Source organism: Pseudomonas sp. S11P7 (assembly GCF_023195435.1).
Lineage (GTDB): Bacteria > Pseudomonadota > Gammaproteobacteria > Pseudomonadales > Pseudomonadaceae > Aquipseudomonas > Aquipseudomonas fluorescens_G.
This window is the reverse complement of record NZ_JALPKS020000002.1, coordinates 5,253,873-5,484,558: the sequence shown is the minus strand read 5'-3', so window position 1 is coordinate 5,484,558 and position 230,686 is coordinate 5,253,873. Positions and strand designations below refer to the sequence as shown.

The 230,686-nt window shown below is 59.7% G+C and carries 182 protein-coding genes, 4 tRNA genes, 4 rRNA genes and 6 pseudogenes (1 of these 196 running past the window's edge); 103 read left to right on the top strand and 93 right to left on the bottom strand.

Going from position 1 to position 230,686, the window contains the following annotated elements:
* Nucleotides 1-101: 101 nt before the first annotated feature.
* The 7 genes from M0746_RS25030 to M0746_RS25000 form a co-directional block, all read right to left on the bottom strand.
* Complete coding sequence (locus tag M0746_RS25030) at nucleotides 102-419, bottom strand: DUF2388 domain-containing protein (protein WP_258450996.1); 318 nt, start codon at nucleotides 417-419, stop codon at nucleotides 102-104.
* A 332-nt stretch (nucleotides 420-751) separates the two neighbouring features.
* Complete coding sequence (locus M0746_RS25025; RefSeq protein WP_011058498.1) at nucleotides 752-967, bottom strand: DUF1127 domain-containing protein; 216 nt, start codon at nucleotides 965-967, stop codon at nucleotides 752-754.
* 321 nt (nucleotides 968-1,288) lie between these two features.
* Nucleotides 1,289-2,782, bottom strand: coding sequence for an acetyl-CoA hydrolase/transferase family protein (locus M0746_RS25020; RefSeq protein WP_206414348.1), 1,494 nt, complete (start codon nucleotides 2,780-2,782; stop codon nucleotides 1,289-1,291).
* A 214-nt stretch (nucleotides 2,783-2,996) separates the two neighbouring features.
* A complete protein-coding gene (locus tag M0746_RS25015) occupies nucleotides 2,997-4,430 on the bottom strand; it encodes an NAD(P)(+) transhydrogenase (Re/Si-specific) subunit beta (protein ID WP_258450995.1) in 1,434 nt (477 codons plus the stop codon).
* A complete protein-coding gene (locus M0746_RS25010; RefSeq protein WP_003187417.1) occupies nucleotides 4,430-4,750 on the bottom strand; it encodes an NAD(P) transhydrogenase subunit alpha in 321 nt (106 codons plus the stop codon). Before M0746_RS25010 ends, M0746_RS25015 begins: the two co-directional genes overlap by 1 nt.
* Before the next feature lie 15 nt (nucleotides 4,751-4,765).
* Nucleotides 4,766-5,887 carry a Re/Si-specific NAD(P)(+) transhydrogenase subunit alpha gene (locus M0746_RS25005; RefSeq protein WP_258450994.1) on the bottom strand — a complete coding sequence of 374 codons (1,122 nt, stop codon included), beginning with the start codon at nucleotides 5,885-5,887 and terminating at the stop codon, nucleotides 4,766-4,768.
* Between the two features lie 434 nt (nucleotides 5,888-6,321).
* Nucleotides 6,322-7,221 carry a LysR family transcriptional regulator gene (locus M0746_RS25000; RefSeq protein ID WP_258450993.1) on the bottom strand — a complete coding sequence of 300 codons (900 nt, stop codon included), beginning with the start codon at nucleotides 7,219-7,221 and terminating at the stop codon, nucleotides 6,322-6,324.
* 158 nt (nucleotides 7,222-7,379) lie between these two features.
* Between M0746_RS25000 and M0746_RS24995 the strand changes: the two genes are divergently transcribed.
* The 8 genes from M0746_RS24995 to rrf (M0746_RS24960) all read left to right on the top strand — a co-directional run bounded on the left by M0746_RS24995 (nucleotide 7,380) and on the right by rrf (M0746_RS24960) (nucleotide 15,805).
* A complete protein-coding gene (locus M0746_RS24995; protein ID WP_090288050.1) occupies nucleotides 7,380-8,561 on the top strand; it encodes an acyl-CoA dehydrogenase in 1,182 nt (393 codons plus the stop codon).
* A gap of 13 nt (nucleotides 8,562-8,574) precedes the next feature.
* Nucleotides 8,575-9,795, top strand: coding sequence for a CaiB/BaiF CoA transferase family protein (locus M0746_RS24990; RefSeq protein ID WP_258450992.1), 1,221 nt, complete (start codon nucleotides 8,575-8,577; stop codon nucleotides 9,793-9,795).
* Nucleotides 9,796-10,360: 565 nt separating this feature from the next.
* Nucleotides 10,361-11,897 (top strand): 16S ribosomal RNA (locus tag M0746_RS24985).
* A gap of 123 nt (nucleotides 11,898-12,020) precedes the next feature.
* A tRNA-Ile gene (locus M0746_RS24980) sits at nucleotides 12,021-12,097 on the top strand.
* Between the two features lie 10 nt (nucleotides 12,098-12,107).
* Nucleotides 12,108-12,183 (top strand) — tRNA-Ala (locus M0746_RS24975).
* 235 nt (nucleotides 12,184-12,418) lie between these two features.
* A 23S ribosomal RNA gene (locus M0746_RS24970) occupies nucleotides 12,419-15,312 on the top strand.
* A 156-nt stretch (nucleotides 15,313-15,468) separates the two neighbouring features.
* Nucleotides 15,469-15,584: ribosomal RNA gene (rrf, locus tag M0746_RS24965) — 5S ribosomal RNA — on the top strand.
* A gap of 105 nt (nucleotides 15,585-15,689) precedes the next feature.
* Nucleotides 15,690-15,805: ribosomal RNA gene (gene rrf, locus M0746_RS24960) — 5S ribosomal RNA — on the top strand.
* The 16S, 23S and 5S rRNA genes sit together here with 2 tRNA genes alongside, the layout of an rRNA operon.
* A 70-nt stretch (nucleotides 15,806-15,875) precedes the next feature.
* Here the strand turns inward: rrf (M0746_RS24960) and M0746_RS24955 are convergent.
* The 4 genes from M0746_RS24955 to M0746_RS24940 form a co-directional block, all read right to left on the bottom strand.
* Entirely contained in the window at nucleotides 15,876-17,054 is a 1,179-nt protein-coding gene (locus M0746_RS24955) for a PepSY-associated TM helix domain-containing protein (protein WP_258450991.1), read from the bottom strand.
* A gap of 77 nt (nucleotides 17,055-17,131) precedes the next feature.
* Nucleotides 17,132-19,636 (bottom strand): TonB-dependent siderophore receptor, encoded by a 2,505-nt coding sequence (locus M0746_RS24950; RefSeq protein WP_258450990.1) that lies wholly within the window; start codon nucleotides 19,634-19,636, stop codon nucleotides 17,132-17,134.
* Nucleotides 19,637-19,723: 87 nt separating this feature from the next.
* Nucleotides 19,724-20,725 (bottom strand): FecR domain-containing protein, encoded by a 1,002-nt coding sequence (locus M0746_RS24945; RefSeq protein WP_258450989.1) that lies wholly within the window; start codon nucleotides 20,723-20,725, stop codon nucleotides 19,724-19,726.
* Nucleotides 20,725-21,225 (bottom strand): sigma-70 family RNA polymerase sigma factor, encoded by a 501-nt coding sequence (locus M0746_RS24940; protein ID WP_258450988.1) that lies wholly within the window; start codon nucleotides 21,223-21,225, stop codon nucleotides 20,725-20,727. Before M0746_RS24940 ends, M0746_RS24945 begins: the two co-directional genes overlap by 1 nt.
* A 311-nt stretch (nucleotides 21,226-21,536) precedes the next feature.
* Between M0746_RS24940 and M0746_RS24935 the strand changes: the two genes are divergently transcribed.
* On the top strand, nucleotides 21,537-23,417 hold the full coding sequence (locus tag M0746_RS24935; RefSeq protein ID WP_258450987.1) for a methyl-accepting chemotaxis protein: 1,881 nt from the start codon (nucleotides 21,537-21,539) through the stop codon (nucleotides 23,415-23,417).
* A gap of 151 nt (nucleotides 23,418-23,568) precedes the next feature.
* Here the strand turns inward: M0746_RS24935 and M0746_RS24930 are convergent, their stop codons facing one another.
* From M0746_RS24930 to M0746_RS24915, 4 genes are read right to left on the bottom strand one after another with little or no spacing between them, the layout of a single operon-like run.
* Nucleotides 23,569-24,036, bottom strand: coding sequence for an SRPBCC family protein (locus tag M0746_RS24930; protein ID WP_258450986.1), 468 nt, complete (start codon nucleotides 24,034-24,036; stop codon nucleotides 23,569-23,571).
* 23 nt (nucleotides 24,037-24,059) lie between these two features.
* A complete protein-coding gene (locus M0746_RS24925) occupies nucleotides 24,060-27,449 on the bottom strand; it encodes an amino acid adenylation domain-containing protein (RefSeq protein ID WP_258450985.1) in 3,390 nt (1,129 codons plus the stop codon).
* Nucleotides 27,450-27,462: 13 nt separating this feature from the next.
* Nucleotides 27,463-28,392: a diiron oxygenase gene (locus M0746_RS24920; RefSeq protein ID WP_258450984.1), complete on the bottom strand. Its 930-nt coding sequence runs from the start codon at nucleotides 28,390-28,392 to the stop codon at nucleotides 27,463-27,465.
* On the bottom strand, nucleotides 28,389-29,162 hold the full coding sequence (locus M0746_RS24915; RefSeq protein WP_274705850.1) for a DUF3050 domain-containing protein: 774 nt from the start codon (nucleotides 29,160-29,162) through the stop codon (nucleotides 28,389-28,391). The genes M0746_RS24920 and M0746_RS24915 overlap by 4 nt, the downstream gene beginning before the upstream one ends.
* A gap of 100 nt (nucleotides 29,163-29,262) precedes the next feature.
* On the opposite strand from M0746_RS24915, the gene M0746_RS24910 reads away from it, so the two are divergent.
* Nucleotides 29,263-29,478 carry a hypothetical protein gene (locus M0746_RS24910; protein WP_258450983.1) on the top strand — a complete coding sequence of 72 codons (216 nt, stop codon included), beginning with the start codon at nucleotides 29,263-29,265 and terminating at the stop codon, nucleotides 29,476-29,478.
* Between the two features lie 424 nt (nucleotides 29,479-29,902).
* On the opposite strand, the gene M0746_RS24905 is transcribed toward M0746_RS24910, so the two are convergent.
* Nucleotides 29,903-30,613, bottom strand: coding sequence for a GntR family transcriptional regulator (locus M0746_RS24905; protein WP_258450982.1), 711 nt, complete (start codon nucleotides 30,611-30,613; stop codon nucleotides 29,903-29,905).
* 194 nt (nucleotides 30,614-30,807) lie between these two features.
* Between M0746_RS24905 and lapG the strand changes: the two genes are divergently transcribed.
* Nucleotides 30,808-31,500, top strand: a complete 693-nt coding sequence (lapG, locus tag M0746_RS24900) for a cysteine protease LapG (protein ID WP_258450981.1) — start codon at nucleotides 30,808-30,810, stop codon at nucleotides 31,498-31,500.
* Between the two features lie 14 nt (nucleotides 31,501-31,514).
* Entirely contained in the window at nucleotides 31,515-33,461 is a 1,947-nt protein-coding gene (gene lapD, locus M0746_RS24895; protein WP_258450980.1) for a cyclic di-GMP receptor LapD, read from the top strand.
* Between the two features lie 89 nt (nucleotides 33,462-33,550).
* Here the strand turns inward: lapD and M0746_RS24890 are convergent, their stop codons facing one another.
* From M0746_RS24890 to M0746_RS24880, 3 genes are all read right to left on the bottom strand, one after another.
* On the bottom strand, nucleotides 33,551-34,693 hold the full coding sequence (locus tag M0746_RS24890) for an IS481 family transposase (RefSeq protein WP_446731279.1): 1,143 nt from the start codon (nucleotides 34,691-34,693) through the stop codon (nucleotides 33,551-33,553).
* A gap of 272 nt (nucleotides 34,694-34,965) precedes the next feature.
* Entirely contained in the window at nucleotides 34,966-35,304 is a 339-nt protein-coding gene (locus tag M0746_RS24885; RefSeq protein WP_090288078.1) for a tryptophan synthase subunit beta, read from the bottom strand.
* A 146-nt stretch (nucleotides 35,305-35,450) separates the two neighbouring features.
* A complete protein-coding gene (locus tag M0746_RS24880; RefSeq protein ID WP_258450979.1) occupies nucleotides 35,451-50,786 on the bottom strand; it encodes a LapA family giant adhesin in 15,336 nt (5,111 codons plus the stop codon).
* Nucleotides 50,787-51,146: 360 nt separating this feature from the next.
* On the opposite strand from M0746_RS24880, the gene M0746_RS24875 reads away from it, so the two are divergent.
* The 22 genes from M0746_RS24875 (at nucleotide 51,147) to pgaD (ending at nucleotide 79,623) form a co-directional block, all read left to right on the top strand.
* Nucleotides 51,147-52,499 (top strand): TolC family outer membrane protein, encoded by a 1,353-nt coding sequence (locus M0746_RS24875; RefSeq protein ID WP_258450978.1) that lies wholly within the window; start codon nucleotides 51,147-51,149, stop codon nucleotides 52,497-52,499.
* A gap of 33 nt (nucleotides 52,500-52,532) precedes the next feature.
* Complete coding sequence (locus M0746_RS24870) at nucleotides 52,533-54,689, top strand: type I secretion system permease/ATPase (protein WP_258450977.1); 2,157 nt, start codon at nucleotides 52,533-52,535, stop codon at nucleotides 54,687-54,689.
* Complete coding sequence (locus tag M0746_RS24865; protein ID WP_090288088.1) at nucleotides 54,679-56,046, top strand: HlyD family type I secretion periplasmic adaptor subunit; 1,368 nt, start codon at nucleotides 54,679-54,681, stop codon at nucleotides 56,044-56,046. The genes M0746_RS24870 and M0746_RS24865 overlap by 11 nt, the downstream gene beginning before the upstream one ends.
* Before the next feature lie 357 nt (nucleotides 56,047-56,403).
* On the top strand, nucleotides 56,404-57,300 hold the full coding sequence (locus M0746_RS24860; RefSeq protein WP_258450976.1) for a TauD/TfdA dioxygenase family protein: 897 nt from the start codon (nucleotides 56,404-56,406) through the stop codon (nucleotides 57,298-57,300).
* A 21-nt stretch (nucleotides 57,301-57,321) separates the two neighbouring features.
* On the top strand, nucleotides 57,322-58,182 hold the full coding sequence (locus tag M0746_RS24855) for an ABC transporter ATP-binding protein (RefSeq protein ID WP_258450975.1): 861 nt from the start codon (nucleotides 57,322-57,324) through the stop codon (nucleotides 58,180-58,182).
* A 20-nt stretch (nucleotides 58,183-58,202) separates the two neighbouring features.
* Complete coding sequence (locus M0746_RS24850) at nucleotides 58,203-59,069, top strand: ABC transporter permease (protein WP_258450974.1); 867 nt, start codon at nucleotides 58,203-58,205, stop codon at nucleotides 59,067-59,069.
* A 195-nt stretch (nucleotides 59,070-59,264) separates the two neighbouring features.
* Entirely contained in the window at nucleotides 59,265-60,212 is a 948-nt protein-coding gene (locus M0746_RS24845; protein WP_258450973.1) for a LysR family transcriptional regulator, read from the top strand.
* A 193-nt stretch (nucleotides 60,213-60,405) separates the two neighbouring features.
* Entirely contained in the window at nucleotides 60,406-61,944 is a 1,539-nt protein-coding gene (locus M0746_RS24840) for an MFS transporter (protein ID WP_258450972.1), read from the top strand.
* A gap of 26 nt (nucleotides 61,945-61,970) precedes the next feature.
* Nucleotides 61,971-63,038 carry an HlyD family secretion protein gene (locus M0746_RS24835; RefSeq protein ID WP_258450971.1) on the top strand — a complete coding sequence of 356 codons (1,068 nt, stop codon included), beginning with the start codon at nucleotides 61,971-61,973 and terminating at the stop codon, nucleotides 63,036-63,038.
* 53 nt (nucleotides 63,039-63,091) lie between these two features.
* Nucleotides 63,092-64,630 carry an efflux transporter outer membrane subunit gene (locus M0746_RS24830; protein ID WP_258450970.1) on the top strand — a complete coding sequence of 513 codons (1,539 nt, stop codon included), beginning with the start codon at nucleotides 63,092-63,094 and terminating at the stop codon, nucleotides 64,628-64,630.
* 78 nt (nucleotides 64,631-64,708) lie between these two features.
* A complete protein-coding gene (locus tag M0746_RS24825) occupies nucleotides 64,709-64,960 on the top strand; it encodes a DUF2789 domain-containing protein (protein ID WP_258450969.1) in 252 nt (83 codons plus the stop codon).
* 450 nt (nucleotides 64,961-65,410) lie between these two features.
* Nucleotides 65,411-65,839, top strand: coding sequence for a MarR family winged helix-turn-helix transcriptional regulator (locus tag M0746_RS24820; RefSeq protein ID WP_090288108.1), 429 nt, complete (start codon nucleotides 65,411-65,413; stop codon nucleotides 65,837-65,839).
* A complete protein-coding gene (locus M0746_RS24815) occupies nucleotides 65,836-67,899 on the top strand; it encodes an FUSC family protein (RefSeq protein WP_258450968.1) in 2,064 nt (687 codons plus the stop codon). The genes M0746_RS24820 and M0746_RS24815 overlap by 4 nt, the downstream gene beginning before the upstream one ends.
* Nucleotides 67,896-68,105: a DUF1656 domain-containing protein gene (locus M0746_RS24810; protein ID WP_016772264.1), complete on the top strand. Its 210-nt coding sequence runs from the start codon at nucleotides 67,896-67,898 to the stop codon at nucleotides 68,103-68,105. Before M0746_RS24815 ends, M0746_RS24810 begins: the two co-directional genes overlap by 4 nt.
* Nucleotides 68,102-68,992, top strand: coding sequence for an efflux RND transporter periplasmic adaptor subunit (locus M0746_RS24805; RefSeq protein WP_258450967.1), 891 nt, complete (start codon nucleotides 68,102-68,104; stop codon nucleotides 68,990-68,992). The genes M0746_RS24810 and M0746_RS24805 overlap by 4 nt, the downstream gene beginning before the upstream one ends.
* Nucleotides 68,989-70,431 (top strand): efflux transporter outer membrane subunit, encoded by a 1,443-nt coding sequence (locus M0746_RS24800; RefSeq protein ID WP_258450966.1) that lies wholly within the window; start codon nucleotides 68,989-68,991, stop codon nucleotides 70,429-70,431. Before M0746_RS24805 ends, M0746_RS24800 begins: the two co-directional genes overlap by 4 nt.
* A 93-nt stretch (nucleotides 70,432-70,524) precedes the next feature.
* Nucleotides 70,525-71,160: an NADH:ubiquinone oxidoreductase subunit N gene (locus M0746_RS24795; protein ID WP_093095998.1), complete on the top strand. Its 636-nt coding sequence runs from the start codon at nucleotides 70,525-70,527 to the stop codon at nucleotides 71,158-71,160.
* Between the two features lie 319 nt (nucleotides 71,161-71,479).
* Complete coding sequence (locus tag M0746_RS24790) at nucleotides 71,480-72,985, top strand: YdgA family protein (RefSeq protein ID WP_258450965.1); 1,506 nt, start codon at nucleotides 71,480-71,482, stop codon at nucleotides 72,983-72,985.
* A gap of 260 nt (nucleotides 72,986-73,245) precedes the next feature.
* Nucleotides 73,246-75,732, top strand: a complete 2,487-nt coding sequence (gene pgaA / locus M0746_RS24785) for a poly-beta-1,6 N-acetyl-D-glucosamine export porin PgaA (protein ID WP_258450964.1) — start codon at nucleotides 73,246-73,248, stop codon at nucleotides 75,730-75,732.
* A 12-nt stretch (nucleotides 75,733-75,744) separates the two neighbouring features.
* Complete coding sequence (pgaB, locus tag M0746_RS24780; RefSeq protein WP_258450963.1) at nucleotides 75,745-77,742, top strand: poly-beta-1,6-N-acetyl-D-glucosamine N-deacetylase PgaB; 1,998 nt, start codon at nucleotides 75,745-75,747, stop codon at nucleotides 77,740-77,742.
* A 1-nt stretch (nucleotide 77,743) separates the two neighbouring features.
* The gene (gene pgaC / locus M0746_RS24775) at nucleotides 77,744-79,099 is read left to right on the top strand and encodes a poly-beta-1,6-N-acetyl-D-glucosamine synthase (RefSeq protein ID WP_258450962.1); all 1,356 of its coding nucleotides are present in this window, start codon (nucleotides 77,744-77,746) and stop codon (nucleotides 79,097-79,099) included.
* Nucleotides 79,096-79,623, top strand: a complete 528-nt coding sequence (gene pgaD, locus M0746_RS24770) for a poly-beta-1,6-N-acetyl-D-glucosamine biosynthesis protein PgaD (protein ID WP_258450961.1) — start codon at nucleotides 79,096-79,098, stop codon at nucleotides 79,621-79,623. The genes pgaC and pgaD overlap by 4 nt, the downstream gene beginning before the upstream one ends.
* Nucleotides 79,624-79,760: 137 nt before the next feature.
* On the opposite strand, the gene M0746_RS24765 is transcribed toward pgaD, so the two are convergent.
* Nucleotides 79,761-81,284 carry an FAD-dependent oxidoreductase gene (locus tag M0746_RS24765; protein ID WP_258450960.1) on the bottom strand — a complete coding sequence of 508 codons (1,524 nt, stop codon included), beginning with the start codon at nucleotides 81,282-81,284 and terminating at the stop codon, nucleotides 79,761-79,763.
* 137 nt (nucleotides 81,285-81,421) lie between these two features.
* Here M0746_RS24765 and M0746_RS24760 point away from each other — a divergent pair, with 137 nt between their 5' ends.
* Nucleotides 81,422-81,982, top strand: a complete 561-nt coding sequence (locus M0746_RS24760) for a YbhB/YbcL family Raf kinase inhibitor-like protein (protein WP_203420252.1) — start codon at nucleotides 81,422-81,424, stop codon at nucleotides 81,980-81,982.
* 70 nt (nucleotides 81,983-82,052) lie between these two features.
* On the top strand, nucleotides 82,053-82,286 hold the full coding sequence (locus M0746_RS24755; RefSeq protein ID WP_258450959.1) for a hypothetical protein: 234 nt from the start codon (nucleotides 82,053-82,055) through the stop codon (nucleotides 82,284-82,286).
* Between the two features lie 79 nt (nucleotides 82,287-82,365).
* Here the strand turns inward: M0746_RS24755 and M0746_RS24750 are convergent.
* A tRNA-Arg gene (locus M0746_RS24750) sits at nucleotides 82,366-82,442 on the bottom strand.
* A gap of 430 nt (nucleotides 82,443-82,872) precedes the next feature.
* Between M0746_RS24750 and gabD the strand changes: the two genes are divergently transcribed.
* The 3 genes from gabD to M0746_RS24735 all read left to right on the top strand — a co-directional run bounded on the left by gabD (nucleotide 82,873) and on the right by M0746_RS24735 (nucleotide 87,125).
* The gene (gabD, locus tag M0746_RS24745) at nucleotides 82,873-84,315 is read left to right on the top strand and encodes an NADP-dependent succinate-semialdehyde dehydrogenase (protein ID WP_258450958.1); all 1,443 of its coding nucleotides are present in this window, start codon (nucleotides 82,873-82,875) and stop codon (nucleotides 84,313-84,315) included.
* A gap of 181 nt (nucleotides 84,316-84,496) precedes the next feature.
* On the top strand, nucleotides 84,497-85,774 hold the full coding sequence (gabT, locus tag M0746_RS24740) for a 4-aminobutyrate--2-oxoglutarate transaminase (protein ID WP_203420254.1): 1,278 nt from the start codon (nucleotides 84,497-84,499) through the stop codon (nucleotides 85,772-85,774).
* 139 nt (nucleotides 85,775-85,913) lie between these two features.
* Nucleotides 85,914-87,125 carry a response regulator gene (locus M0746_RS24735; protein WP_258450957.1) on the top strand — a complete coding sequence of 404 codons (1,212 nt, stop codon included), beginning with the start codon at nucleotides 85,914-85,916 and terminating at the stop codon, nucleotides 87,123-87,125.
* A 138-nt stretch (nucleotides 87,126-87,263) separates the two neighbouring features.
* Here the strand turns inward: M0746_RS24735 and M0746_RS24730 are convergent, their stop codons facing one another.
* Together M0746_RS24730 and desA are read right to left on the bottom strand one after the other, a co-directional pair.
* Nucleotides 87,264-88,253 carry a GGDEF domain-containing protein gene (locus M0746_RS24730; RefSeq protein ID WP_258450956.1) on the bottom strand — a complete coding sequence of 330 codons (990 nt, stop codon included), beginning with the start codon at nucleotides 88,251-88,253 and terminating at the stop codon, nucleotides 87,264-87,266.
* A 145-nt stretch (nucleotides 88,254-88,398) separates the two neighbouring features.
* Nucleotides 88,399-89,583 (bottom strand): delta-9 fatty acid desaturase DesA, encoded by a 1,185-nt coding sequence (gene desA, locus M0746_RS24725; protein WP_258450955.1) that lies wholly within the window; start codon nucleotides 89,581-89,583, stop codon nucleotides 88,399-88,401.
* 146 nt (nucleotides 89,584-89,729) lie between these two features.
* Here desA and dibA point away from each other — a divergent pair, with 146 nt between their 5' ends.
* From dibA to M0746_RS24695, 6 genes are all read left to right on the top strand, one after another.
* Entirely contained in the window at nucleotides 89,730-91,682 is a 1,953-nt protein-coding gene (gene dibA, locus M0746_RS24720; RefSeq protein WP_258450954.1) for a phosphodiesterase DibA, read from the top strand.
* Nucleotides 91,683-91,777: 95 nt separating this feature from the next.
* On the top strand, nucleotides 91,778-91,960 hold the full coding sequence (gene oscA / locus M0746_RS24715; protein ID WP_007917682.1) for a sulfur starvation response protein OscA: 183 nt from the start codon (nucleotides 91,778-91,780) through the stop codon (nucleotides 91,958-91,960).
* 132 nt (nucleotides 91,961-92,092) lie between these two features.
* On the top strand, nucleotides 92,093-93,106 hold the full coding sequence (locus tag M0746_RS24710; RefSeq protein ID WP_258450953.1) for a sulfate ABC transporter substrate-binding protein: 1,014 nt from the start codon (nucleotides 92,093-92,095) through the stop codon (nucleotides 93,104-93,106).
* A 172-nt stretch (nucleotides 93,107-93,278) separates the two neighbouring features.
* A complete protein-coding gene (cysT, locus tag M0746_RS24705; RefSeq protein ID WP_090288164.1) occupies nucleotides 93,279-94,097 on the top strand; it encodes a sulfate ABC transporter permease subunit CysT in 819 nt (272 codons plus the stop codon).
* A gap of 12 nt (nucleotides 94,098-94,109) precedes the next feature.
* Nucleotides 94,110-94,982 (top strand): sulfate ABC transporter permease subunit CysW, encoded by an 873-nt coding sequence (cysW, locus tag M0746_RS24700; RefSeq protein ID WP_258450952.1) that lies wholly within the window; start codon nucleotides 94,110-94,112, stop codon nucleotides 94,980-94,982.
* Nucleotides 94,983-94,985: 3 nt separating this feature from the next.
* On the top strand, nucleotides 94,986-95,975 hold the full coding sequence (locus M0746_RS24695; RefSeq protein WP_258450951.1) for a sulfate/molybdate ABC transporter ATP-binding protein: 990 nt from the start codon (nucleotides 94,986-94,988) through the stop codon (nucleotides 95,973-95,975).
* A gap of 172 nt (nucleotides 95,976-96,147) precedes the next feature.
* Here M0746_RS24695 and M0746_RS24690 read toward each other — a convergent pair whose 3' ends face one another.
* Complete coding sequence (locus M0746_RS24690; protein ID WP_258450950.1) at nucleotides 96,148-96,675, bottom strand: Mpo1 family 2-hydroxy fatty acid dioxygenase; 528 nt, start codon at nucleotides 96,673-96,675, stop codon at nucleotides 96,148-96,150.
* Between the two features lie 83 nt (nucleotides 96,676-96,758).
* On the opposite strand from M0746_RS24690, the gene M0746_RS24685 reads away from it, so the two are divergent.
* Nucleotides 96,759-97,436 carry a Crp/Fnr family transcriptional regulator gene (locus M0746_RS24685; protein WP_258450949.1) on the top strand — a complete coding sequence of 226 codons (678 nt, stop codon included), beginning with the start codon at nucleotides 96,759-96,761 and terminating at the stop codon, nucleotides 97,434-97,436.
* 123 nt (nucleotides 97,437-97,559) lie between these two features.
* Here the strand turns inward: M0746_RS24685 and uraH are convergent, their stop codons facing one another.
* Together uraH and M0746_RS24675 are read right to left on the bottom strand one after the other, a co-directional pair.
* Entirely contained in the window at nucleotides 97,560-97,970 is a 411-nt protein-coding gene (gene uraH, locus M0746_RS24680) for a hydroxyisourate hydrolase (RefSeq protein WP_258450948.1), read from the bottom strand.
* An 11-nt stretch (nucleotides 97,971-97,981) separates the two neighbouring features.
* Nucleotides 97,982-98,467, bottom strand: a complete 486-nt coding sequence (locus tag M0746_RS24675) for a GlcG/HbpS family heme-binding protein (protein ID WP_258450947.1) — start codon at nucleotides 98,465-98,467, stop codon at nucleotides 97,982-97,984.
* 136 nt (nucleotides 98,468-98,603) lie between these two features.
* Here M0746_RS24675 and M0746_RS24670 point away from each other — a divergent pair, with 136 nt between their 5' ends.
* The 4 genes and pseudogenes from M0746_RS24670 (at nucleotide 98,604) to M0746_RS24655 (ending at nucleotide 102,233) form a co-directional block, all read left to right on the top strand.
* Nucleotides 98,604-99,284, top strand: coding sequence for a heavy metal response regulator transcription factor (locus M0746_RS24670; RefSeq protein WP_090288178.1), 681 nt, complete (start codon nucleotides 98,604-98,606; stop codon nucleotides 99,282-99,284).
* Nucleotides 99,274-100,657, top strand: a pseudogene (locus M0746_RS24665) (heavy metal sensor histidine kinase). Before M0746_RS24670 ends, M0746_RS24665 begins: the two are co-directional and overlap by 11 nt.
* Nucleotides 100,658-100,768: 111 nt before the next feature.
* Entirely contained in the window at nucleotides 100,769-101,017 is a 249-nt protein-coding gene (locus M0746_RS24660) for a helix-turn-helix domain-containing protein (protein ID WP_258450946.1), read from the top strand.
* Complete coding sequence (locus M0746_RS24655) at nucleotides 101,010-102,233, top strand: type II toxin-antitoxin system HipA family toxin (RefSeq protein ID WP_258450945.1); 1,224 nt, start codon at nucleotides 101,010-101,012, stop codon at nucleotides 102,231-102,233. Before M0746_RS24660 ends, M0746_RS24655 begins: the two co-directional genes overlap by 8 nt.
* A gap of 3 nt (nucleotides 102,234-102,236) precedes the next feature.
* On the opposite strand, the gene M0746_RS24650 is transcribed toward M0746_RS24655, so the two are convergent.
* The gene (locus M0746_RS24650) at nucleotides 102,237-103,241 is read right to left on the bottom strand and encodes an AraC family transcriptional regulator (RefSeq protein WP_258450944.1); all 1,005 of its coding nucleotides are present in this window, start codon (nucleotides 103,239-103,241) and stop codon (nucleotides 102,237-102,239) included.
* A 100-nt stretch (nucleotides 103,242-103,341) separates the two neighbouring features.
* Here M0746_RS24650 and M0746_RS24645 point away from each other — a divergent pair, with 100 nt between their 5' ends.
* Nucleotides 103,342-104,415 (top strand): fatty acid desaturase, encoded by a 1,074-nt coding sequence (locus M0746_RS24645; RefSeq protein WP_258450943.1) that lies wholly within the window; start codon nucleotides 103,342-103,344, stop codon nucleotides 104,413-104,415.
* A gap of 104 nt (nucleotides 104,416-104,519) precedes the next feature.
* Here M0746_RS24645 and M0746_RS24640 read toward each other — a convergent pair whose 3' ends face one another.
* The 3 genes from M0746_RS24640 to M0746_RS24630 are packed head-to-tail and all read right to left on the bottom strand — an operon-like array spanning nucleotide 104,520 to nucleotide 108,555.
* A complete protein-coding gene (locus M0746_RS24640) occupies nucleotides 104,520-106,130 on the bottom strand; it encodes an arylsulfatase (protein ID WP_258450942.1) in 1,611 nt (536 codons plus the stop codon).
* Nucleotides 106,131-106,144: 14 nt separating this feature from the next.
* Nucleotides 106,145-106,960: an ABC transporter ATP-binding protein gene (locus M0746_RS24635; protein ID WP_258450941.1), complete on the bottom strand. Its 816-nt coding sequence runs from the start codon at nucleotides 106,958-106,960 to the stop codon at nucleotides 106,145-106,147.
* The gene (locus M0746_RS24630) at nucleotides 106,957-108,555 is read right to left on the bottom strand and encodes an ABC transporter permease (RefSeq protein WP_258450940.1); all 1,599 of its coding nucleotides are present in this window, start codon (nucleotides 108,553-108,555) and stop codon (nucleotides 106,957-106,959) included. Before M0746_RS24630 ends, M0746_RS24635 begins: the two co-directional genes overlap by 4 nt.
* A 293-nt stretch (nucleotides 108,556-108,848) precedes the next feature.
* Between M0746_RS24630 and M0746_RS24625 the strand changes: the two genes are divergently transcribed.
* Nucleotides 108,849-109,862, top strand: coding sequence for an ABC transporter substrate-binding protein (locus M0746_RS24625; protein ID WP_258450939.1), 1,014 nt, complete (start codon nucleotides 108,849-108,851; stop codon nucleotides 109,860-109,862).
* Nucleotides 109,863-109,997: 135 nt separating this feature from the next.
* Here M0746_RS24625 and M0746_RS24620 read toward each other — a convergent pair whose 3' ends face one another.
* A complete protein-coding gene (locus M0746_RS24620; protein WP_258450938.1) occupies nucleotides 109,998-110,918 on the bottom strand; it encodes a LysR family transcriptional regulator in 921 nt (306 codons plus the stop codon).
* Nucleotides 110,919-111,098: 180 nt separating this feature from the next.
* Here M0746_RS24620 and M0746_RS24615 point away from each other — a divergent pair, with 180 nt between their 5' ends.
* Entirely contained in the window at nucleotides 111,099-112,007 is a 909-nt protein-coding gene (locus M0746_RS24615) for a TauD/TfdA dioxygenase family protein (RefSeq protein ID WP_258450937.1), read from the top strand.
* A 204-nt stretch (nucleotides 112,008-112,211) separates the two neighbouring features.
* On the opposite strand, the pseudogene M0746_RS24610 reads toward M0746_RS24615, so the two are convergent.
* Together M0746_RS24610 and M0746_RS24605 are read right to left on the bottom strand one after the other, a co-directional pair.
* Nucleotides 112,212-113,827 (bottom strand): annotated as a pseudogene (locus tag M0746_RS24610) (alkaline phosphatase family protein).
* Nucleotides 113,828-114,017: 190 nt separating this feature from the next.
* Nucleotides 114,018-114,962, bottom strand: a complete 945-nt coding sequence (locus M0746_RS24605) for a LysR family transcriptional regulator (protein WP_258450936.1) — start codon at nucleotides 114,960-114,962, stop codon at nucleotides 114,018-114,020.
* 165 nt (nucleotides 114,963-115,127) lie between these two features.
* Between M0746_RS24605 and M0746_RS24600 the strand changes: the two genes are divergently transcribed.
* The 12 genes from M0746_RS24600 to M0746_RS24545 all read left to right on the top strand — a co-directional run bounded on the left by M0746_RS24600 (nucleotide 115,128) and on the right by M0746_RS24545 (nucleotide 126,770).
* Nucleotides 115,128-117,488: a TonB-dependent receptor gene (locus M0746_RS24600; protein ID WP_258450935.1), complete on the top strand. Its 2,361-nt coding sequence runs from the start codon at nucleotides 115,128-115,130 to the stop codon at nucleotides 117,486-117,488.
* 196 nt (nucleotides 117,489-117,684) lie between these two features.
* Complete coding sequence (locus tag M0746_RS24595; protein WP_258450934.1) at nucleotides 117,685-118,011, top strand: hypothetical protein; 327 nt, start codon at nucleotides 117,685-117,687, stop codon at nucleotides 118,009-118,011.
* A 379-nt stretch (nucleotides 118,012-118,390) separates the two neighbouring features.
* Nucleotides 118,391-119,200, top strand: a complete 810-nt coding sequence (locus M0746_RS24590) for an energy transducer TonB (protein ID WP_258450933.1) — start codon at nucleotides 118,391-118,393, stop codon at nucleotides 119,198-119,200.
* A gap of 45 nt (nucleotides 119,201-119,245) precedes the next feature.
* The gene (locus tag M0746_RS24585; protein ID WP_258450932.1) at nucleotides 119,246-119,971 is read left to right on the top strand and encodes a MotA/TolQ/ExbB proton channel family protein; all 726 of its coding nucleotides are present in this window, start codon (nucleotides 119,246-119,248) and stop codon (nucleotides 119,969-119,971) included.
* Nucleotide 119,972: 1 nt separating this feature from the next.
* Nucleotides 119,973-120,374: an ExbD/TolR family protein gene (locus M0746_RS24580; protein WP_258450931.1), complete on the top strand. Its 402-nt coding sequence runs from the start codon at nucleotides 119,973-119,975 to the stop codon at nucleotides 120,372-120,374.
* Nucleotides 120,375-120,728: 354 nt separating this feature from the next.
* Nucleotides 120,729-121,310, top strand: coding sequence for an alpha/beta hydrolase (locus M0746_RS24575; RefSeq protein WP_258450930.1), 582 nt, complete (start codon nucleotides 120,729-120,731; stop codon nucleotides 121,308-121,310).
* A gap of 52 nt (nucleotides 121,311-121,362) precedes the next feature.
* On the top strand, nucleotides 121,363-122,295 hold the full coding sequence (locus M0746_RS24570; protein ID WP_258450929.1) for a sigma 54-interacting transcriptional regulator: 933 nt from the start codon (nucleotides 121,363-121,365) through the stop codon (nucleotides 122,293-122,295).
* Nucleotides 122,296-122,462: 167 nt separating this feature from the next.
* The gene (locus M0746_RS24565) at nucleotides 122,463-123,260 is read left to right on the top strand and encodes a MetQ/NlpA family ABC transporter substrate-binding protein (RefSeq protein ID WP_258450928.1); all 798 of its coding nucleotides are present in this window, start codon (nucleotides 122,463-122,465) and stop codon (nucleotides 123,258-123,260) included.
* Nucleotides 123,261-123,816: 556 nt separating this feature from the next.
* A complete protein-coding gene (locus M0746_RS24560) occupies nucleotides 123,817-124,482 on the top strand; it encodes an amino acid ABC transporter permease (RefSeq protein ID WP_258450927.1) in 666 nt (221 codons plus the stop codon).
* Nucleotides 124,463-125,122 carry an amino acid ABC transporter permease gene (locus M0746_RS24555; RefSeq protein WP_258450926.1) on the top strand — a complete coding sequence of 220 codons (660 nt, stop codon included), beginning with the start codon at nucleotides 124,463-124,465 and terminating at the stop codon, nucleotides 125,120-125,122. Before M0746_RS24560 ends, M0746_RS24555 begins: the two co-directional genes overlap by 20 nt.
* On the top strand, nucleotides 125,119-125,901 hold the full coding sequence (locus M0746_RS24550) for an amino acid ABC transporter ATP-binding protein (protein ID WP_258450925.1): 783 nt from the start codon (nucleotides 125,119-125,121) through the stop codon (nucleotides 125,899-125,901). Before M0746_RS24555 ends, M0746_RS24550 begins: the two co-directional genes overlap by 4 nt.
* The gene (locus tag M0746_RS24545) at nucleotides 125,898-126,770 is read left to right on the top strand and encodes a transporter substrate-binding domain-containing protein (protein WP_258450924.1); all 873 of its coding nucleotides are present in this window, start codon (nucleotides 125,898-125,900) and stop codon (nucleotides 126,768-126,770) included. Before M0746_RS24550 ends, M0746_RS24545 begins: the two co-directional genes overlap by 4 nt.
* 191 nt (nucleotides 126,771-126,961) lie before the next feature.
* On the opposite strand, the gene M0746_RS24540 is transcribed toward M0746_RS24545, so the two are convergent.
* Nucleotides 126,962-128,122, bottom strand: a complete 1,161-nt coding sequence (locus tag M0746_RS24540) for an AAA family ATPase (RefSeq protein ID WP_258450923.1) — start codon at nucleotides 128,120-128,122, stop codon at nucleotides 126,962-126,964.
* A 146-nt stretch (nucleotides 128,123-128,268) separates the two neighbouring features.
* On the opposite strand from M0746_RS24540, the gene M0746_RS24535 reads away from it, so the two are divergent.
* From M0746_RS24535 to M0746_RS24525, 3 genes are read left to right on the top strand one after another with little or no spacing between them, the layout of a single operon-like run.
* Nucleotides 128,269-129,372, top strand: a complete 1,104-nt coding sequence (locus M0746_RS24535; protein ID WP_258450922.1) for an efflux RND transporter periplasmic adaptor subunit — start codon at nucleotides 128,269-128,271, stop codon at nucleotides 129,370-129,372.
* On the top strand, nucleotides 129,369-130,433 hold the full coding sequence (locus tag M0746_RS24530; RefSeq protein WP_258450921.1) for an efflux RND transporter periplasmic adaptor subunit: 1,065 nt from the start codon (nucleotides 129,369-129,371) through the stop codon (nucleotides 130,431-130,433). Before M0746_RS24535 ends, M0746_RS24530 begins: the two co-directional genes overlap by 4 nt.
* The gene (locus tag M0746_RS24525) at nucleotides 130,430-133,483 is read left to right on the top strand and encodes an efflux RND transporter permease subunit (protein ID WP_258450920.1); all 3,054 of its coding nucleotides are present in this window, start codon (nucleotides 130,430-130,432) and stop codon (nucleotides 133,481-133,483) included. Before M0746_RS24530 ends, M0746_RS24525 begins: the two co-directional genes overlap by 4 nt.
* 236 nt (nucleotides 133,484-133,719) lie before the next feature.
* Here M0746_RS24525 and M0746_RS24520 read toward each other — a convergent pair whose 3' ends face one another.
* Together M0746_RS24520 and M0746_RS24515 are read right to left on the bottom strand one after the other, a co-directional pair.
* A complete protein-coding gene (locus M0746_RS24520; RefSeq protein ID WP_258450919.1) occupies nucleotides 133,720-134,346 on the bottom strand; it encodes a class I SAM-dependent methyltransferase in 627 nt (208 codons plus the stop codon).
* Between the two features lie 109 nt (nucleotides 134,347-134,455).
* Nucleotides 134,456-134,812: a DUF6124 family protein gene (locus M0746_RS24515; RefSeq protein ID WP_258450918.1), complete on the bottom strand. Its 357-nt coding sequence runs from the start codon at nucleotides 134,810-134,812 to the stop codon at nucleotides 134,456-134,458.
* Between the two features lie 570 nt (nucleotides 134,813-135,382).
* Between M0746_RS24515 and M0746_RS24510 the strand changes: the two genes are divergently transcribed.
* Complete coding sequence (locus tag M0746_RS24510) at nucleotides 135,383-138,286, top strand: RHS repeat domain-containing protein (protein ID WP_258450917.1); 2,904 nt, start codon at nucleotides 135,383-135,385, stop codon at nucleotides 138,284-138,286.
* 95 nt (nucleotides 138,287-138,381) lie between these two features.
* Here the strand turns inward: M0746_RS24510 and M0746_RS24505 are convergent.
* From M0746_RS24505 to M0746_RS24455, 11 genes and pseudogenes are all read right to left on the bottom strand, one after another.
* A pseudogene (locus M0746_RS24505) lies at nucleotides 138,382-139,025 on the bottom strand (methionine ABC transporter permease).
* On the bottom strand, nucleotides 139,015-140,136 hold the full coding sequence (locus M0746_RS24500; RefSeq protein WP_258450916.1) for a methionine ABC transporter ATP-binding protein: 1,122 nt from the start codon (nucleotides 140,134-140,136) through the stop codon (nucleotides 139,015-139,017). The pseudogene M0746_RS24505 and the gene M0746_RS24500 overlap by 11 nt, the downstream one beginning before the upstream one ends.
* 2 nt (nucleotides 140,137-140,138) lie before the next feature.
* Nucleotides 140,139-140,948, bottom strand: coding sequence for a MetQ/NlpA family ABC transporter substrate-binding protein (locus tag M0746_RS24495; protein WP_258450915.1), 810 nt, complete (start codon nucleotides 140,946-140,948; stop codon nucleotides 140,139-140,141).
* A gap of 149 nt (nucleotides 140,949-141,097) precedes the next feature.
* Nucleotides 141,098-142,456, bottom strand: a complete 1,359-nt coding sequence (locus tag M0746_RS24490; RefSeq protein WP_258450914.1) for an LLM class flavin-dependent oxidoreductase — start codon at nucleotides 142,454-142,456, stop codon at nucleotides 141,098-141,100.
* Complete coding sequence (locus tag M0746_RS24485) at nucleotides 142,456-143,649, bottom strand: SfnB family sulfur acquisition oxidoreductase (RefSeq protein ID WP_258450913.1); 1,194 nt, start codon at nucleotides 143,647-143,649, stop codon at nucleotides 142,456-142,458. The genes M0746_RS24490 and M0746_RS24485 overlap by 1 nt, the downstream gene beginning before the upstream one ends.
* 33 nt (nucleotides 143,650-143,682) lie before the next feature.
* Nucleotides 143,683-144,924: an SfnB family sulfur acquisition oxidoreductase gene (locus tag M0746_RS24480; RefSeq protein WP_258451523.1), complete on the bottom strand. Its 1,242-nt coding sequence runs from the start codon at nucleotides 144,922-144,924 to the stop codon at nucleotides 143,683-143,685.
* 232 nt (nucleotides 144,925-145,156) lie between these two features.
* Nucleotides 145,157-145,921, bottom strand: coding sequence for a hypothetical protein (locus tag M0746_RS24475; protein ID WP_258450912.1), 765 nt, complete (start codon nucleotides 145,919-145,921; stop codon nucleotides 145,157-145,159).
* A gap of 461 nt (nucleotides 145,922-146,382) precedes the next feature.
* Nucleotides 146,383-147,132 (bottom strand): L-cystine ABC transporter ATP-binding protein TcyN, encoded by a 750-nt coding sequence (gene tcyN, locus M0746_RS24470; RefSeq protein WP_258450911.1) that lies wholly within the window; start codon nucleotides 147,130-147,132, stop codon nucleotides 146,383-146,385.
* A 4-nt stretch (nucleotides 147,133-147,136) separates the two neighbouring features.
* The gene (tcyL, locus tag M0746_RS24465) at nucleotides 147,137-147,802 is read right to left on the bottom strand and encodes a cystine ABC transporter permease (RefSeq protein WP_258450910.1); all 666 of its coding nucleotides are present in this window, start codon (nucleotides 147,800-147,802) and stop codon (nucleotides 147,137-147,139) included.
* Nucleotides 147,802-148,602, bottom strand: a complete 801-nt coding sequence (gene tcyJ / locus M0746_RS24460; RefSeq protein ID WP_258450909.1) for a cystine ABC transporter substrate-binding protein — start codon at nucleotides 148,600-148,602, stop codon at nucleotides 147,802-147,804. The genes tcyL and tcyJ overlap by 1 nt, the downstream gene beginning before the upstream one ends.
* Nucleotides 148,603-148,909: 307 nt before the next feature.
* Nucleotides 148,910-149,902 (bottom strand): D-cysteine desulfhydrase, encoded by a 993-nt coding sequence (locus M0746_RS24455; protein ID WP_258450908.1) that lies wholly within the window; start codon nucleotides 149,900-149,902, stop codon nucleotides 148,910-148,912.
* A 190-nt stretch (nucleotides 149,903-150,092) separates the two neighbouring features.
* Here M0746_RS24455 and epsC point away from each other — a divergent pair, with 190 nt between their 5' ends.
* On the top strand, nucleotides 150,093-151,019 hold the full coding sequence (gene epsC, locus M0746_RS24450; protein ID WP_258450907.1) for a serine O-acetyltransferase EpsC: 927 nt from the start codon (nucleotides 150,093-150,095) through the stop codon (nucleotides 151,017-151,019).
* Nucleotides 151,020-151,509: 490 nt separating this feature from the next.
* Nucleotides 151,510-153,471 carry a choline transporter BetT gene (gene betT, locus M0746_RS24445; protein ID WP_258451522.1) on the top strand — a complete coding sequence of 654 codons (1,962 nt, stop codon included), beginning with the start codon at nucleotides 151,510-151,512 and terminating at the stop codon, nucleotides 153,469-153,471.
* A gap of 24 nt (nucleotides 153,472-153,495) precedes the next feature.
* On the opposite strand, the gene M0746_RS24440 is transcribed toward betT, so the two are convergent.
* Complete coding sequence (locus tag M0746_RS24440; RefSeq protein WP_258450906.1) at nucleotides 153,496-153,756, bottom strand: hypothetical protein; 261 nt, start codon at nucleotides 153,754-153,756, stop codon at nucleotides 153,496-153,498.
* Between the two features lie 400 nt (nucleotides 153,757-154,156).
* Between M0746_RS24440 and M0746_RS24435 the strand changes: the two genes are divergently transcribed.
* Both M0746_RS24435 and M0746_RS24430 read left to right on the top strand, forming a co-directional pair.
* Nucleotides 154,157-154,339, top strand: a complete 183-nt coding sequence (locus M0746_RS24435; RefSeq protein WP_258450905.1) for a type II toxin-antitoxin system HicA family toxin — start codon at nucleotides 154,157-154,159, stop codon at nucleotides 154,337-154,339.
* Nucleotides 154,336-154,800 (top strand): type II toxin-antitoxin system HicB family antitoxin, encoded by a 465-nt coding sequence (locus M0746_RS24430; RefSeq protein WP_446731282.1) that lies wholly within the window; start codon nucleotides 154,336-154,338, stop codon nucleotides 154,798-154,800. The genes M0746_RS24435 and M0746_RS24430 overlap by 4 nt, the downstream gene beginning before the upstream one ends.
* A gap of 15 nt (nucleotides 154,801-154,815) precedes the next feature.
* On the opposite strand, the gene M0746_RS24425 is transcribed toward M0746_RS24430, so the two are convergent.
* Nucleotides 154,816-155,853, bottom strand: coding sequence for a LacI family DNA-binding transcriptional regulator (locus M0746_RS24425; protein ID WP_258450904.1), 1,038 nt, complete (start codon nucleotides 155,851-155,853; stop codon nucleotides 154,816-154,818).
* 206 nt (nucleotides 155,854-156,059) lie between these two features.
* On the opposite strand from M0746_RS24425, the gene M0746_RS24420 reads away from it, so the two are divergent.
* The 3 genes and pseudogenes from M0746_RS24420 to mgrA all read left to right on the top strand — a co-directional run bounded on the left by M0746_RS24420 (nucleotide 156,060) and on the right by mgrA (nucleotide 160,716).
* Nucleotides 156,060-158,285 carry a TonB-dependent receptor gene (locus M0746_RS24420; protein ID WP_258451520.1) on the top strand — a complete coding sequence of 742 codons (2,226 nt, stop codon included), beginning with the start codon at nucleotides 156,060-156,062 and terminating at the stop codon, nucleotides 158,283-158,285.
* A gap of 2 nt (nucleotides 158,286-158,287) precedes the next feature.
* Nucleotides 158,288-159,607: an LLM class flavin-dependent oxidoreductase gene (locus tag M0746_RS24415; protein WP_258450902.1), complete on the top strand. Its 1,320-nt coding sequence runs from the start codon at nucleotides 158,288-158,290 to the stop codon at nucleotides 159,605-159,607.
* A 72-nt stretch (nucleotides 159,608-159,679) separates the two neighbouring features.
* Nucleotides 159,680-160,716, top strand: a pseudogene (gene mgrA / locus M0746_RS24410) (L-glyceraldehyde 3-phosphate reductase).
* Between the two features lie 199 nt (nucleotides 160,717-160,915).
* On the opposite strand, the gene tauD reads toward mgrA, so the two are convergent.
* From tauD to M0746_RS24375, 7 genes are all read right to left on the bottom strand, one after another.
* A complete protein-coding gene (tauD, locus tag M0746_RS24405) occupies nucleotides 160,916-161,758 on the bottom strand; it encodes a taurine dioxygenase (RefSeq protein WP_258450901.1) in 843 nt (280 codons plus the stop codon).
* Nucleotides 161,759-161,899: 141 nt separating this feature from the next.
* On the bottom strand, nucleotides 161,900-162,733 hold the full coding sequence (gene tauC, locus M0746_RS24400; RefSeq protein WP_258450900.1) for a taurine ABC transporter permease TauC: 834 nt from the start codon (nucleotides 162,731-162,733) through the stop codon (nucleotides 161,900-161,902).
* Nucleotides 162,730-163,524, bottom strand: a complete 795-nt coding sequence (gene tauB / locus M0746_RS24395) for a taurine ABC transporter ATP-binding subunit (RefSeq protein ID WP_258450899.1) — start codon at nucleotides 163,522-163,524, stop codon at nucleotides 162,730-162,732. The genes tauC and tauB overlap by 4 nt, the downstream gene beginning before the upstream one ends.
* A 16-nt stretch (nucleotides 163,525-163,540) precedes the next feature.
* A complete protein-coding gene (tauA, locus tag M0746_RS24390) occupies nucleotides 163,541-164,518 on the bottom strand; it encodes a taurine ABC transporter substrate-binding protein (protein WP_258450898.1) in 978 nt (325 codons plus the stop codon).
* Nucleotides 164,519-164,849: 331 nt separating this feature from the next.
* On the bottom strand, nucleotides 164,850-166,433 hold the full coding sequence (gene gshA, locus M0746_RS24385; protein ID WP_258450897.1) for a glutamate--cysteine ligase: 1,584 nt from the start codon (nucleotides 166,431-166,433) through the stop codon (nucleotides 164,850-164,852).
* A 268-nt stretch (nucleotides 166,434-166,701) separates the two neighbouring features.
* On the bottom strand, nucleotides 166,702-167,085 hold the full coding sequence (locus tag M0746_RS24380; RefSeq protein ID WP_258450896.1) for a PaaI family thioesterase: 384 nt from the start codon (nucleotides 167,083-167,085) through the stop codon (nucleotides 166,702-166,704).
* Nucleotides 167,085-169,409, bottom strand: coding sequence for a Tex family protein (locus M0746_RS24375; protein WP_258450895.1), 2,325 nt, complete (start codon nucleotides 169,407-169,409; stop codon nucleotides 167,085-167,087). Before M0746_RS24375 ends, M0746_RS24380 begins: the two co-directional genes overlap by 1 nt.
* Before the next feature lie 358 nt (nucleotides 169,410-169,767).
* Between M0746_RS24375 and ompR the strand changes: the two genes are divergently transcribed.
* Both ompR and M0746_RS24365 read left to right on the top strand, forming a co-directional pair.
* Nucleotides 169,768-170,508, top strand: a complete 741-nt coding sequence (gene ompR, locus M0746_RS24370; protein WP_090288291.1) for an osmolarity response regulator transcription factor OmpR — start codon at nucleotides 169,768-169,770, stop codon at nucleotides 170,506-170,508.
* Between the two features lie 113 nt (nucleotides 170,509-170,621).
* Complete coding sequence (locus tag M0746_RS24365; protein WP_090288293.1) at nucleotides 170,622-171,935, top strand: ATP-binding protein; 1,314 nt, start codon at nucleotides 170,622-170,624, stop codon at nucleotides 171,933-171,935.
* Between the two features lie 61 nt (nucleotides 171,936-171,996).
* On the opposite strand, the gene rimK is transcribed toward M0746_RS24365, so the two are convergent.
* Genes rimK through rimA form a run of 3 tightly spaced genes read right to left on the bottom strand, consistent with a single transcriptional unit; the run spans nucleotide 171,997 to nucleotide 174,177 of the window.
* Nucleotides 171,997-172,902 (bottom strand): 30S ribosomal protein S6--L-glutamate ligase, encoded by a 906-nt coding sequence (gene rimK / locus M0746_RS24360; RefSeq protein ID WP_007949201.1) that lies wholly within the window; start codon nucleotides 172,900-172,902, stop codon nucleotides 171,997-171,999.
* On the bottom strand, nucleotides 172,899-173,378 hold the full coding sequence (rimB, locus tag M0746_RS24355; protein WP_090288295.1) for a retropepsin-like aspartic endopeptidase RimB: 480 nt from the start codon (nucleotides 173,376-173,378) through the stop codon (nucleotides 172,899-172,901). The genes rimK and rimB overlap by 4 nt, the downstream gene beginning before the upstream one ends.
* A 16-nt stretch (nucleotides 173,379-173,394) precedes the next feature.
* Nucleotides 173,395-174,177 carry a S6 modification regulatory phosphodiesterase RimA gene (gene rimA / locus M0746_RS24350; protein ID WP_258450894.1) on the bottom strand — a complete coding sequence of 261 codons (783 nt, stop codon included), beginning with the start codon at nucleotides 174,175-174,177 and terminating at the stop codon, nucleotides 173,395-173,397.
* A 116-nt stretch (nucleotides 174,178-174,293) separates the two neighbouring features.
* Between rimA and M0746_RS24345 the strand changes: the two genes are divergently transcribed.
* Nucleotides 174,294-174,701 (top strand): RNA-binding S4 domain-containing protein, encoded by a 408-nt coding sequence (locus tag M0746_RS24345; protein WP_258450893.1) that lies wholly within the window; start codon nucleotides 174,294-174,296, stop codon nucleotides 174,699-174,701.
* A 145-nt stretch (nucleotides 174,702-174,846) separates the two neighbouring features.
* On the opposite strand, the pseudogene M0746_RS24340 reads toward M0746_RS24345, so the two are convergent.
* A pseudogene (locus M0746_RS24340) lies at nucleotides 174,847-175,648 on the bottom strand (phosphatase PAP2 family protein).
* A gap of 105 nt (nucleotides 175,649-175,753) precedes the next feature.
* On the opposite strand from M0746_RS24340, the gene hslO reads away from it, so the two are divergent.
* Both hslO and M0746_RS24330 read left to right on the top strand, forming a co-directional pair.
* On the top strand, nucleotides 175,754-176,656 hold the full coding sequence (hslO, locus tag M0746_RS24335) for an Hsp33 family molecular chaperone HslO (protein WP_258450891.1): 903 nt from the start codon (nucleotides 175,754-175,756) through the stop codon (nucleotides 176,654-176,656).
* A gap of 181 nt (nucleotides 176,657-176,837) precedes the next feature.
* Nucleotides 176,838-178,379 carry a phosphoenolpyruvate carboxykinase gene (locus tag M0746_RS24330; protein WP_258450890.1) on the top strand — a complete coding sequence of 514 codons (1,542 nt, stop codon included), beginning with the start codon at nucleotides 176,838-176,840 and terminating at the stop codon, nucleotides 178,377-178,379.
* Between the two features lie 254 nt (nucleotides 178,380-178,633).
* Here the strand turns inward: M0746_RS24330 and M0746_RS24325 are convergent, their stop codons facing one another.
* The 6 genes from M0746_RS24325 to M0746_RS24300 all read right to left on the bottom strand — a co-directional run bounded on the left by M0746_RS24325 (nucleotide 178,634) and on the right by M0746_RS24300 (nucleotide 182,010).
* A complete protein-coding gene (locus tag M0746_RS24325) occupies nucleotides 178,634-178,924 on the bottom strand; it encodes a helix-turn-helix domain-containing protein (RefSeq protein ID WP_446731281.1) in 291 nt (96 codons plus the stop codon).
* Between the two features lie 81 nt (nucleotides 178,925-179,005).
* Nucleotides 179,006-179,278 (bottom strand): type II toxin-antitoxin system RelE/ParE family toxin, encoded by a 273-nt coding sequence (locus tag M0746_RS24320; RefSeq protein WP_206414664.1) that lies wholly within the window; start codon nucleotides 179,276-179,278, stop codon nucleotides 179,006-179,008.
* Entirely contained in the window at nucleotides 179,278-179,721 is a 444-nt protein-coding gene (locus M0746_RS24315) for a hypothetical protein (protein WP_258450889.1), read from the bottom strand. The genes M0746_RS24320 and M0746_RS24315 overlap by 1 nt, the downstream gene beginning before the upstream one ends.
* 130 nt (nucleotides 179,722-179,851) lie before the next feature.
* The gene (locus M0746_RS24310; RefSeq protein ID WP_258450888.1) at nucleotides 179,852-180,151 is read right to left on the bottom strand and encodes a hypothetical protein; all 300 of its coding nucleotides are present in this window, start codon (nucleotides 180,149-180,151) and stop codon (nucleotides 179,852-179,854) included.
* A 346-nt stretch (nucleotides 180,152-180,497) separates the two neighbouring features.
* Nucleotides 180,498-181,640: a hypothetical protein gene (locus M0746_RS24305; protein WP_258450887.1), complete on the bottom strand. Its 1,143-nt coding sequence runs from the start codon at nucleotides 181,638-181,640 to the stop codon at nucleotides 180,498-180,500.
* Nucleotides 181,641-181,734: 94 nt separating this feature from the next.
* On the bottom strand, nucleotides 181,735-182,010 hold the full coding sequence (locus tag M0746_RS24300; RefSeq protein ID WP_258450885.1) for a hypothetical protein: 276 nt from the start codon (nucleotides 182,008-182,010) through the stop codon (nucleotides 181,735-181,737).
* Nucleotides 182,011-182,457: 447 nt separating this feature from the next.
* Between M0746_RS24300 and M0746_RS24295 the strand changes: the two genes are divergently transcribed.
* The 3 genes from M0746_RS24295 (at nucleotide 182,458) to M0746_RS24285 (ending at nucleotide 186,321) form a co-directional block, all read left to right on the top strand.
* Nucleotides 182,458-184,392, top strand: coding sequence for a RecQ family ATP-dependent DNA helicase (locus M0746_RS24295; RefSeq protein ID WP_258450884.1), 1,935 nt, complete (start codon nucleotides 182,458-182,460; stop codon nucleotides 184,390-184,392).
* Between the two features lie 127 nt (nucleotides 184,393-184,519).
* Nucleotides 184,520-185,746 (top strand): 3-hydroxyacyl-CoA dehydrogenase, encoded by a 1,227-nt coding sequence (locus M0746_RS24290; RefSeq protein ID WP_258450883.1) that lies wholly within the window; start codon nucleotides 184,520-184,522, stop codon nucleotides 185,744-185,746.
* 140 nt (nucleotides 185,747-185,886) lie between these two features.
* Nucleotides 185,887-186,321, top strand: coding sequence for an acyl-CoA thioesterase (locus M0746_RS24285; RefSeq protein ID WP_258451519.1), 435 nt, complete (start codon nucleotides 185,887-185,889; stop codon nucleotides 186,319-186,321).
* 54 nt (nucleotides 186,322-186,375) lie between these two features.
* On the opposite strand, the gene M0746_RS24280 is transcribed toward M0746_RS24285, so the two are convergent.
* From M0746_RS24280 to M0746_RS24265, 4 genes are all read right to left on the bottom strand, one after another.
* Entirely contained in the window at nucleotides 186,376-186,858 is a 483-nt protein-coding gene (locus tag M0746_RS24280; protein ID WP_258450881.1) for a glycine zipper domain-containing protein, read from the bottom strand.
* A gap of 328 nt (nucleotides 186,859-187,186) precedes the next feature.
* Nucleotides 187,187-189,535, bottom strand: a complete 2,349-nt coding sequence (locus tag M0746_RS24275) for an FdhF/YdeP family oxidoreductase (protein ID WP_258450880.1) — start codon at nucleotides 189,533-189,535, stop codon at nucleotides 187,187-187,189.
* Complete coding sequence (fdhD, locus tag M0746_RS24270) at nucleotides 189,532-190,371, bottom strand: formate dehydrogenase accessory sulfurtransferase FdhD (RefSeq protein WP_258450879.1); 840 nt, start codon at nucleotides 190,369-190,371, stop codon at nucleotides 189,532-189,534. Before fdhD ends, M0746_RS24275 begins: the two co-directional genes overlap by 4 nt.
* A gap of 92 nt (nucleotides 190,372-190,463) precedes the next feature.
* Nucleotides 190,464-191,351, bottom strand: coding sequence for a LysR family transcriptional regulator (locus M0746_RS24265; RefSeq protein ID WP_258450878.1), 888 nt, complete (start codon nucleotides 191,349-191,351; stop codon nucleotides 190,464-190,466).
* Nucleotides 191,352-191,489: 138 nt separating this feature from the next.
* Here M0746_RS24265 and lysM point away from each other — a divergent pair, with 138 nt between their 5' ends.
* Entirely contained in the window at nucleotides 191,490-191,930 is a 441-nt protein-coding gene (gene lysM, locus M0746_RS24260) for a peptidoglycan-binding protein LysM (protein WP_258450877.1), read from the top strand.
* A gap of 88 nt (nucleotides 191,931-192,018) precedes the next feature.
* Here the strand turns inward: lysM and yrfG are convergent, their stop codons facing one another.
* Entirely contained in the window at nucleotides 192,019-192,681 is a 663-nt protein-coding gene (gene yrfG / locus M0746_RS24255; protein ID WP_258450876.1) for a GMP/IMP nucleotidase, read from the bottom strand.
* 88 nt (nucleotides 192,682-192,769) lie between these two features.
* On the opposite strand from yrfG, the gene nudE reads away from it, so the two are divergent.
* Complete coding sequence (gene nudE, locus M0746_RS24250) at nucleotides 192,770-193,339, top strand: ADP compounds hydrolase NudE (protein WP_090288331.1); 570 nt, start codon at nucleotides 192,770-192,772, stop codon at nucleotides 193,337-193,339.
* Between the two features lies 1 nt (nucleotide 193,340).
* Nucleotides 193,341-194,174 (top strand): 3'(2'),5'-bisphosphate nucleotidase CysQ, encoded by an 834-nt coding sequence (cysQ, locus tag M0746_RS24245; RefSeq protein ID WP_258450874.1) that lies wholly within the window; start codon nucleotides 193,341-193,343, stop codon nucleotides 194,172-194,174.
* 204 nt (nucleotides 194,175-194,378) lie between these two features.
* Here cysQ and M0746_RS24240 read toward each other — a convergent pair whose 3' ends face one another.
* From M0746_RS24240 to rfbC, 4 genes are read right to left on the bottom strand one after another with little or no spacing between them, the layout of a single operon-like run.
* Nucleotides 194,379-194,834, bottom strand: coding sequence for a thioesterase domain-containing protein (locus M0746_RS24240; protein WP_258450872.1), 456 nt, complete (start codon nucleotides 194,832-194,834; stop codon nucleotides 194,379-194,381).
* Entirely contained in the window at nucleotides 194,831-196,213 is a 1,383-nt protein-coding gene (locus M0746_RS24235; RefSeq protein WP_203420335.1) for a sigma-54-dependent transcriptional regulator, read from the bottom strand. Before M0746_RS24235 ends, M0746_RS24240 begins: the two co-directional genes overlap by 4 nt.
* Nucleotides 196,210-198,018: a sensor histidine kinase gene (locus M0746_RS24230; RefSeq protein ID WP_258450871.1), complete on the bottom strand. Its 1,809-nt coding sequence runs from the start codon at nucleotides 198,016-198,018 to the stop codon at nucleotides 196,210-196,212. The genes M0746_RS24235 and M0746_RS24230 overlap by 4 nt, the downstream gene beginning before the upstream one ends.
* Nucleotides 198,019-198,060: 42 nt before the next feature.
* Entirely contained in the window at nucleotides 198,061-198,606 is a 546-nt protein-coding gene (rfbC, locus tag M0746_RS24225) for a dTDP-4-dehydrorhamnose 3,5-epimerase (protein WP_034151902.1), read from the bottom strand.
* 166 nt (nucleotides 198,607-198,772) lie between these two features.
* Between rfbC and M0746_RS24220 the strand changes: the two genes are divergently transcribed.
* From M0746_RS24220 to M0746_RS24175, 10 genes are all read left to right on the top strand, one after another.
* Nucleotides 198,773-201,685 carry an aminotransferase gene (locus M0746_RS24220; RefSeq protein WP_258450870.1) on the top strand — a complete coding sequence of 971 codons (2,913 nt, stop codon included), beginning with the start codon at nucleotides 198,773-198,775 and terminating at the stop codon, nucleotides 201,683-201,685.
* Nucleotides 201,686-201,990: 305 nt separating this feature from the next.
* Nucleotides 201,991-202,869: an N-carbamoylputrescine amidase gene (aguB, locus tag M0746_RS24215; RefSeq protein ID WP_090288346.1), complete on the top strand. Its 879-nt coding sequence runs from the start codon at nucleotides 201,991-201,993 to the stop codon at nucleotides 202,867-202,869.
* Nucleotides 202,870-202,874: 5 nt separating this feature from the next.
* The gene (gene aguA / locus M0746_RS24210) at nucleotides 202,875-203,981 is read left to right on the top strand and encodes an agmatine deiminase (RefSeq protein WP_258450868.1); all 1,107 of its coding nucleotides are present in this window, start codon (nucleotides 202,875-202,877) and stop codon (nucleotides 203,979-203,981) included.
* A gap of 246 nt (nucleotides 203,982-204,227) precedes the next feature.
* Nucleotides 204,228-204,440, top strand: coding sequence for a hypothetical protein (locus tag M0746_RS24205; protein ID WP_090288350.1), 213 nt, complete (start codon nucleotides 204,228-204,230; stop codon nucleotides 204,438-204,440).
* Nucleotides 204,441-204,743: 303 nt separating this feature from the next.
* Nucleotides 204,744-205,412 carry a DsbA family protein gene (locus tag M0746_RS24200; protein WP_258450866.1) on the top strand — a complete coding sequence of 223 codons (669 nt, stop codon included), beginning with the start codon at nucleotides 204,744-204,746 and terminating at the stop codon, nucleotides 205,410-205,412.
* A gap of 296 nt (nucleotides 205,413-205,708) precedes the next feature.
* Nucleotides 205,709-206,995 carry an OprD family porin gene (locus tag M0746_RS24195; RefSeq protein WP_258450865.1) on the top strand — a complete coding sequence of 429 codons (1,287 nt, stop codon included), beginning with the start codon at nucleotides 205,709-205,711 and terminating at the stop codon, nucleotides 206,993-206,995.
* Nucleotides 206,996-207,223: 228 nt separating this feature from the next.
* Nucleotides 207,224-207,970, top strand: coding sequence for a 2OG-Fe dioxygenase family protein (locus M0746_RS24190; protein ID WP_258450864.1), 747 nt, complete (start codon nucleotides 207,224-207,226; stop codon nucleotides 207,968-207,970).
* A gap of 79 nt (nucleotides 207,971-208,049) precedes the next feature.
* The gene (locus M0746_RS24185; protein ID WP_186568644.1) at nucleotides 208,050-208,427 is read left to right on the top strand and encodes a GNAT family N-acetyltransferase; all 378 of its coding nucleotides are present in this window, start codon (nucleotides 208,050-208,052) and stop codon (nucleotides 208,425-208,427) included.
* Nucleotides 208,424-209,140, top strand: a complete 717-nt coding sequence (locus M0746_RS24180; RefSeq protein WP_258450863.1) for an AzlC family ABC transporter permease — start codon at nucleotides 208,424-208,426, stop codon at nucleotides 209,138-209,140. Before M0746_RS24185 ends, M0746_RS24180 begins: the two co-directional genes overlap by 4 nt.
* The gene (locus M0746_RS24175) at nucleotides 209,119-209,436 is read left to right on the top strand and encodes an AzlD domain-containing protein (protein ID WP_039756468.1); all 318 of its coding nucleotides are present in this window, start codon (nucleotides 209,119-209,121) and stop codon (nucleotides 209,434-209,436) included. Before M0746_RS24180 ends, M0746_RS24175 begins: the two co-directional genes overlap by 22 nt.
* Here M0746_RS24175 and M0746_RS24170 read toward each other — a convergent pair.
* Nucleotides 209,353-210,279, bottom strand: coding sequence for a LysR family transcriptional regulator (locus tag M0746_RS24170; RefSeq protein ID WP_203420343.1), 927 nt, complete (start codon nucleotides 210,277-210,279; stop codon nucleotides 209,353-209,355). The genes M0746_RS24175 and M0746_RS24170 overlap by 84 nt on opposite strands.
* A 319-nt stretch (nucleotides 210,280-210,598) precedes the next feature.
* On the opposite strand from M0746_RS24170, the gene M0746_RS24165 reads away from it, so the two are divergent.
* From M0746_RS24165 to M0746_RS24145, 5 genes and pseudogenes are all read left to right on the top strand, one after another.
* Nucleotides 210,599-211,009 carry an MbcA/ParS/Xre antitoxin family protein gene (locus M0746_RS24165; RefSeq protein WP_258450862.1) on the top strand — a complete coding sequence of 137 codons (411 nt, stop codon included), beginning with the start codon at nucleotides 210,599-210,601 and terminating at the stop codon, nucleotides 211,007-211,009.
* A gap of 11 nt (nucleotides 211,010-211,020) precedes the next feature.
* The gene (locus M0746_RS24160; protein ID WP_446731311.1) at nucleotides 211,021-211,686 is read left to right on the top strand and encodes an RES family NAD+ phosphorylase; all 666 of its coding nucleotides are present in this window, start codon (nucleotides 211,021-211,023) and stop codon (nucleotides 211,684-211,686) included.
* A gap of 84 nt (nucleotides 211,687-211,770) precedes the next feature.
* The gene (locus M0746_RS24155; protein WP_258450858.1) at nucleotides 211,771-212,196 is read left to right on the top strand and encodes a type II toxin-antitoxin system HicB family antitoxin; all 426 of its coding nucleotides are present in this window, start codon (nucleotides 211,771-211,773) and stop codon (nucleotides 212,194-212,196) included.
* 165 nt (nucleotides 212,197-212,361) lie between these two features.
* Nucleotides 212,362-212,460, top strand: a pseudogene (locus M0746_RS24150) (helix-turn-helix domain-containing protein); the annotation flags it as partial.
* 234 nt (nucleotides 212,461-212,694) lie between these two features.
* Nucleotides 212,695-213,336 carry a BRCT domain-containing protein gene (locus M0746_RS24145; RefSeq protein ID WP_258450857.1) on the top strand — a complete coding sequence of 214 codons (642 nt, stop codon included), beginning with the start codon at nucleotides 212,695-212,697 and terminating at the stop codon, nucleotides 213,334-213,336.
* 144 nt (nucleotides 213,337-213,480) lie between these two features.
* Here the strand turns inward: M0746_RS24145 and M0746_RS24140 are convergent, their stop codons facing one another.
* The 14 genes from M0746_RS24140 to M0746_RS24075 all read right to left on the bottom strand — a co-directional run bounded on the left by M0746_RS24140 (nucleotide 213,481) and on the right by M0746_RS24075 (nucleotide 227,731).
* Nucleotides 213,481-214,638: an ATP-binding protein gene (locus tag M0746_RS24140; RefSeq protein ID WP_258450856.1), complete on the bottom strand. Its 1,158-nt coding sequence runs from the start codon at nucleotides 214,636-214,638 to the stop codon at nucleotides 213,481-213,483.
* A gap of 560 nt (nucleotides 214,639-215,198) precedes the next feature.
* Complete coding sequence (locus tag M0746_RS24135) at nucleotides 215,199-215,831, bottom strand: hypothetical protein (protein WP_150756823.1); 633 nt, start codon at nucleotides 215,829-215,831, stop codon at nucleotides 215,199-215,201.
* A 612-nt stretch (nucleotides 215,832-216,443) separates the two neighbouring features.
* On the bottom strand, nucleotides 216,444-217,361 hold the full coding sequence (locus M0746_RS24130) for a putative phage abortive infection protein (protein ID WP_150756822.1): 918 nt from the start codon (nucleotides 217,359-217,361) through the stop codon (nucleotides 216,444-216,446).
* Between the two features lie 129 nt (nucleotides 217,362-217,490).
* Nucleotides 217,491-218,315: a DUF5677 domain-containing protein gene (locus M0746_RS24125; protein WP_150756821.1), complete on the bottom strand. Its 825-nt coding sequence runs from the start codon at nucleotides 218,313-218,315 to the stop codon at nucleotides 217,491-217,493.
* Between the two features lie 216 nt (nucleotides 218,316-218,531).
* A complete protein-coding gene (locus tag M0746_RS24120; protein WP_150756820.1) occupies nucleotides 218,532-218,807 on the bottom strand; it encodes a hypothetical protein in 276 nt (91 codons plus the stop codon).
* Nucleotides 218,804-219,784, bottom strand: a complete 981-nt coding sequence (locus M0746_RS24115) for an integrase domain-containing protein (protein ID WP_150756872.1) — start codon at nucleotides 219,782-219,784, stop codon at nucleotides 218,804-218,806. Before M0746_RS24115 ends, M0746_RS24120 begins: the two co-directional genes overlap by 4 nt.
* Nucleotides 219,785-220,692: 908 nt before the next feature.
* Nucleotides 220,693-222,015, bottom strand: a complete 1,323-nt coding sequence (locus M0746_RS24110; protein ID WP_258450854.1) for a tyrosine-type recombinase/integrase — start codon at nucleotides 222,013-222,015, stop codon at nucleotides 220,693-220,695.
* Between the two features lie 172 nt (nucleotides 222,016-222,187).
* Nucleotides 222,188-222,263: transfer RNA gene (locus tag M0746_RS24105), tRNA-Thr, on the bottom strand.
* Between the two features lie 75 nt (nucleotides 222,264-222,338).
* A complete protein-coding gene (locus tag M0746_RS24100) occupies nucleotides 222,339-223,175 on the bottom strand; it encodes an FkbM family methyltransferase (protein ID WP_258450852.1) in 837 nt (278 codons plus the stop codon).
* A 344-nt stretch (nucleotides 223,176-223,519) separates the two neighbouring features.
* Nucleotides 223,520-224,755, bottom strand: coding sequence for an SAM-dependent methyltransferase (locus M0746_RS24095; protein ID WP_258450851.1), 1,236 nt, complete (start codon nucleotides 224,753-224,755; stop codon nucleotides 223,520-223,522).
* Complete coding sequence (locus tag M0746_RS24090; protein ID WP_258450850.1) at nucleotides 224,736-225,425, bottom strand: ABC transporter permease; 690 nt, start codon at nucleotides 225,423-225,425, stop codon at nucleotides 224,736-224,738. The genes M0746_RS24095 and M0746_RS24090 overlap by 20 nt, the downstream gene beginning before the upstream one ends.
* Nucleotides 225,422-226,117 carry an ABC transporter permease gene (locus M0746_RS24085; RefSeq protein WP_258450849.1) on the bottom strand — a complete coding sequence of 232 codons (696 nt, stop codon included), beginning with the start codon at nucleotides 226,115-226,117 and terminating at the stop codon, nucleotides 225,422-225,424. The genes M0746_RS24090 and M0746_RS24085 overlap by 4 nt, the downstream gene beginning before the upstream one ends.
* 77 nt (nucleotides 226,118-226,194) lie before the next feature.
* Nucleotides 226,195-226,944, bottom strand: a complete 750-nt coding sequence (locus M0746_RS24080) for an ABC transporter substrate-binding protein (protein ID WP_258450847.1) — start codon at nucleotides 226,942-226,944, stop codon at nucleotides 226,195-226,197.
* 13 nt (nucleotides 226,945-226,957) lie between these two features.
* Complete coding sequence (locus tag M0746_RS24075) at nucleotides 226,958-227,731, bottom strand: ABC transporter ATP-binding protein (RefSeq protein WP_039756564.1); 774 nt, start codon at nucleotides 227,729-227,731, stop codon at nucleotides 226,958-226,960.
* A gap of 543 nt (nucleotides 227,732-228,274) precedes the next feature.
* On the opposite strand from M0746_RS24075, the gene gabP reads away from it, so the two are divergent.
* Nucleotides 228,275-229,666 carry a GABA permease gene (gabP, locus tag M0746_RS24070; RefSeq protein WP_258450846.1) on the top strand — a complete coding sequence of 464 codons (1,392 nt, stop codon included), beginning with the start codon at nucleotides 228,275-228,277 and terminating at the stop codon, nucleotides 229,664-229,666.
* Between the two features lie 71 nt (nucleotides 229,667-229,737).
* On the opposite strand, the gene M0746_RS24065 is transcribed toward gabP, so the two are convergent.
* The 3 genes in view from M0746_RS24065 to M0746_RS24055 are tightly spaced (at most 29 nt apart) and all read right to left on the bottom strand, a layout consistent with a single transcriptional unit that may run on beyond the window.
* The gene (locus tag M0746_RS24065; protein ID WP_208939123.1) at nucleotides 229,738-230,190 is read right to left on the bottom strand and encodes a hypothetical protein; all 453 of its coding nucleotides are present in this window, start codon (nucleotides 230,188-230,190) and stop codon (nucleotides 229,738-229,740) included.
* Between the two features lie 6 nt (nucleotides 230,191-230,196).
* Complete coding sequence (locus tag M0746_RS24060) at nucleotides 230,197-230,610, bottom strand: hypothetical protein (RefSeq protein WP_258450845.1); 414 nt, start codon at nucleotides 230,608-230,610, stop codon at nucleotides 230,197-230,199.
* A gap of 29 nt (nucleotides 230,611-230,639) precedes the next feature.
* Nucleotides 230,640-230,686, bottom strand: the 3' portion of a protein-coding gene (locus M0746_RS24055; protein ID WP_258450843.1) for an alpha/beta hydrolase family protein. It continues 928 nt past the right edge of the window; the window shows 47 of its 975 coding nt (coding positions 929-975); its start codon lies off the right edge, out of view; its stop codon occupies nucleotides 230,640-230,642.

Genomic DNA, 230,686 nt, shown 5'->3' with positions numbered 1-230,686 from the left:
GACAACTGTTAACGAGCCTGAAGGCTAGCGCAAAATCCCGGGCCAGAGCCAGCGTTGAAACATCGGGACACGGCTGGCGTGTCCCGCAATGCTTGATGCGCTTACAGCGTCAGGATGGCCTGGGCCAGTTGGGCATCGGTCGCTTCCAGCTGTGGCGCCTGGTGACGGATGTGATCGAGCGCGCTTTCCAGTTTCACCCCGCGGATATCGCCTTGGCTGGCAACGAAGCTCGCCGCGTCGTCACGGGCGGCGAGAACGATCTTGTCGTCGCGGAAGGAGGAGGTGACGTCGGAAGTCGCGTCCGAGGATGCTTTCAGAGCGCCAACGATGGAGTCGGTGGTCACGATGAAGCTGGTGGCGCTGGCATTGGCAGCCACGGCCAGCAGGGCGGCGGCACTGAGCAGACGAAGACGGGTCATGTGGAACTCCTTTGGATAAACCGTAGTGAGAGGTGGCTCGGTATCTGAGGAGTCAGACGCCAGTCGCTTAACGTTCGCCACGTTCTGGGTGGATATTAGGCTGCCGTTCGCGATTCGCCCAGTGATGGCCAGCGTTGCGGCCGTTTAAATGCACAACTGTACCGCATGATTTCAGGGATGCGAGAATTGTTCTGGTGCGGTTGAAATCACATGTTCTGAGAATTTCTGAGCACTGAAACGACAAAACCCGTCGTGGTTTCCCACGACGGGTTCTGCTTGTTCAATTCGGGTTGCTGGCGGTAGGTCTTGGCGACCAGAGCCAGCGACGCTGCTTAGCGCCAGAACGGCTTGCTCAGCTCTTCGTAGCGTTGTGCTTCGCTGATACCGGCGTCAGCCAGCAGACGCGAATCCAGACGGGCCAGTTGATGGCGGCTGGAGATGCGGCGCTGCCACAACATCAGGTTGGCGATAACGCGCAGAGGCAGGGAAGCCTGGGTTTTTTCAGCTTTGTCTTCGAAGAACAGTTCGGAACTGAGTGTACGTTCCATGGTTGACATCCTTCCGCTTGTGGCGGGATCAGGTAGTGGTTTGACTGGTGCCCATGATCCTCTCGTTTGACTAGTCTCTCTAGATACAGTTGCACTGTATTGTGAGTGACCAGTTAACTGTTTATAGGTGGTGTACGGGTCAAAATCGAGCAAACTGTACCTGTCCGCACTCAAGTGGTGCATTTTTGCCCGGTTGCGCGAATGAGCAGGAGATTACTGTAGGAAAAGACCGGTACAGCAGTACAGTTTTTGACGGTTGAAGAGAGTTCGCCAATCTCGGCTGGCGCAAACTGTGTTTGCACCAGCGAGCATCTGTGTGAATCACACCGCGAGCATGCGCCCGGTTTCTTCCAGATTCATGTGCCAGCTCAAGGCTTCACGCAGGATGTGCGGGGTGTGGCCACCGATTGCACAAGCGGCAGTGAAGTAATCGTTCAGCGCGGGGCGGAAATCCGGATGCACACAGTTATCGATGATCACCCGTGCACGCTCCCTTGGCGCGAGACCACGCAGATCGGCCAGGCCAATCTCGGTCACCAGAATGTCGACATCATGCTCGGTGTGATCGACGTGGCTGACCATCGGCACCACGCTGGAAATCGCGCCGCCCTTGGCGATCGATTTGGTCACGAACACCGCCAGATGCGCGTTACGCGCGAAGTCGCCGGAGCCGCCGATGCCGTTCATCATCCGCGTGCCGCAGACGTGGGTGGAGTTGACGTTGCCGTAGATATCGAATTCCAGCGCCGTGTTGATGCCGATGATGCCCAGGCGGCGAACCACTTCCGGGTGGTTGGAGATCTCCTGCGGGCGCAGGATCAGCTTGTCCTTGTATTTTTCCAGATTGCCGAACACATCGCTGTTGCGGCGTTCCGACAGCGTGATCGAGCTACCCGAGGCGAAGCTCAGCTTGCCCGCGTCGATCAGATCGAAGGTCGAGTCCTGCAGCACTTCGGAGTACATGGTCAGGTCTTCGAAAGGCGAGTCGATCAGGCCGCACATCACCGCGTTGGCAATATTGCCGATCCCGGCCTGCAGCGGGCCGAGCTTGTTGGTCATGCGACCGGCGTCGACTTCCTGTTTGAAGAAGGTGATCAGGTGTTCAGCGATGGCGTTGGTATCGACGTCGGGTGTCGATACCGTTGACGGCGAATCCGACTGCTGGGTGATGACGATGGCAACGATCTTCTCCGGTGGAATCGGAATCGCCGTGCTGCCGATGCGATCGTCGACCTTGACCAGTGGAATCGGCGTGCGAGTCGGGCGGTAAGTCGGGATATAGATGTCGTGCAGACCTTCGAGGTTGGCGTTGTGCGCCAGGTTGATCTCGACGATCACCTGTTTGGCGAAGATCGCGAAGCTCGCCGAGTTGCCGACCGAGGTGGTCGGCACGATGTGCCCCTGTTCGGTGATGGCCACGGCTTCGATCACCGCGATGTCCGGCAGCTTCAGTTGCTGATTGCGCAACTGTTCTACGGTTTCTGACAGGTGCTGATCGATGAACATCACCTGGCCGGCGTTGATCGCCTTGCGCAAGGTGCTGTCGACCTGAAACGGCATGCGCCGCGACAGCACGCCGGCTTCGGTCAGTTGCTTGTCGAGGTCGTTGCCCAGGCTGGCGCCGGTCATCAGGCTGATCTGCAGCGGCGTGACCTTGGCCCGCTCGGCCAGTGCGTGAGGAACGGCCTTGGCTTCGCCGGCGCGGGTGAAGCCGCTCATGCCGACGGTCATGCCGTCCTCAATCAGAGCAGCGGCGTCGGCAGCGCTCATCACTTTGTCCAACAACGAAGGCAGGCGAATACGGTCACGGTACATGGATTATTATCTCGGGCAACGAGTAGCAGGATGCGCAGTCTAGTGAATTTGACGGGCGCCTGTCCCGCTACCAAGGTCGCAAACAAGGCGTCTATTTCGCGGGTTTCAAGTAAAACACCGTTACCGGATCTGCAACAACGCGGCAAATTGTCCGGTGTTTTGCGCAAACAAAAACGCCCCGACAAGTCGGGGCGTTGAGTATCGCCGCGGGGTGTTACTCGACCGCTTTGACCATGTCTTCGATGACTTTCTTCGCGTCTCCGAAGACCATCATGGTCTTGTCCAGGTAGAACAGTTCGTTGTCCAGACCGGCATAACCGCTGGCCATCGAGCGCTTGTTGACGATGATCGTCTTGGCCTTGAACGCTTCGAGAATCGGCATGCCGGCAATCGGCGATTTCGGATCGTTCTTCGCGGCCGGGTTGACCACGTCGTTCGCACCGAGCACCAGCACCACGTCGGCCTGACCGAACTCGGAGTTGATGTCTTCCATCTCGAATACCTGATCGTAAGGCACCTCGGCCTCGGCGAGCAGCACGTTCATGTGTCCAGGCATGCGACCGGCCACCGGGTGGATTGCGTACTTCACGGTCACGCCACGGTGAGTCAGCTTCTCGGTCAGCTCCTTCAGCGCATGCTGGGCCCGCGCTACTGCCAGACCATAGCCCGGAACGATGATCACGGTATCAGCGTTGGTCAGCAGGAAAGTGGCGTCATCAGCGGAGCCGGATTTCACCGGACGCGCTTCTTTGGCACCGGCCGGGCCCGCATCCGCCGTGTTACCGAAACCGCCGAGCAGTACATTAAAGAAGGAACGGTTCATCGCCTTGCACATGATGTACGAGAGAATCGCGCCGCTCGAACCCACCAAGGAACCGGCAATGATCAGCATCGAGTTGTTCAGCGAAAAACCAATACCCGCCGCTGCCCAGCCCGAATAACTGTTGAGCATCGATACCACCACCGGCATGTCGGCGCCGCCGATCGGGATGATGATCAGCACGCCCATCACGAACGCCAGCGCCAGCATCAGTGCAAACGCCGTGAGGTTGCCGGTGAACATGAAGGCCAGGCCGAGAGCCAGCGTCGCCAGACCCAATATGGCGTTGAGCTTGTGCTGCCCGGCGAACTGTACCGGTGCGCCCTGAAACAGGCGGAACTTGTATTTGCCCGAGAGCTTGCCGAAGGCGATCACCGAACCGGAGAAGGTGATTGCACCGATGGCAGCACCGAGGAACAGCTCCAGACGGTTGCCCGCCGGAATCGCATCGCCCAACTGTTTGACGATGCCCAGCGATTGCGGCTCAACCACGGCGGCAATCGCGATGAATACCGCTGCGAGGCCGATCATGCTGTGCATGAACGCCACCAGCTCCGGCATCTTGGTCATTTCAACGCGTTTGGCCATGATCGAACCAGCGGTACCGCCGACCAGCAGGCCGACGATCACGTAACCGATACCGGCAGTGGCAAGTTCAGCTCCGAGCTTATAAATCAGGCCAACCGTGGTGATGATGGCCAGCGCCATGCCAAGCATGCCGAACAGGTTGCCGCGCCGGGAAGTGGTCGGGTGCGACAGGCCCTTGAGGGCCTGGATAAAGCAGATCGACGCGATCAGGTAAAGCGTCGTGACGAGATTCATACTCATTACTTCGGCGCCTCTTCTTTTACTTTCGGGGCTTTCTTCTTGAACATCTCAAGCATGCGGCGGGTGACCAGAAAGCCACCAAAAACGTTGACCGCCGCGAGTGCCACGGCCAGCGTGCCCATGGTTTTGCCCAGCGGCGTGACGGTCAGCGCGGCGGCGAGCATCGCGCCGACGATGACGATCGCCGAGATCGCGTTGGTGACTGCCATCAACGGTGTGTGCAGCGCAGGCGTAACGTTCCAGACCACGTGGTAACCGACATAAATCGCCAGCACGAAGATGATCAGGTTGTAGATACCGGGGGAGATAAGCTCTTCCATCGTCTGAATCCCTGCTTAGGCGTTTTTGCGGATGACTTGGCCGTCGCGGCACATCAGGCACGCGGCGACGATGTCGTCTTCGAGGTTGACGTCGAACTGGCCTTCCTTGGTGAACACCAGCTTGAGGAAATCCAGCAGGTTGCGTGCGTACAGCGCCGAGGCGTCTGCGGCGACTTCACCGGCGAGATTGGTCGGGCCGACAATGGTCACGCCGTTCTCGACCACGACCTGATCGGCCACGGTCAGCGGGCAGTTGCCACCCTGAGCGGCGGCGAGATCAATGACCACCGAACCCGGTTTCATCTGCGCCACGGTTTCCGCGCTCAGCAGCGTCGGTGCCTTGCGGCCCGGAATCAACGCGGTGGTGATGACGATGTCCGCCTGTTTGGCACGTTCATGCACGGCCTGGGCCTGACGCTGCATCCAGCTCGCCGGCATCGGCCGCGCGTAACCGCCGACCCCGACTGCGCACTCGCGCTCTTCATCGGTCTCGTAAGGCACGTCAACGAACTTGGCGCCGAGGGATTCAATCTGCTCTTTTACCGCCGGACGCACGTCAGACGCTTCGATCACCGCACCCAGACGTTTCGCCGTGGCAATCGCCTGCAAACCGGCCACGCCGGCGCCGAGAATCAGCACGCGCGCCGCTTTCACGGTGCCCGCAGCGGTCATCAGCATCGGCATGAAGCGCGGATAGTAGTGAGCAGCCAGCAACACCGCCTTATAGCCGGCAATGTTCGCCTGCGACGACAACACATCGAGACTCTGCGCGCGCGAGGTGCGCGGCGCCGCTTCGAGGGCGAACGCGGTAATGCCGCACTCGGCCATTTTGGCGATGGTTTCGTTGTTGAACGGGTTGAGCATGCCAACCAGCACGGTGCCGCGCTTGATCAGCGTCAGTTCGGCATCGCTTGGGGCGACCACTTTCAGAATCAGCTCGGCAGCAAACGCGTCATTGGCACTGCCAATGGTTGCGCCGGCCGCTTCATAGGCACTGTCGACGACACTGGCTTTAACGCCGGCGCCGCTTTGCACAGTGACCTTATGACCTTGGCTGATCAGCTTCTTGATGGTTTCCGGGGTTGCAGCAACCCGTGTTTCACCGGTCTGGGTTTCGAGAGGAACACCAATGTGCACGTCAAATCTCCTGCGTGATCTTATTGAGTAAACCCAGGCACTGCGGATGGTGCGACTGGGGCGGCCGATCAGCACGATCCCGCCAAAGCAGGGCGGGGCGCGGCATTTTGCAGGCGAACTTTATGCCCTTCAAGGGATTATGACGGGTGACGGAAAATTAACTACAAGTCATGCCGTGACCGAATGTCGCAGATGGCCAGTTGAATCCCTTGCAGACCGTGCTCTGCAAGGATTCTGGCTGAATATTGAAAAATTTCTGATAGGTGACGTGAATAGGCAGCAATGTGTCGCCTATGACGGCTCAAAGCCACGTCTTACGGCGCTTATGGGACGTCTGTACGACTTTCGGATACAGTCGGCGAAATAGCGACAAATAGTTATATCTGTAGGGCTTTGGTATTTCTGACTACGAGGTTAACAATTGCTGGAGGCCTCTATTCATCTAGGCTGTAGCTCTGCGCCTGCTGTAACAACCAGTCACGAAATGCTTTCAGTGACGCGGATTCGACCTTTCGCTCAGGAATCATCAGGTAATAAGCCTTGATGCTGGAAAGCGCTTGGTAATTGGCGATGACCAAACGTTTCTCGGCTAGCTCTCGCTGAATCAGGAACGGTGGAATCAGCGCAATCCCCATGTCGTGCATGGCTGCCTGGGCGAGCATGGAGAATAGCTCGTAGCGTGGACCTGTCATGTCGCGGGGAATATTCAGCTGTTGCGAGTTGAACCACTGACGCCACGCGTAGGGGCGGGTGGTCTGTTGCAGCAACGGCAATTCGGCGATGGTCTCGGCGCTCAGATGTTTATGGTTGCCGAGCAGGGCCGGGCTGCACACCGGCATCGGATTCTCGCCCATCAATCTGTGGGATTCAGTACCGGACCAATCTGCATCGCCAAAGTAGATCGCCGCATCGAATTGCGTATCGGCAAACAGGAACGGACGGGTACGGTTGGTCAGGTTGACCGTGACTTCCGGATGCTTGTGCTGAAAATCCTTCAAGCGCGGCAGCAGCCATTGCGTGCCGAACGTCGGCACTACCGCCAGTTCGATGACATTGGCGCCTTGCTGCCCCATGACCGACAGGGTGTCGCGCTCGACGGCATCGAGTTGCGTCGCGACCCGACGACTGTAGGAAAGCCCCGCCTCGGTCAGTTTTACTCCGCGCCGCGAGCGTCGGAACAGTTCGACACTAAGGAAGTCCTCAAGGCTGGCGATCTGGCGGCATATGGCGCCTTGAGTGAGGGAAAGTTCTTCTGCGGCCCGGGTAAAACTCTCATGGCGAGCAGCTGCTTCGAAACTGATCAGGGCCGCGGTGCTCGGTATCTTCCTGCGCATGTACGTCATCCTCACTAATGCGCCGCATGAAAGGCATTCCGCGACGTTTCGGAGTGAGAAATTAGCACAACAGGATGCTAAATCCTCGTTTGCTGCGACGACGAAGCGCGCCTAGGATCAATGCCACGTTAATTCAGTCGATTTACGAGGACACACTCATGGGCGGTAAAGCTAGCTTCAACTGGATCGATCCCCTGCTGCTGGATCAACAGCTCACCGAAGAAGAGCGCATGATCCGCGACACCGCCGAGCAGTTCGCTCAGCAGAGTCTCGCGCCGCGTGTCCTCGAAGCCTTCCGCCATGAGAAGACCGACCCGGCTATCTTCCGCGAAATGGGCGAAGTGGGTTTGCTGGGTGCGACCATCCCTGAGCAGTACGGTGGCAGCGGCCTGAACTACGTCAGCTATGGCCTGATCGCTCGTGAAGTGGAACGTGTCGACTCCGGCTACCGCTCGATGATGAGTGTGCAGTCCTCACTGGTGATGGTGCCGATCAACGAGTTCGGTACCGAAGCGCAGAAACAAAAGTACCTGCCGAAACTGGCGTCCGGTGAATGGATCGGCTGCTTTGGGCTGACCGAGCCGAACCACGGCTCCGACCCGGGCGCGATGATCACCCGTGCACGTAAAGTCGACGGCGGCTATAGCCTGACCGGCGCAAAAATGTGGATCACCAATAGCCCGATCGCCGACGTGTTCGTGGTCTGGGCGAAAGACGATGCCGGCGACATCCGTGGCTTCGTCCTGGAAAAAGGCTGGAAAGGCCTGAGTGCTCCAGCGATTCACGGCAAGGTCGGCCTCCGTGCATCGATCACCGGTGAGATCGTCATGGACAACGTGTTTGTGCCGGAAGAAAACATCTTCCCGGACGTGCGCGGTCTGAAAGGCCCGTTCACTTGCCTCAACTCCGCGCGTTACGGCATCTCCTGGGGCGCGCTGGGCGCTGCCGAGTTCTGCTGGCACACCGCTCGCCAGTACACCATGGATCGCCAGCAATTCGGTCGTCCATTGGCCGCAACCCAATTGGTACAGAAGAAACTTGCCGACATGCAGACCGAGATCACCCTGGCCCTGCAAGGTTGCCTGCGTCTTGGGCGGATGAAGGATGAAGGCACGGCGGCGGTCGAGATCACTTCGATCATGAAGCGCAATTCGTGCGGCAAGTCGCTGGACATCGCTCGCATGGCTCGCGACATGCTCGGCGGTAACGGTATCTCCGATGAGTTTGGCGTCGCCCGTCACTTGGTCAACCTGGAAGTGGTGAATACCTATGAAGGTACTCACGACGTTCACGCGCTGATCCTCGGACGCGCGCAAACCGGTCTGCAGGCGTTCTATTAACAGGAGAACGACCATGGGCGCGCTGTCGCATCTGCGGGTACTGGATTTGTCGCGAGTGCTGGCCGGGCCGTGGGCCGGGCAGATTCTCGCCGACCTTGGCGCCGAAGTGATCAAGGTCGAGCGCCCGGGCAATGGCGACGACACGCGCGCCTGGGGGCCGCCGTTCCTTAAGGACGCCTACGGGGAGAATACGTCGGAGGCGGCTTATTACCTGTCCGCCAACCGCAACAAACAATCGGTAACCATCGATTTCACCCGTGCCGAAGGGCAGAAGCTGGTGCGCGAACTGGCTGCCAAGTCCGACATTCTGATCGAGAACTTCAAGGTCGGCGGTCTGGCGGCCTATGGGCTCGACTATGAGTCGTTGAAGGAGATCAATCCGAATCTGATCTACTGCTCGATCACCGGGTTTGGCCAGACCGGGCCTTACGCCAAGCGCGCCGGCTACGATTTCATGATGCAGGGCTTGGGCGGGCTCATGAGCCTGACCGGTCGTCCTGAAGGGGATGAAGGCGCCGGGCCGGTGAAAGTCGGCGTGGCACTGACGGACATTCTCACCGGACTGTATTCGACGGTGGCGATTCTGGCGGCTCTTGCTCATCGGGATCACGACGGGGGTGGTCAGCATATCGACATGGCATTGCTGGATGTTCAGGTGGCTTGCCTGGCGAACCAGGCGATGAACTACCTGACAACGGGCAATGCGCCCAAGCGCCTGGGCAACGCACATCCGAATATCGTGCCTTATCAGGATTTTCCTACAGCTGATGGCGACTTCATTCTTACCGTCGGTAATGATGGGCAGTTCCGCAAGTTTGCCGAAGCGGCTGGGCAGCCACAGTGGGCAGATGACCCACGTTTCGCAACCAATAAGCTGCGCGTGGCCAACCGGGCGGTGCTGATCCCTTTGATTCGCCAGGCGACCGTATTCAAGACCACTGCCGAGTGGGTTGCTCAACTTGAGCAGGCGGGAGTGCCGTGTGGGCCGATCAATGATCTGTCGCAGGTATTTGAGGATCCGCAGGTGAGGGCGCGCGGGCTGGCGATCGAGTTGCCTCATGTGCTGGCCGGGATGGTGCCTCAGGTGGCCAGCCCTATCCGTATGTCGCAAACGCCTGTCGAGTATCGTCACGCGCCACCGTTGTTGGGCGAGCACACGCTTGAAGTATTGCAGCGAGTGCTGGGCCTGGGGGCGGGTGCGGTCGCGGATTTGAAGGCGGCCGGAGTGCTGTGACGATTCCTTCTATATAGAAGGAGTCGGTTTTGATCGTTTTTAACTCGATCTGCAAGTGATTGAAAGAAAAGCGAAATTAATGGTTGACGGCAGATCTCAGGTGTCTATAATTCGCCCCACTTCCGGCGCAGTCGAAACGGAAAACTCCTTGAGATTCAACGAGTTATGTAGGTTTCGGCAGCAAGCGGCTTCAGTTCATCGAAGCTCGAAAGGAAGTTGAAAAAGAGGTGTTGACAGCAGCGTGTAACGCTGTAGAATTCGCCTCCCGCTGACGAGAGATCGGAAGCGCAAGTGGTTGAAGTTTTTGAAGAAATCTTCGAAAGCTTCTGAAAATAATCACTTGACAGCAAGTGAGGCTGCTGTAGAATGCGCGCCTCGGTTGAGACGAAAGATCTTAACCAACCGCTCTTTAACAACTGAATCAAGCAATTCGTGTGGGTGCTTGTGGAGTCAGACTGATAGTCAACAAGATTATCAGCATCACAAGTTACTCCGCGAGAAATCAAAGATGTAACCAACGATTGCTGAGCCAAGTTTAGGGTTTCTTAAAAACCCAAAGATGTTTGAACTGAAGAGTTTGATCATGGCTCAGATTGAACGCTGGCGGCAGGCCTAACACATGCAAGTCGAGCGGATGAAGGGAGCTTGCTCCTGGATTCAGCGGCGGACGGGTGAGTAATGCCTAGGAATCTGCCTGGTAGTGGGGGACAACGTTTCGAAAGGAACGCTAATACCGCATACGTCCTACGGGAGAAAGCAGGGGACCTTAGGGCCTTGCGCTATCAGATGAGCCTAGGTCGGATTAGCTAGTTGGTGAGGTAATGGCTCACCAAGGCGACGATCCGTAACTGGTCTGAGAGGATGATCAGTCACACTGGAACTGAGACACGGTCCAGACTCCTACGGGAGGCAGCAGTGGGGAATATTGGACAATGGGCGAAAGCCTGATCCAGCCATGCCGCGTGTGTGAAGAAGGTCTTCGGATTGTAAAGCACTTTAAGTTGGGAGGAAGGGTTGTAGATTAATACTCTGCAATTTTGACGTTACCGACAGAATAAGCACCGGCTAACTCTGTGCCAGCAGCCGCGGTAATACAGAGGGTGCAAGCGTTAATCGGAATTACTGGGCGTAAAGCGCGCGTAGGTGGTTCGTTAAGTTGGATGTGAAATCCCCGGGCTCAACCTGGGAACTGCATTCAAAACTGTCGAGCTAGAGTATGGTAGAGGGTGGTGGAATTTCCTGTGTAGCGGTGAAATGCGTAGATATAGGAAGGAACACCAGTGGCGAAGGCGACCACCTGGACTGATACTGACACTGAGGTGCGAAAGCGTGGGGAGCAAACAGGATTAGATACCCTGGTAGTCCACGCCGTAAACGATGTCAACTAGCCGTTGGGAGCCTTGAGCTCTTAGTGGCGCAGCTAACGCATTAAGTTGACCGCCTGGGGAGTACGGCCGCAAGGTTAAAACTCAAATGAATTGACGGGGGCCCGCACAAGCGGTGGAGCATGTGGTTTAATTCGAAGCAACGCGAAGAACCTTACCAGGCCTTGACATCCAATGAACTTTCCAGAGATGGATTGGTGCCTTCGGGAGCATTGAGACAGGTGCTGCATGGCTGTCGTCAGCTCGTGTCGTGAGATGTTGGGTTAAGTCCCGTAACGAGCGCAACCCTTGTCCTTAGTTACCAGCACGTTATGGTGGGCACTCTAAGGAGACTGCCGGTGACAAACCGGAGGAAGGTGGGGATGACGTCAAGTCATCATGGCCCTTACGGCCTGGGCTACACACGTGCTACAATGGTCGGTACAAAGGGTTGCCAAGCCGCGAGGTGGAGCTAATCCCATAAAACCGATCGTAGTCCGGATCGCAGTCTGCAACTCGACTGCGTGAAGTCGGAATCGCTAGTAATCGTGAATCAGAATGTCACGGTGAATACGTTCCCGGGCCTTGTACACACCGCCCGTCACACCATGGGAGTGGGTTGCACCAGAAGTAGCTAGTCTAACCTTCGGGAGGACGGTTACCACGGTGTGATTCATGACTGGGGTGAAGTCGTAACAAGGTAGCCGTAGGGGAACCTGCGGCTGGATCACCTCCTTAATCGACGACATCAGCTGCTCCATGAGCTCCCACACGAATTGCTTGATTCATTGAAGAAGACGAAAGAAGCAGCTTTAAGCTCCAAGCTGATAGCTCCAGGCTAACAGTTACGCGCTCGAAATTGGGTCTGTAGCTCAGTTGGTTAGAGCGCACCCCTGATAAGGGTGAGGTCGGCAGTTCGAATCTGCCCAGACCCACCAATTTTGTTATGGGGCCATAGCTCAGCTGGGAGAGCGCCTGCCTTGCACGCAGGAGGTCAGCGGTTCGATCCCGCTTGGCTCCACCATATAAACTGCTTCGTGAAAGCTTAGAAATGAATATTCCGAGAGAATATTGATTTCTAGTCTTTTGATTAGATCGTTCTTTAAAAATTTGGGTATGTGATAGAAAGATAGACTGAACGTTACTTTCACTGGTAACGGATCAGGCTAAGGTAAAATTTGTGAGTTCTCTTAGTTGAGAAATTCGAATTTTCGGCGAATGTCGTCTTCACAGTATAACCAGATTGCTTGGGGTTATATGGTCAAGTGAAGAAGCGCATACGGTGGATGCCTTGGCAGTCAGAGGCGATGAAAGACGTGGTAGCCTGCGAAAAGCTTCGGGGAGTCGGCAAACAGACTTTGATCCGGAGATGTCTGAATGGGGGAACCCAGCCATCATAAGATGGTTATCTTGTACTGAATACATAGGTGCAAGAGGCGAACCAGGGGAACTGAAACATCTAAGTACCCTGAGGAAAAGAAATCAACCGAGATTCCCTTAGTAGTGGCGAGCGAACGGGGACTAGCCCTTAAGTTGATTTGAGATTAGCGGAACGCTCTGGAAAGTGCGGCCATAGTGGGTGATAGCCCTGTACGCGAAAATCTCTTATCAATGAAATCGAGTAGGACGGAGCACGAGAAACTTTGTCTGAATATGGGGGGACCATCCTCCAAGGCTAAATACTACTGACTGACCGATAGTGAACTAGTACCGTGAGGGAAAGGCGAAAAGAACCCCGGAGAGGGGAGTGAAATAGATCCTGAAACCGTATGCGTACAAGCAGTGGGAGCAGACTTTGTTCTGTGACTGCGTACCTTTTGTATAATGGGTCAGCGACTTATTTTCAGTGGCGAGCTTAACCGAATAGGGGAGGCGTAGCGAAAGCGAGTCTTAATAGGGCGTCTAGTCGCTGGGAATAGACCCGAAACCGGGCGATCTATCCATGGGCAGGTTGAAGGTTAGGTAACACTGACTGGAGGACCGAACCGACTACCGTTGAAAAGTTAGCGGATGACCTGTGGATCGGAGTGAAAGGCTAATCAAGCTCGGAGATAGCTGGTTCTCCTCGAAAGCTATTTAGGTAGCGCCTCATGTATCACTGTAGGGGGTAGAGCACTGTTTCGGCTAGGGGGTCATCCCGACTTACCAAACCGATGCAAACTCCGAATACCTACAAGTGCCGAGCATGGGAGACACACGGCGGGTGCTAACGTCCGTCGTGAAAAGGGAAACAACCCAGACCGTCAGCTAAGGTCCCAAAGTTATGGTTAAGTGGGAAACGATGTGGGAAGGCTTAGACAGCTAGGAGGTTGGCTTAGAAGCAGCCACCCTTTAAAGAAAGCGTAATAGCTCACTAGTCGAGTCGGCCTGCGCGGAAGATGTAACGGGGCTCAAACCATACACCGAAGCTACGGGTATCACCTTCGGGTGATGCGGTAGAGGAGCGTTCTGTAAGCCTGTGAAGGTGAGTTGAGAAGCTTGCTGGAGGTATCAGAAGTGCGAATGCTGACATGAGTAACGACAATGGGTGTGAAAAACACCCACGCCGAAAGACCAAGGTTTCCTGCGCAACGTTAATCGACGCAGGGTTAGTCGGTCCCTAAGGCGAGGCTGAAAAGCGTAGTCGATGGAAAACAGGTTAATATTCCTGTACTTCTGGTTATTGCGATGGAGGGACGGAGAAGGCTAGGCCAGCTTGGCGTTGGTTGTCCAAGTTTAAGGTGGTAGGCTGAGATCTTAGGTAAATCCGGGATCTTAAGGCCGAGAGCTGATGACGAGTTACCCTTTGGGTGACGAAGTGGTTGATGCCATGCTTCCAAGAAAAGCTTCTAAGCTTCAGGTAACCAGGAACCGTACCCCAAACCGACACAGGTGGTTGGGTAGAGAATACCAAGGCGCTTGAGAGAACTCGGGTGAAGGAACTAGGCAAAATGGCACCGTAACTTCGGGAGAAGGTGCGCCGGTGAGGGTGAAGGACTTGCTCCGTAAGCTCATGCCGGTCGAAGATACCAGGCCGCTGCGACTGTTTATTAAAAACACAGCACTCTGCAAACACGAAAGTGGACGTATAGGGTGTGACGCCTGCCCGGTGCCGGAAGGTTAATTGATGGGGTTAGCTAACGCGAAGCTCTTGATCGAAGCCCCGGTAAACGGCGGCCGTAACTATAACGGTCCTAAGGTAGCGAAATTCCTTGTCGGGTAAGTTCCGACCTGCACGAATGGCGTAACGATGGCGGCGCTGTCTCCACCCGAGACTCAGTGAAATTGAAATCGCTGTGAAGATGCAGTGTATCCGCGGCTAGACGGAAAGACCCCGTGAACCTTTACTATAGCTTTGCACTGGACTTTGAATTTGCTTGTGTAGGATAGGTGGGAGGCTTTGAAGCGTGGACGCCAGTTCGCGTGGAGCCATCCTTGAAATACCACCCTGGCAACTTTGAGGTTCTAACTCAGGTCCGTTATCCGGATCGAGGACAGTGTATGGTGGGTAGTTTGACTGGGGCGGTCTCCTCCTAAAGAGTAACGGAGGAGTACGAAGGTGCGCTCAGACCGGTCGGAAATCGGTCGTAGAGTATAAAGGCAAAAGCGCGCTTGACTGCGAGACAGACACGTCGAGCAGGTACGAAAGTAGGTCTTAGTGATCCGGTGGTTCTGTATGGAAGGGCCATCGCTCAACGGATAAAAGGTACTCCGGGGATAACAGGCTGATACCGCCCAAGAGTTCATATCGACGGCGGTGTTTGGCACCTCGATGTCGGCTCATCACATCCTGGGGCTGAAGCCGGTCCCAAGGGTATGGCTGTTCGCCATTTAAAGTGGTACGCGAGCTGGGTTTAGAACGTCGTGAGACAGTTCGGTCCCTATCTGCCGTGGACGTTTGAGATTTGAGAGGGGCTGCTCCTAGTACGAGAGGACCGGAGTGGACGAACCTCTGGTGTTCCGGTTGTCACGCCAGTGGCATTGCCGGGTAGCTATGTTCGGGAAAGATAACCGCTGAAAGCATCTAAGCGGGAAACTTGCCTCAAGATGAGATCTCACTGGAACCTTGAGTTCCCTGAAGGGCCGTCGAAGACTACGACGTTGATAGGTTGGGTGTGTAAGCGCTGTGAGGCGTTGAGCTAACCAATACTAATTGCCCGTGAGGCTTGACCATATAACACCCAAGCAATTTGCTGACCTGAGAAGGCACCAGATTGCGGTGTGTGAAGACGAAACGAACCGAAAGTTCGAAGCGCACAAACACCGACAGCTGTCACATACCCAATTTGCTGAAGCGAGGCCATCTGGTCACGAGTCAGTACCCGAATTTCTTGACGACCATAGAGCGTTGGAACCACCTGATCCCATCCCGAACTCAGCAGTGAAACGATGCATCGCCGATGGTAGTGTGGGGTTTCCCCATGTGAGAGTAGGTCATCGTCAAGATTAAATTCCGAAACCCCAATTGCGAAAGCAATTGGGGTTTTGTTTTAATAGAAGTTCCTGTTTTTGCTGGCTTGTTACCGTGTTGACGGGCCAGATAAAGAATTTCTTGACGACCATAGAACATTGGAACCACCTGATCCCATCCCGAACTCAGAAGTGAAACGATGTATCGCCGATGGTAGTGTGGGGTTTCCCCATGTGAGAGTAGGTCATCGTCAAGATTCAATTCCGAAACCCCAATTGCGAAAGCAATTGGGGTTTTGTCTTTTCCGGACCCCGTAAACTCAATGATCAAGCGGGCCTGCGTGCCTTGCTGATGCGTCGAGCCTGCCATTTGCGCCACCAGATGTAGATGCCAGTTCCCGACAGACCGGCAATCACGACCCCCAGCATTGCGATCATGACCTGTCCGGTAACCCCTAAGATCCGTCCTCCATGTATCGGTAACTGCAAGCGGTAGAAGCGCTCCCCTAACGTTCCCTGTCCCGCTATCTCCTGACCTAATAATCGACCGTCCGTACCATGAAAGAACAGCCAGGATTTGCCATGCGCTTCGGTGTCATGCTGCCCGAACCCGGCGCCGTAAAAGTTGTATTCAAAGCTGTAATACAACTCCCCGATCGGAACTGTCAGCCCTAGCCTTTTTCCTTCCTGCAACGCCCTTTCGTATGCCTGTTGATAACTCAATTGCGTCGCGCCCAGCTCATCTGCAGGCATTCGTCCTCGCGCCTCGTAGACGCTCGGTTCGATTGGCGAAAACAACGACACGGCTGGCTTGAACACCTGACTCGGCAAGTTCATGGCGACGCTGCTGACAGCGATCGGCAGCAGCAACAACCACAGCCACAATCCCCCGGCGCGGTGCAGATCGAAGTTGAGCCGATAAGCGTGTCCGCCCTTTACTTTCCAGGCAGTCGACCACTTCATCCAGAATGGCTTTCCACGCGGCAACGTCAGCCAGAGGGCAACGAAACAATCGATCACCCAGGCAATCGCCACCAAGCCCATCAACCACAATCCCCAATTGCCCGGCAACGTCAGGTTGTAGTGAAACTCGAGAATGAACGGGATGAGATTCTCCCGTTGAAAACAGCATTCGCCCCAATAGCGCTGACCCTTCTGCTCGGCATTCACCGGATCCAGATAGAACACTTGATTGCGCTCATCGTATGGCTTGCCCGTGGCCGGGTTATTTCGCGCAACCGCGGCCAGCAATGCGCTGTGCCCTACCTCGGCTGGATACTCCATGTACCAGACTTGCAGCGTCGGATGTGCCTTCTGCACAGCGTCAACCAAATCACCGGGAGGCAATCGCTCGCCCACCGCAGACGCCGCATAAAATTGCGGATTCAACCACTCGTCCAGCTCATGATTGAACGCCAGAATGCTGCCCGTCAGTCCGGCCAGCAACAGAAAGACTGCGGTCGCCAAACCGATATAGCGGTGCAACAACACGAGATAAGCACGCATGAGAAATCCCCTACAAAAACGACGAAGCCAGCGCCTGATAGCTCAGGCGCTGGCTTTTTCATGCACGAAACAAATGGTTAGAACTGGTAGCTGACCGTCGCCGCGACATTGCGCTCTTCGCCCATGTAGCAGAAGTTCAGGCTGGCACAGGAAGCCACATAGGATTCGTTGGTCAGGTTGTTTGCATTCAGGCGTACGTCGACGCCTTTCAAACCAACCTTGCCCAAGTCGTAACCGATCGAGGCATCGAACAACGTATAGGAAGGCACCTTCAGGGTGTTTTCCGCATCGGCCCAGCTGTAGCCGACATAACGAACGCCACCACCCAGGCGCAGGCCATCGAGTGCGGCACTGTCGAACTTATAGTCAGCCCACAGCGAGGCCATGTGCCGCGGTGCCTGCGTCGGTGAGTTGCCTTTGTTTTCGATAACGTTTGTTGGCGTGCTCAAGGTGCTGACCATCGACTTCGAGTACTCGATGTCGGTAAAGGTGTAGCTGCCGAGGAGTTTGAGGTTATCGGTCAGTTGCGTATGCGCTTCCAGCTCCAGACCTTGAGAGCGGACAGCACCTACCGCGCGATAGAAATTTTCCTGCGGCAGCTTGGTCGCCAGGTTTTCCTGATCGATGCGGAACAGCGATGCTGTGAAAAGGTTGTCGGTGCCCGGCGGCTGATATTTCAAGCCGACTTCCCATTGCGTGCCGTCGGTCGGTGCCAGCGGATTGCCGGCGCTGTCGGCGTAGGAGTTCGGGTTAAACGATTCCGAGTAGCTGATATACGGCGCCAGGCCGTTTTCGAACAGATACAGCGCACCGGCGCGACCGGTCAGTTTGGTACGTCTATCGTTGATCTCGGTGCCGGCAGGTCGCCCTGCTTCGGCGATGCGGTTTTCGTCGGATGTCTCGACCCAGTCCTGACGCAGGCCCAGCGATAAACGCCACTGGTCCATCTCGATCAGGTCTTGCAGGTAAACCCCGGTCTGCTCCAGGCGCCGCAGATAACTGGTCTCACCGTACATATCAATGGCCGAGTTGCCGTACACCGGGTTGAAAGCGTTGATCGGAGCAAGACCGCCGCTGGTCCAGTCGACCACGGTTTTGCGCCGCTGATAGTCAGCGCCCAGAAGCACCGTATGTTTAGTCGCACCGGTGAAAAACTCGGCCTGAAGCATGTTGTCGACGATGAACGCATGCAGGCGCTCATCGCCACCGGTGTAATAGCGGTTCAGCTCGTTACTGGTCGGCGAGGTCCAGCCATAGGCGTAGACCTGATCCATGTTTACTTTGGAATCGAGGTAGCGGAAGTTCTGCCGTGCGGTGAAAACATCGTTGAAGCGATGCTCGAACTGATATCCGAAGGATTGCTGGTCACGCGAGTAACCATCGATGCCCGGCTCACCTTCAAAGAACTCCGTCGAGATACGCTGGCCGTTGCGCTGATGAATCGTACCGTCCGCCGGCACGCCACCGTGGTAGCCGCCATCCGGGTCGTGTTGCAGATAGGCCTGCAGTGTCAGCGAGGTATCTTCGCTGAAGTCGATGCTGAGGGTCGGCGCCAATGCGTAGCGCTTTTCCTTGTTGTGGTCGAATTGCGTGTCGGAGCGATCCGTTAAACCGGTCAGACGATAGGCAATGCGCTTGTCGTCATCGACCGGGCCGCTGAAGTCAAAACCGAACCCGCGCTGCCCCTGATTACCCACCGTCGCCTGTACCTGATGGTAGGCCTCGTACAGCGGTTTCTTGCTGGTCAGCGCCACCAGCCCGCCGGGCGAACTGCGGCCATACAGCACCGAAGACGGGCCCTTGAGAATGTCCACCCGCTCGAGGAAATACGGATCGACTTGCAGGGTGCTGTAAGTACCGCTATCACCCATCGACTTGAGGCCGTCGAGATAAATGTTGTCCACCGAGCCATCGTTGAAACCGCGCATCGCCACATAGTCGTAACGGTGGGTCGCGCCATACGGATTGGTCAGTACGCCCGGAGCGTAGCGCATAGCCTGAGAGACGGTTTGCGAGCCTTGGTCATCCATTTGCTCGCGCGTGACCACAGACACGCTTTGCGAAGTTTCAAGCAACGCGGTACTGGTTTTGGTGGCGATCTGACTATGAGTAGCGTTGTAGCCCGCCATGCTGCCCAATGCGTTGCCGAGGGCGAAGCCTTTGATGTCGGTGGTTGGTAAGGCCAGCGCTTCGCTCTCGGCGAGCGGGCGCAGAATGTAGCGACTACCATCCTGGCTGACCGCTTCCAGACCCGAGCCGCCCAACAAATGGCTCAGCGCCTGATCGGTGGAATATTCGCCCTGTACGCCGGGTGACTGACGGCCCTGAGTCTGTTGCGGGGTCATCGACAGGGTGATGCCCGCCTGACGGGCGAACTGATTCAACGCCTCGTCCAGCGGCCCCGCAGCAATGTCATAGCGTGGGCTGACCGCGCCGGCAGTGACGTCAGCGGCGAGGCTCAGGCCGGGCAATACACCGACACTCAGCGCAGTAGAAAACAGCGCGGCGCGAACGGCGTGCTGCAGCAGGCTCGATTCAACAGTGAAATTCAGAGAGTTCTTACAGTGGGCGCGGACAGTCATTGTGGGTTTCCGTAGGAAGTCGCAAACGCTTGGATTGAAGTGCTTACTGACTAAGCCGAAGCCCTTGCGAAAACCCGCCAAAAAATTTCACACCGCACGTTCCACGCTCACCCACCAGCGTGTCCGGTAACGCAATTGCACCGGCAGAGTCTGCGGCAGCAGCGCCAACAGTTTGTCCGTGTCCTCCAGCCGAAACACTCCGGACAGGCGCAGATCGGCAATCTCCATTGCACAATTGAGCACGCCATGACGGTAGCGCCCGACCTCCCTGAGAAAATCGCCGAGGCGCATATTGCGCGTGACGATCAAACCATCGACCCACGCGCCGGTGTCCATATCCGGTGCCGGCACCGGACGGATCTGCAGGTGGTCGATGCGGTAGCTCTGTCCTGCGACGGCTTCAACCGAATGGTCACCGGAAACAATGGCAACGCGGCCGCTGGTGACAGTGAGCCGGCTGCAATCGTCGTCCTGACGCAGGATGAAGCGGGCGCCAATGGGCGCGTACATACCGTGACGACTTTGCACGCGCAGCGGGCGATCGAACGGTGCGCCTTCGTCGGAGCCGCCACAGCTGACGATGATTTCGCCACGATTGAGTTTGATCAGACGCTGCTGCGCCGTGTAATGAAGATCCACCGCGCTGGCCGTGTTGAGCTCGATGCGCGTGCCATCGGGTAATTGAAAACCGCGCTGCTCACCCGTTGCGGTGGCGTAATCGGCGCTCCACTGCTGCCAGGCGCCGCTGTCCTTGGCCAGCCACGCGGCGGAACCCATCAGCAATGCGCCTGAGAGCAACTTCAAGGCCTGCCGCCGGCCCAGATTCTGCGCGCTGTTTTCCAGCGTGTTGAACGCCACCTGCGCGCCGGGCACCGCACGCAGGTTGCTGCTCAGTTCGGCTTGCAACGACTGCACGCGCTGCCAGGCCAGTTCGTGTTGATGATGTTCGGCCCGCCATTGTTCGCACTGGCGGTTCAGCCGTGGATTGCCGTGGTTGTTACGCAGGCGCAGCAGCCAGTGAATGGCTTGTTTGACCACTTGCGGTGGCGGCTCGGCGCGGCGGCCAAGTGCAGCATTGTCCAGCGGCATCAGTGCGCGTACCGCAAGACGTAACAGTGATACAGCGCCTCGGCGACGTAGCGTTCCACCGAGCGTAACGACAGCCCCATTTGCTCGGCGATCTGCTTGTGGGTCAGACCTTCGCACTGCGCCAGCAGAAAGGCCTGACGCACCTTCGGTTTCAGCCCTTCAAGCATGCGCGCGATGCTTTCCAGCAGTTCAATGATCAACGCGCGGGCTTCGCTGCCTGGCGTTTCGGCTTCGGGTAAGTGGGCGATGGTTTCCAGGTAGGCGCGCTCGATTTCTTCGCGGCGCCAATGATCGATCACCAAGCCGCGGGCGATGGTGCGTAGGAATGCACGAGGGGCCTTGAGTTCGAGGCGTTCGCTGCGTTGCAGCAGACGAACGAAAGTGTCCTGTGCCAGATCCGCCGCATCCGCTGCGTTGCCCAGCCGTGCGCGCAACCAGGTATTGAGCCAGCCGTGATGACAACGATAAAGCGTCTGTACCGCAAACTCGGGGGAGGACATGAACGCGACAGCCCGGACGTCACAAATGATAATTAGTCGCATTGTCTTCAAGGGTCGCAGAATTTGCAACCGCTGCTCACGCAACGCGCGGAAAAATCTTCCGTCAGCCGCTCTGGCCCGCCGTTCGGCGGGAATCCGCCAGAAACGCCATCCATTTCCTACGCAACCCTAAGATTTCTCCCACGCGTGCCGACAGACTGGTGAGACATGCGTGCACCAAAGTAGAGCGGCCGGAAGAACGCTGCCTGCGCTGTACATGGAATGTTGCATCCGGAACGCATCCCCACTTTTGGCATAAGAAGTCCCATGAAATGAATCTAAAGTTCAGCCATAAAATTCTGCTGGCCGCCTCGGGCGTCGTGGTCCTGGCGTTCGCGCTGTTCACGCTCTACAACGACTATCTGCAGCGGAGCACCATTCGCCAGAACCTTCAGTCTTCCGTTCAGCAGGCCGGTGATCTGACCGCCAGCAGCGTGCAGAACTGGATGAGCGGGCGGATTCTGGTGCTGGAAAACCTCGCGCAGAACGTCGCTCATCAGGGCAAGGACGCCGACCTGCCGGGGCTGGTCGATCAACCGGCTTTCACCTCGAATTTCCAGTTCACCTATGTTGGCCAGGCCAACGGTGTGTTCACCCAACGCCCGGACGCGAAGATGCCGGACGGCTACGATCCGCGTCAGCGTCCCTGGTACAAGCAAGCGGTGGCCGCGGATAAAACCATGCTGACTCCGCCGTACATGGCCGCGGTTGGCGGGCTGGTAGTAACCATCGCCATGCCGGTGAAGAAGAATGGTGAACTGCTTGGCGTGGTCGGTGGCGACCTGAGCCTGGAAACCCTGGTCAAAATCATCAACTCGGTGGACTTCGGTGGCCTTGGCCATGCGTTTCTGGTCAGCGCTGACGGTCAGGTGATCGTCAGCCCGGACAAGGATCAGGTCATGAAAAACCTGAAAGACATCTACCCGAACGCCAGCGTGCGCATCGAGAAGGGCAACCAGAACGTCGTGCTCAACGGCGAGGAGCGGATTCTGTCGTTCACCCCGGTCAACGACCTGCCGAATGCGCAGTGGTACATCGGTCTGTCGATCGATCACGACAAAGCCTACGCAGCGCTCAGCCAATTCCGCACCTCGGCGCTGATCGCTATGTTCGTCGCCGTGGCCGCCATTGCGTTGCTGTTGAGCCTGTTGATCAACGTCTTGATGCGTCCGCTGACCACCATGGGCCGTGCAATGCAGGACATCGCTCAGGGCGAAGGCGATCTGACTCGTCGTCTGTCGGTAGAAAGCAAAGACGAGTTCGGCGAACTGGGCAGTGCTTTCAACCAGTTCGTTGAACGCATTCACGCGTCGATATCCGAAGTGTCCTCGGCCACCCGCCATGTGCACGACTTGTCGCAACGAGTCATGGCATCGTCGAACGCGTCGATCGTCGGCTCTGACGAACAAAGCGCGCGCACCAACAGCGTCGCGGCGGCGATCAACCAACTGGGCGCCGCCACCCAGGAGATCGCCCGCAACGCTGCCGATGCTTCGCAACACGCCAGCGGCGCCAGCGAGCAGGCCGACGACGGACGTCAGGTCGTCGAGCAGACGATTCAGGCGATGACCGAGCTGTCGCAGAAAATCAGCCTGTCGTGCACGCAGATCGAAACCCTCAATGCGAGCACCGACAACATCGGCCACATTCTCGATGTGATCAAAGGCATCTCGCAGCAGACCAACCTGCTGGCGCTCAACGCCGCGATCGAAGCGGCGCGGGCCGGTGAGGCCGGGCGTGGTTTTGCGGTAGTGGCGGATGAGGTGCGTAACCTGGCTCACCGCACTCAGGAATCGGCGGAAGAGATTCACAAGATGATCACTTCGCTGCAGGTTGGCTCGCGTGAAGCGGTGACCACGATGAATGCCAGTCAGGCGTCCAGCGAGCAGAGCGTGGAAGTGGCCAATCAGGCCGGTCTGCGCCTGGTCAGCGTGACCCAGCGCATCGGCGAAATCGACGGCATGAACCAGTCGGTGGCCGCGGCCACGGAGGAGCAGACCGCCGTGGTGGAAACCCTCAACGTCGACGTCAACCAGATCAACCTGCTGAACCAGCAGAGCGTGGCCAACCTCAACGAGACGTTGAAGGATTGTGATGCGTTGTCGCAGCAGGCCAACCGGCTGAAGCAGTTGGTGGACAGCTTCAAGATCTGATAGCGGTTCGTCAGACCGCGTTATCGTTCAATCGCGGGCAAGCCCGCTCCCACAGGAATTTTGGCGAACACTTTATTTGTGACCGACTCGAATCCTGTGGGAGCTGGCTTGCCAGCGATAGCGGTGATCCATTCACCGCGAAGCCAAAGTCTTAAACAAACAGCTTCAAGACATTCCCCATCGCATCATCGGCAAACCCCTGCACAAAATCCCTGAACCCCGGCAGCGCTTCCTCCCCGCCCGAGGCCGGTTCGGCAATGATCGTCCACGTCGCCCGCGATTGCCCTTCGCCCAGCGCCTCGACATTCATCGCCGCCCACAGGTTGGCCACGCCCAAGGTGTTGTAAATCGTCGTCCAGGTCATGCTGCGCGCCTGCTCATCGCGGGAGTTGAGTTGTTCGACCACCACATTGCCGTCCTTGAAGATTTTCTTGCGCAGCGAGGACACGCCCTCGCCGGTCATTTCGATGTGCGACAGCGCCGGAATGAAACGCTCGAAAGCGCCAAAGTTGCCGACTATCGCCCAGACCTGCGCGGCGTCTGCCGGCACTTGTACCGAAGATACGACATGGCAGCCGTGCGGGTTTTTGATCAGGGTGTCCGGTTGCAGATTGCTCATGGTGTTGCTCCTTTTTTGTTGCGTCAGATGAAGTTGATCTGTTTCAGGTAGTCGCAGCCGCGGCGCAGCAGCGCCGGGGATTTTTGCGGGTAATGCGCGCCCATCTGCTGCACGCCGGCTTCAGCGTTGGCGTGACCGATCAGGGAGATATCGCCGATGTCTTCTTCGAAACCGTTGAGGTAGAAACCCAGCACGCCGAACAGCGCGTTGTCGGCGTCGACCCGGCTTAACTGCTGTTGCCAGTCGGCGACGCTGACCAGCGAAAACTCACTGCCGGTTTCGCGGAATGAAGCGACGTAGGCGTCCCAGCTCAGCGGCTCGGGGTTGTGCAGGTTGAACACCGCACGGTCGGGCGAATAACGGCTGGCATGGAAGGCGATGAAGCGGGCAAGGAAATCCACCGGCATCAGATCGAAATTCAGCGCGAAGGCCGGCACCTGGCCGAGCTGGATCGAGCCTTTGAGCATCAGCATCAAACGGTTCTTGTGCGGCTGGCAGACGCCGCTCAGGCTGTTGAAACTGATGTTGCCGGGGCGATACACATTGACCCGCACGCCACGCTCGCGAGCCCGTTCGAGAATGCGCTCGCCAACCCACTTCGACAGGTTGTAGCCATTGCGGATGTAGATCGGTGGCGTGGTCGCGGCCGGCAGTTCCAGCACCCGGCCTGCGTCGTCAACGGAACTGGAGGCCGACAATGTCGAGACGAAGTTGAAGACCTTTTTGCTCTGCCCTTCGCACAGGCGCAGCAGGGCAAAAACCGGCTCGACGTTGTCTGCGGCCAGCGACTCGTAATCGAGCACATGGTTGACGTTGGCGGCGTTGTGCACCAGCGCGCCGAACTCGTGATCGAGGCGCTGATAATCTTCGTCGCTCAGGCCCAGTTGCGGGCGCGCGATGTCCGCCGCATAGACCCGCACGCGACTCAGATCCAGATGCTCCAGGCGGTTTTCCCGCAACGCTTGGGCAAAGCGCTGCGCCGCTGTTTGCCCACCACCCTCGCGCACCAGACAGGCGACTTCGCTGGCACCCCAACCGAGCAGCGCCTCGACAATATGCACGCCGACGAAGCTGTTGGCGCCGGTGACGATGACCTTGTGCACATCGCCCATGCGGCTGATCGGCAACGCCTGGATATCCAGCGCGCGTTCGGCGTCGGCCATGGCCTGAGCGCTGAGCACGGCGCTGTCATCGCTACCGCGCACCAGGGTTGCGAGCTTGGCGATGGTCGGCTGTTCGATGAAGCGATTGATCGAAATGCTGCGGCCGAATTCTTCACGCAAGCGCAGCAACATCCGCGACAACAGGATCGAATGGCCGCCCAGGTTGAAGAAGCTTTCGTCGGTGGAAATATCGCTGTCCGGCAGCTCCAGCAACTCGGCCCAGATCTGCAGCAACAACGCTTCGTCAGCATTGCTCGGCAGGCATTTCCGCCCGCTGTCCTGCACGCTCACGGGCAACTCCAGCAACGCTTTGCGGTCGACCTTGCCGTTGCTGGCGGAGGGCATGCCGGGCAGTTCAGTCCACGCCACCGGTTGCATGTAGTCCGGTAGAAACTGCCGGGCGTGAGCCTTCAGTTCTTCGCGGGCAGTCGCTGATTGCGGCTGAGCGAGAAAAGCCAGAATCCTGCGTTGACTGTCGATCACTACCGCCACTTGCCGGTACAGCTGGCTCTCGCGCAAGCAGCGTTCAATCTCCTCTGGCTCGACGCGGAAACCGCGAATCTTCACCTGATTGTCGCGGCGCCCGCACAGCTCGATGCCCTGCTCGCCCCAACGCGCCATGTCGCCAGTGCGGTAGGCGCGCAGCGTCTGGCCGTCCGGCAGATTCAGTCGCAGATAACGCTCGGCCGTCTGCTGCGGATTGTTCAGGTAACCGAGACAGACACCGGGGCCGACGATGAACAATTCGCCAACGGTGTTCTCCGCCACCGGTTGCAGATCGTCGTCGAGAATCAGCACCTGGCTGTTGGCGATCGGCGCGCCGAGGCTGCGGTTGCTGTCGCCCGGTTGCAGGTGCCGCGCGGTAATCAGCACCGTGGCTTCGGTCGGGCCGTAGAGGTTGTGCAGCGTGCCCTGACGGGTCAGTTGTTCGATCACGAACGGCTCGCAGACATCGCCGCCGGTCATCACCTGCACGCCTTCAAGTTGCTCCAGCGGCAGGATGCTCAACAGCGCTGGTGGCAGGAACGCGTGGGTCAGTTGCCGGCGCCGGATCAGCGCCACCAGTTGTAGCGGATCGCGCCGTTGCGTGTCGTCGGGCACCACCAGTTCGGCGCCGGTGAGCAGGGTCGCAAAGATATCGATCAGCGATGAATCGAAGCTCAGCGAGGAGAACTGCAGCACTCGGCTCTCGGCATGCAACTGCGCGTAATCGGCGTACCACGCCGTGAAATGCGCGAGGTTGGCCTGGCTGAGCAGCACACCTTTCGGATGCCCGGTGGTGCCTGAGGTGTACAGCGCCATGCACGGCGCGTCGAGTTCGGGGCGCTGGCGCATCAACGGCAGGTTGAGATCCGCTGCGGCGCTGTCGATGAGGCTGACGTCCAGCCCTGGCATGGTGGCGCCGAGCGGATGCTCGCCGTCATGCAGCAACAGCAGCGCGCCGGCGTTTTGCACAATGTACTGCTGGCGCGGCAACGGATGGCTCGGCTCCAGCGGCAAATACACGGCGCCGCTGCCCAGAATCGCCAGGATCGATGCGAACAGCTCGGGGCTTTTCGGCAGGCAGACCGCGACGATCCACGGCTGCGGATGCGGCTCCAGCAACGCTTGCAGGCGCTGCTGAATCGCTCGGCTGTGGGCGTGCAATTGGCGATAGCTGATGCAACGTTCGCCGAGGTGCAGCGCCGGCCGTTCGGCATGCTGAATCAAGCTCTGTTGCAGGCGCTCGATAACGCTCACCTGTGCCTGTTCCAGCAGTGCTGCATTCACCGTGTCGTTGCGCCGATGGACGTAAGCCAGGCTGTCGAGAAAACGCAGGTTTTCCAGGCGCTCGAAATCCGGCGCGCTCAGCGGGGCGAGGTGTTGCAGGTAGTCGCCGTCGCGGGACAGACGACTGACCAACAGCGCCACTTCATCGACCACATGCGCCAGGACTCGCTGACGCAGCGCCTGACCGTTGCCTGACGGCTCATCGCCGATCGGCACGCGGCTGATCATTGACGAGCCGCGAAAGCACAGCAGGTCGAGGACCGGCAAACCGGCGCGACTCGCACCGACGCCCAGACGCAAATGCAGGTGCGGGATGGCGCAGCGATCGCCAGCACCAATAAAGCCATCGTCGATGATCAGATCCACCGCCGCTTGCGCGGCAGCATTGCGCTGCACCGCGTGACCGTGTTGTTCAAGTTCCAGCGCCAGATCAGTCATGGCCTGGCTGGCGCCGATCAGCAAAATGTCGAGACGTTTCATGAAGACCTCCTTGTCACACCAGATAGTCACGCAGGGCATGCTGCACGCAGGGCGCGTCGAGCAGCGAGCTGTTGTGGAAGAACCTGACGATGTTGCCCACCAGCGGGTGATGGCGATTGATCGGGAAGGCCAGGCCGGCCATTTCCTCTTGGAGCGAACAGCGCGTGGCTTCGCTGACCGGCAGCGCATCGATCAGGCGCAGGTCGAAGGACTTCTGAATGTCGTTGGTCAGGTAGTGGCCGATGAACACCGGCAGAATCTGCGCGATGGTTTCGCGGTCGGCGTCGCTCGCGGTGTGCCAGTAGATGCGCACCATGCGTGCCCAGAAACTCGAGTGGCGACCCTCGTCGAGCAGGTGATCGGCCATCAGCCCCTTGATCGACGGTTTGACCGAGTCGTCACGGGCGAACGCGGCGACGTCGCCGGTCACGGTGTTTTCCGCGATGGCTACGCAAATCAGTTCTACGGCGCTGCGCAAATGCTCCGGCGCCAGCGCCACGGCGGCGGGAATTGCCCGGCTCAGCTCGATCTGATCGGGTAGCTGAATCGGTTCGATACCGGTCATGGCCACCGTCTGCTGCATGAAATCCATCGCCACCAGCGCGTGGTAATCCTCATCGACCACCACGGTCATCGCGTCGTAACGACAGGCGAAGGGGAATGCCACGGCGAAGCGATTCTTGGCGATGCTGCGCGCAGTCTTGTCGACGATTTCCGTCTCGAAAATCACTACGTCGTTGATGAACTTGTACAGCGTCTGCACGAGGGCGAAATCCCGTTGTTCCGGGCATTCGCGCAGGAAGGTTTCGCTGAGCACCAAGGGTTGGCGGCTCAGCGGATAGATCAGCCGCTCGTCGTCTTCCAGTACCCGGCGCGGCCGGGTGCGAATGGTTGCGCGCTGTTCCCAGGCGTCGGCGAAGGATCGATAGTCGGCGGCGTTCATTGGGCCACCTCCGCCAACGGTTCGCGCATGCTCAGGCGCAGGCCGTCCCACAGCGCAATACGGCTTTCCACGGCGGCGACGGCGCTGGCGTAGACCTCGGCCTGGCGTTGCGGGTCGCCGTCGACCAGGCGCTGAAGCAGGTGCTCGGCCGCCGGGCCGTGATCTTCGGAGTCGACCTCGATATGCCGTTGCAGGTAATAGCGAAAGGTCGGCGCCTGCTCGATGCCGATGCCCCAGTCATCGAGAATGCGCTGGAACATGCTCGGGATCACGCTCTCGCGGCCGTGCAGAAACGCCGCAGCGACGCTGTGCCCCGGCGCATGCAGCGCTGTGTGCAAAGTGTCGCGGACGAACTGCGCGGCGGCCGGATCAACCTCGACGCTTTGCAGCGCGACGTCGTAGCTCACACCTTCCTGTTGCAGCGCGACAAAACGTTCGACCGCTGTGGTGCTGGCGCCGATTTCGCGCATGGCGTCCAGGTACAGCTCGAAATGGCTGTAGTGCCCATCGGCCAGACGATCGTCCGACTCTTCGCCGAGCACGATTTCATTGATCAGTCGCGCGGCCTGCGGATCGCGCGGTGGCAACCAGGGCAATCGGGTGCAGGTCAGTTCCTGTTGCAGACGCTTGGTCAGCGACATGAAGTCCCATACGGCGAATACATGGGTTTCCATGAAACGACGCAATATTGATAACGAACTGATCTCGGCAAATATCGGATGATTGCTGAGTTCGACTTTCTTCAAGGCGAGTTGGTGCTTGGAAGGCATGATGACGTCCTTAATCATTGGGGTGAAATGGAACTGCTTGTGCAATGGCGCAATTAATACTGCACCGGGTTAGTTGTGTGTCTGTATCGTGTGAAGTTGGATGCCGGCAAACAAGCTGCCCGGCGTATGTCTACGCAAAGTCCTGCTGTGCAAGCGTGCAGCCTATGCGGTGCGCTACGTCAGGGCGCCGCGTGCCGAAGTGAACGCAAGCTTTAACTTCGGCGAGGAAAAAACTAATACAGATGGCAAACATTTAACAAGTGCAATTTTAATTATTTCAAGTTTGCTGTTTTTCAAAGGCGCAAAGTTCCAATAAGACTTTCGTAAAAAGTTTTATTTGGGCGTAGTTACTCCTTTCAGCCAATAATGGCCAAAATTGGATGACAAGAGTGAATGCCTCACTCGAAGCAACTTTTACTGAAGAAATCGGTTTGATTAAGAGGGGACGAAAGTTGGCCGGGACCGGCGCCTGAACTTCCTTTTGTCCCGTGACAAGGCTCCTTCCGTAGGTTCCTGTTGCGGGGACTGCACCGTCAGGGCGGCGCGTCCCCGTTCTGTATGGGTGGCCGTTCAAGAGTGCGGGTAATTTTTCGCCACGGCTATGACCGATTCGCCGTTGACGAGCCGTGACGATCGGGCCGCGCGTAGCGGGGAAGGGCGATGGCGTGCGCGGACCCGCCCACCGCAGGGCGGGCGATCGCTAGGGGATTTGTAAGCGGGTAATTCGCGGGGGTACGGGCTCAGCGGCCGACAGTGCGGCTTTGCGCGGCAGGCGTGGCGAGGTAGCGGGTGATGACATCGACACCGCGGTTGAGGTGTTGCTCCAGCAGTTCGATCGACAGCTTGATGTCGCGGTCGCGAACGGCTTGCAGCATTGCCCGGTGATCGTCCTGAGACAGTTTGCCCAGGCCCATCGACTCAAGGTTGAAACGCAGGAAGCGCTCTTCTTCGTTGAGCCCGTCCTCGACCAGACGCAGCAGGCGTTTGTTCGGCGCTTTGCTGTACAGGGCCATGTGGAACAAACGGTTGAGCCGGCCGATTTCGGTGTAATCGTGCTGCGCTTCCAGCGCCTCGATATACGCGGCGGCTTGGGCGTGATCGGCTTCGGTCAGCAGTGGGATCGACTGACGCATGGCTTCGGATTCGAGCAGAATGCGCAACTCGTAGGTTTCGGTGGCATCGCCCTGAATCAACGGCGCGACCACTGCGCCTTTATGCGTAGTCACACTCAGCAGATCCTGGGCCTCGAGCTGGCGCAAGGCTTCGCGCACCGGCATGCGGCTGACGCCGAACAGATCGGCGAGATCCTGCTGGCGCAGCGCCGTACCGCAGGGCAGACGTCCATCGAGAATCGCTGAGCGCAGGGTTTCTTCGATGACCGAACGGGCCAGATGCGCAGGAATCGGTCCGTCGACTTTAATGCTGTGCAGCGGTTTGGGCTTCTGTGTCACGACTACGCACCCTGTAGGTCGGTGATTTGGATCCAAATGACACTAGTGATTGCTCTACAGCTTGTCAAACCGTGTAGAGGAATGAGGCAACTTCTATAGTTTAGCGTGCAGCGATGATCTCATGGTGCCATTGTTTTTTGCCGGACTAAGCTGCAACATCGAACGCCTTCCTCCCTGCTCTCTGGAAATCTGCTGTGGCGGTACGTTTCGCGATCTCCCGGACGTTGCGCTGGTCAGGCTGCGCACTGCTGCTGGCCGGCGTCATGCTGGGCGGTCTGCATGCCGATTGGGATTTTTCCGCGATCAGCCGCAAGGCCACGGCGCTTTACGGACCGCTGGGCGCCGGTCAGCAACGCATCGATGCCTGGCAGAATCTGCTGGCGACGCAGCAGCAGGCCAGCGAAATGGACAAACTGAAAGTGGTGAATCTGTTTTTCAACAAGCAGGTGCGCTATGTCGAAGACATCGACCTGTGGCGTCAGGTCGACTATTGGGAAACCCCCATCGAAGCCTTGTGGAAGGGCGCTGGCGACTGCGAAGACTATGCGATCGCCAAGTATTTCAGCCTGCGCCATCTCGGGGTGTCCAGTGACAAGCTGCGCATCACCTACGTCAAGGCACTGCGCCAGAACCGCGCGCACATGGTCCTGACATACTATGCGACCCCCGATGCGATGCCGCTGGTGCTCGACAGCCTGATCGATCCGATCCAGCCGGCATCGCAGCGAACCGATTTGCTGCCGGTCTACTCTTTCAATGCCGAGGGTCTGTACCTGCCGGGGGCCAAGGGCAATAAGAAGGTCGGCGACACCAAACGCCTGTCGCGCTGGCAGGATGTCTTGAAGAAAATGCAGGCCGAAGGTTTCCCGGTCGAGACGACTAACTAGGAGCACGCGCTCAGATGTCTTTGTTCAAACAGCTGTTGATCGCTATCTGTCTGTTCCTGGTGGTCGCCTTCACCGGCAGCTTCATGGTCAGTCTGGAAAGCTCGCGCACCCAGTACGTCAACCAGTTGCGTTCCCATGCGCAGGACGCCGCGACGGCGCTGGCCTTGTCGCTGACACCGAATATCGATGACCCGGCGATGGTCGAGCTGCTGGTCAGCTCGATTTTCGACAGTGGTTATTACGCGAGCATTCGCGTGGTCGATGTGAAGACCGATCAGACCATCGTCGAGCGCAGCGGCATTCCGGCCGTGAGCAATGTGCCGGACTGGTTCGTCAAACTCATCGGCCTGGAGCCGGCCGGTGGCGACGCCTTGGTCAGTCGCGGCTGGGAACAGGCAGCGCGGGTCGAAGTGGTCAGCCATCCGATGTTTGCCGTGGCCAAGTTGTGGCAGAGCGCGTTGGGTAGTCTCGGTTGGCTGTTGCTCTGCGGTGCGCTGAGCGCGGTACTCGGTGCGTTGCTGTTGCGTCGGCAACTGAAGCCGCTGGACTACATGGTCCAGCAATCCCACGCCATCGCCCGGCGCGAATTCCTCAGCTTGCCGCAGTTGCCGCGCACGCCGGAATTGCGCCGTGTGGTGCAGGCGATGAATCAGATGGTCGAGAAGCTCAAGGCGCTGTTCCAGGAGCAGGCCGAGCGCAGTGAAAAACTGCGCGCCGAGTCCTATCAGGACAACCTCACCGGGCTGGCCAACCGGCGTTATTTCGAGATGCAGTTGAATGATCGAGTGAGCAATCCGGAGCAGGCCAGTTCCGGTTATCTGCTGCTATTGCGGGTCAAGGATCTGGCCGGCCTCAACCAGCGCCTCGGCGGCCAGCGCACCGATGAATTGCTGAAAGCGGTGGGCGAGCAACTGTCGCGCGAATGCGCCAAGTACCCGGAAACGCAGAACCTCGTCACGCGGATTCGTGGCGGTGAATTTGCCGTGCTGGCGCCGGGGCTGGTCCGCGAAGAGGCGCTGCAACTGGCGCAGAACCTCGACAGCGCGCTGAGCAGCCTGCACGCGACGGGCGCTACCGACGTCGCCGCAGTGGCTTCGATCGGTCTGGCGCCGTTCGCTGACGGGGATTCGCCGCAGCAGGTCCTGACCTTGGGCGATCAGGCGCTGGCGCAGGCCGAAGGGCAGGGCGAGCAGAACTGGGCGTGCATCGAACAAGGCCTGACCGCCGAGGTTGGCGATGATCACCACGCCTGGCATCGCTTGCTCGATCAGGCGTTGAATCAGCAGCGTTTCGAGCTGTATTTTCAACCGGTGGTGGCGGCGCAGGACACGCAACTGGTGTTGCATTACAAGGTGCTTTCGCGCCTGCTCGATGAGCAGGGCCAGACCATCCCCGCCGGACGCTTTCTGCCGTGGCTGGAGCGCTTCGGCTGGACGGCGCGGCTCGATCGCCTGATGCTCGAGCGCGTGCTGGAACAAATGCAAGAGCACGAAGATTCGCTGGCGCTGAACCTGTCTTCGGCCACCCTCGCCGATCCGCAGGCGTTGAACAAGATCTTCGAGATTTTGCGCACACACTCCAACCTCGGTTCGCGCCTGACCCTGGAAATCGGCGAAGAGCAGTTGCCCGAACAAGCGCTGCTGGAACAACTGACCCGGCGTCTGCGCGAATTGGGCTTCTCCTTGAGCCTGCAGCGCTTTGGCGGCCGCTTCAGCATGATCGGCAACCTGGCGCGGCTGGGCCTGGCGTACTTGAAGATCGATGGCAGCTACATTCGGGCGATTGATCAGGAAAGCGACAAGCGCCTGTTCATCGAAGCGATCCAGCGCGCGGCGCACAGCATCGATCTGCCGCTGATTGCCGAGCGGGTCGAGACCGAAGGGGAGCTGTCAGTGATTCGCGAGATGGGCTTGTATGGGGTGCAGGGGCAGTTGCTGGGTGAGCCGAAGCCTTGGCGGTGAGTCACCGAAAAAGCAACCCTCACCCTAGCCCTCTCCCTGTATGTACCGGAGACATGGTGGACACATGTTCGGAGACATGGTGGACGGTTTTAGATCTTCTTACCTGCCGTCACGATCTGCAAGTTCAAGTCGATTCGGGCGATACGATGTCTACTCCAGTAGACATCGTGGATGCCGTCCTCCGTCGTCTCCCTGATCGCTATGCACCTGCCATAAAAAGCCTTTCCGATCTTGTATTCCCGATTCCTCCAGAAGATTTCGCCTCCCACCTGTACCTTCCTGACCACATCTGCGTCGTTGTACTCCGGTTCCGCCGGTCGCTCCTGATATTCCCGTGGGCTGCCACTGTAACGAGCCGCCGGCACCGCCATGCCCAGCGCCTGATGAGGGCGTTTCTGGTTGTAGATGTCGCGCCAGGTATCAAACGCCCGTTGTGCGTCGTCGAGATCGGTGAAAAACCGGCCTTGCAGGACTTCATTTTTCAGGCTGCGGTGGAAGCGCTCCAGTTTTCCCTGAGTCTGCGGATGATAAGGCCGGGAGTGACCGACCTTAATGCCTTGGCTCATCAGCCAGACTTCCAGCGCAGTATAAACGCCAGTCTGATCGCCCCATGGCGAGCCGTTGTCCATCGTCATGCGCAACGGCAGACCGTAGCGTCGAAACGTCCGGATTAGATGGTCTTGTACAGTTTGGCGCTGCTCATTGGCACATGCGGCAATGCACAGCGAAAAGCGTGAGTGGTCGTCCAGTATTGTGAATGGATGGCAGCGTCCGTGACTCAGACTGAAATGTCCCTTGAAGTCGATCTGCCATAGATCGTTAGGCGCTTCGTGCTCAAAGCGGATAAATGGTTTGATCTCGGTAGCCTTTGGATCAACACGCGAATGACGCTGCAAAACCGCATGCACAGTGCTGACAGAGGGCATCACAGCGCCTTCATCTTCCAGCACGCGCTTGAGCTTGCGGGCACCCCAGGCGTCGTATTGCTGACTCATGGTCAGAATCTGCTGCTCAACCTCATCAGCACAACGTTTCGGTGATGTTTTCGGTCGACGGGACTGATCGTGCAACCCCTCTACACCTGATATTTCAAACCTGTTGAGCCATTTGTAGGCAGTACTTGGGCTGATATTGAATCGACGGCAAAGCTGCCGAACATTCGCTCCTTCTTGCCGAGCCAAATGCACAAACTCTGTACGAAGTTGCATGGTGGATGCCTCTTGCCAGGACACAGGTCATCTCCTTGATGATGAGCAATGTGCCTATTAAAAAGTGTCCACCATGTCTCCGAACACCTGTCCACCATGTGTCCGGTACATACACTCCCAGAGGGAGAGGGGACTGACCGTGGGATATTGATCTAATACGCCGACCTGCAAGAACTCCGTTGAATCCATAATCGACCCGATCTCTCAGGTCGACGGATAGCGCCAGACACCTCGGTCGGCGCCCTCTCCCTCCGGGAGAGGGCTGGGGTGAGGGTCCGCTCTTGATTCCGGGTGGATCAGATCAGCCCACCCTCATCCTCATCGATCAACTGGCTCAACCCGCCCAGCGCCTCACGTGCCTGGTTGCGGTCCATCAGTTTGGCCTGGGCTGCGGGTGGCAGGTCGGTGACGCGGATCACGCCTTTCTGGGTCAGCACCTGAATCAGGTCGTCGAGCACCCGAATCATCTCGAAGTCGCTCTGCTTGAGCTGCTTGAGGCTGTTCTCCACGGCTTCGTTGGCGTACCACGCCTGGATTTCATGGTTGTCGGCCGGCAGTGTTTCCGTGGCTTCGGCGTATGCCGCGGCTTCCACGCGAATCAACTGGCCTTGCGCATCGCGTTGCACGTAAAACATTGAGCATCCCTCGGAAAAGAACCAGCGTCGTGCTGTCAGCAGCATAGCCAACTGTGCGCAAGTATGCGGTGCAACGATGAAATCGTCACCGGGGTGACTGACACAACGCAACGGCCGCCCAGGATGGCGGCCGTTTTGTTTATGGATCAGCTGTTGTTGTGGTCGACCTTGATGGTCGGGTCGCTGCCGGCAATCAGGTTGTGCAGGTTGGCGCTCGACCAGTTGTTGCCTTCCAGTTTGATCGTCACGTCCGGCGTTGCCGCAGCGGCATCACCGGAGTTGAACTTGCCCGCCGAGCTGACTTGCAGCGAGGACGTGCCGTCGACCGTGGTGATCTTCAGGAAGTTGTCGATGGTGCTGCCGGTTTCGCCCTGCAGCAGGTCGCGCAGGTCGATGCGGTCACCGTCGGCGGCCTTGAAGTCCTTGATCACGTCACTGCCGGTGTCGCCTGCTTTCCAGACAAAGGTATCGGCACCGGAACCACCGATGAGGATGTCGTTGCCCTTGCCACCGATCAGCGTGTCGTTGCCGCTGCCGCCGAGCAGGATGTCATTGCCTTTGCCGCCGTCGAGCAGGTCGTTGCCGCCCGAGCCGAACAGGATGTCATTGCCCGCGCCGCCCAGCAGGGTGTCGTTGCCGTCATGCGCGCCGGACACATCGAACGCCTGATAGTGCTCGGTGATGTACTGATGCACGTTGCTGGTCGTGACCTTGCTGACGTCTACGCCGGTTTCCTTGGCGACGAACGCCTGCATCGCCTGATAACCCTCACCGGCAATGCCGTTGAAGCTCACCAGATCGCCGAACAGGATGTCGTTGTCGTCGCCGCCGTTAACCGTGTCATTGCCCGGCATTGTCGCTTCGGTGTGGCCGATGATCGAGTTGGCCAGGTCCTTCGGATCGATGTTGGTCTGTGGCGTGTTATCCGAGTCGTAGGGCTTCAGATCGTTAAGGCTGACGCCGCTGTTGAGACCGATGGCTTCGACGTTCGACAGGCCATTGAGCAGCGCGAAGCTGCTGGTGGAATTGTCGGTGGTGTACCAGTCGGTGCTGTTGCCACTGCCGTTCAGACTCGACAGCTCGTAGGTGCCGTCACCCTGAGCGTGAATAGTGCCCAGATTGCTCCAGTTCCAGTTGCCGTTTTTGTACGTCTGCAAAACCACAGTGCCAGCGCTGTTGATGCTCAGGTAATGGGTGTTGTCGATGTACGTGCTGAAGCTGTCGCCCGGCTTGTAGTTGCTGGTATTGACCACGCTGTCGAGCCTGACGCTGCCGTACAGCGTCGGGTTGGTCTGTTCGCCGCTCTGGTAGTAGGTCGGCTGGCCATCGGTGATGAAGTACGTCAGGTTCTTCGCCCCGGTGTTGGCCACCGCGTCAGCACTCTGGAACCAGTTGGCCGTGGTCTTGAACACGTCCTCGTAGTTGGTGCCGCCGCCGGAGCCCATCGAGTCCAGCACTGCTTTGAGCTTGGTCAATGCATTCGGGTCGTTGAGGTTGACCGACACCGACTTGTTGACCTGGGTATCGAAGTCCACCAGGAAGATGTTCACCGTGCCTGAGTTGCTGCCGCCCAGGCTTTGCTTGAGGGTGTTGAACACCGAGGTCAGCGAGTCCTTGGCCGCGTTGAGCGACGATGCGCTCATGCTGCCGGAGCTGTCGACCATGAAGGCGATGTTGTAGTTGGTGCCCGGCACCACGGTCAGACCACCGATGTCGGCGACGATAATGTCGTTGCCGTCAGTGCCGGTAACGGTGTCGTCGCCCGAGGTCGCCACGACCGCGTTGTACACCGCCGGCACCACGGTGACCGGAATGGTCGCGGTGCTGCTCGCCGAACCGCCAACCATTTCCGTGGAGGTCGAGGTCACGGTCAGGTTGAACTGGCCGTTGTAGTAGGTCGGCGGGGTCACGGTCAGGCTGCCGAGGTTCCAGCCCGTGACGTTGGCCTCGCCGTTGCTCGCGGTAACGGTGAAGGTATGCCCGGCGCCATCGCTGAGCACCGAACCGACCGGTGCGCCGCTGATTTTCACGCTCAGGGTTTCCGAGCCGTCGGTATCGGTCAGCGCGGTGCTGATCGCCGACAGTTTCACCGTAGTGCCTTCGGCGCCAGTGTTGAGCTTGTAGCCGTCGTAATAGCCTTCGCCGTTGGTGCCGTGCAGATCGGAGACGGTGACACCCGAGTTCACCAGGTCCTGTACGCCGGTGTAGATCGGCACGCCAGCGTTGCTCAGGTCGATCGGCGTGCTGCCGTTTACCGATAGATTGACGTCGTAGCTGCCCGGGCCGCTCTGGTTGTGGTGGTAAATATCCAGGGTGTAGTAGCCGCTGGTGGTCGGTGTGAACGAACCGTTGATCGCCCCGCCCGCGCCCCAGGTGCCTGACGCCACACTCTTGCCGCCAATGGTGATCAGCAAGCTGTCATCGGCGACGCCGCTGAAGGTGTAAGTCTTGCCAGCTTCCAGGTAGATCAGGCCCGAGGTCTTCGAGGCAGTGCCGGCGGCCACGCTGCCGTCGGACTGTACGTTGGTTACGCTGCCGCTGGAGTTAGGCGTGCCGGCACCATCGATGACGTTTTTCAACGTGGTCGAGTCCGCGCCATTGCCGCTGGTGCCCAGACCCGACAGACCGGTCCAGACTTCCTTGATCAGCCCGGTGGACTTCACGCTGTTGTCGGCCACGCTCACAGTCGGCGCGTCAGCCACCGGGGTGATGTCGATTTTCACCGTGCCGGTGTTGCCCAGCAGTTGACCGTCGGTTGGCTGGAACTTGATCTGCGCGTAATCCGCCTGATTGTTGCCCAGGCCAGTGCCGCCGTAGCCATTGACGCCCGACTCGTTGGCATCCGGCAGGAAGCGCAGCTTGCCCGCGTCGATATCAGCCTTGGTGAAGGTCTGGTTATTGGCCACGTCCTTCCAGGTCGAACCATCCAGATACTGCAGTTTGCCTTCGCCCGGCAGCTGGGTGATTTTGATCCCGAGGCTGCTGGCCGGGCTGTCGACGTCGGATACGCCGAAGGTCGACCAGCCGAGTACCAGCGGCGTGTCTTCGCTGCCGGTGACATTGCTCGGCGCCGCCACCGGTGCGTCGTTGACCGCCACCACGTTGACCGTGGTGGTCGCGGTGTTGGAGTAGTTGCTGCCATCGGTCACGGTCACGGTAATGATCCGCGGCACGGTGCTCGGATCTTCACTGCTGTTAGTGAAGCTGATGTTTTTGATCGCCTGCATGTAGTCGGCCAGCGTCGCGTTGCCGGACAGGGTCAGGGTGACGGTGCCGTTGGTGCTGTTGGCATTGATGGTGATGCCGTTGACGCTGTTGCCCAGGTTCAGCGCATCGCCGTCCTGACGGTTGGTCAGTACCACGGTAGCGCCGGTGAGCAGGGTGCTGTCCGGGTCGGTGATTCTGATATCGGTGTCGGCAATCGACACGCCCGCGCCCGGAGTGTTCTCGGTAAACGTCACTTTGTAATCGGCACCCGTGGCGCCGCTGGAGTTGTTGGCATCCAGGTCCAGTACCGGCGGCGCATCGTTGTCGATAATCGAGGTGCTGACGCTGCCATTGGTGGCGCTGACCGCAAGGTTCTCGAAGTTGCCGCCAGTGGCCGAATCGATCTTGACCACGAAGTTCTCGGTCCCTTCGGTGATCTTGTCATCGAGGGTGGCGACGTTGAACTGCGCGCTGCTCGCGCCTGCCGGAATCTTCACGGTGTACACGCCAGTGAAGTCCGAACCGTCGGCGGCGGTACCGCTGTAGACGATTTTCAGGGTCACTTCGGTTTGCGCCGGGTGGTTCAGGCTGACCGTGTAGGTGGCGGTCTGGCCTTCGGTTACCGAGGTGCTGCCGCTGATGCTGACGGTGGTGGTATCGACCGTGTCGGTGACGCTGGTGACCGCTGGAGCGGTGCTCGGCACCAGGTTTTCGAAGTTGCCACCGGTGGCGCTGGTGATCGTTGCCTGCACGGAGCCGGCGTCTTTGTAGACGTCATCGGACGGTGCTGGAACGGTTGCGGTGCCGGTGGTTTCGCCAGCCTTGATGGTGATTACGGCGCCGTTCGACAAAGTAACGGTCACTGGCGAGCCGGCAGCGTTGGTCAGGGTTGCGGTGTAGGTGATCTGGCCACCTTCGGCCACGGTGCCTGTTGCGGACAGCGACAGGTTCGTGGTGTCGACAGTGTCGGTGACGTTGGTTGAGACCGGAGTCTTGTCGGCCACCAGATTCTCGAAGTTGCCGCCGGTCACATTGGTGATTGAGTTGCTGATCGGCGCATGGCCGGTCAACGCATCGTTCGGCGCAATGGTGGTCGCGGTGCCGGTAGTCTGGCCGACGCCGATGGTGATGGTTTGACCGTTGGCCAGCGTCACCACAACTGGCGAGCCGGTTACTGGCGCACCGACGGTGGCGGTGTAAACGACGTTGCCGCCTTCAGCCGCTGTGCCAGTCGCGGTCAGTTTTACCGTCGTCGTGTCGATGGTGTCGGTGACGCTGGTCACTGCCGGAGTTGTGCTTGGTACCAGGTTTTCGAAGTTGCCACCGGTAGCGCTGCTGATCGTCGCCTGCACGGAACCGGCGTCTTTGTAGACGTCGTCGGACGGTGCTGGAACGGTTGCGGTGCCGGTGGTTTCGCCAGCCTTGATGGTGATCACGGCGCCGTTGGACAGGGTCACGGTGACTGGCGAGCCAGCGGCATTGGTCAGGGTTGCGGTGTAGGTGATCTGACCACCTTCAGCTACTGAACCGGTCGCGCTCAGCGACAGGTTGGTGGTGTCGGCAACGTCGGTGACGGCAGTCGATACCGGTGTTTTGTCCGCAACAAGATTCTCGAAGTTGCCGCCGGTCACATTGGTGATCGAGTTGGTGATCGGTGCTTGACCGGTCAACGCATCGTTCGGTGCGGTGGTGGTCGCGGTACCGGTGGTCTGGCCCACACCGATGGTGATGGTCTGACCGTTGGCCAGGGTTACCACTACTGGCGAGCCGGTTACTGGTGCGCCGACAGTTGCGGTGTAGACAACGTTGCCGCCTTCAGCCGCTGTGCCAGTCGCGGTCAGTTTTACCGTCGTCGTGTCGATGGTGTCGGTGACGCTGGTGACCGCTGGAGCGGTACTCGGCACCAGGTTTTCGAAGTTGCCACCGGTAGCGCTGGTGATCGTCGCCTGCACGGAGCCGGCGTCTTTGTAGACATCGTCGGACGGTGCCGGAACAGTTGCTGTGCCGGTGGTTTCGCCGGCCTTGATGGTGATTACGGCACCGTTCGACAGGGTCACGGTGACTGGCGAACCGGCAACGTTGGTCAATGTCGCGGTGTAAACAATCGAACCACCTTCAGCCACAGAACCGGTCGCACTAAGCGACAGATTTGTAGTGTCGGCCACATCGGTGACGGTGGTGCTGACCGGGGTTTTGTCCGCAACAAGATTCTCGAAGTTGCCGCCGGTCACATTTGTGATCGAGTTGGTCAGCGGAGCGTTGCCGGTCAGCGCATCGTTCGGTGCGGTGAAGGTTGCGGTACCGGAAGTCTGCCCGACAGCGATAGTGATGTTCTGGCCGTTGGCCAAGGTCACGACGACAGGCGAGCCAGTCACTGGCGCACCGACGGTTGCGGTGTAAGTGACGGTGCCGCCTTCAGCCACCGAAGTATCAGCGGTCAGTTTGACGGTCGAAGTGTCGATGGTATCGGTGACTGTCGTCACGGCTGGAGCGGTGTTCGGCACCAGATTTTCGAAGTTGCCGCCGGTAGCGCTGGTGATCGTCGCCTGCACGGAACCGGCGTCTTTGTAGACGTCATCGGACGGTGCTGGAACGGTCGCGGTGCCAGTGGTTTCGCCAGCCTTGATGGTGATCACGGCGCCGTTGGACAGGGTCACGGTGACTGGCGAACCAGCAGCGTTGCTCAGGGTTGCGGTGTAAACAATCGAACCACCTTCAGCGACCGAATTGGTAGCACTGAGCGAAAGATTGGTGGTGTCGACGGTGTCGGTCACGGTGGTGCTGACTGGGGTTTTATCGGCAACGAGGTTTTCGAAGTTGCCGCCGGTCACATTGGTGATCGAGTTGGTCAGCGGAGCGTTGCCGGTCAGCGCATCGTTCGGTGCGGTGAAGGTTGCGGTACCGGAAGTCTGCCCGACAGCGATAGTGATGTTCTGGCCGTTGGCCAAGGTCACGACGACAGGCGAGCCGGTCACCGGCGCACCGACGGTTGCGGTGTAAGTGACGGTGCCGCCTTCAGCCACCGAAGTATCAGCGGTCAGTTTGACGGTCGAAGTGTCGATGGTATCGGTAACTGTCGTCACGGCTGGAGCGGTGTTCGGCACCAGATTTTCGAAGTTGCCGCCGGTAGCGCTGGTGATCGTTGCCTGCACGGAGCCGGCGTCTTTGTAGACGTCATCGGATGGTGCCGGAACGGTTGCGGTGCCAGTGGTTTCGCCAGCCTTGATGGTGATCACGGCGCCGTTGGACAGGGTCACGGTGACTGGCGAGCCAGCGGCATTGGTCAGGGTTGCGGTGTAGGTGATCTGACCACCTTCAGCTACTGAACCGGTCGCGCTCAGCGACAGGTTGGTGGTGTCGGCAACGTCGGTGACGGCAGTCGATACCGGTGTTTTGTCCGCAACAAGATTCTCGAAGTTGCCGCCGGTCACATTGGTGATCGAGTTGGTGATCGGTGCGTTGCCGACCAGCGCATCGTTCGGTGCGGTGGTGGTCGCGGTACCGGTGGTCTGGCCCACACCGATGGTGATGGTCTGACCGTTGGCCAGGGTTACCACTACTGGCGAGCCGGTTACTGGTGCGCCGACAGTTGCGGTGTAGACAACGTTGCCGCCTTCAGCCGCTGTGCCAGTCGCGGTCAGTTTTACCGTCGTCGTGTCGATGGTGTCGGTGACGCTGGTGACCGCTGGAGCGGTACTCGGCACCAGGTTTTCGAAGTTGCCACCGGTAGCGCTGGTGATCGTCGCCTGCACGGAGCCGGCGTCTTTGTAGACATCGTCGGACGGTGCCGGAACAGTTGCTGTGCCGGTGGTTTCGCCGGCCTTGATGGTGATTACGGCACCGTTCGACAGGGTCACGGTGACTGGCGAACCGGCAACGTTGGTCAATGTCGCGGTGTAAACAATCGAACCACCTTCAGCCACAGAACCGGTCGCACTAAGCGACAGATTTGTAGTGTCGGCCACATCGGTGACGGTGGTGCTGACCGGGGTTTTGTCCGCAACAAGATTCTCGAAGTTGCCGCCGGTCACATTTGTGATCGAGTTGGTCAGCGGAGCGTTGCCGGTCAGCGCATCGTTCGGTGCGGTGAAGGTTGCGGTACCGGAAGTCTGCCCGACAGCGATAGTGATGTTCTGGCCGTTGGCCAAGGTCACGACGACAGGCGAGCCAGTCACTGGCGCACCGACGGTTGCGGTGTAAGTGACGGTGCCGCCTTCAGCCACCGAAGTATCAGCGGTCAGTTTGACGGTCGAAGTGTCGATGGTATCGGTGACTGTCGTCACGGCTGGAGCGGTGTTCGGCACCAGATTTTCGAAGTTGCCGCCGGTAGCGCTGGTGATCGTCGCCTGCACGGAACCGGCGTCTTTGTAGACGTCATCGGACGGTGCTGGAACGGTCGCGGTGCCAGTGGTTTCGCCAGCCTTGATGGTGATCACGGCGCCGTTGGACAGGGTCACGGTGACTGGCGAACCAGCAGCGTTGCTCAGGGTTGCGGTGTAAACAATCGAACCACCTTCAGCGACCGAATTGGTAGCGCTGAGCGACAGGTTGGTGGTGTCGGCAACGTCGGTGACAGTTGTCGAGACTGGGGTTTTGTCCGCCACCAGATTTTCGAAGTTGCCGCCAGTCACGTTGGTGATCGAGTTAGTCAGCGGAGCGTTGCCAGCCAAGGCATCGTTCGGTGCGGTGACGGTCGCAGTCCCGGAAGTCTGGCCAACACCGATGGTGATGTTCTGACCATTGGCCAGCGTCACGACCACAGGCGAACCGGTGACTGGCGCGCCCACGGTGGCGGTGTAAGTCACAGTACCGCCTTCAGCAACCGAAGTATCAGCGGTCAATTTGACCGTCGAAGTGTCGATGGTATCGGTGACTGTCGTCACGGCTGGAGCGGTGTTCGGCACCAGATTTTCGAAGTTGCCACCGGTGGCGCTGGTGATCGTCGCCTGCACGGAACCGGCGTCTTTGTAGACGTCATCGGACGGTGCCGGAACGGCTGCGGTGCCGCTGGTTTCGCCAGCCTTGATGGTGATCACGGCGCCGTTGGACAGGGTCACGGTGACTGGCGAGCCAGCGGCGTTGGTCAGTGTTGCGGTGTAAGTGATCTGACCACCTTCAGCTACTGAACCGGTCGCGCTCAGCGACAGGTTGGTGGTGTCGGCAACGTCGGTGACGGTGGTCGAGACTGGAGTTTTGTCGGCAACCAGATTTTCGTAGTTGCCACCGGTCACGTCGGTGATCGAGTTGGTCAGCGGAGCGTTGCCAGCCAGGGCATCGTTCGGTGCGACGGTGGTCGCCGTACCGGTGGTCTGGCCGACGCCGATGGTGATGGTTTGACCGTTGGCCAGGGTTACCACAACTGGCGAGCCGGTAACTGGTGCACCAACGGTGGCGGTGTAAGTGACGGTGCCGCCTTCAGCCACCGAAGTATCAGCGGTCAATTTGACCGTCGAAGTGTCGATCGTATCGGTGACTTGGGTGACCGCTGGGGTAGTGTTCGGCACCAGATTTTCGAAGTTGCCACCGGTGGCGCTGGTGATCGTCGCCTGCACGGAACCGGCATCTTTGTAGACGTCATCGGACGGTGCCGGAACGGTTGCGGTGCCGCTGGTTTCGCCAGCCTTGATGGTGATTACGGCACCGTTCGACAGGGTCACTGTGACTGGCGAACCGGCGGCGTTGGTCAGGGTGGCGGTGTACGTGATTTGTCCACCCTCGGCCACGGTGCCGGTCGCGGACAGCGACAGGTTGGTGGCGTCGACTGTGTCCGTAACGTTGGTCGAAACCGGCGTCTTGTCAGCAACCAGATTCTCGTAGTTGCCGCCGCTCACATCGGTGATCGAATTGACGATCGGCGCATGCCCGGTCAGCACATCGTTCGGCGCAATGGTGATCGCGGTGCCGGTGGTCTGGCCGACGCCGATGGTGATGGTCTGACCGTTGGCCAATGTCACCACAACCGGAGAACCGGTTACCGGAGCGCCAACAGTAGCGGTGTAAGTGACATTGCCACCTTCAGTGGCCGACTCGGTGGCAGTCAGTTTGACCGTGGTGGTGTCGATGGTATCCGTGACGTTGGTCACCGCTGGAACAGTGCTTGGCACCAGGTTCTCGAAGTTGCCGCCCGTTGCATCCTTGATGCTGACTTCGACTTTTCCGGCATCCTTGTAGACGTCATCGGATGGCGCAGCAACAGTCGCGGTGCCAGTGGTTTCGCCAGCCTTGATGGTGATCACGGCGCCGTTCGACAGGGTCACGGTCACCGGGGTGCCGGCCGGGTTGGTCAGCGTCGCGGTGTAGGTGATCTGGCCACCTTCGGCTACCGAGTCGCTGGCGGTCAGGTTCAGATTGGTAGTGTCGGTGGTGTCCGATACCGCAGTGTCGGCGGACTTGCCGTCGACCACCAGTTTTTCGTAGTTGCCGCCCGTGGCGCCATCGATGGTCACGCTCAGCGAACTGCCGCCCGCCAGCGGACTGTTCGGCGCGACGTAGTTGACGCTGCCGGTGGTTTCGCCAACGGCGATGGTGATGGTCTGACCGTTGGACAGGCTCACGACAACCGGCGAGCCGGTCACTGGCGCGCCCACGGTCGCGGTGTAGACCACGGTTTCGCCTTCGGCAACGTTCGCCGTAGCGCTCAGCGACACGGTGGAGGTGTCGATGGTGTCGTTGACGGTGGTCACCGCCGGAACGGTGCTGGTGACCAGGTTTTCGAAGTCGCCACCGGTGGCGCCTTTGATGGTTGCTTCAACGCTGCCGGCGTCTTTGTAGACGTCGTCCTTCGGAGCATCGACGGTCACGGTGCCGGTGGTTTTACCGGCTTCGATGGTGATCACCGCGCCGTTGGACAAGGTCACGGTGACTGGCGACCCGGCGGCGTTGGTCAAAGTGGCGGTGTAAGTAATCTGCCCGCCTTCGTTCACCGAATCGGTGGCGCTGAGCGTCAGGTTGGTGGTGTCAGTGGTGTCGGTCACGGTGGTGCTGACCGGGGTTTTGTCGGCAACGAGGTTTTCGTAGTTGCCGCCGCTGACGTTGGTGATCGAGTTAGTGATCGGCGCGTGGCCGGTCAACGCATCGTTCGGCGCGGTGGTGCTCACGCTGCCGCTGGTCTTGCCGACTTCGATGGTGATGTTCTGACCGTTGGCCAGGGTGACGACAACCGGCGAACCGGTGACCGGCGCGCCGACCGTGGCGGTGTAGGTGACAGTGCCACCTTCGGCAGCGGTCTCGGTGGCGGTCAGTTTGACCGTCGAGGTGTCGACGGTGTCGGTGACATCGGTGATCGCCGGCGTGCTGCTCGGCAGCAGATTTTCAAAGTTGCCGCCTGTAGCGTCCTTGATCGTGACTTCGACTTTGCCGGCATCTTTATAGACGTCATCGGCTGGAGCCGGAACGGTCACGGTGCCGGTGGTTTTGCCGGCTTCGATGGTGATCACCGCGCCGTTGGACAAGGTCACTGTGACTGGCGTGCCGGCCGGATTGCTCAGCGTGGCGGTGTAGACGATTGAACCGCCTTCGGCCACGGAGCCAGTCGCGGACAACGACAGGTTGGTGGTGTCGGCGACATCAGTCACCGAGGTCACTGCCGGAGTCTTGTCGGCGACGAGGTTTTCATAATTGCCGCCGCTGGCGCCGTCGATTTTCACGCTCAGCGTGTTGCCGCCGGCCAGTGCATCGTTCGGTGCGGTGAAGTTGACGCTGGCGTTGCTGGCGCCGACCGGGATGGTGATGGTCTGGCCATTGGACAAGGTCACGACTACGGGCGAGCCGGTGACCGGTGCGGTCACGGACGCGGTGTACACCACCACGCCGCCTTCGACGGTGCTGGCGCTGGCCGTCAGCGAAACAGTGCTGTTGTCGATGGTGTCGGTGACGTTGGTCACGGCCGGGGTCTTGTCGACCACCAGATTTTCAAAGTTGCCACCGCTGGTCTTGGTGATGCTTGCATCGACCTTGCCGGCGTCCTTGTACACGTCATCGCCCGGTGCTGCGACGGTCGCGGTGCCGCTGGTCGCGCCTTTGGCGATGTTGATCACCGCACCGTTGCTCAGGGTCACGGTCATTGCCGTGCCGGCCGGATTGGTCAGGGTCGCGGTGTAGACGATCGAGCCACCTTCGGCAACGCTGCCGGTGGCGTTCAGGCTGATATTGGTGGTGTCGACGCTGTCGGTGACTTTGGTCACGACCGCAGAGCGATCGGCATCGACCTTCTCGAAATTGCCCCCGGTGTGGCTGGAGATCGCCGTCTGCACCTTGCCGCCATCCACGTACGGCGTGTTGGCTGGGGCGGGGAAGTTCACCGAACCGCTGGTAGCGCCGGCGGCGATGTTGATCACCGCGCCGTTGGCCAGGGTCACCGTCATTGCGCTGCCGGCCGGGTTGCTCAGGGTCGCGGTGTAGGTGATCTGGCCACCTTCGCTGACGGTGTCGCTGGCGGTCAGGGTCAGGCTGGTCTTGTCGACGGTGTCGTTGACGGTGGTGCTGACCGGGGTCTTGCTGACGTCGAGTTTCTCGAAATTGCCGCCGCTGGCGTCGGTCATGGTTACGGTGAGCTTGCTGACATCTTTGTAGACGTCATCGCTCGGCGCGGCGATGGTCACCGAACCGCTGGTCTTGCCAGCTTCAATGGTGATGGTCTGGCCGTTGCTCAGGTTGACGGTCACCGGCGTTTGCGCGGCGTTGGTCAGGGTCGCGGTGTAAGTGATCGAAGTACCTTCGAGCACATAGCTTTCGGCGCTGAGGGTCAGGTGCGTGGTATTGACCGTGTCGGCGACATTGGTCACCGCCGGCGTCGGGTTGGCCACCAGATTTTCGAAATTGCCACCGGTGGCGTCTTTGATGGTCACTTCGACTTTGCCGGCGTCCTTGTAGACGTCATCGGCAGGCGCCGGAACGGTCACGGTGCCGGTGGTCTTGCCGGCGTCGATGGTGATCGTCGAACCGTTGCTCAGGGTCACGGTCACTGGCGTGCCGGCCGGGTTGCTCAGCGTCGCGGTGTAGACGATCTGCCCGCCTTCGTTGACGTTACCGGTGGCGATCAACGCAACGGTGGTGGTGTCGACGGTATCGGTCACGGTGGTGCTGACCGGGGTCTTGTCGGCAACCAGATTTTCGTAGTTGCCGCCGCTGACGCTGGTGATCGAGTTGGTCAGCGGTGCGTGACCGATCTGGACGTCATTCGATACGGGGGTGGTAACGCTGCCGGTGGTCTGGCCGACGGCGATGGTGATGTTCTGGCCGTTGGCCAACGTCACGACAACAGGCGAGCCGGTGACTGGCGCGCCGACGGTGGCGGTGTAGGTGACTGTGCCGCCTTCGGCGACCGAAGTATCGGCGGTCAATTTGACCGTCGAGGTATCGATGGTGTCAGTGACTTGAGTGACCGCGGGTGTGGTGCTCGAGACAAGGTTCTCGAAGTTGCCGCCGGTGGCGCTGCTGATCGTCGCCTGCACGGAGCCGGCGTCTTTGTAGACGTCATCGGCCGGTGCTGGAACGGTTGCGGTGCCGGTGGTCTCGCCAGCCTTGATGATGATCACGGCGCCGTTAGACAAGGTCACGGTGACTGGCGAACCAGCGGCATTGGTCAAGGTCGCGGTGTAAGTGATCTGGCCACCTTCGGCCACGGACCCCGTCGCAGTCAGCGACAGATTTGTAGTGTCGGCGACGTCGGTGACGGTGGTGCTGACCGGGGTTTTATCGGCCACGAGGTTTTCGTAGTTGCCGCCGGTCACGTTGGTGATCGAGTTCGTCAGCGGAGCGTTGCCAGTCAAGGCATCGTTCGGTGCGGTGTAGGTGATGGAACCCGTGGTCTGGCCGACGGCGATGGTAATGTTCTGGCCGTTGGCCAACGTCACGACAACAGGCGAGCCTGTGACGGGCGCACCGACAGTGGCGGTGTAAGTGACGGTGCCGCCTTCGGCAACCGAGGTGTCTGCGCTCAGCTTCACCGTCGAAGTGTCGACGGTGTCGGTGATTTCCGTCACTACTGGCGTCGTGTCCGGAACCAGGTTTTCGAAGTTGCCGCCTGTGGCGTTCTTGATGCTGACTTCGACCTGGCCTGCGTCTTTGTAGACGTCATCAGCAGGGGCTGGAACGGTGACGGTGCCAGTGGTTTTGCCGGCCTCGATGGTGATCACCGAGCCGTTGCTCAGGGTCACGGTGACGGGTGTACCCGCTGGATTGGTCAGCGAGGCGGTGTAAGTGATCTGGCCGCCTTCGGCCACTGAACCGCTGGCGCTGAGGCTCAGTCCGGTGTCATCGACCGAGTCGGTGATCGTGGTAACGGCTGGCGTCGTGTTCGGCACCAGGTTTTCGAAATTGCCACCGGTAGCGCCAGTGATGGTGGTGCTGACGGTGCTGCCATTGTTGTAGACGTCATTCGCCGCTGTCGGCACGTTGACGGTGCCGACGGTTTCGCCGGCGGCAATCGTGATGGTCGAACCGTTCGACAGGGTGATGGTGACCGGCGTCTGCGCCGGGTTGGTCAGTGTCGCGGTATAGGTGATCTGGCCGCCCTCAACGATGTTGTTGGTCGCGGTCAGGGTCAGGCCGGTGTTGTCGACCGAATCGGTAATAGTGGTGACTGCTGGCGTGGTGTTTGGCACCAGATTTTCGAAGTTGCCGCCGGTAGCACCAGTGATGGTGGTGCTGACGGTGCTGCCATTGTTATAGACGTCGTTGGCTGCAGTCGGCACGTTGACGGTGCCGACGGTTTCGCCGGCGGCAATGGTGATGGTCGAACCGTTCGACAGGGTGACGGTGACCGGGGTTTGCGCCGGATTGGTCAGTGTCGCGGTGTAAGTGATCTGGCCGCCTTCAACGATGTTGTTGGTCGCAGTCAGGGTCAGGCCGGTGTTGTCGACCGAGTCGGTGATGGTGGTGACTGCTGGCGTCGTGCTTGGCACCAGGTTTTCGAAGTTGCCGCCGGTAGCACCAGTGATCGTTGTGCTGACGGTGCCGCCGTTGTTGTAAACGTCATTCGGCGCAGTCGGCACGTTGACGCTGCCGGTGGTCTGGCCGGCGCCGATGGTGATGGTCGAACCGTTCGACAGGGTGACGGTGACCGGGGTTTGCGCCGGGTTGGTCAGTGTCGCGGTGTAAGTGATCTGGCCGCCTTCAACGATATTGTTGGTCGCAGTCAGGGTCAGACCGGTGTTATCGACCGAGTCAGTGATCGTGGTCACGGCTGGCGTCGTGTTCGGCACCAGATTTTCGAAGTTGCCACCCGTTGCACCAGTGATGGTGGTGCTGACGGTGCTGCCATTGTTATAGACGTCGTTGGCTGCAGTCGGCACGTTGACGGTGCCGACGGTTTCGCCGGCGGCAATGGTGATGGTCGAACCGTTCGACAGGGTGACGGTGACCGGGGTTTGCGCCGGATTGGTCAGTGTTGCTGTGTAGGTAATCTGCCCGCCTTCGGCAACGTTCGGCGCCGTCGTCAGGGTAACGGTGGTGGTGTCGACGGTGTCGGTGACCTGGGTAGTCGCCGGAGTGGTCGGCGGGGTCACCGTGATGCCGTTGCCACCGGTGGTGCCGGTGACGGTCACGTCGATTTGCGTCGGGTCGTTGTACACCGTGTCATTCGGCGCCAGCGGCACGTTGACAGTGCCGGTGGTGGAACCGGCCGGAATCACGATCACCGAGCCGTTGGACAAGGTAATGGTCAGGTCAGTCAGCGGCGCCTGGGTCAGGGTCGCGGTGTACACCAGCACGCCGCCGGCTTCGGTAATGGTCGGTGTGGCGCTCAGGCTCAGGGTCGAGGCGCGCAGGGCGTTGGTGGTGGTATCAGTGGTCAGGCCACCGGTGGTGTCCTGAGCGACTTGCCCGGCAGCGTTGATCCCGGCAGTCGGGAAGCCAATGGTCGGATCGACACGGCCAGCGGTGGCGTCGAGCATGACGAAGCTGTGACCACCACCGGCAGCACCGCCAGTGCCTGCGGCGCTTGGGCCGGCAGCGGTGGACTCAAGGGCGGTGGTCGGGTCGACGCCGGCAGCGATGGCTTGCTGCAGTTCTTCAACCGACGGCGCAGCCTGCGCGGTGGCTTCAGCCAGGTCGGTGCTGGAGTCGGGCGCGCTGGCGCTCCACTGCGTATCGCGACCCAGATCAAGGGTACGGCCATCGGCCAGTTCCAGCGACACGGCGCCGGACAGCCCGGTATCGACCTGATCGCCGACGTACAGGCGATCGCCTTCAACGAGTACGCGTCGCACGCCCTCTGGGGACACCACGAAAACCTGACCGACAATGCTTTTGACGATGGCAACAACACTGCTCATTGAAGACTCTCCGGGGTGTCGCGTTCAGTTGACTTCCATGGACCTGACGGGCGTCGGCGCCACTTCAGTCTGGACGTGTTTCTAGAAAATGGATAACTTGTTGACGCTGGATTTAGTCAATAAATTGGCTATAAATTTTCGCGATTAACTTTATGCCAAACTATTGACCTTCTGGGTGCCATCCTAAACAATCGTCCCACTAATGTCACATTGATATTTCCGCGGCGACCTGTCCTTCAGCCTGTCATCCAGTTCCTCTTTTGAACTTTCCGACATACGGTCTTTCGGGTTGCCATCATCCGACGCAGCGCCACGTTTTTGCTGTGATTCAAGACAAGAAGTTCTGGGAAAATTCCAACCATGCGTTCGCTTTTGCTCCTCGCCGCACCCTTCGCTCTCGCCGCTTCATTCGTACAAGCACAATCCTTACCAGAAGCCATGCAACAGGCACTGGATGTCCATCCGGAGATCCAGGCGGGGGTCAACAGTCGATTGGCGGCGGATTATCAGTTGAAGGCAGCGAAGGGCGGCTACCTGCCCAAGGTCGATTTGCTGGGCGGTTACGGCCGCGAAGGCACCGACAGCGTGACCACGCGCGCCAACGGCGGCGGCAACCACTGGGAGACCTTGAATCGCAGCGAGTCAAGTTTACGTCTCTCGCAAATGGTTTTTGACGGTTTTGCCACCTCCAACGAGGTTGCGCGTCAACAAGCCAACGTCAGCTCCCGTGCCTACTCGTTGCTCGGTACGTCCGAGCGCACCGCGCTGACCGTCGCTCAGGTCTATCTGGATGTGCTGACCCGCCGTGAATTCGTGCGTCTGGCCGAGGAAAACCTCAAGAGCCACCAGCGCATCTACGACCAGATCCAGTTGCGCACCCAGCGCGGCGTGGGCAGCGGCGCTGACCTCGATCAGGCCGAAGCGCGGATGGCCCAGGCCCGCAACAACCTGATCACCGAACAGACCAACCTCGCCGACTCGGAAACCAACTTCCTCAGCGCCGTCGGCCAGATGCCCGATCAACTGGAGCGCCCGGCGCCGTTCATGGCGATGATGCCGGCCAACCTCAACGAGGCCCGCGCGCAGATGCTGGAAAACAGCCCGATCCTGCGTTCTGCCGAGTCGGATATCGCCGCTGCCGAGAAGCAGTACGCCACCGCCAAGTCGACCTTCTATCCACGTTTCGATGCCGAGCTGGGCCGCACCGCCGACAACGACCTCGACGGCCAGAACGGCCACAACAATGAATGGCAGGCGATGCTGCGCATGCGCTTCAACCTGTATTCCGGTGGCAGCAACAAGGCTGATCTGGAATCCAAGTCGTACCTGGCCAATCAGGCGCTGGACATCCGCAACAACGCCCTGCGCCAGTTGAACGAAGAGCTCGGCCTGGCCTGGAACGCCCTCAACAACGCCAACGCGCAGGTGCCGATCGCCCAGCAATACGTCGATCACAGCACTTCGGTGCGCACCGCCTACCAGCGTCAATTCAGCCTTGGCGAGCGGACCCTGCTGGACTTGCTCGACAGCGAAAACGAACTGTTCACCGCTTCGCGGCGTCTGGCGGAAATCAAGAACATTCAGTTATTTACTCAGTACCGAATCAAGGCGACCATGGGCCAATTGCTCAAAAGCCAGGGAGTGGTCGCGCCGTTGGCATCCGTTGTGCAGAACGATGTGAAGCCCAAGGTCCAGCTGCCTGGGATGAATTGAGTTATCCCTTTCAACTGTCAAAGAGTGTCGAGCGTGGAATCAGAAGTCAGTCGAGTTCAACTCAGCCATGATCCACGCGCGTTGCATGACGATCCGTTACTGGACGGTCTGCTCGCCCTTTGCATGCTGCACCAGAAGCCGGCCAGCGCAGCGATGCTGACCACCGGCCTGCCGCTGCCCAAACAACGCCTGAGTGTCGAGTTGCTGCCGCGCGCGGCGGCTCGTGCCGGCCTGCAAGGACGAGTGCTGCAGCGCAAACTGGAAGAAATCCCGGCGATCGCCATGCCGGCCTTGCTGCTGCTCAAGGACGGCCGCAGTGCCGTGCTGCTCGGCTGGCAGGGGGATAATGACGCGCGGGTGCTGCTCAGCGAAAGCGATGGCGGCGAGTCGACCGTCAGCCGCGAACTGCTCGCTGACGACTACATCGGCAAAGTCTTCTTCGCTCAGCCGCAACATAAATTCGACGTCAACCACGGCACGCTGATTCCGCGTGCGCGCTCGTGGTTTCGCGACACCCTCAAACGCTCGCGCTGGCTCTACGCCGATGCGATCGCCGCCAGTTTCCTGATCAACATCATCGCCATGGCCGCGCCGCTGTTCGTGATGAACGTGTATGACCGCGTGGTGCCGAACCAGGCCGAAGCAACCCTGTGGGTGCTGGCGCTGGGCATTACCGGCGCGTACATCTTCGACCTGATCCTGAAAAGCCTGCGCAGTCTGTGCCTGGACCTGGCCGGGAAGAAAACCGACCTGATCATCTCGGCGACGCTGTTCGAACGCATTGTCGGCATGGCGATGAAATACCGCCCGGCGCGGGTCGGCAGCTTTGCGCAGAACATCCATGAGTTTCAGAGCCTGCGCGATTTCCTCGCCTCGCTGACCCTGACCAGTCTGATCGACTTGCCCTTTACCATTCTGATCTTCATCGTGATCGCCATTCTCGGCGGGCATCTGGTGTGGATTCCGGTGCTGGCCTTCCCGATTGCCTTGCTGATTGGCTACGCGTTGCAGAAGCCACTGGTCGCAACCATGGAGCGCACCATGGCCCTCGGTGCCGAGCGCCAGTCGAGCCTGATCGAAACCCTCGCCGGCCTCGACGCGGTCAAGGTCAACAACGCCGAAAGCGAGCGCCAGTATCAGTGGGAGCAGACCATCGGCACCCTCAGCCGCCTCGAGCTGCGGGTGAAAATGCTCTCCGGTCTGGCGATGAACATCACCCTGCTGATCCAGCAACTGGCCGGGGTGATCATGATCGTCTTCGGCGTCTACCAGATCATCGCCGGCAACCTGAGCATGGGCGGGTTGATCGCCTGCTACATGCTCAGCGGTCGCGCGCTCAGCCCGCTGGCCTCGCTGTCCGGTCTGCTAACGCGTTACCAGCAGGCACGGGTGACCATGACCTCGGTCGACCAGATGATGGAGCTGCCGCAGGAACGTAATTTCGAAGAACGCCCGCTGAGCCGCAAGGTGCTGCAAGGTGCCATCGAGTGCCGCCAGCTGAGCTTTACCTACCCGGAACAACAGAACCCGGCGCTGAAAAACATCAATCTGGTGATTCGTCCGGGCGAGAAGATCGGCATTATCGGCCGCAGCGGCTCGGGCAAGAGCTCGCTGGCGAAACTGCTGGTCGGCCTCTATCAACCGGACGACGGCGCGCTGCTGGTCGATGGCGTGGACATCCGCCAGATCGACGTCAGCGAACTGCGCTACAACATCGGCTACGTCCCACAAGACATCCAATTGCTGGCTGGCACCTTGCGCGACAATCTGGTGTCCGGCGCGCGTTATGTCGAAGACGAACTGGTTTTGCAGGCAGCGGAACTGGCCGGCGTTCACGAATTCGCTCGCCTGCATCCGCAGGGTTATGAGCTGCAAGTCGGCGAGCGCGGGCAGAACCTCTCTGGTGGCCAGCGGCAGAACGTTGCCCTGGCCCGGGCGCTGTTGCTCAATCCGCCGATTCTGCTGATGGATGAGCCGACCAGCGCCATGGACAACACCGGTGAAGAACGCCTCAAGCAACGCCTCGCGGCGGTGATCGAAAACAAGACCGTGGTGCTGGTGACGCACCGGGCTTCGCTGTTGTCGCTGGTCGATCGCTTGCTGGTGGTCGATCGCGGGCAGATTCTCGCCGACGGCCCGAAAGCCGCGGTGATGGAAGCGTTGAAGAAGGGGCAGATCAGTGTTGCTTAAGTCCGGTGTCAAGGAGTCGATCCGCCGCTACTTCAAGGGCTCTGCTTCGCTGCAGGGCCAGCCGCTGCCGGAGGTCAACAAGGCGCTGATCGAAGACGCCCCGCGCGTCGTGCGCCTGACCATCTGGGCGATCATCGGCTTCTTCGTGTTCCTCATGCTCTGGGCCAACTTCGCCGTGATCGACGAAGTGACCAAAGGCGACGGCAAGGCGATTCCGTCGTCGAAAATCCAGAAAATCCAGAACCTTGAGGGCGGTATCGTTTCGGAGCTGTTCGTCAAGGAAGGTCAGATCGTCGAAGCCGGCGCGCCGCTGATTCGTCTCGACGACACGCGTTTTGCTTCCAACGTTGGCGAAACCGAGGCCGATCGCCTGTCGATGCTGCTGCGCGTCGAGCGCCTGAGCGCGGAAGTCGACGACCGTCCGCTGAATTTTCCCGAGGACGTGCTCAAAGCTGTACCGGGCCAGGCTAAAAGCGAAGAGTCGCTGTACATCAGCCGTCGTCAGCAATTGCACGACGAGATCGGCGGCTTGCAGGAGCAGTTGATTCAGCGCCAGCAAGAGCTGCGCGAGTTCAGCTCCAAGCAGGCGCAATACCGTCAGCAGCTAGGCCTGCAGCGGCAGGAAATCAACATGTCCGAGCCGCTGGTGGCGCAGGGCGCGGTGTCGCCGGTGGAAGTGCTGCGGCTCAAGCGCGCCGAGGTTGAAACCCGCGGTCAGCTTGATGCGACCACCCTGGCCATTCCGCGTGCGGAGTCGGCGATCAAGGAAGTACAACGCAAGATCGACGAGACCCGCGGCAAATTCCGCAGCGAAGCGCTGACCCAGCTCAACGAAGCACGCACCGATCTGAACAAGGCCCAGGCCACCGGCAAGGCCCTTGAAGACCGCGTCAGCCGCACGCTGGTTACCTCACCCGTGCGCGGCATCGTCAACAAGTTGCTGGTCAACACCATCGGCGGCGTCATCCAGCCGGGCAGCGACATGGTCGAAATCGTACCGCTGGACGACACCCTTCTGGTCGAAGCGAAAATTCGTCCGCAGGACATCGCTTTTCTGCATCCGGGACAGGAAGCTATCGTCAAATTCACTGCGTACGACTACACCATTTATGGCGGGCTCAAGGCGCAGCTCGAGCAGATCGGCGCCGACACCATCACCGATGAAGACAAGAAAACCACCTATTACATGATCAAGGTGCGCACCGAACGCAGCCATCTGGGCACCGATGAAAAACCGCTGCTGATCATTCCGGGGATGGTCGCTTCGGTGGATATCATCACGGGCAAGAAGTCGGTGTTGAGCTACCTGCTCAAACCGATCATTCGCGCACGGGCCGAGGCGTTGCACGAACGCTGATCTTTATTGGCCTTTCTGGCCTCATCGCTGGCAAGCCAGCTCCCACAGGTTTTTGTGTCGGGTACATAATCAAGTTCCAACCAAGAACCTTGTGGGAGCTGGCTTGCCAGCGATGGCGTCAGCAAAATCGCCACTTCGTGCTTGTAAGTGACACAAATGGTCACCCGGCCCCCACCAACCGCCATATCGTTATTCTCTAATGGTATTTAATTTTCAATTCTTATACCTATAAAGTCATCCCCCTGCGTACCTGCCGACCAATCGGCGCGCCGCACGACCTGAACCGACACGCAATCAAGCGTGAGTGTCTGATCGACGAGCGCGCCTGTGAGCGCGCCGTGCGTGGGAGATGGAAAGATGTCCGCAGCTACTGCCACCCCGAGCGCCGCGACCGCCGCGCCGCAAGCTTTCAAAATTCGCCCTTTCAGCGGTGCCGTCGGCGCCGAAATCGTTGGCCTCGACCTGAGTCGGCCGGTCAATGACCAGGATTTCGCGCGCATTCATCGCGCGCACCTTGATCACCACGTCGTGGTCTTCCGCGACCAACGAATCACCCCGCAACAACAGATCGATTTCAGCCGCCGCTTCGGTGTGCTGCAGATCCACGTGCTCAAGCAGTTCCTGCTGGCCAATCATCCGGAAATCCTCATCGTTTCCAACATCATCGAAAACGGCCAGAACATCGGCCTCGGTGACGCCGGCAAGTTCTGGCATTCCGATCTTTCCTATAAAGAGCTGCCGAGCCTCGGTTCGATGCTTCATGCCCAGGAGTTGCCAGAGGAGGGCGGCGATACGCTGTTCGCCGACATGCACAAAGCCTGGGACAACCTGCCTGCCGCGTTGCGCAACGCTGTCGAAGGCCGCTTCGCTGCGCACTCGTATACCGCGCGCTACAGCGAAACCAGGTTCGAGGGCAACTGGCGCCCGACCCTGACCCCGGAGCAACTGGCGCAAGTCGCCGAAGTCGTGCATCCGGTGGTGCGCACGCACCCGGAAAACGGCCGCAAGGCCCTGTTCGTCAGCGAAGGCTTCACCACGCGCATCGTTGGCCTGCCGGAAGACGAAAGTCAGCAACTGCTGAGTGAGCTCTACGCCCACAGCGTGCTGCCGCAAAACATCTACCGCCATCAGTGGCAACCCCATGACCTGGTGTTCTGGGACAACCGCTCGCTGATCCACCTTGCTGCCGGCTGCCCTGCGCACCTGCGCCGCAAGCTGTATCGCACGACCATTCAGGGCGATGCGCCTTTCTGATTCGCGGAGATTGATCAAACCATGAACGCTCCCTTGCCAGGCCACGCGGCCAGCAACCCGGTCGTCCGCAGCGAAGCGCTGCTGGCGGTCGATCACGTCAGCCTCGAATACCGCACGCCGCAACGCGTGGTACGCGCCACTCATCAGGTCAGTTTTGAAATCGACCCGGCCGACCGTTACGTGCTGCTCGGCCCGTCCGGTTGCGGCAAGTCGACCTTGCTCAAGGCTGTCGCCGGTTTCATTCAGCCGTCCGAAGGCGAGATCCGTTTGCAGGGCCAGCGCGTCGATGCGCCGGGCCCGGACCGGATTGTGGTGTTTCAGGAATTCGATCAACTGCCGCCGTGGAAAACCGTCAAACAGAACGTGATGTTTCCGCTGCTGGCCTCGCGAACGTTGAAGAAAAGTGAAGCCGAAGAACGCGCGCTGCACTATCTGGAGAAGGTCGGACTGGCGGCGTTCGCCGATGCCTACCCGCACACCTTGTCCGGCGGCATGAAAGCGCGGGTCGCGATTGCCCGGGCGCTGGCGATGCAGCCGAAAATCCTTCTGATGGACGAGCCGTTCGCTGCACTGGACGCGCTGACCCGACGCAAGATGCAGGAGGAATTGCTGCTGCTCTGGGAGGAAGTGCGCTTCACTTTGCTGTTCGTCACGCACTCGATCGAGGAGGCGCTGGTGGTCGGTAATCGCATTCTGTTGCTGTCACCCCATCCGGGACGCGTGCGCGCCGAAGTGCACAGTCATCAATACGATCTGCACAGCCTTGGCGGTGTGGCGTTTCAGGAGTCGGCGCGGCGCATTCACCGGCTGCTGTTCGATGAAGGCCAGTCGCCCGACACCGAACGTGATCACGACTTCAACGACATTCGCATCGCCTATTGAGCGGCCAGGAGGATTACCCGATGAGCCATTCATCATTCGTGCGGGAAGAATTCGAAACCGAGCTGGAGCCGCTGACGGCGGTGCCGGTCGAGCGGGAACTGTCGCTGGGTACGCGGCTGTGGCAGCAGGGCTGGCTGCGCAAGGGTTTGATCCTGATCGTTCTGGCGATCATCTGGGAAGTGGTCGCGCGAGTGCAGAACAATGACCTGATGCTGCCGAGTTTCCTGCAGACCAGCCATGCGCTGTTCGACGGCCTGCTCAGCGGTGAGCTGTTGGCCAAGGTGTGGATTTCGCTGGTGGTGCTGATCAAGGGTTATCTGATCGGTATCGTCCTCGCCTTCGCCCTGACCACGCTGGCGGTGTCGACGCAGTTGGGCCGTGATCTGCTGAGCACGATGACTTCGATGCTTAATCCACTGCCGGCGATTGCCCTTTTGCCGCTGGCGCTGCTGTGGTTTGGCCTGGGCCAGAACAGCCTGATTTTCGTGCTGGTGCATTCGGTGCTGTGGGCGTTGGCGCTGAATACCTATGCCGGCTTCATGGGTGTCTCCGAAACCCTGCGCATGACCGGGCGCAATTACGGTTTGAAGGGCTTGCGCCTGGTGCTGTTCATTCTGATTCCAGCGGCGCTGCCGTCGATTCTGGCCGGGCTGAAAATCGGCTGGGCATTTGCCTGGCGCACCCTGATCGCGGCAGAACTGGTGTTCGGCGCCACCAGCGGCAAAGGCGGGCTCGGCTGGTACATCTTCCAGAACCGCAACGAGCTGTACACCGACAAGGTGTTCGCCGGGTTGGCCGTGGTGATCCTGATTGGCTTGCTGGTGGAGAATCTGGTGTTTGATTCGCTGGAGCGAGTGACGGTGAAGCGGTGGGGTATGCAGCGCTGATTGTGGTGTGGCGGCCGGCCTCATCGCTGGCAAGCCAGCTCCCACAGGTTTTGCGGTGGCCGCAAATATTGTGAACTCCCAAGGCACTGTGGAGCTGGCTTGCCAGCGATGGCGTCCTGTCCGCCACCGCCATCTCTGAAAGATGTTTGCTAGCATTGCGCCCAGATCAATCCCGATCTGCCTAGAGTGCTCAGCATGCAACTCCCGGACATGAACCTGCTGGTCGCCCTCGACGCTCTGCTCGACGAGGGCAGTGTGGTCGGTGCGGCGCGGCGCATGAATCTCAGCCCGGCGGCGATGAGCCGCACGTTGACGCGGATCCGCGAGGCCATCGGCGATCCGATTCTGGTGCGCGCCGGCCGCGGTCTGGTGCCAACGCCCAAGGCGCTGGAGTTGCGCGAGCAGGTGCGCGACGTGGTCGAGCAGGCCGCGCTGCTGTTCCGTTCTGCCGACAGTGTGGAGCTGGGCACGCTGCGCCGACGCTTCAGCATTCGCGCCAATGACTTTTTCGTCGGTGTCTACGGCGGCAAGCTCTTCGACACCCTCGACAAACTCGCCCCGCACTGCGAACTGCGCTTCGTCCCGGAAGGCGACGGCGACGACGAGGCGCTGCGCGAAGGGCGCATCGACCTGAGCGTCAGCAACACCCGGCCGGTCACGCCTGAAGTGAAAGTGCAGAACCTGTTCTCGACGCATTTTGTCGGTCTGGTGCGCGAGGACCATCCACTGCTCGATGGCGAAATCACCGCCGAGCGCTACGCCGGGTTTTCCCATATCAGCATGTCGCGCCGGGGCATCGCCCGCGGCCCGATCGATACGGCGCTGAATGCGCTGGGCCTGGAGCGGCGGGTGGCGGTGATCGCACCGAGCTTCCATGCGGCGATGTTCGCCCTGCCGGACTCCGACCTGATCCTGCCGGTGCCCAAGGAAGCTCTGCTGAGTGTCCGGCGTCTGGGTTTGAAACTGCGCTCGTTCAACCTGCCGATCCCCTTGCCGATGCTGATGCTGACCCAGGCCTGGCACCCGCGCTTCGACAAAGACCCGGCACACCGCTGGCTGCGCGAAACCCTGAAAACCTGCTGCGATGAAACGTGGCTGGCGGCACAGCCCTATCGCCTTCGAACCCACACAAAACCCCTGTAAGAGTGAGCCTGCTCGCGATAGCGGTGTGTCATTCGACACCTGAATTGACTGACAAACCGCTATCGCGAGCAGGCTCACTCCTACAAGTTTCATTGTTGTGTCTGATGCACTTATAACCTGCCAATAAGTCAATTTTCGGCATTGCCAAGCCCCACTAAAATGCTCCGGTATTTTCTCTCCGGAGTATTCATTCATGACATCCCTGACGGCCGCGGCGCCTGTCGCTGCGGCCAATCCGGCGACGGCGGCCGCGCCACCGGTGTTCGGGGCGCGGATCATCATCGGCCTGGTCGGCGTACTGCTGGCGGTGCTGGTGTCGGGCCTCAACGAGATGGTGACCAAGGTCGCCCTCGCCGATATTCGCGGCGCGCTGCATATCGGTTATGACGAAGGCACCTGGCTGGTCGCCAGTTACACCGCCACCTCGGTTGCGGCCATGGCGTTTGCACCGTGGTGTTCGGTGACCTTCTCGCTACGGCGATTCACCTTGTGCGCGATCAGCCTGTTCACCTTGCTCGGTGTGCTGTGCCCGTTCGCGCCGAACTACGAAAGCCTGTTGCTGATGCGCACTGTGCAGGGGCTGGCGGGCGGCGCTTTGCCGCCGATGTTGATGACCGTCGCGCTGCGCTTTCTGCCAGCGAACATCAAGCTCTACGGGCTGGCCGGTTATGCGCTCACCGCGACCTTCGGTCCGGGATTGGGCACGCCATTGGCCGGTTTGTGGACCGAGTACGTCGGCTGGCAATGGACGTTCTGGCAAATAGTGGTGCCGTGCCTGATCGCCATGGCGGCGGTGGCCTACGGCATTCCGCAGGATCCGCTGCGTCTGGAACGCCTGAAAACCTTCAACTGGAAAGGCTTGCTGCTGGGGTTTCCGGCGATCTGCATGCTGGTCATCGGGCTGCTGCAAGGCAATCGCCTGGACTGGTTCGAATCGAACCTGATCTGCGCCTTGCTCGGCGCCGGATCGCTGTTGCTGGTGGCGTTTCTGATCAACGAGTGGTCGCAGCCGATTCCGTTTTTCAAATTGCAGATGCTCGGCATTCGCAATCTGTCGTTCGCCCTGATGACGCTGGCCGGTGTGCTGGTGGTGCTGCTCGCCGTGGTGCTGATCCCGTCGAGTTATCTGGCTCAGGTGCAAGGTTATCGCCCGGTGCAGACCGCGCCGATCATGCTGATCGCCGCCTTGCCGCAGTTGCTCGCGCTGCCGCTGGTGGCGGCGCTGTGCAACCTGCGCTGGGTCGATTGCCGCTGGGTGCTGGGGATCGGTTTGAGCCTGCTGGCGCTGTCGTGCCTGGGCGGGTCGCACCTGACTTCGGCGTGGATCCGCGATGATTTTTACGTGCTGCAGTGGTTGCAGATTTTCGGCCAGCCGATGGCCGTGCTGCCGTTGCTGATGCTGTCCACCGGCAGCATCACTCCGCTCGACGGGCCGTTCGCCTCGGCGTGGTTCAACACCGTCAAAGGGCTTTCGTCAGTGATTGCCACCGGGGTGATCGAGGCGCTGACCACTTCGCGCCTGCATTTTCATTCGAGCATGTTGGTCGACAGCCTCGGCAATTCGCCGCTGGCCGATCGCAGCGACCCGGGGCTCGCCCATCGCCTGCACGAGCAGGCCGTGGTGCTGACTTCTTCGGATCTCTATGTGTGTATGGCCGGCGTCGCGCTGGCGCTGATTCTGCTGATTTTCTGGCTGCCGACGCGGATCTATCCGCCGCGCGCGCCGACTTGATTGCTGCACTGAAACAGAAGGTTTTTATGACGACTCAAGCAAAGCAAAAACTCGCGGTGGCCGTTGCCGCTGCGCTGGCCGTCGGCGTGCTGGTGTACCTGGCGCTGCCTGGCCTGTTTGGTAAACGCACCGAGCAAACCACCAACGATGCCTTTGTCTCGGCGGACTACACGCTGGTGGTGCCGCGCGTCGCCGGGTTCATCAAGCAAGTGCTGGTCGAGGACAACCAGCAAGTGAAGGCCGGGCAACTGCTGGCGCTGATCGATGACCGTGATCTGCGTGCCGCGGCTGAAGCGGCGGACGCGCAAACCCTGGTCGCCCGGGCGCAACTGCAAAATGCCCAGGCGACGCTGGAGCGCCAGACCTCACTGATTGCCCAGGCTCAGGCCTCGGTGGTCTCGGCCAAGGCTGAGATGGCCTTCGCCCAGCAGGAACTGAACCGCTACAACCACCTCGCCGGTGTCGGTGCCGGCACGGTACAGAACGCGCAACAGGCGCGCACGCGGATCGATCAGGCCTCGGCGCGGCTCGACACGGCGACGGCGAAACTGGCTGCCGAGCGTAAGCAAGTGGAAATCCTCACGGCGCAACGGGACGCCGCCGAAGGCAGCCTTAAACACGCGCAAGCAGCGCTGGAAATCGCCAGTTTCAACCTCTCCTACACGCGCATCACCGCGCCACAGGACGGCATGATCGGCGAGCGCGCGGTGCGGGTCGGTGCCTACGTGACGCCGGGCAGCAAGCTGTTGGCGGTGGTGCCGTTGCAGCAGGCCTACGTGGTGGCGAATTTTCAGGAAACCCAATTGACCGACGTGCAGCCGGGACAGGACGTGCAGGTGCGCGTCGACAGTCTGGGCGGTGAGGCGTTGACCGGCCGCGTCGAAAGTATTGCGCCCGCGACCGGCGTGACGTTTGCCGCGGTGAAGCCGGACAACGCCACCGGTAACTTCACCAAAGTCGTGCAGCGGATTCCGGTGAAGATCGTGCTGGAGCCGGGCCAGCCATTGGCCGAACGGTTAAGGGTGGGGATGTCGGTGGAGGCGAGTATCCATACCGCGGATGTGAAGGCCGATCGCGAGGTGGTACAGCGATGACCGGTGTTGAATTGACTGGCCTCATCGGTGGCAAGCCAGCTCCCACAGGGTCCATGGGCAGCCCTGAAAAATCTGGACAGCCTGCAGAATCCCTGTGGGAGCTGGCTTGCCAGCGATGGGGCCAGTGGCAGCACATCACTTCAAGTGCCTTGCTCACCCTGTGCCTCAGCGCCTGCACCGTCGGCCCCGACTTCCAAAAGCCCGAAGCCACGCCAATCACCGACTGGGCCAAACCCGCCAAATCCGCCCCCAGCCAGGCCGTCAGCGAACCGCTCAACGAGCGCTGGTGGGAGGTCTTCAACGATCCGCAACTCTCGGCACTCACCCAGCGTGCCGTGCGTAGCAACCTTGATCTGCAACTGGCCAGCAATCGCCTGCAGCAAAGCCGCGCGGCCCGTCAGGTGATCACCGCTGAGCGTTACCCGAACACCGCTGCCAGCGGCAGCTATGGACGCAAGCGCAACAGTGGCGAAGGCTTGAATGATCCATCGGGGCATAACGGCGATTCAGCGTTCAACCTGTGGGACGCCGGTTTTTCCGCGTCCTGGGAGCTGGATTTCTGGGGCCGCGTGCGCCGCGAAACCGAAGCCGCCGATGCCAATCTGCAAGTCGCCGAAAACGACCGCCGTGGCGTCTTGCTGACCGTGCTCGCCGACACCGCGCAAAACTACATCCAGTTGCGCGGCGTGCAAAACACCCGCGCCGTCACCGAACAGAACCTCGACGTCGCCCGCCACAGCCTCAAGCTTTCGCAACTGCGGCTGGCCGACGGCGTGGCGACCGATCTGGACGTCGCCGAAGCCGCCGCGCAAGTCGCCGCCATCGAAGCACGGCTGCCGGCACTTGAGCAGCGTCAGGCGCAACTGATCAACGCAATCAGTCTGCTGATGGGCGAACCGCCGCAGGCCTTGGCCAAAGAGCTATCCACCGACGCAGCGGTGCCGCAGTCGCCGCAGCAAGTGGCGATCGGCCTGCCATCGCAACTGGCCGAACGGCGCCCCGACATCCGCCAGGCCGAAGCACGCCTGCACGCGGCCACCGCCACTATCGGCGTGGCCAAGGGTGATTTCTACCCACGCATCACCTTGTCCGGCAACCTCGGCTCGCAAGCCATGCAACTCAGCGATTTCGGTTCATGGGGCGCGCGCGCGTTCGGCATCGGCCCGCAGTTCAGCCTGCCGCTGTTCGACGGCGGGCGCCTGCGCGGCATGCTGCAACTGCGCGAAGCGCAACAGCAGGAAGCGGCCATCGCCTATCAGCAAACCGTGCTGAGGGCCTGGCATGAAATCGACGATCAGCTCAGCGCTTACAACGCGAGCCAGCGCCGCCGCGACAGCCTCGCCGAAGCCGTGCGCCAGAACCAGATCGCCCTGCGCACCGCGCAGCAACAATACGTCGAAGGCGTGTCCGATTTCGTCAACGTCCTCACCGTGCAGAGCGCCTTGCTGGCGACTCAGGAACAATGGGTCGAAAGCTCCACCGGCGTTTCGCTGGCGGTGGTCGGCTTGTACAAGGCACTGGGTGGCGGATGGCAATCGGTGTATCCGGCGCAGCCGATGGCTGCGGCCACGCCGGACGTCGCGAAGCCCTGAACCAACAGCGCCCGCTATGCTCAACTCCATTGGATCAAGCGGTTCAACGCCGCGCCTGAATGCCAGAGGAGTTGCAGCATGGAAAATCCACAACACAGCCTCCCGGCCCTGTTCAAACAACTCGGCCTGGCTGATGACCCGGTCAGCATCGACCAATTCATTGCCAGCCATTCTCCACTCAAGCCCAAATTGCATTTAGCCGATGCGTTTTTCTGGTCGGAAAGTCAGGCGCAGTTCTTGCGCGACGAGATTCAGGAGGACGCGGATTGGGCGGAGGTGGTGGATCAGTTGGATGTGATGTTGCGTAAGGGGCGCGGCGCGTCGAGCTAAGGCAAACCTTCTTACAGAATGCAGGAGGGATTCAGACCCACATCGGAGTAGCGTCGCTTCTCTGAGAGTCGGAGAACCGAGCATGCAGTCTTTTTGCCAATCCAAACGATGAATCTTGCGCAGCTGACAGTTTGTCCGGAGGCGACTATCGAAACCGTTCAACACGGGCCAATCACCGTTCACGATCAGGGTCGAGCAGTTGCGATCCTGATATCAGCCGAGCATTTCAGAGACTTGTTGAACCGCATCGATGATCTCGAACTGGCTTCTGTTATTCATTCACGCCGAGGCGAGATCGGTTTCCCTGTTGAGATTGATGAGCTATAGGGCGGTCCTCATCGAAGCAATTTGTTTCAAAACTTGACTGAATTTCCTCTCCAATGCGATATTGATAGTTAGCAAACTAACAGTGTCCGTTTTCCCGTGTCCGATTCCCTCGACAATCTCCAGATGAACATCAGCAGCGCCATGGTGGTGGCCGCGCGGCATTGGCGGAAAATCTGCCAGACCACGCTGGTGAACTATGGAATTTCCGAAGCCTGCGCCGTTCCATTGTTGATGATCGGGCGTCTTGGCGAAGGTGTGCGCCAGGTTCAGGTGGCTCAGGCCGCCGGCATGGAGAGCCCGTCGCTGGTGCGCCTGCTCGATCAGCTGTGTCATTCCGGTTACGTCTGCCGTACCGAAGATGCTCAGGATCGCCGTGCCAAATGCCTGAGCCTGACCGACCGCGGTCGTGAGCTGGTGCAAGCGGTGGAAGTTGAGTTGGTGCGCTTGCGCCATGAAGTGCTCGAAGGCATCGATCGAGACGATCTGGAAGCTACGCTTCGGGTACTCAGGGCTTTTGAGGCGGCCAGTCCGCCTGTGGTGGTCAATTCTTGAACGGTTTTTTCACTGGCATTCCGCCGGCCCGGGACTGGTTCTACGGGGTCCGTACCTTTGCAGCGTCGATGATTGCGCTGTACATCGCCCTGCTCATGCAGATGCCGCGTCCTTATTGGGCGATGGCCACGGTGTATATCGTCTCCAGCCCGTTTCTCGGGCCGACCAGTTCCAAGGCCTTGTACCGCGCGATCGGCACTTTTCTCGGCGCTACCGCGGCGGTGCTGTTTGTGCCGATGTTCGTGCAGAGCCCGTATGTGCTGGTGGTGGTGATCGCCTTGTGGACAGGGATTCTGCTGTTCATGTCTTTGCACCTGCGCACCGCCAACAGCTACGCGTTGATGCTCGCCGGTTACACCCTGCCGCTGATCGCCCTGCCGGTGGTCGATAACCCGCTGGCGGTATGGGATGTGGCCGAGGCGCGGACCGAAGAGATTTTTCTCGGCATCGCCGTCGCTGCGGTAGTCGGTGCGATGTTCTGGCCGCGTCGCCTGGCACCGGTGTTCAACGATGCGGTGGGCAAATGGTTTGCCGACGCCACCACCTACAGCCAGAAGTTTCTCAGCCGCGATGTGCAGCCCGAGGAAGTTGCGGCTTTGCGCATGGCGATGGTCGCCAGTTTCAACAGTCTTGAATTGATGATCGGCCAGTTGCCCCACGAAGGCGCGCGTCCGCAGACCGTGCGCAACACCAAGGAACTGCGCGGGCGGATGATCCACCTGCTGCCGGTGATCGATGCGCTGGAAGATTCGCTGTATGCCCTCGAGCGGCGCACCCCGGAACTGGTCGCACAATTCCAGCCGCTGCTGACGGCCACCCGCGAATGGCTGAGCCATGCAGATGCTGATCTCGGTCGCTGGCAAGCGCTGAAAGATCAGCTCGACGCTTTACAGCCGAGCGCTGAGGCGCTGGAGGATCGCAAACAGTTGCTGTTCTCCAACGCGCTGTATCGCCTTGGCGAATTCATCGACCTGTGGCAGGACTGTCGCAGTCTGCAGGATGCGATTTTGTGCGAACGTCAGGACAGCTGGCGTGCGGTTTATCGCCACTGGCGCCTCGGCCGTCTGACGCCGTTTATCGACCGTGGGCTGATGCTGTATTCGGTGGCTTCGACCATTCTGGCGATCATTGTCGCTTCGGTGTTGTGGATTCTGCTCGGCTGGCCGGACGGCGGCAGCGCGGTGATTCTGGCGGCGGTCGCGTGCAGTTTCTTCGCTTCGATGGATGACCCGGCACCGCAGATTTACCGGTTCTTTTTCTGGACCGGCATGTCAGTGCTGTTCGCCAGCCTGTATCTGTTTCTGATCCTGCCCAACCTGCATGACTTCCCGATGCTGGTGCTGGCGTTTTCGGTGCCGTTCATCTGCGTCGGCACGCTGACCGTACAACCGCGTTTCTACCTCGGGATGCTGCTGACACTGGTCAACACCTCGTCGTTCATCAGCATTCAGGGCGCTTACGATGCCGACTTTTTCGCTTTCGTGAATTCCAACCTGGCAGGGCCGATCGGCCTGCTGTTCGCTTTTATCTGGACCCTGGTGGCGCGGCCGTTCGGCGCGGAACTGGCGGCCAAGCGTCTGACCCGTTTCAGCTGGAAGGACATCGTGCGCATGACCGAGCCGGCCAGTCTCGCCGAGCACCGGCAATTGGGCGTGCAACTGCTTGATCGGCTGATGCAGCATTTGCCGCGTCTGGCCCTGACCGGGCAGGACACCGGGATTGCGATGCGCGAAGTACGCGTGGGGCTGAACATGCTCGATTTGCTGGCCTACACCCCGCGCGTCAGCGGGGCGCCCAAGGCCTTGCTGCAGCAAGTGGTCAGCGAGGTCGGCGAGTATTTCCGCGCCTGCCTCAAGGCTGGCGAACGCCTGCCAGCGCCGAGCGGTCTGCTGATGACCCTCGACCGTACCCGCCGTGCGCTCAACGGCCAGGGTGACGATGAAACCCGTCTGCACCTGCTGCACGCCCTGAGCGGTTTGCGTCTGGCCTTGCTGCCCGGCGTCGAATTCGTCTCCAGCGCCGAGCCCGAAGAACCGCTGCCCGATGGAGCGCCCCTATGATTGGTGATCTGGACATCAGCGGCATCTTTCTGCCGACGCTGCTGGTTTTGATGGGCATCACTTACGTGTTGTTTTTGCTGGTGCATGGCGTGCTGCAACGCCTGCACTTTTACCGTCTGGTCTGGCACCGGGCATTGTTCAACGTGGCGCTCTACGCCGTGCTGCTGTACGGCGTGGACTCACTCAGTCGATACCTGATGACATGAAAAAACCGTTTCTGACTATTGGTCGCGTGGTCCTGACCCTGCTGATCGTGACATTTGCCGTGGTCCTCGTCTGGCGCATGGTGATGTATTACATGTTTGCGCCGTGGACCCGTGACGGCCATATCCGCGCCGACATCATCCAGATCGCCCCGGACGTGTCCGGGCTGATCCAGCAGGTGGAAGTGAAGGACAACCAGTTGATCAAGCGCGGCCAGGTGTTGTTCAGCATCGACCAGGACCGTTTCAAACTGGCCCTGCGCCAGGCCAAGGCTGCGGTCGCCGATCGTGAAGAAACCCTCGCCCAGGCGCAGCGTGAAGCCAAGCGCAACCGTGGCCTCGGCAACCTGGTGCCGGCCGAGCAACTGGAAGAAAGCCAGTCGCGCGTGGCCCGTGCGCAATCGGCGCTGGCCGAGGCGTTGGTAGCGGTGGACAGTGCGCAGCTCAACCTCGACCGTTCGGTGATCCGCAGCCCGGTCGACGGCTACGTCAACGACCGCGCGCCGCGTCCACAGGAATTTGTCACCGCCGGGCGACCGGTGTTGTCGGTGGTCGACAGCAATTCCTTCCACATCGACGGCTATTTCGAAGAAACCAAACTCGACGGTATTCATGTCGGTCAGTCGGTGGATATCCGCGTGATCGGCGACCGCGCCAGACTGCGCGGCCACGTCGAAAGCATCGTTGCCGGCATCGAAGACCGCGACCGCACCAGCGGCAGCAACCTGTTGCCCAACGTCAACCCGGCGTTCAGCTGGGTGCGTCTGGCGCAGCGGATCCCGGTGCGTATCGCCTTTGATGAAGTGCCGGCAGATTTCCGCATGATTGCCGGCCGCACCGCCACGGTGTCGATCATTGAGGATGAGCAACCGCGGGAGCCTGCGCAATGAACAGGGCGCTGATCATCGCCGGGCTGGGCCTGATGCTCTCGGCGTGTCAGATGGTCGGACCGGGTTATCAGGTGCCTGACGACGCGGCGATTCAGCGCAAGGATATTCAGGGCGAGCTGGCGGTGGCCGGCAAGCCGGTGGTATCCGCGCCGGTACCGGCGGACTGGTGGCGGCTGTATCAGGATCCGCGGCTGGATCAACTGGTGCAGCAGGCCATGGCCTCCAACACCGATTTGCGCGTGGCCGCAGCCAACCTGCAGCGCGCGCGGGCGCAGGTCGATGAGGCCGAAGCGGCGGGCGGCTGGAGCGGCGGGGTAAAAATGGGCGCCCAGCGGTTGCAGGAATCCGGGCAAGCGTTTCTGCTGCCGGAAAAAGTGCCGGTGGCCAACATTGCCGATATCGGCATCAGTGCCTCGTACCAGTTCGACCTGTGGGGCACGCTGCAACGCGGCATCGAAGCGGCGAAAGCCAACGCCGATGCGACTCAGGCCGCCGCCGATACCGCGCGCATCACGTTGGTAGCGGATGTTGTGCGCGCGTACACCCAGGTCTGCGCCGCCAACGAAGAGCGCGAGATCGCTCAGCATTCCCTCGACCTGCAATCGCAAAGCACGTCGTTGATCCAGCGTTTGCGTGATGCCGGGCGCGGCGATGAAACCCAAGTCACCCGTTCGCAAACCCAATTCAAATCCCTGCGCGCCGACATGCCGCGCTACGAAGCGGCGCGTCAGGCCGGGTTGTTCCGGCTGTCGATGCTGCTGGCCAAACCGGTTGATCAATTGCCGGCGGGCACCGCCAGTTGCGCCGAGCTGCCGAAAATCGCCCAGTTGCTGCCCGTCGGTGATGGCGCCGCATTGCTCAAGCGGCGCCCGGATATCCGTCAGGCCGAACGGCGTCTGGCCGCTGCCACCGCCGGGATCGGCATCGCCACTGGCGAGTTGTACCCGGATATCAGCATCGGCGCGACGATCGGCACGGTCGGCATCATCGATGACCTCGGTGATCCGTCGACCAACCGCTGGGGCTTTGGCCCGTCGCTGAACTGGAAAGTGCCGACCAACGGCGCTCGCGCGCGCATTCGCGAAGCCGAGGCCAACACCCAGGGCGCGCTGGCGCATTTCGACGGCGTGGTGCTCAACGCCATCCGCGAAACCCAGACTGGCCTGGCCCAGTACAGCGCGTTACTGCAACGCCGCGACGCATTGGCCGAGGCCGAGCAGTCGGCAAAACTGGCCGCCGAGCAGACGCACCGCTTTTTCCAGGCCGGCCGCGAGTCGTTTCTCGCCGACCTGCAAGCGACCCGCACTTATACGGATGTCACGGCGCAACTGGCCGCAGCCAACACGCAAGTCGCCATGAGCCAGATCGATTTGTTCCTCGCCCTGGGCGGCGGCTGGGAAAGCGGACGAACGCACGCTTCAAGTCCCGGCAAACCCTGAGGCCATTGCTATGCTTTGAAGTGTTGGAGGCGCGCCCCGTGCAAAGCGCGCCTTCTGCACGCATCGCTGGCGCTGGTCCGGGGGAAACCAATAATGAAAAACCCTTATGCTCTGGGCTTCTGGTGCGCCTTGATAGCGCTGGTGCTGCTATCGGCCACCTATTTCTACGGCATCATGCTGGCCCACCAGATCGACACGGCCATGATCTTCCTCGACAGCGCCGTGGCGCTGATCGCGGTGATGGCGATCGTCGTGGTCGCGTGGGCCTCGGTTCAGGTGCAGCGGGTCAAGAAACGCCAGCTGGAACAAGGCAAGGTCCTGGTGCTGATCTGGGACACCAAAGTCGCCCTGCGCCGGGTCGAAACCGTGTTCGACCGGTATTTCTGGGGCAGCTACTGGCAGCCCGGGCGCACCTTCGCCGAAGTCATGGGCGAACTCACCGGCACCCCGCTGGAAAAAAGCCTCGAAGCCCTGAAAAAGCAATGCCTGGAACTCGACAAGCAGATCGCCGACGAGGGCTGGCATTGGCTGAACAACGCCCGCGAACTGTCCGACGTTGCCACCGCCATGGCTCGCGAACGCTATCAGCTGGATTTCTGCGACCCGCGCGCAGAGGGGCCGGAGGGGGCGGTGATCGATCGCGACTTTGAAGTGCTGGTTTACACCTGGACGGCGCGGCTGAAGAGCTTTGATCATCAACTCGATGAGATCGAGGCCGAGTATTCCTGATGCTCGACTGAATCATCTGGCCTCATCGCTGGCAAGCCAGCTCCCACAAGGTTTTGTGGTGTTCACAGAATTTGTGTTCGCTGGAGATCCTTGTGGGAGCTGGCTTGCCAGCGATGGCGGCTGTGTTCACTGCGAAACTCTCACGGCCCGCCGACTGTCAATTCCTCCCATAGACACTCTTTAACCTTTAAACATTGGGCCCAACCCCGCGCCCGGTGCTAATCTCCAGCGCTGAATTCAGCGCAGTCGAGCCGCGACCCGGTTACGGGTTCAGGGAAGACGACCACACTTACAGCCACGGAAATCGATCAGGTCATTCATGAATAAATCAGCAGGCGTGCTTCTCGGAATTGTTGTTGCCATCGGCGCGGTCAGCGCGGGCGGAGCCTGGTACACCGGGACCAAGATCGAGGGCGTATTGAACAACGCCGTCAGCAACGCCAACAAAGAACTGCAGACCGCCATGGCCGGCTCCAACGGCACGGCGTCGCTGGAACTGGTGTCGCTGGAGCGTCACACCTTCACCAGCACCGCGCACTACCGCCTCAAAGGCGAGGGCGAGATGTTCGGTGATGCACCGGTCGAGTTGCTGTTCGTCGACCACATCGAACACGGCCCGCTGCCATTCTCGCGGCTGGTGTCGTTGAAGTGGCTGCCGGTCATGGCCACCAGCAACTATGAGCTGGAAAAAAGCCCGACCACGGAAAAATGGTTCGCCGCGACCAAGGGCGCCGCGCCGCTCAAAGGTGTGACCAACATCGGCTATGACGAATCGACCACCAGCACGCTGGACCTGGTGCCGTTCGAAGCCGCGCTGGATGCCCAGTCGAACCTGAAGTTTTCCGGCCTGACCATGGACATTTCCGCCAGCGCCCAGGCGCAGAAGGTCAAGGCAGACGGTTATATGGACAACCTGAAACTGGTCACCGTGGCCGAAGACCAGACACCGGTGCAGGTCGAAATCAACGGCCTGACCCTGGCCAGTAATCTGGCCAAGAGCAGCTACGGCTACTACACCGGGGAAAACACCCTGGAAGTGACCAGCAGCAAAACCACGTTCGGTGCGCAACCGATGGTGCTGGGTGTGAAGAACTTCGAAATGAAGAACCGCACCGAAGAAAACGCCAGCAATGCTTCCGGCCGCGCTGACTACAAGATCGGCGAAGTGACCCTCAACGACAAGAAAGTCGGCTCGGCGGCCATGGCCATGAGCCTGAAGAACCTCGACATTCCGTCGACGATGTCGCTGATGCAGATCTACCAGACCAAGCTGCAGCCTTATGAAAAAGCCGCCGCCGAAGCGGCCGCTCAAGGTTTGCCGGCACCGGAGCTGAACCTGACCGAAGCGGAAAATGCGCAAGTCAAAGCCGACCTGCAGAAACTGCTGGCCGCCGGCCCGCAACTGGCGCTGGAAAACCTCTCGTTCAACACCGCCAACGGCGAAAGCCGCGCCAATCTGGTCATCGACCTGACCAAGCCGCAGTCGATGGATCTGCCGCCGGACCAACTCGGCAAGCAACTGATCGCACTGCTCGACCTGAATATCCAGGTGTCGAAACCGATGCTGGTCGATCTGCTCAGCGTGCAGGCACAACTCGATGGTCAGACCGACGCCAAAGCCATTGTCGATCAGTCCAAGGAAGCGGCGGACATGTTTGCCGGCATGGCGGTCGGTTCGCAACTGGCGGTGGTCGACGGCACCAACGTCGTGACCAAGCTGCACTACGCGGCCAATCAGGTGGAATTCAACGGCCAGAAAATGACCGTCGAGCAGTTCGTCGGCTTCCTGATGAGCAAGTTCGCCGGCGTCACGCAAGTGCAGTAATTCTGCGTCCTTGAATAGCCACGCCCGGCCTCTGTCCCCAACAGGCGCCGGGCGTTTTGCTGTCTGGCGTTCGGGTTTTTCGCGCTTCCGGTCGGGCTGGCGCGAGGATTCTGAACAATTATTGCGTTGCGAAAACTGGTCTACGCTTGCGTGCAACACTGCCTGACTAAGCGTGGCCTCTGGACGTTGCAATCGGCCACCGTTACGAATGGGCAAAGAGGGGCATCGCGACCCGGCTGGCCATGTAAGGATGCTGACGAATGCCGCGTATTGATGGTTTTGTATTACATCGTGGTTTACGCCCTTTGTTTCGAGTCGCGCTGTGCAGCCAGTTGCTCTGGCCAGCCTTCGCCTTCGCCTTCGCCGACACAGCCTACGATCAGATGGTGCGCGATGCTCGCGTGGGCCACTACACGCCTGCGCTGACCGTGTTGCGCCAGGTGCCGCCGGGTCAGGCGACTACCGGGCAAATCAGCGATCACCTGCAAATCGCCAGTTGGGCCGGATTCGACGCCGAAGTGGTGCAGGTCTACGAGGTCCAGGGCCGCGACCGCGTGCTGCCGGTGCAGGCGCTGACGGCCACCGCGCGCGCCTACCGCAACCTCAAGCGCTGGGATAAGGCTACAGAGGTCTACAACAAGGCCTTGGCCGTGGAGCCGGACAACGCCGACCTGCAACTGGGCCTGGCCCTGACTCAGGCGGATGCCGGCAAACCCGATGAAGCAGTGACCCGCGCCAAAGCGCTGGTCGCCGCCAAGCCCGATGATCCTTCGCGGCGTCTGGCGCTGGGCTATGCACTGACCCGCGCTGGCAAGCAGTACGACGCCTTGTTCGAATACGATCAGGCGTTTATCCGCGCCGGCAGCAAACCGGAAGTCGCCCGTGAATACGTGGTTGCGCTGCAAAAGGCGCGCTTGCCGGAGCCGGCGCTGCGCCTGGCCAGGCAGCGTCCGGGGCTGATCGATCCGGTGACCCTGCGCCGCCTCGAAGGCGATCTGGCTGCCGAACGCGTGCGCCTCGCCGAGTTCGCCACGCGCAGCGAAAAGGAACGCTACGTCATCGCCGATCGCGCACTGGCCGATTACGACCAGTTGCTCGCCACCTGGACCCCGGACGCCACGGCTCACGACGATGTGATCCGCTGGCGCATCGACCGCATGGGCGCGCTGAAGGCGCGGGCGCGCACGGCTGAGGTCATCAACGAATACCAAAAGCTGCAAGACGAAGGCGTGAAAATCCCGACCTACGCGTTGCGCTGGGTCGCGGCGTCCTATCTGGACCAGCGTCAGCCGGAAATCGCCACCGACCTGTATCGGCAGGTGCTCTCGGCACCGGACGCCGATAGTGGTAATCGCCTCGAAGACACCACGGCACTGTATTACTCGTTGCTGGAAAGCGACCGTGCCGACGAAGCGCGCAAGGTCGCCGAAGACCTCGCCAAATCACAGCGCCCGCGTGTCGAGCTCAAGGGTCTGCCGATCGGCAACCCCAACGATGAGTGGATGGACGCCCAGCAACTGGCGGCGCAGGCCGGTACCTACAGCGCCGACTTGCCACACGGTGAGCAGCGCCTGCAAACGCTGGTCGATCAGGCACCGGGCAATGTCGGTTTGCGTCTGGCCCAGGCCGATCTGTACCTGGCGCGGCAATGGCCGCGTCGCGCGGAAAACCAGCTCAAGGAAACCGAGAGTATCGCGCCGCGCGACCTGGGGCTCGAAGTGGCGCAAGCGCGCACCGCCATGGAATTGCAGGAATGGCGGCAGAACGATGCGCTGGTCGACGACGTCGTGGCGCGTAACCCAGACAACCGCCAGGTGCAGCGTCTGGCCCGTGAACGCGAAGTCCACGACATGGCCGAGCTGCGCGTCGAAGCCTACGGCGGCAAGGCCAACGGCGGCGGCAGTGGCGATGCCGGCGCGGTCAGTGGCAGCCGCGATTTTGGCATCCAGAGCACTCTGTACAGCCCGCCGATCAACGAAGACTGGCGCGTGTTCGCCGGCCTCGGTTATGCCACTGGCGATTTCGCCGAAGGCACCGGCCATCATCGCTTTCAGCGTGTTGGTCTGGAGCGGCGCAGCCGTGACATGACCCTTGAAGCCGAAGTCTCCAATCACGACTACGGTTTCGGCGACAAGCAGGGCGCACGGCTGGCGCTGGCCCGCGACATCAACGATCACTGGCAGTACGGCGGCAGCCTCGAATACCTGTCGGCCGAGACGCCGCTGCGCGCACTCAACAGTGATATCAAGGCCAATGGCGGCAGCGCGTTCCTGCGCTGGCGCGCCAATGAAAGCCGCGAGTGGCGCCTGTCGGTGAGTCCGTCGCACTTCAGCGATGGCAACAACCGCGTTGAAGCCTTGCTCACCGGTCGCGAGGGCGTCTATACCGCGCCGAACCTGCAGGTCGATGCCGGTCTGGAAGTCGGCACCAGCCACAACTCGAAATCTGATGACGTGCCGTATTTCAACCCGAAATCCGACTTCAGCGTGATGCCGCTGGTCAACGTCAATCACGTCCTTTATCACCGCTACGAAACGGCCTGGAGCCAGCAGTTCCAGGCCGGCGCGGGGACCTACAGTCAGCGTGATCACGGCACCGGCGCCATGGCGTTGCTCGGTTACGGCCAACGTTATGCGTGGAACGATGTGTTCGAGGTTGGCGGCCTGTTCAGTGTGATCAACCGGCCCTACGACGGAGATCGAGAAACCGATCTGCGTCTGCTCGTCGACCTGACTTTGCGCTTCTAGAAGAGTTTGAAGATGCCTTTTATCTCGCGTTTGATCCTTCTGCTGGGAGCGCTGCTGATCAGCGCCTGCGCCCAGCAAGCCCCGGCCTTCGCGCCACCCTCCGAGCGCCCGGTGGTTGCCAGTGAACAGTCATGGCCGAAAAACCATTTCCTCGGCATCGCCTATCACGATGTTGAAGATCGTGATCCCGATCAGGCCGTGGTGGCGGTGCGCACCGAGCGCATGATCGAGCAGCTGGCGTGGCTGCGCGAAAACGGCTACCAGCCGGTGACGGTCGACCAGATCATGGCTGCACGCAAGGGCGGGCCGCAGCTGCCGGCGAAAGCCGTACTGCTGAGCTTCGACGACGGTTATGCGAGCTTCTACACCCGCGTAATGCCGGTGTTGCGCGCCTACAACTGGCACGCGCTGCTGGCGCCGGTCGGCACTTGGGTCGACACGCCGCTCAATCAACCGGTGGATTTCGCCGGCACGCCGCGGGCGCGTTCCGACTTCCTGACCTGGGATCAGGTGCGCGAGATCTCGCAATCCGGTCTGGTGGAAATCGCCGCCCACACCGACGCCAACCACAAAGGCATCCTCGCCAACCCGCAGGGCAACCTGCAACCGGCCGCCGCGACCCGACGCTACGACCCGGTCACCAAACGCTATGAATCCGAAGCTGATTTCCGCGCACGGATTCGCACCGACGTGAGCGATATTTCCGAGAAGATCCGCAAGGCCACCGGCAAGAAACCACGGGTCTGGGTCTGGCCGTATGGCGCGGCGGACGGCACGTCACTGACGGTGGTCGGTGAGGAAGGCTATGAGATGGCCCTGACCCTGGACGACGGCCTCGACGCGCTCGATAACCTGATGAGCAGCCCGCGTTTCCTCGTCGCCTCCGACCCGGACGGCGAGCATTTCGCCAACAGCGTGGTCGGTGCGCAGGCGCAGCAGGCAATGCGCGTGGTGCATGTCGATCTGGACAACGTCTACGACCCGGACCCGGCGCAGCAGGACATCAATCTCGGCAAACTGGTGCAGCGCATGGCTGACCTGGGCGCCAACACGGTGTTCCTGCAAGCCTTCGCCGATCCTAAGGGCGACGGTCTGGTGCACTCGCTGTACTTCCCCAATCGCCATTTGCCGGTGCGCGCCGATCTGTTCGACCGTGTCGCTTGGCAGTTGCGTACCCGGGCTCACGTAAAAGTTTACGCGTGGATGCCGGTGCTCAGCTTCGCGCTGGATCCGAAACTGCCGCGCGTGACCCGTTGGGACCCGAAAACCGCCACCACGTCGGTGGATCCGGATCAATACAAGCGCCTGTCACCGTTCGATCCCGAAGTGCGGCGCATCATCGGTGAAATCTACGAGGACGTGGCGCGACTGACCTCGGTCGACGGCATTCTCTACCACGATGACGCGGTGCTTTCGGACTTCGAAGACGCCGGTCCGCAAGCGCTGAAAGCCTACGCCGCTCAGGGTCTGCCGGGGTCGATTGCCGCGCTGCGCGAGGATCCTGCAGCGATGCAACGCTGGACGCGCTTCAAGAGCCGCTACCTCATCGATTTCACCAACGAGCTGACCGCCAAGGTCCGCGCCATTCGCGGTCCGCAAGTGCTGACCGCGCGCAACATTTTTGCCGAGCCGATGCTCAACCCCGACAGCGAGGCCTGGTTCGCGCAGAACCTCGATGACTTCCTCGCGACCTATGACTGGACCGCGCCGATGGCCATGCCGCTGATGGAAAAGCAGACTCAGGCAGAGTCGGGCCCGTGGCTGGAAAGACTGGTCGCCACCGTCAGCAAACGTCCCGGCGCGCTGAACCGCACCGTTTTCGAATTGCAGGCGCGGGACTGGACGAAGAAGGACCAGGCCGATATCGAAGCGGCACAACTGGCCGACTGGATGGGCCGTCTCAAGCGTCAGGGCGCGACCAGCTTCGGTTATTACCCGGACAACTTTCTCGACAATCTGCCGGACCTGAAAACCGTACGGCCTGCGCTCTCCAACAAGTGGAATCCCTGAGATGCTGGATAGACTGTTAGCCCTGCTGGTTCTGGCGCTCGTCCTCGGCGTGCCGCTGGGCCTGATCTTCCTGGTCACCGGGCAGTTCCTGATGGACTTCGTGTTCTTCTACCCGCTGTTCATGTCCGGCCTGTGGATTGCCGGCGGCCTGTATTTCTGGCTGCACTGGGAGCGCCACTGGCCATGGAAAGACGACACCTTGCCGCCGCCGCTGGCAGGCGAGCCGCTGATCTCGATCCTGATCCCTTGCTACAACGAAGGTGACAACGCCGCCGACACTATTCATGCGGCGCTGGCCCAGCATTATCCCAACATCGAAGTCATCGCAATCAACGACGGTTCCAAGGACAACACCGCCGAAGTGCTCGATGCGCTGGCCAAGGAAGATCCACGCCTGCGCGTGCTGCATCTGGCGGAGAACCAGGGCAAAGCCGTGGCCCTGCGCATGGGCGCCATTGCCGCGCGCAGCGAATATCTGGTGTGCATTGACGGCGACGCGCTGCTAGCGCCGAACACCGCGGCCTATCTGGTCGCGCCGATGCTGGATAACGCCCGCCTTGGCGCGGTGACCGGCAACCCGCGGATCCGCACGCGTTCGACGCTGGTCGGGCGGGTGCAGGTTGGTGAGTTCTCATCGATCATCGGCCTGATCAAACGCACGCAACGGGTGTTCGGGCGGATCTTTACCGTGTCCGGGGTGATTGTCGCGTTCCGCCGCACGGCGCTGAACCGGGTCGGCTACTGGAGCCCGAACATGATCACCGAAGACATCGACATCAGCTGGAAGCTGCAACTCGATCACTGGAGCATCTTCTACGAGCCACGCGCGCTGTGCTGGATCCTGATGCCGGAAACCCTCGGTGGCCTGTGGAAGCAGCGCCTGCGCTGGGCCCAGGGCGGCGCCGAAGTGCTGTTCAAGAACATTCGCGGCATATGGCAGTACCGCCATCGTTACCTGTGGCCGCTGCTGTTCGAATATTGCCTGTCGACGGGTTGGGCCTTCACCTTCCTGCTCTCGGTGATTTTCTGGGGCGTGGGCAAGTTCGTGGTCCTGCCCGAAGCGATCGCTGTGCATCACTTGATGCCGCCGGCGTTTACCGGGCTGCTGCTGGCGTTTGTCTGCCTGGTGCAATTCGCCGTCAGCATCGTCATCGACCGCCGCTACGAGCCGGGTTTGGGCAAGACCATGTTCTGGGTGGTCTGGTACCCGATCGCGTTCTGGTTCGTCAGCCTGCTGACCACGCTGGTCAGTTTCCCCAAAGTATTGTTCGGCCAACATCAGCAACGTGCGCGCTGGGTCAGCCCTGACCGGGGCATCAAACCGCTCGGCGACGACGAAGAGGAGGTCATCAAATGAAAATCATCCGGACCCGCCAGCGCCCCGTTCTGCTGGTGATCGATGTGCTGATCACCCTGGTGGCGTGGATCGGCCTGCTGTTCCTGCTGATTCGCGGCCTGTGGCCGTTGGTCGAGACCCATGCCGGCGGGCCGCGCATCGACAACTCGGCGTTCGATGCGCTGGGCACTTTGCAGATCTATTTGTGGGTGGCGCTGGTCAACGCGGTGGTGCTGATTGGCTGGGCGCGTTATCAGCAGCGTAAAAGCCGCAGCTTCGCCCAGCGTCGTCTGCCCTCGCCGGTGATCGACGACCAAGGGCTGAGCAAGAGCTTCAAGCTGTGCGATGAGCGCTTGCAGAAACTGCGCATGCCGGGGGTGATGACCATCCACAACGATCAGGACGGCGACATCAGCCACGTGGAAACGCATTTCAGGCCAGTACAACCAGCAGAACTGCCGCCACCGCTGGCGCCGCTGGAGCATCCGCGGGTGATCTTTCTGCATGCCGAAGATGACGACCAGCGCGAGACCCTGGTCCGTTAACCGAATCTGATCGTTCCCAAGCTCCGCGTGGAAATGCCTCCTGGGACGCTCCGCGTCCAGTGACGCAGAGCGTCACGGGCTGCATTCCTACGCAGGAGCGTGGGAACGATCAGTTCGCGAGAAATAATCGGTCGCAGCTAATCGCGAATCAGCTTCCACGCTTCGGCCATCGACAGCGGCTGTTTCATCCGCTCGGCAAGCAGCGCAATCGCCCGTTGCCTGTCGCACGCCACCGCGGCGACCACAACGCCGTTTTTGGCGAACAGGCCAATGAACGGCGGCTTCTCCGGTTCGCCATCGAACTCGACCTCATCCCACGCGTCGGCGTGCCCGAGATAGTCATAATTCTTGCCAAAGTGGTAAGTCCAGAAATACGGCACATCCAGGTAATGCTCATCGCCCCCGAGCATGTTGGCGGCAGCGATGCGCGCGTGTTGTTGCGCCAGGCGCCAGTGTTCGATGCGTTGCGGCTGGCCGTTCAGCGGGAACGTGGCGATATCACCGACGGCCCATAACCCCTCGCTCACGCGCATGCCGCCGTCGACGCGCAACGATTGGTCGTCTTCCCTGGGCAATGACGCGAACGCCTCGGTGGCCGGGTGCACACCGATCCCTGCCAGCACCAGATCCGCCGCGAGGCGCAGGCCGTTGTCCAGCAGCACCGCCTCGACCTTGTCTTCGCCAAGAACTTCCGTGGCCTCATGGTCAGTGATGAACTTCACCCCATGCGCCTCGTGCAACGCGCGAATCGCCTGGCCCACGGCTTCGCCAAATTGTTTGGCAAAGGGCGTCGCATGGCGGGCCAGTACCGTGACGTCGAGGCCATGCTGACGCAGCGCCGACGCGCATTCGAGGGCGATGAAACTGTCGCCGATGATCACCGCGCGCTGATCTGCTTGAGCGGCACTGATGATCTGTTCGGCGTGGGCTTTTGAGCGCAGCACGAAGACATTGCCCATATCGGCGCCGGGCAGCTTAAGCGGATTGGGCGCGCCGCCGGTGGCGAGTACTGCAGCGTCGTAGCGCAGAACGCCGCCGTTGCTCAGATGAAGGGTTTTGCCCGGTGCGTCGAGTGAGCTGACTTCGCCTTGCACCCGTTCGATGCGCTGGGCTTGATAGAACGCCTCGTCACGCAGAGGCGGTACTTCTTTGGGCGACATCTCGCCGGCGAGGACAAATTTGCTCAGCACCGTGCGGTCATAGCCGGCATCCGCTTCGCCGTCGACCAGTACAATGCGTCCGCCAAAACCTTTCTCCCGCAGCGCGGCTGCACACGCGGTACCTGCCGCACCGGCTCCGACCACGACAAACGTTCTCGGATCGTCGGCAGGCGGCGTGTGTGGATCGGGCAGCGGCTGGTCATCGACCCAGACTTCATCGCCGCGCAACTCCAGAGGATAACGCTTGAGACTGTCGAGTGACGGCGGCTCGCAAAGAGCACCATCCTCGGCGCGGTACGCGGCTTTATGCCAAGGGCAGATCAACCGCCCATGGCACAGCGCGCCTTCGGCCAACGGCGCGCCGGCATGCGGACACAGCCCCTGAAACGCGCGCAATTGGCCGTTGGCCCGCAACAGCACGATCGTGCAGTCGCCGATCTCCACTTGCAGGCCTCGATCTTGCGGAACATCGGCGAAACGGGCGACACGGTGCAGGGGCATGGTGGTTTCCTCACAGGCGTTTTTCTTGTGAACGCGTGCGGCAATTCGAGGTTCAGCCATTTGCTACTGCCACGGCACGAACGGTACGGCTATAGTTTGCAGGCCGACGACGGCCCCACTGCACAAGGTGCTCCCGGATGACCCGATTGACCTCTCTCAACCCTTGGCTGGCGGCCGTTGCCGTCGCCCTTTGCGTGCAGTTTCCGGCGCAGGCCCAGGAACGCTTCACCCTGAGCATCCCGGGTGTGTCCGATAACCGCCTGTTCACCTCGGCCGCCGCCAGCGACGCCCAGGGTTGCGGCGGCAAGAACCAGTCGCCCGCGCTGAGCTGGAACGCCGGCCCTGCCGGAACCCAGAGCTACGCCATCGTCATGCACGACCCGGACGGCCAGAAAGGCCTGGGTGTCGACCACTGGATTCACTACGGCATCAAACCCGCCACCCGCCAGATCGCCGCCGGCGTCGGCGCCAAATCCGCCCTTGAAGGCGTCGGCGGTACCAACAGCAAAGGCAACACCCATTACATGGGCCCGTGCCCGCCCGTTGGCGACAGCGCGCACCACTACATCATCCAGATCTACGCTCTGGATCTAGCCCCCGACGCCTTGCCCGCTGGCCTGACCCGCGCCGAGCTGATGGAAAAAATCAAAGGCCATGTGCTGCGCAACAGCAGTGCGGTACGGCGTTATCACCGCTAAGGTCTCTGGCTGACGGCCCCAACCCGCCAGCCATTTGGCATTGGCCCGCAAAAACGCGCACTATCGGGCCATGGCCAATGCGCTGGAGGACACCGTGGCAGCAAAAATCGACCGCATCGCCCAACTGCTCAACTGCCCGGAAAAGGGCGAACAGATGCGGCGTGCCGTTACCGAAACGCGCAAGGAGTTTTTGCTCAATCAGCCGGAGGAAGACCTCGTTGATGATGAAGACGAGGTGTTTGACGAGGTTGAGGAGGAGGGCGATGACGATGAATATGATGAGTTTGACTGGACGACGGAGTGACGTAGATCCAACGGTTACCCATCAGCCACAAAAAAGCCCCGGACCATCACAGTCCGGGGCTTTCTCGTTTTTTGATTCATGGTGCACCAGGCGGGATTCGAACCCACGACCCCTGCCTTCGGAGGGCAGTACTCTATCCAGCTGAGCTACTGGTGCAGCGGGCGACATCATACCTAGGTCGACTCGGGGCGTCCATGCCGGGTTTCGGCGGGTTTTGTCAGGGCGCGTGTCGGTGAAATGGCTGCATTCCAGAAAGCGGTAACGTCCTGCAAAACCCTCGCTTGGCGCTTTGCCGGGGTTGATCTAAGGTTTTTCCTGCGGTACGGGTTTTTGGTGCGTTGATCTGAAAAGCGGCGTTTTTGTTCTTTTTTTCGAACGACCTATTGTCCTTTAACCCCTTTGATCCTACGATCCGTTTGAGATTTCAAACGCTCTTTGCTGGGTGTCGAAGCGCTGGTGTTGCGAATCGTGCACTGCTCCTGCGCCACACCCGGTCACTGATTTCCCTGACGGCAGCCTTGCGAGGCGCCTTTCTACAATCATAATTTGCTCCGCGCAGGCCGCGGTGCTGTTAAGGAAAGCCGACATGCAGCTTAAAGACACCCAGTTGTTCCGCCAGCAAGCCTTCATCGATGGCGCTTGGGTCGATGCGGACAACGGTCAGACGATCAAGGTCAACAACCCGGCCACTGGCGAAATCCTCGGTACCGTGCCAAAAATGGGCGCCGCTGAAACCCGCCGCGCCATCGAGGCCGCTGACAAGGCGCTGCCGGCCTGGCGTGCACTGACCGCCAAAGAGCGTGCCGGCAAGCTGCGTCGCTGGTTCGAACTGATGATCGAACACCAGGACGACCTCGCGCGCCTGATGACCCTCGAGCAGGGCAAGCCGCTGGCCGAAGCCAAGGGCGAAATCGTTTACGCCGCGTCGTTCATCGAGTGGTTCGCTGAAGAAGCCAAGCGCATCTACGGTGACGTGATTCCGGGCCACCAGCCGGACAAGCGCCTGATCGTGATCAAGCAGCCGATCGGCGTCACCGCCGCGATCACTCCGTGGAACTTCCCGGCGGCGATGATCACCCGCAAGGCCGGTCCAGCCCTGGCCGCCGGTTGCACCATGGTGCTCAAGCCGGCTTCGCAAACGCCATTTTCCGCTTTCGCCCTGGCCGAACTGGCCCAGCGCGCGGGCATTCCGGCGGGCGTGTTCAGCGTCGTTTCCGGCAGCGCCGGCGACATCGGCAGCGAGCTGACCAGCAACCCGATCGTGCGCAAGCTGTCCTTCACCGGCTCGACCGAAATCGGTCGCCAGTTGATGGCCGAATGCGCCAAAGACATCAAGAAAGTCTCGCTGGAACTGGGCGGCAACGCGCCGTTCATCGTGTTCGACGACGCCGACCTGGATAAGGCCGTCGAAGGCGCGATCATCTCCAAGTACCGCAACAACGGCCAGACCTGCGTCTGCGCCAACCGCCTGTACATTCAGGACGCGGTCTACGATGCGTTCGCCGAGAAGCTGAAAGTGGCAGTCGCCAAGCTGAAGATCGGCAACGGTCTGGAGGACGGCACCACCACTGGCCCGCTGATCGACGAAAAAGCCGTGGCCAAGGTGCAAGAGCACATCGCTGACGCTGTTTCCAAAGGCGCCACCGTACTGGCCGGCGGCAAGGCGATGGAAGGCAACTTCTTCGAACCGACCATCCTCACCAACGTGCCGAAAAACGCTGCCGTGGCCAAGGAAGAAACCTTCGGTCCGCTGGCGCCACTGTTCCGCTTCAAAGACGAAGCCGAAGTGATCGCGATGTCCAACGACACCGAATTCGGTCTGGCTTCGTACTTCTATGCGCGTGACCTCGGCCGTGTGTTCCGTGTCGCCGAGGCGCTGGAATACGGCATGGTCGGCGTCAACACCGGGCTGATCTCCAACGAAGTCGCGCCGTTCGGCGGTATCAAAGCCTCGGGCCTGGGCCGTGAAGGCTCCAAGTACGGCATCGAAGATTACCTGGAAATCAAATACCTCTGCCTGGGCATCTAAACCGCGAGATCGCTGTAAACGCAAAGGGCACGAGAGCGCTGTCCCTTTGCGTGGTTTCAAACCTGCATTTTCTCTGCGGCCGGGAACGCCGTGGCAGTCGATCATCGCATGCTGCCACCGCCGATTCCTCCCGCTTCATCCTTGAACCACGCCGCCCGATGAGCGGCGAATGAGGACTGTAATGAGCAAGACTAACGCTGAACTGATGGCCCGTCGTACCGCCGCTGTACCCCGCGGTGTTGGCCAGATTCACCCGATCTTCGCCGAATCGGCGAAGAACGCCACCGTAACCGACGTTGAAGGTCGTGAGTTCATCGACTTCGCCGGCGGTATCGCGGTACTCAACACCGGCCACGTGCACCCGAAAATCATCGCCGCCGTGACCGAACAGTTGAACAAGCTGACCCACACCTGCTTCCAGGTACTGGCCTACGAGCCGTACGTTGAGCTGTGCGAAAAAATCAACGCCAAGGTCCCAGGCGATTTCGCCAAGAAAACCCTGTTGGTCACCACCGGTTCCGAAGCCGTCGAAAACGCCGTGAAAATCGCCCGTGCCGCTACTGGCCGTGCAGGCGTGATCGCCTTCACCGGCGCCTACCACGGCCGCACCATGATGACCCTGGGTCTGACCGGTAAAGTCGTGCCGTACTCGGCGGGCATGGGCCTGATGCCAGGCGGCATCTTCCGCGCGCTGTACCCGAACGAACTGCACGGTGTGAGCATCGACGATTCGATCGCTTCGATCGAACGCATCTTCAAGAACGACGCCGAGCCGAAAGACATCGCCGCGATCATCATCGAGCCGGTACAGGGCGAAGGTGGTTTCTACGTCGCGCCGAAAGAATTCATGAAGCGCCTGCGCGCGTTGTGCGATCAGCACGGCATCCTGCTGATCGCGGACGAAGTACAGACCGGCGCTGGCCGTACCGGTACGTTCTTCGCCATGGAGCAGATGGGCGTTGCTGCCGACCTGACCACCTTCGCCAAATCCATCGCTGGCGGCTTCCCGCTGGCCGGTGTTTGCGGCAAGGCCGAATACATGGACGCCATCGCACCGGGCGGTTTGGGCGGCACCTACGCCGGTAGCCCGATCGCTTGCGCCGCTGCGCTGGCCGTGATGGAAGTGTTCGAAGAAGAGCACCTGCTGGACCGCTGCAAGGCCGTCGGCGAGCGTCTGGTCACTGGCCTGAAAAACATTCAGGCCAAATACCCGGTCATCGGCGAAGTGCGTGCGCTGGGCGCGATGATTGCGGTCGAGCTGTTCGAGAACGGCGACAGCCACAAGCCAAACCCGACTGCCGTAGCAGCCGTGGTGGCCAAGGCACGCGACAAAGGCCTGATCCTGCTGTCCTGCGGCACCTACGGCAACGTGTTGCGCGTACTGGTACCGCTGACCTCGCCGGACGAGCAACTGGACAAAGGTCTGGCGATCATCGAAGAGTGCTTCTCGGAGCTGTAAGCCCCGGCATTCTGTGATCGGCTCGACAAAAAACCCGCTTCGGCGGGTTTTTTCATGCCGGTGCAAACATATCGGCGTTTAGCGCTGTAACGATTGGCCAGCATTGGCTAAGGTCAAGGCATTGCCAGGGAGTGCGTGCATGATTGCCGTTGAATTACCCGCCGTACCGCGCGTGTTGATTGCCGAGGCCGATCCGTGGTCCCGCGATCTGCTCAAACAAGTGTTGCTGAACGTGCGTTGTGACGCGCGGCTGGATCTGTGTGCCGATGGCCAGCAAGCGCTGTCGATGCTCACTGAAATCCCTTATGACCTGGCCATCGTCGATTGGGAATTGCCCGGCGTCGACGGTTTGAACGTGCTGCGCAGCGTGCGTCAGCGCAAGCGCAACCCGCCGCTGCCGTTCATTCTGATGAGCAGCCGCAACGACAGTGCCAGCGTGCGCGAAGCCATCCCGCTGGCGCCGACGGCGTATCTGACCAAACCGTTGAACATGGAGGGCCTGACCGAGCGTTTGCAGGGTTTGTTGCTCAGCGCAGGTCAGGAAGTGTTTTGTGAAGTGCCGGCCCTTGCGCCGGGCATGACCCTGGCAGTGTTTCTGGAGCGGCGCCGTGAGCAAGCCGACGGCGCGCCCTTGATGACCGATGTGCAAGTGGCGGTGAAGCGCAGCCTCAACCCCGATGGCCTCGACCTGAAGCTGCTCGAAGAAGAGATTCGCACCGACCCGCAAATCACGGCGGTATTGATCGCCGCAGCCAACAGCGCGGCGCAGCATCATGGCGCGCCGGTGCAGACGCTGGCGCAAGCCCTGCATCGGCTGGGCACCGGGCAAAGCATGAATCTGATTCTGGGCCTGGCGCTCAAGCGCAGTGCCCGGCTCAGCGATCCGTGTCTGGCGGATTACGCCGAACGTTATTGGGGCTTGTCACTGCACACCGCCGAATATGCGCGCACGTTGGCGCGATTGCTCGATCTGGATCAGGAACGCTGCTATTGCGCCGGCATGCTTCACCGCCTCGGTGATCTGGCGCTGCTGCGTTGTCTGCAAGAGTGGCAACAGGCGGGCGGGGCGCTGGACGAGCAGGAGGAAGTCGGCGAGGCACTGGCGCAGTTTGGTGCGGCATATGGTTCTGCGTTGCGTACACGCTGGCGTCTGCCTTTGGAATTGCGTGAACTGATCGCCTCGGTTTATCAGCTTGGCGGTGGGGTGTATTCCCGTGAGGCGCTGGTGATGAACATGGCGGCGCAAATGGCGCGGTTGACCGAGCATGAGGGTGTCGAGGAACTGGCGAAGAGCCGTACGGCACGATTGCTGAAGATTGGTTTGCCGGAATTGATGCGGATGCGTAAATAACCCGATTCAACTCTTACCCCTGTGGGAGCGAGCCTGCTCGCGAAAGCGTAACCTCAGACGACGATGCGCTGTATGACACACCGCTTTCGCGAGCAGGCTCGCTCCCACAGGGGTGTTGTGCCGGACCGAGATTTGGCGTCAGGCAGATATGATACGGTTCTTGCCCTGACGCTTGGCTTCGTACATCGCCGCATCTGCGCGGGCGAACAGGTTGTCGAGGCTTTTGTCCTCGTCGGTCAGGCTGGTCAGCCCTTGGCTTACGGTGATGCCGAACGTCTGGCCGTCATGGCTGAATCGCAAACGCTGAATCTCCTGCTGCAAGCGTTCCGCCACTTGCATGGCCATCTCCGGCGCGCAACCGGGAAACACCGCGGCAAATTCCTCACCGCCAATTCGCCCGAACAGATCGCCACGGCGCAATGAACTGCGTCCGCACTCGGCAATCCGTTGCAGCACGTTGTCGCCTTCCGGGTGGCCGTAGCTGTCGTTGATCGCTTTGAAGTCATCGATATCCAGCAGCAGAAACGCCATCGGCGTACCGCGCAGGCGTGCTTCTTCGAATTCGCGGTTGGCGCATTCGAAGAAGTGTCGGCGGTTACTGCTTTGCGTCAGCACGTCGGTGGTCGCCAGGCGTTGCAGCTCGGTCTCCATGTGCTTCTTGTCGGTGATGTCTTCGGCGATGCCGACGATGATCACCGGTTGGTCTGGATCGTCCTGGCGATTGATGAAGCATTTGTCGCTGAGCCAGCGAACCTGGCCGTCGGCGGCGATGATCCGGTACTCGCGGTCTTCCACCGCGCCCTTGTGCAGCACTTCGGCGAGGCTGCGCTCAGCGTAGTCGAGGTCGTCGGGGTAGATGCTGTCGCGCCACTGGTTGTAGTCACCGAGCAGCCGCCCGGCGGAGCGACCGAAAATCCGTTCGTAGGCGGGGCTGACGTACAGCACCTGACGGGTTTCCCAGTTGAACGCCCAAAGCACGGCATTAACGCTGACAAGTAGTGAGCTGAACAGCTGTTCACGCTCGCTCAGGCGTGCGACCTCGCCTTGCGCATGCATCAGCGCCATCAGGGTTTGCGCGGCCTCGGGCCACTGCGGGACGGATGAGTCTTTTGGATTGTTGTTGACCATCGGCACAAATCTCAAAGGGCGTGCCGCGATTTCGACAGCGGCCACAATACAGCCCGCCGGGGTGGCGAAGTGTCTTTGAGATAGGTGATTTTCGGCGAAGTTCAAAACGGTGCACTCGCCTGGGCGAGTGCACCGATCAACGGTCTCAGACTGCTGCAGGACGCAGCGAGTAGGTTTTCAACTGGTCGGCAAATTCACGCAGGGACTGAATGCCGCTGGCTTCGGCCTCGTGAATCCAGTCCTTGATGGCGGCGAGCATGTCGTGGCCATTGGAACTGGTCTTGACCCAGATCTGTTGCAGGGCCAGACGCTTTTCGTAAATCACTTTCAACGCCTGGCTGTGCTCGAGCATGGTCTGGATGCGCAAGTGATGGCGGTCTTCCAGCAGGCTGGTCTCGCGCGACAGCAGGCGCTTGGCACGGTGGAACTGGTGGCGAACCGAATGATCGACCTTGGCCAGCTCCTGCTTGACCAGCGGACCGATCACCAGCTTGCGGTACTGGGCCATGATCTGGAAGCGGTTGTTGAGGATCGCCATGGCGGTGTCCATGTCCAGGCTGCCCTTGCCTTCGACCCGGTGCGCGATCGGCGCAACGCGCTGAACCCTGGCCAGACCGAGGAAGCTGAAGACCTTGATCCACGCCCAGCCGAGGTCGAACTCCCACTTCTTCACCGACAGCTTGGCCGAATTGGGGTAGGTGTGATGATTGTTGTGCAGTTCTTCGCCGCCGATCAGGATGCCCCAAGGCACCAGATTGGTCGCCGCGTCGCGGCATTCGAAGTTGCGATAGCCGACCGCGTGGCCCAGACCGTTGATCACGCCGGCGGCCCACACCGGAATCCACATCATCTGGATCGCCCAGATGGTAATGCCGATGGTGCCGAACAGCAGCAGGTCGATAATGCCCATGATCGCCACGCCCAGCAGCGGGAAACGGCTGTAGAGGTTGCGCTCGATCCAGTCTTCCGGGCAGTTCTTGCCGTAGATGCGCAGGGTTTCCGGATTCTGCGCTTCGGCACGGTACAGCTCGGCGCCGGTGCGCAGCACCGTGGACAAGCCCTTGATTACCGGACTGTGCGGGTCATCTTCGGTTTCGCATTTGGCGTGGTGTTTGCGGTGGATGGCTGTCCATTCGCGGGTGTTCTGCGCCGTGGTCAGCCACAGCCAGAAGCGGAAAAAGTGTTTCAGACCGGCATTCAGCTCCAGCGAGCGATGCGCGGAATAACGGTGCAGATAGACCGTGACGGCAACAATCGTCACATGGGTCATCAGCAGGGTGACCGCGACCAGCGACCAGGCCGACAAGCCAAGAAAACCTTCGTACCACATAGGCTATAGGGCCCTCGATAAAGATAAAAACAGCCGTTGCATTATCACCAAGCACACGGATAAAACCAGCCGCCCTTAAAGGAAAGCGTCGCTGGATGTTTCTTGACCTATAATTCCAACCTTTTTGTAGGGACATGGACAGCCGAATGCCTGCCACTCACCGCGATGCCTTGCGTGCAGCGCTGCTCTATCTCGTACTTGCCGTCGTCTGGCTGCAAGGTGCTGATCATTTATTAAACAATTTCTTCAATGACGCCGTCGATATCGCCCGATGGCAACTGATCAACGGTTACCTGTTCGCCGCGGTGAGTGCCGGGCTGATCTTTCTGGCGCGGGCGCGCCTGTACGGGTTTCTCGGCATCGGCGCCCGGTTGCGCGAGCGCCATGCCGATCGTGAGCGTTTGCGTCAGGCGGCAGCGGTGTTCGACTGCACCCGCGAAGGCGTGCTGGTCACCAATCATCAGGGCCTGATCGTCCACGTCAATCGCGCGTTCATGGCGATCACCGGTTATCAGCGCGAAGAAGTTATCGGCCAGCAGCCGAGCCTGTTCAAGTCCGGCCATCATCCGCCGGGTTTCTATCAAGCCATGTTCGCCACGTTGCAGGCGCAGCGCGAGTGGAGCGGGGAGATCTGGAACCGACGTAAAAGCGGCGAAATTTATCCACAGTGGCAAACCATCCGCGTGATTCACGATGATCACGGCCGGCTCAGCCATTACGTCGCGGTGTTTTCCGACATCAGTGCGATCAAGCATTCCGAGGAGGAACTCAAACACCTCGCGCACCATGATCCGCTGACCGATCTGCCCAATCGCCTGTTGTTCAGCGACCGCACCGAGCAGGCGCTGGCCTCGGCGCAAATTCACAAACGCGGTTGCGCGCTGCTGATGCTTGATCTCGATCACTTCAAAATGATCAATGACAGCCTCGGCCATAACGTGGGCGATCGCTTGCTCAAGGCCGTGGCGGCGCGTTTGCAGGGGTTGTGCGGGCCCGGCATTACCCTGGCGCGGCTCGGCGGCGACGAGTTCGCCGTGCTCGCAGAGAGTTGTCCACAACCGGTGCAGGCAGCGGCGCTGGCGCAACGCATGCTCGATGCGTTCAAGGACGCGTTTCGCGTTGATGGCCACGAGTTGTTGATCAACGCCAGCATCGGCATCAGCCTGTATCCCAGCGATGCCCTGAGCGCCGAGCAACTGCTGCGCAATGCCGACGCCGCGTTGTTCAAGGCCAAAAGCAGCGGGCGCAACGGGTACGCCTTGTACACCGAAGAACTCACCGCGCATGCCCAACAACGCGTGGAGCTCGCCTTTGAATTGCGCCGTGCGCTGGAGCAACAGGAGCTGCGGGTCTATTACCAACCGGTGCATGACCTGCCAAGCGGCCGCCTGATTGGCGTAGAAGCCCTGGTGCGCTGGCAGCATCCGCAACGCGGTCTGGTCTCGCCCGCAGAATTCATCCCGATTGCCGAGCGCACCGGGCTGATCGCCGAAATCGATGCCTGGGTCATGCAGCAGGCTTGCCGGCAGATGTGCCAGTGGCAGCAGGCCGGCCTGGTGCTGTCGTTCGTCGCGGTGAATGTGTCGTCGCGACTGTTTGCCCGGCGCGAGCTGTACCAGCAGGTGGCGCAGGTGCTGCACGACAGCGGGCTGGAACCGGCTTATCTGGAACTTGAAGTGACCGAAAGTGCGGTCATGGAAGACCCGGAAGTCGCATTGGAGCAGATGCATCGTTTGCGTGAGCTGGGTATCCGCCTGGCGATCGATGACTTTGGCACCGGCTATTCATCGCTGTTGCGGCTCAAGCGTTTACCGGTACAAAAACTCAAGATCGATCAGGGCTTCGTCGCCGGTTTGCCGTGGGATGAGGATGACGTGGCGATTGTCCGGGTGATCATCGCACTGGCCCGCAGCATGGGCATGCAGGTGCACGCCGAGGGCATCGAGCAGATTGAGCAGGCGAAATTTCTGCTCGAACAGGAATGCGATCTGGGGCAAGGCTATTGGTTTGGGCGGCCGGTGCCGGCGCAGGAAATTGAGCATTGCCCCGGGATGGGTGGCAAGGGTGGTTTTTCTGGTTATATAAACATTCTTAAATAGTCTTTTTAAGAATATCTGCACCTCTCTTATATTGCTCCCACGCCGAACGCAGTGCCGCCCACTGCCAGGCATATCCCTTTCAAAGGAGCAGCACCATGAGCGCATCCCTTCGCAGCGTTGACGGTCAGGACGAAAGCACGATTTTGCGGGAAATCCAGAGCGCGCTACGCGATCTGCGGTTTGGCGCGGTGGAAATCACTGTGCACAACGCCCAGGTCGTGCAGATCGAACGCAAAGAGAAATTCCGCTTGCAACAACCCGGCAAGCAACCGGGCTGAAGATTGCAGCCTGCGCCAGCTCTTGCGGGGAGCTTCAGACAAGAGCTGGCGCAGGCGGTGATCTTTGACCGGCTGCCGATTACCCAATCCATAAGAAAAAAGCCACCACCAGCAATTCCAGGAGCTTTCACCATGTCGTCGATTCGCCGTTACGCTTTGGCCGCGCTGGCCAGTGCCGTGTTTGCCGGTTCCGCGGTTGCCAAGGATTACGAACTGCTCAACGTCTCGTATGACCCGACCCGCGAGCTGTATCAGGACTACAACGCCGAATTCATCAAGTTCTGGCAGCAAGACCACGCCGGCGACACCGTGAAGATCCAGCAATCCCACGGTGGTTCGGGCAAGCAGGCCCGTGCGGTAATTGATGGTCTGCGCGCCGACGTCGTGACCCTGGCCCTGGCCGGCGACATCGACGAAGTGGCCAAGCTCGGCAAGAGCCTGCCCGCCGACTGGCAGAAGCGTCTGCCGGAAGCGAGCACGCCGTACACCTCGACCATCGTCTTCCTGGTGCGCAAGGGCAACCCGAAAGGCATCAAGGACTGGGGCGATCTGGTCAAGAACGACGTCTCGGTGATCACGCCGAACCCGAAAACCTCCGGCGGTGCGCGCTGGAACTTCCTCGCGGCCTGGGCCTACGGCCTGAAAGCCAACGGCGGTGACGAAGCCAAGGCCAAGGAGTACGTACAAACCCTGTTCAAGCACGTGCCGATTCTCGACACCGGCGCACGCGGCTCGACCATCACCTTCGTCAACAACGGCCAGGGCGACGTGCTGCTCGCGTGGGAAAACGAAGCGTTCCTGGCACTGAAGGAAGATGGCGGTGCCGACAAGTTCGACATCGTCGTGCCGTCGCTGTCGATCCTCGCCGAGCCGCCAGCAGCCGTGGTCGACAAGAACGCCGAGAAGAAGGGCAACGCGCAGATTGCCGAAGCCTATCTCAAGCACCTGTACAGCCCGGCCGGTCAGGAAATCGCGGCGAAGAATTTCTACCGTCCGCGTGACAAGGACGTCGCCGCCAAGTACGCCCAGCAGTTCCCGAAACTGGAGCTGGTGACCATCGACAAGGACTTCGGCGGCTGGAAATCCGCGCAGCCAAAATTCTTCAACGATGGCGGCGTGTTCGACCAGATTTATCAGGCGCAGTAATCTGACTTCAGCCACACATCAAGCCTGAAGCCAGGCGCGGAAAATGTGGGAGCGAGCCTGCTCGCGAAAGCGCAGTGTCAGACGACCTGGAGTTGACTGATACTCCCTCTTCGCGAGCAGGCTCGCTCGCACATTGGTGCGTTCAGCGGATCGCTTTTAACCAGGGACTTTTATGTCGCGTCGTATCTCCCCCGTCATACCCGGCTTCGGGCTGACGCTGGGCTACACCTTGGTGTACCTCAGTCTGATTGTGCTTATCCCGCTGGCGGCGATGTTCGTCCACGCCGCGCAACTGACCTGGGAGCAGTTCTGGGCGATCATTTCCGCACCGCGGGTGCTGGCGGCGTTGAAGCTGAGCTTCGGCACTGCGCTGTGCGCGGCGATCATCAACGGCATCATCGGCACCTTGCTGGCCTGGGTGCTGGTGCGCTACACCTTCCCCGGGCGCAAGGTGATCGATGCGATGATCGATTTGCCCTTCGCCTTGCCTACGGCAGTGGCCGGTATCGCGTTGACCGCGCTGTATGCCCCGACCGGTCTGGTCGGTCAGTTCGCCACTGACCTGGGTTTCAAGATCGCCTACACGCCGTTGGGTATCACCCTGGCGCTGACCTTTGTGACTCTGCCGTTCGTGGTGCGCACGGTGCAGCCGGTGCTGGCCGACATACCTCGCGAAGTCGAAGAAGCTGCCGCTTGCCTCGGTGCCAAACCGATCCAGGTGTTCCGCCATATTCTCGTACCGGCGCTGCTGCCCGCATGGCTGACCGGTTTTGCCCTGGCGTTTGCCCGTGGCGTTGGCGAGTACGGTTCGGTGATTTTTATCGCCGGCAACATGCCGATGAAAACCGAGATCCTGCCGCTGCTGATCATGGTCAAACTCGACCAGTACGATTACACCGGCGCCACGGCCATCGGCGTATTGATGCTGGTGGTTTCCTTTGTCCTGTTGCTGCTGATCAACCTGCTTCAGCGGCGCATCGAAACCCCATAAGGAGGCGCGCACATGTCCCAATCGTCTATTGCGGCCGCCTCGGCGGCCAACGCTGCGCGGCGTGGCAGTGCCACCTCGCGCAGAATCTTGATCGGTCTTGGCTGGCTGATCTTTTTCCTGTTTCTACTGCTGCCGTTGTTCATCGTCGTATCGCAGGGTTTGAAGAACGGCCTCGGTGCGTTTTTCACGGCGATCTTTGAGCCGGACGCTTTGTCGGCGCTGAAACTCACGGTGTTCGCGGTGCTGATTTCGGTGCCGCTGAACCTGGTGTTCGGCGTCAGCGCCGCTTGGTGCGTGAGCAAATACTCGTTCCGTGGCAAGAGCATGCTGGTAACGCTGATTGACTTGCCGTTTTCGGTGTCGCCGGTGATCGCCGGTCTGGTCTACGTGTTGATGTTCGGCGCGCAGGGCCTGTTCGGGCCGTGGCTGCAGGATCATGACATCCAGATCGTCTTCGCCCTGCCGGGCATCGTGCTGGCGACGATCTTCGTCACCGTGCCGTTCGTGGCCCGTGAGCTGATCCCGCTGATGCAGGAACAAGGCACCCAGGAAGAAGAAGCCGCGCGCCTGCTTGGCGCCAATGGCTGGCAGATGTTCTGGCACGTCACCGTGCCCAACATCAAATGGGGCCTGATCTATGGCGTGGTGCTGTGTACCGCGCGGGCCATGGGCGAGTTCGGGGCGGTGTCGGTGGTGTCCGGGCACATTCGCGGGGTGACCAACACCTTGCCGCTGCACGTCGAGATCCTCTACAACGAATACAACCACGTGGCCGCGTTCGCCGTGGCGAGCCTGTTGCTGATCCTGGCGCTCTTCATCCTGCTGCTCAAGCAGTGGAGCGAAAACCGTATCAACCGCCTGCGCGCCAGCGCCGCGGAGGAATAATTCATGTCGATCGAAGTGCGTAACGTCAGCAAGAACTTCAACGCGTTCAAGGCGCTGGACAACATCAGCCTGGACATCCAGAGCGGTGAGCTGGTGGCGCTGCTGGGGCCTTCGGGCTGTGGCAAAACCACGCTGCTGCGGATCATTGCCGGTCTGGAAACCCCGGATCAGGGCAACATTGTCTTCCACGGCGAAGACGTCTCCGGCCACGACGTGCGTGATCGCAACGTTGGTTTCGTGTTCCAGCACTACGCGTTGTTCCGGCACATGACGGTGTTCGACAACGTCGCGTTCGGCCTGCGCATGAAACCGAAAAACCAGCGCCCGAACGAAAGCCAGATTGCGACCAAGGTTCATGAATTGCTGAACATGGTGCAACTGGACTGGCTGTCGGATCGTTACCCGGAGCAGTTGTCGGGTGGTCAGCGCCAGCGCATTGCCCTGGCCCGTGCCTTGGCGGTGGAGCCGAAAGTACTGCTGCTCGACGAGCCGTTCGGCGCCCTCGATGCCAAGGTGCGCAAAGAGCTGCGCCGCTGGCTGGCGCGCTTGCACGAGGACATCAACCTGACCTCGGTATTCGTGACTCACGACCAGGAAGAAGCGATGGAAGTCGCCGACCGCATCGTGGTGATGAACAAGGGCGTGATCGAGCAGATCGGCTCACCGGGCGACGTCTACGAAAACCCGGCCAGCGATTTCGTTTATCACTTCCTCGGCGATTCGAATCGTTTGCTGCTCAGCGACGACAACCACGTGCTGTTCCGCCCGCACGAAGTGTCGTTGTCCAAGCATGAGCTGGAAGATCACCATGCGGCTGAGGTGCGCGACATTCGGCCGTTGGGCGCGACCACGCGGGTGACGTTGAAGGTTGAGGGGCAGAGCGATCTGATCGAGGCCGAAGTGGTCAAGGATCACGACAGCCTGATTGGCCTGGCCAAGGGTGAAACGCTGTTCTTCAAACCGAAGGTCTGGCAGAAGGTCGCCAACCTCTAAAGCCAAAAGCGTCGCGAGCAGGCTAACTGATCGTTCCCACGCTCTGCGTGGGAATGCATCCCGTGACGCTCCGCGTCACAGTGGACGCGGAGCGTCCATGGCGGCGTTCCCACGCAGAGCGTGGGAACGAGCGGATGCAGGAGCTGCCGAAGGCTGCGATCTTTTAAGCGGCCTAAGCCGCCGCTTTTCGATTCGGATTGACCCGCACCCCTCCCGCCCGCGCCTCGATCTGCGCTTTCAGTTCATGCCGCAGCCCGAGCAAAAACGCCAGCTCGGCAACGACAAACAGCGGCCCGACAATCAGCCCGCTGATGTCGTCGACAAACGCCGGTTTGCGCCCTTCGTAGTGATGCCCGACAAACTGGATCACCCAGCCAATCACGAACATCCCCAGCCCGCTGCTCAGCCAGACCATGGTGCTCTGCTGCGCCAGCGCATGCCCGGCCCAGACCGATAGCCCCATCAATACCGTCATCAACACACCGAGCTTTAATTCCAGTCGCAAGTAAAACCACGCCGAAGCCAACGCCAGCACAACGGCCGGAGAAATCCACAGACCGCCCAGCGACCATTGCGGGCGTGACAACAACACCGCCACCGCCACAACGATCAGCGGAATGCCGACAAAGTGGCTGGCGATGTTGCGCGGGTCGCGGTGGTAGGCGGCGTACTGACTGAGATGGTCGACGAGGCTTTTCATTGTTGTTCCTCCAATGGAATTGGTTGCATCATCCCCGGCAGCCGGGTTCGCTCTGTCGGGCAGGCGACAATCCAGGAGGGTTTATGCACATACGTTCACGGCTGCTGACCGGGCACTGGTTCAGTCATCTGCCGTCATCCTTTCAGGATAGTCTGCTGGCGGCGGGCCGCGAGCGGCGGCTGACGGCGGGACAGCGCCTGTTTCAGCGCGGTGACGCACCGTGCGGCTTGTACGCGGTGCTCGATGGTGCCGTGCGCATCGGCGCGGTGAGCGAGCAGGGCAAAGAGGCGTTGTTGAGCCTGGTCGAGGCGCCGCACTGGTTTGGCGAAATTTGCCTGTTCGATGGTCAGCCGCGTACCCATGATGCTTATGCAGTCGGGGCCTGCACTTTGCTGAATATTCCGCAGGCGGCATTGTTGAAATTGCTCGACGAGCAGCCCGTGTATTGGCGCCATCTGGCCTTGTTGATGAGCCACAAACTGCGCCTGGCCTTCATCAGTCTCGAACAGCTCAGCCTGCTGCCGGCCCCGGCGCGGCTGGCGCATCGTTTGTTGATGATTGCCGAGGGCTACGGCGAACTCGACGCGCCGCGCCGAGTGCTGCAACTGCCGCAGGAGCAACTGGCCGCGATGCTGTCGCTGTCGCGGCAGACCACTAACCAGATTCTCAAGGATTTGCAGGGGCAGGGGATTATTGGTCTTGCGTACGGCGAGATCGAAATCCTCGATGCCGCGCGATTGCGGGCGCTGACCACACTTTAACCGGCGCCTGAAATTCCCTGTGGGAGCGAGCCTGCTCGCGAAAGCGCTGGGTCATTTAACGATGATGTTGACTGATCCAATGCCATCGCGAGCAGGCTCGCTCCCACAGGGGCAGTGCCGTTTTCAAGAACCGCGATAAGTCGAGAAACCATACGGGCTGAGCAGCAGCGGGATGTGGTAATGCTGGTCGGTCTGCTTCACTTCGAAGATCACCGGGATTTCCGGGAAGAATGTGTCGTGCTTGATCTTCTTGTAGTACTCGCCGGTCTTGAACACCACGCGGTATTCACCTGCTTCAAAGGGTTGTCTGGCCGGAAACAGTTCGGCGATTCGCCCTTGTTCGTTGGTGGTGCCTTGCGCCAGCGGCTGCCAGTCCGTGCCGACATGCTTTTCCAGCGAGACGTTGATGCCCGGCGAAGGCAGGCCGTTTTCCAGGTTGAGTACGTGCACGCTCAACGGGTTGCCGGCGGCCAGCGCCAGGCTCGAAACAGCGCTCAGGCCAAGGGCGGCGAGGGTCATGCGCAGGGTGGTCATGGTGGTTCTCCTTAGTGGGAAGAGGTGATGGTCAAGCCGGCCTTGTCGGCAGCCGCGACGGCACAGTTTTCGTCCTGCTCGCCGCCGCCGGAACCGGCCACGCCGATGGCACCGACCAGTTCGCTGCCGGCGAACAACGGGATGCCGCCGCCCAGCAACAGCAATTCATCGAGGGTGTTGAGGTTGGCGGTTTCCGGGTTGTTGCGAGCGCGCTCGGCGAACAGTCGTGTCGGCGTCTTGGTCGACAGTGCGGTGTAGGCCTTGCGCTGGCTGGCGGCGGTGTTGTGCGGGCCGATGCCATCGCCGCGCAGGGTCACCAGCAGGTTGCCGCCACGGTCGAGCACCGAGACTGTGCCGGTGCAGGTGCTCATCGCCTTGTCGGCGAGCCAGCGCGCGGTTTTCAGATCGAGGTCGGCGTGGCGCGGTAATTCCGGGCTGGCGACAGCGGCGCCACTCAGGCCGATCATCAGGCTTGCAACGAGGTATTTGACGGTCATGGACGAGCTCCAGAAGCGAAGGTCGTCACCTTAACGGCCGGTCCTCGTCAGAACCTCGTCAGTTGGATTACAAGTTTGTAATGGGCAACGCCGCCGAAGGCGCCTAGCCTGTGTGCCTTAATGAACGAGGTGTGCCATGCGTTTGCTGGTTGTAGAAGACGAAGCCAAAACCGCGAATTTCCTCGCCAAAGGTCTGGGCGAGTCGGGTTTTGCCGTGGACGTGGCGCTCAATGGCCTCGATGGCCGCTACTTTATCGAGCAGCAGGAATACGACCTGATCATCCTCGACGTGATGCTGCCCGGTCTTAACGGCTGGCAATTGCTGCAACTGATCCGCCAGCGCGGCGCCACTCCCGTGTTGTTTCTCACGGCCAAGGACGCCATTGAAGACCGCGTGCGCGGTCTCGAACTGGGTGCCGACGATTACCTGCTCAAACCCTTCGCCTTCGCCGAACTGCTCGCGCGGGTGCGTACCTTGCTGCGGCGCGGGCCGATGCGCGAGGCCGAGTCTTACCAGATCGCCGATCTGGAAATCGACGTGCTGCGCCGCCGCGTCAGTCGTGGCGGCCAGCGCATCGCCCTGACCAACAAGGAATTCGCCCTGCTGCAATTGCTCGCCAGCCGCCAGGGCGAAGTGTTGTCGCGCACGCTGATCGCCTCGCAGGTGTGGAACCTGAATTTCGACAGCGACACCAACATGGTCGAAGTGGCGGTGCGCCGTCTGCGCTCCAAGGTCGATGATCCGTATATGCCTAAACTGATTCACACCGTGCGCGGCGTCGGTTATCAACTGGAAGCGCCGGACGATGTGGAGTAAGTCGATCGCCTGGCGTCTGGCCCTGGCCTTCGCCATTGTTTGTGCATTGGTGCTGAGCGCGATTGGCGTTTTTCTTTATCGCTCGCTGGCCTCGGAGCTGGACTTTCGTGACGACATGGCCCTGCTGGGTCGCCTCGAACAAGTGCGCGCCTTGCTCGCCGACAGCGACAGCCTCGACGCCTTGCAGGCACGGCCGCGGCTGTATCAGAACATGCTCGGCAATCTCGACAGCCTGCTGTTGGTTAGCCGCGCGGACGGCTCCAGCGTGATCACCATCAACCCGCGCCAGCGCGAGTTGCCGAACTTGAAGGCGATTGCCCGCGAGCAGATGCCACAACGTCGCGACGTGCTGACATGGCAGGCAGGCGACGGTGCCGAAGTGGCGTTGTTGTCCGGTCAGGCGCAGGGCCCGAACGGTGAATCTCTGACCGTGATTGCCGGCAAGGTGCTGAGCGAGCGTGAACAGATGCTGAGCAGTTATCGCCTGCGCTTGTATCTCTCCGTCGGCGTCGGTGCGTTACTCGCTTTTGCGCTTGGCCTGTTGCTGTTGCGCCGTGGGCTGCGACCGTTGCGCCAGTTGAGCGCAGCGGTTCGCGGCATCGATCTGCGCAGCCTTGATCAACGTCTGCCCGCCGAAGGCACACCGACAGAACTGCGCGAGCCGGTACAAGCACTCAACGGCATGCTCGCGCGGCTGGATGACAGCGTGCAGCGCCTGTCGCAGTTCTCCGCCGACCTCGCCCATGAAATCCGCACGCCGCTGCACACCTTGCTGGCGAGCAACGGCCAGGCGTTGAATCACCCGCGCAGTACAGCTGAATATCAGGAGGTGCTGGCCTCGAACATGGAAGAGTTTGAACGGCTCAAACGCATGGCGGAAAACCTGATGTTCCTCGCCCGCGCCGAACAGGCCGAGCGCGCACTGAATCTGCAACCGCTGGATCTGCACAGCGTCGGCGATGAACTGTGTGATTACTTCGAAGCCCTGGCGGACGATCGCGACCTGCGCCTGGACAACCAACTGCACGGCGAACTGCTCGCCGATCAGCAATTGCTGCAACGGGCGCTCGGCAACCTGCTGGCCAACGCCGTGCGCCATGCCGACCCCGGCACCGTTATCCGCCTGCGCCGCCGCGACGAGCCGGGCCGGGTCTGGCTGCAAGTGCACAACCACGGCCCCGCCATCGCGCCCGAGCATCTGGGCAAACTGTTCGACCGCTTCTACCGCGTCGATCCCTCACGGGCGGAACCCGGGGATTCGGGTGGGTTGGGACTGGCGATCGTGCAGTCGATCATGCAGTTGCATGGGGGAGGTGGGGGTGAGGAGTGATGCGGCGGGTACTGTGTTTGAGTTGGGGTTTGGGTGGTGCTGAGACATTAGCGGTGGCTGGCCATCTACGCTAAGCTCATTGAATTGCATTGTTAATGATGCAATTTGTGATTTGAGACGATTTTGCATTGTTAATGATGCATTCGAGGTGGTGATGGAAACAATTGGCGCGTTGATCAAAAGCTTGCGAAAGGCCCAAAAAATCTCTCAACAAGCTTTGGCGCAGCAATACGGCATGAGCCGCGCAACGATTTCGGGGATTGAAAACAACACAATCTCCGAAATCGGCCTGCGCAAAGTCGAAGCGATTCTTAACGGATTCGGCTACGAACTGGCCGCAATTCCCCGTGCCGCTCGACGTCCGACGCTCGACACGCTGCGAAAGGTGAACTTCCATGACTGAGGCTTTGGACCGCTTGCAGGTCTGCGTAAGCGGCCGTGAGATTGGAAAACTGGGGCGCGGGCAAACACATGTCGACAGCGTGTTCAGCTACCGGGACGATGCGATTGATGAAAATGCCGTTTCGCTGACCATGCCGACGCGCCTGGAAAGTTATGGCTGTGAACGCGGCATCCATCCGATATTCGAGATGAACCTGCCCGAGGGTGCGTTACGCGATGAGTTGATGCGGCGGTTCAGCAAAGCCGTGCGCGGTTTCGATGACTTCGCTTTACTAGGCATCGTCGGCCCGCATCAACTCGGGCGGCTTTCGATAGCGAGCGCTTCGACAACCGATCGCCCACCTGAGACTTCGCTGGCTCAATTGTTGGTTCATGATGGTGCACAAGGTTTGTTCGAGGATCTTTTGCAGACTTACGGGCAGTATTCCGGGGTTTCCGGCGTGCAGCCCAAAGTGTTGGTGCGTGATAGTGCCGCTGCAATAGACCGACTGACGCACCGAGGCTCGACTCATCTGGTCAAAGCCTTCCGCGCCGAAGAGTTTCCCGAACTGGCAACCAACGAATATTTCTGCATGCGCGCTGCGCAACTTTGTGGCCTCGACGTGCCGCATTTCGAACTCAGCCAGCATGGCAAATTTCTCGTCATCGAGCGTTTTGATTTGAGCGACACCGGATATCTCGGTTTCGAAGATTTTTGCGTGCTCAACGGCTGGCCGTCGAAGGCCAAATACGATGGCTCTTACGAAGGAGTCGCACGGCAGATCAAAGCGTTTGTCTCACCCTCATTACTCAAGCACGCACTGGAAGCTTTCTTCAAGATTGTCGCTTTATCAGCAGCATTGAAAAACGGCGATGCCCACCTGAAAAACTTTGGTGTGCTCTACGAGGATTGTGGGGAAAACTCATTGGTCAGGCTGGCTCCGGCATACGACATCATCACTACGTCGGTGTACATCAAGAGCGATAGCATGGCACTGCTTTTGGGCGGTTCGAAGGCGTGGCCCAAGCATAAAATGCTAACGAAATTTGGTCGTACGGCCTGCAATCTGAGTGAAGCGCGTTGCAACCAGTTACTGCAAATTGTCGCGCAGGGGTTACAGGAAGCGATGGGCGAAATGGCCGAGTTCAGCGCAAATCATCCGGCCTTCGCTGAGGTGGGCGCTGCGATGAGCGAACAGTGGTCTGCCGGGCTGACGCGTAGCCTGCTCAACAGTTGAAACTCAGCGCAACTGATCACGAAACTGCCCCGGCGTCATCCCGGTCCAGCGCTTGAAGGCGCGGCTGAAGCTGCTGGTGTCGGCGAAGCCGAGCAGATAACTCACTTCGCTCAATGAACACTGCGGATCGCGCAGGTGCAGCAGCGCGAGGTTTTCGCGGCTTTCGTTGAGCAGGGTGTCGAAGCGGCAGCCTTCATCGGCCAGATGCCGTTGCAGGCTGCGCAGGCTCAGGTGCAAGGCTTGGGCGATGCGCTCGGCGCTGGGTTCGCCTTCGGGCAGTTGTTCTTCGATGGCGTCGCGCACTTTGCGCTCCCAGGTCAGCGGTTGCAGCTGCGCCAGGGTGCGCTTGAGCACCGCTTCGTTGTGTTCGGCCAGTTCCGGATTGGCGTCGTCGAGGTGGCTGTCGAAGTCGGCGAGGGCGAACTCCAGGCGATCTTCGGCGCAGCCGAAATGCACCGGGGCGCGAAAGACTTTGTGCCATTGATGGGCATCGGTCGGTTCAGGGCGGCGCAGATAAACCGCCAGCGGCGCGTAATCACGGCCGAGGCGATTACGGCAGGTGCGCACGTAGATCGCGGTGAAGGCATCGATGGCTTCGAAGGCCGGCGCCGGGTTGCCCACAGGGACTTTCAATCGAAATTGATAACGGTCGGCGCTGCGGCTCAGCTCCAGTTCCAGCGCATCACTGACGACCGGGTGATAGCGCACGATGCGCTCGAACACTTCGCGCAAGCTGCCGCTGGCGACCAGCGCATAGCCGAGCGCGTGAAAGGTGGTCGGGCTGACGAAGCGCGACACGCGCAAGCCCAGCGCCGGATCACCGCTGGCCTCAACAGCGAGTGCCCACAAACGCGTGGTGCCGGACAATGGATAGCGCGCGTTGGGATCGTCCATCAGGCTCGGGTCGAGGCCGGCCTGTTGGCACAGGGTAATACTGTCCAGCCCCAGCGCATCGAGTTGCTTGCGCAGGGCACGGGTCCAGCTGGCGAGGGAGGTCGGTTCCTTCATGCTGATTGGCGCGTCCGGTCAACAGGTTGGCGTTCTTGGCTAGCGCGATTGATGCCCCGGCAAGGCACGATTCACACATCTTAGACCCGAGGATGGAAGCATGGACGGTACTTCTGCAAGCCCCCAGCGGCTCAATGCGACGCAGCGCTCAGCGCATATTCGCGAGGTGGTGCTGGGCAGAGGCGTGGAATTGCGCAAGCGCTACCCGATTCTCCAGCATCAGGACGCGCTGGGCGCAGGGATATTGGCCTTCGCCCTGGCCGGCATGATCGGCTCGGCAGCGCTGTATATCAGTGGTCACATGGCGTGGTGGGCGTGCCTTTTGCTCAATGCGTTTTTTGCCTCGCTGACCCATGAGCTTGAGCACGACCTGATCCACAGCATGTATTTCCGCAAGCAGCGCGTGCCGCACAACCTGATGATGGGCCTGGTGTGGCTGGCGCGGCCGAGCACGATCAACCCGTGGATCCGGCGCCAGTTGCACCTCAATCACCACAAGGTCTCCGGTACCGAAGCCGACATGGAAGAACGTGCGATCACCAACGGCGAGCCGTGGGGTTTGGCGCGGCTGCTGATGGTGGGCGACAACATGATGTCAGCCTTCATCCGCCTGTTGCGGGCCAAAACCTGGGCGCACAAGCTCGGTATTCTCAAGCGCGTGTTCAAGGTCTACGCGCCGCTGGCGCTGCTGCACTGGGGCGCCTGGTATGTGTTTTTGGGTTTTCACACAGCGAACGGCGTTGCCTCTCTACTAGGCGCGCCGATTGACTGGTCAGCCAATACGCTGGCGGTGATGCAGGTCATCGATATCGCCGTTGTGGTGATTATCGGCCCGAATGTGCTGCGCACGTTTTGCCTGCACTTCATCAGCTCGAACATGCACTACTACGGCGACGTCGAGGCGGGCAACGTGCTGCAGCAATGTCAGGTGCTGAACCCGTGGTGGCTGTGGCCGTTGCAGGCGTTCTGCTTCAACTTCGGCAGCAGCCACGGGATTCATCATTTTGTGGTCAAGGAGCCGTTTTACATCCGCCAGATGACCGTGCCGGTGGCGCACAAAGTGATGCGCGAGATGGGGGTGCGGTTCAATGATTTCGGCACGTTTGGGCGAGCGAACCGGTTTGTACGCCGGGATGCCGTTGCACAGAAAGAGGTGCGTACGGCTCAAGCTTAACGATCGACTGCCAAGGCCTCATCGCGAGCAGGCTCGCTCCCACAGGGACACGCATTTCAAATGTGGGAGCGAGCCTGCTCGCGATGGCGATAGTGCAGGTAACATCAATCCGGCTGAAACGGCGAAGCGCTCAGGATCACCCCGGTTTCCTCCACATACCGCTGCCAATGCCCGATCAAGTCAGCGAGTTTGCCCGGCTGGCTCAGCGCCAGATCATGAATCTCCCCCGGATCACTGCGCAAATCATAAAGCTGCCACGTCGCTGGCCCTACCGGCCCGGGAATCCATACGGCTTTCCATGAGCCTTGGCGAATCGCCCGGCGCCCGAACAATTCCCAACCCGTCACCGTGTGCTCGTCATGCACCTGCGCGGTCTCGCCGGACAAAAAGCCCAGCCATGATTTACCACGCAACGGCGCTACCGCTTTGCCTTTCCAGTGTTTGCCTGGATGCCTCACGCCTGCCAGATCCAGAATCGTTGGAGTGACGTCCATCACCGTGCCGAAGCCGTGGCTGATCTGCCCTTTGAGCGCCAGTTGCGGATAGTTCAACAGCGCCGGCACACGAATGCCGCCCTCGGTGGTGAAGGCCTTGAACAACCGCGACGGCGCGGTCGCCACCTGCGCCCAGTTCGGCCCGTACCAGACATAGGAGTTGGCGCGGCCGATGTTGTCGAGGCTGTTGTCGTAATGCTGGTTCAGATACGTCATCAGTTCCGGGCCGAACTTGGGGAACGCTTCCAGCAGCGCGCCTTCGGCTCCGTTGTCGGACATGAACAGGATGAATGTATTGTCGAGTTGGCCCTGCTGGCGCAGGTAATCGACGACGCGGCCGATGTTCCAGTCCATGCGCTCGACCATCGCTGCGTAAACCTCCATGGCCCGCGCGGAAATCTGCTTTTGCTCCTCGCTCAACGCGTCCCACTGCGCGCTGAGCTGGATCAGCGGATGCGGCTCGATATCCGCTTCGATCAGGCCGAGGGCTTTGAGTTTTTCCAGGCGTTCGATGCGCAGCACTTCGGGGCCGGCATCGTAGCGGCCACGGTATTTCTCGACGATGTCGGCAGGCGCCTGCAGCGGCCAGTGCGGTGCGGAGAAGGGTAGATAAGCGAAGAACGGGCGGCTCTGGTCGCGCTCCTTGAGGTACTGCAGCAGCTTGTCGCCGAAGGCATCGGAGGAATAGAAATCCTTGGGCAGTTCGTCGATGAATTGATCATCTTCGATATACAGCGCCGGGGTGGATTTCAACAAGCCTGGTGTTTGCTCATCGTAGGTCGGCTCGAAACCATAGTGGTTGGCCGCGCCCGGCAACAGTGAAAACGAACGCTCGAAGCCGCGCGCATGCGGCGCCAGTTCGGCGGTCAGACCGAGGTGCCACTTGCCGCTCATCAGAGTTTGATAACCAGCCTCGCGCAGTAACTCCGGCAACGCCACCACGCGGTCGTTGAGATAGCCTTCGTAACCCGGTTTGCCGATCAGTTCGGGCGTCAGCGCTTCGGCCATGGTGCCGATGCCGGCGATGTGGTGATCGGTGCCGGTGAGCAGCATCGAGCGGGTCGGCGAGCAGGTCGGTGCGGTGTGAAAGTCGGTCAGGCGCAGGCCATTGTTCGCCAGCGCATCGAGGTTCGGCGTGGCGATTTCGCCACCGAACGCACCGATGTCGGAGAAGCCTAGATCGTCGGCCAGAATCACCAGAAAGTTGGGACGTTGCGGCATTGCGAAACTCCTGTTCAGCAGGCAATGAACGTCAGCGGCAGATCGCGTATCTGCACCGGCACGCTCGGTTGGTAATGGTCATCACTGGTCAGTTCGTGCAGCAGTTCTTCACGTAGCTGATGGAAGTCGAAACTGCTGCGCTGGCGCGGGTGCGGCAGGGCAATGTCGACCACTTGCTTGATCCTTCCGGGACGCGGCTCCATCACCACCACGCGGTCAGCGAGGAAGATCGCTTCCTCAACATCATGGGTGACCAGAATGGTGGTGATCTTTGCGCGTTCGCGGATTGCCAGCAGCTCGTCCTGCATCTGCTGGCGGGTCAGTGCGTCGAGGGCGCCGAAGGGTTCGTCGAGCAGCAGAATCCGTGGGCTGGCAACCAGTCCGCGGGCGATCGCCACACGCTGGGCCATGCCGCCGGAGAGCTGGTGCGGATAGGCGCGAGTGAAGTCGCGCAGGCCGACCAGATCGATGAAATCGTTGATCCGCTGTTGCTTCTGCGCGGCGCTCAGCGCCTCATTGACCAAGCCCAGACCGATGTTGTCGGCGACGCTCAGCCAGGGAAACAAACGGTGCTCCTGAAAGACGATGCCGCGTTCGCTGCCGATGCCGGTCACGGGCTGGCCGTCCACGCTGATCTGCCCGCGAAACTGCGTATCGAGTCCGACCAGCAAGCGCAGCAAGGTCGATTTGCCGCAGCCGCTGGAACCGACGATGGCGACGAACTCGCCCTCGGCGATGTCCAGATTGAATTCGTGGATGGCCTCCAGTTCGAAGCCATCAACGTTGAAGGATTTGCCTACGTGGTTGAAGCTGACAATCGGTGCGTTCATGCGTGTCTCCAGCGGGTCGCGCGAATTTCCAGGCGTTGGCCGATCAGGTTGAGCAGGGCGCCGGTGAGGCCGACCAGGAGCATGCCGGCCATGATCAGGTCCATGCGCAGCAGTTGCTGTGCGCCGATCATCTGGCTGCCGATGCCGCCGTTGGACGGCATGAAGTATTCGGCGCCGATAGTGCCGAGCCAGGCGTAGATCAGGCTCAGCCTGAGGCCGGCGAAAATGCCCGGCGCGGCACCGGGCAACACCAGGCGGCGCAGGCGTTGGCCGAGGCTCAGGCGCAGCACCTGCGCGGCTTCGTTGAGTTGCGGCGAGAGGTTGGCGACGCTGCGTTGCGTGGCGATGAACAACGGAAAGAATGCGGCGAAAGCGACGAACACCCACTTGGCCAACTCACCGAGGCCGAACCACGCGGTGAGCAGCGGCACCCAGGCGAAAATCGCAATTTGCCGGATCGCCGCCAGCGTCGGACCGAGCAAGCGTTCACTGGTGCGCGACAGCCCTAGCAGCAAGCCGAGGGCGAAACCGAGCCCGCCGCCGAGCAGCAAGCCGCCGACTGTGCGTCCGAGGCTCAGGGCCAGGCCGCTGCTCAAGGTTCCGTCGCGCAGACCTTCCCACGCGGTTAACAGAACGGCCAGCGGGCTGACCAGAATGTTGGCATCGACCCACTGCTGATCGACCGCCAATTGCCACAGCGCCAGCAAGCTCAGCGGCAGCAGCCACGGTTGCAGTCGTTGCCAGCCTTGATAACGCGGGCCACGACGAATTTCGGCCGTCGCTGGATGCGGCCAATGCACCAGTTTGCGATCGAGCAGACCAATGCCGCGATCCATGGCCACGCCGAGCAAACCGATGACCACAATGCACACGAACACGATGTCGAGCATGAACAACTGCCGCGCCCAGACCATCAGGTAGCCGATGCCTTCGCTGGACGCCAGCAGTTCGACGGCCAGCAGCGAGGTCCACCCGGCGGCCAGTGCCAGACGTACGCCCGCCATGAACGCGGGCAGGGCAGCGGGCAGGACCAGGCGGTGAATCAGCAGGGGTGGCGGCAGGCGCAGGACCGCTGCCGCTTCACGCAATTTCGGTTGCGCATCACGCACCCCGACCAGTGTGTGCAAGGTCACCGGCACCACGATCGCTTTGATCAGCACCACCAGTTTCAGCACTTCGCCAATGCCGAAAAACACCATGAACAGGGGAATCCAGGCCAGTGTCGGCACCTGCGCCAGCCCGGCGAATGTCGGCAGAATCAACCGCTCCAGCCGTTGGCTGAAACCCAGCGCAGCGCCCAGTATGGCGCCCGCGAAAATTCCTGCGAGCAGACCCCAGAACAAGCGCTGCAGGCTGATCCACAGATGATTCCAGAGTTCACCTTGCGCAAGCTCCACGGCGCTGTTCCAGACCAGCGAAGGCGCCGGCAAAATCTGCTCGCTCATCCAGGCGTTACGCGCGGCCAGCCACCACAGTGCGAACAGAGCGAGCGGCAGCAGCCACGGCAACACACGCTGGTTAAGACCAGGCCAGATCGGTTGGCGCTTGAGCGGTGGCGCCGGCAGCGGCAGGCTGAGCAGGGAGTGTCGGGCCATGGTTGACCTCCGTTGTCGGATGCAGACGGACCGTATGCAAAATTGATCTAACAAATAGCGAATCAATGCTATCGAGAGATAAGCCAGCCCATTTAAGGCCTCCAGCTCAGGCGCATCCAATGCATTCGAAGAATATTTTCGATGCTGCCAATGCATATGCCGCTGCAAGCCTCAGCCGCGTTCGCTTAGCTCGTTAAGCTATAAAAATGTGCATTTATAGTATTTAAGCGCAGGTCCCGCTTCGGCCTACTTTCGGCTCCTCAATGCCCAGTGGTGATCAAGGAGCTGTACCCATGAACCTTCCCTTTAAACGAGTTTTCAGTCTGTTTGCCGTTCCCGCGCTGGCTGGCCTGCTGGCGTTCAGCGCCCACGCGGAAGAGCTGAAGGAAATCCGCATTGCCGTGCCTGACCTGAGCGCCGGTACTCAGCACAGTGGTGGCGGCGTGGTCGATGTGCTGCGCGATCAGCAGATCTTCGAAAAAGCCTTTGCCGAGCAGGGCATCAAGATTCAATGGAGCTTTTTCAAAGGCGCAGGGCCGGTGATCAATGAAGCGTTCGCCAACGGTCAGGTCGATCTGGCGTATCTGGGTGATCTGGCGGCAATCATTGGCAAGTCCAACGGGCTGGACACCCGCCTGCTCAGCGCCACGGCACGCGGGGTCAAGCAGTATCTTGGCGTGGTGCCGGGGTCGGGGATCAAGACCCTGCAGGATCTCAAAGGCAAGCGCGTGGCAATCTTTCGTGGCACCGCGACACAGCTTTCCTTCGACGCGGCGCTGGCCAGTCAGGGCTTGAGCGAAAAGGATTTGAAGGTCATCAACCTGGACTTCAACGCGGCGGTCGCCGCACTGGCGGCCAGGCAGATCGATGCTTCATGGGGCAGCTCCGCGCTATCAGCGCTACAAGCCAAAGGCCTGGCGGAGTTGCCGCTCAATACCAAGGATCTGGGCGGGGCCGGCAGTGTGCAGGCGGTACTGTTGGGCACGGCACAGTTTGTCGACGCGCACCCCGAGGTGGTGGCGAAACTGCTCAAGGCACAGCAGCAAGCTTTTGACTGGCTGAGCGAAGACGGCAACAAGGGCGCTTACGTGCAACTGGTGTCGGGGCTGGCCAGTTACCCCCCCGTGATCCTGACTCAGGATTTGCAGGATCAGGATTTGCGTGAAGTGTTCCAGTCGACGCTCGAGCCGGTGTTCCTCGGCAAATTGCAGGATTCGGTGGACCTGGCGGCGCAGCAGAAGCTGATTCGCAAGCCGTTCAAGGTCAGCGATTGGGTGGCGCCTGAACTCTCCGCTGCCAAGCTGTAGGGTAACGGATCGCTCCCACGCTCCGCGTGGGAATGCAGCCCGGGACGCTCTGCGTCCCAAAAGCGGACGCAGAGCGTCCATTGATGCATTCCCACGCGGAGCATGGGAACGATCGGCGTCTGCCGCGAAGGGTTTTCATACGGCGACGCTGATGTGCTGTTTATCCACCGCCACCAGCGTCTCGATCAGCGCCCTTGCCGCCGGCGACAAGCGAAACCCGGTGCGACTGACGATGCCGCAGCGCGCATTCATGCTCTCCAGATTCTGCGGCAAGTTACGCCAGTGCAGCAGCACCAGCGAACCCTTGGCAATGTCCTCGACAAACGCCTCCTCGGTGCCTACGCCGATCGCATTCGATTGCAGCACCACTTTGACCAGCGCCGGAAAATGCTCGGTCTCGATGCTCGGGGAGAAATCGGTGCGGCCGCTGAGGTTCGCCAGCAGTTTGCGAATCCCTGGCGGGATGAGCGTGGTCGCCAGCGGATAGTCGAACATGTCGTTGGTCGACAGGCTTTCCTTGGCCAGCAACGGATGCCCCGGACGGCAAAAAAACACCCCGCGTTTAGGCGTCAGCGCCTGGGTCTGAAAATTCGGGTCGGACTCGAAATGACGAATGTCGGCAATGAAGAATTCGATCTCCTCGCGGCTCAGCGCGCGGCTGAGCTTTTCCCAGTTATCCACCTGGAAACAGGTGCGCACTTTCGGGTGGGCATTGATGAACTGCGCCACCGCATCCGGCACCAGTTTCACCGCCGGCGCCGGGCCGCAACCGAAGTGCACTTCACCGGCATCAAGCTTGGTCATTTGCATCACTTCGGCGCTGAGCAGTGCCGCGCCCTGCACCAGGCTCAGGGCGTGCTGCAGCACCACCTGGCCTTCGGGGGTGGGGCGCAAATCCTTGTTGCCGCGGTCCACCAGCACGCAGCCGAACTCCTGCTCCAACCCCTGAATGCTGCGGCTGAACGCCGGTTGAGTGATGCCCATCGCGTCCGCCGCACGGACAAAACTGCGGTGTTCGTTGAGGGCGATGAAGTAGCGCAACTGGCGAAGATCCATATGCTTTTCCGGCATCCTAAAAATAGCTCGAAGGCATTTGCGACGAGGCTTACCTGAGGTTTTAAATGCAAGCTCTTATTCCGTCAACGAAGCACGCGCCTATTTGTTAGATGTAAATAGAATATTGATAGAGCGTTGTTTCGCTGCCGCCAACCGCAAGCAGTCGATGAGGATCTCCCCATGAGCAATGCCGCACTCGCTGTAAAACCCGCTGTCCATGCGCTGGAAATTCACCCGGTGGCCGGTCGTATCGGCGCCGAGATTCGTGGCGTGCACCTGTCCGGTGAGCTGGACGCCGCCACGGTCGAAGCCATTCAGCAGGCATTGATCGAATACAAGGTGGTGTTTTTCCGTGAACAGACGCAGCTTGACGATCAACGTCAGGAAGCCTTCGCGCATCTACTAGGCGAACCGGTGGCGCACCCGACCGTGCCTTCACGCGAAGGCACCCGTTATCTGCTTGAACTGGACGGCGCCGAAGGTCAGCGTGCCAACTCCTGGCACACCGACGTGACCTTCGTCGACGCTTACCCGAAAGCCTCGATCCTGCGCTCGGTGGTGGCTCCGGCATTCGGTGGCGACACGCTGTGGGCCAACACCGCCACGGCCTACAACGGCCTGCCGAGCGAGTTGCGTGAACTGGCCGACAAACTGATCGCCGTGCACAGCAACGAATACGACTACGCCAGCGCCAAGCCGGATGTTTCGGCGGAGAAGCTTGAGCGCTACCGCAAGGTTTTCACTTCGACGGTGTACGAAACTGAGCATCCGGTCGTCCGGGTGCATCCGATCAGCGGAGAGAAGAGCTTGCTGCTGGGGCATTTCGTCAAACGCATCAAGGGTTATTCGCAGGCGGACTCGGCGCACCTGTTCGGGCTGTTGCAGAGCCATGTGATCCGTCAGGAAAACACCGTGCGCTGGCGCTGGAAGGCCGGTGATGTGGCGATCTGGGACAACCGCTCGACGCAGCATTATGCGATCGATGATTACGGCACGCAGGATCGGGTGGTGCGTCGTGTCACGTTGAAAGGCGAGGTGGCTGTGGGGGTGAATGGGCAACGTAGCCAGACCCTCAAAGGGCGGGATTGAAGGCCAAGAGCCAAAAGCCCCTCACCCCAGCCCTCTCCCAGAGGGAGAGGGAGCAGATTGGGGGCTTTTCGAGCCTGAGTTGAATGATCGTTCCCACGCTCTGCGTGGGAATGCCTCTATGGACGCTCTGCGTTCGCTGTTGGGACGCGGAGCGTCCCCGACTGCATTCCTTTGCTGCGCGTGGGAACGATCACTTGATCGCAGCTACCAAACCCCAATCTGCACGACTCTCTCAGCCCCTGGCTCTCCATAACGGAACCGCTGCCCGCGCAAATTGATCTCCTCATGGCTGATCGTCGTGCGTCGCTTCAACCCGCGCAGCCATTCAAACAGATACTCCGCATGCTCTTCGCGCACCGCCGCATACGCCGGGTCATCCCCAGATCGCGCAGCTCCTGCGGATCATTCAGCAGATCAAACAACTGCGGGCGAAAGCCGTCGTACGCCAGGTATTTCCAGCGCTCGCTGCGCACCATGGTCATGCGGCAGCGGTCGATCGGCTGGCCCAACCGCTCTCGCGCTGGCGCCTGGAAGGCGTAGTCGTATTCGCTGATTGCATAGCGGCGCCAATCGGGATTCTCGCCGTGCAGAAGGGGAATCAAGGAGCGCCCTTCAAGGCGATGCTCGGCGCCCGGCAATCCCAGCGCCGCAAGAAATGTCGGCAGTGCATCGATGGTTTCCACCAGTCGCTCATCAACCGTGCCGCGGGTGACGTCCGCTGCCGCACGCGGGTCGCGCACGATCAGCGGCACGCCAACCGCTTGTTCAAGCAAAAACTCCTTCTCGCCCAGCCAGTGATCGCCGAGAAAGTCGCCGTGGTCGCTGGTGAACACAATCAACGTGTCGTCCCAACGACCATTGCTCTGCAGAAAATCGAACAGCCGCCCGAGTTGGTCATCCACCTGTTTGATCAGGCCCATGTAGGTAGGGATTACAGTCAATCGTACTGAGTCGCGGGAGAAGTTGAGACTTTCCTGATGTTGACGAAAGGCCGTGTATACGGGGTGTTTGCTGGCTTCGGAGGGCGTCGCGCGGATCGGTTCGAGAATCGATTTCGTACTGTACGAGTCGTGGTATGGTGCTGGTACGATGTAGGGCCAGTGCGGTTTGATGTACGAGAGGTGTAAACACCACGATTTCTCGCCTTGCTCGGTGATGAAGTCGATGGCTCGATTGGTAGTGTAGACAGTCTCTGAGTGTTGCTCGGGAATTCGTGCTGGCAAATTCGCATGACGCATTTTCCAGCCGCTGAGGATTTCACCGTTCGCGCCTTCGGCGGCGTTCGCCCAGTCGTGCCAGGGATTGCGGCCGTCGAAGCCCTGTTCGCGAAGGTAATGGGTGTAGGGGGCGGATTCGCGCTTATCGTCGAACAGCGGGTCGTCGGGATAGATGCCGTCATGGCGCATGTAGGGTTCGAAGCCGACTTCGTTGAGGATTTCGGCCTGTTGGCTGTCAGGGTTGATTGCCAGGCGTTGCAAGGCATCGACATTCGCGGTGGCGTGGGTCTTGCCGACCAGAGCGGTACGAATGCCGTGCGGGCGCAGGTAGTCGCCGATCGTCAGTTCATCCAGCGGCAGCGGCACGGCGTTCCAGGCTACTTGATGGCTGCTGACATAGCGCCCGGTGTAGGCCGACATTCTCGAAGGGCCACAGATCGTGCCCTGGGTGTAAGCGCGGCTGAAACGCACGCCAGCGGCAGCGAGACGATCGATGTTCGGCGTATGGAGATGTGGATGGCCGTAGCAGGACAGGTAATCGCGGCGCAGTTGGTCGCACATGATGTACAGCACGTTGCGTACGAGGTTGGTCGGGATGGGCATGGGGTTCACCGGTCAGTGGGACAGGTGAGGGTTTTCGCCGTCGGCAGGGGTGTTCGGCAAGTGCGTTTGGGGAATGGGTTTTATGCAGCGGATGCATCGGTGCCTGTACTGGCGTTATCGCGAGCAGGCTCACTCCTACAGGGGAACGCGTTTCAAGTGTAGGAGTGAGCCTGCTCGCGATAGCTGTGGATCAGACAGCAAGATTCTCAAGTGAACAGACTTCTTCATCCACCGCATCAATCGCCTTGATCTGCTCGATCATCGCCTCGGCCAGCGGCGATAACCGATACCCGGCGCGGCTGACGATCCCGTAGCGGGTATACAGCTCCTCAAGATCGTCAGCCAATCCTTCGATCTTCAGACACACCAGCTCACCCTTGGCCAGATGCAACGCGTCGGAATAGGCCCCGACAATCCCGATCGCGTCCGAACGCAGCACCACGCTGAGCAGGCTCGTACTGTTTTCACATTCAACGCTCGGGGTGAAATCCGCCCGGCCGCTGAGGTCGACGATGACTTTGCGCAGGTTCGGCGGACGAATGCTCACTGCCAGTGGATAACTCATCAACTGCTCGGCGCTGACGCGTTCAAACGGCGCCAGCGGATGCCTTGCGCGGCAACAGAAATGCCATTTTCGCGGTCGCAATCGGTGCGTCAGATAATCCGGATCCGCCTCGAAGTAGCGTGTATCGGCGACAAAGAATTCGAATTCCTCACTCATCAGTCGCTTGCTCAGGCTCTGCCAGTCATCGACCTGAAACTGCACCCGCGCTTTCGGATAGCGCCCGATGAAGCTGCCAATCGCCCGAGGAATCAAACCTGCCGCCGGCGCTGGCCCACAACCGAAGCGCAATTCCCCAGCCTCAAGCCCGTTGAACTGGCTGATCTCGTTGGCCATTTGCTGCGCGCCACTGACCAGCCGCCGCGCATGTTCTAGCAGTACCTGGCCCTGTTTGGTCGGCGGCAATTCCTTGCGCCCGCGATCAACCAACTGACAGCCGACGCTGTGTTCCAGCGCCTGAATGCTGCGGCTGAACGCCGACTGCGACAGGTTCACCGCCTGCGCGCCGGCAACAAAGCTGCGTTGTTCAGCCAGGGCGATGAAGTGACGAAGTTGGCGCAGGTCGATATGCATTTTTCACATAAAAAATATCCGGGAAATGCATTGGATATGCATTAGGTCGACTCCTTATAAAGGCAATCTCTTATGCAGTAAATATTTGTAAATCCATAAATAAATAACTTAAAGGAATATACAACGCTGATGAAGCCTGTGTATTTTTTGACCAGGAGCCGCGCCATGAGTCCGTTGAAACACGCGTCAACACAACCACCCCGACGGCTCAAGCGGCTGCCTCTGGCCTTGCTTCTCGCCGGCAGCGCGAGCTGGACTCACGGCTACGCCGCCGAAGCCGAAACCCCGGTGCCGGTCGCCGCAGGCAAAGCGGCGGCGAGCAGTTCGCAGCTGGAAACCGTGACCGTGACTACCCGTCGTCGCGAGGAAAGTTCGCAGGATGTACCGACGCCAATGAGTGTGGTCAGTGGGCAGAATCTGGAGACGCAACGGGTCTATCGGATTCAGGATCTGCAGCAACTGGTGCCCAGCGTCAACGTCGCCTATATGCATGCGCGGCAGTCCAGCGTGTCGATTCGCGGTCTGGGTAACAATCCGGCCAGTGATGGTCTTGAAGGCAGCGTCGGTCTGTACATCGACAACGTTTATCTGGGCCGCCCGGGAATGGCGGTGTTCGACTTGATGGACATCGAACAGCTCGAAGTGTTGCGCGGGCCGCAGGGCACGCTGTTCGGTAAAAACACCACCGCCGGGGTGATCAACATCAGCACCCGTGCGCCGACCTTTACCCCTGAGCGCAGCATTGAAACCTCGGTTGGCGAGGACGGTTATTTCCAGACCAAGGGCACGATTTCCGGGCCGCTGAATGAGCAACTGGCCGGGCGTTTTTCCGCGTATCGCACGCGCAGCGACGGCGACATCAAGAACGAATACGACGGCCATGACCTGAATGGCGGCTCGCGCGAAGGCTTTCGCGCGCAACTGCTGTTCAAGCCCAACGAAAATTTCAACCTGCGCTGGATCGGCGATTACAACGAAGAGGACTCCAGCGCGGGCACCCGCGTGTTGTACAACACCGGGCCTACCATCAACGGCGTCAACCTCTATCAATCGCGCGCCAACGCGGCGGGTGCAACGCTGGTCAACGGTACGCACCGCAAGGTCAATCTGGACAACGATCAGCACGTCACCGTGCATCAGGGCGGCACTTCGGTGGAAGCCAACTGGACGTTGCCAAGCGATTTCACCCTGACCTCGGTCAGCTCTTATCGCTTCTGGAATTTCACCCCGCGCAACGACGACGGCCTCAACGTGCCGGCCAGTTACAACGCCGGGGTGTCGGTGGAAGACAAACAGTATTCACAGGAATTTCGCCTCGCCTCGCCCAAGGGGGAATTCTTCGACTACGTGGTCGGTGCCTACTATTTCGGTTCCGATCTGGACAACAAATCCTTCGCTTATTACGGCCCGCAGGCAGACATCTGGAACGGCACGCCGGCGGGTGCGCTGGCCAATGTCACCAGCGTCGGCAAGGGCCACATCAAGACCGACAGCTTTGCCCTGTTTGCCCAAGGCACCTGGCACCTGACCGAGCGGCTGGATTTCACCGCCGGGGTACGCGGCACCTACGAAGAGAAAAATGCCTGGGTCAACCGCAATGCCCCGGTTGGCGGTGCGGCCGTGGCCGGCGCGGCGGCCAATGCGCGCCGAGGCCGCGCCGGCGCCTACGATTCCGGTGACTTGAATCAGTACAGCTCCAGCCCTTCGGGGCTGCTCAATCTCAGCTATCGCATCACCGATGACGTGCTGGGCTACGCGACGTTGTCCCACGGCGAAAAGTCCGGCGGGGTCAACCTTGCAGTCGGCTCTGCGCCAACCGCGGGTGCCGACTCGCTGCTGATCGGCACCGAACGGGCGAACAACGCCGAGCTCGGTTTCAAAAGCACTTTGTGGGATCACCGTTTGCAGCTCAACGCCAACGTGTTCTGGACCCAGGTCAACGCCTACCAGACCAACGCCTATGACGCCGACAACCGTGTGCAATACCTGACGAATGCCGGTTCCGTGCGCTCGCGCGGCATCGAATTTGAAAGCACCGTGATGCCGCTGCGTGGCCTGACGCTGAACTTCAACGGCTCGTACAACGACGTCAGCTATCTCTCCTACAAAGATGCGCCGTGCCCGCCGGAAGTCAGCCAGGCACCGGGTGCGCCGGCCTCGTGCGACCTCAGCGGCCATCAAGTGGTTGGCGCGTCGAAATGGATCGGCAATGCCAACGGCGAATACAAATGGAATCTGGATAACGGCTTCGAACCTTATGTCACTGGCAGCTATGCGTTCCGCTCCAAAGCCGTGGGCACGGTGGAGGATTCCGATTACGGGCAGATCCCCAGTTATGCCGTGGTCAACTTTTCCACAGGCTTGCGTGGCGACTTCAATCAAGGTCAGTGGGATATTTCGTTGTGGCTGAAAAACGCCTTCGACAAAACCTATTACACGACCCTCTGGACGGGCGGCAATGGCGGTTATGAAGGACTGCTCGGCACGCCGCGTACGCTTGGGGTTACCGGGCGTTATGATTTTTGATCGTAACCAATCGGAATATGCTTACAGTTATTTCGCAATAACTTAGACGTCTCTTGAATAGTGTTTATGCCGATTCAGTTAGTTTCTCCCGTGGACAATCAATCAATGTCGAACCATGATCTGTGTCGCGAGTTTCCAGGAAAGAAACTTGCTCTCATCGGAAGATACCCATTTAAACGATAAAGGAAGTCGCATCATGTCGAGCATCAATGGCAATTATGTAAACGCCAACGCGGGCGCCAAGCTGACAATTACCGATGGCAACGATTCCAACGGCACATTCAGCGGGAAATTCAGCCAGAACGGCGTGAACTACGACATCGCGTATGGCCATTACCATTTCCAGAACAGCACGGGGCAGCCTACGGTAATCACCTTCGCAGCTTTGAACGAGGGCTCGGGTTATCAGGCATGGACATTGTTTTCGCCAGATCACAATTATTCGAAAGTTCGCGCAGTTGGCTCGCGCACGAACTTTGATGGTGATGTGGTAGGTCTGGCGGGAGAATTCATCAAACAATAACAGCTGATCAAACAAAAGGCCGGTGCACGAAAGTGTATCGGCCTTTTTGTTGCTCGGATGGGTGTAATTTTTGAACTAACAATGCTGTTTTGGTCCTGTCCTTTGAAACCAGGTCAGCTGAATCCGATGCGCTGAATGAATACTTTGAATGCCGGCAAGGCATGCAATTTTTACGCCTCGCTGCAGCCCGCGTGGCGCAAGGCTTTGGCGAAAATGATCGTTTTTCATATTCCATACGGACCTATCCATAACATTAAAGATTACTTTCGGAGATAAGCAGCAAGCCCAATGATTCACCCAGCGCTCAACCGTGGGGGTTCAACAAACGGTTGTTCAGCTGATGTGCAAGAACCGTAAAAAGATCGCAGGGAGTCAAACAATGGGCAATGTCCAGAGCGCCGCCAGCGCAGGGGAATGGCTGTGGCGGCAAACGCCGGGTGGCGCACTGATCGACATCGGCCGGCCACATCGTGTGCCGTTGGGGCAGCTGCGTTTGCAGCGTGCGCCCAAGGGCATTCTGAGTCGCCGCGAAACCGTTTTGCTCGCGGTGCTGGCGTTGGTGGTGCATGGCGCGGTGATCTACTGGATCAATCAGCATCCGACCCCCGCGCTGCCCATCGTGCCGCCGGAAATTCCGCCGATGACCATCGAGTTTTCCCGTCCGGCACCGCCCGCGCCGCCGGTTGTGGTACCGCCGCCTCCTGCGCCGGTGGTTGAACCACCGCCACCGGTGGAAGACGAGTTGGCGGTGAAGCCGCCACCGCCCAAACCTGTACCGAAGCCCAAGCCAGTGGTCAAGCAGCCACCCAAACCAGCACCCAAAGCCGTCGAGCAAACGCCAGCGCCGCCCAAACCTGCAGCCCCGGTCGCTGCGCCAGCGCCACCCGCTCCACCGGTGCCGGCGCCGGTCACCCCAGCCTCGGCCAGCGCCGCTTACCTGAAAAACCCGGCACCGGAATATCCGTCGCTGGCTCAGCGTCGCGGTTGGGAAGGCACGGTGTTGCTGCGCGTGCAGGTGTTGGCCAGTGGCAAACCGGGCGAGATTCAGATTCAGAAAAGCAGCGGCCGCCAGCAGCTCGACGATGCGGCACTCAACGCCGTGAAACGCTGGAGTTTCGTCCCGGCCAAGCAGGGCGATGTCGCCCAGGACGGCTGGGTCAGCGTGCCCATCGATTTCAAGATTCATTAAACCGCAATCAAATTCGCGCGAAACGTTTACACGAGGGAATACATCATGACGTTACTGGCATCTCCACTGGAATCCATCGAAAGCGCGGTGATCTGGCTGCTGGTGGTTTTTTCCGTCGCCACCTGGGGGCTGGCATTGCTCAAGGCTTTGCAGTTCGGCCGTTTAAAGGCGCAGGACCGGCGTTTTCATAAACGCTTCTGGGCGGCGTCGAGTCTCGATGGCGCCGCCGAGTTGAGCGAAACCCAGCCCGGCGCTGCGGCGCGTGTCGCGCAGGCCGGTTACGCAGCGATTCAGGTGGGCGAGACGCCACAGGCCAATGACCTGAGCCAGGCGATCAACCATCAGGATCGTCTGGAGCGTGCCTTGCGCCAGCAGATCGTCCGCGAGCGACGTTCGCTGGAAACCGGTCTGGCAGTGGTCGCGAGTATTGGCAGCACCTCGCCGTTCATAGGATTGTTCGGCACGGTGTGGGGAATCATGGAAGCGTTGAAAGGCATCAGCGCGGCCGGGTCGGCGAGCCTGGAAACGGTGGCCGGGCCGATCGGTGCGGCACTGGTGGCAACCGGTGTGGGCATCGCCGTCGCGGTACCGGCGGTACTGGTTTACAACTACTTTTTGCGCCGTCTGAAACTGACCGCGGCGGACCTGGACGACTTCGCCCACGACTTCTACAGCCTGGCGCAGAAGAGTGCGTTCCGGGTGTTGATTCACCCGACCGCACACAAGGTTTCTGCGCCGGGGAATGCGACAAAAGTGAAGGAGGCCTCCTGATATGGCCTTCTCCACGCAAGACACGGATGAAGTGCTCAGCGAGATCAACGTGACGCCGCTGGTGGACGTGATGCTGGTGCTGTTGGTGGTGTTTATTGTCACCGCGCCGCTGCTGACCAACGCGATACCGATCAACCTGCCGAAGACCGAAGCGGTGGCGCCGGTCGAGCAGAAGGACCCGCTGGTGGTGAGCATCGACGGTGCCGGCAAGCTGTTTATCAACAAGGATGAGATTCAGCCGGACTCGCTGGAATTCAACCTCAAGTCGGCCAAGGCCAAGGACCCGGAGGTGCGCGTGCAGTTGCAGGCCGATGACGGGGTGAACTACGGCGAAGTGGCGCGGGCCATGGCTTCGATCGAGCGGGCAGGAATTACCAAATTGTCGGTGATTACTGCGCGGTGACAGATTCAACAGTTTTCCGGGGCCGTTTCCTTGGCAGGGTGCGGCCCTTTTTTTGTTCGAATATGACTAGAAGAGCCCCTCACCCTAACCCTCTCCCAGAGGGAGAGGGGACTGACCGTGGTGGATGGGAGAGTTACGCCGACGTGGAATACCGAGTCGTACGCAACTTCAAAGCCCACGCAAATCGGCTCCCTCTCCCTCCGGGAGAGGGCTGGGGTGAGGGGGAAAAAACAAAAGCCAAGCGAAAATCTGATATTCAATCCAGATCTTAATAAATAGCTTCTTATTCCTTAACGAATATAACTCCCGTCCCTATACTCGACCGAGAACAGACACGACGCAGGAGAGCTTCCCATGCGCAACGAATCAATCCGCTACCTGATTGTGCCGGGCTGGCAAGGATCGCCAGAAGATCATTGGCAGACCCACTGGCAGAACAGCCTGCCGAACAGCGCGCGGGTGGAGCAGGCCGATTGGCTGACGCCGCGCCGTGAGGACTGGGTCGCGGCGCTCGCCGAAGCGATTGCCGCCGACAGCACGCCGGTGATCCTCATCGCCCATAGCCTGGGTTGCATCACCGTCGCGCATTGGGCGGCGACCGCGCCGCTGCAATACCTGCGTCAGGTTCGCGGTGCGTTGCTGGTCGCCCCTGCGGATGTGGAGCGTCCTGCGTGCTCACCGGCACTGCGCAATTTCGCACCGATCCCCACGGATCTGTTGCCGTTTCCGAGCCAGGTCGTCGGCTCCGACAACGACGCTGCCGTCAGTGCGCCGCGCGCCTTGGAGTTGGCGCGCAACTGGGGCGCGGAAGCGGGGATTCTCGCCGGTGCCGGGCATATCAATGTCAAATCCGGGCACCAGCGCTGGGAGCAGGGTTTTGCCTATCTTTATCGACTGCAAAATCGCCTGGAACATCACGCCCGCCGTCGCGCCTGACTTTTACATTTAACGCCCCCGTCTGCCAGGCGGTTCAGGGCGGGAGCCTGCCATGAGTGTCGAAACTTTCGGTCAGCCGTTGCTGACCTTTCCCGATGCGGAAAAAAGCCCGCTGAGCATTCGCGCCAAAGCACTGGTGTTCGTCGATCCACGCTCGCGCCAACTGCGCGAAGAACTGGAGCAACTGGCGCCACGCGCGATCTCGGTATTGATCCGCGGTGAGACTGGCACCGGTAAAGAACTGCTCGCCCGGCATATCCATCGCGCCAGTGATCGCAGCGGGCTATTCGTGTCGGTGAACTGCGGAGCGATCAGCCCGACGTACGCCGACGCCGAACTGTTCGGCTACGCGGCCGGCAGCTACAGCGGTGCGGCCAGCAGTCGCGCCGGCTGGTTTGGTTCGGCCAATGGCGGCACGTTGTACCTCGACGAAATCGGCGACTTGCCGCTGCCGATCCAGGTCAAATTGCTCGCCGCGCTGGAGAATCACGAAGTCACTCGCGTCGGCGCACATCAACCCAGCCCGGTCGACGTGCGTCTGGTGGCGGCGACCAGCATCGATCTGGCGCAAGCTGTCGATGCGGGGAAATTCCACGAGCGGCTCTATCACTATCTCAGCGAGGGCCAACTCGAACTGCCGGCACTGCGCGCGCGAACCGGCGATATCCTGTCCCTGGCCGAGTATTTCCTCGGCATCTACAGCCAGCGTCTCGACCTGCCCGTGCCCTTGATCAGCGAAGCCGCGCAGCATGCGCTCGAACAGCACAGCTGGCCGGGCAATACGCGGGAGCTGGAAAATGTCATTCACTTTGCTCTGCTGGTCAGCACTGGTGAAGAGATTCTGCCGCAGCACCTGAACTTGCCCGAGGTGTCTGGACCGCAGCTGCAGATCGAACGGCTGGTTGCGCAAGTCAACATCGGCGGCAGCACTGCAGAACGTAAAGCCTTGAAAGATTTGCTGATTCGCCTGAGCGACGGGTTATAGCCACTTTCGTCAACATGAACAAAATGGAATATGAAGCTGAATAAACGTTATTGTCCGGGAATAAAAAATCCGGGTATTGTCCGCCTCACGCCAGCGATATCACTTCACTGGCACACGTATTAGATGCCGTCGTCGATGACGACCGTGATTTTCGATAAGGACACTGCATGAAAAAGGTTCTGTTGTTTACCGCATTGGCGGCTGCTTTGACTGCTTCTTTCGCACACGCCGGTGAAAAACTGGTGGTCGCTGCGACCCCGGTTCCGCACGCTGAAATTCTTGAGCTGATCAAACCGACCCTGGCCAAAGAAGGCGTGGATCTGGAGATCAAGGTTTTCACCGACTACGTACAACCCAACGTGCAGGTCGGCGAGAAGCGTCTCGATGCCAACTACTTCCAGACCCTGCCGTACCTGAACAGCTTCAACCAGGGCAAATACAAGGACGACAAGTCCAAGTACCCGGTAACCGTGCAAGGCGTACACGTTGAACCGTTCGGTGGCTACTCGAGCAAGTACAAAACTCTGGCTGAATTGCCGGACGGCGCCACCATCGCCATCCCGAACGAAGGCAGCAACAGCGGCCGTGCGCTGATCCTGCTGCAGAAAGCTGGCCTGATCGAACTGAAAGATCCGAAAAACGCGCTGGCAACACCAAAAGACATCGCCAAAAACCCGCACAACTTCAAGTTCAAGGAACTGGAATCGGCCCTGCTGCCACGCGTTCTGAAAGAAGTTGATCTGGACATGATCAACACCAACTACGCGCTGGAAGCCGAGTTGAACCCGCAGAAGGATGCGCTGGTGATCGAAGGTGCTGACTCGCCTTACGTGAACTTCCTGGTTGCCCGTGAGGACAACAAGAACAGCGACGCGATCCAGAAACTGGCCAAGGCGCTGACCAGCCCGGAAGTCAAAGCGTTCATCGAGAAGAAGTACAGCGGCGCGGTATTGCCGGCGTTCTGATCCGAGCGTTGATTTGATGTGAAAACGCCGAGGGCAAGTGATGGTCCTCGGCGTTTTTGTGTGTGCAGCTGATTTTAGGGCTCGCGCTGATCGTTCCCACGCTCTGCGTGGGAATGCAGCCCGGGACGCTCCGCGTCCCATCAAGAGCCGAACGCGGAGCGTAGGAACGAGCGGCGCAAGGGATCAGGCCACCCGCGCCTTCAACGCCCGGCGCAACGCCACCAGCAATTTCAAAATATCCTGCGGGTCCAGTCGCTGCGGTGCTTTTACGTCCATGTCATCTTCCTTGTTGTGGTTTGGCCGAGGGAGTCTGGCCAAAAGCTGCCCGTCCTTGGAGGCCTTTCGTTAAAAAAAGATCCTTCCTACAGCGCAAAGGAAAATAGCCTTCTTACTCCTTCCCGGCAAACCGACAAGATAGTTTTTTGCGTGATATCAATATGCGTTAACGGTATTTAAATTCTGGTTTTTATACCTATAAAGTCAGTGCCTGCCGGACAGCCAACCGCTGTCCATGGATTGCTTCACCGTCGTTTACCAAGCGACGTCAGGACACGGCATGACTTTCGACTACGCATTTATCCTCAGCACCCTGCCGGCGTTTCTCAAAGCCGTCGGCGTGACGCTGCAGGTCGGTTTGATCGCCATTGGCACCTCGTTGCTGGTGGCGCTGCTCAACGCGACGATCCTGGTGTTTCGCACGCCGTACCTGCGCAAACTGGTCGGCCTGTACGTGGAGCTGGCGCGCAATACGCCTTTGCTGATTCAGCTGTTCTTCGTCTACTTCGCCTTGCCCGCATTGGGGATCAAAGTCTCCGGGTTCACCGCGGCGATCATCACCATGACCTTTCTCGGCGGCGCCTACCTTACCGAAGTGTTGCGTGCCGGCATCGATGCGGTGCCGCAGGCGCAGCTCGAATCGGGGCGTTCGATCGGCCTGTCCCACGGCCAGTTGCTGCGCTACGTGATCCTGCCGCAGGCGGGCATTCTCAGCCTGCCGTCGCTGTTCGCCAATTTCATTTTTCTGCTCAAGGAAACCACGGTGGTCTCGGCGGTGGCGGTGCCGGAAATCCTCTACACCACCAAGAGCTACATCGCGCTCTACTACAAGACCTACGAAATGCTCGCCGTGCTGACGCTGATCTGCGTGCTGCTGTTTTTGCCGCTGTCGCTGTTGCTCAGCCGTCTGGAAAGGAGGCTCCAGCATGGCCAGTTCGGGTCTTGAGTTGCTGTGGGTGTCGTTGCCGCAACTGGCCAAGGGCGCCGGGCAAACGCTGTCGATCTCGTTTCTGAGTATCGCCATCAGCACGGTCGGCGGCGTGTTCTACGGCGTGTTGCGCACGCTCAACGTCGGCTGGCTCAACGCAATTTTGCGCCTGTACCTGGAGTTGTTTCGGGCGATTCCGGTGCTGGTCTGGCTGTACCTGCTGTTCTTCGGCCTGCCGATATTCTTCGGCTTAAGCCTGCCGAGCTTCTGGTGTGCGGTGCTGGTGCTGTCGCTATGGGGCGCCAGTGAAGTTGGCGAAGTGGCGCGCGGCGCGTTGCATTCATTGCCACGTGGCCAGCGTGAGGCAGGGTTGTCGATCGGTCTGAGCGCTGCGCAACTGTACGGCTACGTACTGCTGCCGCAGGCGCTGAAACGCATGACGCCACCGACCATCAACGTGTACACGCGGATCATCAAGACCAGTTCGCTGGCGGTGCTGATCGGCGTCGTCGATGTGATCAAGGTCGGCCAGCAGATTATCGAGCGCACCTACGAATCGGTGCTGATTTACGGCGCACTGTTCCTGTTTTTCTTCTTTATCTGCTACCCGCTGTCGGCCGCCTCGCGCGTGCTGGAGCGGCGCTGGACGCAAGCATGAGCGCACTGATCGAGTTTCATGGCTTCAATAAATTCTATGGCGAGCAGCAGGTGCTCGATGGCATCGATCTGCGCGTGCAGAGTGGCGAAGTCATCGTCATTCTTGGCCCCAGCGGCTGTGGCAAAAGCACCTTGCTGCGCTGCCTCAACGGTCTGGAACAAGCCCACAGCGGCAGCCTGAAATTTGTCGGGCGCGAGCTGCTCGACAAGGCCACCGACTGGCGCGACATTCGCCAGCAGATCGGCATGGTGTTTCAGAGTTATCACCTGTTCCCGCACATGAGCGTGCTCGACAACCTGCTGCTCGGCCCGCTCAAAGTGCAGAAGCGCCAACGCCGCGAAGCGCAGCAACAGGCCGAAGCCTTGCTCGCGCGCGTAGGCCTGGCGGACAAGCGCGACGCCTTCCCGCGTCAGCTCTCCGGTGGTCAGCAGCAACGCATCGCCATCGTCCGTTCACTGTGCATGAACCCACGGGTAATGCTCTTCGACGAAGTCACCGCGGCCCTTGATCCGGAAATGGTCAAGGAAGTGCTGCAGGTGATTCAGGGCCTGGCCCGCGAAGGCATGACCTTGATGATTGTCACTCATGAAATGGCCTTCGCTCGCGCGGTGGCCGACCGCATCGTGTTCATGGATGCCGGGCGCATCCTCGAACAGACCCCGCCCGAGATTTTCTTTACGAACCCGCAAACCGCACGCGCGCAGCAGTTTCTGGAGAAGTTCTCCTTCGTGGCAACCCTGCCAAAAACGAATCCGACCAAGGAACTGGAACTGCTATGAAAACTGCCGCTTTGTTACTGCCCCTGTTGAGCCTGGCCTTGCTGGCCGGTTGCAGCAAAACCGAAGAACCGGCCAAACCGAAAGTCGCCAGCGAGAGTGCGGCGCCGGCCGGTTATCTGGAAAAGATCAAGGCCCGCGACAAGCTGATTGTTGGTGTGTTCACCGATAAACCGCCGTTCGGTTTTGTCGATGAGAGCGGCCGTTACGTCGGTTTCGATACCGATATCGGCCGCCGATTCGCCAAGGATCTGCTCGGCGATGAAAACAAGGTCGAATTCGTCGCGGTGGAGCCGGCCAGTCGTATTCCGTTTCTGCAAAGCGACAAGGTCGACCTGATCCTCGCCAACATGACCGTGACCCCGGAGCGCAAGCAAGCGGTGGAATTCACCAATCCCAATCTCAAGGTTGCGGTGCAGGCTCTGGTACCCCAAGGCAGTTCAGTGAAGAAGCTCGATGATCTGGCGACTCGTACCACCATCGTCACCACCGGTACGACCGCCGATATCTGGCTGACCAAGACTCATCCGGACTGGAAGCTGCTCAAGTTCGAAAAGAATTCCGAGTCGCTGCAAGCCCTGGCCAACGGTCGCGGCGATGCCTATGCGCAGGACAATCTGGTGCTGTTCAGCTGGGCGAAGCAGAATCCGGGCTATCGCGTGCTTGAGGAAAAACTCGGAGCTGAAGCGCCTATTGCCCCGGCGGTGAAGAAGGGCAATCTCGAATTGCGCGATTGGATCAACAGCGAGCTGGCGAAACTGGGCGAGGAGAAATACTTGCTCAAGCTGTATGACCAGTATGTGCGCAAGGAGCTGAGCGATGACACCCGGCCTGAGAGTGTGATTGTCGACGGGGGCAAGTGGCAGGGGTGATTGCCTGTGGGATCGGCGGTGGGGCTTGCCCTCACCCCAGCCCTCTCCCCAGGGAGAGGGAGCCGATTTTGTGCTTTTCAAACCTGAGTTCGACCCGAGATTTTCAGGTCGACGTAGTTCTCATAAACAACTCGGTCAGTCCCCTCTCCCTCCGGGAGAGGGCTAGGTGAGGGGGCTTTTGGCTGTAGCGCTTAGTCAGGCCAGTTCCACGCCGGCTCGTCCAGCACCCGCTGGCCAACCATCCCGGTCTGCCCCAGCGTTTTCTCCAGCACGATGCAGTTGCACTCCGGATCTTCCTGCAACGCTGAAATCAGCCGCCGTGCATGGGATACCACCCACACCTGACACTGCTCCGAGGCGCGAATGATCAGCCGTGCCAGCGCCGGCAACAGGTCCGGGTGCAGACTGGTTTCCGGCTCGTTCAGCACCATCAATGACGGCGGTCGCGGCGTCAGCAGCGCCGCGACCAGCAGCAGATAACGCAAAGTCCCGTCCGATAGCTCCGCCGCCGACAACGGCCGCAGCAAGCCTTCCTGAAAAAACTCGATGGCGAAGCGTCCACCGGCCAGCGGTGCGATGTTCAGCCGCGCACCGGGAAAGGCATCGCTGATCGCTGCGCGCAAGGCTTCGGGGTCGCCGATTTCGATGATGGTCTGCAAGGCTGCCGCCAGGTCGCGCCCGTCGTGGTGCAGCACCGGCGTGCGCGTGCCCAGTTGCGGCTGGCGCACCGGCGCCTCGGCATCGCTGCGAAAGTGGTCGTAAAAGCGCCAGCGGCGGATGAATTCGCGCATCTGGAAAACCTCTGGCGAACCGCGCAGGCTGCCGATCTGATCGAACAGGCTGTCGAAATTCGGCGTGTGCTGCGCCAGAACATCCCAGCCACGACCTTCGCGCGCACGAATCATCGGGCCGTTGCGATCCACCAGCAGGCTCGCCGGGCGATACAGCGGGCCGGCCCAGATGCATTCGCGTTTGATTTCCGGGTCGAGGGCGAAATACGAGCGGCTCGGTTCGGGCAAACCGAGGGCGATCGAATAACTGAAGTCCTCCCCGGCAAAGCCCAGGCGCAATCGCCTCACGCCCTGACGCACCGTCGGTTCGATCGCCACCTCACCGTTGCGCATGCGCCGGCTGATGGTTTCCGGCCCGGCCCAGAAGGTCGAGTCCAGCCCGCCCTCGCGTGCCAGCGCGTTGACCACGCCGCCCTGCGCGGTTTCCGCCAGCAGGCGCAACGCGCGGTAGAGGTTGGATTTGCCACTACCGTTGGGCCCGGTGATCAGGTTCAGGCGCCCGAGCGGAATCACCAGTTTGTTGATCGAGCGGTAGTTCGCCACCGCCAGGGTGTTGAGCATGAAATCCTTCTCCAGGTGACTGCAAAACGTTTGCAGCATACCCGCAATGAGATAAATCTGTGCTGGGCGCCCGCAACCGCGGAACCCTGTTCTAAGCTCTGAAGTCGTATCGTCTCGACAGCAGCATTAAAGGCCAAGGAGTGTGCATGGCGGGTCCCGGATTGAAAGTGCTGATGGCGTTGAGCGCCATGGTCTTGCTCACCGCTTGCGGCGACAAGAAACCCGCTCAGGAATACTTGCCACGGGTCTTTGTGCAAGAGGTCCAACCCCAGAACTACGCGGCAGCGGTAACCCTCACTGGCGACGTGCAGGCACGCGTGCAGACGCAATTGTCATTTCGCGTGGGCGGCAAGATCATTCAGCGCATGGTCGACGTCGGTGACCGCGTCACTGCCAAGCAGGTGCTGGCCAAGCTTGATCCCAAGGATCTGCAGACCAATGTCGATTCGGCCCAGGCTCAGGTCCTCGCCGAACAGGCTCGCGTGAAACAGGCCGCTGCAGCTTTCGTCCGTCAGCAAAAACTGCTGCCCAAAGGCTACACCAGCCAGAGCGAATACGATTCCGCTCAGGCGGCGTTGCGCAGCAGCCAGAGCGCCCTGAGCGCCGCGCAGGCACAACTGGCCAACGCCAAGGATCAACTCAGCTATACCGCACTGATTGCCGATGCGCCCGGAGTGATCACCGAGCGTCAGGCTGAAGTCGGGCAAGTGGTGCAGGCCACCGCACCGATTTTCAGTCTGGCCCGTGACGGCGACCGTGATGCGGTGTTCAACGTGTATGAATCGCTGCTGGCCGAGCGCCCGGCGGACAATTCGATCGTGGTCAGCCTGCTCGATAACCCCGAGATCAAAACCACCGGCACCGTGCGTGAAATTACCCCGGCGGTGTCGGCGCAATCTGGCACTGTTCAGGTCAAGGTCAGTCTCGACAAGCTGCCGCCGGGCATGCAACTCGGCTCGGTGGTCAGCGCCACGGCGAAAGGTTCGGGCAAGTCGGTGGTAGAGCTGCCATGGTCGGCGTTGACGAAAAACATCAGCGAACCGGCGGTATGGATGGTTGACGACAAGGGCGAGGCGCAGTTGCACACGGTCACGGTCGGGCGCTATCTGACCGGTAAGGTAATCATCAGCGAGGGCTTGAAGGGCGGCGAGAAAGTCATCGTCGCCGGCGGGCAACTGTTGCACCCCGGGATGAAAGTCGAGATCGCCGAAAACACCTACAAAGACCTGCAACCGGGAGCGCAGCCATGAAGCGTCTCGGACTGTTATCCCTTGCGCTGCTGCTGGGCGCCTGCTCGGAAAAGGAAACGCCGCCGGAACCGGTGCGCCCGGTGTTGTCGGTCAAGGTCGAAGCGTTGAGTGAAGAAAACCTCGGGCGTTTCGCCGGCAGCATTCAGGCGCGTTACGAGAGCAACACCGGCTTCCGCGTTGGCGGGCGCATTGCCAGTCGTAATGTCGATGTCGGCGCCGAAGTGCAGAAGGGCACGCTGCTCGCCACCCTCGACCCGTCCGACCAACAAAACCAGCTGCGCTCGGCCGAAGGTGATCTGGCCAGGGTCCAGGCGCAATTGATCAATGCGCAGGCCAACGCGCGCCGACAGCAGGCGCTGTTCGATCGCGGCGTCGGTGCGCAGGCGCAACTGGACGTTGCCACAACTGATCTGAAAACCACCCAGGCCTCGCTGGACCAGGCGCGCGCGGCGGTCAACCAGAGCCGGGATCAACTCGGCTACACCGAACTGCGCGCCGATCACAAAGCGGTGGTCACCGCGTGGAACGCCGAAGCCGGGCAGGTGGTGACTGCCGGCCAGCAAGTTGTGACATTGGCCCAACCGGACATCAAGGAAGCGGTGATCGATCTGCCCGATACGCTGGTCGATCAGATTCCGCAGGACGTAGTGTTTTCGGTGGCCGCGCAACTCGACCCGAGCATCAACACCACGGCGATCATCCGCGAAATCGAACCGCAGGCGCAAAGCGCCACACGCACCCGCCGGGCGCGTTTGACCCTGACCGACACCCCGGAGGGTTTTCGCCTCGGCACGGCGATCAGCGTGACCCTCAGTTCGGCGATCAAACCGCGCATCGAATTGCCCGCCACCGCGTTGCAGGAGGTCGAAGGCAAACCGCGGATCTGGGTGATCGACACGCAAAGCAAAACCGTCAGCCCCCGCGACGTCACGGTGATCAGCCGCACCGACAGCAGCGTGGTGCTGGCCGGCGGCGTGAAGAACGGCGAGCGCGTGGTCAGCGCCGGCGTCAACAGCCTCAAACCCGGACAATCGGTAAAACTTGACGAGGACAGTCAATGAAAGGCTCTTTCAACCTCTCCGAATGGGCCCTCAAGCATCAGTCATTCGTCTGGTATCTGATGTTCGTCGGATTGCTCATGGGGGTGTTCTCCTATTTCAATCTGGGCCGCGAAGAAGACCCGTCGTTCACCATCAAGACCATGGTCATCCAGACCAAATGGCCCGGCGCGACCCAGGAGGAAACCCTCAAGCAGGTCACCGACCGCATCGAGAAAAAACTCGAAGAACTCGACTCGCTCGATTACGTGAAAAGCTACACGCGTCCCGGCGAATCGACGGTGTACGTGTATCTGCGCGACACCACCAGCGCCGAAGACATTCCGCAAATCTGGTACCAGGTGCGCAAGAAGATCGATGACATTCGCGGACAGTTTCCCCAAGGGATCCAAGGGCCCGGTTTCAACGACGAGTTCGGCGATGTGTTCGGCTCGGTCTATGCGTTTACTGCCGATGGCCTGACCATGCGCCAGTTGCGCGACTATGTGGAGCAGGCCCGCGCCGAGATTCGCAGCGTGCCGGGGCTGGGCAAGGTCGAAATGGTCGGCCAGCAGGACGAAACGATTTACCTGAACTTCTCCACGCGCAAACTCGCCGCGCTGGGCATCGATCAGCGTCAGGTGGTGCAAAGCCTGCAGTCGCAGAACGCGGTAACGCCGGCCGGGGTGATCGAGGCCGGGCCCGAGCGGATTTCCGTGCGCACGTCGGGGCAGTTCGCTTCGGAGAAGGATCTGGCGGAGGTCAATCTCAAGCTCAACGATCGCTTCTATCGTCTGGCGGATATCGCCGACATCCGTCGCGGCTACGTCGACCCGGCCACGCCTGAATTTCGCTTCGACGGCAAACCGGCCATCGGTCTGGCGATTGCGATGCAGAAGGGCGGCAACGTTCAGGAGTTCGGTAAAGCGCTGCACGAGCGCATCGACCAGCTCACCGCAGATTTGCCGGTGGGCGTCGGCGTGCACACGGTGTCCGATCAGGCCGTGGTGGTGGAAGAAGCCGTCGGCGGCTTCACCAGCGCCTTGTTCGAGGCGGTGATCATCGTGCTGGTGGTGAGCTTCATCAGCCTCGGCGTGCGCGCCGGTCTCGTGGTGGCGTGCTCGATTCCGCTGGTGCTGGCGATGGTGTTCGTGTTCATGGAATACAGCGGCATCACCATGCAGCGGATTTCCCTTGGCGCGCTGATCATCGCCCTCGGCCTGCTGGTGGACGATGCGATGATCACCGTGGAAATGATGGTCACGCGTCTGGAAATGGGCGAGAGCAAGGAGCAGGCGGCGACGTTCGCCTACACCTCGACGGCATTCCCGATGCTCACCGGTACGCTGGTGACGGTCGCCGGGTTCGTGCCGATCGGCCTCAACGCCAGCTCCGCCGGTGAATATACGTTCACGCTGTTTGCGGTGATTGCCGTGGCGATGATCGTCTCGTGGGTGGTGGCGGTGTTCTTCGCCCCGGTCATCGGTGTGCATATTCTCAGCGACAAGGTGAAGGCGCATGACGCCGAACCGGGTCGCATTGGTCGCGCCTTCAACGGCGGCCTGTTATGGGCCATGCGCAACCGCTGGTGGGCGATCGGCGTCACCGTACTGCTGTTCGTGCTGGCGGTGTTCTGCATGCGCTTCGTGCAGAACCAGTTTTTCCCCGCGTCGGACCGACCGGAAATCCTCGTCGACCTGAACCTGCCGCAAAACGCCTCGATCGATGAAACCCGCAAAGCGGTGGACAAGCTCGAAGCCACGCTCAAGGGCGATCCTGACATCGTGCGCTGGAGCACTTATATCGGTCAGGGCGCGATCCGTTTCTACCTGCCCCTCGATCAGCAATTGCAAAACCCGTACTACGCGCAACTGGTCATCGTCAGCAAGGATTTCGAGGCCCGTGAAGCGCTGAGCCAGCGCCTGCGCGAGCGCTTGCACAAGGACTTCGTCGGCATCGGCAGCTACGTTCAGGCCCTGGAAATGGGCCCGCCAGTCGGGCGTCCGATCCAGTACCGGGTCAGCGGCAAGGACGTCGATCAGGTGCGTAAACACGCGATCGATCTGGCCACCGAGCTGGACAAGAACCCGCACATCGGCGAGATCATCTACGACTGGAACGAGCCGGGCAAAGTCCTGCGCATCGACATCGCTCAGGACAAGGCACGCCAGCTCGGGTTGTCGTCGGAAGACGTGGCGAACCTGATGAACAGCATCGTCAGCGGCTCGCCGTTGACCCAAGTCGATGATGATATCTACCTGATCAACGTGGTCGGTCGCGCGGTGGATTCCGAGCGCGGCACGCCGGAAACCCTGCAGAACCTGCAGATCGTCACGCCGAGCGGCACCTCGATTCCGCTACTGGCGTTCGCCACCGTGCGCTATGAACTGGAGCAGCCGCTGGTGTGGCGTCGCGACCGTTTGCCGACGATCACCATCAAGGCCTCGGTGCGCGATGAGATCCAGCCAACCGATCTGGTGAAATTGCTCAAGCCATCGATTGATGCGTTCGCGTCGAAACTGCCGGTCGGCTACAAGGTCGCCACCGGCGGTACCGTCGAGGAAAGCGGCAAGGCCCAGGGACCGATCGCCAAAGTCTTGCCATTGATGCTGTTTCTCATGGCAACGTTCCTGATGATTCAGTTGCACAGCGTGCAGAAGATGTTCCTGGTGGCCAGCGTCGCGCCGCTCGGGCTGATCGGCGTGGTGCTGGCGCTGGTGCCGACCGGTACGCCGATGGGCTTTGTGGCAATTCTGGGGATTCTCGCGTTGATCGGCATCATCATCCGCAACTCGGTGATTCTGGTGACGCAGATCGATGAGTTCGAGCAGAAGGGCTACGCGCCATGGGATGCAGTGGTGGAAGCGACCGAACACCGGCGTCGGCCGATTCTGCTGACCGCCGCCGCGGCGAGCATGGGCATGATCCCGATCGCTCGTGAAGTGTTCTGGGGGCCGATGGCCTACGCGATGATCGGCGGGATCGTGGTGGCGACGTTGCTGACTTTGCTGTTTCTGCCGGCGCTGTATGTGGCCTGGTACAAGATTCGCGAGCCGCAAAAAGAAACAGAGTGAAAGCGGCCCCTTCGCTCATCGCCATCAGGCTGACGGTGGCGTCTTGATCGTTCCCACGCTCTGCGTGGGAATGAATCTCGGGACGCTCCGCGTCCCTGTGGCGCAGAGCGCCATTGGCTGCATTCCCACGCGGAGCGTGGGAACGATCAAAGTGTCCACCATGTCTCCGAACACCTGTCTACCATGTGTCCGGTACATACAATGGGAGAGGGCTGGGGTGAGGGGTTCTTCCTGGCTCAACACTTGCGCCAGACACTCGCCAACCAAGGCTGCTGCTCGCGCGGCAGCCCCGCTGGCCGGTAGTAATGCTCCAGTTCGACAAACCCCGCCGCCGTCAGCAAACCTTGCCAGGCCTCAAGATCGTGATACGAGCCATAGCGCGGCCCGTTCCAGCCCTCCCGGTTATCCCCACGCGGATTGGAGCTGAACAACACCCCACCCGGCTTCAACGCTCCGTGCAATTGCTTGAGCACCCGCGGTAATTCCTGCAACGGCACATGAAACAACACCGCGTTGGCGAAGATCCCGTCGAAGCGCTCCGCCGGCAGATCCAGCTTGAGGAAATCCTGCTGCAACACTTCGCAGCCGCTGTCCTCGCGGGCCATTCGCGCGAATTCTTCGGAACCGTCCAGCCCGACAGCGACGTGACCCATGCGCGTAAACGTCTGCAAATCCCGCCCGGGCCCGCAGCCGAAATCCAGAAGGGTAAACGGCGCCTGGCCTTGAATATGCCGCAGCAACGCATCGATGTTCTGACTGACATCGTGATCGCGGGTGCCTTCGCGGAAGTCCTCGGCCACCGAGTTGTAATGGCCTAGCGTGGTTGCAGTGATTTGTTCGAGGTCGCTGGGCGTCTGCTTCATCATCGGTGCTGTTTTTGGCGGAGGAAGAGAGCGGACTATAAGCTTTTTCGCCGGCAAAAAAACGCCGCCTGCGCTGGCACCAGCGCAGGCGGCGACGGGTGCCCCGGTCTCAGGGCTGCTTCGCCCCCAGGCAATCGATCGAGCGATCCATCATCGCCTTGGCCATCTCCAGCAGATGCCAGACCGAGAACACCATGGCTCGATCCGCGCCCCCGAGCTGATCGCCGCATTGATGGACGGTCACCGAAGCGCAGCGCAGCAGATCGGCGACATACAACTGGGCATCCTCCAGCGTCACGTCCTCACTGATGCTGTAGACGCGTTTCTGTCCCGCCAACGTGACCTGTTTACCGGCCAGATGCGAGTCGACGGCACGGCACAGTGCAGAGCGATCCTTGAGCAAATCCTCGGTGAACCGTTTGCTGGAGGTGAGGCTGAGTGGCGGATCGGCAAGATTTTTTTCCATGGGTAAACTCCTGACTTCAAGTGGGGAGCCAACCATTTCGCGACTAAACGAGCAGGACGGCGGCTGCACGCAGATCAGTCGTCGGCCGCCGGTTATCGGCGCACCCGAAAGTGCCCTGCGCACAGCCAGCATCGGGCAGCTTGAAGCTCTGCCCAGGTCAGGCCTGACCGCACGCCCAGCGAATCCGGACAACTGAATCCGGTCACCGCCAAGCAGTGACGAGCGGAGATTAGCTACAGGATATTTCGGGTACAAGCGGGCAAATCATTCTAGGAAGCGTCCTGCAAACCCGCGTGCTTCGGGCTGGCGAAACGATAAATTTCGCGTAGGAAGGGTCTGGTTTTTACGAAGGGCATTGCCCAAATACGTGCGATCACATGGATCTGCTTGATGGCCACCTGCCGCCATCGAACATAGCGCTTATTCAGCCACGGCGCCAGCCCTGTCCAAATACGATACGTGCGTGCAGAAACCGGAAAACCTGGCTGAATGCAACTGGTAGTTCTTACAGTATCGGGCCAGAGAAAACAGGTTCAGTCTTGGTGCATGGCGCCAGGGACTCGCGTAGCCGTGAACACTCACCATGACACCGCCACTCCGACCTTGTCGGTCCTTGACCCGCGTGCATTGGCGATTCGCGGCGTTGCCTGTTACCGGCATCCGGACAAACCCGGTGTCGAATCGCGTATCACTCGGCAGAGCTTCGATGAGGCGGGGCGGCAGGTGGCTTCATGGGATCCGCGTTTATATGGCGCTGCGCCAAAGCCAAATCTGGCCGCTATCTACGCGTTGAGCGGGCAAGGGCTATTCACAGACAGTGTCGACGCCGGCTGGCAGGCGTGCCTGTTGAATGAAGCAGGTTCGTTGTGTGCTGTCTGGGATGCGCGGGGCAATCAGAGCCATCACCAATACGATGAGCTGCAACGGCCGATCGCCCTCAGTGAGCAAGCGCACGACGGGCAGCCTCACGTGGTCGAGCGCTGGACCTATGGAGAAGCCACCGATGATCGCGCGCTGCACAACCAGTGCGGTCAACTGATTCGTCATGACGACCCGGCCGGCAATCGACACTTCGATGACTACGGCCTCGGCGGCGCAGCACTGGTGGAGTCGCGACGCTTTCTGATCGAACTGCAAACACCGGACTGGCCCCTCGAACCCGATCGCCGAGATGAGTATCTCGAGAAAAGAAACTACGTCACCCGACAGACTTTCAGCCCGACAGGCGACCTGCAGCATCACACCGACGCGGTGGGTAATGTCAGAACGCAGCATTACAACCTGGGCGGGCAATCTGCCGCGATCTGGCTGTTACAGGCCGGCGAGGGCAGGCAGCCGCAGTGCCTGGTCAGTGCCATCCGCTACAACGCGCAGGGTCAGATCGAAAGCGAAACGGCCGGCAACGGCGTCGTCGCCCGTGCCGAATACAGCCGCGATGATGGCCGGTTACTCAGATTGGTCGCCAGTATCGGTGCGCAAACGCCGTTGCAGGATCTGAATTACACCTATGACCCGGTGGGCAATGTCACCCGCCTGGAAGATAAAACCCAGGCTGTGTCTTACTTCAACAATCAGCGGATCGATCCGGTCAGTTGGTATCGCTACGACAGCCTTTATCAACTGGTCGCGGCCCGCAGTTGGGAGGTCAGCCAGCCCAGCCATGGCCCGGCATTGCCGGCTCTTCTGCCAACACCGCTAGACCCCAACCAGCGGCGCAACTACACACAGACATTCGACTATGACGTCGCGGGTAATCTGATCACTCGTCATCACAGCGGTGCGCCGGGGTTTTCGATGTTTACTTCGGCTTACAGCAACCGAAGTCTGGGCCAGCGCGATGACGGTAATTTGCCAGGGGAAGCGGATATAGCGTCAGGATTCGATGCGGCGGGTAATCAGCTCGAGTTGCAACGCGGGCAGGCGATGACGTGGAACGAGCGTAATGAGCTGAGCCAGGTAGTGCTGGTTCAACGCGAGGCAAAAACCGGTGACTGCGAATGCTTCAGTTATGAGCGTCCCGGACATCGATCGCGCAAAATATTCATCCGACAGACTACGGTCCGAATTTTGTATAGCGAGGTACGTTATTTTTCCGGTCTTGAATTGCACCGTAGTGCCGAAGGTGAAGAGCATCAAGTGATCGAAATCGGAGTCGGTCGAACTTCTGTGAAGCTGTTGCACTGGCCTGGTGGCAGACATCCAGACCAACTGCGCTTTGGCTATGACGATCTCGTCGGCTCCTGCACTCTGGAGCTTGATGCGCAAGGCAGTGTTCTGACACTGGAACAGTATTATCCGTTTGGAGGCACCGCCTGTTGGGCTGGAAAAAATGCAGATGCGGCGGCATACAAGACCACTCGATATTCTGGCAAGGAGCGAGACGCCACGGGGCTTTATTACTATGGCTACCGATATTACGCGCCTTGGCTGCAGCGATGGATCAGCGCGGATCCGGAGGAGGACGGATTGAATTTGTACGCAATGGTCACAAACAATCCGGCAACCGCTGTTGATCCCGACGGTCGCAAGCGAAGCGATGCGCAGGATCGTTGGCGCAGAGCTTATGCGAGAGTAGTGGCTTCAAGAGACGGTGTCTGGGTACGCACCGTGGCGAGGGGGATTATTGCAGTCGATATTGTCGGCGGTAATGGACTGTTCGAGCGGATGGGAATGAACTTGAATCGCCCTGTCATTGGCGATAGAACGCTTGCCTACCTGTCGCTTGATTCGACATTACGAAGCAAAGTAGCGGGAGCAACAAAAGGATTTCGGCTGAATACTGCGCCGGGGCAGGACATCAAGGCGCAAGCAGCCATTGAGGATGCGGGCGTCGTTGCCTATGTAAATGGCGGCTTTTTCAATATGGGTAACCAGGCTAGCGCGCACGTTTCCCCCTTTGCGCCAATTGGCCCAAGCAAGATTGGCGGTAAAAGCCAGATTTACGCCCCGGTGCCTTCAGATTATCGAAAGCATTTTGTGACGGTTCGAATGAGAGACGGATCGAGTATTGAATCCGGGCCCTTGCTCTCACGAGGCGGGACAGCGGTTTTCCCTGAAAGCCTGTTAGGTCTTACCAAGTTTCTCTTCAACCCGAAAAACAATCAGCCAGGGAAGTTGGGTCACGCAGGTTCACCCAACATTCGCTCGGGTATCAGTAGGCCCGGCGGATCAGAGCACGGGCAGCGTACGCGTTTGGCATGGGGCGGCAGCACCGGGCGCAGCGAAGCAGCGACAGGCTATACCATGCCTGAATGGTCCAGGGTAATGGCCAGACTTGATGGGATGAGCGGGGCTGATGGATGGTCAGTGAACCTCGATGGCGGTCATTCGGCAGGAATCGGCGTGGTTGGAGCACAAGGCGAATTGCTTTACAGAAGACCAGAGGAAGGATCGTCCGTCAGATCCATCGCCAACTTCATTGCTTATTACGAAAAGCCTCCCAAGCAGAACTTTTTCAAAAAATGGTTCACCTGAATGTCGACGCCCGAGCGATAGTTTTCACGCAGCACTGGGTAGTCGGTCGGTTTTAGTGTTGGCTCACTTCCCGTAGCCAACACTACGAGATTGGCTCACCGCTTATTCAGTCCGCGCGCCAGCCTGTCTCCACCCAACTGAATCACCGCCACCAACGCCACCAGCAAGACAATCACCGTCAACATGATCTGACTGTCAAAACGCTGATAGCCGTAGCGATAAGCAATATCTCCCAGCCCACCAGCACCAATCGCCCCAGCCATGGCCGACGAGTTGATCATGGTCACCAGAGTGATGGTGAACCCCCGACAATTCCCGGTAGCGCCTCGGGCAGCAGTACATGCCAGACGATATGCCAGCGGCGGCAACCCATGGCCTGCGCGGCTTCGATCAAGCCATGATCAACCTCGCGCAGACTGACCTCGGCAATACGCGCAAAGAACGGTGTTGCGGCGATGGTCAGCGGCACCACAGCGGCCCAGACACCGTAGGTGGTACCGACGATCAGGCGGGTGAACGGAATCAGCGCGACCATCAGAATCAGAAACGGGATCGAGCGGAACAGATTGACGAAGGCGCCCAGCGCACGATTCAACAGCGGCGCTTCGTAAATCCCGCCCTTGTCGCTGGTGACCAGAATGACCGCCATGGGAATGCCCACCAGCAGCGCGATCAGCGAGGACACGCCAACCATCAGGAAGGTGTCGATAAAACCCTGCAGCAAGCGATCAAACCACATAGCCCAATACCTCCACTCGTTGCGCCCATTGTCCGGCGCGTTCGCGCAATTGCTCGGCGCTGAATGCCGAGCCGCTGACGGCCAGCAGTAACTGCCCCAGCGCATGACCCTGAATCCGTTCGACCCCGCCCTGAAGCAGCTTCACTCGTCCACCCAGCGCCGCAAACAACGCGGCCAGATCCGGCTCATCAGCGGCACTGCCGGTGAACTGCAAGCGCAGTACTACAGCGTCGTGGGCGGAAGTGGATTGCGCCAGCAAACGGCTCTGCAATTCTTCCGGCAAGGCGTGTTGCAGCGGCGCAAGCAGGGTCTGGCTGACCTCGTGCTGGGGATTGCCGAATACTTGCCAGACCGGGCCTTGCTCGACGATACGGCCGTGCTCAAGCACGACGACGCGGTCGCAGATCTCGCGAATCACCGCCATCTCATGAGTGATCAGCACAATGGTCAGACCCAGACGCTTATTGATCTCGCGCAGCAGGGCGAGGATCGATTGCGTAGTCTCCGGATCGAGCGCCGAGGTGGCCTCGTCGCACAGCAGAATGTCCGGGTCATGTACCAGCGCACGGGCAATGCCGACGCGTTGTTTCTGTCCACCGGAAAGTTGTGCCGGATACGCTGTGTGCTTGCTTTGCAGGCCGACCAGCTCGAGCAGTTCACGGACCTTTTTCTCGCGCTGTTCCTTCGGTACACCCGCGACTTTCAAGGGCAGTTCGACGTTCTGCCAAACGGTCTTGGCCGACATCAGATTGAAGTGCTGGAAGATCATCCCGATGCGCCGGCGCAACGCGACGAGGCGGTCTTCGTCGAATTCGCCGATGTCGACCTGATCGATCAGAACGCGCCCCGAGGTCGGCTGCTCGAGGCGATTGATCGTGCGGATCAACGACGACTTGCCGGCACCGCTGCGGCCGATGATGCCGAACACGTCACCACGCTGAATGGCCAGATCGATGCCCTGCAAAGCCGCGACCGGACCTTGCCGGCCGTTGTAGGTTTTGCCCAGCCCGATGAAGCGTACGTGGGCACGATTCAGCTCGGGATGCAGCTCGGTTTTTTGCGCAGTGTGTGGCTCTGGAGTCTCCAGTCGCCGTTGGATCGCGGCGGTCATGCTCAGCTTTCCCAACCGGCTTGATAGAGCTTGCCGTGAGCCTTGTCCAACGCTGCGCGAACGGCCGGCGAATGCTGGTAGATGTCGACGAATTTGATCAGGCGCGGATCAGTTTTGCTTTTCGGTTGAATGACGAACTGAATCACGTATTCCTTGTGATCGAGGCCGTCGAACAGCAGCGCCGAACCGGCATCGAAGGTCTTCGCCAGACGAATATAGGCCGGGTAACCCTGGACCAGATCGGCGTCATCGTAGGCGCGCACCAGTTGTACGGCTTCGACCTGGAGAATCTTGATCTTCTTCGGATTGGCGACGATGTCATCCTCGGTGGCCTTGTAGCCGACGCCCGGTTTGAGCGTGATCAAACCGGCCTTGGCCAGCAGCTGCAGACCGCGACCGCTGTTGATCGGATCGTTGGCGATGGCAACGCTGGCGCCTTCCGGTAACTCGTCGAAGCTTTGGTATTTTTTCGAGTACAGACCGACGTTGTTGATGATCCCCGGCGCGAACGGCACAAGATCAAAACCTGACGCGGCTTTGGCGTTTTCCAGAAACGGGATGTGCTGGAAATAATTCACGTCGATATCGCCGGCAGCGAGGCTGACGTTCGGTGCGATCCAGTCGGTGAACTCCACCAGCTCGACCTTCAGGCCTTGTTTCGAGGCCTCTTCGACGGCGGCTTCCAGCGGAATAGCGAAGGCGGCGGTGGTGCCGATTTTCAACGGCGCGTCGGCGGCAAATACTGCCGAGCTGAACAGGCCGAGGGCCAGGGCCAGTGCTTTGACTGGGTGGGAGAGCAGTTTCTTGGTCATGATGAGTTATCCAGTCAGTAAGTGTTTTCTTTGATCGTTCCCATGCTCCGCGTGGGATTGCCTCAATGGACGCTCTGCGCTCGCTGTTGGGACGCGGAGCGTCCCGGCTGCATTCCCACGCAGAGCGTGGGAACGATCAGTGCAAGGGATCAGTGGCGGTACGAAGATCCGCGGTGTTGCTCGGGGAGCTGCGCCCCTTCGTGAAACAGCTTCTCGCGCAAGGTGCCGCGGTCATACGCGGTCTTGTACGAGCCGCGCCTCTGTAGTTCGGGAATCACCAGTTCGATGAAATCCACATAGCTTTCCGGCGTGACGATGCGGGTCAGGTTGAAGCCATCCAGCCCGGTTTCGGCGATCCACGACTCCAGCTCATCGGCCACTTGTTCAGGCGAGCCGACCACGGTGATGTAGCGGCCACCGAGTGCGTGCTGGTCGAGCAATTTGCGCCGGGTCCAGTCATTGTTCTGCAGAGTCTTGGTGGCAGACTGAATCGCGTTGCTTTTCACGTACTGGATCGGTTCGTCGATTGCGTACCGGGAAAAGTCGATGCCGGTTGAGGCGGAAAAATGCGCGACGCCGGCCTCGGCGCTGGCGTAGCCGAGGTACTCGGCATGCTTGGCCCAGGCGGCTTCTTCGCTGGCGCCGACAATCACGTTGAGGCCCATGAACACCTTGATGTCTTCGGGGTTGCGCCCCGCCGCAACGGCACTGGCGCGGACTTTGTCCACTTGCGCCTTGGTCGATGGCTTGTTCTGGCCGCTGATGAATACGCACTCGGCGTGGCGCCCGGCGAACTGCAAGCCGCGCTCGGAACTGCCGGCCTGAAACAGCACCGGGGTACGCTGCGGCGACGGTTCGCACAGGTGATAACCCTCGACCTGGTAGAACTCGCCCTTGTGCTCGACCTTATGGACTTTGTCCGGCTGCGCGTAGATGCGCTGCTCGCGGTCGTTGAGCACCGCGTCGGTTTCCCAGCTGCCTTCCCAGAGTTTGTAGAGCACCTGCAAGTACTCGTCGGCCTGATCGTAACGGCGGTCATGTTCGACCTGCGCGCTGAGGCCCATGGCTTTGGCGGCGCTGTCGAGGTAGCCGGTGACGATGTTCCAGCCCACCCGGCCACGGCTCAGATGATCAAGCGTCGACAGACGCCGGGCGAACAGGTACGGCGCTTCGTAGGTGAGATTGGCGGTGAGGCCAAAGCCGAGATTTTTGGTCACCGCAGCCATCGCTGAGACCAGCAGCAACGGGTCGTTGACCGGCAACTGGATCGACTCTTTCAGCGTCACGTCGAGCGAGTTCTGGTAGACGTCATACACACCGACGATATCGGCGATGAACAGACCGTCGAACAAGCCGCGCTCAAGCAACTGCGCCAATTCGGTCCAGTATTCGATCGTGTTGTAACGGGTCGAGTTATCGCGCGGATGCGTCCACAAGCCGTGATTGATGTGGCCGATGCAGTTCATGTTGAACGCGTTGAGCAGAATCTTCTTTTTCGCCGCGCTCATCAGATCGTCCCTCGCAGCGGAGGGTTTTCATCGTTGAGGTAGTAATTGCCGACCGCGTGATATTTCCAGCGCACCGGGTCATGCAGCGTGTGCACGCGGGCGTTGCGCCAGTGGCGGTCGAGGCCATGCTCGGCGAGGGTGGCCTGGCTGCCGGCCAGTTCGAACAGGGTGCTGCCCGCCGCCAGGGAAATTTCCGTGCTGATCGCGCGTGCTTCGGCGACGGCGATCGAGGCCGCTGCAACGGTTTCGGCGTTGGTGTCAGCCTGTGCGGCATCAAGGAATTCGCCGGCGCGTTCGAGCAAAGCTTCGGTGGCGCTCAGGCGGATGCTCAGGTGGCCGAAGCTCTTCAGGGTCAGCGGGTCCTCGGTGGCCTTGTCGCTGCCGGAGTCGATCCATGGCCGCGTCTTGCTGCGCACGAAATGCAAGGCGTCCTCATAAGCGGCGCGGGCGATACCGGTATCGATGGCCGCGTGAAGAATTTGCGCCAGCGGGCCGACCGTGGTCGGTCGTTCGAAAGCACTCTGAAAGGGCAGCACGTCTTCAGCGGCAACGTAAACGTCTTCGAACACGACCGAGCCGCTGCCGGTGGTGCGCTGGCCGAAGCCGCTCCAGTCATCGATGATGCTCAGGCCTTTGCTGTGGCGTGGAACGAAGGCCAGTTGCTGCACGCCGTTTTCATCGACCACCGAGGTCGGAATGCGCTGCGCGTAAATCGCCCCGGTCGCGTAGAACTTGCGCCCGTTGATGCGGTAGCCTTCGCCGTCGCGTTTGAGACTGGTGACGCGGTCGTGAGCGGTTTTGGTGCCCAGTTCTGCCAGTGCATTGCCGAAGCGTTGGCCGGCAAGGACCTCGGCGTACAGGCGTTGTTTCTGTTCGTCACTGCCATTCACGCGCAGCACTTCCAGTGCGTAGAAATGATTCTGTGGAATCTGCCCCAGCGAGCCGTCAGCCCGCGCGATCAAAGCGATGACTTTGGCCAGGGTGACATTGGACACGCCCGCACCGCCATATTCTTTCGGTACGCTGATACCCCACAGGCCGGAGCGGGAAAACACTTCCAGTTCTGCCAATGGCAGGCGGCGTTCGCGGTCACGCAGGGCGCTGTCGCGTTGGAAATCTTCGGCCAGGTCGCTGGCGATAATCAGGGCTTGCTCATCGCTGGTGATGACCGCGACGTGTTGAGAAGAAGTCATGGGTTTCTCCAAGGCTCTTGAGAAAGTGTGCGGTCAGATCCAGGAATGGCGAGCCGGTAAAGTGCCGTTGAGGCGATACGCGCCAACCGCGTGATATTTCCAGCGCACCGGATCGTGCAGGGTGTGCACCCGGGCATTGCGCCAGTGGCGGTCGAGGTTGAATTCGGCGAGGGTTGCGCGGCTGCCAGCCAGTTCGAAAAGCTTTTCGCTGGCGAGCAAGGAAATTTCGGTGGTCAGCACTTTCGCTTCGGCCACGGCGATCGACGCGCGCGCGGCGGAGGCCGCGGTTATCGGTGCGGCATGCACCTGATCAAGCACCTGTCCGGCCTTGCGCAGCAGCGCTTCGGCGGCATGCAGTTCGATTTTCAATCTGCCGATGTCGGCGATCACGTAGAGGTCATCGCTGGCGCGATCAACCTTGGCGTCGATCCATGGTCGTGCGCGGGTTTTGACGAATTCGATGGCATCGTCGATCGCTCCACGAGCAATGCCGGCGTCGATGGCCGCTTGAATCAATTGCGACACGGCGCCTTGGGTGTTCGGCTTTTCGTTGATCTTCCAGTTGTCGATGACCAGGCTCGGCTCGACACGCACGTTGTTCAGCACAATCGTGCCGCTGGCGGTGGTGCGCTGACCGAAGCCCGACCAGTCGTCAACGATGCGCAAACCGGGCGTGCCGCGCCGGACGAACGCCAGCACCTGTTTGTCTTCATCGTTCAGCGCTTTCACCGCCACCCAGTGCGCAAATAGCGCGCCGGTGGAATAGAACTTCTGGCCGTTGATCACGTAATCGTCGCCATCGACGCTGATCCTCGCTTTCAGTTCCAGGGTGTTTTTGCTGCCGCGTTCCGGGCCGGCATTGCCGATGCGCCAGCCTTGCAGAACACTGTCGAACAACTGCTGTTTCTGCGCCTCGCTGGCGCAGCCAAGGATCAGGTGGATGATGCCGAACTGATTCTGCGGGATTTGCCCCAACGCCGGGTCGGCGGCGGAAATGATCGCGAAGACTTCCGCCAGCGTCACGAACGAAACCTGCGGGCCACCGTATTCGCGCGGGATCGCGATGCTGCCCAGGCCACTGCGGGTGAACTGTTCGATTTCCGACCACGGCAACTTGCGCTGACGATCGCGTTTCGCCGCCTGAACGCGGGCGACCTGCGCCAGCTCCTGGGCAGCCTTGACGGCCTGGGCATCGTTGCGCAAAACCTGCGCGGGCAACAGCAGCGGGGCGATGTCCAGATCCGACTGGGCGTTTGCATCGGCCAGACTGGACATCATCGCCACTCCCTGGCTGCACGCAATGCCCTGGCGATCTGCACTGGGGTGATTGACTTCCGGACCATACGACCTACCTCACATCTCATTGAAAACGCCGCAAGGTGCGGCGAACGAAAGAATGTCCGGTGGTCCGGTGTATATACCCTAAGCGTGTATAAATATTAAATAAACTAACTTTTAGGAATATGCATAGAAGGAGGGGGCGCACCCCCGTCGCCTCTCGGGAAGATCAATGCTCGCGCGCTTCGGCCGCTTTGAGTTCGTGCCTCAACGGGACTTTCAGGTAAGGATTGACGCAGCCGATTTTCAAGGTGCGCGGCGGTGCCCAGCGGGAGTTGTTGCCGACCCGATCGAGGATGCAATAGGTCACGTCCAGGCGCAGATCCTCGCCCGCTTCGACAATCACCGCCGGCGGTACCCAGACCTGGACCGGCAAGCCGATGTCGGCTGCGGTGATTGGTGCCAGGTCCATCCGCACATCACCCCAGCGCAAGGTAATGGCGTCATCTTCAGCCATGTTCAGGTACGGCTCGATGCTCAGTGGCACGCCGCGTTTGATCTGGTTCGGGTTGACGCCCTGGCGGCGGATGGCCTCGGGAATCGTCACCGGGGCCAGTTGCTGGTTTTCGTCTGCGCTCAGGGCCGATGGCTGGCCGCCGGGGCAATCGAGTTTGACCAGCACTCGTGTCGCCGCCGAGAACGCCGGGCCCTGGCCGACCTGCATTACCCGGTAATGAATGCGCGCAGTGCCGTTGTCGATGAAGCTCTCCGGTACACGCAGGCTGACCGCCATGCCGACATCCTCGGCGGTCAGAACTCTGGAGGCGACGTAACACTTGTTCCAGAACAATTCGATAAGGTCGCCGCTGTCCATGTCGGGGTAGGGCGCTACCTCGATCAACAGATGAGCGGCGGCGGCCAGATTGATGCCGGTTTTCTGCGCGGGCGCCAGGCTCGGCGCTGCCAGTTCGGGGGTATGCGAAGTGCGGGTCATCGATTTCTCTCCTTGAAGCCTTGCAGCGAAGTCCGTTTCTGAAAGAACAAAAGGCGTGAATAAACCGGCAATAAAGCGTCGAACTTTTATTCAACTTGAAGACGGCGTGATTGAACTGGATGGTGCCGGTTGTCGACTAGATAAGAGGGTGCCGAGAGGAGTGTCAATAGACGAGATTAGTTAATCCGCGAATTACAATTTAATCAGAAAGTTCCTACGGTACGGACGCCGAATGCCTATGCGGCGGGGCGAATCGGGCCACGAGCTTTGCGGCTTTTTGTCCGTTTACGCTTGGGTTTAGGGGTGGATGATCAAACCGGAGGGGTCGAGTTACAGGCGCAACTCAACTGTTGCGCAATGTATGCAAATGCGTCGCTTACAGGTGGTTTAATATGGATTTATATACGTCTGGATAGGCCGCTTCCATCCCTGGAAGTTGCCGAAATGCAATTAACAGAAACTCAGGCGTGATTCAGAAATTTGCTGAGAAACTGTTGCGTGCGCTGTTCTTTCGGATTGGCAAACAATGCCTTGGCTTCGCCTTGTTCGACAATCACGCCCTTGTCGAAAAACACCACACGGTTGGCCACGTCGCGAGCAAAACCCATCTCGTGCGTGACGATGACCATGGTGCGTTTCTCTTCAGCGAGGCCGCGGATGGTCGCCAGCACTTCGCCGACCAGTTCCGGGTCGAGCGCCGAGGTCGGCTCATCGAACAGAATCACTTCCGGTTCCATCGCCAGTGCCCGGGCAATCGCCACGCGCTGCTGCTGACCACCGGAGAGACGGCGCGGATACGCGTCCTCTTTGCCGGCGAGTCCGACCTTGGCCAAGAGTTTTTTGCCCAGCGCGACAGCCTCGTCACGCGGGATCTTCTTGACTACGATCGGACCTTCGATGACGTTTTCCAGTGCGGTGCGATGGGGGAACAGGTTGAAGTTCTGGAACACGAAACCCACGTGCTGGCGCAGATTGCGCACCAGGCTCTGTTGCTGGTTCAGCGGGCGGCTGGTATCGATCTCGATATCGCCGACCTTGATCCGGCCGCTGGTGGGTTGTTCAAGAAAATTCAGGCATCGCAGGAACGTGGTTTTCCCCGAACCACTGGGGCCGATGATCGCCACGACCTCGCCTTCCTTGACCTCCAGGTCGATGCCGTTGAGCACGACCTGCTGCTTGAATTGCTTGGTCAGTTTTTCCACGACAATCATGGGCTCAGGACTCCTGGTCGTGCCGATTGACCCGCTCTTCCAACTTGTTCTGCAGGTGCGACAGCACCGTGGCCAGAATCCAGTAGATCAGCGCGGCGGCAAGATACATGGTGAAGACTTCGAAAGTCCGGGCGGTAATCAGTTGCGCCTGGCGGAACAGCTCCGGCACCTGAATGGTGGCGGCCAGCGCGGTGTCCTTGACCAGCGAAATGAAGCTGTTGCCCAGCGGCGGCAGCGCCGTGCGCATCGCTTGCGGCAGGATGGCCCGGCGCAAGGTCTGCGCGCGGGTCATGCCGATGCTCGCAGCGGCTTCCCACTGACCACGCTCGATCGAACCGATCGCGGCGCGGAGTATTTCACAGGCGTAGGCGGCCATGTTCAGCGAGAAGCCGATCAGCGCTGCCGGTAGCGGATCAAGTTCGAGACCCAATTGCGGCAAGCCGTAATAGATCATGAACAGTTGCACCAGCAACGGCGTGCCGCGAAAGAACGACACGTAGATGCGTGCCAGCCAGCTGACCGATTTGAAGCGCGACAGGCGCATCAGCGCGAGACCGAAGCCCAGCAGCAGGCCGAAAAACATGCCGCCGAGACTGAGGACTACCGTGTAATACGCACCCTTGAGCAGGAAGGGCGCGGAATCCAGGGCGAGTTGGAAAGCTTCTTCCATTATTGAGTGACGTCAGTGTTGAAGTATTTCTCCGACAGCTTTTTCAGCGTGCCGTCGGCGCGCAGTTCGTCGAGGGCCTTGTTCACCGCCGCCAGCAGTTCCGGCTCGCCTTTGCGCAGGGCAATCCCGGATTCCTGACGCGAGAACGCTTCACCGGCGGCCACGGTTTTCGGGGCTTTCTTGGCGTATTCCAGCGCGGCCAGACGGTCGATCAGGATCGCATCGATGCGACCGTTGTTGAGGTCCGCGAACTTGGTCGGATCATCATCGTAAGTGCGTACGTCAGCACCCGGCACGTTAGCGCGTACCCATTGTTCGTAGTTGGTGCCCAGGCCGACGCCGACTTTCTTGCCGGACAGGTCAGTGGCGGTCTTGATGTTCAGCGCGGCCTCTTTGCTTTTCAGCACCAGCGCCTGAATCCCGGAAACGGTATACGGTTTGGAGAAGTCATACTTCTTCTTGCGCTCCTCGGAGATGGTCACCTGGTTGACCACGATGTCCAGGCGCTTGGATTCCAGCGCGGCGAGGATGCCGTCCCACTTGGTTGGCTGAACCTTGGCTTTGACGCCGAGTTTTTGCGCCAGCGCTTCAGAGAGTTCGACTTCGAAGCCGGACAGCTTGCCGTTCTCGTCGACGAAACTGAACGGTGGATAAGTGCCTTCCAGGCCGACGTTGAGCACGCCTTTGTCCTTGATCTGTTGCAGTTGCTCACCGGCCACGGCCTGGCCGATCAGGCCGGCGCCCAGCGCAAGACCCAGCGAGCCGACCAGCAGAGTGCGACGTAGTGCGGAAAAATTCATGACAAGCCCCTGTGTTTTCTTATGGAAGACGCTTAAGGAATGTAGGCACATTCGGGAATTTGACGACAGCGCTATCCTGCCTCAAAGCAGCTTATGCGTCTCGCCCGAAATTCGCCTGCGGCGTGACTATAGGATGTCGGCTATAGACTTGAAAATACTCAATATTTGGCTGCTTATACTTTTCCTGCATATGGATAGCTTCCACGCTCGGCCTGCGAATGCCTCAAAGGACCCTCCGAGTTGCAGCTCCGGAAGGGACGCAGAGCCTCCCGGGCTGCCTTGCCACGCGGAGCGTGGGAACGATCAGTTACAGAAAATCCTTGTAGGCAAACAGCGCCGGCGCACCGCCCGTATGAAGGAAAATGATCGGCCCCTCATCAAAGCGCTGGCGCCCGATGCCATCGAGCAATCCCGCCATGGCCTTGCCGGTATAGACCGGGTCAAGCAACAGACCTTCCTGACCCGCCAGCAGTTTCACCGCTGCAAGGGTGCCGGCGTTCGGCTCGCCATAGCGCGGGCCGAAATATTCGTCCCACAACTCGACCTTGAAACGGGTCGGCAGCTCGACACCGAGCAGGTCTGCGGCGCGCTCGGCCAGGCTCTGGACCTTCGGCCGCTGATCTTCTTCGCTGCGCGACACCGTCACGCCAATCACCGGGAGTTGTGGCAGCGCTTCGCTCAGTGCGAGCGCCAGACCGCTATGCGTGCCGGCGCTGCCCGATGCCAATACGACGGCAGCGAACTCAAGTCCGGTGTCTCTTATCTGTTCGGCCAGTTCCAGCCCGGCGCGCACGTAACCCAACGCACCCAGCGCATTGGAACCGCCGATCGGCACCAGATAGGGTTTCTTGCCGTTGCTGCGCAGGCGCACGGCGAGGGCGGCCAGTTGTTCGTCAGCGTTATCGAGGTTGTCGACTAATTCGACCTTGGCATCGAACAGATCCAGCAGCAGGCGATTGCCGTTGCCGGTGTAATTGCTGTCCTCAGTGCCCAAGGGGTTTTCCAGCAGCGCCACACAGCCGAGGCCGAGACGGGCGGCCAGCGCAGCCGTCTGGCGAACGTGGTTCGATTGCAGCGCGCCTGCGGTGATCAGCGTGTCGGCGCCTTGGACGAGGGCATCGGCGGCGAGGTATTCGAGCTTGCGCAGCTTGTTTCCGCCCATGGCCAGCGGCGTCAGGTCATCGCGCTTGATGTACACCTCGCGACCGAGCCATGTGGACAGACGTTCGAGTTTTTCCAGTGGCGTAGGGTGGCCGAGCAGGTCGAGACGGTTAAAGCGTTCCAGCTGATTCTTGATCATGGGTCCGTACTGGCGGAGAAAGATGAAAGGACTATAGGCACGCGCATTTGCAGGGGCAACCGCCAATCGCTTATAGCCCGTTGGACTTAGTTCAGCACTATCGGTTCTTAATTTGCCCTCACGCTCATGCCGTAAAGTGGGCGCCGTTGACGCGGCCAGACAGTCCGGCCGCCCGTGAGGAGTCTCTACCGTGAGCGAGCGATCCAGTCATTGGCAATTGCACACCATCGTCGGCCAGTTACGTAGCGCGCGCGATCAATGGCGGGCACAGAATGGCCGGGCTTCCGGCGAGCAGGGTGGCCGCGAATTGCCTTCGCGCGCAGCAATGGCGGAGATTCTTGAAGCATTGTGCGGCGCGCTGTTTCCGATGCGTTTGGGGCCGGTCGACCTGCGTGAGGAAAGTGAAGATTTTTACGTCGGCCACACCCTCGACGTCGCGCTGAATGCCTTGCTGACGCAGACCCGCCTGGAGCTGCGTTACGTAGCGCGCCACAGCGCGCAGGACGACAGCGAAGTCGAAGCCCGCGCGATTCAGATCGTTCAGGATTTCGCCCTGGCTTTGCCAGGCTTGCGTATCCTGCTCGACACCGATGTGCTGGCGGCCTATCACGGTGACCCGGCCGCACGCAGTGTCGACGAAGTACTGCTGTGCTATCCGGGAATCCTGGCGGTGATTCACCATCGTCTGGCGCATCATTTGTACCGCGCGGGTCTGCCGCTGCTGGCGCGGATCAGCGCGGAAATCGCCCACTCGGCGACCGGTATCGATATCCATCCGGGCGCGCAGATCGGCCGGAGTTTCTTTATCGATCACGGCACGGGCGTGGTGATTGGCGAGACGGCGATCATTGGCGAGCGGGTGCGGATTTATCAGGCCGTGACGCTGGGGGCCAAGCGCTTTCCGGCGGATGAGGACGGCCAGTTGCAGAAGGGCCATCCGCGCCATCCGATCGTTGAGGACGATGTGGTGATCTACGCCGGGGCGACGATTCTCGGGCGGATCACCATCGGCAAGGGCTCGACCATCGGTGGCAATGTGTGGCTGACGCGCAGTGTGCCGGCGGGGGCGAACCTGACGCAGGCGAATTTGCAGCATGATGACGGGACGCAGAAATAAGGACGTGGAATCCTTTTCCCTCACCCCAGCCACACTCCCGGAGGGAGAGGGGGCCGACCGGGGTGTTTTGGGTTATCCATCGACCTGAGAGACCGAGTCGATTATGGATTCGCTACAGCAGGTTCGCCTCGGCGTATCTCTTGAATATCCCCCAATCAGTCCCTCGCCTTCTGGGCGGTCCGACGTTTCGGGAGGGCCAGGGTGAGGGGCTTTTGATTCTGCAGCCGGAGCAGTGAACGAATCCCCTGAAACCCGCGTCATACCCCTCCTCGGGCCGCTGTAGGAAAACTACCGCCCAGCCCTGCGATTAGTCCTTACCACCCTATCCATGTTTAACTTGAACGTTCATTCAAGTTAAACCGGCGGTTCGCTGCCCGCTCACAACAGGAGGCTTGCCTTTGCTGAGTCCGATCATTTCAGCCATGTTTCAACCCCTTGAGGTGCACGTTTCATGAGTGCATCGTCTACCCCCGCCAGCGGTCTGGTGCGGATGAATCCGCCGGTGTTCTACTTCGCCGCGACGGTCATTCTGCTGTTTGGTCTCGTCGTTATCGCCATGCCCGAGCAGGCCGGCGCCTGGTTGCTGCAAGCGCAGAACTGGGCGGCCAACACGGTCGGCTGGTATTACATGCTCGCGATGACGGTGTATCTGATCTTCGTGGTGGTCACTGCCTTGTCCGGCTACGGCAAGATAAAACTCGGTGCCGACCACGACGAGCCCGAATTCAGTTATCTGTCGTGGGCCGGCATGCTGTTCGCCGCCGGGATCAGCATCACGCTGTTTTTCTTCTGCGTGTCCGAGCCGCTGACCCACATGATCCAGCCGCCGCAAGGCGAGGCGGGCACCGCAGAGGCGGCGCGTCAGGCGATGCAGATTCTGTTTCTGCACTGGGGCCTGCACGGCTGGGGCGTGTTCGCCTTCGTTGGCATGGCGCTGGCCTATTTCGCCTACCGTCACAACCTGCCGCTGGCGCTGCGTTCGGCGCTGTATCCGCTGATCGGCAAACGCATCAACGGCCCGATCGGTTACGCCGTCGATGGCTTCGGCATCATCGCCACGGTGTTCGGTCTGGGTGCCGACATGGGCTTTGGCGTGCTGCACCTCAACTCCGGTCTCGATTATTTATTCGGCATCGCTCACACCCAGTGGATTCAGGTCGGCCTGATCACGCTGATGATGGGCGCAGCGATCATCGTTGCTGTTTCCGGCGTGGATAAAGGCGTGCGGGTGATGTCCGACATCAACATGCTGCTGGCCTGTGCGCTGCTGCTGTTCGTGTTGTTCGCCGGGCCCACTCAGCACCTGCTCAACACCTTGATCCAGAACCTCGGCGATTACCTCGGCGCCCTGCCGATGAAGAGTTTCGATCTCTACGCCTACGACAAACCGAGCGACTGGCTCGGCGGCTGGACGGTGTTCTACTGGGCCTGGTGGATCGCATGGTCGCCATTCGTAGGCCTGTTCATCGCACGGATTTCCCGTGGCCGCACCATCCGCGAATTTGTCTTCGGCGTGCTGTTGATTCCGCTCGGTTTCACCCTGGCGTGGATGTCGATTTTCGGTAACAGCGCCCTTGATCAAGTGCTCAACCATGGCATGAGCGCGCTGGGCATGTCGGCCATCGACAATCCCTCGATGAGCATTTACCTGTTGCTGGAAACCTATCCGTTCAGCAAAACCGTGATCGCCGTGACGGTGTTCATCAGCTTCGTGTTCTTCGTCACCTCGGCGGACTCCGGCACCGTCGTGCTCTCGACGCTGTCGGCCAAGGGCGGCAACCCGGACGAAGACGGGCCGAAATGGCTGCGGGTGTTCTGGGGCGCGATGACCGCGCTGATCACCAGTGCGCTGTTGTTCTCCGGCAGCATCGATGCATTGAAGTCAGCGGTGGTCCTCACGTCGTTGCCGTTCTCGCTGATTCTGCTGCTGATGATGTGGGGCCTGCACAAGGCGTTCTACCTGGAATCGCAGAAGCAGATTGCGCAGCTGCATTCGCTGGCGCCGGTTTCCGGTTCCCGGCGTGGCACCGGTGGCTGGCGCCAGCGCCTGAGCCAGGCAGTGCATTTCCCCTCGCGGGACGAGGTGTATCGCTTCATGGACACCACGGTGCGCCCGGCGATTGAAGAAGTCACGGCGGTGTTTGTTGAAAAAGGCTTGAACGTGGTCACCCAGCCGGACCCGTCGCATGACAACGTGAGTCTTGAAATCGGCCATGGCGAGCAGCATCCGTTCATCTATCAAGTGCAGATGCGTGGCTACTTCACGCCGTCGTTTGCGCGCGGTGGCATGGGCTCCAAGCAGCTCAACAACCGCCGCTACTACCGCGCCGAAGTGCACTTGAGCGAGGGCAGTCAGGATTACGATCTGGTCGGCTACACCAAAGAGCAGATCATCAACGACATCCTCGACCAGTACGAACGGCACATGCAGTTCCTGCATCTGGTGCGTTGATCGGCGGCTGAGCGTCGGGTCGGTTCAGGACTCGGCGCTCAGCACCATGAACAACACCATCGCCGCCATCGGCACGCCGAACACCGCACTGCCAATCGCTATTTCCGAACCCACGGACTGGCCGGCATGCACCACCCCCACCACGCCATTGATCAACGTCAACGCCAGCCACAGCACGGCGAAGCCGTAGGCCATGGTCTGCCGACTGAAGCCGATGCGCTCACCGATGTAGAGCATCAGCGCGAGCAGGACCAGGCCGAAGAAAATGATGATGGCGGTGTGCATGGGGCGTTCTGCCTGATGAAGATGTCGTGCCGGGAAGAGGGCCTTCGCGAGCAGGCTCGCTCCCACATTGGATCTCGGCAGGACATAGATCGATGTTCGCAGGAAACTCCTGTGGGAGCGAGCCTGCTCGCGAAGGCGCTACTGCAGTGTTATTTAGAGCATAGTCAATTCCGCCCTTGCTTTTGCGCACAGGGTTGCTCTGTCGACACATTTTGCGACTCGTTTAGAAATGCCTGACGGCTGAGATGTTTTGCTTGCTGGCCCGCACCTACCGATGATCTCCCCCATGAGCGCACGCATGCTCTGTAGGCTAATATTTGTCTGCGTGTGTATCGTGTGTATAAAAACCGCCCGGGCCTCCTATTGTAAGAAGCTCTAGCTGTCGAACAGGGCGAAGGAAATGCGTAGTCGGGAAATGATCAGGAGGATCGAGATCGATGGTTGGTATCTGGTGGCGGTGAAAGGCAGCCATCATCAATACAAGCATCCGTTCAAGCTGGGGAGGGTGACGATCAAGCACCCTGACTCAGATCTTCCCAAGGGGACGATTAATAGCATTTTGAAACAGGCGGGCTTGAAATGAGGCTCACCATTGAAAACGAAGGCCCTTTGATTGGCCTGTCAGAGGAAGGACTCACCCACATGAAATTCCCGGTCGTTCTGCACAAGGATGTCGACTCGGACTACGGAGTGATTATCCCGGATGTCCCCGGCTGCTTTTCCGCAGGCGCTACGGTTGCTGAGGCTTTTGAAAGTGCTCGGGAGGCGTTGGCGCTTCACTATGAAGGTCTGGTTGCCGACGGAGCGCCGTTGCCGCAGGTGCAAGACATTGATGCGCATCTTGATAACCCGGATTACGCAGGAGGGATCTGGGGCGTGGTCGATTTTGATATCACGCCGTATTTCGGCAAGTCAGTGCGGTTCAACGCTACATTGCCTGAGCAACTGTTGGAGCGTATCGATCAAACAGTCAGGCGCGATCAGCGCTACAACTCGCGGTCAGGATTCCTGGCTGCGGCAGCCTTGCGCGAATTGTCGAGCTGAGCGAGATCCTGGAGATCAGGTGCTTTCGCGTTCGATAACCTGACATTGCAGCAGGTTCAGACGTTGCACCTCGTCGCTCGGCAATACCCCGAGGCTTTCCAGCACGCGTGTTGCGGCCAGTACGCCGATCTCCAGTGCCGGTGGTTTGATCGTACTGAGGCTTGGCAAAAGCATCTCGGCGAACGGGTAATCCCCGAAGCCCAGAACGGCGCAGTCTTCGGGGATTTTCAGGCCTGCGCGTTGCCCGGCGAGCAGGCCGCCGGCGGCGAGGTTGTCGTTGGCGAAGATGATCGCGTCGGGGCGCGGTGAGGCGTTCATCAGCGCCTCCATCGCCTGTTTGCCGGCTTCGAACGGTGCGCGATCGGCGTCGGGCGCGAAAACCCACGGTTCCAGGCCAGATTTGCGCAGGGTCGCGGCATAGCCGTCACGGCGTTCCAGTGCGCTGAAATCCCCCGGCGCACTGTTCTGCACGAAGGCGATGCGCCGGTAGCCTTTTCCGAGCAGATGCGTTGCCGCCTTCACCCCCACCTCGAAGTGCGAAAAGCCGATCTGCATCGGCTCGCGATCCGGCTGGTAATCCCAGGTCTCGATCACCGGGATATCCGCTTCGGCGATCATCTTTTCCGTGCCTGCACTGTGAAAGTGGCTGGTCAGCACCAGCGCTGCCGGCGACCAGCCGAGAAATGCGCGCACGGCATTTTCTTCCTGCTCGATATCGAAATAACTCGACGCCAGCAACAGCTGATAACCGTGACGGCTGAGGGTGTCGCTGAAGCCTTGAATGGTGTTGGCAAAGATCGGGCCGGAGATGTTGGGGATGACCATGCCAACGATTTTCCCCCGCGCCGAGGCCAGGCCGCCGGCGACCAGATTCGGCACGTAGCCCAACTCGGCGACCACCGCCGCGATGCGCTCGCGGCGCTCGGGCGATACCTGCTCGGGCTGATTGAAATACCGCGACACGGTAATCGCCGACACCCCGGCTGCGCGCGCTACGGCATTCAGCGTCACACGGCCGGCGCCTCGGCGTTTACGCGGTTTTTCATCGTTCAAGAGTCAATCCTTTCTGAAAACCAAATCGCATATAAAAGTAATTTTTCAGTATTGGACGCTCTATGTCGGGGTTGCCAATACTGGCGATGTTAGCGCTAACAAAGCGCATTGTCTGCTACTCGCTCGAGCGAATGCCCAAGACACCGAATCAGGCGTTGTCGTCGCAGAACGGCAGCGGATCAGGGCCAATTTCGAGCGGGCAGAACATGCACAACATTCCTGGGGCGACACACAAACTGTCGCAGTCGATTCGCGCCGCTGGCTGGTTACTGACAGGGTTGGCGGCGCTGCCGTCGCCCAACGCATTGGCGGCTGACAGCAGCGATCAAGAGCCAACGCTGAAGTCGGTGACCGTTACCGCAACCCGCCGCGAAGAGTCGCTGCAAAAAGTCCCGGTCGCGGTTTCGGTGATCGATGGCGAGCAGCTTGAGCGCGATAACCGCAACGGTGTGGCGAGCATCGTTCAGCAGGTGCCTTCGCTGAATTTCCGCACCGGCGCATCGAACAAGGACACCTCGTTGTTCGTGCGCGGTGTTGGCACCATTTCCACCTCGCCCGGCGTTGAGCCGACTGTCGCCACCGTCATCGACGGCGTGGTGTATGCGCGTCCGGGCCAGGCCACGCTTGATCTGCTCGATCTCGAGCGCGTTGAGGTATTACGCGGCCCGCAAGGCACGCTGTTCGGCAAGAATGCCTCGGCCGGTGTGCTCAACATCACCAGCAAGGCACCGACCGCCGAGACTCACGGCTACATCGATCAGGCGTACTACAGCGGCAATGAAAGTCGTACCCGTTTCGGCCTTGGCGGCAGCCTGATCCCGGACACGTTGAAGGGTTCGATCAGCACCCTGTTCGGCACATACGACGGCAACGTCGACAACCAGCACAACGGCCATGAGGTCAACGGTTACAACCATCGTGGCGTGCGCGGCAAACTCGAATTCACCCCGACTGACGATGTCACCTTCACCCTGATCGCCGACTACATGCAATCCCACGACGACGCGCCCAATGGCGTGGTCAGTCAATCGCTGACACCGGCCTTCACCAATGCACTGAGCCCGGTGAATGCAACGAATCATAACCGCGACATCAACACCGACACCCGTTCGCACATCGAGGACATCAACAAAGGCCTGTCCGGCCAGCTCGACTGGCAATTGGGCGACTACACGCTGACGTCGATCACTGCATGGCGCGGCTGGGACAACACCCAGTATCAGGACGGCGATCGCCTCGGCACCGTGACGGCCGCGTTCCCCGGCACCGCCGACAAGGGTGACCTGGCGTTCGACCAGTATTCGCAGGAGCTGCGCCTCGCCTCGCCGAAAGGCGGATTTCTTGAGTACGTGGGTGGCCTGTTCTACATGCACGGCAAGGATGACGAGACCTATCAGCGCACCCTGACCACGACCGCGCGCACCGACCGTGGTGTCGCCGACTACAGCACCACCAATGACAGTTACGCGGTGTTTGGCGAGAGCACGCTGAACTTCACGTCCGATTTTCGCGGCATCGCCGGGCTGCGCTACACCCACGATGATCTGGAATACGACCACCGCCGCGTTTCGACTCCAGCGACCACCGTCAGCGGCATTCAACCGGCGACCAGCAGTTCTGGTTCGGTGGACGAGGACGGCTGGTCCGGCCGCCTCGGTGTGCAATATGACCTGAGCGATACGGTCAGCACGTACCTGACCTATTCGCGCGGCTACAAAGGCCCGGCCTACAACGTGTTCTTCAACATGCAGCCGCGCGACACCGAAGCGCTGAAACCGGAGACTTCCAATACTTGGGAGGCGGGAATCAAAGCCACGTCGTGGAACAACCGCCTGACCACCAACCTGGCGATCTTCCATAGCGAGTACGACAACTATCAGGCGAACTTTTTCGACACCGTCGCCGGGCAAGTGGTGACTCGACTGATCAATGCCGGCAGCGTTACCAGCGAAGGCGTTGAACTCGATTATGCGCTGCAAGCCACCCAGCAATTGAAGTTCTCCGGTGCCCTGGCCTATACCCGCGCACGCATCGACGAATTCGCCTGCCCGGCCGGCGCGGCGGCGTCGTGCAACGTCAACGGCAAACCGTTGCCGTTCAGCCCGGACTGGAAAAGCTACGTGCGCGCCGACTACACAATCCCGCTCGACAACGGTCTCGATATCGAACTGGGCACCGACTACAGCTGGCAGAGCGAAGTGCAGTACGACATCAGCCAGAACCCCGACACCAAGCAAGGCGCCTATGGGTTGTGGAACGCCAGCGTGGCCTTGGCCGATTACAGCAATGGCTGGCGCATCGCCGTACTCGGCAAGAACCTCGCCGACAAATCCTACTCGCCGTTGCTGGCCAGCGGCGGCAGCTACATCTATCGCGCCGTGCCACGGGATGACGAGCGCTATTTCGGCGTGCAGCTGCGCAAGGAGTTCTGAAAATGAGCAGGCAAATGAAGCTCGGCGCGTTTCTCATGGCCACCGGTCACCACGTAGCGGCGTGGCGGCATGCGGATGTGCCGGCGAATGCGGGCCTGGATTTCACCCATTACAAGCGGCTGGCGCAGATCGCCGAAGCGGCGAAGTTCGATGCACTGTTTGTTGCTGACAGCGTTGCCGCGCCGACTCAGGCAATTGCCAGCCGCATGGCACGCTCCGATCACTTCGAGCCGCTGACGTTGCTCTCGGCCCTCAGCGCGGTGACCGAGCACATTGGCCTGATCGCTACGGCGACCACCAGTTACAACGAGCCGTATCACGTCGCGCGCAAATTCGCCTCGCTCGATCATTTATCGGGCGGACGTGCCGGATGGAATCTGGTGACTTCGGACAATGCGGCCGAAGCGCTGAATTTCGGCCGCGACGCGCACATTGGCCATGCCGAGCGCTATAGCCGTGCGCGCGAATTTCATCAGGTGGTGACCGGGCTCTGGGACAGTTGGGAGGACGATGCCTTCCATCGCGACAAGGCCAGCGGCGCCTATTACGACCCGCAGAAGCTGCATGTGCTCGATCATGTCGGTGAACATTTCCGGGTCAAAGGCCCGCTGAATGTCGCGCGCTCGCCGCAGGGGCAACCGGTAATCGTTCAGGCCGGTGCCTCCGAAGCCGGGCGCGAACTGGCGGCGCAAACCGCTGAAGTGGTATTCACCGCGCAGACTTCGCTGGCCGCCGCGCAGGCGTTTTATGCCGACCTCAAAGGGCGCTTGAAGCGGTTCGGGCGCAGTGCCGACATGCTGAAAATCATGCCCGGCGTATTTGTCGTGGTCGGTGCCAGCGAGGCCGAAGCGCAGGAAAAGTGTGAATCGTTTCAGCAATTGCTCGAACCTGAGGTGGGAGTTGCGCTGCTTGGGCGTATGCTGGGCAACTTCGATTTATCGAAATACCCGCTGGGCGGACCGCTGCCGCCGTTACCGCTGACCGACAGCGGTCAGCAGAGCCGGCAAAAACTGCTGACCGAGCTGGCGGGCCGCGAGAGCCTCAGCCTCGCCGAACTCGGCCGCAGGATCGCGGGCGGGCGCGGGCATTACAGCCTGGTCGGTACGCCGGCGCAGATTGCCGACCGGCTGCAGGAATGGTTCGAGCAAGGCGCAGCGGACGGCTTCAACGTGCTGGTGCCACACCTGCCGGGCGGGCTCGAAGATTTCGCCAACGGCGTGGTGCCGGAACTGCAACGGCGCGGACTGTTCAGAACCGAGTATGAAGGCCGCACGCTGCGGCAGAATCTGGGCCTGGCCCGACCCGGCAATCGATTTACGTAACAGCCTTCGCGAGCAGGCTCGCTCCCACAGGAGCAATCGACACCCATTTCAAAACAGACAAGAGAGGATTCGATGACCTACACCGCTGCCGAAAACCGCTACGACTCCATTCCCTACCGCCGCGTTGGCCGCAGCGGCCTGGTGCTGCCGGCATTGTCGCTGGGCCTGTGGCACAACTTTGGCGACAGCACGCCGATCGACACCCAGCGCGCCTTGCTGCGTACCGCCTTCGATCTGGGCATCAACCACTTCGACCTCGCCAACAACTACGGCCCGCCATACGGCAGCGCCGAGATCAATTTCGGCCGCCTGCTGCGCGAAGACTTCAAGCAGTATCGCGACGAGCTGATCATCTCCAGCAAGGCCGGCTGGGACATGTGGCCCGGTCCTTACGGCCAGGGCGGCGGTTCGCGTAAATACGTGCTGGCCAGCCTCGACCAGAGCCTGCAGCGCCTCGGTCTGGACTATGTGGATATCTTCTATTCGCACCGCTTCGATCCGGACACCCCACTGGAAGAAACCGCCAGCGCTCTTGCCACGGCGGTGCAGCAGGGCAAGGCTTTGTACATCGGCATCTCGTCGTATTCCGGGGTGAAAACCCGCGAGATCGCCGAGCTGTTGAAAGAATGGAAAGTGCCGCTGTTGATTCATCAACCGGCGTATAACCTGCTCAATCGCTGGGTGGAAAAAGATCTGCTCGACACCACCGAAGAACTCGGCACCGGCGTAATTGCCTTCACCCCGCTGGCGCAAGGTCTGCTCACCGACAAATACCTCAACGGCGTACCGGCGGATGCGCGGGTCAACCGTCCGGGGGTGGCTCGTTGCAAGCTTCGCACCTGTCCGAGGAAAACATTGCTCACGTACGCGCGTTGAACGAGATCGCCAAGCGTCGCGGCCAGAGCCTGGCGCAACTGGCGCTGGCATGGACGCTGCGCGATCCGCGGGTGACCTCGGCACTGATCGGCGCGAGCCGGCCGGAACAGATCATCGAGAACGTCGGGGCGTTGAAGAATCTGAATTTCAGCGCTGAGGAACTGGCGGAGATTGACCGGTTTGCCCAAGAGGGCGGGATCAATCTGTGGGAGAAGCCTTCGACGGCGGAGTGAGCCACCCTCACCCCAGCCCTCTCCCAGAGGGAGAGGGAGCCGACCGAGGTGTCTTGCGTCTTGCATCGACCTGAAATAACGAGTCGATTATGGATTCAGCAAAGTACGTTCAGGTCGGCGTACTTCTACAGCATCCCCAATCAGTCCCCTCTCCCTCCGGGAGAGGGTTAGGGTGAGGGGCTTTTGCCTTTAAAAGGGCTCAACGAAAAAACGGCACATCCCCCAACACCGTCGCCCGCTGCATCACCCGCCGCGCCGGGCGGTAATCGTCCACCGCGTAATGCTGGGTCACGCGGTTGTCCCAGAACGCAATATCGTCCTTCTGCCAGCGCCAGCGAATGGTGAATTCCGGCCGCGTTGCGTGGGCGAACAGAAATTTCAGAATCGCCTCGCTCTCCCCCTCGGACAGCTCGTTGATCTTCGAGGTGAAGCCTTCGTTGACGAACAACGAGCGCCGACCGCTGACCGGATGCGTACGAATCACCGGGTGCGACAGCGGTGGATTCTTGCGCCGCGCTTCTTCCCACTGCGCCAGCGCCTCGGGCGTGTTGCCGTAGCGCTCCAGCGGAAACGAACGGGTGAAATCGTGGGTCGCGGTCAACCCTTCAAGTAATCCCTTCATCGGCGCCGACAACGCTTCGTACGCAGCAATGCCGCTGGCCCACAAGGTGTCGCCGCCAAACTCTGGCAGCAACTTGGCGCTGAGCACCGCACCCATCGCCGGGGTCGGCAGGAAGGTCACGTCGGTGTGCCAGATGGCGTTGTCGCGCACGTCGGTGACAGCGGTATCGAGGATCAGCACTTCAGGCTGCCCGGGCACGTTCGGGTAGATCGGATGAATGTGCAGGTCGCCGAAATACGCGGCGAAGCGTGCCTGTTGCGCCGGCTCGATCGGCTGGTTGCGGAAGAACAGCACCTGATACTTGAGCAGCGCCTGTTCGATGGCATCGCGATGTTCCAGGCTCAGCGGCTGGCTGATGTCGACGCCACTGATCTGCGCGCCGAGGGCCGAGCTTAACGGGGTGATGGTGAGGCTGCTCATGGTTGATCTCATCAATTCGGGGTTCAAGCTTTTGTAGGCCTTCGCCTGCTCGGGATTGCCGGCTGGCAGTCAACGCTGCGGTGAATGACACACCGCAATCGCGAGCAGGCGAAGGCCTACAGGAAATTCGCAGGGAATTTGTCAGTGCGCCTGGCCATGCCACGGCACGAGTTTGCGCTGCAGGGCGCGCAGGCTCATTTCCATGGCGAAGGCGATCAGGGCGATGACCAGAATCCCCAGCACTACCACATCGGTGACCAGGAACTGCGCGGCCGACTGCACCATGAAGCCCAGACCACTGGTGGCCGCGATCAATTCAGCGGCGACCAACGTCGACCAGCCAACCCCCAGGCCAATGCGCACACCGGTCAGAATGTCCGGCAGGGCGCTGGGCAGAATCACATGGCGAATCAATTGTGCGCGAGTCGCACCCAGCGACTGCGCGGCGCGCAATTTAGCCGGATCAACCGTGCGTACGCCGGTCGCAGTAGCGATGGCAATCGGCGCGAAAATCGCCAGGTAGATCAGCAGCACTTTCGACAACTCGCCGATGCCGCACCAGATCACGATCAGCGGCAGATAAGCCAGCGGCGGAATCGGTCGGTAGAACTCGATAAGCGGGTCAAGCACGCCGCGGGCGATGCGGTTGGCGCCGATGGCGATGCCCACCGGCACAGCGGTCAGAATCGCAAAGCCGAGGCCCACACCGATGCGGCTCAGGCTCGCGCCCAGGTGCTGCCACAGGGTCGAATCCATATAGCCAGTGGTCGCCAGCAACCAGCCTTTTTGCAGCACCGCGGACGGTGGGGGCAGGAACAGCGGTTCGATCAAACCGCTGGCCGTCACGGCCCACCAGATCACCAGCAACGCGAACAAGGTCAACAGGCTGATCCAGCGCGTGCTGAGGCTGCGGCGCACAGGCGTGGTGACCGAAGGAGTCTTCACTGCTGAGGCGGAAACGTCGTAAGTGCTCATGCGCGCTCCTGCCGTTGCCCGGCGCTGCGTTGCGCGAACACTTTGCTCAGCACATGCTCGCGGGTTTCGATAAAGCGCGGATCGGATTTGATCGCGCGGGCCGACTCGCCAGCGGCATAACGCTGGCCGAAATTCAACTGCAGTCGCTCGACGATCTGCCCCGGATTCGGTGCCAGCAGAATCAGGTCGGTGGCGAGAAACACCGCCTCTTCAATGTCATGGGTAATCAGGAAAACCGGTTTGGCCGTGCGCTGCCAGACTTGCAGCAACAGCTCCTGCATTTGTTCGCGAGTGAAAGCGTCGAGGGCGCCAAAGGGCTCGTCCATCAGCAATACGCGCGGGTCGGCGGCGAGGGCGCGGGCGAGGCCGACGCGTTGTTTCTGACCGCCGGACAGTTGCCAGATACGGCGGTTTTCAAACCCCGAGAGATCGACCAGCGCGAGCATTTCACGGGCGATTTTTTCACGTTTGTCTCTGGCGACATTGGCCAGTTCCAGACCGAACGCAACGTTGGCCAGCACATCCTGCCATGGCAGCAAGGCGTCGTCCTGAAACACCACGCCACGCTCGGCGCTCGGGCCTTTGACCGGCACGCCGTCGAGGGTGATGCGCCCGGCACTCGGTTCGACGAAACCGGCAATCAGGTTCAACAGCGAAGTCTTGCCACTGCCGGACGGGCCGAGGGCGACCAGCAACTGCTGCGGCCCCAGAGTCAGAGAAATATCCGCCAGCACCGGCTCCGGGCTGCCCGGGTACTGTGCGCTGATGCGCTCCAGCTGTAGCAAGGCCATCGCTGTCTACTCCCGATCAGTTGGTGATGTATTTGGCGCTGACGTACGGCGCATAGTCCGGCAGCACCGCTTCGACCTTGCCTTGCTCCTTGAGGAATGCGGCGGTGTCGGTGATGGCTTTGGTGGTCGGCGCGCCGAGGTCGCTGACCTGATCCGCCGCCAGCGGGTAGACGTTGCCTTGCAGCAGCAACGGAATGTCGCTGGCCTTGGCACCGGACAGTTTGACCAGCTTGTCGACGTTGGACTGATTCGCCAGCCAGGCTTGCGGGTCCTTGCGGTAATCGGCGTAGGCGTCGAGGGTGACCTTGGCGAACGCGGTGACGATTTCCGGGTGCTTCTCGGCGAAGTCTTTGCGCACGATCCACGCATCGAAGGTCGGCGCGCCAAATTTGGCCAGTTCGCCGGAGGTGATCAGCACTTTGCCGTTTTCCTTGGCCACGCCGAGCGCCGGATCCCAGACGTAGGTGGCGTCGATATCACCGCGTTTCCAGGCGGCGATGATCGCTGGCGGCGCGAGATTGAGCACGGTGACTTTCGACGGGGCGATGTTCCAGTGCTTCAGCGCGGCGAGCAGGCTGTAGTGCCCGGTGGAAACGAACGGCACGGCGATTTTCTTGCCGATCAGATCCTGCGGGGTCTTGATGCCGGAGCCATCGCGCGCGACCAGTGCTTCAGCGGCGCCGATCTGCGTGGCGATGAGGAATGTTTGCACTGGAACTTTGCGGGTGATCGCGGCGGTCAGCGGGCTTGAACCGAGGTAACCGATCTGCACGTCACCGGAGGCGATGGCGGCGATGATGTCGGCGCCGTTATCGAACTTGCGCCAGGCGATATCGGCTTTGGTGGCTTTTTCGTAAGCGCCGTCGGCCTGGGCAACTTTCGCCGGGTCGACGGTGGTCTGGTAGGCGACGGTGAGATCGGCAGCCTGCGCCAGAAAGCTTGCGGCAGCCAGAGTGGCAGCGGCGAGCAGGCGAAGCGGGACATTCAGTTTCATTGAAGAGCTCCATATCAGGCGACCGAGCGTCGGCGTGGATGGAGACTAAATGATCTAAGAATCCTAAAATAAATAACTTTTTAGAATGAGCTTATGAGCGGAAAAATCTAAGCCAGACGACTGATCGTTCCCACGCTCTGCGTGGGAATGCAGCCGGTGACGCTCCGCGTCACCTGGACGCAGAGCGTCCGTTGAGGCGTTACCACGCGGAGCGTGGGAACGATCAAAGCGAGGGGAGATTGGCGGCGTCGATTGTTGGATCACCGATACCGCGGTCAGTCCCCTCTCCCTCCGGGAGAGGGTTAGGGTGAGGGGCTTTTCAAGGGACTTTTCAGTTGCTGATCGCCAGAATGCTCGCCTGATACGCCCCGACAAACACATCGAAATCGCCGACTTCGTTCTGCTCAAGCTCTGCCTGTTGCGCCAGTGACGAGCGCGCCACTTCCTCGAACTTCGCCTGCTCATCCGCAGCCAACGGCTCGCTACGGAAAAACTCTGCATGCGCCTGGCTCTGGCGCAGCGAGAACTGCGCAAAGCTTTCCTTGTGCTCAGCCATGGCTGCCAGCACCTGCGCGGACGGCGTCAGGGACGGATCGCTGACTTTCGCCAGTTGTGCATCCAGCGCCTTGCTGTGCGCATCGCCGCCATGACTCTGATCGAGCAGCGCGGCCAGCGGAGCGATTTGTTCGAGCAGTTCAGCAGCCCAGGTCTTCATTTCGACCGCTTGGCCGTCACGCTGCAATTGCAGGCCCGGACGCCGGCCTTCCTTGACCACGCTGAGGAAGTTCGAGGTCGCGTTACCGCACGAAGTGTTGGTCAGCAACGGGCTGTCGTTCAACGCGCAGTACAGCAGGAACGCGTCAAGGAAGCGTGACTCGGTGATGTCGATGCCCATCGGCAGGAACGGGTTGATGTCCAGGCAACGCACTTCAACGTATTGAATGCCGCGCGCCATCAAGGCCTGGATCGGCCGCTCGCCGGTGTAGGTCACGCGTTTCGGGCGGATGTTGGAGTAGTACTCGTTTTCGATCTGCAGAATGTTGGTGTTCAGTTGCACCCACTCGCCATCCTTGTGCGTGCCGACTTCGACATACGGCGGGTACGGCGTGGCCACGGCTTTGCGCAGGCTGTCGGTGTAGCTCGCCAGATCGTTGTAGCACGGCGTCAGACCGGCCTGGGCGTTGCTCTGGTAACCGAGGTCGCTCATGCGCAGGCTGGTCGCGTAGGGCAGGTACAAGGTGTCCGGATCGAGCTGTTCGAGCTGATGCGAACGACCGCGCAGGAATCCCGCATCCAGCGCCGGCGAGGCACCGAACAGGTACATCAGCAGCCAGCTGTAGCGACGGAAGTTGCGGATCAGCGCAATGTAGGAAACCGACTGGAAATCGCGGTCGGTGCCGACAAAGCCCTCGGACTCGCGCAGCAACGGCCAGAGCTGTTCCGGCAGCGAGAAGTTGTAGTGAATCCCGGCGATGCATTGCATGGTCTTGCCGTAGCGCAGGGCCAGGCCCTTGCGGTAGACGTACTTGAGCTGACCGATGTTGGAGGTGCCGTAATAGGCGATCGGGATATCTTCCTCGGCCGGCAACGGGCACGGCATCGACGGACTCCACAGGTACTCGTCGCCGAGTTTGCTGTAGGCGAAGCGATGAATCTTGTCCAGGCTCGCCAGGGTATCGGCCGGGTCGGGCAGGGCGGGCGTGATGAATTCCAGCAGCGACTCGGAGTAGTCGGTGGTGATCTGTTCGTTGGTCAGCGCGGAACCCAGGGCTTCGGGGTGCGGCGTTTGCGCCAGGCGACCTTCGCTGGTCACGCGCAGGCATTCACGTTCGATACCGTGCAGGCACTGCTCGAGCAGAGAGAGGTTAGCGCGCTCGCCGAGCAAAGCCAGGCGGCGGTTGAGAAGTTCGCTCAATTTGGATTCCTTCACGCGTCAGTCGCCCCAATATGGGGGTGGGCAGGACGGTCTACAAGGGTGAAGTTGAAACTGGCGTTATCGCCTGGTTTTGTAGCGGCAGGCCATTTGCCGGTCAGTCAGGAACTGCACAATCCCTGTGGGAGCGAGCCTGCTCGCGAAGAGGGTTTTGCAGTCAATATCACCGTCGACTGACACACCATCTTCGCGAGCAGGCTCGCTCCCACACGGTTCGTTGCGTCGAAATTAACTCAAATTGATGAGCCATCTACAGGACCGCGAAGGTGCCTTGCGCTTTTGCGACCAGTTTGTCGCCCTGCATCACCTCGGCCTCGACCACCAGCGTGCGGCGGCCCGGGTGGATCACCCTTGCCGTGCACAGCACCTCGCCGTCAGAAACGGCGCGGATGTAGTTGATCTTGCATTCGATGGTCGCGCTCTGCTGATCGAAACCGTGGCTGCTGGAACAGGCCAGCCCCATGGCAATGTCGACCAGGCTGAACAGCGCGCCGCCGTGGAGTTTGCCGCCGCGATTGCGCAACTGCGGCTCCAGCACCAGGGCGACTTGCGCCACCCCGGTTTCCAGGCTGTGCAGGCGGCAGCTCAACAGCTTGAAGAACGCGCTCTCGACAAGCCCGGCCGGCAGCTCCATCAGCGTTTCTTCAACTGTTTGGCGTTGGCGAACAGCGAGGCCATCGCGTTGTTCACCGGCGCTGCGCTGACGGTTTCCTTGCGTGGCGCGTTGTTCGACGGCTGGCGTTGCGCCGAGCCCGGACGCGAGCCGCGGGCACCGTCGATTTTCTCGCCCGGGGTGTCGCCCATGCGCATCGACAGGCCGACGCGTTTGCGCGGGATGTCGACTTCCATGACCTTCACTTTCACCACGTCACCGGCCTTCACCGCTTCGCGCGGATCCTTGATGAATTTCTCCGACAGCGCCGAAATGTGTACCAGGCCATCCTGATGCACGCCGATATCAACGAACGCGCCGAACGCGGTCACGTTGGTCACCACGCCTTCGAGGATCATCCCCAGTTGCAGGTCTTTGAGGTCTTCAACGCCTTCCTGGAACTCGGCGGTCTTGAACTCCGGACGCGGGTCGCGGCCGGGTTTTTCCAGTTCCTGAAGGATGTCGGTCACGGTGGGCAGACCGAAGGTTTCATCGGTGAATTTCTTCGGGTCGAGACGCTTGAGGAACGCGGCATCGCCGATCAGCGAGCGAATGTCCCGGTCGGTTTCAGCGGCGATGCGCTGCACCAGCGGATAGGCTTCCGGGTGCACCGCGGACGAATCCAGCGGGTTGTCACCGTTCATCACGCGCAGGAAACCGGCGGCCTGTTCGAAGGTTTTCTCGCCCAGACGCGCGACTTTCTTCAGCGCCGCGCGGGTCTTGAACGCACCGTGTTCGTCGCGGTGCGCGACAATATTTTGCGCCAGTGTGGCGTTGAGGCCGGAGATGCGCGCCAGCAGCGCTACCGAAGCGGTGTTGACGTCAACGCCGACGGCGTTCACGCAATCCTCGACCACCGCGTCCAGACCGCGCGCCAGTTTCAGCTGCGACACGTCGTGCTGGTACTGACCGACCCCAATGGATTTCGGATCAATCTTCACCAACTCCGCCAGCGGATCCTGCAAGCGACGAGCGATCGACACCGCGCCACGGATCGATACGTCCAGGTCCGGGAATTCCTTGGCCGCCAGTTCCGACGCCGAGTACACCGAAGCACCGGCTTCGGACACCATGACTTTGGTCATCTTCATCGCTGGATATTTCTTGATCAGCTCGATCGCCAGTTTGTCAGTCTCGCGGCTGGCGGTGCCGTTGCCGATGGCGATCAGATCCACCGAATGCTTGGCGCACAGCGCGGCCAGAATGGCGATGGTCTGGTCCCATTTGTTATGCGGCACGTGCGGGTAAACCGTGGCGTGATCGAGCAGCTTGCCGGTCGAATCGACCACGGCCACTTTGCAGCCAGTGCGCAGGCCCGGGTCGAGGCCGAGGGTAGCGCGCGGGCCGGCCGGAGCGGCCAGCAGCAAGTCGTGCAGGTTGTGCGCGAAGACGTTGATCGCTTCGGTTTCGGCACCATCGCGCAGCTCGCCGAGCAGGTCGGTTTCCAGATGGGTGTAGAGCTTGACCTTCCAGGTCCAGCGCACCACTTCGCCGAGCCATTTGTCGGCGGCGCGGTTTTGGTTCTGGATGCCGAATTGCTGGGCGATCATGCCTTCGCACGGGTGCATGGTGCCCGGCAGTTCGTCGCCGACTTTCAGCGCGGAGCTGAGGATGCCTTCGTTGCGGCCACGGAAAATCGCCAGCGCGCGGTGCGACGGCATGCTTTTCAGCGGTTCATCGTGTTCGAAGTAGTCGCGGAACTTGGCGCCTTCCTCTTCCTTGCCAGCGATTACCCGGGCACTGAGAGTGGCTTCCTGTTTCAGGTAGTTACGCAATTTTTCCAGCAGGCTGGCGTCTTCGGCGAAGCGCTCCATGAGGATGTACTTGGCGCCTTCCAGCGCAGCCTTGACGTCCGCCACGCCTTTTTCGGCATCGACGAAGCGCGCGGCTTCGGCTTCGGGGGCCAGAGTCGGGTCGCTGAACAGGCCGTCCGCCAGCTCGCCAAGGCCGGCTTCGAGGGCGATCTGGCCCTTGGTGCGGCGCTTCTGCTTGTACGGCAGGTACAAGTCTTCGAGGCGGGTTTTGGTGTCGGCGAGCTTGATGTCACGCTCAAGGGCCGGGGTGAGTTTGCCTTGCTCTTCGATGCTGGCGAGGATGCTGATGCGCCGTTCGTCGAGTTCTCGCAGGTAGCGCAGGCGCTCTTCCAGATGACGCAGCTGGGTGTCATCGAGGCTGCCGGTGACTTCTTTCCGGTAACGGGCGATGAAGGGAACGGTAGAGCCTTCATCGAGTAGCGCGACGGCCGCTTCGACCTGTTGTGGGCGTACACCGAGTTCTTCGGCGATGCGGCTGTTGATGCTGTCCATAAAACCACCTGACATAGTGTGAAAGCAGGCCCGCGGGCGCGGAAACAAAGGCCCGGAGTCTGGTTGAGCGGCTAGAGAATTGCCGCTGCCTGGATCAAGAGGCAGCCCATTGACCCGTGAAATCGAACGATTACTGCGCGAGGCGAGGAAAAAAGCCTGCCACCTGCGGTAACGATTCAGACGTTGCCTGGCACAAAACGCCGCGCATTATAACCAGCGTTCTGTCATTCGGGGGCGTTGCAGTCTGTAGGCATAAACCCCGGTTTTCTGGCAGTGAAGGAAAAATCTGCTAACAATGCACACGGTGCGTATAACGGCAGCTACGCCATAATGCGCGCCGAGCTAAAAGGAGCATCCAATGAGCAGCACTGCACAAACTGCTGAAGGCGAAAAAATTCTCATCGTTGACGACGATCCGGGGCTGAGCAGCCTGCTGGAACGTTTTTTCGTCAGCAAGGGCTACCGTGCCCGTACCGTACCGAACACCGAGCAGATGGATCGTCTGCTGTCGCGTGAAGTGTTCAATCTGGTCGTGCTCGACCTGATGCTGCCGGGTGAAGATGGCCTGACCGCCTGCCGCCGCCTGCGCGGGGCGAACAACCAGATTCCGATCATCATGCTCACCGCCAAAGGCGACGAGTTGAGCCGCATCAAGGGCCTGGAACTGGGCGCCGACGATTACCTGGCCAAGCCGTTCAACCCGGACGAACTGATGGCCCGGGTCAAAGCTGTGCTGCGTCGCCAGGCTGCTCCGGTACCCGGCGCGCCAGGCAGTGAAGACGAAAACGTCACCTTCGGTGATTACGTGTTGTCGCTGGCGACCCGCGAACTCAAGCGCGGAGACGAAGTGCACATGCTTACCACCGGTGAGTTTGCGGTGCTCAAGGCGCTGGTAATGAACGCCCGTCAGCCACTGACCCGCGACAAGCTGATGAACCTGGCCCGTGGCCGCGAATGGGATGCCCTTGAGCGTTCCATCGACGTGCAGATCTCGCGTCTGCGCCGGATGATCGAACCTGATCCGTCCAAACCGCGTTATATCCAGACCGTCTGGGGCGTTGGTTACGTGTTCGTACCGGATGGCACCGCCAGCAAGTGATCGGTGATTTGTAGGAGCGGGTCTGCCGGTTTTGGTCGAACGGCCACGCCCGCAGACTCGCAATCCGCAATATGCGAGCATTGCTCGCTCCTGCAAGTGTGTAGCGGTTAAAGATGAAAACCCCCGTCTGGTTCCCCCAAAGTTTTTTCTCCCGCACCCTCTGGCTGGTGCTCATCGTCGTGCTGTTTTCCAAGGCGCTGACCCTGGTTTATCTGTTGATGAACGAGGACGTGCTGGTGGACCGTCAATACAGCCACGGCGTCGCCCTGACGCTGCGCGCCTATTGGGCCGCCGATGAAGAAAACCGCGCCAAAATTGCGGATGCCGCGACCCTGATCCGCGTGGTCGGCGCCGGTGTGCCGGAAGGCGAACAGCATTGGCCGTACAGCGAAATCTACCAGCGGCAAATGCAGGCGGAACTGGGCGCCGATACCGAAGTGCGCTTGCGCATGCACTCGCCTCCGGCGTTGTGGGTCCGCGCGCCAAGCCTGGGCGATGGCTGGCTGAAGGTGCCGTTATATCCGCACCCTCTGCGTGGCCAGAAAATCTGGAACGTGCTCGGCTGGTTCCTGGCCATCGGTCTGTTGTCGACGGCCTCGGCATGGATTTTCGTCAGCCAGCTCAATCAGCCTTTGAAGCGTCTGGTCTACGCTGCGCGCCAACTTGGTCAGGGCCGCAGCGTGCGCCTGCCGATCAGTGACACGCCGAGTGAGATGACCGAGGTTTATCGCGCCTTCAACCAGATGGCCGAAGATGTCGAACAGGCCGGACGCGAGCGTGAGCTGATGCTGGCCGGCGTGTCTCATGACTTGCGCACACCGTTGACCCGGCTGCGGCTGTCGCTGGAATTGATGGGCGACCGCAACGACCTCACCGACGACATGGTCCGCGACATTGAAGATATGGACGCCATTCTCGACCAGTTCCTCGCGTTCATTCGTGATGGTCGCGACGAGTCGGTGGAAGAGGTCGATCTCAGTGATCTGGTGCGTGAAGTGGCAGCACCCTACAACCAGAACGAAGAGAAGGTGCGCTTGCGCCTGGAGCCGATCCAGCCGTTTCCGCTGCGTCGGGTATCGATGAAGCGCCTGCTCAATAACCTGATCGGCAACGCCTTGAACCATGCTGGCGGTCACGTCGAAGTGGCGGCTTATGTGTCCGGAGACGTCAGCGCGCCGTACGTGGTGCTGAGCGTGATGGACCGCGGCGCAGGGATCGATCCTTCGGAGCTGGAGGCGATTTTCAACCCGTTCACCCGGGGTGACCGTGCACGGGGCGGCAAGGGCACCGGGTTGGGCCTGGCGATCGTCAAGCGGATTGCGTCGATGCATGGCGGCAATGTCGAACTGCGCAATCGGTCCGGAGGAGGACTGGAGGCGCGGGTGAGATTGCCGTTGGGGTTGATGTTGCCTCGGGATGCGGTATAGAAGCAGCTGCAAGTTTCAAGCTGCAAGCAAGAGCGACTTTGCTTGCCGCTTGAAGCTGCCTTTAGCCCTTACCCTTGGTGCGAGTCATATTCGGCCCGCCATTTTTCTCCAGGTGCTCGATGATGATCCCCGCCACGTTCTTCCCTGTGGTGGTCTCGATCCCTTCCAGTCCCGGCGACGAATTCACTTCCATCACCAGCGGCCCATGGTTGGAGCGCAGGATATCCACACCCGCTACCGCCAGGCCCATGACCTTGGCCGCGCGCAACGCGGTCATGCGTTCTTCCGGGGTGATCTTGATCAGGCTGGCGCTGCCGCCACGATGCAGGTTGGAACGGAACTCACCCGGTTTGGCCTGGCGCTTCATTGCCGCGATGACCTTGTCGCCAACCACGAAACAGCGAATATCCGCGCCGCCCGCTTCCTTGATGTACTCCTGGACCATGATGTTCTGCTTCAGGCCCATGAACGCCTCGATCACCGACTCGGCGGCGGTCGCGGTTTCACACAGCACCACACCGATACCCTGAGTACCTTCCAGCACCTTGATCACCAGGGGCGCGCCGTTGACCATGTCGATCAAGTCGGGAATGTCATCCGGCGAGTGGGCGAACCCGGTCACCGGCAGGCCGATACCCCGGCGCGACAGCAGTTGCAGCGAGCGCAGCTTGTCCCGCGAGCGGGCAATGGCCACCGATTCGTTGAGCGGGAACACCCCCATCATTTCGAATTGGCGCAACACCGCGCAGCCGTAGAAAGTCACCGAGGCGCCGATCCGCGGGATCACCGCATCGAAGCCTTCCAGCGGTTTGCCGCGATAGTGGATCTGCGGCTTGTGGCTGGCGATGTTCATATAGGCGCGCAAGGTGTCGATCACCACCATTTCATGCCCGCGCTCGGTTCCGGCTTCGACCAGACGGCGGGTGGAATACAGACGCGGATTACGCGACAGCACAGCGATCTTCATGCAACACCTGTGGAAAAGGTAGATACCGGGAACACCGGCTTGTCTTGTACATATTTGATGCCCGGATTGACCACCAGGTGGCCATCGATCAGGGCTTTGGAGCCAAGCAACAGGCGATAGCGCATGGACTTGCGGCAAGCGAGCGTGAACTCGACCCGCCACACTCGATCACCCAGCGCCAGGGTGGTGCTGATCACATAGCGCACCTGCGCATGGCCGTTGGAGCTTTTGATGGTCTTGCGCGTCACCAATGGCGCTTCGCAGCGGCGATGACGCAACTGCACCACCGTGCCGAGGTGCGCGGTGAAGCGCACCCATTTCTCGCCGTCACGTTCGAACGGCTCGATGTCGGTGGCGTGCAGGCTGGAGGTGCTGGCGCCGGTGTCGATTTTCGCGCGCAGGCCGGCGACTCCCAGATCCGGGAGCGCCACCCACTCGCGCAGACCGACAACGGTCAAATGATCAAATGTCTTCAAAGAAAAAAACCAACGATTAACGCGTCCAGGCCTCAGGCGATACCTGGGCCAACGCTTTGAATGCAGGCCGGGCGAACCAGTAGCCCTGCATCAGAAATATTCCACAGTCCGCCAGGAAGTCCCGTTCACCGGCGCTCTCGATACCTTCGGCGATGACTGTAACGTTCAACTCCGCACAGATTGTGACAATCCCCCGAACGATCGCCTGACGAACACGGTCACGGTCGACATCGCGGATCAGCGCCATGTCGAGTTTGATCAGGTCCGGTTGGAAATCCGCCAGCAGATTGAGCCCCGAATACCCGGCACCGAAATCGTCGATGGCGGTCTTGAAGCCGAATTCGCGGTATTCACGCAGAATATTGGTCAAATGGCGATAGTTATCTACGTGCTCGCTTTCCAGGGTTTCGAAAATCAGCCGGTCGATCGGGAAATGGTGTTTCTTGGCGGCCTCCAGTGTGCTGCGAATGCATAGCTCTGGACGATAGACGGCGTTGGGCATGAAGTTGATCGACAAGTATGTCTGCATGTTTAGCGCGGCCGCGCCTTCGATGGCGCGGGTCCGGCAGAGCTGGTCGAAACGGTAGCGGTTTGCTTCTGTAACCTGATCTAACACGGACATCGCGCCTTCACCGGCCACACCGCGCACCAGCGCTTCGTGGGCGAACACCGACTGGTCGCGCAGGTCGACGATCGGTTGGTAGGCGAATGCAAAATCGAAGTCCAGCGGCTCGCTTTGCTGGCAGCCCCGGCAACCGCTTTTCGGCGCGGTCAACGAAGAGGGGAAAATTGTAGTCACTCGAACACTCCATGCCGCATAGCCGGCCTAGATCACAGTCTATCTGGAGGGCCGAGTTCTTGCGCCCGACAGAAACGGTAGTACAGTTCCGACTACTGGCTGAACGAGGAATTCATATGGCGCAAAAACAGGAAGAGGACGACAAGGTCCGTCTCGACAAATGGCTGTGGGCAGCGCGCTTCTATAAAACCCGCGCCTTGGCGAAGGCGGCGATTGAAAGCGGCAAAGTGCACTGTCGCGGTGAACGCTGCAAGCCGGGCAAGGAACCGCGCATTGGCGATGAGTTCGAGATTCGTACCGGTTTTGAAGAGCGCACGGTGCGGGTTGAAGCGTTATCGATTGTGCGACGCGGGGCGCCGGAAGCCCAGACGCTGTACAGCGAGACCGAGGCGAGCATTGCCAAGCGCGAAGCCGCTGCGGCGATGCGCAAGGCCGGGGCGCTGGGTGTGAGCACCGATGGCAAACCGAGCAAGAAGCAGCGGCGGGATCTGTTCAAGTTTCGCGGTAGCAGCAACAACGAGTAAGTCTGAGTGTGCTGCCAGTGCCGGCCTCATCGCCAGCAGGCTGGCTCCCACATTGGACCGCATGATGTTCAAGCAACTCGGTCTAATGTGAGAGCCAGCCTGCCGGCGATTCGAGTGCGCAGCACTCGCTGAAGGCTACGCGGTATCAGGCGCGACGCACCACGCTCATCCGCGACACCAACGGCAATTTGCCCATCAGCGAAAAAAATCGGCGCAGTCACCTTCAACCAGAAGTTCGCCGCGTGATAAGCGAACGGCGTGTAATAACCCCAACCCAACGCCCACACCGCCAGCAACACGCCACCGATGTAATCGTCCTGGCCCCAATGCGCACCGGCCACCAGGCGCGGCAGCATGAACAACAGCGCCAGGCCCCAGACCGTCAGAAACTGGCCCGCCGTGCGACTGAACACCGCCATGAACAACGCCCAGATCAACAGCACCGAAGCATGATCACCGGGGAAGCTCTGGCCCGAGCGGTCCTTCAGTTCCCAGGTTTTTTCCAGGTGCGGAAAGTAATCGCTGATATGCACCGCGCCTTCGAGGACCATAGACGGGCTGCTGTGCTGCCAGCCCATGTGATCGGCGAATTTGGAAAACAGCGCGCGGATCACCACCATCAGCAGCAGGATCGAGAAGAACCCAAAAAATGCGCGACGCACGTCGATTGCCTTGAACACCCAGTCGCCCTTGATAAGCAGCGTCAGCAAAATCAGACCGACAACGATGTCGAACGGGCGCAGACTTGCAATTGCCCAGATGTGGAGCCATATCGGGTTGCTGGCCAGCGGTGCGTTGAGCGAGCGGAACAGCCACTCGTCGAAAATCACAGACAGTGCATTGCCCGTAGGCCATAACCAGAAAGCCAGTAGCGCCAATGGCACTACGTTACACAGAACCAGCCGGCCGAGGTTCCACCTTGATTGGAACAAACCCGGATTGTTCATAAAATGCCTCCCATGGCCAAAACACCGGCACCAAAAAGGGTGCCAAGAACCGCAAATTTTCACGTTTTGTAATCATTTTGTCATCACTTTCAGATACCCGGACCTATGACCGACCTAACGGATACCGATTTCACCCAACGTTTCATCTTCGACGACAGCGACACTCGCGGCGAACTGGTCGCGCTTGAGCGCAGCTACGCCGAGGTTCTTGCCAAGCACCCTTACCCGGAGCCGGTGGCGCAGTTGCTCGGCGAACTGATGGCGGCGGCCTCGCTGATGGTCGGCACTTTGAAGTTCGACGGTCTGCTGATTTTGCAGGCGCGCTCCGAAGGGCCGATTTCGCTGCTGATGATCGAATGTTCCAGCGAGCGCGAGATTCGTGGCCTGGCGCGTTATGAAGCCGAACGGATTGCCGCCGACGCCACCCTGGCGGACCTGATGCCGAACGGCGTACTGGCCCTGACTGTCGACCCGACCGTTGGCCAGCGTTATCAAGGCATTGTTGATCTCGACGGCGACACCCTGTCCGATTGCTTCACCAACTATTTCGTCACGTCGGAGCAAGTCGGCACTCGCTTCAAGCTGTTCGCCGATGGCCGTCGTGCCCGCGGCATGCTGCTGCAGCAATTGCCAGCCGATCGCTTGAAAGATGAAGAAGATCGCGCCGACAGTTGGCAGCACCTCACCGCGCTGGCCAGCACGCTGAGCGCCGATGAGCTGCTGAGCCTGGACAACGAAACCGTGCTGCACCGCCTCTACCACGAAGAGCAAGTGCGCCTGTTCGATGTGCAGCATTTGCGCTTCAACTGCAGCTGCTCGCGGGAACGCTCCGGCAATGCGCTGGTCAGTCTTGGGCTGGAGGATGCGCTGGCGCTGGCGGCTGAACAGGGCGGCAAGGTCGAGATCGACTGCCAGTTCTGCAATCAGCAGTACGTGTTCGACTCGGCCGATATCGCTCAATTGTTCGCTGGCGCGGGTGTCGACACGCCGTCAGATACCCGGCACTAAAACGGTTCAGCGCAGGTAAATTCACTGCGTAGCGACGGAATTTCGCCGTTACGACGGGAGGACCCTACTCTTTTTGGGCTTTTCTGGCATAATCCGGCCCACTTTTTTCGCGGTAGTAGTGCACGACTTTCTACTACAAAACGTTTGGAGCACACTCGGCCACTGGCCGACGGGGAACCTCATGACGCAAGCCAATAACGCCGTGTACACCGATCTGAGTGTTGATGATCTGGTAAAAGAAGCCCTGCAACGCGGTGAGGGCGAGCTTGCCGATACCGGCGCTCTGGTAGTCCGCACCGGTCATCGCACCGGCCGTTCGCCAGTCGACCGTTTCATCGTTGAAGAGCCTTCCACCCAGGCCGCTATCGCCTGGGGCCCGATCAACCGCAAGTTCCCGGCCGACAAGTTCGATGCCCTGTGGGCGCGCGTAGAAGCTTTCAACAACGCGCAAGAGCACTTTGTCTCCCACGTACATGTAGGCGCTGCGGAAGATCACTACCTGGCCGTGAAAATGACCACCCAGACTGCCTGGCAGAATTTGTTCGGTCGTTGCCTGTTCATCAATCCGGCTCAGTACAACCCGGCCGGTCGTGATGAGTGGCAAGTGCTCAACGTGGCCAACTTCGAGTGCGTGCCTGAGCGTGACGGCACCAACTCCGACGGTTGCGTGATCATCAACTTCGCGCAGAAGAAAGTCCTGATCGCTGGCATGCGTTACGCCGGTGAAATGAAGAAAGCCATGTTCTCCGTGCAGAACTTCCTGCTGCCGGCCGCTGACGTGCTGCCGATGCACTGCGCTGCCAACATCGGCGAAGAAGGCGACGTGACCCTGTTCTTCGGTCTGTCGGGCACCGGTAAAACCACCCTCTCGGCCGATGAAAGCCGTTACCTGATCGGTGACGACGAACACGGCTGGGGCGAAGGCGTGGTGTTCAACATCGAAGGCGGTTGCTATGCCAAGTGCATCGACCTCTCCGAGAAGAACGAGCCGGTCATCTGGAAAGCCATCAAGCACGGCGCGGTGCTGGAAAACGTCGTCATCGACGACGCCAAGCACGCCGACTATGCCGATGTCAGCCTGACCCAGAACAGCCGTGCTGCTTACCCGCTGGAACACGTGGCCAAGCGTTCCGAGAAGAACCTCGGCGGCGAGCCGAACGCGGTGATCTTCCTGACCTGCGACCTGACCGGCGTGCTGCCGCCAGTGTCGATCCTCAACGAAGAACAAGCGGCGTACCACTTCCTGTCCGGCTACACCGCACTGGTGGGCTCGACTGAAATGGGTTCGGGCAGCGGCATCAAGTCGACCTTCTCCACCTGCTTCGGCGCACCGTTCTTCCCGCGCCCGGCCGGCGAATACGCAGAGCTGCTGATCAAGCGCATCCGCGGCTTCGGCTCCAAGGTCTACCTGGTCAACACCGGCTGGACCGGCGGCGGCTACGGCGTCGGCAAACGCTTCAACATCCCGACCACCCGCGCGGTGATCGCAGCGATCCAGAGCGGCGCACTGATCGGTGCCGCCACCGAACACCTCGACACCATCAACCTCGACGTGCCACTGGCCGTCCCGGGTGTCGACACCGTTCTGCTCAACCCACGCAACACCTGGGCTGACCAGGCCGCATACGACGAAGCCGCGAAAGCACTGGCCGGTCTGTTCATCGAGAACTTCAAGAAGTTCGAAGTGAGCGACGCGATCAAGGCTGCAGGACCTAAGTTGTAAGATTGGTTTGTTGTGAATGAAAAAGCCGCCCTTTAGGGGCGGCTTTTTTGTGGGTCATCAGTTCTTAGTCTTCCTTCTTCAATTTATTCACATCGTTTAAAAGCTCGGATAAAGAAAAAATGTTGAGTGGCAACTTGCAACGGAACTCAGTGGATAGCTCTCCATAACTCGAGATTTGCTCCGTTGAGCCACAAGCATTGACGCTGCCGTCGCTGGTAATAACCCAAGCTCGCTTCCTATTGTTTTGTATATTTTTAACCGGTCAGTCGTGCATTCTGCAAAAAACGGCCCAGTTCATCTGCAGATGCCAGCAGGTTCAAGTCTTGTTTCAAACCCAGAACCTGCATTACTGACACATAAGCCCCTATCGTCACCCCCGTAGCACCTGTTTCCAGAGACCGAAGTGTCATGACTGACATTCCGGCTCGTTCGGCGACCTGTTTGGCAGTCAGCCTTCTGCGCAAACGTGCCAATTTCAGACGGTCGCCCAGATTGCTCAGCAGCGCTGCAGTTTTCGGAAGCAGGGGCGCGGTCTTTTTGGCCATAACGCTGATATTCCTTCACTCGAGTAGTGATGGCGCCAGAATAATTGCACTTCCCGCTCGATATAGGGCTCTAGTACGCCATCACGGCCATTGCTGCCGGGCATGAATAATTCGCAACACTTCCACGTATTCATCTTTGATCGTGTAGACGATGACGTAGTTGGAGGCAGCGACTATTTCCCTAGTGCCTTCAACTTTGCCCTTTTTGTATAGGGTGGGACGCTGTCGGGCGATGTCCCCTTTTGATTCGAAAACGTCATCCAGATCCGCAGCCGCTTCAGGATTGTCTTGCCCGATGCGATTCATGATTCGGTCTCGGTCATCAAGTGCTTGTTGGCGCCAGACCAGCCTCATCAGCGTGCTCGTTGACGCAAGGCATCACGCTTGGCAGCGAATATTCGGCGAGCATCTTCATCGCTAACGCTTGGTCTTGGATCATCGATGCTGATCTGAACTTGCTGCTTGAACCATTCTTCATACGCAGCGGCTTCATGTGCCTGTTTCAGAGCTTCGGAGCGATCCGGACGAGCATAGGTTTTAAGTTGCAGCGGATCGTAGTTGGAGGCATCCACTTCAAAGCGGCTTATACCTAAACCCTGCAGATAGCTGACTAGGGTTTCAAGTCGTTTGAACAGACGCACCTGACCGCTGCGTTGCGCTGCCAGTGCAAATGTTTTGCTTCCTTTCTGAATTTGGATCGACCAGCCACCGGGTTTGGCGATGATGCTGGTGCTGCTAACTGAACCGTTTTCAATTAGGTGGGTAAGGGTGCTGTGATCGATGGTTTCAATGATCATGAAGTCAAGTCCTAGGCTGAACAATGGCTTCCATCGTACGCAATCAATAGTAGTTTGCAAATTCACTCCTTGGGCTGGACGCCGGGTGTCCAGCAATCATGTTCATAAGTTAAAGGCAGGCAGCTTGTTATCAGGTCGGTGCTTTCCAGTTGAGCATCCGTTGCTGCGCGACCTGCAGCAGGTCACAGCCGTCCTGCGTCAACAGATAAAGCGCGTGGGTGATGTGTGGGATGTCTTCGACGTCGGCTTGTTTGAAGTTGAGGCAGTACAGGGTGCGGAGCAGGTCGCTGGAAGCGCGCAGACGCTGGACGGCACATTCGAGAATGTCCTGCGGGTTGGCGGCGGTGTCGATGAGCAGCGGCCTGGTGTCGGTGAGGCTGGTTTCGAGTGGGTGGTAGCGATCGGTGAGAAACTGATTAAACGTTTTCAATTGATGGATCCTCAAATGCTTCAAATGAAGCCACCACATCGTGACCAAGCGACAGGAGGCAACTGTGTTCGGGTTGGTCAACCGGTGAGGATCGTGCACATACCCGGCACACCCGAAGGTGTCCCAAACACAGTCACCATAAACCGCAGGCAATTGAGTGCCCGCAGCATACAGCGCATGCGTATACACGATCCAATCGGGTGACCAAGCCCGAGCCGCTGATTTGGCAGCGACAGCCACGACTATAAATTCGCATCCCCCAACCCCGATAGAAGACAAAGAGTCTGCCTGCGTAGGACCGGTATGAAGATCTCATCGGACGTTGCTATCAACGGCTGTTCACTTTTCAACGCAGATGTTTATACGCCGCCAACTCCAGCACGCTGGTCGTCAATCCCGTTGCCGGCGCGTAGATCGAACCCTTCACCGCCGAGAACGGCACGCCTTTGCTGCCCAGCGACACATAACGTTCGCCTTGATCGAGTTCGGTGAAGTAGGTGTAGGAAACCTTGTGCATCAGTTTGTAGCGCGCTTCGTCGCTGGCGATGGCGCCGGTGAGGCGCAGCAGGTCGGCTTCGCTGAGGTTCAGGGTTTTGTTCAGTTGCACGCCCCAGCGTTTGAGGCAGGTTTCGGCGAAGTGGCGGACGACTCGGCCCGGTTCGATGAAAGTTTTCAGATCGCTGCTGCTGGTCGGTACGCCGCCGGCGGCGGTGGCGTTGCCGGCCATGGTCGCGTGGCGGCCGGCCATGGGGTAGATGCAGGTTTTGGTGCCGACCGCGGTCTGTGGAATGACGCAACTGAAGCCTTTGGAGCGCTCATCGCGGGCATAGAACGCGACGTACTCTTTGACGTTGGCTCCGAGCTTGACGCGCTGGTCCTGGAAGTTGCCAATGCCCGGCACCGGATCAAGAGCGAAGATATTCACCGGAATATGGTTGAGCTGTGGATCATTCAACATTGCGTTGGCCAACATATGGCAGCTGATTCCGCCGCGACTCCAGCCCACCAGGTTGACTTGGGTGGGGATTACACCGTCCTTGCGGAACGTCTTGATAATTTGCTCTTGTAATGTTTGCTGGGTCACGCTGCGATCGCCGTAGTTATATTTACGCCAGAACCATGAACCTTCAATTTTTACATCTTCGATAGGAATGCCGGCGGCTTTCAGACGGTTGTATCCTTCTTCTGTAAGTTGTTCGCGCTGCCAGTTGCATTTGCCCTTGATGATATTTACGGCGTGCTGCACGTTCTCTTCCCAGCCTTTGCCAAACAGCGTACCGGTGAGCCCGTATTCCTTGGTTTTGGTAAACAGATCGTCGGCTTGCAGGTTGCCACTGCCCGGCCCGTCGACGACGATCCATTCGGCGAACTCGCGGCCCGCATGGTTGGCGGCCAGTGTCGAAACCAGTTCGCCGTCCCAGAAGTTTTCATGGGTGACATCAAACTTATTGGAGCCGGTACCGCAAAAGAAAATTGTTAAAACAGTCATTGTGTTGCCCTTGGTTAGTTGTAAGAGCAAACAAGTTAGTGCTTGTTGTGTGGATAAATAAAGCGTTCTGTTGTTTCTGCGTTTGTAGTGTTGGTTAGTTGTAAGTTGCTTGTGGCGAGTTATGTTTGGCGACTTCCAGCAAGTCGCAGCCATCCTGTACCAGCAAATAAAGCGCGTTGACGATATTGGGAATATCTTTCACGTCTGCCTGTTTAAAACATAGGCAATAGAGTGTTTCCAGCAAGTCTCCGGCGGCGCGCAAGCGCTGATCGGCGGCGTCGATAAGGTCGCGCGGGCTGGCATGGCTGTCGATAAGCAGGACGGGGTTTTCGCTGTAGCGGGTCTTGAGCGGGCGGTAGCGGTTGATCATGGTCAGGCGTGTCCTGTGCTGAGGCGTTCGGGCGGGCTGGCGATGTGTCAGGCCGCGCCGGTCACTATAGAAGGGCGTTTTGCGGTGAGACAAGACAGCCGCTATGGACAGTATTCGTAGGGACTTTTTCGTCAATTGAGCGATCTTTCCTACGCGTTTTCGCGGTTTGTTTTGGCCAAGAATCGACCGGTGAATATTCCTACTTGTGGGGCAGACGATTCGTGGTCGACCTTCACAGCGTGTGCCTCGGAGTCGGTAGGAAGTTTCCAGGCGTCCGACACTCGCTTGAACGGAATTGGCTCTTTTTCACTGTGTTCCGCATGCCTTTGCGTTGAGCATTTCCCGACGCGGTATCATTCCGAATCGATTTGCCCCCGACCTTTTCTCGACTCGCTGCGATCGCCCGCTAGGCTGTTGGCATGGCAGCAGTCAACGGAGTGACAGCGAATGAACAACACCCTGGAACAGGTTTTTGGTTTCTCACAGTTTCGACCCGGGCAAGAAGCCGCGATCAGTGCGGTGCTGGCCGGGCGCTCGGCGGCGGCGATTTTTCCCACCGGTTCCGGCAAGTCGATTTGTTATCAACTGCCGGCGCTGTTGTTGCCGCATCTGACGCTGGTAGTGTCGCCGCTCTTGGCGTTGATGCAGGATCAACTGGCTTTTCTGCATCGCCATGGCATCTCGGCCGGCAGCATCGATTCGGCGCAGAACCGTGATGACGCCAGTGCGGTGATGGCCCGCGCCCGTTCGGGTGAATTGAAGATCCTGATGGTCTCGGTGGAACGCTTGAAGAACGAGCGCTTTCGCAACTTTCTGCAGCAGGTGCCCATCTCGTTATTGGTCGTGGACGAAGCGCACTGTATTTCCGAGTGGGGGCACAATTTCCGGCCCGACTATCTGAAGCTGCCGGACTACCAACGCCAGTTCAACATCCCGCAGGCCCTGCTGCTGACCGCTACGGCAACGCCGAATGTCATTGCCGACATGCAGGCCAAATTCAATATCGCCGCCGAGGACGTGGTGACCACCGGCTTCTACCGACCCAATCTCAATCTACTGGTGGAGCCGGTGCGCGGTGAAGACAAGCGCCGGCGTCTGGTGGAGTGGATGAACGCGCGAGCGGGGCAGCCAAGCATCGTCTACGTGACCTTGCAGAAAACCGCCGCAGACATCGCCGAGCACCTTGAACGCAATGGCATTCAGGCCGAGGCGTATCACGCCGGTCTGCCTCATGACAAACGCGAAGCGATCCAGAAACGCTTCATGGCCGGGCAGTCCAATTGCATCGTGGCAACCATCGCGTTCGGCATGGGCATCGACAAGAGCGACATTCGCAACGTGGTGCATTTCGACCTGCCCAAGTCCATCGAAAACTACAGTCAGGAAATCGGCCGCGCCGGTCGCGACGGGCAACCGTCCGATTGCCTGGTATTGGCCAATCGCGACAGCCTCAACGTGCTGGAAAACTTCGTCTACGGTGACACCCCGGAGCGTGAAGGCATTCGTTACGTGCTGGATGAAATCAAGGCCTCGGCAGTGCAGGGGCAGTGGGAGTTCATGCTCGGACCGCTGGCGGACCAGAGCAACATTCGCTCGTTGCCGCTGAAGACTTTGCTGGTTCAGCTGGAACTGCGCGGTTTGATCGCGCCGCGCTACGCCTATTACGCCGACTACCGCTTCAAGTACCTGCTGGAGCCGGAGGTACTGCTTGAGCGTTTCGACGGCGAACGCCGGGACTTCGTTGCCGCGCTGATCCAGACCTCAACCCGTGCACGTTCGTGGGCCACGGTGAATTTCGATGCGATGTATACGCAGTATTCCGCCGAGCGCAGTCGGGTGGTGAAGGCGCTGGATTATTTTCAGGAAAAAGGCTGGATCGAGCTGGAAAGCAAGCAGATGACCGAGGTCTACAGCCTGCTGCGCAGTGATTTCGATAGTGAACACTTGAGCACCGAGCTACACGACTATTTCACCCGCCATGAGCAGGCTGAAATCACGCGTATTCACACCATGCTTGCGATGTTCGCCAGCGAACGCTGTCTGGGTTATCGCCTGGCCGAATACTTCGGCGACCACAATGCTCCGCAACAGTGTGGCCATTGTTCGGTGTGTCACGGCCACGTTGCACGGTTGCCACCAGCGCCGGAGCTGCCAGCGCTTGTGGATGAAAATTTTGCGCAGCTATGCGGTGAGTTTATCCACAAGCACGAGCAGCACACCGGAGCGATGCCATCGGCCGAGCGGCTGACGCGGTTCTTGTGCGGGATCAGCGTGCCGCTGTTCACCAAACTCAAGGCGCGGACGATTTCCGGATTCGCGGCGCTGGAGGAGTATCCCTTCGCTGAAGTGCGCAGTTGGGCTGCTGACAATCTAACTGGGTGACCGGGACGTTGTGGGAGCGAGCCTGTATCCATCCGCTGAATACCAACCATCACGGTAATAAACTTCAAAAACCCTGATTGGCTGACTATGGTGATTCCAGTCTTTGGATCGCCAACAAGAGAACAACATGAGCCAGACATCCTTCGATATTCAGCAAGCTGCGGTGATCGGCGCGGGCACCATGGGCCGTGGCATTGTCATGTGCCTGGCCAATGCCGGCGTCGCGGTGCAATGGGTGGATAACAATCCACAGATGCTCGAACAGGCGCTCGCCGCTGTCGCCGAAACCAACGCGCACAATGTGCGCCAAGGGCGGATCGATCAGGCCGAGGCTGACGCGCGCATTGCCCGGGTCAGTGCCGCTGCCGATTATGCGGCGATTCGCAATGTCGATCTGGTGATCGAAGCGGTGTACGAAAATCTTGAGCTCAAGCAAAAGATCTTTCGCGAACTGGATGGCCTGCTCAAGCCTGAAGCACTGTTGGCCAGTAATACTTCGGCGCTGGATATCGATGCGATTGCCGCGGCCACGCGCCGTCCGGAGCAAGTGCTGGGCCTGCATTTCTTCAGCCCGGCGCACATCATGAAACTGCTGGAGATCGTCCGCGGTGCGCAGACCGCGCCGGCGGCGCTGCAGGCGGCTCTCGCGCTGGGCAAGCGCATGGGCAAGGTCAGCGTGGTATCGGGTAATTGCCATGGCTTCATTGGCAATCGCATGTTGCATCCGTACGTGCTGGAAGCGCGCAAGATGCTGCTCGAAGGCGCCTACCCGCATGAGGTTGACGCAGCGCTGCAGGGTTTCGGATTCGCCATGGGGCCGTTCCGCATGTACGACGTGGTCGGCATCGATCTGGAATGGCGTGCCCGCGAACTGGCGGGCAAGGGTCAGGATGCGCCAGAAGTGCAGGTCGATAACCGTCTGTGCGAGCTGGGCCGCTTCGGGCAGAAATCCGGCGACGGTTATTACCATTATGAACCCGGCAGTCGGCAGGCAGAGCATGACCCCGAAGTCGACGCACTGGTGTTGCAGGTCAGCGAAGGGCTGGGTTTCCAGCGACGCGAGATCGCTGCCGAGGAAATCCTTGAGCGCTGTTTGCTGGCGCTGGTCAACGAGGGCGCGAAGATTCTCCAGGAAGGCATTGCCGAGTCAGCCCATGACATCGATCTGGTGTACCTGAACGGCTACGGCTTCCCGGTCGACAAGGGCGGGCCGATGGCCTGGGCGGATCAGCAAGGGTTGGCGGATATTCATCAACGTCTGCTGGCGCTGGAGACGCGCCAGGGTGATCAGTGGAAACCGGCGCGGTTGATTGGCGAATTGGCGGCGCAGGGGAAGGGGTTTGCTGATCACTGAAATATTGCGGCTGTGCTGACCTCTTCGTGAGCAGGCTCGCTCCCACCTTGGATCGTGGATTCCTGTGGGAGCGAGCCTGCTCGCGAAGGGCGCGCCACGGTTTTAAATCAGACTCGCCAAAACACTTTCAGGAATCGAGGATCAATGTCCAACCCGACCCCCAACGCACCGACTACCCACACTTCCAGCCCATCACCACGCGCTGGCACGACAACGACGCCTATGGTCACGTCAATAACGTCACCTATTACAGCTTCTTCGACACCGCCGTGAACACGTATCTGATTCAGGTTGGCGGGCTGGATATTCATGACGGCGAAGTAGTCGGTTTTGTCGTCAGCTCAGCGTGCGATTATTTTGCGTCGATCGCGTTTCCGGATCTGATCGAAATCGGCTTGTGCGTGGGCAAGCTGGGCAACAGTTCGGTGCAATACGAACTGGCCGTGTTCAAGGTCGGCGAGGCAGAGGCCTGCGCGGCCGGGCGCTTTGTTCATGTCTTCGTGGATCGGGCGAACAATCAGCCGGTGCCGATTCCGCCCGGGCTGCGCGCAGCGCTGGAGCGTTTGGCCGTCTGAAACAGGCAAAAAAATCGCAGCCCTCGGGCTGCGATTTTTGTTCAAGCCTGCGCCTTAACGGTGGCGATAGTGCTTGTGATGCTTGCGATGGCCGTAAGCATGGCCACGGCCTGGGTGACCGCGATCGCGATAGTAACGGCGATCATCGTAGCGGCGATCGGAGTGACGATCATCGTCGTCATCGCGGCCCATGTAGTTGCCCAGTGCGCCACCTGCACCGCCACCTGCCGCGGAGCCGATCAGGCTACCGGTAGTGCCGCCCAGACTGCGACCTACGACGTTACCGCCTGCTGCGCCCAGCGCACCGCCAATGGCAGCTTCGCCACGGCTATGGCGGTCTGCGCCGACCGCGCTACCACCCGCGCCGCCCAGGGCTGCGCCGATGGTGGAACCTGTATTGCCGCCTAGAGATTGACCGACGACCGAGCCAAGAACCCCGCCCAATGCGCCGCCCACACCTGCTTCGGTGGTGCCGCCGGCAGAAGCGAAGCCACTGACCAGGCCAAGGGACAACAAGAGAATCGAGGAGAACTTCATAGAGGATGAGCCTCAAAGGGATGACGGCGCCGATCCTGAGGCTCTGCAATGGGCGTGACAATCAAAATCCGACGAATAACACGACTTGTATACAATAATGCAAGTTACTGTTTTTTCACCGGAACTTAACCGATTTTCGCCGGTCTTTAGCTACTTCGGACAGGCCGTTTTTATGCAAAAACGGCCTTTTTGTGGGCGATTGAAAAGTGTCCGGCACGGTTGGCAAGTTGGCAGTTCCATCGCTTTGGCGAGCAGGCTCGCTCTCACAGTAGATGCATTGCAATTGTGGGAGCGAGCCTGCTCGCGCAGGGGCCAGTGCAAGCGCCGATCAAGCCGACTTCGCCATGATCAACCCTGTCTCACTCGCCGCTTCCAGCCGGATCGCAATGAATTTCGACGTCGGCGTGTGGCTGCCATCCCCGGTGCTTTCCAGCGGCACCAGCGGATTCACTTCCGGATAGTACGCCGCCGCCTGCCCGGCAGGAATATCGAACGCCAACAATGTAAAACCTTTCACCCGGCGTTCGCGGCCATCGTCCCACAGCGACACGATGTCGGCCTTCTGCCCCGGACGGAAGCCCAGGCGAATGATGTCGGCCTCATTGACGAACAACACGTCGCGCTGGCCTTTGACGCCGCGATAACGATCATCGAGACCGTAAATGGTGGTGTTGTATTGATCGTGGGAACGCATCGATTGCAGGATCAGGTCCGGCAGTTGCCCGGTGGCGCGGGTGCGTTCGTGCACCAGGTCCGTGGGCAGCAGGTTCGGACGGAAGTTGGCCCGGCCCGACGGCGTGTTCCACTTGCGTGCGCCAGCGCTGTTGCCGAGGTAGAAACCACCCGGGTTTTTCACCTTCTCGTTGAAGTCCTTGAAGTTCGGGATGGTGTCGGCGATCAGTTCGCGAATGCGTGCGTAGTCAGCCACCAGCCAGTTCCAGTCCACCGGTTTGCTGCCCAGTGTCGCGGCGGCGATGCCGGCGATGATCGACGGCTCCGAGCGCATCTGGTTCGACAGCGGCTGCAACTGGCCGTTGGAGGCGTGAACCATGCTGAACGAGTCTTCCACGGTGACCGCTTGCGGGCCTTCGCTCTGGATATCGATGTCGGTGCGACCCAGGCACGGCAGAATCAGCGCGTCTTTGCCGTGAGCCAGGTGGCTGCGGTTGAGCTTGGTGCTGATCTGCACAGTCAGGTCGCAATTGCGCAGCGCCTGAAAGGTGCGTGGGCTGTCCGGGGTGGCCTGGGCGAAGTTGCCGCCCAGACCGATGAACACCTTGGCGCGACCTTCGGCCATCGCATGGATTGCCTCGACCACGTTGTGCCCATTGTGGCGCGGCACCTTGAACTGGAAGCGGCGCTCCAGCGAATCGAGGAACGCCACCGGTGGACGTTCGTTAATGCCCATGGTGCGGTCGCCCTGCACGTTACTGTGGCCACGCACCGGGCACAGACCGGCGCCCGGCTTGCCGATGTTGCCGCGCAGCAGCATCAGGTTGGCGATTTCCTGGATGGTTGGCACCGAATGGCGATGCTGGGTGATGCCCATCGCCCAGCACATGATCACGTTCTTGCCTTTGGCGTACATACGCGCGGCTTGTTCGATTTCGACCAGAGTCAGGCCAGACTGCTCGACGATCTGCTCCCACGACGTGTCATCGACCACACCGAGGTATTCCAACACGTTGGCGCTGTGGGCATTGAGGAAGTCGTGATCGAACACCGCCGGTTCGCCGGCCTTCTGCGCGTCGCGTTCCCATTGCAGGAGAAACTTGGCCATGCCGCGCAGCACCGCCATGTCGCCGCCCAGCGCCGGGCGGAAATATGCGGTGTTGGTCGGTTTGTCGCCGTTGGTGAGCATTTCGATCGGGTGCTGCGGGTGCTGGAAACGTTCCAGGCCGCGCTCTTTCAACGGGTTGATGCACACCACCTGCGCGCCGCGCTTCACCGCTTCACGCAGTGGCTCGAGCATGCGCGGATGGTTGGTGCCGGGGTTCTGACCCCAGACGAAAATTGCATCGGCGTGTTCGAAATCATCGAATGTCACCGTGCCTTTGCCGACGCCGACACTTTGCGCCAGCGCCACACCGCTGGCCTCGTGGCACATGTTCGAGCAGTCAGGGAAATTGTTGGTGCCGTAAGCGCGCACGAACAGCTGATACAGATACGCCGCTTCGTTGCTGGCGCGACCGGAGGTGTAGAACTCGGCCTGATCCGGGCTCGGCAGATTGCGCAAGTGCTTGCCGATCAGGGCGAACGCATCTTCCCAGCTGATCGGCTTGTAGCGATCGGTTTCAGCGTCGTAGACCATCGGCTCGGTCAGCCGACCCTGATATTCCAGCCAGTAGTCGCTCTGCTCGAGCAACGCAGTGACGCTGTGTTTGGCGAAGAACTTCGCGTCCACACGGCGCTTGGTCGCTTCCCAGTTCACCGCTTTGGCGCCGTTCTCGCAGAACTTGACCATGCCGCTTTCCGGCGAATCGCCCCACGCGCAGCCAGGGCAGTCGAAGCCGCCGTTCTGGTTGGTCTTGAGCATCATGCGCAGGTTCTTCAGCGCGTTGTCGCTGGTCAACCAGGCCTGCGCCACACTGATCAGGGCACCCCAGCCGCCGGCGGCACCTTTGTAAGGCTTGTAGCGCGGGACAGGTTTCTGGTCGGCTTGATGATGTTGGCTCACGCTTGATTCTCCATCGCGGGGCTGTACACCCGCGGCGCACTTTTCTGCGGCAGGTGGATGAGATTGAGGTTATGGCGCCGTGCCCATTGCACGGCAAGCCCGGTCGGTGCCGACAGACTGACAAGGGTCTGGATACCGGCACGCAGGACTTTCTGGATCAGTTCGAGACTGCAACGGCTGGTGACAATCGCCAGGCCGCCCTCGGTGGAAATCTTCTGACGAATCAGGCCGCCGATCAGCTTGTCGAGGGCGTTGTGCCGGCCAATGTCTTCGCGACCGAGCAGCAACTCGCCGCTGGCATTCATGAACACCGCGGCATGCACCGCGCCGCAATGCTGGCCCAGCGGCTGAAACGCGCCGATGCGCTGGCGCAGGCCGTCGAGCCAGGTGATCGGCGGCAGCGGCGCACCGGGTAACACGTTGAGATCGGGCAGCGCCTGTTCCACCGCTTCGACGCCGCACAGACCGCAACCGCTGGTGCCAGCCAATTGCCGACGTTGTTGCTTGAGGTTCCAGAAAGCGCGATTGGCGATGGTCACCTGCGCGTACTGCGCCGAGCCTGAGCCGGTCAGTTGCAGGTCGTAGATATCGCTGGCGTCGGCAATGATGCCGCTGCCGAGGCTGAAGCCGACAATGAAGTCTTCCAGATCCGTCGGTGTCACCAGCATCACCGCCTGACTGATGCCGTTGTAGGCAATCGCCAACGCGACTTCCTCGGCCAGCGCAGTGCTGGCCGATTCCTCGCGGGGCAAATCGCTGTAGCTGTAGGTCTGGCTGGCGGCGGGCGCGGGCGTTTCGAGGGCTGGCGCCGCGCAGGCTGGGCGCTTGGCGTTCATGGCATCACCGACGGTTTGATCTAGGTCAAGACTAGGCGCGTCAAGTTGTCGCGTCTAATCGCTATTACCGATCTGCCGATAGATGCCGTCGATCAAGCCTGTTTTGGCGATTTCTGATACAGCGCGAAACAGGCTTCCGCCAGCGCCGAACGCGGCGCGCCACGGCGCATGATCAGGCCCAGCGGCGCCAGCGTGCGCGCATTTTCGATCGGTTGCAGGCGCAGGTGATCAGCCAGGGTTTCCGCACCGCCATCGAGCGGCATGATTGCGCAGCAAAAGCCGCCGTGTACGGCCTGTAACAATTGATGCACGGCGTCGGTTTGCAGCAAGGGTTGTGGGGTCAGGCCGCGGCTGTGGAAGTTGTGGTCGATGGACTGGCGAAAATGCATACCGCTGGTGAGCATGCACAGCGGCAATTCGATCAGCGCTTCCCAGCTCAACGGCTCGTCGCCAAAGGTGAAGGAGCGCTGATCGTAAAGCAGGCCCATGCGCGTTTCGTCGAAGGCCAGCGAATCGAATCGCTCATTGTCCAGACGCTCCAGATACGACACGCCGATGTCGATGCGATTGTTGGCCAGATGCTCGAGGACCTGCTCGGAACTCAGCGATGACAATTCGAACCGTAATTCCGGGTGTGCCGCATGCAGGCGCTGCATCAGCGGCAACGGGTCGAAACTCGATAGCGGCACCACGCCCAGGCGCAACGTACCGATCAGATTGCCGCGACAGGCCGCGGCTTCTGCCTGCAAGCCGTCATAAGCCGCCAGCACCGTGCGCGCCCACGCCAGCACGCGTTCGCCCGGCGCGGTGAAACCTTCAAAGCGCTGCCCACGGTTGACCAGCGGCAGGTCGAGTTCTTCTTCGAGGCTGCGCAGGCGCATCGACAAGGTCGGCTGGGTGATGTGGCAACGCGCAGCGGCCTGGCCGAAGTGACGGGTTTCGTCGAGGGCGATGAGGAATTTCAGTTGCTTGATGTCCATCTTCGCTCCGGGAAAGGTTGGCGGGGTAGGCGATTCTACCGCGTGCGCCTGCACAGGGTCATTGGTCGGACTGGAACCGGGTTTGGCCGGGGTGGTCTAGGCTTGGGCGTCTGGAACCCAAATCAAGGAGTGTGCGCTATGAGTCTTTTGAGCTTTGTGAAGGAAGCCGGTGAAAAGCTGTTGGATCTGCTGACCCCCGGCAATGCCAATGCCAGCGAGCAATTGAAGGAACACATCAGTAAGGTCGGGCTGGGCAATCCCAACGTACAGGCGACCGTGGACGGCGACAAGGTGACGGTGACCGGTGAAGTCGCGAGTCAGGAAGAGAAAGAGAAAATTCTGCTGGCGGTGGGCAACATTCAAGGGGTGGGCAGCGTCGATGACCAGATCACCGTGACCGGGCCGGTGGTGGTCGCTGCCGAGTTTGTCGAAGTCAAAGCAGGTGACACGCTTAGCGCGATTTCGCTGCGGGTCTATGGCAACGCTAATCAGTACCAGAAGATTTTCGACGCCAACAAACCGATGCTCAAGGATGTGAACAAAATCTATCCGGGGCAGAAGCTTCGTATTCCGAAGTAATCCTCGTCTGATCGCCAGCAGGTTGGCTCCACAGGTGACCGCATTCTCCTGTGGGAGTCAGCCTGCTGGCGATGGGGGCAACCCGGTTTCACAGCCCGGCGATCAAATCCCGATAGTCCTCGACCGCAGCAAATTCGGCGGTGTCCTTCGGTCCCTTGCGACTGTCCGGTTCTTTTACCGCCAGCAAATGCGCCACGCCAAAATCCCGCGCACTGCGCAGAATCGGCAAAGTGTCATCGATGAACAGACTGCGCGCCGGGTCGAAACCGATATCCGCCTGCAAGGCATCCCAGAACTGCGGGTTTTCCTTCGGATACCCATAATCGTGGGAGCTGATCAGCCGTTCGAAGTACGGCGCCAGCTCGATCCGCTCCAGTTTCAGCGACAGTGAGTCGCGGTGCGCGTTGGTGATCATGATCACCCGTTTGCCGGCGCGCTTGATTGCCTCGAGAAAGGTATCGGCGTCCGGGCGCAAGGCGATCAGATGCGCGGTTTCCTGTTTCAGTTCGCGCACCGACAATTTCAGTTCCGCGCTCCAGAAGTCCAGGCAATACCACTGCAACTGGCCGGCATGGCGCTCGAACAGCGGCTGCAATTCCATCTCGGCCATGGCCCGGCTGACCCCGTGCAGTTCGGCGTAACGCTGGGGCAGGTGTTCGAGCCAGAAGTGGTTGTCGAAGTGCAGATCCAGCAACGTGCCGTCCATGTCGAGCAGGACGGTATCGATGTCGGACCACGGTAATGAAGGCATGGCAACGTCTCGAGCGGTAGAAGGATATCCGAGGTAAACAATCGGGAAAGCCGCGTTATAGTAGCGCGTTCACGCCAAGGAGCTTTGCATGCGCCAGAAACCCACCGTACTTGCCCGCGAAATCGTCGCCACCAGTCGTCTGTTCGCGGTCGAAGAACTCAAGCTGCGCTTCTCCAACGGTGTGGAACGCACATACGAGCGGCTGGTCGGCAAAGGTGCGGGCTACGGCGCGGTGATGATCGTGGCGATGCTCGATGCCGAACATGCGGTGCTGGTCGAAGAGTATTGCGGCGGCACCGATGCCTACGAATTGTCCTTGCCCAAAGGCCTGATCGAGCCGGGCGAGGACGTATTGGCAGCGGCCGAGCGTGAGCTCAAGGAAGAGGCCGGATTCGGCGCGCGGCAACTGGAACATCTGACCGAGCTGTCGTTGTCGCCCGGTTACATGAGCCAGAAGATTCAGGTAGTGCTGGCCACCGATCTGTACGAGGAACGCCTGGAGGGCGACGAGCCTGAGCCGATGCGCGTCGACAAGGTCAACCTGCGCGAGCTGTCGGCGTTGGCGCTCAATCCGCAATTTTCCGAAGGACGGGCGCTGGCGGCGCTGTATTTGACGCGTGATCTGCTGACGCAGCGCGGTTCTTTCAATCTTGAGTGAGATGTCGATGAATTTCCCCCACCCGTTGATGGCGCCTGTTGTTGCCCTGGCATTGCAGGCTGGCGAGGCGATTCTGCCGTTCTGGCGCGCGGGCGTCGAAGTCACGGCCAAGTCCGACGATTCACCGGTGACCGCAGCCGACTTGGCCGCGCATCACCTGATTGTCGCTGGGCTGACAGCGCTGGACCCGAGCATCCCGGTGTTATCGGAAGAAGACGCCAATATCCCGCAAAGCGTGCGTGCTGGCTGGCAGCGCTGGTGGCTGGTGGACCCGTTGGACGGTACCAAGGAATTCATCAGTGGCAGCGAAGAGTTCACCGTCAACATCGCCCTGATCGAAAACGGTCGGGTGGTGTTTGGCGTGGTGTCGATGCCGACCAGTGGTCGCTACTACGTCGGCGGCGCCGGGCTTGGCGCGTGGCGTTGCGACAAGCACGGTACACCGGTGGCGATCCAGGTGCGTGACGCGCTGCAACCGGGCGAAGCCTTCACCGTGGTTGCCAGCCGCCGACACTCGAGCCCCGAGCAGGAACGATTGCTGGCCGGGCTGAGTGCCAGCCTGGGCGAGTTGCAACTGGCCAACATTGGCAGCTCGCTGAAGTTCTGTTTGCTGGCGGAAGGCGCAGCGGATTGTTATCCGCGGCTGGCGCCGACTTCGCAGTGGGACACGGCGGCGGCGCAGGGCGTGCTGGAAGGCGCGGGGGGCGAGGTGCTGGATCTGCGCGGCGAAGCGTTTTGTTATCCGGCACGGGAATCGCTGTTGAACGAGTTCTTTCTGGCGTTGCCGGCGAAGGCTTCGTGGCGTGCGCGGTTGTTGGAGTTGGCCCGGGGTTGAGGTTCTGATCCGGAATTGCCCTCACCCCAGCCCTCTCCCCCAGGAGAGGGAGCCGACCGAGTTGTGCTGAATCATTCATCGACCTGAAAGATCGAGTCGATTCTGGATTCAACACAGCGCTTGCAGGCCGACGCGAATCCTCAGCATCCCCCAATAAGTTCCCTCTCCCTCCGGGAGAGGGTTAGGGTGAGGGGCTGTTGATCTTCAACGGTGCAAAACGTACTGCCCGGTAAACGTCACGGCGTGCTCTTCACTGCCCTGATCGACGATCCGCGTATCTAGCGTCAGCCGCGCCCGTCCATAACGCCGATACATCGCCAGAAACTTCTTCCACACCGCCGCGTCAGCCGCCGGGCAAATCGCCGTGGCATCACCGGTCACCGGCAGCGGATAACTGATCTGCCCTTCCTGAATCACAATGTGCCCGTCGGTAATGCCTTCTTCCTTCAAGCGCAAATGCAACCAGCCCCAACCGGCCAGCACTGCGCCGCAGTAGAGGCTGCCGCCAAACATCGTGCTCTTATGATTGACGTTGGGCGCGAGCGGCAAGTGCAGGCTCAGTTGCTGTTCGCGCCATTCGAGTACCGTCAGGCCCATCTCGGCCGTCAGCGGAATGTCGTGGTGCAGCACCGATTGCAAATACTCAGTGTTGTCGCTCATTCGTTTTCGTCCCCCTGGCTGCTGTCGCCGAAGTTGAGGCCATGTTTGCGCAATTTGTCGTGCAGGGTCTTGCGCGGAATGCCCAGGGCTTCGGCGAGGCTGCGCACCGAGCTGTGCGAGCGCGCCAGTTCTGCGGCGATCAGGGTTTTTTCGAAGTTTTCCACTTGCTCGCTAAGCCCGCCGCTGACGACTTCGACCGGTGCGCCGGCGCTGCCTTCGGCGCCGTTGTCCAGCGCCAGTTCCAGGCCGAGGGCAAAGCGTTCGGCGGCGTTTTGCAGTTCACGCACATTGCCCGGCCAGGTGTGACGCAGCAGCAAGGCGCGTTGTGCCGGTTGCAGTTCGTGGGGCGGCAGACCGTGGCGGGCGCTGGCTTCGTCGGCGTAGTGCTGGAATAGCAGCAGCGCGTCTTCGCCACGTTCGCGCAGCGGTGGAATGCGCAGCGGCGCGACGTTCAGACGGTAATACAAGTCGGCGCGGAAGCGCCCCTGATCGGCAGCCTGGCGCAGGTCTTCCTTGGTCGCGGCGATGACGCGGATGTCCAGCGGGATCAGTTGATTGCCACCCAGTCGTTCGACGACGCGTTCCTGCAACATGCGCAGCAATTTGACCTGCACGTCCAGGCTCATGCTCTCGATTTCATCGAGGAACAGCGTGCCGCCATTGGCAAATTCGAACTTACCGATCCGGCGTTTTTGCGCGCCGGTGAACGCGCCGGGCTCATGGCCGAACAGTTCGCTTTCCACCACCGATTCGGCCAGTGCACCGGCGTTGATCGCTACGAACGGGCCGTTGCGGCGGCTGGACAAGTCGTGCAGGGCGCGGGCGACTACTTCTTTGCCGGCGCCGGTCTCGCCGAGAATCAGCACGTCTGCCTTGGTCGCCGCCAGCGCGCCGATCTGCTCGCGCAAACGCAACATCGGCGTTGAATGCCCGACCAGCCGCGCGCTCAGCTCATTGCGATCACTGAGGGCCAGGCGCAGGCTGCGGTTATCCAGTACCAGACGGCGCAAGGCGAGGGCGCGGCGCACGCTGTCGAGCAGCGCGTCGCTGGCGAAGGGTTTTTCGAGAAAGTCATAAGCACCCGCACGCATCGCCTGGACCGCCAGCGGCACGTCGCCATGGCCGGTGATCAGCAACACCGGCAGCTCCGGGTCCTGTGCGTGCAATTCGCTCAGCAGTTCGAGGCCATCCATGCCCGGCATGCGAATATCGCTGACCACTACGCCCGGCCAGTCACGCTCCAGTTGCGCGGCCAGACCCTTGGCTTCAGACAATGGCAGGATTTTCAGGCCGGCCAGATCCAGCGTCTGGCCGAGGGCCTGACGCAGGTGCGGATCGTCGTCGATCAACACCACCTGAATGCGATTGTCGATGGTCATGCACTTCGGTCCTCGGAGGGTTGCAGGCTGACCCCGGGCGCGCCGGCGCGCAGCCGCAGGGTAATCAGGGCGCCACCTTGCTTGTGGTTGGCGAACGACAGTTCACCGCCGAAGGCGCGCATCAGCGTTTCACAAATGGCCAGGCCCAGACCCAGACCCTGGGTGCGGGTCTTGGTGGTGTAGAAGGGCTCGCTGGCGCGGCCGAGGGCTTCCATGCAGAACCCCGGGCCGTTGTCGCGGATGTACAGATTGACGCCGTCGGCGGTGGATTCGGCACTCAGCCACAGTTTGCGCGGTGGACCTTTTTCCGTCAGGGCGTCGAGGGCGTTGGCGAGCAGGTTCCCCAGGACCTGGCGTAAGCGCGTTTCGCCAGCCTCGACCCACAGCGTGGCGGCGGGGAGATCGCGGATCAGTTCGACTTCCATGCTGCGTCGACGCTTGGCCAGCAGGGCGAGCGCATCGTCGAGCGCCGGTTGCAGGGCGACGCTTTCCGGGGCGTGGCGGTCGCGCCGGGCGAAGGCGCGCAAGTGGGCGATGATCGATGCCATACGCCCGGTCAGTTCGCTGATCAGTTTGAGATTGCCGCGCGCGTCGTCGGTGCGCTGATGATCGAGCAACACCTCGGCGTTTTCCGCGTAGCTGCGGATCGCCGCCAGCGGCTGGTTGAGTTCGTGGCTGATGCTCGCCGACATCGTCCCCAGTGCCGACAGTTTGCCGGCCTGAACCAGATCATCCTGGGCACGAACCAATTCCTGCTGCGCGGTTTCACGTTCGAGCACTTCCTGCTTCAGGCGTCGGTTGAGGCCTTCGAGATCGCTGGTGCGCTCGGCGACCCGGCCCTCCAGCTCACGCCGCGCCTTGGCCTCGAAGGCGATGCGCTCCAGATAATGCCGCCGGCGCTGCATCATCAAACCCACCAACAGCATCACCACCAGCAGCGTCGCGCCGCCAATCGCGACGACGGTGCGCACCGGGCGGTCGATCAGTGTGCGCGGGGCGAGGATGCTGACGCTCCAACCGGTTTCGGCGATGTCGTGAGTCTGGATCAGCCAGGCGTCGGCGCTGAGGTTCAGCGGCCGCGGCTCACGCGTCGGGTACGGCTGAATTGCGGTGATTGCCGAGCGCTCGCTGTCGCTCAGATTGCGTGTCGAGCGGAATCGCCACTCCGGCCGCGAGGTGAGAATGACGACACCGTTGTGGTCGGTGACCAACAGTTGTTCCGGGGTTTTGCCCCACAGGCTTTCGGTGTGGTCGAGGTCGACCTTGATCACCAGCACGCCGATGATCTTTTCGCCGTTGCGCACGGCGGCGGCGAAGAAGTACCCGCGTTTGGCCGACGTCGTGCCGAGGCCGAAAAAACGCCCGAGGCGTCCGGCCATGGCCTCACTGAAATATGGGCGGAAGGAAAAATTGCGGCCGACGAAGCTGTCATGTTTATCCCAGTTCGACGCCGCCAGCGTCTGGCCGCTGGTGTCCATCAGGTACATCACTTCGGCGCCGGTCTGCGCGGCGATGTTCTTCAGCAGGCGATTGGCATTGCCTTGGCTAACGCCATCGTCCGGCGCGCCAAGCACGGCGCGCAGCGCCGGCAAGTCGCCGAGAATCTGCGGCAATACTTCATAACGATGCAGGGTGCCGAGCAGGTTGGCGACGTAGAGGTCGAGGGTCTGGCGGTTCTGCCCGGCCAGTTCGCTGCGGTAATAGCGCTCGGCCAGATGTTCCAGCGGCCATAACAGCGGCGCCAGGCACAGCGCGAGCAAGGCGAGGCTACGCCAGCGGGGTCTGCGGGGAAGATTCGGTTTCATGAGCCGGTAGCGCCTGTAGGGTCAGGCGCATTATGCCCGGCCTCAAGCGAAGACGTCAGCGTCCTTGAGCAGCGCGGCGGCCTGGTCCTTGGCCGACAGTTTCGGTGCTTCGTCCAGTTGCCAGTCGATGCCCAGCGCCGGATCGTCCCAGCGGATGCTGCGTTCGGACGACGGGTCGTAATAATTGGTGGTCTTGTAAAGAAATTCGGCGAACTCGCTCAGCACCACAAAACCATGGGCAAAACCTTCCGGCACCCACAGCTGGCGATGATTTTCCGCCGACAGGCGCACCGCCACCGATTTGCCGAAGTGCGGCGAGCTGCGACGAATATCCACGGCCACGTCCAGCACCTCGCCGACCGTCACGCGAACCAGTTTGCCCTGGGTGTTCTGCAGTTGGTAATGCAGGCCACGCAGCACGCCTTTTTGCGAGCGCGAATGGTTGTCCTGGACGAATTGCGTATCGAGGCCGGTCGCGTCCTGGAACGCCTTGGCGTTGAAACTCTCGTAGAAAAAACCGCGCTCGTCACCAAATACCTTGGGTTCGATGATCAGAACACCGGGCAGATCGGTGGTGATTACATTCATGAGGATTTCCGTAGTCAGGTGTGAGTGGCCGCCATTCTTGCGCAAAGTGCCGGATGGCGCGAGTGCTGGCATTCAATTCGCCGTGAAGCCTTTGTGCGCTTGGGGGTTGCGCAACCTTTGAAGCAATGGCGATATAAGCGCCTAATAAAATTTCAGGGGTCGTTCCATGCCGCTTGCCACGTTGATTCATCGCGCCAGTTTGCCCAGCCCGCAGGTTTCGCAGGAGCAAGCGCAGCAATGGCTGGCGGAGCATTACGGGCTCAGCGGCGCCCTACACGCACTCGGCAGTCAGCAGGACCTCAACTACCGTGTCGACAGCCCGCGTGGGCGCTACGTGTTGAAAATCTGCCGGGGCGATTACGCACTGGTGGAGTTGCAAGCCCAGCACGCGGGTCTGAAATATCTGGCCGAGCACTCGGCGATAACGGTGCCGCGCGTCATCGTGGCGAAAAACGGCAAGGACTTGCTGACGCTGCAGGCCGGCGGTGAAGCGGTGCACGTGCGGCTGCTCGATTACATCGAGGGCCAGTCGCTGACGCATCTCGGGCATCTTGGCCACAAGGTCGTCGCAGGCTTCGGCCGGCTGTGCGGTGAGATGGATCTGGCCCTCGCCGGGTTCGACCATCCCGGCCTTGCGCGTACCTTGCAATGGGACGCACGCCACGCCAGTGCCTTGATCGAGCATCTGCTGCCGGTGATCAAGGACGAACAGCAACGCACATTGATCGCCGAGGCTGCCGAACACGCCGAGCGCCGTTTGCAGCCGCTGCATGACAAGCTGCCGGTGCAGGCGATCCACATGGACATTACCGATGACAATGTCGTCTGGGCGCGTGATGCCCAGCGTCACTGGCAGTTGCAGGGCGTGATCGATTTCGGTGATCTGGTGCGCACCTGGCGCATTACCGATCTGTCGGTGACCTGCGCGGCATTACTGCATCACGCCGACGGCGATCCGTTTGTCATCCTCCCGGCGGTGCAGGCCTACCATGCGGTCAATCCGCTGCAATATGAAGAATTGCAGGCGCTGTGGCCGTTGATCGTCGCGCGCGCAGCGGTGCTGGTGCTCAGTGGCGAGCAGCAGGTCAGCATCGATCCAACGAATACCTACAGCCGCGACAACCTCAGCCACGAGTGGGAAATTTTCCATGTCGCCACTTCGGTGCCGTTGGCGCTGATGGAAGCGGCGATCCTTAGCGCGGTGGGGCACAGCCTGCCGGTGATCGACAGCGCCGATTTCGCAGCGTTGCTGCCGGGACTGGTCGGCCGCGAGTTTGCCCTGATCGACCTGGGCGTTCTAAGTCCGCATTTCGAAGCTGGCAACTGGCAGCAGGCGGGCGTTGATCAGCGCCTGTTGGACGAAGCCGCGGCCGTGCATGGCCTCGCGGCGAGCCGTTATGGTCAGTATCGGTTGTCACGCACACAGCCTGACAGCGCCGTCGAGCCGCAGACTTTCCCGCTGCATGTCGAATTGCGTGTTCCCCACGGCAGCGTTGTGCAAGCGCCGTTCGCCGCTGTCCTGCGCGAGACGGCTGACGGCGCGCTGTGTCTGGACGGCCCGCAGCTCAGCGTGCGCCTGTGGGGCGTGACGGCCTCGCTGCCAAGCGGTTCGACGCTGGCCAAGGGGCAGGCGCTGGGCTCGGTCAGCGGACCGTTGCTGGTGCAACTTTGCCGTGACGCGCAGATGCCGGCGCCGTTGTTCTGCGCGCCAACGCGTGCAGCGGCGTGGCAGGCCCTGTGTCCTTCGCCGGCCACGGTGCTGGGGCTCGCCTGTGATGCCGAGCCGGAACTGGACGGCAAAACCCTGCTCGAACGGCGCGACGCCAGTTTCGCCCGTACACAGAAACACTATTACGTCGACCCGCCGCGCATCGAGCGCGGCTGGCGCAATCATCTGATCGACATGCAGGGCCGTTCCTATCTGGACATGCTCAACAACGTCGCGGTGCTCGGTCATGGTCACCCGCGCATGGCGGCGGTGGCGGCGCGCCAGTGGTCGCTGCTCAACACCAATTCGCGTTTCAACTATGCGGCAGTCGCCGAGTTTTCCGAGCGCCTGCTGAAACTGGCGCCGGAGGGCATGGACCGGGTGTTTCTGGTCAACAGCGGCAGCGAGGCCAATGACCTGGCGATTCGCTTGGCCTGGGCTTACAGCGGCGGGCGCGACATGCTCAGCGTGCTGGAGGCCTATCACGGCTGGACGGTCGGCGCCGATGCGGTATCGACTTCGATCGCCGACAACCCCAAAGCCCTCGAAAGTCGTCCGGACTGGGTGCATCCGGTGACCGCGCCAAATACTTATCGCGGTGAATTCCGTGGTCTCGATTCAGCGCCGGATTACGTGCGCAGCGTTGAACAGCAATTACACAAACTGGCTGAGCAAAAGCGCCAATTGGCCGGGTTCATTTGCGAGCCGGTGTACGGCAACGCCGGTGGCATCTCGCTGCCGCCGGGGTATCTGCAACAGGTCTATGCATTGGTGCGCGCCCGGGGCGGCGTGTGCATCGCCGATGAAGTGCAGGTCGGTTACGGGCGCATGGGCCATTTCTTCTGGGGTTTTGAAGAGCAGGGCGTGGTGCCGGACATCATCACCATGGCCAAGGGCATGGGCAACGGCCAGCCACTGGGCGCGGTAATCACGCGGCGGGAAATCGCCGAGGCGCTGGAGGCCGAGGGCTATTTCTTCTCGTCGGCGGGCGGCAGCCCGGTCAGCTGCCAGATCGGCATGGCAGTGCTGGATGTCATGGAGGAAGAAAAACTTTGGGAAAACGCCCAGGTGGTCGGTGGCCACTTCAAGGCGCGGCTCGAAGCGTTGATCGATAAACATCCACTCGCGGGAGCGGTGCATGGTTCGGGTTTTTATCTAGGGCTTGAACTGATCCGCAACCGCGACACGCTGGAACCGGCAACCGAAGAGACCGCGCGGCTGTGCGATCGCCTGCGTGAGCTGGGCATCTTCATGCAGCCGACCGGTGATGATCTGAACATTCTCAAGATCAAGCCGCCGATGGTGACATCGCGCCAGAGCGTGGATTTCTTCGTGGACATGCTCGACCGGGTGTTCAGCGAAGGCCTGTAAACACTGCAGATCCCCTGTGGGAGCGAGCCTGCTCGCGACAGCTATCGATCAATCGACATCGTTGTTGATTGATCGATAGCTTTCGCGAGCAGGCTCGCTCCCACATTTGTCTCGGGTCAAAAATCCGATTTGTATCGGTATTTATTGGATAAATTAAGATAAAAGGCTTTTTGAAAGCTTCTAAAGCCGATATTTATCGGCTATAAAGTTGCCATTGCTCCGGCATGGCGATCTCTTGTCCGGCGCGCGCGTTTATCTTTTCGGTCGACTTTCCGACCGTCGAAGCACCTGCCCGGAGATGATTCATGAGCCGTATCGTTACCGTTGCCGCTACTCAGATGGCCTGTTCGTGGGATCTGCACGCCAACCTCGAAATCGCTGAAAGACTGGTCCGTGAAGCTGCTGCCAAAGGCGCGCAGATCATCCTGATTCAGGAATTGTTCGAGGCGCCGTACTTCTGCCAGAAGCCCAACCCGGACTACCTGCAGCTGGCGACCACGGTTGAGGACAACGTCGCGATCAAACATTTCCAGAACATCGCCAAAGAGCTGCAAGTGGTGTTGCCGATCAGCTTCTACGAACTGGCCGGGCGTGCGCGGTTCAACAGCATTGCGATCATCGATGCCGACGGCAGCAACCTCGGGATTTATCGTAAAAGCCACATTCCGGACGGTCCCGGCTATCACGAGAAGTATTACTTCAACCCCGGCGACACCGGTTTCAAAGTGTGGAACACCCGTTACGCAAAAATCGGCGTGGGCATCTGCTGGGATCAGTGGTTCCCGGAAGCGGCGCGCAGCATGGCGTTGCAGGGCGCGGAAATCCTGTTCTACCCGACCGCGATCGGCAGCGAGCCGCACGATCAGACGATTTCCTCGCGCGACCATTGGCAGCGTGTGCAACAGGGCCACGCCGGCGCCAACCTGATGCCGCTGATCGCCAGCAACCGCATCGGCCGCGAAGAACAGGACGGCTATGACATCACGTTCTACGGCTCCTCATTCATCGCCAACCAGTTCGGCGAAAAAGTGCAGGAGCTGAATAAAACCGAAGAAGGTATTCTTGTGCACACTTTCAACCTCGACGAGCTCGAACACATTCGCAGCGCGTGGGGTTCATTCCGTGACCGCCGTCCGAACCTGTACGGTGCGTTGAAAACCCTCGACGGTTCCCTGGAGTCCTGATCCCGATGACCACCTTGAAAAGCACCCCGCGCGCCGACGGCTTCTACATGCCGGCCGAGTGGGCAGCGCAAACCCAGACCTGGATGATCTGGCCCGAGCGCCCGGACAACTGGCGCCTGGGCGGCAAACCGGCGCAGGCCGCACACGCCGCGGTAGCCAAAGCGATCGCCCGTTTCGAACCGGTGACAGTGGCGGTCTCCGCCGGCCAGTATGAAAACGCCCGTGCGCGGCTCGACGTGCCGAATATCCGCGTGGTCGAGATGTCCAGCGACGATGCCTGGGTACGCGACAGCGGCCCGACATTCGTGGTCAACAACAGCGGCGAAGTACGTGGCGTGAACTGGGACTTCAACGCCTGGGGCGGCTTCGATGGCGGCCTGTATTCGCCGTGGAACCGTGATTCGCAGGTCGGCGGCAAGATCCTCGAAATCGAGCGCAGCCCGCGTTACCGCACTGAAGGTTTTGTGCTCGAAGGCGGTTCGATTCATGTCGACGGCGAAGGCACGCTGATCACCACTGAAGAATGCCTGCTCAACCGCAATCGCAATCCGCACCTGAGCCGCGAAGAAATCGAAGCGGTGCTCAGCGCCAATCTGGCTGTGGATAAGATCATCTGGCTGCCGGATGGTCTGTTCAACGATGAAACCGACGGCCATGTGGATAACTTCTGCTGCTACGTGCGTCCGGGCGAAGTGTTGCTGGCCTGGACCGACGATCCGCAGGATCCGAACTATCCGCGCTGCCAGGCGGCAATGAGCGTGCTGCAAAGCAGCACCGACGCCAAGGGTCGCCCGTTCACGGTGCACAAGATGCCGATTCCGGGGCCGCTGTATGCGACCGAGGAAGAGTGCGCTGGCGTCGATCCGGTCGACGGCACCCAGGAGCGCAATCCGTCCGCGCGTCTGGCCGGTTCCTACGTCAACTTCCTGATCGTCAACGGCGGCATCATCGCGCCGAGCTTTAACGATCCGATGGATGCGCCGGCCCGGGAAATCCTGCAGAAGCTGTTCCCGCAGCACGAAGTGGTGATGGTGCCCGGTCGCGAACTGTTACTGGGCGGGGGCAATATTCACTGCCTTACCCAACAGCAACCGGCGCCGCACAAAGAGTGAGTTGAGTCGTAACAGCCTGAGTTGGCAGATAAAAACGCCTGACGTTTTTTAACGTACCGGTCAGGAACACCCAGCCCGCGGCCCGAAAGGACCGCGGGCATTTTTTGTCTCCATTGGTCGCAGGGGCCAAAAGCTTGGCATAGCTCTTGTATTGCTTCTGTTGCACTAAGGAGGGAGAAGAACTTCAACAGTTCTGTCATGAATCTTGGATAACGTAGCCGCTCACGAACGGGAGAGAGCGCTGAAATGAACGCCGAAGTGAACGTAATCAGCGAGCGGACTTTGCATCCCATGGCCGTTAACGGCGAAACGCTTCAGCGTGTGGCGCACTGGTTGAAATCCAATGGAACGCGTCAGATCAGAGAACCTGATCCGCGCCGGATGATGATCGAGCGCTATCCTGCTGACCTGTTCAGCGAGGCCGAACTGGATGCGTTGTGGGCTGTGATGGAAGGATAAGAAGAACAACAGGGATTGGAAAAAGCGCTGCCGGGAAGGCGGCGCTTTTTTATGCCCGATACAAAACGAGTGTAGGAGTGAGCCTGCTCGGGATAGCGGTATGCCAGTTGACGATATTGCAATTGACAGACCGCTATCGCGAGCAGGCTCACTCCTACAGGTCATATGTGCTCATTGGTATTGAGTTTCAGCAGGCGCCCTGATTCGACCGGTTCACGAAACAGACTGAAAGCCGTTGCGGCGTTTTTCTGCGAGGGTGATGGGGCTAACCTGCTGCAATTACTTTTATCGGAGTCCTCTCAGGTGATCCTTCACTACATCTATGACCCGCTCTGTGGCTGGTGTTACGGCGCCAAGCCGCTGGTCGAAGCGGCGCAACAGGTCTTGCCCGTCACGGCTCACGCCGGGGGAATGATGAGCGGGAGCAACCGTCAGCGCGTCACCGAGCAATTGCGCGATTACGTCATGCCTCATGATCGACGCATCGCCGAATATACCGGCCAGCCTTTTGGCGAAGCCTATTTCGACGGGTTGCTGCGTGACCCTTCAGCGGTTTTCGATTCGACGCCACCGATCGCGGCGGTATTGGCGGCCGAGGCAATCGACGGCCGCGGCCTGCAACTGCTCGGGCGTCTGCAAACCGCGCATTACGTGGACGGCCGGCGGATCGCCGATGAGCCGGTACTCGTGGAAATTGCCTTGCAATCGGGATATGCCGCGCAAGCTTTCAAGGTCGCGTTTGAGGCTGCGCAAACCACCGAGCATATAAAGAACAGTCGCGCACTGTTGGCCCGCGTCGGCGGGCAGGGTTTTCCAACGTTTGTGCTGGAACACAACGGGCAATTCAGCACCGTCGACATCAGCCCGTGGCTGGGAAAACCGCAAGCCTTCGCCGCTTGGCTGAGCCAGGCCAGCGCGCCCGATGGTTCGGGCAAACAGGCTGCATTCTGTAGCACCGACGGCTGTGCCTGATACGTTGCAGATTCACTGGCTGCCCGCATTTAACAGCAAGCAGCCAGCGCAATATTTACGTTTCTTAGACGATTTCTGCCTATTTAAAGACGATTCTTGAAATTGACACACTGTTCAGGGCGCGGCTACGATTCGGCCCAACGCCTGTGGCTAACCGCCATGACTCAAAACAAGGAGCAGGCCTGCCATGACCTACCGTCGGCGGGTCTTTTTGTTTCGGGGTGAATACAAGAGTGCAAAAGCGCCGTTTCCGCCGTTCGACACAGCGCGTTTCAACCCGTAATAAGGAAAACAAAATGTTGAACAAGCGAATCAGCCTGATCGCACTGGGGATGTTGAGTGCTACACAGGCCATGGCTAACGACCAGGCCGAATCCAAGGGTTTCGTTGAAGACAGCAGCCTGAAAGTGCTGTTGCGCAACGCCTACATCAATCGTGATTACAAGGACGGTCGTGCGGACAAAGCCGAGTGGGGTCAGGCGGCGATCGGTACGTTCTCGTCCGGCTTCACTCAGGGCACCGTCGGTGTCGGTGTCGACGCGTTTGGTCTGTACGCGCTGCGTCTGGACGGCGGTAAGGGTCGCACCGGCGCGCAAGGCATCGACTTCTTCAAGCAGGAAAACGACGGTCGCGCGGCCCATGACATCGCCAAGGGCGGCGCAGCGGTGAAATTCCGTGTGTCCAACACCGTGCTGACTTACGGTGACCAGATGCCGGCCTTGCCGGTGCTGAGCTACGACAACGTGCGTCTGCTGCCGGAAAGCTACACCGGTACGTTGATCACCTCCCGTGAAATCAAAGGTCTGGAACTGAACGCCGGTCGCTTCACCGCCGAATCGCGCAAGAGCGACGAAGGCCGTGACAGCGGCGGTCTGAAGGCGATCAACGTCCTGGGCGGCAGTTATCAGTTCACCGAAAACTTCAAAGGCGCGCTGTACGCCTCCGACGTTGAAGACGTCTTGAAGAAACAGTACGTGAACGCCAACTACGTGATTCCGTTCAACAAGGATCAGTCCCTGACCCTGGACTTCAACGGTTATCGCACCAAGCTGGACAACTCGTACGTTCGCGAAAACGGTGTAACCGGCGACGACAACAAGATCTGGAGCCTGGCAGCGACTTTCGCTACCGGGCCGCACTCGTTCACCGTGGCGCACCAGCGTTCCACTGGCGACAGCAACCTCGGTTACGCCTACGGCGGCTATCAGAAAGATCAGGGTCGTGTCGGCGACGGTGGTAACTCCATCTACCTGGCCAACTCCTACTGGTCCGACTTCAACGCCGAAGACGAACGCAGCTGGCAGCTGGGCTACGGCCTGGACTTCAGCACATTCGGCGTACCGGGTCTGAGCTACAACTTTGCCTATGTGCGTGGCGACAACATCACCACGTCGACCAGCGAAGGCGGCACCGAGCGCGAGATCTTCAACCAGGTCAAATACGTCGTGCAAAGCGGCCCGGCCAAAGACCTCAGCGTGAAACTGCGCAGCTCGATCCTGCGGGTTTCGCAGAAATCCAGCGAATACAACGTCAGCGGCAACGAGCTGCGGGTATTCGTCGACTACCCGATCAACATCTTCTGATGATCTGGCTGTAACGAAAATGAGAAAACCCCGATTCGGTCGGGGTTTTTTTTCGCCGGTTTTTCGACAAAAAGACGAAAAAACCCGTGTTTTTGTCATGTAAAAGTTGCTTTTCAAGCGCTGCAAACGCCGTTTCAAACAACGCTTCAAATGCCTGAAATTCTTTCTCATGGACGCAAATTCTCCACCTAATAGATTAGGCCGCTCAACGCAGCGGAGAATTGGGTAATGATCGTTTTGAACAGAGAAGTGGGCGAATCGCTACGGCGCGACAAATTTGTCAACGTCCAGGGTGGTGACTTCAATCTCTACGGTCATTTTGCCGACTTCGTCAGATTGACCAAAAGTTGGGAAAACATGGAGCCTGACAGCTACTACGGTCAGGCCGAAGCCGGCATGCGTTACCGTCGTTACAGCGACTTCGAATACAACCCGAAGACTCGCGAACTGAAGCAACTCGAACATCGCGCTTACGTGCAGTCGAAGGAAAACAACGCCTACGTCGGCGGCGTCGTGCGGCACTTCCAGGACTTCTCTGAAGAAGTGATGAATTCGCCGGTGATGCGCAGCCTGATCGATACGGACTTCGAAGTGTATAAAAGCGTATTGCCGGAAGAGCTGCACGATGAAATCTGGCAGTGCCAGATCCATCAGATCCGCATCGAGATCAAACCCGGCAAACAGCTGGAAATCACCCCGGAAGGCATTCATTGCGACGGCTACCCGTTCAGCGGTGTGCATTTCTGGGGGCGCAATAACGTCGAGGGTGCGGAAAGTCGTTTGTACGACATCCACGAGCATCAACTGGCGTCGACCACCTACCAGGAAATTCTCGACACCACGTATTTCCTCGACCGTGACATGCGCCACTACGTGACCCCGGCGCGCAATACGCACACCCATGCCATGGCATTCCGGCAGATTCTGGCGATTTCCTTCTCGCGGCCCGGGACCGCTTTCGACATTGTTCGCTAATCAGATCACCCCAATCGATGGCGTCGAGTGCTCGACGCCCGTGGTGCTGCGCCGCGCCACTGCCAAGGATGCGCAGCGCATGGAGCGCTTCTTCCGTCAGTTCGACGAAGTGTCGTTCTGTGAATGGCAGGACGCCAAGTGCCTGCGCGGCGTATTGATCCAGAAAACCACCACGGCCTATCTGGCCTTCGACGTTGACGGGGAAATCGTCGGTGCGGTGCTCGGTGGCATGCTCGGTAGCCGCGGCACCATCAACCACTTGGCGGTCAGCCCGCGCTATCGCAGCCAGGGCGTCGGTCAACGCCTGGTTGAAGCGGCGTCATCCGACATGAAACGGGTCGGGGTGTTGCGGATGTTCCTGTTTGTCGACGATGCTAACCTCGCGGGCAAGCGTTTTTGGGCCGCCCAGGGTTTTTGCGAGCCTCACGGCGAACGGACATTTGAGAGGGACCTATGAATGAAACGTCCGGCAGTGCGCCGTTGATGGTCAACCATCAGCCGTCGCGCACGTTTGCCGAAGCCAGCCCGGTGGTCGCCGGGTATTTCACGGTAGCCTTCGTGTTTGGCCTGATGGCTGTGAATGCCGGGCTGCCGATGTGGCTGCCGGTGGCGATGTGTCTGTTCGTGTATGCAGGCGCTTCGCAATTCGCTGCGCTGGCGCTGATCTCCAGCGGCGCATCGCTGACCACCATCGTGCTGACGACTTTTCTGATCAATGCGCGGCACATGCTGATGTCGGTGTACATGGCCAAGGCCTTGCGTGCGCTCGGCCTGAGCCGCATGGAGCGCTGGTGCTACGCCGGTGGCCTGACCGATGAGTCCTTTGCGTTTCACAGCGTCAAGCTTGGCACGGGCGCCCCGGTCAACGTGCGTTATCTGATTGGCTTCAACCTGTTCTGCCACACCTCTTGGGTGCTCGGTGGCCTGCTCGGCGCGGTGTGCGCGCAATACGCCGCGCACCTGATCAAATATCAGCTCGACTACGCCCTGACGGCGATGATGCTGTATGTGCTGGTGTCGCTGTGCAACACGCGCAACAAACTCATCGCTGCCGCCGCTGCGGTGGTGTGCATGGGCGCGTTGAGCCTGCTGGGCAGCTCGCCGTTCAATGTGTTTATCGCCACGTTTGTGGGCTGCGGAGTCGGTGTATGCCTGACCAAACGTTCCTGATTCTGGTGGTCGTGCTGATGATGGCCGTGACGTTCCTGCCACGCGCGCTACCGCTGCAAATCAACACCGAACACTGGCCGCCGTTTATCGCGCGGGCACTGGAATACCTGCCGGTGGCGATCGTCGCCGCGATCAGCCTGACGCCCTTGTTGATCAAGGACCGGCAGATACAGCTCGATCGCCCGGAATTCTATGCCGCGATTCCGACGTTGCTATGTGCGTATTTCAGCAAAAACCTCTTTCTCAGTGTGGCGGTGGGGACGGCTGCGTACATTGCGCTCGGCTCGTTCATGTAACGGCAAATCGACGACATCGCTCAACGCCTGGCTCGACAACTCCGGATTGTTTACCGCCAGGCGCACTTCGAGGAAATCCTCGAAACCGGGGAAAATCGTCAGGCCGTTTTTCTGCGCGGCCTCACGCGAGACCATGCCCACTGCGTCCATTTGCGTGATCAACGACAGCGTCAGGGTTTCACTGCACGAATAAACCATGCGCTGACCATTTTCGTGATTGCCCAGCCCGGCATCGAGAAAGCGCAAAAAGCTGTGGGAATACGGACAATCTTCGGCAGGACGCACCTGAAACTTGTTGCCCAGCAACGTCAACGGATCGTTTTCCTGACCACAATGCGCACCAACCACCTGGACCTGCACGTCCGGCAGTACGATGCTCGGCAAGCCCGGCCGCTGCGGACCGATCAGCACCGCCAGGTCGAAATCCTCATTTTTCAGCTTGCTGAGATTCTCCATCGACTCGGCGTAGCTGAACTCCATCTGATAATCCGGAAACACCTCGATCAGCCGCCCGATCATGCGCCGGTTGAAGTCAGGCGCCAGGGTATTGTTCAACGCCACCTTCAACGTGCGCTGGCCCGGCACTTTCAAGGCCTCGACTTTTTCTTCCATCTGTCGCGTCGCAATCAACACTTTGTCGATGTAAGGCGTGAGCTCGGTGCCTTGCGGCGTCAGCGTCAGACCTTTGTTGGAACGTCGAAACAAACGAAAACCGAACTGTTCTTCGACCTTGTTCAACTGCGCGGCCAACGCCTGCACGGTCAGACACGAATGCTCCGCCGCGGCCGACAACGAGCCGGTCTGCACGATGCGCATCAGGTTGCGTAAGGTTCTGCTATCCATGGGTAATGCCCTCTGAAGTGGGCTGGGTATTGTTGTTTACGAGACGACCGAACCGGCGCCATATGCTGGCTATATTCCCGTACCTGAGCATAGTTGTCGCGGACTTGGTAGCGAATTGATTTCCCCGCCGATGGCTGGAGGCTGACACAGAATCGGGGGTTTTGGTGACTTGCAGGTGATGGGGGTCAAGGGAAGGGTGAGGATTTTGCAGAATCGTTCGGCCCGCCTCGTCTAGAAGTTCATTCGCATGTGTATTAAATTCAGCGTTAACTACGAATGTGTACTAACCTGAAGACACACAGTTTATGGGGGGCAGCTGATGCCAACGTCATCCATTGCTTTAAGTCCACGGGAACAACTCGACGCCCCCGAAGCCGGCCGCGTTGCGCTGAAGTTTTTCTTCAACCTCATGGAGCATTGGGGCTGCAGCGCCGAGCAGCAACGCACTTTACTTGGCGGCGTCGGCAATACCACGTTCTACAAATACAAACACCTGCCGCCTAACATCCGTTTGCCTCACGATACCCTTGAGCGCATTTCGTACCTGATGGGCATTCACAAGGCGTTGAGCATCATCTTCAGCAACAGCCGTGAACGCGCCTACACCTGGGTCAGCAGCCCGAACACGGCAGCACCGTTCAATGGCAAAACGGCGCTCGATTACATGCTGGCGGGGAGGGTGATCGACATCGCCGATGTGCGCCGCTACCTCGACGGAGTGCGCGGTTGAAGACCCCGGCGCTGGTCGATGTGCCATGGCCGCGGGCGTATCGCATCGTCAACAGCAGCTTCCCGCCGATTGCCCTGTTCGAAGACGTCCTCGACCCCGAAGACCTCGAAATCGCTTACGCCATCGAAGCGCTGACCAACGATCGCCTGATCGAACAGGCCGGCGTACTCGCCCGCGTGCGCCCCGAAGATCGCCTGTCCGGCCCCGGCTCCAGCCCGGTGATGGCCGCCTTCACCCACGTCGGCAAACGCAGCCGTTTCAGCGACGGCACCTTCGGCGTCTACTACGCCGCGAGCAGCCAGGCAGCGGCGATTGCCGAAACCTGTTTCCATCAGGAGCGTTTTCTTGCTGCGACGCAGGAAGCCGATCTTGAATTGACCATGCGCACTTACGTCAATCGAGTGGTTAAGCCGCTACATGATGTTCGCCATGGCTTTGAAAGCCTGCATCAGCCTGACCCGGAAGCGTACGGCCCATCGCAGGCATTCGCGCGGCAGCTGCGCGACGCTGAATCGTGGGGCTTGCTTTATAGCAGCGTGCGATTGGCTGGGCATGAATGCGTTGCAGCGCTTCGGCCGCCGGCGGTTTCGATTCCGAAGCAGGGGAAGCATTTGCGGTATGTGTGGAGTGCGAACGAGCGCAAGATTTCGATTGTGTTTGAGATCAATCAGGTTTGAGAAATGAAGTGCCTTGCCTCAAAACAATAACGAAACAGCTGGTGATCAATTGAGGCTCAGCTGTACCCCATGAGAGGAAGCGTAATGTTCGAATACGCCTTGGATGTTCACGAAGAGCCGGGCAGCGTCTGGCTGACTTGTGCTGCTATTCCAGAGATGCACGCCGTCGGCGACACTCTGGGGGAGGCATTGGCTACCGCCATCGATGCGATTGAGACGGCATTTTCCATCTATGTGGATGATCGCCGGTTGATCCCAACTGCTCACACAGGAGAGCAGGAAAACGATGTTGTGTTGCGTCTTCCTGCACTGACTGCCGCTAAAGTTGCGCTTTGGAATACGCTATTGGAGTCAGGTGTAAGCAAAGCCGAACTGGCGCGTCGTCTCGGCGTGCAACGGCCCCAGGTCGATCGACTAGTTGATTTCCTGCACCACTCCAAAATCGAGAATGTCGAGCGCGCATTGCAGCAGTTAGGGCGGCGGATTTCTTTATCGGTGGAGGCGGCGTAGTTCAGCATTGAACGTTAGAAAGATCACCATATGAGGCGGTTCAGCGCGCAGCGTCTAAATATGACGCGGTATCTGCGTCGTTTTCGAGCGTTCGCTACTGATAAACAGGCAGAGTTCAGCGGCTCGGCGGCAACCTTCCAAAGCGACTTGTAAGAGGGATAAACGATGGATCGTGAGAAGGAACAATTTCAGCAGGATTTGCTGGACTCTGTACGGCAAATGAATGCTGGAAAAGCTGCACGCGTCACCGAAGGGACGTTTTCACCACCAGTCGGCACGCCAGATAAGACGGGTGAAGTATCCGCACCCCAGAATTAACAAAGCCTCTGCATTTCCGTAGGGGCTTCGCTTTGTAGGGGAAGCAGGAACGGGGCAGACCTATCTTTTCTTGTTTCAAAAGCGGTATCTGCGCCCAGTGATGCTAGCTTTGAATGCCACATCAACTTGCTTGCATATGCTTCGGTATTGAGCCAGTGCACTATTCAAGGAAAGCGCGTAATGGATCTACACCATGAGTTTGAGAGCAGCCAATTTTTTCACCGATCCCGTATCGATCGTCGCGCCGCCGATGCTTTGGTCGGGTTGGCCGCTGGGATTACAGCCGACGGTATCGTGAACATCGCTGAGGCGGTATTTCTAAAGCAGTGGTTGGAGGACAACCTCGCGCATTTGAACGATCCAGTGATCAATCTGCTGTATTCACGTTTGGCGTGTATGCTTCAGGACAATGCTCTAGACGTTGATGAGTCGCGAGAGCTGCTTGATATTCTGCGTAGTTTCTCTGGAGTGCGCATTGAGAGACCGAAGGATGGCGGTACTGCAGCCGTTACTCCTACGGACCTTCCTTTCAACTCACCAGTCCCCGATCTGATTTGGGACGGCCGGATGTTCGTCTTTACCGGCGTCATGGCCTTTGGACCGCGTAAGGATTGTCAGGCGCTGGTCGAAGAACGAGGCGGCCTGATTGGGGCCAGCATCAGTAAAAAGGTGCATTACCTGGTGGTTGGTAGCGTGGGTAATGAGCAGTGGCGCCATAGTACTTATGGAACGAAGATCATGAAGGCCGTCGAGCTGCGTGAGGCGGGAGCGTCGATTGCCATTGTGGGTGAAGATCATTGGCAGAAGATGCTATTGGGTTGAAGTTACTCATTGGTGTTTTGGGAAACTCATCCATTTGTTTTTGGTGCGTCGATCATGTGCATCCATCTATCGCTGTGATCGCGTGAGTCGCAGGGCGCCAATCGTACTTGGCGCGAACCACAACGATGTGGACCAGCCCGCAACCTAACTCCCCTCAATCAAAGCCCGCTCTTCCAGCCAGATCTCTTGAACAAACTGATCTGTGATCGCATAAATCCCGTGCCCGCGTCGCATGATGATGTTCTCGGCAACCAGCGCAATCACCACCGGTTGAATCTCTTCGACCCGCACCTCTCGCCCTACCGATTTTGAATACTCCGCCGCTGCATCGGTGGAGAAAATACCGCGAGCGTCGCCTTCCGTTGAGGCGATTTTGTTGAAGATGGCTTGGGCCAGGCTGCCCAGTTGTTCAACTTTTTCCAGCTCAATGCTCGCCGCCGCAGAGCGTAAGGTGCTGGCGATTACGGGCAAGAAAACATCGGGCTCGCCCTCTTGCTGCAATAGTTGGCGCAGGGCTTTGAGCATCTCTTCAGGTCTGTTTCCCAAGGTATCGAACGCATCGATGGCGACTTCGAGGGAAGGCAGCTTCTCCCTTTTCACTGTCAGTGCGAGTCGGTTGAGCAGGAATTCAACGTAATCGCCTTTCAGCAACGGGTAGGCAGCTGACGTGGCGCCGGAGAAGGCGTGATTGCGCTTGGCAGTCAATTCACTGACTTGCGCCCTGTGGGAGCCGGTCCCGATAAACAGAAAATAGCCCGGTGTATGGGGGCGTGGGTTGATTGCGTCTCGAGCGGCCTTGAGCGCCAGGAGCAACTGGTTGCCGTCATCGGAGGAAATGGCGTGCTGCACTTCGTCGATGATCAAGACCAGATCTGTCTTCGCTTGATCCACGACTTCTGTGAGTGCTTGCGCCAGTGTCGGGCCGTGGGCGCTGCCAATGCTGTCGAGTTTGAATCCGAACTTGAATCCTGCGGCGCCAATTTCGACATTGCTGACGCGTCTGAATGTTTCCAGTACCGAGGAGCCCGGCGTTTGCAGATCTTTCAGGTTTTTTTGGATGGCGTTGTGTAAGAGCGTGGCTGGCTTAGCGAGCGTATTGCTCCACAGGTCGACGTAAATTACCAAAGCACCGCGATCTTCCAGTGCCGGGACAAGATCGTTCCTCAGAAATGTGGTTTTGCCGGTACGGCGCGGGCTGGACAGGAATAGGCCTGAGCGCAGACCTTCATCGAGTACGCTCGGACTCAAAAGCTGGTTTGCCATCGATTCAGCCAACTCAGAGCGCTGAAAGATGTTGCTCATCCAATTACCCCGGCTTGTGGGCAAGCCATAATTATTGGCTGTTCATAATTCATTATAAAAATTGAGATTTGAACCGTTGGCGCAAACGCGGCGTTGGCCAGTTACGTCGCAAACAAGCTAAGCAGTAGAGCTTTACCTAAAAAGGGCAGGAGCAGGTCATATCAAGGCGAGACGTCGCCCAAAAATATGAGTACCCAGAAACAACAAAGCCCCTGCATTTCTGCAGGGGCTTCGTTTTGTATGGTGCGGCACCAGGAGTCGAAGGTGTACATAAGCACGTGTTTTATAATGATTTAATTTTTTAGGTGAGACTCTATATCTCTAAAACTATCCTTTAGCATTCATTAGGTTTTACATAGTCGCAGGCAAAGCCAAGCTACGATCTATTTCCCTAGAGGCATGGCAGGATGTTGTGCTTGAGTAATAAGCGAGCGCCTCTCCAGCTATGCTAAGCAACAGCAAACGACCCAGCTACCGTTGCTTAAGGGCTGCCATCGGGCAGGCAAAAGCGTAGCTCTTTGATATGCAGCGAATGAAGCAAGCGATAGTTGGCCGAATCGTTATGGGCGTACTTGAACTTTGCCTAGTAAATTCACGTTTATCACAACTTCAAACTCACATTCTTGCTTTGAGTAAAAAATAGCTGACTTGGAAATTGTGGACTGCAGTACTGCGCGGTTTTGGATGTTAAACCATGGTTGGTTTTGGTAGTGCACATAAGCAAATTGCTCAGCTACATTTTTAGAGGTAGACCAAGACTGGCCATATTTTTGGATTATGTGTTCGTTCATGCCGCAACCTCGGTAGATTTCAACAGTTTCCGCAAGGTTTGCGATGTCGTTAGGCTTTAGCTCTTTGGTTAAAAGTACTCTTGGGTACCATGCTTCGTTTTCTTGTCTAGTAAAGAGTTGGTGAAGCCCACCGTACGCAAAGCCAGCAAATGCATGCCGAATTGGATCGATGATAGCGTAAGCATGTTCATCTTCAAACAGGTGCTCGTAATTTAAGAAAATTCTCTGAATCTCTTCTTCGGCATTCTCTTTATTTAAAGAGGTGAAGAAACTCTCAATCATTCTGTAAATATCGCCTACGTGACTATCGCAACCTAAACTGTTGATCTTCTCTGTCAGATCTTGGGTGTCTATGCACATCTCATTTATCATAAATTGATGCGCTTCTTGGCTGAGTGGCACAGGATCACCTTTATGCATAATAATTAAGCTAGCGAGTAGGCAAAAGCGTAGCTTCTATCTATCCGATCGGCTAAATCAGCGGGGCTTGGGCGCGTTGTTAGGAACCAATGGCGCAGAACATGCCGGCTAAATAAAAGGTTCCTACCACTACGCTGCTTAGTAATATGCCAATAGAGAAGGACATTAAGAGGACCCAGAATAGTATCCATGTGGCTTTGCCATATCCTGAGGAGTCTGTACCAAAGAGTGTTAGCGGTTCAGTATTCATGTTGCGCAATTTTTGAGCGGTAAGACGGAAGTCAAGCAGACGTGTTACCACGGCTGCGGAGCCAGAAATAGATGCAACAAGCAGCGATAGGAAGGCGAGTAGAAATAGTACAGCCAATATCCCTGTGGGTTTGAATGAAGCATCACGCAGAAGAGAAAGGAGAAAGCCTAGACCTCCCACTGACAGTCCAGAAAACAAAGCGAGGGCGGTAGAGAGCTGGCTAATAGTTTGCCCTTGCCACCTTACGAAGCGCTCATTGCCCAACTGTGATACCTCCTGGGTCATAAAAAATAAGCTAACAGGCAAACAAAAGCGTAGCTTTTGCGGGGCCAGTTAGCAACTAGTTATACTTTTTGCGAGCTAGTCTTGAACTGTGTGCGCCCGAATGCATTTTTTTCATAAAAATCCTTTGTTGAAACTAGTAGTACATGATCGCTTTCTTTGATTTTGAATGGCATGTGCTCAAGAAATGAGTAGCGCTCTATAAGTAACTTGAAATTCCAGTAGGTGTCGGAGTTGTCTGCGCAATAGCAGTTAATGGCTAGTAGCTGGGTTGCGTCATAGCTTAGAAACGATCTTACGATGTTGCTGTACATTTTTTCACTTGGTGCAAGTTTGCTATTGGCTAATGTTTCTTGGCTGAATTCTGAGCCAATACTTCCGTCAGGTACGTTTGTGGCTATAAATTTCAGGACTTGGTACAGGACTCTAAAATAGTGGCCGCAAATACCATTATGTTTTTCTAACGCATTTTTCGCGTCTTGTAGATCGGAGTGATTCTCCGAAAATACAGAAAGCCTAACAATGTCTAAGCCTGATCGATCGTTTGTATACTTTCCAGTTGGCGTGGATATTTTTTCGAGAGCTTTGTTGTGTTGGTCGAGCAACGAGAAAAAGGTGTTTTCAAACTGCTGTTTTGCTTGTGTGTCAGATTGCTTGTTTAGCGCTGCTTCGGTTTTTTCTTGCGCAGAGGCGGATCGCTCAAGCTCTATTCTGGTTGATTCAAGCTCTTTGCTTTGTAATACGATTGTTAGTAAAAGCGCAATCAGGCTTAAAAAGCCAAATATGGGATTTAATGTGCCGCCGAGGAAATCTCCAAATGTTCCCCAATCTGAATTTTCATTGCTGAACCCGTTGTTGAACTCCATGAGATATAAGGAGAGTACAAAGCCGAAGACGCCTGTTGCGATCCCCAATATCCAAGTTATCCATTTGAATAGATTTCGAGGGGTTATGCTCTCAAACTTTTCTTCTAGGTTCAATTTATTGCGCTTCCTTGTGCAGCGTAACTTTTGGTTAACGGGCGGGTTTTAGCCTGTTCCAGTAAGCGATGCGAACGATTTGAGCGATTTGTTAGGCTGGCAGCAAAAATGCTCGATGCTAAAAGCATATTAACTCTCCTTGACTACTGCAAGCCCTGTTGCAATTGCAGTCTCCTTGAACGAGTTTTTAGATGCATGAGCTGCTGCAACGATGAATTCATTGCCGAGTGATGCTAAAAGGCCGAATAGTGTGTCTATGCTGGCCCCGGCCATTAAGTACAAGGTCGAGAGCGTTTGATGAAAGTGGCAATCCAAGCTCTCTTGATCATGGGGTGGCTTCGCCTCATAGGCTCCTAGGTGAAAAACGGCTCCGTAAATGGTTCCGTGCAGTGCTTCTGATGCATTGGCATAAATTGTCAGTAGACTCATGAATAATCCGGTACTGCCTAGCTTTGCTTCGATCACAGCAGCTCTTTCAGGGAGGGAAATATTTGTCCATCGTGTTTTTTCTCTTCCGCGTTCACTGGTGAATTTTGCAATTGCTACGCGGATTTCGTCTGGGAGGTCAAAGTCTCCTCCGTTGAGCGCAAGGCGTGCTTTAAGCTCCCCATTAACTTCAATGGATTGATCTAGACTCCGGCCAGCTTTGTTCAAGGAGTAATCAAGATAATCTGAAAACACCGCGTCTGTGCATAGCTGAAGAAAGCAGAAATTCGTAATTCGTTCTATTAGTGCTCTTGAAATAATGTAGGCTTGGTTAGTGCGGCCATTCTCACACAGCAATCTTATTGAAATCGCGTCTTCGATGATTGCAGAGTAGATTGCAAAAAGGTCTGAAATTCGCGATTGACTACTCTGGTTTATGAGGTTTACATTTTCTACAAGTAAATTTACTTGGCTGTCTAAAAAAGAGGCCAATATTTGCGAGCCGGCGCGGGTGTTTATGATTGTCATTCTGGTTTCAAAGGCCTAACTATAAGGCGACCCATATAAGGTGATATTTTTTGCCACCTGTGTCGCATAACTTTCCTTGTCTCCGCATAATCCCTTGATTCCATTGAGTAGTACGTTTTAGACGCGACAATGAGTAGGGAAGAAGCGACAAGACTTACCCCGAGGCTACGTAAACTTTGGTGGTGTGTCTATGGTCCCGTTAGGATCAGGTCTCACTCAGAGATTGAAAACCCATGACGTATCTAGACGTCGAGCGAGCAGGCGGACCGTTAGCAGGTAGTAGTACCGCGTCGCCTCGCTGCGTCGATCTAGGCGACACTCAAGAAACCAAGTCACATGCTTTCTCTTCCAAGCCCAAGGCGTCTCTAGTTGCCAACGCTCTTCAATTTCAGCTTGGATAAACTTCGCCTGTCGCAAATGGCGTTGCCGCGTCGCATGCGATCCGGTCAGCACACCAGCCAGGAACAATTCCATATCGAAGGGCTTACTCATGTCCGTCCTCCAATGTACGCAGCGACCACGTCAATCCGACCGTGACCCAACTCATAGCTGATTTGTCGTCGAGCCTCATGATCAAGGCCCCCATCTACCTGGTAACATCTACCGCCGTTGATAGGCGCGCGATGATGGGTAATCCACTCATAGCGCTCACATGCGAACGCGGCCCTGAGTTCATGAAAGCCTTTGAGGTTGTATGCATGCAGGATGTCCCGCGCCGGGCGGACGACTTTCTGCAAAACGCTCAGGTAGCTTTCGTTTGACGCTATCAGGTTGCGGCTTCCCGCAGGCGAAGCCTGCTGCGCAAATCCAAGCGCGCCTCGAACATGCGCATCCACCGAAATCCACCGGGGTGCCGAGGCACCGGCGCGGCCGCCTTTGGTGCCGTCCTGAATGTTAATCCTGCCTAGGTCGTTAGCCTCACGGCTTAACCGTGGCAGGTCAGCCAAGATGGCCTCACGCAAGCGCATGCCGGTGGATCGCGCCAACAGAACGATCGCGGCGACCCGTAGCTGATGATGCCGGCAAAGCGCATCGACGATCTGCTTAACCTGTTCGTGCTCTTGGCCCTGCGGCACCGAGTGACGAACACAGGTGCGCTGCATGCCCAATGCCTTGCTCGGACTTGGCAGTTTCACATGCTGATCACCGCGAAGCGCTGCCATGGTCCTGTTCACGCTGGATAGGCGGTTTTGTGCGGTACTAATAGCAAGATCACCGCGCCTAACCAAGTCGCACAGGTACGCTGCGTAATCCACCAACATTTTCCGTTCAATCTGGCGCGCATCATTGATACCGGGCCCCTGTTCGGAACGGCACCACTTCACGAACGCCTGCCACCGATCACTGTGTGCCTTGACCGTGCCGTAGTGGCCACCGCCGAACACGTCTTTCAATGCCTGGGGCCCTGCATAACTCAATTGCCTGCCGTAACCGAAATTACGACCATCGCGTCTACCCACTAATGCCATGTCGGTCACCTCATGTTCCGTTCTCCCGTTCTCGCCCCCACGTCATCCCGCCAAGAATGCTGAGTGTTATCAGGGATCAAGGCCCCTGCGACCTGTGGGGTTTGTCCACTACGCAGGACTGGCGGCTCCTTACGACCGGGAGCTAGGGCATCTCATGATCTGACCTCCTGAACACTTCCGAGGAAGCGGGCGGGTGGGGGCTGCATCGGCTGACGAAACCAACGCCGCGAGATCCTGAGTCAGGTAAAAGCAGTGATGCGATGACCGGGGCATGCCTGACTGTCAGTCAGGTGCAGTCCATTCCCTGGGCTGCGGCACCATCATCTGCATCGCTGTTGCGGGTGACTTCCGGTGTTTGTCACGCCGATTGTCACGAAGGGGAATGCCGCAAAGCCTTGTACGAGTTGGGCTGCAGCAGCGGTAGGAGCGCCCGTCTCTTTCCGGAAGAAAGAGACGGGCGTAGGTTGGCGCAATGAAATGGCCAAGCGGATAGGTTGCTGCAGGGCAGCTATGAAGGGGGATGAGTTGCCGCAGTGGGCACTCTGGTAGAAGTAGGCATCCATCACATCGCTGTGACCGTGCGAGCCGCCGGACGCTAATCGCACTTTGGGAGAACCACCACGGTGTGGCGTAGCCTTAAAGGTTCTGGCTACCTGGGTTGCTGTCAACGACAGCGCTTTGCCCGATCTTTTCTACGCCTGTGGATAATTCGGGTCAAGGCTCGAATTTTCGGGAGTTCTGCGGCTGTGGATGAAATTATCCACCGGTGGAAATCAGTGGTTTTCCACAGACAGTTACGTGGGCTTTAGATTTTTTAAGTGAGGTCCATCCAAGCAGGGCGGCTTTGCAGCCCTGTTTGGATGGACCCGCGTGGACAAGAGGATCGCTGAGATATGAAGACCGAGCGCTTACTCAGTTGCGCCACGTTTTGCTTTTAGGCGAGTGACGTTCGCTCCGGTCTGGTTCGCGAATTCGTGTGGAGTGACATGCTCCTGCCGGTTGGCCTCCAGATACCGGCTCCACCAGTTCATGATCAGCCTGCGCTCCTCGATGAACTCGGCCTTGTGGATGTAAGCGGCGCGGACGTTGTTGCGCTCCTTGTGGCTCATCTGCCGTTCAATAGCCGTCTCCGACCACAATCCTGACTCGATCAGTGCGCTGCAGGCCATCGAACGAAATCCATGCCCGCAGATATCGGTTTTGGTGTCGTATCCCATCGTCCGAAGCGCATTGTTCACGGTATTTTCGGACATGGGCTTCCAGGGTTTGGCATCCCCTGCGAAGACCAAGTCAAATTTGCCTGTGAGTGCATGGATTTTTTCGAGTAGCGCCACTGCTTGCGGCGATAAGGGTACTAAATGGATATCCCCTGCCATCTTCGTACCCCTTGTGGAAAAGGGTACTCCCTCCAACGCGGGTCGAGTGTCCGGTATCTCCCAGGTACCGCGCTTGAGGTCGAACTCGCTCCAGCGTGCGAAACGCAGTTCGCTGGATCGTACAAACACATGCAGCGACAGCATCACCGTCAGACGGGTAAGTGCCCGGCCTTTATAGGTGTCGATCCGCTCCTGCAGTTCCGGCAGTCGCGATAAGGGTAGAGCGGGGCGATGTACCACCCGCGGGGCTTTGATCGAGCCTTCGAGATCGTAAGCAGGGTTTATGGTGATAAGCCGGAGGCGCTTTGCCTCGCGCATGATGCTCTGCAGGTAGTTTTGTACCCTTAAAGCAACGTCGATCGTTCCGCGCTTCTTGATCGCTTCCAAGGGCTGCATGAGGTCATGGGTGTCGAGGTCGACAATGGCGCGGGCGCCGATCAGCGGGAACACGTGGGTTTTGAGGCGACTCATCACAGTCTTGGAATGGCCTGGTGCCCACTTGGCCGACATTTCCGTATGCCAGTCGAGCGCAACGCTTTCAAAGGTTCTGCCTTTGATCACGGCTTCCGCCTTGGCTTGGTGCTTGGTCTCTATAGGGTCAACGCCATCCGCCAGCATTCGCTTAACTTCCAAGCGCTTGCGGCGCGCATCGGCGAGGCCAATGACGGGGTAGTTGCCGAACGAGGTCAGTCCTTCGCGTCCGTCAGGTTTGACGTAACGGAGCCGCCAGCCTTTGCGGCCATTGGGTTGGACTAGGAGGTAGAGGCCATCGCCGTCGAAAAGCTTGTAGGCGCGGTCTGTAGGTTTTGCCAAGCGGCAAGCTGCATCGGAGAGCGGAGCTGTGGTGCGCGACATAAGGGTACTCCCTTTTATCGAAGTGACCTGTATCCCAAACTCTACCCTTAAAACGGTTGGAATCCACCAGTTTCTGACGGAAACCAATGGAACGCCAAAACGAAAAAACCCGCCAGAAGGCGGGTTTTTCGGGGGTTCCAGAGATTTTGAAAGCCTTCTCTGGAACCTTGTATGGTGCCGGCACCAGGAGTCGAACCCGGGACCTACTGATTACAAGTCAGTTGCTCTACCAACTGAGCTATACCGGCGTGTGGGCGACGATTATAGCGATTGGGAAGATCCTGTAAACCCCTGAATTCAGACTATTTTTGCGTTGCCGCAAATCAGGCTCTGCGCAGTACGTTTCGCAGCTTCTGCACGGCTCGCACTGTGCGGCTGTTTTGCAGTGCATGCAGTTGGCTTTCAGCCTGTTCGGCGCGGTGCAGGGCGTCGGCGAGCTGGTTGGCGGTGTCGGGTTCGTCGGGGTTGAGCGGGTGGGCGAGGGCGTGGCCGTGGCAGAGCTGGAAGTTGTCGAGGGTGCAGGGCGGAATCTCGAACGCCGGTTTGAGGTTGAGGTGTTCGTCGGCGAGGAACCAGGTGTTGAGGCCGTCGAACATGACGGACTGGTAGCCGGCGTCGGTGACCAGGTGTCCCCAGGTGTGGTCGCGCAGCCATGGGGTTTCGATCAGGATGATCCATGGGCGGAAGCGGCTGAAGTCCATGCCGCGCAGGACGGTTTCTTCGTGGCCTTCGACGTCGATCTTGAGGAAGTGGATTGGGCGGTCGGCGGCGTGTTGTTCGCAGATCGAGGTGAGAGTGCGGGCCTCGACGGTGAAGCTGTGGACGTTCATGCCGAGGTCTTTGCGTTGTTGGGCAACGATGGGGTCGGCGGTGGACAGGCCGGTGTCTAGGATGCCGTAGAAGGTTACGGCGCCGGGCTGGTCGCTGGCGATGCATTGCATGGTGGTGTCGCGCGGGCGTTGCTGGCAGAGCGCGTCGTAATAATCCTGCATCGGTTCGACGTTGATTCCGTGCCATCCATGATCGTAGAACGCTTTGGTGACCGAGTCGTGGTTCGGGTCGTTGGCGCCGACGTCGATGTACAAACCGTGTTCAAACTGCTTGAGCGCGCGCCACAGGCGGACATCTTCGAAGTTCTGTGCATAGGAGATGAACGTCACGGTCGCTTCCTGTCGGTCGATTTTTATTATTCAGGCATGTGCCGGCGAGGCGGAGAGGCTTTGTATAGCAAGGCTGGCGGATGCTCGCAATTATTCGCTTTGGATGCCCGGAATTCGGCGGTTATGCCGTTTTGATTGGCGGCTTATGCACAACTGGAAGCGTTGCTCACTGACTTAGTGCAGTTTTTTAGCAGGCATTCTCATTTTGTATGCAAATCGCTGTTTTGCCGGTTTTTTATTTATGTGAACAAAAAATGACCAGAGCAGCATAAGCGCCAAAACAGGCGGAGGTATTGGATCCACGCAAATTTCATCAACAGAGTTATCCACAGGTTGGCGGGCTGTTATCCGCGCTCGGCCAAGAGCAGCAGATTGCGCGGCGTCAGCGCCGTTTCGCAGAATATGCCCAGACGCACGGCATAGCCTTGCTCGACCAGAAAAAGCGCACGATCCAGATTCAGCCAAAGCTCCAGTGGCCGGCGGAATAGACCGCGCAGCAATTCCAGGTTGCGAACTTCGGCCAGGCGCTGCCAACCGGCGGCTTCCAGATTCTCCCAATCCGTCGAGCCGACTGTGGATAAGTCCTTGAGGGCTGCAAGATCGCGGCAGTAATCAGCGAACGGTTTATCCAGCCAGGCGCTCGGCAATGATGGGGTGGGCAAGTATTCGTCGACGCCTCGCAACTGCCGTTGCAGCAAGTCGAAGGCCAGTCGTCGCGCCATGGACGTGTCGCGCTGGCGTCGGACTCGTGCACCGGCGGTGACGGTTTCGCTCATCGGCAGGGCCAGATCTTCCCGCGATAGCCGTAGGAAAGATCGCAGGCCAGGGGACGACAATGCCTGATATTCACCGTGAACGGTGCGGTTGTAGCAACACGGCGCAATCGCCATCTGCTGGCACCCGTTCGCGCTGGCCAGTTGCATCAAGCGGACATGCAGATCGCCGCAAGCGTGGAGGGCGACGGGGGTGTGCGCAGCGTTCAGGACAGTGCACGCGTCTGCCGCCAGCGCGTCCTGTTCGATATGCAGAGCATGCAAATGGTGGCGCTGACTCAGTGCCTGACCGCTGGCAACCAATACTGGATCGTACTCAACACACGTCAGTTGCTGTCCTGCGTTGAGCAACCGCCGGCCCAGATGACCTTTGCCCGAACACCAGTCCAGCCAATGCGTCGGCGGCGATGAAAAAGCCAAACGGCTGGCAAACGCCTCGATCTGTTGCCATTTGCGCCCTGGCACATCGACATTCAAGCGGTGGCCGGCGGTTTCAAGCGCATGCCCCGGCAGCGAACCGACCGCACTCAATTTTGCCGATAACTTTGCCAATGACGCGAACGGCTCAGGCGCATCGGCAAGGTCGGCAGGCTGGTTATGAGCGTGCTCCGCGTCGTCCAGTGACCGCCCGCGTAGCCACGAAGACAACTCGGGGTAGGACGTTTCCCAAGGAAGCGAAAGATGAGTGAACGGACGAGGCTTCCAAAGCGCCTGATGCTCGATCAAAAAAGCATCCAGCGCGCGGAAGCGGGCGAGTAGGGCCTCGCCCGACAGCACGTCGGAAGATTCAGCGGCCCTGGCAGGCATCGACGCGCAGCCAACGCTCCAGCAGCTTGAAGCCGCGCACCAGCACGTAGGCCATGACCAGATAGAACACGCCGGCGGCGAAGAAGATCTCCACTGGCAAATAGGTGCGGGCAATGATCGTGCGCGCCATGCCGGTCAGCTCGAGCAAGGTCACGGTGCTCGCCAGCGCGCTGGCCTTGAGCATCAGGATCACTTCGTTGCTGTAGGCCGGCAAGCCGATGCGCGCGGCACGGGGCAGGACGATGTAGAACATTGCTTTGGGTCTGGACATGCCCAAGGCCCGCGCGGCTTCGATCTCGCCGGGTGGAATCGCCTGAATCGCGCCGCGCAGGATTTCGGCAATGTACGCTGCCGTGTGCAGCGTCATGGTCACGGTCGCACACCAGAACGGATCGCGCAGGTATGGCCACAACGCGCTTTCACGCACCGCGTCGAACTGTGCCAGGCCGTAATACACCAGGAACAGTTGCACCAGCAGCGGCGTGCCACGGAAAAAGAAGATGTAGGCGTAGGGCAGCGAGCGCACGTACCACAGCTTCGAAGAGCGGGCGATGCCCAGCGGAATGGCGAGCAGCAGGCCGGCGATTACCGCAATGGCGACCAGCTCCAGCGTCAGGGTCGCGCCTTGCGCCAGTTTCGGCAGCCACTTGATGATCACTTCCCAGTTCATTGGGCGCTCCTCGCAAAGCCGCGCGCGGCGCGTTTTTCCAGGAAGTGCATGCCGGTCATCGCCAGTACCGTCAGGCCCAGATACATGACGGCCGCGACCATATAAAAGGTGAACGGCTGTTTCGACACGGTCACGCCGATTTGCGCGTGACGCATGATTTCTTCCAGGCCGATCACGGAAACAAGCGCGGTATCTTTCATCAAAATCATGAACAGATTGCCCAGGCCGGGCAGGGCGATGCGCCACATCTGCGGCATGATCAGGCGGGTGAAGATCCGCCATTTCGACAGGCCCAGGGCCTGGCCGGCCTCACGATGGCCCTTGGGAATGGCGAGGATCGCGCCGCGAAACACTTCCGTGGCGTAGGCGCCGAAGCACAGGCCCAGGGCGATCACGCCGGCGGCGAAGGCATTGAGTTGCAGGTCGGGGTTGCCGAAGTACTCGCCGAGGGCGCGCATCAGGTTGACCGTACCGAAGTAGATCAACAGCACCCAGAGCAATTCCGGAACGCCACGTACCAGCGTCGAATAAGTACCGCCAAGCCATTGCAGCGGCTTGTACGGGGAAGTCTTGGCCAAGGCGCCGAGCAGGCCGAGCACCAGGCCCAGGCCCAGGGCGGTGAGGGCCAGTTGGACGGTCATCAGCGCGCCGGCAGCTAGCGCCGGGCCGAATCCGTAGAGGTCGATAATCATGGATTTCTGTTCAAATTGCGGCAGGCAAAGTCGGGAGCCGGCGCCGTTTGGTCACAGCGCCAGTCCCACAGGTCAGATCAATAGATGCTGAACGGGAAGTACTTGTCGTTGATTTTCTTGTAGGTACCGTCAGCGACGATTTCCTTCAGTGCGGCGTTCAGCTTCTCGCGCAGTGGGTCACCCTTGCGCACGGCGATGCCGATCTTGTCGCTTTCGACGACCGGGTCGCCCTTGAACTCGTAGTTCTTGCCAGCGTCGGTTTTCAGCCAGTCGTAGTTGGCGTACTTGTCGGCGAGGATCGCGTCGACACGACCGGAGGTCAGGTCGAGGTAGGCGTTTTCCTGGGTGTCGTAGAGGCTGACCGAAACGTCATCGCCGTAGGTGTCTTCCAGCCAGGTGCCGGCCAGCGTCGCGCGCTGGGTACCGATCTTCTTGCCTTTGAGCGAATCCTTGTCGGTTTTGAAGTCGACGTTTTTCGGTGCGATGAACTGCAGCTTGTTCGAGTAGTACGGGTCGGTGAAGTCCACCGCGCCCTTGCGCTCTTCGGTGATCGACAGCGAGGAGATCAGGAAGTCGAACTTCTTCGCGTTCAGGGCCGGGATGATGCCGTCCCAGTCGGAAGTCACGACGGTGCACTCGACTTTCATCTTCGCGCACAGGGCGTCGCCGATTTCCTTGTCGAAGCCGACGACCTGGCCGCTGGCGTCTTTGTTGTTGAACGGCGGGTAGGCCGCTTCGATGCCCATCTTCAGTGTCTCAGCCATGGCACCGGCGCTGAACGCCAGGGTGACGGCGGCAGCCAGGAAGACCTTTTTGAAATTCTGCATGCATGTTGCTCCGTTAGCGGTTGCTGGACATGAATTGTTTGCAGCGCGCCGAAAGCGGGTTTTCGAACACCTGCTGTGGCGATCCTTGCTCTTCTATAAGGCCCTGATGAAGGAACACCACTTCGCTGGAGACCTGACGGGCGAAGCCCATTTCGTGGGTCACGAGCAGCATGGTGCGGCCTTCTTCGGCCAATGCGCGGATGACACTAAGTACTTCCTGAACCATTTCCGGGTCAAGCGCAGAGGTGGGCTCGTCGAACAGGATCACCTTCGGCTGCATCGCCAATGTGCGGGCGATGGCCGCGCGTTGCTGCTGACCGCCGGACAGTTGCGCCGGGTAGGCGTGGCGCTTGTCGGCGATGCCGACCTTGGCCAGCAGCGCTTCGGCGACTTCGATGGCTTCGGCCTTGCTCTGGCCGAGTACGCGACGCGGGGCTTCGATGACGTTGTCGAGCACGCTCATGTGCGGCCACAGATTAAAGTTTTGAAATACAAAACCAATCTCCGAGCGCAGGCGATTGATTTGTTTGCCGTCGGCGGCAACCAGTTCGCCGTTCTTCGCGGCTTTGAGCTTGAGTTCTTCGCCGGCCACCAGAATCTGGCCCTGGTGAGGGTTTTCCAGCAGATTGATGCAGCGCAGGAACGTGGACTTGCCGGAACCGGAGGAACCGAGGATCGAGATCACATCGCCATCGCGGGCGGTCAGCGATATGCCTTTGAGCACCTCAAGCTGTCCGTAGCGTTTGTGCAAGTTGCGGATTTCCAGCGCGGGCGTGGCCTCAGCCATGTGCGTTCCTCATATATGTTGCGCTCCTGCTGTTGGCGGGCCTTCCAGGCGAGGCGGCCAAGCTAGCATAGCGTTTCAATGGCAGCCAACAACGCCAGGAGCGGTAATCGGGTGGCCTGTGGCAGGGTGTCGCATCGGCGCAGCAGTCTGTCGCCCCATCAACAACCGAACGGGTGTTTGATCAAGCACGCCCGTGGGTGTCGCGTAAAAAAAGGCGCGATGTTGCCAGCTTTGGCGGGGTGTTGGAAGCGCTATCCGGCCGAACGTTGCTGATTCGCACTTTTTCTGTGCGTCGCGGACTTTTTCTGTGTGTTTCTGGTGCGCTTATTACTTCTGAAAGTGAGTCGCAGGGTAACGCTTTGGCGAATAGCCATTAAACTCAAGGACTTGCATCGGACGCCGTAGACCCCGGCATTCAAGGGTATGAAACATTTTGGCGCAAATATTGCGTGCAGAATAAGGAACAGCCCGTTGGATTCTTTTTACGAGAAAGAATTTTCAGACCGGCCGGATGCACCCGCTTTCCTTGCAAAGGTAGTCTCTATGAGCAGTACCCCAAGCTCCAATGGCCTCGAACAGGGGCTCAAACCGCGTCATGTGACCATGTTGTCGATCGCCGGTGTGATCGGCGCCGGTCTGTTCGTTGGCTCCGGCCACGCCATCGCTGCTGCTGGCCCGGCCGTGCTGCTGGCTTACGCTGCTGCCGGTACGTTGGTGGTGCTGGTGATGCGTATGCTCGGCGAAATGGCTGTCGCCTCGCCGGACACCGGTTCTTTTTCAACCTACGCGGACCGCGCGATCGGTCATTGGGCCGGTTTTACCATCGGCTGGTTGTACTGGTGGTTCTGGGTACTGGTGATTCCACTGGAAGCCAACGCCGCTGCGACCATCCTGCACGCGTGGTTCCCGGGCGTGGATATTTGGGCATTCGCGCTGGTCATCACCCTGCTGCTGACCGTGACCAACCTGTTCAGCGTGAAGAACTACGGTGAGTTCGAGTTCTGGTTCGCTTTGATCAAGGTGTTGGCGATCATCGGTTTTATCGGTCTAGGCCTCGCCGCCATTTTCGGCTTCCTGCCGACCAGTCAGGTCAGCGGCGTTTCGCACCTGTTCGACAGCGGTGGGTTCCTGCCCAATGGCATGGGCGCCGTGCTGGGGGCAATTCTGACCACCATGTTCTCGTTTATGGGGACCGAAATCGTCACCATCGCGGCGGCGGAATCGAAAGACCCGGGCAAGCAGATTTCCAAGGCCACCAACTCGGTGATCTGGCGGATCGGCCTGTTCTATCTGGTGTCGATTTTCATCGTCGTGGCGTTGGTGCCGTGGAACGATCCTACGCTGGCCAACCTCGGCTCCTACCAGACTGTGCTTGAGCGCATGGGCATCCCGAATGCCAAGATGATTGTCGATATCGTCGTGTTGGTGGCGGTGACCAGTTGCCTGAACTCGGCGCTGTACACGTCTTCACGCATGCTGTTCTCGCTCGGTAAGCGCGGCGATGCTCCGGCCATGTCGACCCGCACCAACAAGAGCGGCACGCCTTACTGGGCGGTGATGCTGTCGACCGGCGCAGCGTTCCTCTGCACCTTCGCCAACTATGTGGCTCCGGCTGCGGTGTTCGAGTTCCTGCTGGCCAGCTCCGGCGCCATCGCCCTGCTGGTGTATCTGGTGATCGCCTTCTCGCAATTGCGCATGCGCAAGCAGCGCGTCGCGCGCGGCGAGAAAATTGTCTTCAGCATGTGGCTGTTCCCGGGCCTGACCTACGCGGTGATCATCTTCATCATCGCGGCCCTGACCATCATGCTGTTCCAGGAAGCCCACCGCGTCGAAATCCTCGCCACAGGCCTGCTGAGCTTGCTGGTGGTGGCTGCTGGCTTGCTGGTATCGCGTCGGCGCAAGCTGGAAAAGCGTGGTGCGGTGGTGTTGAACTGAGTCGCAACGCGTGATGTGAAAACGGCCGCTGTCAGGGATGACGAGCGGCCGTTTTTGTTTCTGCGCAGGATTTATTCGCTCTTTTCTTCCGGCGAGTCCACCGACTTGCCATAAGCATCCAGCGCCACCCCGAAATCGGTGATGAACTGCGGTTCGCTCAGCCAGGCCTGGGCTTCTTCGATGGTCATGCCGTCGGCCCACATGCGGTAGTCGATCAGCATGTCGGCGGCCAGGTGGGTGGCGGCCATGCCTTCGTTGTCGGCGTTTTCCATGTCCAGCAGTTCGGGATGGTCGACGATGATGAAGGCCAGTTCGCGCAGCAGTGTCAGCAACATCTCGTTGCGGCTGACGGCTTCGGCGTCGCGCATTTTGCTGAACATCGCCAGGGTGTATTCCGGGATCGGCTCGGCGAGGTGGCCGAGGTCTTCGTCCTGATCCAAAGGTTTACGACCGACCATGCGGATTTGCTTGGCTTTAGCCTTGGCGCGTTTGGCGCGTTTCTGCTGCTTGTTCAGGGATGCCATGGGAACTCAGTTCTTCTGTTGGGTTTGCGCGGCGATCGCGTCGGACGCGGCCACATAGTCGGCCTGGAAGGCCGGGGATTCGATCCACGCCAGCGCGCCGGCCTCGTCGGTTTCCTGCGACCACTGGCGATATTCGATCAGCGCGGCGAGGATGAAATCCATCGCGCCTTCTTCGCCTTCCTGCTCATAGACCAGTTCCAGCAGCGGGTCTTCGAGGAACGCGCTGCACATCGCTTGCTGGCTGATCTTTTCGGCGTCGATCATTTTCTTGAACAGCTCGGTGAGGTCCACCGATTCGAAGTCGATGCGGTCGTCGTTCGGGTCCAGTTCGACCTGCGCCTCGGCGCGTTTGGTACGGTTCTGCTTGGCCTTGGTCTTGGCCCGGGCGGCGCGTTTTTGCTGCTTGTTGGCGGAGGCCATGGTGTGTTCCGTCGTGCGTTGGGAAGGGCTCAGCTGCGCGGGACTTGCCGGCCGGGTGTGTCGGGGGCCAGTGCGC

Bases quoted from the DNA above. Each gene is read 5' to 3' on its own strand.
- M0746_RS25030 (WP_258450996.1), bottom strand. From the start codon at position 419: ATGACCCGTCTTCGTCTGCTCAGTGCCGCCGCCCTGCTGGCCGTGGCT.
- M0746_RS25025 (WP_011058498.1), bottom strand. From the start codon at position 967: ATGGAACGTACACTCAGTTCCGAACTGTTCTTCGAAGACAAAGCTGAA.
- M0746_RS25020 (WP_206414348.1), bottom strand. From the start codon at position 2,782: ATGTACCGTGACCGTATTCGCCTGCCTTCGTTGTTGGACAAAGTGATG.
- M0746_RS25015 (WP_258450995.1), bottom strand. From the start codon at position 4,430: ATGAGTATGAATCTCGTCACGACGCTTTACCTGATCGCGTCGATCTGC.
- M0746_RS25010 (WP_003187417.1), bottom strand. From the start codon at position 4,750: ATGGAAGAGCTTATCTCCCCCGGTATCTACAACCTGATCATCTTCGTG.
- M0746_RS25000 (WP_258450993.1), bottom strand. From the start codon at position 7,221: ATGCGCAGGAAGATACCGAGCACCGCGGCCCTGATCAGTTTCGAAGCA.
- M0746_RS24995 (WP_090288050.1), top strand. From the start codon at position 7,380: ATGGGCGGTAAAGCTAGCTTCAACTGGATCGATCCCCTGCTGCTGGAT.
- M0746_RS24990 (WP_258450992.1), top strand. From the start codon at position 8,575: ATGGGCGCGCTGTCGCATCTGCGGGTACTGGATTTGTCGCGAGTGCTG.
- M0746_RS24955 (WP_258450991.1), bottom strand. From the start codon at position 17,054: ATGCGTGCTTATCTCGTGTTGTTGCACCGCTATATCGGTTTGGCGACC.
- M0746_RS24950 (WP_258450990.1), bottom strand. From the start codon at position 19,636: ATGACTGTCCGCGCCCACTGTAAGAACTCTCTGAATTTCACTGTTGAA.
- M0746_RS24945 (WP_258450989.1), bottom strand. From the start codon at position 20,725: ATGCCGCTGGACAATGCTGCACTTGGCCGCCGCGCCGAGCCGCCACCG.
- M0746_RS24940 (WP_258450988.1), bottom strand. From the start codon at position 21,225: ATGTCCTCCCCCGAGTTTGCGGTACAGACGCTTTATCGTTGTCATCAC.
- M0746_RS24935 (WP_258450987.1), top strand. From the start codon at position 21,537: ATGAATCTAAAGTTCAGCCATAAAATTCTGCTGGCCGCCTCGGGCGTC.
- M0746_RS24930 (WP_258450986.1), bottom strand. From the start codon at position 24,036: ATGAGCAATCTGCAACCGGACACCCTGATCAAAAACCCGCACGGCTGC.
- M0746_RS24925 (WP_258450985.1), bottom strand. From the start codon at position 27,449: ATGAAACGTCTCGACATTTTGCTGATCGGCGCCAGCCAGGCCATGACT.
- M0746_RS24920 (WP_258450984.1), bottom strand. From the start codon at position 28,392: ATGAACGCCGCCGACTATCGATCCTTCGCCGACGCCTGGGAACAGCGC.
- M0746_RS24915 (WP_274705850.1), bottom strand. From the start codon at position 29,162: ATGCCTTCCAAGCACCAACTCGCCTTGAAGAAAGTCGAACTCAGCAAT.
- M0746_RS24910 (WP_258450983.1), top strand. From the start codon at position 29,263: ATGCCGGCAAACAAGCTGCCCGGCGTATGTCTACGCAAAGTCCTGCTG.
- lapD (WP_258450980.1), top strand. From the start codon at position 31,515: ATGTCTTTGTTCAAACAGCTGTTGATCGCTATCTGTCTGTTCCTGGTG.
- M0746_RS24885 (WP_090288078.1), bottom strand. From the start codon at position 35,304: ATGTTTTACGTGCAACGCGATGCGCAAGGCCAGTTGATTCGCGTGGAA.
- M0746_RS24880 (WP_258450979.1), bottom strand. From the start codon at position 50,786: ATGAGCAGTGTTGTTGCCATCGTCAAAAGCATTGTCGGTCAGGTTTTC.
- M0746_RS24875 (WP_258450978.1), top strand. From the start codon at position 51,147: ATGCGTTCGCTTTTGCTCCTCGCCGCACCCTTCGCTCTCGCCGCTTCA.
- M0746_RS24860 (WP_258450976.1), top strand. From the start codon at position 56,404: ATGTCCGCAGCTACTGCCACCCCGAGCGCCGCGACCGCCGCGCCGCAA.
- M0746_RS24855 (WP_258450975.1), top strand. From the start codon at position 57,322: ATGAACGCTCCCTTGCCAGGCCACGCGGCCAGCAACCCGGTCGTCCGC.
- M0746_RS24850 (WP_258450974.1), top strand. From the start codon at position 58,203: ATGAGCCATTCATCATTCGTGCGGGAAGAATTCGAAACCGAGCTGGAG.
- M0746_RS24845 (WP_258450973.1), top strand. From the start codon at position 59,265: ATGCAACTCCCGGACATGAACCTGCTGGTCGCCCTCGACGCTCTGCTC.
- M0746_RS24840 (WP_258450972.1), top strand. From the start codon at position 60,406: ATGACATCCCTGACGGCCGCGGCGCCTGTCGCTGCGGCCAATCCGGCG.
- M0746_RS24835 (WP_258450971.1), top strand. From the start codon at position 61,971: ATGACGACTCAAGCAAAGCAAAAACTCGCGGTGGCCGTTGCCGCTGCG.
- M0746_RS24830 (WP_258450970.1), top strand. From the start codon at position 63,092: ATGGGCAGCCCTGAAAAATCTGGACAGCCTGCAGAATCCCTGTGGGAG.
- M0746_RS24825 (WP_258450969.1), top strand. From the start codon at position 64,709: ATGGAAAATCCACAACACAGCCTCCCGGCCCTGTTCAAACAACTCGGC.
- M0746_RS24820 (WP_090288108.1), top strand. From the start codon at position 65,411: ATGAACATCAGCAGCGCCATGGTGGTGGCCGCGCGGCATTGGCGGAAA.
- M0746_RS24810 (WP_016772264.1), top strand. From the start codon at position 67,896: ATGATTGGTGATCTGGACATCAGCGGCATCTTTCTGCCGACGCTGCTG.
- M0746_RS24805 (WP_258450967.1), top strand. From the start codon at position 68,102: ATGAAAAAACCGTTTCTGACTATTGGTCGCGTGGTCCTGACCCTGCTG.
- M0746_RS24800 (WP_258450966.1), top strand. From the start codon at position 68,989: ATGAACAGGGCGCTGATCATCGCCGGGCTGGGCCTGATGCTCTCGGCG.
- M0746_RS24795 (WP_093095998.1), top strand. From the start codon at position 70,525: ATGAAAAACCCTTATGCTCTGGGCTTCTGGTGCGCCTTGATAGCGCTG.
- M0746_RS24790 (WP_258450965.1), top strand. From the start codon at position 71,480: ATGAATAAATCAGCAGGCGTGCTTCTCGGAATTGTTGTTGCCATCGGC.
- pgaA (WP_258450964.1), top strand. From the start codon at position 73,246: ATGCCGCGTATTGATGGTTTTGTATTACATCGTGGTTTACGCCCTTTG.
- pgaB (WP_258450963.1), top strand. From the start codon at position 75,745: ATGCCTTTTATCTCGCGTTTGATCCTTCTGCTGGGAGCGCTGCTGATC.
- pgaC (WP_258450962.1), top strand. From the start codon at position 77,744: ATGCTGGATAGACTGTTAGCCCTGCTGGTTCTGGCGCTCGTCCTCGGC.
- pgaD (WP_258450961.1), top strand. From the start codon at position 79,096: ATGAAAATCATCCGGACCCGCCAGCGCCCCGTTCTGCTGGTGATCGAT.
- M0746_RS24765 (WP_258450960.1), bottom strand. From the start codon at position 81,284: ATGCCCCTGCACCGTGTCGCCCGTTTCGCCGATGTTCCGCAAGATCGA.
- M0746_RS24760 (WP_203420252.1), top strand. From the start codon at position 81,422: ATGACCCGATTGACCTCTCTCAACCCTTGGCTGGCGGCCGTTGCCGTC.
- M0746_RS24755 (WP_258450959.1), top strand. From the start codon at position 82,053: ATGGCCAATGCGCTGGAGGACACCGTGGCAGCAAAAATCGACCGCATC.
- gabD (WP_258450958.1), top strand. From the start codon at position 82,873: ATGCAGCTTAAAGACACCCAGTTGTTCCGCCAGCAAGCCTTCATCGAT.
- gabT (WP_203420254.1), top strand. From the start codon at position 84,497: ATGAGCAAGACTAACGCTGAACTGATGGCCCGTCGTACCGCCGCTGTA.
- M0746_RS24735 (WP_258450957.1), top strand. From the start codon at position 85,914: ATGATTGCCGTTGAATTACCCGCCGTACCGCGCGTGTTGATTGCCGAG.
- M0746_RS24730 (WP_258450956.1), bottom strand. From the start codon at position 88,253: ATGGTCAACAACAATCCAAAAGACTCATCCGTCCCGCAGTGGCCCGAG.
- desA (WP_258450955.1), bottom strand. From the start codon at position 89,583: ATGTGGTACGAAGGTTTTCTTGGCTTGTCGGCCTGGTCGCTGGTCGCG.
- dibA (WP_258450954.1), top strand. From the start codon at position 89,730: ATGCCTGCCACTCACCGCGATGCCTTGCGTGCAGCGCTGCTCTATCTC.
- oscA (WP_007917682.1), top strand. From the start codon at position 91,778: ATGAGCGCATCCCTTCGCAGCGTTGACGGTCAGGACGAAAGCACGATT.
- M0746_RS24710 (WP_258450953.1), top strand. From the start codon at position 92,093: ATGTCGTCGATTCGCCGTTACGCTTTGGCCGCGCTGGCCAGTGCCGTG.
- cysT (WP_090288164.1), top strand. From the start codon at position 93,279: ATGTCGCGTCGTATCTCCCCCGTCATACCCGGCTTCGGGCTGACGCTG.
- cysW (WP_258450952.1), top strand. From the start codon at position 94,110: ATGTCCCAATCGTCTATTGCGGCCGCCTCGGCGGCCAACGCTGCGCGG.
- M0746_RS24695 (WP_258450951.1), top strand. From the start codon at position 94,986: ATGTCGATCGAAGTGCGTAACGTCAGCAAGAACTTCAACGCGTTCAAG.
- M0746_RS24690 (WP_258450950.1), bottom strand. From the start codon at position 96,675: ATGAAAAGCCTCGTCGACCATCTCAGTCAGTACGCCGCCTACCACCGC.
- M0746_RS24685 (WP_258450949.1), top strand. From the start codon at position 96,759: ATGCACATACGTTCACGGCTGCTGACCGGGCACTGGTTCAGTCATCTG.
- uraH (WP_258450948.1), bottom strand. From the start codon at position 97,970: ATGACCACCCTGCGCATGACCCTCGCCGCCCTTGGCCTGAGCGCTGTT.
- M0746_RS24675 (WP_258450947.1), bottom strand. From the start codon at position 98,467: ATGACCGTCAAATACCTCGTTGCAAGCCTGATGATCGGCCTGAGTGGC.
- M0746_RS24670 (WP_090288178.1), top strand. From the start codon at position 98,604: ATGCGTTTGCTGGTTGTAGAAGACGAAGCCAAAACCGCGAATTTCCTC.
- M0746_RS24660 (WP_258450946.1), top strand. From the start codon at position 100,769: ATGGAAACAATTGGCGCGTTGATCAAAAGCTTGCGAAAGGCCCAAAAA.
- M0746_RS24655 (WP_258450945.1), top strand. From the start codon at position 101,010: ATGACTGAGGCTTTGGACCGCTTGCAGGTCTGCGTAAGCGGCCGTGAG.
- M0746_RS24650 (WP_258450944.1), bottom strand. From the start codon at position 103,241: ATGAAGGAACCGACCTCCCTCGCCAGCTGGACCCGTGCCCTGCGCAAG.
- M0746_RS24645 (WP_258450943.1), top strand. From the start codon at position 103,342: ATGGACGGTACTTCTGCAAGCCCCCAGCGGCTCAATGCGACGCAGCGC.
- M0746_RS24640 (WP_258450942.1), bottom strand. From the start codon at position 106,130: ATGCCGCAACGTCCCAACTTTCTGGTGATTCTGGCCGACGATCTAGGC.
- M0746_RS24635 (WP_258450941.1), bottom strand. From the start codon at position 106,960: ATGAACGCACCGATTGTCAGCTTCAACCACGTAGGCAAATCCTTCAAC.
- M0746_RS24630 (WP_258450940.1), bottom strand. From the start codon at position 108,555: ATGGCCCGACACTCCCTGCTCAGCCTGCCGCTGCCGGCGCCACCGCTC.
- M0746_RS24625 (WP_258450939.1), top strand. From the start codon at position 108,849: ATGAACCTTCCCTTTAAACGAGTTTTCAGTCTGTTTGCCGTTCCCGCG.
- M0746_RS24620 (WP_258450938.1), bottom strand. From the start codon at position 110,918: ATGGATCTTCGCCAGTTGCGCTACTTCATCGCCCTCAACGAACACCGC.
- M0746_RS24615 (WP_258450937.1), top strand. From the start codon at position 111,099: ATGAGCAATGCCGCACTCGCTGTAAAACCCGCTGTCCATGCGCTGGAA.
- M0746_RS24605 (WP_258450936.1), bottom strand. From the start codon at position 114,962: ATGCATATCGACCTGCGCCAACTTCGTCACTTCATCGCCCTGGCTGAA.
- M0746_RS24600 (WP_258450935.1), top strand. From the start codon at position 115,128: ATGAGTCCGTTGAAACACGCGTCAACACAACCACCCCGACGGCTCAAG.
- M0746_RS24595 (WP_258450934.1), top strand. From the start codon at position 117,685: ATGTCGAGCATCAATGGCAATTATGTAAACGCCAACGCGGGCGCCAAG.
- M0746_RS24590 (WP_258450933.1), top strand. From the start codon at position 118,391: ATGGGCAATGTCCAGAGCGCCGCCAGCGCAGGGGAATGGCTGTGGCGG.
- M0746_RS24585 (WP_258450932.1), top strand. From the start codon at position 119,246: ATGACGTTACTGGCATCTCCACTGGAATCCATCGAAAGCGCGGTGATC.
- M0746_RS24580 (WP_258450931.1), top strand. From the start codon at position 119,973: ATGGCCTTCTCCACGCAAGACACGGATGAAGTGCTCAGCGAGATCAAC.
- M0746_RS24575 (WP_258450930.1), top strand. From the start codon at position 120,729: ATGCGCAACGAATCAATCCGCTACCTGATTGTGCCGGGCTGGCAAGGA.
- M0746_RS24570 (WP_258450929.1), top strand. From the start codon at position 121,363: ATGAGTGTCGAAACTTTCGGTCAGCCGTTGCTGACCTTTCCCGATGCG.
- M0746_RS24565 (WP_258450928.1), top strand. From the start codon at position 122,463: ATGAAAAAGGTTCTGTTGTTTACCGCATTGGCGGCTGCTTTGACTGCT.
- M0746_RS24560 (WP_258450927.1), top strand. From the start codon at position 123,817: ATGACTTTCGACTACGCATTTATCCTCAGCACCCTGCCGGCGTTTCTC.
- M0746_RS24555 (WP_258450926.1), top strand. From the start codon at position 124,463: ATGGCCAGTTCGGGTCTTGAGTTGCTGTGGGTGTCGTTGCCGCAACTG.
- M0746_RS24550 (WP_258450925.1), top strand. From the start codon at position 125,119: ATGAGCGCACTGATCGAGTTTCATGGCTTCAATAAATTCTATGGCGAG.
- M0746_RS24545 (WP_258450924.1), top strand. From the start codon at position 125,898: ATGAAAACTGCCGCTTTGTTACTGCCCCTGTTGAGCCTGGCCTTGCTG.
- M0746_RS24540 (WP_258450923.1), bottom strand. From the start codon at position 128,122: ATGCTCAACACCCTGGCGGTGGCGAACTACCGCTCGATCAACAAACTG.
- M0746_RS24535 (WP_258450922.1), top strand. From the start codon at position 128,269: ATGGCGGGTCCCGGATTGAAAGTGCTGATGGCGTTGAGCGCCATGGTC.
- M0746_RS24530 (WP_258450921.1), top strand. From the start codon at position 129,369: ATGAAGCGTCTCGGACTGTTATCCCTTGCGCTGCTGCTGGGCGCCTGC.
- M0746_RS24525 (WP_258450920.1), top strand. From the start codon at position 130,430: ATGAAAGGCTCTTTCAACCTCTCCGAATGGGCCCTCAAGCATCAGTCA.
- M0746_RS24520 (WP_258450919.1), bottom strand. From the start codon at position 134,346: ATGAAGCAGACGCCCAGCGACCTCGAACAAATCACTGCAACCACGCTA.
- M0746_RS24515 (WP_258450918.1), bottom strand. From the start codon at position 134,812: ATGGAAAAAAATCTTGCCGATCCGCCACTCAGCCTCACCTCCAGCAAA.
- M0746_RS24500 (WP_258450916.1), bottom strand. From the start codon at position 140,136: ATGACCGCCGCGATCCAACGGCGACTGGAGACTCCAGAGCCACACACT.
- M0746_RS24495 (WP_258450915.1), bottom strand. From the start codon at position 140,948: ATGACCAAGAAACTGCTCTCCCACCCAGTCAAAGCACTGGCCCTGGCC.
- M0746_RS24490 (WP_258450914.1), bottom strand. From the start codon at position 142,456: ATGAGCGCGGCGAAAAAGAAGATTCTGCTCAACGCGTTCAACATGAAC.
- M0746_RS24485 (WP_258450913.1), bottom strand. From the start codon at position 143,649: ATGACTTCTTCTCAACACGTCGCGGTCATCACCAGCGATGAGCAAGCC.
- M0746_RS24480 (WP_258451523.1), bottom strand. From the start codon at position 144,924: ATGTCCAGTCTGGCCGATGCAAACGCCCAGTCGGATCTGGACATCGCC.
- M0746_RS24475 (WP_258450912.1), bottom strand. From the start codon at position 145,921: ATGACCCGCACTTCGCATACCCCCGAACTGGCAGCGCCGAGCCTGGCG.
- tcyN (WP_258450911.1), bottom strand. From the start codon at position 147,132: ATGATTGTCGTGGAAAAACTGACCAAGCAATTCAAGCAGCAGGTCGTG.
- tcyL (WP_258450910.1), bottom strand. From the start codon at position 147,802: ATGGAAGAAGCTTTCCAACTCGCCCTGGATTCCGCGCCCTTCCTGCTC.
- tcyJ (WP_258450909.1), bottom strand. From the start codon at position 148,602: ATGAATTTTTCCGCACTACGTCGCACTCTGCTGGTCGGCTCGCTGGGT.
- M0746_RS24455 (WP_258450908.1), bottom strand. From the start codon at position 149,902: ATGATCAAGAATCAGCTGGAACGCTTTAACCGTCTCGACCTGCTCGGC.
- betT (WP_258451522.1), top strand. From the start codon at position 151,510: ATGAATCCGCCGGTGTTCTACTTCGCCGCGACGGTCATTCTGCTGTTT.
- M0746_RS24440 (WP_258450906.1), bottom strand. From the start codon at position 153,756: ATGCACACCGCCATCATCATTTTCTTCGGCCTGGTCCTGCTCGCGCTG.
- M0746_RS24435 (WP_258450905.1), top strand. From the start codon at position 154,157: ATGCGTAGTCGGGAAATGATCAGGAGGATCGAGATCGATGGTTGGTAT.
- M0746_RS24430 (WP_446731282.1), top strand. From the start codon at position 154,336: ATGAGGCTCACCATTGAAAACGAAGGCCCTTTGATTGGCCTGTCAGAG.
- M0746_RS24420 (WP_258451520.1), top strand. From the start codon at position 156,060: ATGCACAACATTCCTGGGGCGACACACAAACTGTCGCAGTCGATTCGC.
- M0746_RS24415 (WP_258450902.1), top strand. From the start codon at position 158,288: ATGAGCAGGCAAATGAAGCTCGGCGCGTTTCTCATGGCCACCGGTCAC.
- tauD (WP_258450901.1), bottom strand. From the start codon at position 161,758: ATGAGCAGCCTCACCATCACCCCGTTAAGCTCGGCCCTCGGCGCGCAG.
- tauC (WP_258450900.1), bottom strand. From the start codon at position 162,733: ATGAGCACTTACGACGTTTCCGCCTCAGCAGTGAAGACTCCTTCGGTC.
- tauB (WP_258450899.1), bottom strand. From the start codon at position 163,524: ATGGCCTTGCTACAGCTGGAGCGCATCAGCGCACAGTACCCGGGCAGC.
- tauA (WP_258450898.1), bottom strand. From the start codon at position 164,518: ATGAAACTGAATGTCCCGCTTCGCCTGCTCGCCGCTGCCACTCTGGCT.
- M0746_RS24380 (WP_258450896.1), bottom strand. From the start codon at position 167,085: ATGGAGCTGCCGGCCGGGCTTGTCGAGAGCGCGTTCTTCAAGCTGTTG.
- M0746_RS24375 (WP_258450895.1), bottom strand. From the start codon at position 169,409: ATGGACAGCATCAACAGCCGCATCGCCGAAGAACTCGGTGTACGCCCA.
- ompR (WP_090288291.1), top strand. From the start codon at position 169,768: ATGAGCAGCACTGCACAAACTGCTGAAGGCGAAAAAATTCTCATCGTT.
- M0746_RS24365 (WP_090288293.1), top strand. From the start codon at position 170,622: ATGAAAACCCCCGTCTGGTTCCCCCAAAGTTTTTTCTCCCGCACCCTC.
- rimK (WP_007949201.1), bottom strand. From the start codon at position 172,902: ATGAAGATCGCTGTGCTGTCGCGTAATCCGCGTCTGTATTCCACCCGC.
- M0746_RS24345 (WP_258450893.1), top strand. From the start codon at position 174,294: ATGGCGCAAAAACAGGAAGAGGACGACAAGGTCCGTCTCGACAAATGG.
- hslO (WP_258450891.1), top strand. From the start codon at position 175,754: ATGACCGACCTAACGGATACCGATTTCACCCAACGTTTCATCTTCGAC.
- M0746_RS24330 (WP_258450890.1), top strand. From the start codon at position 176,838: ATGACGCAAGCCAATAACGCCGTGTACACCGATCTGAGTGTTGATGAT.
- M0746_RS24325 (WP_446731281.1), bottom strand. From the start codon at position 178,924: ATGGCCAAAAAGACCGCGCCCCTGCTTCCGAAAACTGCAGCGCTGCTG.
- M0746_RS24320 (WP_206414664.1), bottom strand. From the start codon at position 179,278: ATGAGGCTGGTCTGGCGCCAACAAGCACTTGATGACCGAGACCGAATC.
- M0746_RS24315 (WP_258450889.1), bottom strand. From the start codon at position 179,721: ATGATCATTGAAACCATCGATCACAGCACCCTTACCCACCTAATTGAA.
- M0746_RS24305 (WP_258450887.1), bottom strand. From the start codon at position 181,640: ATGACTGTTTTAACAATTTTCTTTTGCGGTACCGGCTCCAATAAGTTT.
- M0746_RS24300 (WP_258450885.1), bottom strand. From the start codon at position 182,010: ATGATCAACCGCTACCGCCCGCTCAAGACCCGCTACAGCGAAAACCCC.
- M0746_RS24295 (WP_258450884.1), top strand. From the start codon at position 182,458: ATGAACAACACCCTGGAACAGGTTTTTGGTTTCTCACAGTTTCGACCC.
- M0746_RS24290 (WP_258450883.1), top strand. From the start codon at position 184,520: ATGAGCCAGACATCCTTCGATATTCAGCAAGCTGCGGTGATCGGCGCG.
- M0746_RS24280 (WP_258450881.1), bottom strand. From the start codon at position 186,858: ATGAAGTTCTCCTCGATTCTCTTGTTGTCCCTTGGCCTGGTCAGTGGC.
- fdhD (WP_258450879.1), bottom strand. From the start codon at position 190,371: ATGAACGCCAAGCGCCCAGCCTGCGCGGCGCCAGCCCTCGAAACGCCC.
- M0746_RS24265 (WP_258450878.1), bottom strand. From the start codon at position 191,351: ATGGACATCAAGCAACTGAAATTCCTCATCGCCCTCGACGAAACCCGT.
- lysM (WP_258450877.1), top strand. From the start codon at position 191,490: ATGAGTCTTTTGAGCTTTGTGAAGGAAGCCGGTGAAAAGCTGTTGGAT.
- yrfG (WP_258450876.1), bottom strand. From the start codon at position 192,681: ATGCCTTCATTACCGTGGTCCGACATCGATACCGTCCTGCTCGACATG.
- nudE (WP_090288331.1), top strand. From the start codon at position 192,770: ATGCGCCAGAAACCCACCGTACTTGCCCGCGAAATCGTCGCCACCAGT.
- cysQ (WP_258450874.1), top strand. From the start codon at position 193,341: ATGTCGATGAATTTCCCCCACCCGTTGATGGCGCCTGTTGTTGCCCTG.
- M0746_RS24240 (WP_258450872.1), bottom strand. From the start codon at position 194,834: ATGAGCGACAACACTGAGTATTTGCAATCGGTGCTGCACCACGACATT.
- M0746_RS24235 (WP_203420335.1), bottom strand. From the start codon at position 196,213: ATGACCATCGACAATCGCATTCAGGTGGTGTTGATCGACGACGATCCG.
- M0746_RS24230 (WP_258450871.1), bottom strand. From the start codon at position 198,018: ATGAAACCGAATCTTCCCCGCAGACCCCGCTGGCGTAGCCTCGCCTTG.
- rfbC (WP_034151902.1), bottom strand. From the start codon at position 198,606: ATGAATGTAATCACCACCGATCTGCCCGGTGTTCTGATCATCGAACCC.
- M0746_RS24220 (WP_258450870.1), top strand. From the start codon at position 198,773: ATGCCGCTTGCCACGTTGATTCATCGCGCCAGTTTGCCCAGCCCGCAG.
- aguB (WP_090288346.1), top strand. From the start codon at position 201,991: ATGAGCCGTATCGTTACCGTTGCCGCTACTCAGATGGCCTGTTCGTGG.
- aguA (WP_258450868.1), top strand. From the start codon at position 202,875: ATGACCACCTTGAAAAGCACCCCGCGCGCCGACGGCTTCTACATGCCG.
- M0746_RS24205 (WP_090288350.1), top strand. From the start codon at position 204,228: ATGAACGCCGAAGTGAACGTAATCAGCGAGCGGACTTTGCATCCCATG.
- M0746_RS24195 (WP_258450865.1), top strand. From the start codon at position 205,709: ATGTTGAACAAGCGAATCAGCCTGATCGCACTGGGGATGTTGAGTGCT.
- M0746_RS24190 (WP_258450864.1), top strand. From the start codon at position 207,224: ATGATCGTTTTGAACAGAGAAGTGGGCGAATCGCTACGGCGCGACAAA.
- M0746_RS24185 (WP_186568644.1), top strand. From the start codon at position 208,050: ATGGAGCGCTTCTTCCGTCAGTTCGACGAAGTGTCGTTCTGTGAATGG.
- M0746_RS24180 (WP_258450863.1), top strand. From the start codon at position 208,424: ATGAATGAAACGTCCGGCAGTGCGCCGTTGATGGTCAACCATCAGCCG.
- M0746_RS24175 (WP_039756468.1), top strand. From the start codon at position 209,119: ATGCCTGACCAAACGTTCCTGATTCTGGTGGTCGTGCTGATGATGGCC.
- M0746_RS24170 (WP_203420343.1), bottom strand. From the start codon at position 210,279: ATGGATAGCAGAACCTTACGCAACCTGATGCGCATCGTGCAGACCGGC.
- M0746_RS24165 (WP_258450862.1), top strand. From the start codon at position 210,599: ATGCCAACGTCATCCATTGCTTTAAGTCCACGGGAACAACTCGACGCC.
- M0746_RS24155 (WP_258450858.1), top strand. From the start codon at position 211,771: ATGTTCGAATACGCCTTGGATGTTCACGAAGAGCCGGGCAGCGTCTGG.
- M0746_RS24145 (WP_258450857.1), top strand. From the start codon at position 212,695: ATGGATCTACACCATGAGTTTGAGAGCAGCCAATTTTTTCACCGATCC.
- M0746_RS24140 (WP_258450856.1), bottom strand. From the start codon at position 214,638: ATGAGCAACATCTTTCAGCGCTCTGAGTTGGCTGAATCGATGGCAAAC.
- M0746_RS24125 (WP_150756821.1), bottom strand. From the start codon at position 218,315: ATGACAATCATAAACACCCGCGCCGGCTCGCAAATATTGGCCTCTTTT.
- M0746_RS24120 (WP_150756820.1), bottom strand. From the start codon at position 218,807: ATGAGTAAGCCCTTCGATATGGAATTGTTCCTGGCTGGTGTGCTGACC.
- M0746_RS24115 (WP_150756872.1), bottom strand. From the start codon at position 219,784: ATGGCATTAGTGGGTAGACGCGATGGTCGTAATTTCGGTTACGGCAGG.
- M0746_RS24110 (WP_258450854.1), bottom strand. From the start codon at position 222,015: ATGTCGCGCACCACAGCTCCGCTCTCCGATGCAGCTTGCCGCTTGGCA.
- M0746_RS24095 (WP_258450851.1), bottom strand. From the start codon at position 224,755: ATGCCTGCCAGGGCCGCTGAATCTTCCGACGTGCTGTCGGGCGAGGCC.
- M0746_RS24090 (WP_258450850.1), bottom strand. From the start codon at position 225,425: ATGAACTGGGAAGTGATCATCAAGTGGCTGCCGAAACTGGCGCAAGGC.
- M0746_RS24085 (WP_258450849.1), bottom strand. From the start codon at position 226,117: ATGATTATCGACCTCTACGGATTCGGCCCGGCGCTAGCTGCCGGCGCG.
- M0746_RS24080 (WP_258450847.1), bottom strand. From the start codon at position 226,944: ATGCAGAATTTCAAAAAGGTCTTCCTGGCTGCCGCCGTCACCCTGGCG.
- M0746_RS24075 (WP_039756564.1), bottom strand. From the start codon at position 227,731: ATGGCTGAGGCCACGCCCGCGCTGGAAATCCGCAACTTGCACAAACGC.
- gabP (WP_258450846.1), top strand. From the start codon at position 228,275: ATGAGCAGTACCCCAAGCTCCAATGGCCTCGAACAGGGGCTCAAACCG.
- M0746_RS24065 (WP_208939123.1), bottom strand. From the start codon at position 230,190: ATGGCATCCCTGAACAAGCAGCAGAAACGCGCCAAACGCGCCAAGGCT.
- M0746_RS24060 (WP_258450845.1), bottom strand. From the start codon at position 230,610: ATGGCCTCCGCCAACAAGCAGCAAAAACGCGCCGCCCGGGCCAAGACC.